Origin of the sequence: Allorhizobium paknamense (genome assembly GCF_030815125.1) — a bacterium.
GTDB classification, from domain to species: domain Bacteria; phylum Pseudomonadota; class Alphaproteobacteria; order Rhizobiales; family Rhizobiaceae; genus Allorhizobium; species Allorhizobium paknamense.
This window is the reverse complement of the sequence record NZ_JAUSWH010000002.1, coordinates 170,852-398,584: the sequence shown is the minus strand read 5'-3', so window position 1 is coordinate 398,584 and position 227,733 is coordinate 170,852. Positions and strand designations below refer to the sequence as shown.

General features: G+C 60.1%; 227 protein-coding genes and 1 tRNA gene (1 of these 228 running past the window's edge). 65 read left to right on the top strand and 163 right to left on the bottom strand.

Features of this window, described 5'->3' with window-relative positions:
- The 4 genes from QO005_RS05420 to QO005_RS05405 form a co-directional block, all read right to left on the bottom strand.
- Positions 1-1,820, bottom strand: the 5' portion of a protein-coding gene (locus QO005_RS05420; protein ID WP_307156964.1) for a methyl-accepting chemotaxis protein. Its footprint begins 529 nt before the window's first position; the window shows 1,820 of its 2,349 coding nt (coding positions 1-1,820); its start codon is at positions 1,818-1,820; its stop codon lies beyond the left edge, outside the window.
- A gap of 196 nt (positions 1,821-2,016) precedes the next feature.
- Positions 2,017-4,368, bottom strand: a complete 2,352-nt coding sequence (locus QO005_RS05415) for a methyl-accepting chemotaxis protein (RefSeq protein ID WP_307157079.1) — start codon at positions 4,366-4,368, stop codon at positions 2,017-2,019.
- A 319-nt stretch (positions 4,369-4,687) separates the two neighbouring features.
- A complete protein-coding gene (gene ettA / locus QO005_RS05410) occupies positions 4,688-6,337 on the bottom strand; it encodes an energy-dependent translational throttle protein EttA (RefSeq protein WP_307156963.1) in 1,650 nt (549 codons plus the stop codon).
- 153 nt (positions 6,338-6,490) lie between these two features.
- Positions 6,491-7,216, bottom strand: coding sequence for a ribonuclease T2 family protein (locus tag QO005_RS05405; protein ID WP_307156962.1), 726 nt, complete (start codon positions 7,214-7,216; stop codon positions 6,491-6,493).
- A gap of 229 nt (positions 7,217-7,445) precedes the next feature.
- On the opposite strand from QO005_RS05405, the gene QO005_RS05400 reads away from it, so the two are divergent.
- From QO005_RS05400 to QO005_RS05390, 3 genes are all read left to right on the top strand, one after another.
- A complete protein-coding gene (locus QO005_RS05400) occupies positions 7,446-8,393 on the top strand; it encodes an alpha/beta hydrolase (RefSeq protein WP_307156961.1) in 948 nt (315 codons plus the stop codon).
- Positions 8,394-8,575: 182 nt separating this feature from the next.
- The gene (locus tag QO005_RS05395) at positions 8,576-9,499 is read left to right on the top strand and encodes a DMT family transporter (protein WP_307156960.1); all 924 of its coding nucleotides are present in this window, start codon (positions 8,576-8,578) and stop codon (positions 9,497-9,499) included.
- Positions 9,500-9,743: 244 nt separating this feature from the next.
- A complete protein-coding gene (locus QO005_RS05390) occupies positions 9,744-11,396 on the top strand; it encodes a thiamine pyrophosphate-binding protein (RefSeq protein ID WP_307156959.1) in 1,653 nt (550 codons plus the stop codon).
- Between the two features lie 195 nt (positions 11,397-11,591).
- Here QO005_RS05390 and QO005_RS05385 read toward each other — a convergent pair whose 3' ends face one another.
- The 3 genes from QO005_RS05385 to QO005_RS05375 all read right to left on the bottom strand — a co-directional run bounded on the left by QO005_RS05385 (position 11,592) and on the right by QO005_RS05375 (position 13,349).
- Positions 11,592-11,933 carry a RidA family protein gene (locus QO005_RS05385; protein WP_307156958.1) on the bottom strand — a complete coding sequence of 114 codons (342 nt, stop codon included), beginning with the start codon at positions 11,931-11,933 and terminating at the stop codon, positions 11,592-11,594.
- Positions 11,934-12,000: 67 nt separating this feature from the next.
- Entirely contained in the window at positions 12,001-12,336 is a 336-nt protein-coding gene (locus QO005_RS05380; protein ID WP_307156957.1) for a protein tyrosine phosphatase family protein, read from the bottom strand.
- 179 nt (positions 12,337-12,515) lie between these two features.
- Positions 12,516-13,349, bottom strand: coding sequence for a DUF4432 family protein (locus tag QO005_RS05375; protein ID WP_307156956.1), 834 nt, complete (start codon positions 13,347-13,349; stop codon positions 12,516-12,518).
- Between the two features lie 185 nt (positions 13,350-13,534).
- On the opposite strand from QO005_RS05375, the gene QO005_RS05370 reads away from it, so the two are divergent.
- The gene (locus QO005_RS05370; RefSeq protein WP_370878002.1) at positions 13,535-14,905 is read left to right on the top strand and encodes a L,D-transpeptidase family protein; all 1,371 of its coding nucleotides are present in this window, start codon (positions 13,535-13,537) and stop codon (positions 14,903-14,905) included.
- Positions 14,906-14,912: 7 nt separating this feature from the next.
- Here QO005_RS05370 and QO005_RS05365 read toward each other — a convergent pair whose 3' ends face one another.
- From QO005_RS05365 to QO005_RS05345, 5 genes are all read right to left on the bottom strand, one after another.
- Positions 14,913-15,626: an AAA family ATPase gene (locus tag QO005_RS05365; protein WP_307156955.1), complete on the bottom strand. Its 714-nt coding sequence runs from the start codon at positions 15,624-15,626 to the stop codon at positions 14,913-14,915.
- 289 nt (positions 15,627-15,915) lie between these two features.
- Complete coding sequence (locus tag QO005_RS05360; protein ID WP_307156954.1) at positions 15,916-17,193, bottom strand: lanthionine synthetase LanC family protein; 1,278 nt, start codon at positions 17,191-17,193, stop codon at positions 15,916-15,918.
- 12 nt (positions 17,194-17,205) lie between these two features.
- On the bottom strand, positions 17,206-18,261 hold the full coding sequence (locus QO005_RS05355; protein ID WP_307156953.1) for a T3SS effector HopA1 family protein: 1,056 nt from the start codon (positions 18,259-18,261) through the stop codon (positions 17,206-17,208).
- 3 nt (positions 18,262-18,264) lie between these two features.
- The gene (locus tag QO005_RS05350) at positions 18,265-19,380 is read right to left on the bottom strand and encodes a phosphotransferase family protein (protein ID WP_307156952.1); all 1,116 of its coding nucleotides are present in this window, start codon (positions 19,378-19,380) and stop codon (positions 18,265-18,267) included.
- A 155-nt stretch (positions 19,381-19,535) separates the two neighbouring features.
- Complete coding sequence (locus QO005_RS05345; protein ID WP_307156951.1) at positions 19,536-20,849, bottom strand: hypothetical protein; 1,314 nt, start codon at positions 20,847-20,849, stop codon at positions 19,536-19,538.
- A 270-nt stretch (positions 20,850-21,119) separates the two neighbouring features.
- Between QO005_RS05345 and QO005_RS05340 the strand changes: the two genes are divergently transcribed.
- Together QO005_RS05340 and QO005_RS05335 are read left to right on the top strand one after the other, a co-directional pair.
- Positions 21,120-22,697 (top strand): S8 family serine peptidase, encoded by a 1,578-nt coding sequence (locus QO005_RS05340; RefSeq protein ID WP_307156950.1) that lies wholly within the window; start codon positions 21,120-21,122, stop codon positions 22,695-22,697.
- 82 nt (positions 22,698-22,779) lie between these two features.
- On the top strand, positions 22,780-22,998 hold the full coding sequence (locus QO005_RS05335) for a hypothetical protein (RefSeq protein WP_307157084.1): 219 nt from the start codon (positions 22,780-22,782) through the stop codon (positions 22,996-22,998).
- 112 nt (positions 22,999-23,110) lie between these two features.
- Here QO005_RS05335 and QO005_RS05330 read toward each other — a convergent pair whose 3' ends face one another.
- Together QO005_RS05330 and QO005_RS05325 are read right to left on the bottom strand one after the other, a co-directional pair.
- A complete protein-coding gene (locus QO005_RS05330; protein ID WP_307156949.1) occupies positions 23,111-24,256 on the bottom strand; it encodes an iron-containing alcohol dehydrogenase in 1,146 nt (381 codons plus the stop codon).
- A gap of 350 nt (positions 24,257-24,606) precedes the next feature.
- Positions 24,607-26,178, bottom strand: a complete 1,572-nt coding sequence (locus QO005_RS05325; RefSeq protein WP_307156948.1) for an amino acid permease — start codon at positions 26,176-26,178, stop codon at positions 24,607-24,609.
- 635 nt (positions 26,179-26,813) lie between these two features.
- On the opposite strand from QO005_RS05325, the gene QO005_RS05320 reads away from it, so the two are divergent.
- From QO005_RS05320 to QO005_RS05300, 5 genes are all read left to right on the top strand, one after another.
- Positions 26,814-27,875, top strand: coding sequence for an ABC transporter substrate-binding protein (locus QO005_RS05320; protein WP_370878009.1), 1,062 nt, complete (start codon positions 26,814-26,816; stop codon positions 27,873-27,875).
- Between the two features lie 58 nt (positions 27,876-27,933).
- On the top strand, positions 27,934-28,806 hold the full coding sequence (locus tag QO005_RS05315; protein ID WP_307156946.1) for an ABC transporter permease: 873 nt from the start codon (positions 27,934-27,936) through the stop codon (positions 28,804-28,806).
- On the top strand, positions 28,803-29,591 hold the full coding sequence (locus QO005_RS05310) for an ABC transporter permease (RefSeq protein WP_307156945.1): 789 nt from the start codon (positions 28,803-28,805) through the stop codon (positions 29,589-29,591). Before QO005_RS05315 ends, QO005_RS05310 begins: the two co-directional genes overlap by 4 nt.
- Positions 29,592-29,601: 10 nt before the next feature.
- On the top strand, positions 29,602-30,660 hold the full coding sequence (locus tag QO005_RS05305) for an ABC transporter ATP-binding protein (RefSeq protein ID WP_307156944.1): 1,059 nt from the start codon (positions 29,602-29,604) through the stop codon (positions 30,658-30,660).
- Positions 30,661-30,779: 119 nt separating this feature from the next.
- Entirely contained in the window at positions 30,780-32,507 is a 1,728-nt protein-coding gene (locus QO005_RS05300; RefSeq protein WP_307156943.1) for a methyl-accepting chemotaxis protein, read from the top strand.
- A 175-nt stretch (positions 32,508-32,682) separates the two neighbouring features.
- On the opposite strand, the gene QO005_RS05295 is transcribed toward QO005_RS05300, so the two are convergent.
- Both QO005_RS05295 and metH read right to left on the bottom strand, forming a co-directional pair.
- Positions 32,683-34,635, bottom strand: coding sequence for a methyl-accepting chemotaxis protein (locus tag QO005_RS05295; protein WP_307156942.1), 1,953 nt, complete (start codon positions 34,633-34,635; stop codon positions 32,683-32,685).
- A gap of 290 nt (positions 34,636-34,925) precedes the next feature.
- On the bottom strand, positions 34,926-38,693 hold the full coding sequence (metH, locus tag QO005_RS05290) for a methionine synthase (protein ID WP_307156941.1): 3,768 nt from the start codon (positions 38,691-38,693) through the stop codon (positions 34,926-34,928).
- Between the two features lie 151 nt (positions 38,694-38,844).
- Between metH and QO005_RS05285 the strand changes: the two genes are divergently transcribed.
- Entirely contained in the window at positions 38,845-40,101 is a 1,257-nt protein-coding gene (locus tag QO005_RS05285) for an AGE family epimerase/isomerase (protein WP_307156940.1), read from the top strand.
- A gap of 151 nt (positions 40,102-40,252) precedes the next feature.
- Here QO005_RS05285 and QO005_RS05280 read toward each other — a convergent pair whose 3' ends face one another.
- Positions 40,253-40,720: a hypothetical protein gene (locus tag QO005_RS05280; RefSeq protein WP_307156939.1), complete on the bottom strand. Its 468-nt coding sequence runs from the start codon at positions 40,718-40,720 to the stop codon at positions 40,253-40,255.
- A 311-nt stretch (positions 40,721-41,031) separates the two neighbouring features.
- A complete protein-coding gene (locus QO005_RS05275) occupies positions 41,032-41,247 on the bottom strand; it encodes a hypothetical protein (RefSeq protein WP_307156938.1) in 216 nt (71 codons plus the stop codon).
- Positions 41,248-41,785: 538 nt separating this feature from the next.
- On the opposite strand from QO005_RS05275, the gene QO005_RS05270 reads away from it, so the two are divergent.
- On the top strand, positions 41,786-43,615 hold the full coding sequence (locus tag QO005_RS05270; RefSeq protein ID WP_307156937.1) for a methyl-accepting chemotaxis protein: 1,830 nt from the start codon (positions 41,786-41,788) through the stop codon (positions 43,613-43,615).
- Positions 43,616-43,695: 80 nt separating this feature from the next.
- On the opposite strand, the gene QO005_RS05265 is transcribed toward QO005_RS05270, so the two are convergent.
- Both QO005_RS05265 and QO005_RS05260 read right to left on the bottom strand, forming a co-directional pair.
- Entirely contained in the window at positions 43,696-44,472 is a 777-nt protein-coding gene (locus tag QO005_RS05265) for a thermonuclease family protein (RefSeq protein ID WP_307156936.1), read from the bottom strand.
- Between the two features lies 1 nt (position 44,473).
- Positions 44,474-44,806: a hypothetical protein gene (locus QO005_RS05260; protein ID WP_307156935.1), complete on the bottom strand. Its 333-nt coding sequence runs from the start codon at positions 44,804-44,806 to the stop codon at positions 44,474-44,476.
- Between the two features lie 170 nt (positions 44,807-44,976).
- Between QO005_RS05260 and QO005_RS05255 the strand changes: the two genes are divergently transcribed.
- Both QO005_RS05255 and QO005_RS05250 read left to right on the top strand, forming a co-directional pair.
- Complete coding sequence (locus QO005_RS05255) at positions 44,977-45,615, top strand: outer membrane protein (RefSeq protein ID WP_307156934.1); 639 nt, start codon at positions 44,977-44,979, stop codon at positions 45,613-45,615.
- Positions 45,616-45,854: 239 nt separating this feature from the next.
- Entirely contained in the window at positions 45,855-46,484 is a 630-nt protein-coding gene (locus tag QO005_RS05250; RefSeq protein ID WP_307157077.1) for an outer membrane protein, read from the top strand.
- Positions 46,485-46,624: 140 nt separating this feature from the next.
- Here QO005_RS05250 and QO005_RS05245 read toward each other — a convergent pair whose 3' ends face one another.
- On the bottom strand, positions 46,625-47,356 hold the full coding sequence (locus QO005_RS05245) for an SIMPL domain-containing protein (protein ID WP_307156933.1): 732 nt from the start codon (positions 47,354-47,356) through the stop codon (positions 46,625-46,627).
- A 307-nt stretch (positions 47,357-47,663) separates the two neighbouring features.
- Here QO005_RS05245 and QO005_RS05240 point away from each other — a divergent pair.
- Positions 47,664-47,739: transfer RNA gene (locus tag QO005_RS05240), tRNA-Ile, on the top strand.
- A gap of 223 nt (positions 47,740-47,962) precedes the next feature.
- On the opposite strand, the gene QO005_RS05235 is transcribed toward QO005_RS05240, so the two are convergent.
- Positions 47,963-48,340 (bottom strand): hypothetical protein, encoded by a 378-nt coding sequence (locus tag QO005_RS05235; protein WP_307156932.1) that lies wholly within the window; start codon positions 48,338-48,340, stop codon positions 47,963-47,965.
- A gap of 140 nt (positions 48,341-48,480) precedes the next feature.
- Positions 48,481-48,912, bottom strand: coding sequence for a hypothetical protein (locus QO005_RS05230; RefSeq protein WP_307156931.1), 432 nt, complete (start codon positions 48,910-48,912; stop codon positions 48,481-48,483).
- Positions 48,913-49,152: 240 nt separating this feature from the next.
- On the opposite strand from QO005_RS05230, the gene QO005_RS05225 reads away from it, so the two are divergent.
- On the top strand, positions 49,153-49,506 hold the full coding sequence (locus tag QO005_RS05225; RefSeq protein ID WP_307156930.1) for a hypothetical protein: 354 nt from the start codon (positions 49,153-49,155) through the stop codon (positions 49,504-49,506).
- A gap of 93 nt (positions 49,507-49,599) precedes the next feature.
- Here the strand turns inward: QO005_RS05225 and QO005_RS05220 are convergent, their stop codons facing one another.
- From QO005_RS05220 to QO005_RS05055, 34 genes are all read right to left on the bottom strand, one after another.
- Entirely contained in the window at positions 49,600-49,917 is a 318-nt protein-coding gene (locus QO005_RS05220) for a hypothetical protein (RefSeq protein ID WP_307156929.1), read from the bottom strand.
- Between the two features lie 19 nt (positions 49,918-49,936).
- Positions 49,937-53,926 (bottom strand): hypothetical protein, encoded by a 3,990-nt coding sequence (locus QO005_RS05215; RefSeq protein WP_307156928.1) that lies wholly within the window; start codon positions 53,924-53,926, stop codon positions 49,937-49,939.
- An 8-nt stretch (positions 53,927-53,934) separates the two neighbouring features.
- Complete coding sequence (locus QO005_RS05210; RefSeq protein WP_307156927.1) at positions 53,935-57,270, bottom strand: TipJ family phage tail tip protein; 3,336 nt, start codon at positions 57,268-57,270, stop codon at positions 53,935-53,937.
- The gene (locus QO005_RS05205; protein ID WP_307156926.1) at positions 57,267-57,686 is read right to left on the bottom strand and encodes an NlpC/P60 family protein; all 420 of its coding nucleotides are present in this window, start codon (positions 57,684-57,686) and stop codon (positions 57,267-57,269) included. Before QO005_RS05205 ends, QO005_RS05210 begins: the two co-directional genes overlap by 4 nt.
- Positions 57,687-57,857: 171 nt before the next feature.
- Complete coding sequence (locus QO005_RS05200) at positions 57,858-58,382, bottom strand: hypothetical protein (RefSeq protein WP_307156925.1); 525 nt, start codon at positions 58,380-58,382, stop codon at positions 57,858-57,860.
- Positions 58,379-58,801 (bottom strand): hypothetical protein, encoded by a 423-nt coding sequence (locus QO005_RS05195; RefSeq protein ID WP_307156924.1) that lies wholly within the window; start codon positions 58,799-58,801, stop codon positions 58,379-58,381. The genes QO005_RS05200 and QO005_RS05195 overlap by 4 nt, the downstream gene beginning before the upstream one ends.
- Positions 58,798-62,643 carry a phage tail length tape measure family protein gene (locus QO005_RS05190; RefSeq protein ID WP_307156923.1) on the bottom strand — a complete coding sequence of 1,282 codons (3,846 nt, stop codon included), beginning with the start codon at positions 62,641-62,643 and terminating at the stop codon, positions 58,798-58,800. Before QO005_RS05190 ends, QO005_RS05195 begins: the two co-directional genes overlap by 4 nt.
- A complete protein-coding gene (locus tag QO005_RS05185; RefSeq protein ID WP_307156922.1) occupies positions 62,643-62,948 on the bottom strand; it encodes a DUF1799 domain-containing protein in 306 nt (101 codons plus the stop codon). The genes QO005_RS05190 and QO005_RS05185 overlap by 1 nt, the downstream gene beginning before the upstream one ends.
- 56 nt (positions 62,949-63,004) lie before the next feature.
- Complete coding sequence (locus QO005_RS05180) at positions 63,005-63,451, bottom strand: hypothetical protein (protein WP_307156921.1); 447 nt, start codon at positions 63,449-63,451, stop codon at positions 63,005-63,007.
- Positions 63,452-63,483: 32 nt separating this feature from the next.
- On the bottom strand, positions 63,484-64,410 hold the full coding sequence (locus tag QO005_RS05175) for a phage tail tube protein (RefSeq protein WP_307156920.1): 927 nt from the start codon (positions 64,408-64,410) through the stop codon (positions 63,484-63,486).
- 3 nt (positions 64,411-64,413) lie between these two features.
- Positions 64,414-64,581 (bottom strand): hypothetical protein, encoded by a 168-nt coding sequence (locus QO005_RS05170; RefSeq protein WP_307156919.1) that lies wholly within the window; start codon positions 64,579-64,581, stop codon positions 64,414-64,416.
- A complete protein-coding gene (locus QO005_RS05165) occupies positions 64,578-64,994 on the bottom strand; it encodes a phage tail terminator protein (protein ID WP_307156918.1) in 417 nt (138 codons plus the stop codon). Before QO005_RS05165 ends, QO005_RS05170 begins: the two co-directional genes overlap by 4 nt.
- The gene (locus QO005_RS05160; protein ID WP_307156917.1) at positions 64,991-65,566 is read right to left on the bottom strand and encodes a phage virion morphogenesis protein; all 576 of its coding nucleotides are present in this window, start codon (positions 65,564-65,566) and stop codon (positions 64,991-64,993) included. The genes QO005_RS05165 and QO005_RS05160 overlap by 4 nt, the downstream gene beginning before the upstream one ends.
- Before the next feature lies 1 nt (position 65,567).
- Positions 65,568-66,005, bottom strand: coding sequence for a gp436 family protein (locus QO005_RS05155; RefSeq protein WP_307156916.1), 438 nt, complete (start codon positions 66,003-66,005; stop codon positions 65,568-65,570).
- 9 nt (positions 66,006-66,014) lie between these two features.
- Complete coding sequence (locus tag QO005_RS05150) at positions 66,015-66,353, bottom strand: HI1506-related protein (protein ID WP_307156915.1); 339 nt, start codon at positions 66,351-66,353, stop codon at positions 66,015-66,017.
- Positions 66,354-66,476: 123 nt separating this feature from the next.
- A complete protein-coding gene (locus tag QO005_RS05145) occupies positions 66,477-67,373 on the bottom strand; it encodes a Mu-like prophage major head subunit gpT family protein (protein ID WP_307156914.1) in 897 nt (298 codons plus the stop codon).
- A gap of 12 nt (positions 67,374-67,385) precedes the next feature.
- Positions 67,386-67,793, bottom strand: coding sequence for a hypothetical protein (locus QO005_RS05140; RefSeq protein ID WP_307156913.1), 408 nt, complete (start codon positions 67,791-67,793; stop codon positions 67,386-67,388).
- A complete protein-coding gene (locus QO005_RS05135; protein WP_307156912.1) occupies positions 67,790-68,851 on the bottom strand; it encodes a phage protease in 1,062 nt (353 codons plus the stop codon). The genes QO005_RS05140 and QO005_RS05135 overlap by 4 nt, the downstream gene beginning before the upstream one ends.
- 364 nt (positions 68,852-69,215) lie before the next feature.
- Positions 69,216-70,511, bottom strand: coding sequence for a phage head morphogenesis protein (locus tag QO005_RS05130; RefSeq protein ID WP_307156911.1), 1,296 nt, complete (start codon positions 70,509-70,511; stop codon positions 69,216-69,218).
- Entirely contained in the window at positions 70,508-72,064 is a 1,557-nt protein-coding gene (locus tag QO005_RS05125) for a DUF935 domain-containing protein (protein ID WP_307156910.1), read from the bottom strand. The genes QO005_RS05130 and QO005_RS05125 overlap by 4 nt, the downstream gene beginning before the upstream one ends.
- The gene (locus QO005_RS05120) at positions 72,064-73,425 is read right to left on the bottom strand and encodes a terminase large subunit domain-containing protein (protein ID WP_307156909.1); all 1,362 of its coding nucleotides are present in this window, start codon (positions 73,423-73,425) and stop codon (positions 72,064-72,066) included. Before QO005_RS05120 ends, QO005_RS05125 begins: the two co-directional genes overlap by 1 nt.
- The gene (locus tag QO005_RS05115) at positions 73,422-73,991 is read right to left on the bottom strand and encodes a phage protein Gp27 family protein (protein WP_307156908.1); all 570 of its coding nucleotides are present in this window, start codon (positions 73,989-73,991) and stop codon (positions 73,422-73,424) included. Before QO005_RS05115 ends, QO005_RS05120 begins: the two co-directional genes overlap by 4 nt.
- Before the next feature lie 3 nt (positions 73,992-73,994).
- Positions 73,995-74,294 (bottom strand): VpaChn25_0724 family phage protein, encoded by a 300-nt coding sequence (locus QO005_RS05110; RefSeq protein ID WP_307156907.1) that lies wholly within the window; start codon positions 74,292-74,294, stop codon positions 73,995-73,997.
- The gene (locus QO005_RS05105; protein WP_307156906.1) at positions 74,294-74,629 is read right to left on the bottom strand and encodes a DUF2730 family protein; all 336 of its coding nucleotides are present in this window, start codon (positions 74,627-74,629) and stop codon (positions 74,294-74,296) included. Before QO005_RS05105 ends, QO005_RS05110 begins: the two co-directional genes overlap by 1 nt.
- Positions 74,626-74,844 (bottom strand): TraR/DksA C4-type zinc finger protein, encoded by a 219-nt coding sequence (locus QO005_RS05100; protein ID WP_307156905.1) that lies wholly within the window; start codon positions 74,842-74,844, stop codon positions 74,626-74,628. Before QO005_RS05100 ends, QO005_RS05105 begins: the two co-directional genes overlap by 4 nt.
- Entirely contained in the window at positions 74,834-74,980 is a 147-nt protein-coding gene (locus QO005_RS05095; protein WP_307156904.1) for a hypothetical protein, read from the bottom strand. The genes QO005_RS05100 and QO005_RS05095 overlap by 11 nt, the downstream gene beginning before the upstream one ends.
- Before the next feature lie 58 nt (positions 74,981-75,038).
- The gene (locus QO005_RS05090) at positions 75,039-75,392 is read right to left on the bottom strand and encodes a hypothetical protein (RefSeq protein WP_307156903.1); all 354 of its coding nucleotides are present in this window, start codon (positions 75,390-75,392) and stop codon (positions 75,039-75,041) included.
- Positions 75,389-75,661: an NAD(P)+ transhydrogenase beta chain gene (locus QO005_RS05085; RefSeq protein WP_307156902.1), complete on the bottom strand. Its 273-nt coding sequence runs from the start codon at positions 75,659-75,661 to the stop codon at positions 75,389-75,391. Before QO005_RS05085 ends, QO005_RS05090 begins: the two co-directional genes overlap by 4 nt.
- Positions 75,661-75,837, bottom strand: a complete 177-nt coding sequence (locus QO005_RS05080) for a hypothetical protein (RefSeq protein WP_307156901.1) — start codon at positions 75,835-75,837, stop codon at positions 75,661-75,663. The genes QO005_RS05085 and QO005_RS05080 overlap by 1 nt, the downstream gene beginning before the upstream one ends.
- Positions 75,834-76,340 carry a M15 family metallopeptidase gene (locus tag QO005_RS05075; RefSeq protein WP_307156900.1) on the bottom strand — a complete coding sequence of 169 codons (507 nt, stop codon included), beginning with the start codon at positions 76,338-76,340 and terminating at the stop codon, positions 75,834-75,836. Before QO005_RS05075 ends, QO005_RS05080 begins: the two co-directional genes overlap by 4 nt.
- Positions 76,341-76,440: 100 nt before the next feature.
- The gene (locus QO005_RS05070; RefSeq protein ID WP_307156899.1) at positions 76,441-76,800 is read right to left on the bottom strand and encodes a hypothetical protein; all 360 of its coding nucleotides are present in this window, start codon (positions 76,798-76,800) and stop codon (positions 76,441-76,443) included.
- The gene (locus QO005_RS05065) at positions 76,793-76,987 is read right to left on the bottom strand and encodes a hypothetical protein (protein ID WP_307156898.1); all 195 of its coding nucleotides are present in this window, start codon (positions 76,985-76,987) and stop codon (positions 76,793-76,795) included. Before QO005_RS05065 ends, QO005_RS05070 begins: the two co-directional genes overlap by 8 nt.
- On the bottom strand, positions 76,987-77,241 hold the full coding sequence (locus QO005_RS05060) for a hypothetical protein (protein ID WP_307156897.1): 255 nt from the start codon (positions 77,239-77,241) through the stop codon (positions 76,987-76,989). The genes QO005_RS05065 and QO005_RS05060 overlap by 1 nt, the downstream gene beginning before the upstream one ends.
- Positions 77,238-77,675 carry an ASCH domain-containing protein gene (locus tag QO005_RS05055; protein WP_307157076.1) on the bottom strand — a complete coding sequence of 146 codons (438 nt, stop codon included), beginning with the start codon at positions 77,673-77,675 and terminating at the stop codon, positions 77,238-77,240. The genes QO005_RS05060 and QO005_RS05055 overlap by 4 nt, the downstream gene beginning before the upstream one ends.
- A 161-nt stretch (positions 77,676-77,836) precedes the next feature.
- Between QO005_RS05055 and QO005_RS05050 the strand changes: the two genes are divergently transcribed.
- The gene (locus QO005_RS05050; protein WP_307156896.1) at positions 77,837-78,385 is read left to right on the top strand and encodes a hypothetical protein; all 549 of its coding nucleotides are present in this window, start codon (positions 77,837-77,839) and stop codon (positions 78,383-78,385) included.
- Positions 78,386-78,417: 32 nt separating this feature from the next.
- On the opposite strand, the gene QO005_RS05045 is transcribed toward QO005_RS05050, so the two are convergent.
- The 15 genes from QO005_RS05045 to QO005_RS04975 all read right to left on the bottom strand — a co-directional run bounded on the left by QO005_RS05045 (position 78,418) and on the right by QO005_RS04975 (position 86,912).
- Positions 78,418-79,065, bottom strand: coding sequence for a regulatory protein GemA (locus QO005_RS05045; protein WP_307156895.1), 648 nt, complete (start codon positions 79,063-79,065; stop codon positions 78,418-78,420).
- A gap of 11 nt (positions 79,066-79,076) precedes the next feature.
- Positions 79,077-79,274, bottom strand: coding sequence for a hypothetical protein (locus QO005_RS05040; protein ID WP_307156894.1), 198 nt, complete (start codon positions 79,272-79,274; stop codon positions 79,077-79,079).
- Complete coding sequence (locus QO005_RS05035) at positions 79,274-79,543, bottom strand: hypothetical protein (RefSeq protein ID WP_307156893.1); 270 nt, start codon at positions 79,541-79,543, stop codon at positions 79,274-79,276. The genes QO005_RS05040 and QO005_RS05035 overlap by 1 nt, the downstream gene beginning before the upstream one ends.
- Positions 79,540-79,827, bottom strand: coding sequence for a hypothetical protein (locus QO005_RS05030; RefSeq protein ID WP_307156892.1), 288 nt, complete (start codon positions 79,825-79,827; stop codon positions 79,540-79,542). Before QO005_RS05030 ends, QO005_RS05035 begins: the two co-directional genes overlap by 4 nt.
- A gap of 11 nt (positions 79,828-79,838) precedes the next feature.
- Positions 79,839-80,492, bottom strand: a complete 654-nt coding sequence (locus QO005_RS05025) for a DUF3164 family protein (protein ID WP_307156891.1) — start codon at positions 80,490-80,492, stop codon at positions 79,839-79,841.
- Between the two features lie 5 nt (positions 80,493-80,497).
- Positions 80,498-80,779, bottom strand: a complete 282-nt coding sequence (locus tag QO005_RS05020) for a hypothetical protein (RefSeq protein ID WP_307156890.1) — start codon at positions 80,777-80,779, stop codon at positions 80,498-80,500.
- The gene (locus tag QO005_RS05015) at positions 80,776-81,084 is read right to left on the bottom strand and encodes a hypothetical protein (RefSeq protein WP_307156889.1); all 309 of its coding nucleotides are present in this window, start codon (positions 81,082-81,084) and stop codon (positions 80,776-80,778) included. Before QO005_RS05015 ends, QO005_RS05020 begins: the two co-directional genes overlap by 4 nt.
- The gene (locus tag QO005_RS05010) at positions 81,081-81,386 is read right to left on the bottom strand and encodes a hypothetical protein (protein WP_307156888.1); all 306 of its coding nucleotides are present in this window, start codon (positions 81,384-81,386) and stop codon (positions 81,081-81,083) included. Before QO005_RS05010 ends, QO005_RS05015 begins: the two co-directional genes overlap by 4 nt.
- Positions 81,383-82,405 carry an AAA family ATPase gene (locus QO005_RS05005; protein ID WP_307156887.1) on the bottom strand — a complete coding sequence of 341 codons (1,023 nt, stop codon included), beginning with the start codon at positions 82,403-82,405 and terminating at the stop codon, positions 81,383-81,385. The genes QO005_RS05010 and QO005_RS05005 overlap by 4 nt, the downstream gene beginning before the upstream one ends.
- A 78-nt stretch (positions 82,406-82,483) precedes the next feature.
- Positions 82,484-84,484, bottom strand: a complete 2,001-nt coding sequence (locus tag QO005_RS05000; protein WP_307156886.1) for a transposase domain-containing protein — start codon at positions 84,482-84,484, stop codon at positions 82,484-82,486.
- On the bottom strand, positions 84,481-84,714 hold the full coding sequence (locus tag QO005_RS04995; RefSeq protein ID WP_307156885.1) for a hypothetical protein: 234 nt from the start codon (positions 84,712-84,714) through the stop codon (positions 84,481-84,483). Before QO005_RS04995 ends, QO005_RS05000 begins: the two co-directional genes overlap by 4 nt.
- A complete protein-coding gene (locus QO005_RS04990; RefSeq protein WP_370878008.1) occupies positions 84,711-85,112 on the bottom strand; it encodes a hypothetical protein in 402 nt (133 codons plus the stop codon). The genes QO005_RS04995 and QO005_RS04990 overlap by 4 nt, the downstream gene beginning before the upstream one ends.
- Positions 85,113-85,165: 53 nt before the next feature.
- Positions 85,166-86,011, bottom strand: a complete 846-nt coding sequence (locus QO005_RS04985; RefSeq protein WP_307156883.1) for a ParB N-terminal domain-containing protein — start codon at positions 86,009-86,011, stop codon at positions 85,166-85,168.
- A complete protein-coding gene (locus QO005_RS04980; RefSeq protein WP_307156882.1) occupies positions 86,011-86,556 on the bottom strand; it encodes a hypothetical protein in 546 nt (181 codons plus the stop codon). The genes QO005_RS04985 and QO005_RS04980 overlap by 1 nt, the downstream gene beginning before the upstream one ends.
- Before the next feature lie 14 nt (positions 86,557-86,570).
- Positions 86,571-86,912 carry a helix-turn-helix domain-containing protein gene (locus QO005_RS04975; RefSeq protein WP_307156881.1) on the bottom strand — a complete coding sequence of 114 codons (342 nt, stop codon included), beginning with the start codon at positions 86,910-86,912 and terminating at the stop codon, positions 86,571-86,573.
- Between the two features lie 130 nt (positions 86,913-87,042).
- On the opposite strand from QO005_RS04975, the gene QO005_RS04970 reads away from it, so the two are divergent.
- Positions 87,043-87,411, top strand: a complete 369-nt coding sequence (locus tag QO005_RS04970) for a helix-turn-helix domain-containing protein (RefSeq protein WP_307156880.1) — start codon at positions 87,043-87,045, stop codon at positions 87,409-87,411.
- Between the two features lie 526 nt (positions 87,412-87,937).
- Here QO005_RS04970 and QO005_RS24195 read toward each other — a convergent pair.
- From QO005_RS24195 to QO005_RS04760, 43 genes are all read right to left on the bottom strand, one after another.
- Positions 87,938-88,300 carry a helix-turn-helix domain-containing protein gene (locus QO005_RS24195; protein WP_370878001.1) on the bottom strand — a complete coding sequence of 121 codons (363 nt, stop codon included), beginning with the start codon at positions 88,298-88,300 and terminating at the stop codon, positions 87,938-87,940.
- Positions 88,301-88,309: 9 nt separating this feature from the next.
- A complete protein-coding gene (locus QO005_RS04965) occupies positions 88,310-88,633 on the bottom strand; it encodes a hypothetical protein (protein WP_307156879.1) in 324 nt (107 codons plus the stop codon).
- Positions 88,634-89,236: 603 nt separating this feature from the next.
- A complete protein-coding gene (locus QO005_RS04960; protein ID WP_307156878.1) occupies positions 89,237-89,458 on the bottom strand; it encodes a hypothetical protein in 222 nt (73 codons plus the stop codon).
- A 323-nt stretch (positions 89,459-89,781) separates the two neighbouring features.
- Positions 89,782-90,465 (bottom strand): YybH family protein, encoded by a 684-nt coding sequence (locus QO005_RS04955; protein WP_307156877.1) that lies wholly within the window; start codon positions 90,463-90,465, stop codon positions 89,782-89,784.
- The gene (locus QO005_RS04950; RefSeq protein ID WP_307156876.1) at positions 90,407-91,009 is read right to left on the bottom strand and encodes a class I SAM-dependent DNA methyltransferase; all 603 of its coding nucleotides are present in this window, start codon (positions 91,007-91,009) and stop codon (positions 90,407-90,409) included. The genes QO005_RS04955 and QO005_RS04950 overlap by 59 nt, the downstream gene beginning before the upstream one ends.
- 239 nt (positions 91,010-91,248) lie before the next feature.
- Positions 91,249-92,061 carry a DNA adenine methylase gene (locus QO005_RS04945; protein ID WP_307156875.1) on the bottom strand — a complete coding sequence of 271 codons (813 nt, stop codon included), beginning with the start codon at positions 92,059-92,061 and terminating at the stop codon, positions 91,249-91,251.
- Between the two features lie 173 nt (positions 92,062-92,234).
- The gene (locus tag QO005_RS04940; protein ID WP_307156874.1) at positions 92,235-92,444 is read right to left on the bottom strand and encodes a hypothetical protein; all 210 of its coding nucleotides are present in this window, start codon (positions 92,442-92,444) and stop codon (positions 92,235-92,237) included.
- Positions 92,445-92,447: 3 nt separating this feature from the next.
- Entirely contained in the window at positions 92,448-93,053 is a 606-nt protein-coding gene (locus QO005_RS04935) for a hypothetical protein (protein WP_307156873.1), read from the bottom strand.
- Positions 93,046-93,441 (bottom strand): hypothetical protein, encoded by a 396-nt coding sequence (locus tag QO005_RS04930; protein ID WP_307156872.1) that lies wholly within the window; start codon positions 93,439-93,441, stop codon positions 93,046-93,048. Before QO005_RS04930 ends, QO005_RS04935 begins: the two co-directional genes overlap by 8 nt.
- Positions 93,425-93,829: a peptidase associated/transthyretin-like domain-containing protein gene (locus QO005_RS04925; RefSeq protein WP_307156871.1), complete on the bottom strand. Its 405-nt coding sequence runs from the start codon at positions 93,827-93,829 to the stop codon at positions 93,425-93,427. Before QO005_RS04925 ends, QO005_RS04930 begins: the two co-directional genes overlap by 17 nt.
- Complete coding sequence (locus tag QO005_RS04920) at positions 93,826-94,269, bottom strand: hypothetical protein (RefSeq protein WP_307156870.1); 444 nt, start codon at positions 94,267-94,269, stop codon at positions 93,826-93,828. The genes QO005_RS04925 and QO005_RS04920 overlap by 4 nt, the downstream gene beginning before the upstream one ends.
- Entirely contained in the window at positions 94,269-94,664 is a 396-nt protein-coding gene (locus QO005_RS04915) for a hypothetical protein (RefSeq protein WP_307156869.1), read from the bottom strand. The genes QO005_RS04920 and QO005_RS04915 overlap by 1 nt, the downstream gene beginning before the upstream one ends.
- A complete protein-coding gene (locus QO005_RS04910) occupies positions 94,661-95,056 on the bottom strand; it encodes a hypothetical protein (RefSeq protein WP_307156868.1) in 396 nt (131 codons plus the stop codon). Before QO005_RS04910 ends, QO005_RS04915 begins: the two co-directional genes overlap by 4 nt.
- Entirely contained in the window at positions 95,053-99,618 is a 4,566-nt protein-coding gene (locus tag QO005_RS04905) for a phage tail protein (protein ID WP_307156867.1), read from the bottom strand. Before QO005_RS04905 ends, QO005_RS04910 begins: the two co-directional genes overlap by 4 nt.
- On the bottom strand, positions 99,619-100,047 hold the full coding sequence (locus QO005_RS04900) for a DUF6950 family protein (protein ID WP_307156866.1): 429 nt from the start codon (positions 100,045-100,047) through the stop codon (positions 99,619-99,621).
- A gap of 197 nt (positions 100,048-100,244) precedes the next feature.
- The gene (locus tag QO005_RS04895) at positions 100,245-100,874 is read right to left on the bottom strand and encodes a hypothetical protein (RefSeq protein WP_307156865.1); all 630 of its coding nucleotides are present in this window, start codon (positions 100,872-100,874) and stop codon (positions 100,245-100,247) included.
- The gene (locus tag QO005_RS04890; RefSeq protein WP_307156864.1) at positions 100,874-101,512 is read right to left on the bottom strand and encodes a hypothetical protein; all 639 of its coding nucleotides are present in this window, start codon (positions 101,510-101,512) and stop codon (positions 100,874-100,876) included. Before QO005_RS04890 ends, QO005_RS04895 begins: the two co-directional genes overlap by 1 nt.
- The gene (locus tag QO005_RS04885) at positions 101,512-105,051 is read right to left on the bottom strand and encodes a phage tail length tape measure family protein (RefSeq protein ID WP_307156863.1); all 3,540 of its coding nucleotides are present in this window, start codon (positions 105,049-105,051) and stop codon (positions 101,512-101,514) included. The genes QO005_RS04890 and QO005_RS04885 overlap by 1 nt, the downstream gene beginning before the upstream one ends.
- Positions 105,048-105,347 (bottom strand): DUF1799 domain-containing protein, encoded by a 300-nt coding sequence (locus tag QO005_RS04880; protein ID WP_307156862.1) that lies wholly within the window; start codon positions 105,345-105,347, stop codon positions 105,048-105,050. Before QO005_RS04880 ends, QO005_RS04885 begins: the two co-directional genes overlap by 4 nt.
- Before the next feature lie 56 nt (positions 105,348-105,403).
- Complete coding sequence (locus tag QO005_RS04875) at positions 105,404-105,850, bottom strand: hypothetical protein (RefSeq protein ID WP_307156861.1); 447 nt, start codon at positions 105,848-105,850, stop codon at positions 105,404-105,406.
- A gap of 32 nt (positions 105,851-105,882) precedes the next feature.
- Positions 105,883-106,809, bottom strand: coding sequence for a phage tail tube protein (locus QO005_RS04870; RefSeq protein WP_307156860.1), 927 nt, complete (start codon positions 106,807-106,809; stop codon positions 105,883-105,885).
- A 3-nt stretch (positions 106,810-106,812) separates the two neighbouring features.
- Positions 106,813-106,983: a hypothetical protein gene (locus tag QO005_RS04865; RefSeq protein WP_307156859.1), complete on the bottom strand. Its 171-nt coding sequence runs from the start codon at positions 106,981-106,983 to the stop codon at positions 106,813-106,815.
- Positions 106,980-107,396, bottom strand: coding sequence for a phage tail terminator protein (locus QO005_RS04860; protein WP_307156858.1), 417 nt, complete (start codon positions 107,394-107,396; stop codon positions 106,980-106,982). The genes QO005_RS04865 and QO005_RS04860 overlap by 4 nt, the downstream gene beginning before the upstream one ends.
- Positions 107,393-107,968 (bottom strand): phage virion morphogenesis protein, encoded by a 576-nt coding sequence (locus tag QO005_RS04855; protein ID WP_307156857.1) that lies wholly within the window; start codon positions 107,966-107,968, stop codon positions 107,393-107,395. Before QO005_RS04855 ends, QO005_RS04860 begins: the two co-directional genes overlap by 4 nt.
- Before the next feature lies 1 nt (position 107,969).
- Positions 107,970-108,407 carry a gp436 family protein gene (locus tag QO005_RS04850; protein ID WP_307156856.1) on the bottom strand — a complete coding sequence of 146 codons (438 nt, stop codon included), beginning with the start codon at positions 108,405-108,407 and terminating at the stop codon, positions 107,970-107,972.
- 9 nt (positions 108,408-108,416) lie between these two features.
- Positions 108,417-108,758 (bottom strand): HI1506-related protein, encoded by a 342-nt coding sequence (locus QO005_RS04845; RefSeq protein WP_307156855.1) that lies wholly within the window; start codon positions 108,756-108,758, stop codon positions 108,417-108,419.
- A gap of 114 nt (positions 108,759-108,872) precedes the next feature.
- Positions 108,873-109,769: a Mu-like prophage major head subunit gpT family protein gene (locus QO005_RS04840; protein ID WP_307156854.1), complete on the bottom strand. Its 897-nt coding sequence runs from the start codon at positions 109,767-109,769 to the stop codon at positions 108,873-108,875.
- 10 nt (positions 109,770-109,779) lie between these two features.
- Positions 109,780-110,187 (bottom strand): hypothetical protein, encoded by a 408-nt coding sequence (locus QO005_RS04835; protein WP_307156853.1) that lies wholly within the window; start codon positions 110,185-110,187, stop codon positions 109,780-109,782.
- Positions 110,184-111,266, bottom strand: coding sequence for a phage protease (locus tag QO005_RS04830; RefSeq protein ID WP_307156852.1), 1,083 nt, complete (start codon positions 111,264-111,266; stop codon positions 110,184-110,186). Before QO005_RS04830 ends, QO005_RS04835 begins: the two co-directional genes overlap by 4 nt.
- A gap of 361 nt (positions 111,267-111,627) precedes the next feature.
- The gene (locus QO005_RS04825) at positions 111,628-112,923 is read right to left on the bottom strand and encodes a phage head morphogenesis protein (RefSeq protein WP_307156851.1); all 1,296 of its coding nucleotides are present in this window, start codon (positions 112,921-112,923) and stop codon (positions 111,628-111,630) included.
- Positions 112,920-114,473: a DUF935 domain-containing protein gene (locus QO005_RS04820; protein ID WP_307156850.1), complete on the bottom strand. Its 1,554-nt coding sequence runs from the start codon at positions 114,471-114,473 to the stop codon at positions 112,920-112,922. The genes QO005_RS04825 and QO005_RS04820 overlap by 4 nt, the downstream gene beginning before the upstream one ends.
- Positions 114,473-115,837, bottom strand: a complete 1,365-nt coding sequence (locus tag QO005_RS04815; protein WP_307156849.1) for a terminase large subunit domain-containing protein — start codon at positions 115,835-115,837, stop codon at positions 114,473-114,475. The genes QO005_RS04820 and QO005_RS04815 overlap by 1 nt, the downstream gene beginning before the upstream one ends.
- On the bottom strand, positions 115,834-116,430 hold the full coding sequence (locus QO005_RS04810; RefSeq protein ID WP_307156848.1) for a DUF3486 family protein: 597 nt from the start codon (positions 116,428-116,430) through the stop codon (positions 115,834-115,836). Before QO005_RS04810 ends, QO005_RS04815 begins: the two co-directional genes overlap by 4 nt.
- 2 nt (positions 116,431-116,432) lie before the next feature.
- Positions 116,433-116,750 carry a hypothetical protein gene (locus tag QO005_RS04805; protein WP_307156847.1) on the bottom strand — a complete coding sequence of 106 codons (318 nt, stop codon included), beginning with the start codon at positions 116,748-116,750 and terminating at the stop codon, positions 116,433-116,435.
- On the bottom strand, positions 116,731-117,114 hold the full coding sequence (locus QO005_RS04800; RefSeq protein ID WP_307156846.1) for a DUF2730 family protein: 384 nt from the start codon (positions 117,112-117,114) through the stop codon (positions 116,731-116,733). Before QO005_RS04800 ends, QO005_RS04805 begins: the two co-directional genes overlap by 20 nt.
- On the bottom strand, positions 117,111-117,329 hold the full coding sequence (locus tag QO005_RS04795; RefSeq protein ID WP_307156845.1) for a TraR/DksA C4-type zinc finger protein: 219 nt from the start codon (positions 117,327-117,329) through the stop codon (positions 117,111-117,113). Before QO005_RS04795 ends, QO005_RS04800 begins: the two co-directional genes overlap by 4 nt.
- Complete coding sequence (locus QO005_RS04790; RefSeq protein WP_307156844.1) at positions 117,319-117,513, bottom strand: hypothetical protein; 195 nt, start codon at positions 117,511-117,513, stop codon at positions 117,319-117,321. The genes QO005_RS04795 and QO005_RS04790 overlap by 11 nt, the downstream gene beginning before the upstream one ends.
- Positions 117,514-117,520: 7 nt before the next feature.
- Positions 117,521-117,874, bottom strand: a complete 354-nt coding sequence (locus QO005_RS04785; RefSeq protein WP_307156843.1) for a hypothetical protein — start codon at positions 117,872-117,874, stop codon at positions 117,521-117,523.
- On the bottom strand, positions 117,871-118,143 hold the full coding sequence (locus tag QO005_RS04780; RefSeq protein WP_307156842.1) for an NAD(P)+ transhydrogenase beta chain: 273 nt from the start codon (positions 118,141-118,143) through the stop codon (positions 117,871-117,873). The genes QO005_RS04785 and QO005_RS04780 overlap by 4 nt, the downstream gene beginning before the upstream one ends.
- Positions 118,143-118,319 (bottom strand): hypothetical protein, encoded by a 177-nt coding sequence (locus QO005_RS04775; protein WP_307156841.1) that lies wholly within the window; start codon positions 118,317-118,319, stop codon positions 118,143-118,145. The genes QO005_RS04780 and QO005_RS04775 overlap by 1 nt, the downstream gene beginning before the upstream one ends.
- Positions 118,316-118,822 (bottom strand): M15 family metallopeptidase, encoded by a 507-nt coding sequence (locus QO005_RS04770; protein ID WP_307156840.1) that lies wholly within the window; start codon positions 118,820-118,822, stop codon positions 118,316-118,318. The genes QO005_RS04775 and QO005_RS04770 overlap by 4 nt, the downstream gene beginning before the upstream one ends.
- 99 nt (positions 118,823-118,921) lie before the next feature.
- Positions 118,922-119,281 (bottom strand): hypothetical protein, encoded by a 360-nt coding sequence (locus tag QO005_RS04765; RefSeq protein WP_307156839.1) that lies wholly within the window; start codon positions 119,279-119,281, stop codon positions 118,922-118,924.
- Positions 119,274-119,921: a regulatory protein GemA gene (locus QO005_RS04760; RefSeq protein ID WP_307156838.1), complete on the bottom strand. Its 648-nt coding sequence runs from the start codon at positions 119,919-119,921 to the stop codon at positions 119,274-119,276. The genes QO005_RS04765 and QO005_RS04760 overlap by 8 nt, the downstream gene beginning before the upstream one ends.
- 65 nt (positions 119,922-119,986) lie before the next feature.
- On the opposite strand from QO005_RS04760, the gene QO005_RS04755 reads away from it, so the two are divergent.
- On the top strand, positions 119,987-120,754 hold the full coding sequence (locus tag QO005_RS04755; RefSeq protein WP_307156837.1) for a hypothetical protein: 768 nt from the start codon (positions 119,987-119,989) through the stop codon (positions 120,752-120,754).
- 59 nt (positions 120,755-120,813) lie between these two features.
- Here the strand turns inward: QO005_RS04755 and QO005_RS04750 are convergent, their stop codons facing one another.
- The 12 genes from QO005_RS04750 to QO005_RS04695 form a co-directional block, all read right to left on the bottom strand.
- Positions 120,814-121,050, bottom strand: coding sequence for a hypothetical protein (locus QO005_RS04750; protein WP_307156836.1), 237 nt, complete (start codon positions 121,048-121,050; stop codon positions 120,814-120,816).
- A gap of 11 nt (positions 121,051-121,061) precedes the next feature.
- Positions 121,062-121,715, bottom strand: a complete 654-nt coding sequence (locus tag QO005_RS04745; protein ID WP_307156835.1) for a DUF3164 family protein — start codon at positions 121,713-121,715, stop codon at positions 121,062-121,064.
- Between the two features lie 4 nt (positions 121,716-121,719).
- Positions 121,720-122,001 (bottom strand): hypothetical protein, encoded by a 282-nt coding sequence (locus QO005_RS04740; protein WP_307156834.1) that lies wholly within the window; start codon positions 121,999-122,001, stop codon positions 121,720-121,722.
- Positions 121,998-122,327, bottom strand: coding sequence for a hypothetical protein (locus QO005_RS04735; RefSeq protein WP_307156833.1), 330 nt, complete (start codon positions 122,325-122,327; stop codon positions 121,998-122,000). The genes QO005_RS04740 and QO005_RS04735 overlap by 4 nt, the downstream gene beginning before the upstream one ends.
- Entirely contained in the window at positions 122,324-122,608 is a 285-nt protein-coding gene (locus QO005_RS04730; RefSeq protein WP_307156832.1) for a hypothetical protein, read from the bottom strand. The genes QO005_RS04735 and QO005_RS04730 overlap by 4 nt, the downstream gene beginning before the upstream one ends.
- A complete protein-coding gene (locus tag QO005_RS04725) occupies positions 122,605-123,648 on the bottom strand; it encodes an AAA family ATPase (protein ID WP_307156831.1) in 1,044 nt (347 codons plus the stop codon). Before QO005_RS04725 ends, QO005_RS04730 begins: the two co-directional genes overlap by 4 nt.
- Before the next feature lie 37 nt (positions 123,649-123,685).
- The gene (locus QO005_RS04720) at positions 123,686-125,752 is read right to left on the bottom strand and encodes a transposase domain-containing protein (protein ID WP_307156830.1); all 2,067 of its coding nucleotides are present in this window, start codon (positions 125,750-125,752) and stop codon (positions 123,686-123,688) included.
- Positions 125,749-126,213 (bottom strand): hypothetical protein, encoded by a 465-nt coding sequence (locus QO005_RS04715; protein WP_307156829.1) that lies wholly within the window; start codon positions 126,211-126,213, stop codon positions 125,749-125,751. The genes QO005_RS04720 and QO005_RS04715 overlap by 4 nt, the downstream gene beginning before the upstream one ends.
- Positions 126,210-127,064, bottom strand: a complete 855-nt coding sequence (locus QO005_RS04710; protein ID WP_307156828.1) for a ParB/RepB/Spo0J family partition protein — start codon at positions 127,062-127,064, stop codon at positions 126,210-126,212. Before QO005_RS04710 ends, QO005_RS04715 begins: the two co-directional genes overlap by 4 nt.
- Entirely contained in the window at positions 127,064-127,414 is a 351-nt protein-coding gene (locus tag QO005_RS04705) for a hypothetical protein (RefSeq protein WP_307156827.1), read from the bottom strand. The genes QO005_RS04710 and QO005_RS04705 overlap by 1 nt, the downstream gene beginning before the upstream one ends.
- A gap of 508 nt (positions 127,415-127,922) precedes the next feature.
- Positions 127,923-128,273, bottom strand: a complete 351-nt coding sequence (locus QO005_RS04700) for a hypothetical protein (protein WP_307156826.1) — start codon at positions 128,271-128,273, stop codon at positions 127,923-127,925.
- Entirely contained in the window at positions 128,273-128,617 is a 345-nt protein-coding gene (locus QO005_RS04695) for a helix-turn-helix domain-containing protein (protein ID WP_307156825.1), read from the bottom strand. The genes QO005_RS04700 and QO005_RS04695 overlap by 1 nt, the downstream gene beginning before the upstream one ends.
- Before the next feature lie 125 nt (positions 128,618-128,742).
- Between QO005_RS04695 and QO005_RS04690 the strand changes: the two genes are divergently transcribed.
- The 3 genes from QO005_RS04690 (at position 128,743) to QO005_RS04680 (ending at position 131,449) form a co-directional block, all read left to right on the top strand.
- Entirely contained in the window at positions 128,743-129,429 is a 687-nt protein-coding gene (locus tag QO005_RS04690) for an XRE family transcriptional regulator (protein ID WP_307156824.1), read from the top strand.
- 336 nt (positions 129,430-129,765) lie between these two features.
- Positions 129,766-130,803: a hypothetical protein gene (locus QO005_RS04685; protein ID WP_307156823.1), complete on the top strand. Its 1,038-nt coding sequence runs from the start codon at positions 129,766-129,768 to the stop codon at positions 130,801-130,803.
- A 73-nt stretch (positions 130,804-130,876) separates the two neighbouring features.
- Positions 130,877-131,449: a GNAT family protein gene (locus QO005_RS04680; protein ID WP_307156822.1), complete on the top strand. Its 573-nt coding sequence runs from the start codon at positions 130,877-130,879 to the stop codon at positions 131,447-131,449.
- Here the strand turns inward: QO005_RS04680 and QO005_RS04675 are convergent.
- The 5 genes from QO005_RS04675 to QO005_RS04655 form a co-directional block, all read right to left on the bottom strand.
- Entirely contained in the window at positions 131,407-131,940 is a 534-nt protein-coding gene (locus QO005_RS04675) for an ATP-binding protein (RefSeq protein ID WP_307156821.1), read from the bottom strand. The two genes, QO005_RS04680 and QO005_RS04675, sit on opposite strands and share 43 nt — an antisense overlap.
- A complete protein-coding gene (locus QO005_RS04670) occupies positions 131,940-132,359 on the bottom strand; it encodes an ASCH domain-containing protein (RefSeq protein ID WP_307156820.1) in 420 nt (139 codons plus the stop codon). The genes QO005_RS04675 and QO005_RS04670 overlap by 1 nt, the downstream gene beginning before the upstream one ends.
- Positions 132,337-133,389, bottom strand: a complete 1,053-nt coding sequence (locus QO005_RS04665; protein ID WP_307156819.1) for a GNAT family N-acetyltransferase — start codon at positions 133,387-133,389, stop codon at positions 132,337-132,339. The genes QO005_RS04670 and QO005_RS04665 overlap by 23 nt, the downstream gene beginning before the upstream one ends.
- Positions 133,390-133,856: 467 nt before the next feature.
- The gene (locus QO005_RS04660) at positions 133,857-135,011 is read right to left on the bottom strand and encodes a hypothetical protein (RefSeq protein WP_307156818.1); all 1,155 of its coding nucleotides are present in this window, start codon (positions 135,009-135,011) and stop codon (positions 133,857-133,859) included.
- 165 nt (positions 135,012-135,176) lie between these two features.
- Positions 135,177-135,620, bottom strand: a complete 444-nt coding sequence (locus QO005_RS04655) for an NUDIX domain-containing protein (RefSeq protein WP_307156817.1) — start codon at positions 135,618-135,620, stop codon at positions 135,177-135,179.
- 869 nt (positions 135,621-136,489) lie between these two features.
- Between QO005_RS04655 and QO005_RS04650 the strand changes: the two genes are divergently transcribed.
- Complete coding sequence (locus QO005_RS04650; RefSeq protein ID WP_307156816.1) at positions 136,490-138,124, top strand: AAA family ATPase; 1,635 nt, start codon at positions 136,490-136,492, stop codon at positions 138,122-138,124.
- A 225-nt stretch (positions 138,125-138,349) separates the two neighbouring features.
- On the opposite strand, the gene QO005_RS04645 is transcribed toward QO005_RS04650, so the two are convergent.
- Positions 138,350-138,973, bottom strand: coding sequence for a DNA adenine methylase (locus QO005_RS04645; RefSeq protein WP_307156815.1), 624 nt, complete (start codon positions 138,971-138,973; stop codon positions 138,350-138,352).
- Positions 138,974-139,189: 216 nt separating this feature from the next.
- Between QO005_RS04645 and QO005_RS04640 the strand changes: the two genes are divergently transcribed.
- The 9 genes from QO005_RS04640 (at position 139,190) to QO005_RS04600 (ending at position 147,650) form a co-directional block, all read left to right on the top strand.
- Positions 139,190-140,302, top strand: coding sequence for a hypothetical protein (locus tag QO005_RS04640; RefSeq protein ID WP_307156814.1), 1,113 nt, complete (start codon positions 139,190-139,192; stop codon positions 140,300-140,302).
- A 758-nt stretch (positions 140,303-141,060) separates the two neighbouring features.
- Positions 141,061-142,116: a phosphate ABC transporter substrate-binding protein PstS gene (gene pstS / locus QO005_RS04635; RefSeq protein WP_307156813.1), complete on the top strand. Its 1,056-nt coding sequence runs from the start codon at positions 141,061-141,063 to the stop codon at positions 142,114-142,116.
- 62 nt (positions 142,117-142,178) lie between these two features.
- Positions 142,179-143,156 carry a phosphate ABC transporter permease subunit PstC gene (gene pstC, locus QO005_RS04630; protein WP_307156812.1) on the top strand — a complete coding sequence of 326 codons (978 nt, stop codon included), beginning with the start codon at positions 142,179-142,181 and terminating at the stop codon, positions 143,154-143,156.
- Between the two features lie 4 nt (positions 143,157-143,160).
- A complete protein-coding gene (gene pstA / locus QO005_RS04625) occupies positions 143,161-144,003 on the top strand; it encodes a phosphate ABC transporter permease PstA (RefSeq protein WP_307156811.1) in 843 nt (280 codons plus the stop codon).
- 14 nt (positions 144,004-144,017) lie between these two features.
- Positions 144,018-144,806 carry a phosphate ABC transporter ATP-binding protein PstB gene (pstB, locus tag QO005_RS04620; RefSeq protein WP_307156810.1) on the top strand — a complete coding sequence of 263 codons (789 nt, stop codon included), beginning with the start codon at positions 144,018-144,020 and terminating at the stop codon, positions 144,804-144,806.
- 57 nt (positions 144,807-144,863) lie between these two features.
- Entirely contained in the window at positions 144,864-145,577 is a 714-nt protein-coding gene (gene phoU / locus QO005_RS04615) for a phosphate signaling complex protein PhoU (protein ID WP_307156809.1), read from the top strand.
- An 18-nt stretch (positions 145,578-145,595) separates the two neighbouring features.
- Positions 145,596-146,279 (top strand): phosphate regulon transcriptional regulator PhoB, encoded by a 684-nt coding sequence (gene phoB, locus QO005_RS04610; protein ID WP_307156808.1) that lies wholly within the window; start codon positions 145,596-145,598, stop codon positions 146,277-146,279.
- Between the two features lie 16 nt (positions 146,280-146,295).
- On the top strand, positions 146,296-146,982 hold the full coding sequence (locus QO005_RS04605) for a response regulator transcription factor (RefSeq protein ID WP_307156807.1): 687 nt from the start codon (positions 146,296-146,298) through the stop codon (positions 146,980-146,982).
- Positions 146,983-147,116: 134 nt separating this feature from the next.
- Positions 147,117-147,650, top strand: coding sequence for a DUF1003 domain-containing protein (locus QO005_RS04600; RefSeq protein ID WP_307156806.1), 534 nt, complete (start codon positions 147,117-147,119; stop codon positions 147,648-147,650).
- Between the two features lie 75 nt (positions 147,651-147,725).
- Here QO005_RS04600 and QO005_RS04595 read toward each other — a convergent pair whose 3' ends face one another.
- The 4 genes from QO005_RS04595 to tssH all read right to left on the bottom strand — a co-directional run bounded on the left by QO005_RS04595 (position 147,726) and on the right by tssH (position 153,328).
- On the bottom strand, positions 147,726-148,628 hold the full coding sequence (locus QO005_RS04595; RefSeq protein WP_307156805.1) for a hypothetical protein: 903 nt from the start codon (positions 148,626-148,628) through the stop codon (positions 147,726-147,728).
- 11 nt (positions 148,629-148,639) lie between these two features.
- On the bottom strand, positions 148,640-149,716 hold the full coding sequence (locus QO005_RS04590; protein WP_307156804.1) for a hypothetical protein: 1,077 nt from the start codon (positions 149,714-149,716) through the stop codon (positions 148,640-148,642).
- 288 nt (positions 149,717-150,004) lie between these two features.
- Positions 150,005-150,481, bottom strand: coding sequence for an Hcp family type VI secretion system effector (locus tag QO005_RS04585; protein WP_307156803.1), 477 nt, complete (start codon positions 150,479-150,481; stop codon positions 150,005-150,007).
- 204 nt (positions 150,482-150,685) lie between these two features.
- Entirely contained in the window at positions 150,686-153,328 is a 2,643-nt protein-coding gene (gene tssH, locus QO005_RS04580) for a type VI secretion system ATPase TssH (protein ID WP_307156802.1), read from the bottom strand.
- A 220-nt stretch (positions 153,329-153,548) separates the two neighbouring features.
- Between tssH and tssA the strand changes: the two genes are divergently transcribed.
- The 14 genes from tssA to QO005_RS04510 all read left to right on the top strand — a co-directional run bounded on the left by tssA (position 153,549) and on the right by QO005_RS04510 (position 172,319).
- Positions 153,549-154,598 carry a type VI secretion system protein TssA gene (gene tssA, locus QO005_RS04575; RefSeq protein WP_307156801.1) on the top strand — a complete coding sequence of 350 codons (1,050 nt, stop codon included), beginning with the start codon at positions 153,549-153,551 and terminating at the stop codon, positions 154,596-154,598.
- Positions 154,599-154,737: 139 nt separating this feature from the next.
- On the top strand, positions 154,738-155,247 hold the full coding sequence (gene tssB, locus QO005_RS04570; RefSeq protein WP_307156800.1) for a type VI secretion system contractile sheath small subunit: 510 nt from the start codon (positions 154,738-154,740) through the stop codon (positions 155,245-155,247).
- A gap of 69 nt (positions 155,248-155,316) precedes the next feature.
- On the top strand, positions 155,317-156,798 hold the full coding sequence (gene tssC, locus QO005_RS04565) for a type VI secretion system contractile sheath large subunit (RefSeq protein WP_307156799.1): 1,482 nt from the start codon (positions 155,317-155,319) through the stop codon (positions 156,796-156,798).
- A gap of 76 nt (positions 156,799-156,874) precedes the next feature.
- On the top strand, positions 156,875-158,254 hold the full coding sequence (tssC, locus tag QO005_RS04560) for a type VI secretion system contractile sheath large subunit (RefSeq protein WP_307156798.1): 1,380 nt from the start codon (positions 156,875-156,877) through the stop codon (positions 158,252-158,254).
- The gene (locus QO005_RS04555; RefSeq protein ID WP_307156797.1) at positions 158,251-159,081 is read left to right on the top strand and encodes a type VI secretion system accessory protein TagJ; all 831 of its coding nucleotides are present in this window, start codon (positions 158,251-158,253) and stop codon (positions 159,079-159,081) included. The genes tssC (QO005_RS04560) and QO005_RS04555 overlap by 4 nt, the downstream gene beginning before the upstream one ends.
- Entirely contained in the window at positions 159,074-159,583 is a 510-nt protein-coding gene (tssE, locus tag QO005_RS04550) for a type VI secretion system baseplate subunit TssE (RefSeq protein WP_307156796.1), read from the top strand. Before QO005_RS04555 ends, tssE begins: the two co-directional genes overlap by 8 nt.
- A complete protein-coding gene (tssF, locus tag QO005_RS04545) occupies positions 159,576-161,354 on the top strand; it encodes a type VI secretion system baseplate subunit TssF (protein WP_307156795.1) in 1,779 nt (592 codons plus the stop codon). The genes tssE and tssF overlap by 8 nt, the downstream gene beginning before the upstream one ends.
- A 10-nt stretch (positions 161,355-161,364) precedes the next feature.
- Entirely contained in the window at positions 161,365-162,381 is a 1,017-nt protein-coding gene (tssG, locus tag QO005_RS04540) for a type VI secretion system baseplate subunit TssG (RefSeq protein WP_307156794.1), read from the top strand.
- Positions 162,378-163,613 carry an FHA domain-containing protein gene (locus tag QO005_RS04535; protein WP_307156793.1) on the top strand — a complete coding sequence of 412 codons (1,236 nt, stop codon included), beginning with the start codon at positions 162,378-162,380 and terminating at the stop codon, positions 163,611-163,613. The genes tssG and QO005_RS04535 overlap by 4 nt, the downstream gene beginning before the upstream one ends.
- Complete coding sequence (gene tssK / locus QO005_RS04530; protein WP_307156792.1) at positions 163,603-164,967, top strand: type VI secretion system baseplate subunit TssK; 1,365 nt, start codon at positions 163,603-163,605, stop codon at positions 164,965-164,967. The genes QO005_RS04535 and tssK overlap by 11 nt, the downstream gene beginning before the upstream one ends.
- Positions 164,964-166,469 (top strand): type VI secretion system protein TssL, long form, encoded by a 1,506-nt coding sequence (gene tssL, locus QO005_RS04525; protein ID WP_307156791.1) that lies wholly within the window; start codon positions 164,964-164,966, stop codon positions 166,467-166,469. The genes tssK and tssL overlap by 4 nt, the downstream gene beginning before the upstream one ends.
- The gene (gene tssM / locus QO005_RS04520) at positions 166,469-169,951 is read left to right on the top strand and encodes a type VI secretion system membrane subunit TssM (protein WP_307157075.1); all 3,483 of its coding nucleotides are present in this window, start codon (positions 166,469-166,471) and stop codon (positions 169,949-169,951) included. Before tssL ends, tssM begins: the two co-directional genes overlap by 1 nt.
- A 9-nt stretch (positions 169,952-169,960) precedes the next feature.
- A complete protein-coding gene (tagF, locus tag QO005_RS04515; RefSeq protein ID WP_307156790.1) occupies positions 169,961-171,370 on the top strand; it encodes a type VI secretion system-associated protein TagF in 1,410 nt (469 codons plus the stop codon).
- Positions 171,351-172,319, top strand: a complete 969-nt coding sequence (locus tag QO005_RS04510) for a protein kinase domain-containing protein (protein WP_307156789.1) — start codon at positions 171,351-171,353, stop codon at positions 172,317-172,319. Before tagF ends, QO005_RS04510 begins: the two co-directional genes overlap by 20 nt.
- A 131-nt stretch (positions 172,320-172,450) precedes the next feature.
- Here QO005_RS04510 and QO005_RS04505 read toward each other — a convergent pair whose 3' ends face one another.
- On the bottom strand, positions 172,451-173,587 hold the full coding sequence (locus QO005_RS04505) for a polysaccharide biosynthesis/export family protein (RefSeq protein ID WP_307156788.1): 1,137 nt from the start codon (positions 173,585-173,587) through the stop codon (positions 172,451-172,453).
- A gap of 302 nt (positions 173,588-173,889) precedes the next feature.
- Between QO005_RS04505 and QO005_RS04500 the strand changes: the two genes are divergently transcribed.
- The 3 genes from QO005_RS04500 (at position 173,890) to glgB (ending at position 182,736) form a co-directional block, all read left to right on the top strand.
- Positions 173,890-177,126, top strand: a complete 3,237-nt coding sequence (locus QO005_RS04500) for an alpha-1,4-glucan--maltose-1-phosphate maltosyltransferase (protein WP_307156787.1) — start codon at positions 173,890-173,892, stop codon at positions 177,124-177,126.
- Between the two features lie 85 nt (positions 177,127-177,211).
- Positions 177,212-180,523, top strand: coding sequence for a maltose alpha-D-glucosyltransferase (gene treS, locus QO005_RS04495; RefSeq protein WP_307157074.1), 3,312 nt, complete (start codon positions 177,212-177,214; stop codon positions 180,521-180,523).
- Positions 180,520-182,736 (top strand): 1,4-alpha-glucan branching protein GlgB, encoded by a 2,217-nt coding sequence (gene glgB, locus QO005_RS04490; protein WP_307156786.1) that lies wholly within the window; start codon positions 180,520-180,522, stop codon positions 182,734-182,736. The genes treS and glgB overlap by 4 nt, the downstream gene beginning before the upstream one ends.
- A 633-nt stretch (positions 182,737-183,369) precedes the next feature.
- On the opposite strand, the gene QO005_RS04485 is transcribed toward glgB, so the two are convergent.
- The 6 genes from QO005_RS04485 to QO005_RS04460 all read right to left on the bottom strand — a co-directional run bounded on the left by QO005_RS04485 (position 183,370) and on the right by QO005_RS04460 (position 188,739).
- The gene (locus QO005_RS04485) at positions 183,370-183,504 is read right to left on the bottom strand and encodes a hypothetical protein (RefSeq protein WP_307156785.1); all 135 of its coding nucleotides are present in this window, start codon (positions 183,502-183,504) and stop codon (positions 183,370-183,372) included.
- Positions 183,505-183,611: 107 nt separating this feature from the next.
- Positions 183,612-184,394: a TIM barrel protein gene (locus QO005_RS04480; protein WP_307157073.1), complete on the bottom strand. Its 783-nt coding sequence runs from the start codon at positions 184,392-184,394 to the stop codon at positions 183,612-183,614.
- Between the two features lie 18 nt (positions 184,395-184,412).
- Positions 184,413-185,420 (bottom strand): bifunctional inositol 2-dehydrogenase/D-chiro-inositol 1-dehydrogenase, encoded by a 1,008-nt coding sequence (gene iolG, locus QO005_RS04475; protein ID WP_307156784.1) that lies wholly within the window; start codon positions 185,418-185,420, stop codon positions 184,413-184,415.
- Between the two features lie 8 nt (positions 185,421-185,428).
- Positions 185,429-186,328 (bottom strand): sugar phosphate isomerase/epimerase family protein, encoded by a 900-nt coding sequence (locus tag QO005_RS04470; RefSeq protein ID WP_307156783.1) that lies wholly within the window; start codon positions 186,326-186,328, stop codon positions 185,429-185,431.
- A gap of 229 nt (positions 186,329-186,557) precedes the next feature.
- The gene (locus tag QO005_RS04465; RefSeq protein WP_307156782.1) at positions 186,558-187,484 is read right to left on the bottom strand and encodes a sugar ABC transporter substrate-binding protein; all 927 of its coding nucleotides are present in this window, start codon (positions 187,482-187,484) and stop codon (positions 186,558-186,560) included.
- 226 nt (positions 187,485-187,710) lie between these two features.
- On the bottom strand, positions 187,711-188,739 hold the full coding sequence (locus QO005_RS04460) for a LacI family DNA-binding transcriptional regulator (RefSeq protein ID WP_307156781.1): 1,029 nt from the start codon (positions 188,737-188,739) through the stop codon (positions 187,711-187,713).
- Between the two features lie 661 nt (positions 188,740-189,400).
- Between QO005_RS04460 and QO005_RS04455 the strand changes: the two genes are divergently transcribed.
- Positions 189,401-191,239, top strand: a complete 1,839-nt coding sequence (locus QO005_RS04455; RefSeq protein WP_307156780.1) for an ABC transporter ATP-binding protein — start codon at positions 189,401-189,403, stop codon at positions 191,237-191,239.
- A gap of 102 nt (positions 191,240-191,341) precedes the next feature.
- Here QO005_RS04455 and QO005_RS04450 read toward each other — a convergent pair whose 3' ends face one another.
- The 5 genes from QO005_RS04450 to QO005_RS04430 all read right to left on the bottom strand — a co-directional run bounded on the left by QO005_RS04450 (position 191,342) and on the right by QO005_RS04430 (position 195,592).
- Positions 191,342-191,770: a hypothetical protein gene (locus tag QO005_RS04450; protein ID WP_307156779.1), complete on the bottom strand. Its 429-nt coding sequence runs from the start codon at positions 191,768-191,770 to the stop codon at positions 191,342-191,344.
- A gap of 246 nt (positions 191,771-192,016) precedes the next feature.
- Positions 192,017-192,436, bottom strand: coding sequence for a secondary thiamine-phosphate synthase enzyme YjbQ (locus QO005_RS04445; protein ID WP_307156778.1), 420 nt, complete (start codon positions 192,434-192,436; stop codon positions 192,017-192,019).
- Positions 192,437-192,496: 60 nt separating this feature from the next.
- Positions 192,497-194,014, bottom strand: coding sequence for a putative bifunctional diguanylate cyclase/phosphodiesterase (locus QO005_RS04440; protein WP_307156777.1), 1,518 nt, complete (start codon positions 194,012-194,014; stop codon positions 192,497-192,499).
- 7 nt (positions 194,015-194,021) lie between these two features.
- Positions 194,022-194,558, bottom strand: coding sequence for a heme NO-binding domain-containing protein (locus tag QO005_RS04435; RefSeq protein WP_307156776.1), 537 nt, complete (start codon positions 194,556-194,558; stop codon positions 194,022-194,024).
- A 149-nt stretch (positions 194,559-194,707) separates the two neighbouring features.
- Positions 194,708-195,592, bottom strand: coding sequence for a LysR family transcriptional regulator ArgP (locus tag QO005_RS04430; protein ID WP_307156775.1), 885 nt, complete (start codon positions 195,590-195,592; stop codon positions 194,708-194,710).
- 87 nt (positions 195,593-195,679) lie between these two features.
- Here QO005_RS04430 and QO005_RS04425 point away from each other — a divergent pair, with 87 nt between their 5' ends.
- Positions 195,680-196,282: a LysE/ArgO family amino acid transporter gene (locus tag QO005_RS04425; protein WP_307156774.1), complete on the top strand. Its 603-nt coding sequence runs from the start codon at positions 195,680-195,682 to the stop codon at positions 196,280-196,282.
- 132 nt (positions 196,283-196,414) lie between these two features.
- Here the strand turns inward: QO005_RS04425 and QO005_RS04420 are convergent, their stop codons facing one another.
- Positions 196,415-197,488: a DUF930 domain-containing protein gene (locus tag QO005_RS04420; RefSeq protein ID WP_307156773.1), complete on the bottom strand. Its 1,074-nt coding sequence runs from the start codon at positions 197,486-197,488 to the stop codon at positions 196,415-196,417.
- Positions 197,489-197,894: 406 nt separating this feature from the next.
- Between QO005_RS04420 and QO005_RS04415 the strand changes: the two genes are divergently transcribed.
- Positions 197,895-198,143 carry a hypothetical protein gene (locus tag QO005_RS04415; RefSeq protein WP_307156772.1) on the top strand — a complete coding sequence of 83 codons (249 nt, stop codon included), beginning with the start codon at positions 197,895-197,897 and terminating at the stop codon, positions 198,141-198,143.
- A gap of 65 nt (positions 198,144-198,208) precedes the next feature.
- Here QO005_RS04415 and rpoD read toward each other — a convergent pair whose 3' ends face one another.
- Positions 198,209-200,266, bottom strand: a complete 2,058-nt coding sequence (rpoD, locus tag QO005_RS04410) for an RNA polymerase sigma factor RpoD (protein ID WP_307156771.1) — start codon at positions 200,264-200,266, stop codon at positions 198,209-198,211.
- A 546-nt stretch (positions 200,267-200,812) separates the two neighbouring features.
- Positions 200,813-202,798, bottom strand: coding sequence for a DNA primase (dnaG, locus tag QO005_RS04405; RefSeq protein ID WP_307156770.1), 1,986 nt, complete (start codon positions 202,796-202,798; stop codon positions 200,813-200,815).
- A 222-nt stretch (positions 202,799-203,020) separates the two neighbouring features.
- On the opposite strand from dnaG, the gene QO005_RS04400 reads away from it, so the two are divergent.
- Together QO005_RS04400 and QO005_RS04395 are read left to right on the top strand one after the other, a co-directional pair.
- A complete protein-coding gene (locus QO005_RS04400; RefSeq protein ID WP_307156769.1) occupies positions 203,021-203,308 on the top strand; it encodes a BrnT family toxin in 288 nt (95 codons plus the stop codon).
- Positions 203,274-203,606 carry a BrnA antitoxin family protein gene (locus tag QO005_RS04395; RefSeq protein ID WP_307156768.1) on the top strand — a complete coding sequence of 111 codons (333 nt, stop codon included), beginning with the start codon at positions 203,274-203,276 and terminating at the stop codon, positions 203,604-203,606. Before QO005_RS04400 ends, QO005_RS04395 begins: the two co-directional genes overlap by 35 nt.
- 20 nt (positions 203,607-203,626) lie before the next feature.
- On the opposite strand, the gene QO005_RS04390 is transcribed toward QO005_RS04395, so the two are convergent.
- Entirely contained in the window at positions 203,627-204,082 is a 456-nt protein-coding gene (locus tag QO005_RS04390) for a GatB/YqeY domain-containing protein (protein ID WP_307156767.1), read from the bottom strand.
- 290 nt (positions 204,083-204,372) lie between these two features.
- Between QO005_RS04390 and carA the strand changes: the two genes are divergently transcribed.
- Positions 204,373-205,581 carry a glutamine-hydrolyzing carbamoyl-phosphate synthase small subunit gene (carA, locus tag QO005_RS04385; RefSeq protein WP_307156766.1) on the top strand — a complete coding sequence of 403 codons (1,209 nt, stop codon included), beginning with the start codon at positions 204,373-204,375 and terminating at the stop codon, positions 205,579-205,581.
- Positions 205,582-205,796: 215 nt separating this feature from the next.
- On the opposite strand, the gene QO005_RS04380 is transcribed toward carA, so the two are convergent.
- A complete protein-coding gene (locus tag QO005_RS04380) occupies positions 205,797-207,194 on the bottom strand; it encodes an MATE family efflux transporter (protein ID WP_307156765.1) in 1,398 nt (465 codons plus the stop codon).
- Between the two features lie 287 nt (positions 207,195-207,481).
- Here QO005_RS04380 and QO005_RS04375 point away from each other — a divergent pair, with 287 nt between their 5' ends.
- On the top strand, positions 207,482-208,219 hold the full coding sequence (locus QO005_RS04375; RefSeq protein WP_307156764.1) for a hypothetical protein: 738 nt from the start codon (positions 207,482-207,484) through the stop codon (positions 208,217-208,219).
- A gap of 208 nt (positions 208,220-208,427) precedes the next feature.
- Here the strand turns inward: QO005_RS04375 and QO005_RS04370 are convergent, their stop codons facing one another.
- The 5 genes from QO005_RS04370 to carB form a co-directional block, all read right to left on the bottom strand.
- A complete protein-coding gene (locus QO005_RS04370; RefSeq protein ID WP_307157072.1) occupies positions 208,428-209,213 on the bottom strand; it encodes a glycosyltransferase family 25 protein in 786 nt (261 codons plus the stop codon).
- Positions 209,213-210,313 carry a glycosyltransferase family 4 protein gene (locus QO005_RS04365; RefSeq protein ID WP_307156763.1) on the bottom strand — a complete coding sequence of 367 codons (1,101 nt, stop codon included), beginning with the start codon at positions 210,311-210,313 and terminating at the stop codon, positions 209,213-209,215. The genes QO005_RS04370 and QO005_RS04365 overlap by 1 nt, the downstream gene beginning before the upstream one ends.
- Positions 210,314-210,331: 18 nt before the next feature.
- Positions 210,332-210,808 (bottom strand): transcription elongation factor GreA, encoded by a 477-nt coding sequence (gene greA, locus QO005_RS04360; protein ID WP_307156762.1) that lies wholly within the window; start codon positions 210,806-210,808, stop codon positions 210,332-210,334.
- A 393-nt stretch (positions 210,809-211,201) separates the two neighbouring features.
- On the bottom strand, positions 211,202-212,488 hold the full coding sequence (locus QO005_RS04355) for a T6SS phospholipase effector Tle1-like catalytic domain-containing protein (RefSeq protein ID WP_307156761.1): 1,287 nt from the start codon (positions 212,486-212,488) through the stop codon (positions 211,202-211,204).
- A gap of 213 nt (positions 212,489-212,701) precedes the next feature.
- Entirely contained in the window at positions 212,702-216,184 is a 3,483-nt protein-coding gene (gene carB, locus QO005_RS04350; protein ID WP_307156760.1) for a carbamoyl-phosphate synthase large subunit, read from the bottom strand.
- A gap of 319 nt (positions 216,185-216,503) precedes the next feature.
- Here carB and QO005_RS04345 point away from each other — a divergent pair, with 319 nt between their 5' ends.
- Together QO005_RS04345 and QO005_RS04340 are read left to right on the top strand one after the other, a co-directional pair.
- Positions 216,504-217,220 carry a DUF1868 domain-containing protein gene (locus QO005_RS04345; RefSeq protein WP_307156759.1) on the top strand — a complete coding sequence of 239 codons (717 nt, stop codon included), beginning with the start codon at positions 216,504-216,506 and terminating at the stop codon, positions 217,218-217,220.
- Between the two features lie 72 nt (positions 217,221-217,292).
- A complete protein-coding gene (locus QO005_RS04340; RefSeq protein WP_307156758.1) occupies positions 217,293-217,958 on the top strand; it encodes a glutathione S-transferase family protein in 666 nt (221 codons plus the stop codon).
- Positions 217,959-218,002: 44 nt separating this feature from the next.
- Here QO005_RS04340 and QO005_RS04335 read toward each other — a convergent pair whose 3' ends face one another.
- The gene (locus tag QO005_RS04335; protein ID WP_307156757.1) at positions 218,003-218,887 is read right to left on the bottom strand and encodes a hypothetical protein; all 885 of its coding nucleotides are present in this window, start codon (positions 218,885-218,887) and stop codon (positions 218,003-218,005) included.
- A gap of 495 nt (positions 218,888-219,382) precedes the next feature.
- Here QO005_RS04335 and QO005_RS04330 point away from each other — a divergent pair, with 495 nt between their 5' ends.
- Complete coding sequence (locus QO005_RS04330) at positions 219,383-220,381, top strand: WaaS/CpsH family glycosyltransferase (protein WP_307156756.1); 999 nt, start codon at positions 219,383-219,385, stop codon at positions 220,379-220,381.
- A 42-nt stretch (positions 220,382-220,423) separates the two neighbouring features.
- Here QO005_RS04330 and QO005_RS04325 read toward each other — a convergent pair whose 3' ends face one another.
- Positions 220,424-220,891, bottom strand: a complete 468-nt coding sequence (locus QO005_RS04325; protein ID WP_307156755.1) for an Lrp/AsnC family transcriptional regulator — start codon at positions 220,889-220,891, stop codon at positions 220,424-220,426.
- Positions 220,892-221,247: 356 nt separating this feature from the next.
- On the opposite strand from QO005_RS04325, the gene trxB reads away from it, so the two are divergent.
- The 4 genes from trxB to QO005_RS04305 all read left to right on the top strand — a co-directional run bounded on the left by trxB (position 221,248) and on the right by QO005_RS04305 (position 225,203).
- The gene (gene trxB, locus QO005_RS04320) at positions 221,248-222,222 is read left to right on the top strand and encodes a thioredoxin-disulfide reductase (RefSeq protein WP_307156754.1); all 975 of its coding nucleotides are present in this window, start codon (positions 221,248-221,250) and stop codon (positions 222,220-222,222) included.
- A gap of 22 nt (positions 222,223-222,244) precedes the next feature.
- Complete coding sequence (locus tag QO005_RS04315; RefSeq protein ID WP_307157071.1) at positions 222,245-223,141, top strand: LysR family transcriptional regulator VtlR; 897 nt, start codon at positions 222,245-222,247, stop codon at positions 223,139-223,141.
- Positions 223,142-223,698: 557 nt separating this feature from the next.
- Positions 223,699-224,049, top strand: coding sequence for an ArsR/SmtB family transcription factor (locus tag QO005_RS04310; RefSeq protein WP_307156753.1), 351 nt, complete (start codon positions 223,699-223,701; stop codon positions 224,047-224,049).
- A 41-nt stretch (positions 224,050-224,090) separates the two neighbouring features.
- Positions 224,091-225,203: an alkene reductase gene (locus QO005_RS04305; RefSeq protein WP_307156752.1), complete on the top strand. Its 1,113-nt coding sequence runs from the start codon at positions 224,091-224,093 to the stop codon at positions 225,201-225,203.
- 64 nt (positions 225,204-225,267) lie between these two features.
- Here the strand turns inward: QO005_RS04305 and QO005_RS04300 are convergent, their stop codons facing one another.
- A complete protein-coding gene (locus QO005_RS04300; protein WP_307156751.1) occupies positions 225,268-226,242 on the bottom strand; it encodes an NAD-dependent epimerase/dehydratase family protein in 975 nt (324 codons plus the stop codon).
- Positions 226,243-226,445: 203 nt separating this feature from the next.
- On the opposite strand from QO005_RS04300, the gene QO005_RS04295 reads away from it, so the two are divergent.
- Positions 226,446-227,366: a LysR family transcriptional regulator gene (locus QO005_RS04295; protein ID WP_307156750.1), complete on the top strand. Its 921-nt coding sequence runs from the start codon at positions 226,446-226,448 to the stop codon at positions 227,364-227,366.
- Here QO005_RS04295 and QO005_RS04290 read toward each other — a convergent pair.
- Positions 227,321-227,605: a DUF2188 domain-containing protein gene (locus QO005_RS04290; protein ID WP_307156749.1), complete on the bottom strand. Its 285-nt coding sequence runs from the start codon at positions 227,603-227,605 to the stop codon at positions 227,321-227,323. The genes QO005_RS04295 and QO005_RS04290 overlap by 46 nt on opposite strands.
- Between the last annotated feature and the right edge of the window lie 128 nt (positions 227,606-227,733).

The window sequence follows — 227,733 nt, the reverse complement described above, 5'->3', positions numbered from 1 at the left end:
CCCTTGCCCGCCTCTCCGGCGCGGGCTGCCTCCACACCGGCATTCAGCGCCAGCAGGTTCGTCTGGAAGGCAATCTCGTCGATCACGCCAATGATGTTGGAAATCTGGCTGGAGGCCTGCTCGATCTTTTCCATCGCCGAGACGGCATTGTTCACCACCACGCCGGACTGCTCCGCCTTGGAGCGCGTTGTGCGCACGATGTCACGGGCTTCACCGGTACGCTGCGTTGTTGCCTTCACATTCGACGTGATTTGCTCCAGCGCCGCAGCCGTTTCTTCAAGGGAAGCTGCCTGCTGCTCCGTGCGTTTGGAAAGATTATCCGAAGCGCTGGAGATTTCGCCGCTGCCGCCGCGCACGGCGCTGGACGCATTGCCAACGGCGACCAGGGCATCGCGCAACTGCGCCACCGAGGTATTGAAGTCATGACGCAAGGCTTCGAACTGCGGGGCAAACTGCTCGCTGATCTCGCAGGCAAGATCGCCGGAGGCAAGCCGCTGCAGGCCGGAAGCCAGAGCGCCAGTGGCCTTGTTCAAACGGTCATTGGCTTCATCCTCGGCGCGGCGCTGCAACTCGGCGCGCTCGGCCTCGGATCGTTTGCGGTTTTCCTCGGCCTCGGCCTCAAGCTCGGCATTGCGGATGGCAGCCTCGCGAAACACCTCGACCGAGCGTGCCATCTCCCCAATCTCGTCCTTGCGGGCGATCATCGGGATTTGCGCCTGCGTATCGCCCTTGGCCAGATCCCCCATGGAGCGGGTCAGCGTTCCAATCGGGCCGACCACCCGGCGCACCACGATGATCATGCCCGCGCCAGCCGCCAAGGCTGCGCCGGCCAGCATCAGGCTGTAAAAGATCAACGCCGAAAGAGCGTCGTCGGCTAAGCTATTGGCCTTGTCGTTGACAACCTTCATGGCCGCAAGCGCAACATCCGCAATCGCACCCTGACCTTTCGAACTGGGCGCCAGCCAGTTTTCCAGCGGCACACCGACATCCTGGTTGGCCACCGCCTTCTTGTACATGCCATCACGCAGGTCCCAGAAAGGACCGCTGAAATAGATGTTCTCCGCCTGCGCCAGAGCCTGCTTCAACTCACCGGCAACACTTGGATGGTTACCAAGCGCACGCACCTGCGCCCAAGCGCTTGCAACGCGGGCATGCTGACTAGCAAGTTCTACGATATCGGCCAGGGGCAGCGGGCCGTTCAAGGTGGCGGCCTTGTTCAGGAGAATGGATTCGGCACCAGCCGCAGAGCGGGCGGCCCAGGCATTGGCGCGGATCTGCAACAGATCCATCAGGCTGTTATCGAGGGTCCGGATATTTGCTTCGGCAACGACGGAGGCTTTTTCAAGATCATCCAGCACCCCCTGCCCGAAACTCAATTGCTTGACGTTGACATCCTTGTTGCGGTTTTCTAGCGGCAGCGCAAGCTGCGCGTCGATCTGCTGCCGTGTTGCAACGATCGTATCATAGCTGGTTTTGATTTTGCCGACCATCGTCGCCAGTTCGGGCGTATCCGCCGCCTTCACGGCCTCGGCCAGATCCTTCATCGCGGCGTCAACCTTCTGCCGGTCAGCCGGAATGTCACGCAGCGAGCTCCCGGCTTTTTCCGGGGTGGTAATGAAGGCCGTATTCGTATGTCCCCGCTCAAGCCGGTAGTTCAGCAGAAAGTCAAACAGCGCCTTGTCGACAGCGGTAAGACCCGCCACATCGCGGAACACCTTGAAGTTGCTGTAGGAAACATAAAGCGCTCTGGAAACCATCGCCCCCAGGGCGAGACTGATAACAAGAAAGACGCAGACAAGGATATTGCGGATGGAAAACATGATCTGACGGGGCCCCCACGAATGTAAGGGTACCTTGCCACCTAGGCGCTAAAAACCTCTTAAGGCGCTGTTTTATAAGTAAAGCCTAATACAATTCGTACAAAGCAAGCCGATTCATGAGAAAAGCCGCACCTCGAAAAGAAAGGTGCGGCTTAACGATACTCATCAGTGGTTTGAAAAGCGCACAGAGGTTAGCTCAAAACTCCTCCCAGCTCTCCTGCCGGACGGCCACCGCAGCACCGCCACGGCTGACGGGTGCAGCCCGGCGTGCTGGTGCAGCAAGCGGGGCGGATGGACGCGCGGCTGCGGAAGATCGGGCGCTCGAGGCAATAGCAGCCTGTGCCGCCCGCTCCTGGCCTGTGCGGAACCGAGCCAGAAGCTCCGACAGCTTTTCAGCCTCCTGAGCGAGACCCGCGCTTGCCGCATTCATCTCCTCCACCATCGCCGCATTCTGCTGCGTCGCCTGGTCCATATGGTTTACAGCCGTGTTCACCTCGTTGAGGCCCGTCGATTGCTCCTGCGCCGCCGTCGCAATCGCATCCATATGGCTGTTGATCGCCTGCACCAGTTCGGCAATCTCGCGAAGGCCCTTGCCGGTGTCGTCCACCAGCTTCACGCCCTCATTCACCGCAACAGCCGAATTGCCGATCAGCGCCTTGATCTCCTTCGCCGCATTGGCAGAGCGCTGCGCAAGTTCACGCACTTCCTGCGCCACAACGGCAAAGCCCTTGCCCGCCTCGCCCGCACGGGCGGCTTCCACACCGGCATTCAGCGCCAGCAGATTCGTCTGGAAGGCAATCTCGTCGATCACGCCAATGATGTTGGAAATCTGGCTGGAGGCCTGCTCGATCTTCTCCATCGCCGAGACGGCATTGTTCACCACCACCCCGGACTGCTCCGCCTTGGAGCGGGCGTTGCGGACGATATCGCGGGCTTCACCGGTGCGCTGCGAGGTCGCCTTGACGTTGGAGGTGATTTCTTCCAGCGCCGCTGCCGTTTCCTCAAGAGAGGCCGCCTGCGTTTCCGTGCGCTTGGCGAGATCGTTGGAGGCATGCGAGATTTCACCGCTGCCGCTGCGCACGCCGCTGGCAGACACCCCAACAGACACCAGCACCGACCGCAATTGGCTGACCGAGGTGTTGAAGTCATGCCGCAGCGCTTCGAATTGCGGTGCGAACTGTTCTTCGATCTCGCACAGCATATCCCCGGAAGCGAGCTGACGCAGGCCGGAGGCCAGGGCGCCAGTGGCCCGTTCCAGCCGCTCGTTCGCCTCCGCCTCGGCGCGCGCCTGCATCTCGGCACGCTCAGCTTCCGAACGCTTGCGGTTTTCCTCCGCCTCCGTCTCAAGCTCGGCATTGCGGATCGCTGCCTGACGGAAGACCTCAACAGAGCGCGCCATGTCGCCGATTTCATCACGGCGACCTTCGCCCGGCACCGTCACGGATCTGTTGCCTTGCGCCAGGGCATCCATGCAGCGGGTCAACTCACCAATGGGCCGGATAACCCGCGAAACAATGACCACCATGCCAGCAATTGCCAGGGTCAGGACAATCCCGAACAGCAACAGATAGAAAATAGCTGCGTAAAGGGCATCAGCCTTGGCGTCGGCGGCCTTTTTGTCCAGTTCCGCCATGGAGAGCGAGGCCACGTCGGCAATCGTCTTCAAAGCAGCCGTTACGGGCACACGCCAATCGTCGATACCCAGAGGGGCCTTTTCACCGGCATACAGCTTGTCGAGAATACCTTTTCGCATGGCGGCAAAGTCGCCATCGAAGTAAGAAGCGTTTGCCTTTTTCACCGCCTCTTTCACGTCCTGTGGCGTGGCGGGATGCTCGACCAGTGTACGCACATTCTTCCACGCATAGGCCATGGTGACGTCAATACCCGACAGTTTTGACTGGTCGGCCGGGGAAAGCGTTTTACCACCAGCAATCACGGCATTGAGGATCAGTGCGCCGTTGCCGCCGATGGCACGCGTTGCCCATGCACCGGAGCGGATCTGGATCAGCGACACCAGGGAAGGATCGAGCGAACGAATTCGGCCCTCGGCTGCATCTGAGGCCTTTTCCAGCGCCGTCAGAAAGTCGCCACCGGCGGCCATCCAGCTCTCGCTCAAGCCGGCCTCACGCTGCGCAAGCGGCTTGCCCACCTCGCTGTCGATCTTGGAGCGCATGGCGACGACCTTGTCATAGGCCTGCATGAGTGTGGCCATCGGCGTTTCGATTTCTGCCGTAGAAAGGCCTGCCTTGACGGCCTTGGCGTCTTCCATGCCCTCGATCACCACCCGGCGTCCGCTTTGCACCACTTCCACGGTCTTGGCGTTATCCTTGATGTCGAGCGCCAGCGCGGTTGCGCTGTCACCGCGTTCGTTACGGAACGCCAGAAGGGCTTTGAAAAGGGCCTTGTCCAACTGGGTGAGTTGCGCCACCTCATCAAAAATCACGTAATTGCGGTAGGCGCTCCAGAGCGAGTTGGCCACAAGCACGCTGAGCGTCAAACTGAGAACAGAAAAGACGCCTATGAGAATGTTACGAATAGACAATGCAATCTCCCCCACTGCATCCCGAACATGACATATACTAAAACAGGAAACCCATAATTGATCGTTACCGCTTCAGCATGAAACAGGCACACGCCGCACGCGTGGAAAGATGGCCGCAGAAAGAAGCGAACCAATTGTTTTTACATGCTTTCCTGGAAAGCTGCATTCAAGTGCCAGGACAAGGGTCCCCGCTTGGATCCCGGCAACAGACAATAGCTCCTTATTAATCTCCAACGAAAACGGCGCCTTCGGTGAAGCAAATTTCACCGAAGGCGCCGCTTGAAATCAATCTGCAAACTGCGTTCCCGGACGCTCCGGGATAAAGTCAGCGCGTCAGACGCTTGTAGGTCACCCGCTTCGGGTTCACCGCGTCAGCACCCAGACGGCGGATCTTGTCCTGCTCGTAATCCTCGAAGTTGCCTTCGAACCATTCCACATGGCTATCGCCTTCGAAGGCGAGGATATGGGTTGCAAGACGGTCGAGGAACATGCGGTCGTGGCTGATGATAACGGCGCAACCGGCAAAGTTTTCCAGTGCGTCTTCCAGCGCGCCGAGCGTTTCGGTGTCGAGGTCGTTGGTCGGTTCGTCGAGCAGGATGACGTTGCCGCCGGACTTCAGCATCTTGGCCAGATGCACGCGGTTACGCTGACCGCCCGAGAGATTGCCCACCTTCTGCTGCTGGTCGCCACCCTTGAAGTTGAAGGCGCCGCAATAGGCGCGCGAGTTCATCTCGTGCTTGCCAAGCTTGATGATGTCATTGCCGCCGGAAATTTCTTCCCACACGGTCTTGGAGCCATCGAGATGGTCGCGGCTCTGGTCCACATAGCCGAGATCGACAGTGTCACCGATGCGGATTTCACCGGCATCCGGCTTTTCCTGCCCGGTGATGAGCTTGAACAGCGTCGACTTACCGGCACCGTTCGGACCGATCACGCCAACGATACCGCCCGGAGGCAGCTTGAAGGACAGGTTTTCGAACAGCACCCGGTCACCATAGGATTTGGTGATGTTTTCAGCCTCGATCACCACCTGACCGAGACGCTCACCCACCGGAATGATGATCTGCGCTTCGCCGGGGCGACGGTCGGCTGCCGCCTTGACCAGTTCGTCATAGGCCTTGATACGGGCCTTGGACTTGGCCTGACGCGCCTTGGGGCTGGAGGCAATCCACTCCTGTTCGCGGGCAAGCGCCTTCTGGCGGGCGCCCTCTTCACGTTCTTCCTGCGCCATGCGCTTGGCCTTGGCCTGCAGATAGGCGGAGTAATTGCCCTCGTAAGGAATGCCACGGCCACGGTCGAGTTCGAGAATCCAGCCGGTGACGTTATCCAGGAAGTAACGGTCGTGGGTGACCATCAGGATGGCGCCCGGATATTCGCGCAGATGCTTTTCCAGCCACGCAATGGTTTCGGCGTCGAGGTGGTTGGTCGGTTCGTCGAGCAGCAGCAGATCGGGCTGGCGCAGCAGAAGCTGGCAGAGCGCCACACGGCGCTTTTCACCGCCGGAGAGGTTGTCCACGGAGGCATCGCCGGGCGGGCAGCGCAGCGCGTCCATGGCCATTTCCACCTGGCTTTCCAGATCCCAGAGGTTCTGGCTGTCGATGATGTCCTGAAGCTTCGCGCCCTCATCCGCCGTTTCGTCGGAATAGTTCATCATCAACTCGTTGTAACGGTCGAGGATCGCCTTCTTGGCGGCAACGCCTTCCATGACGTTTTCCAGAACCGACTTGGACGCATCGAGCTGCGGCTCCTGCGGCAGATAGCCGAGCGTCGCGCCATCGGCCAGCCAGGCTTCACCGGTGAATTCCTTGTCGAGCCCGGCCATGATCTTCAGCACAGTGGACTTACCGGCGCCGTTCGGGCCGAGAATACCGATCTTCGCATCCGGATAGAAGGAAAGATGGATGTTTTCGAGGATCTTCTTGTTGCCATAAGCCTTATTGAGGCCGGCCATATGATAAATGAACTGACGTGCCATGGTGGTGGTACTCTCCGCGCGCCGATGGGAAAAGGTTGCCGCTATGTAGGCCAAAGCCCGCCCGGGGGCAATGCACCCCCTGGCCTAACCCCGGCATTTTTGGCTCTTCCATTCCTCAGAGGGGCAGCCCGAATGAAGCACAAGCTTGGCGAATTACTGCAACCCTACCGGATCGACCACGCCCTGATCGCAGCCGAAGCTCGTGCCGCCAGCGGCCTGGATCCGCTCCTTGAGGTCCGCCTTTTCATCCGTATCGCCGAGGCCGATCGTCAGTTCGGTGATGATCCGGCGCTCGCCATCGCGTTCGCAGCGCATCTTCACGCGGCGGCTGGCGTTTTTGCCGAAGCTCTCATCGAAGGCCTGCTGGACTTCCATGGCCGTAACATTCTGCCCAACCCTTGCGGCGAAGAGTTTTGCTACGGCGGAGCCGTTCAGATCGTCCATCAGCGCGATGGCGGTGGAGAAATAGGCCTCCTGTTCCAGCCCGGAGCAGGTGCCGTGCTTGATCCACTCATGCCGTTCCAGCGCCGATTGCGTGCCGGGCATGACCTTCTCCAGCGCCTTCTGCGTCTCGGCGGTCAGCGTCACCGGCGGCAGGCGCGTCCATTTGCTGCCCGCATCGGCATTCATGTCGGCCTGGCTCACGCCGCAATAGTTCTTCCGCATCGGCCACAGGCCGTGCAGGGTAAAGTGGCTGGCGTCATAGCGCTCTGCCGTCTGGCTCTTGCATTCGGGCTTGTCCGGCTTGGTTTCGCAAAAGGCGGGCTGCCAGCTGACCGCCAGAAGCGCCGTGGTCTTGCCGCCCTCCTGCGCCTGGGCGCCCGGCGGAACGAAAGTTGCAAGCAACAGAAGAGAAAAGACGGCGGAACCGAGACGCATGGAGGACCTTTCATCACCAGGATGCAGCGGTTGCCCGGGGCAGGCGCTGGTCGCCTCCGATCCGCTGCAGTGCACACAGTATGTAAGGCAGCTTACCGCAAAGCGGGAGTCGGATTTTCGTAACCAGCAGCGGAAAAAGAGAAGGCGTTAAAAGAGGATATTGAGACAAATCATTGTCTTTGCGCTCAAAATCGCGTTTTCTGCAGCGGGAGAACAAGTGGAGGGGGACATGTTCGACACCATAGCCTACCTCGCGGCCGGAGACGGCGCGCGAATCGCCTACCGTTTTTTGCCGTCCAGAGAACCGACTCAGGCCATCGCCATCATCAGCCACGGCCTGGCGGAGCATTCAGGCCGATACGCCCTCCTGGCGGAGGTGTTGAGTGCCAGCGGCTTTGCGGTCTACGCCCATGATCATCGCGGGCATGGCGCGACCAGGGCGCCGGGCGCACCGCTTGGCCGCTTTGCGGCAAAGGGCGGCGTGGACCGCGTGGTGGAAGATGTGCGCGCCATGCGCGATCTTGCCGTCAGCCTGCATCCGGGCCTGCCGGTGCTGCTGTTTGGCCACTCGATGGGCGGCTTGATCGCACTCAGCGCCGCCACCCGCTTTCCCACGCTGTTTCAGGCACTGGCAGTCTGGAATTCCAATTTCAGCCTCGGGCTTTCCGGAACGGCGGCGCGCCTGCTGCTGAAGGTCGAGCGCGCGCTGAAAGGGTCGGACGTTCCGAGCCAGATCATGCCACGCGCCACGTTCGAAGCCTGGGGCAAGTCCGTTTCCGGCCACCAGACGCTGTTCGACTGGCTCTCCCGCGACCGGCTGGAAGTGGAGGCCTATATTGCCGATCCGCTTTGCGGCTTTGCCGCCAGCGTTTCGCTGTGGCTGGACGTGGTTGCCATGGCAACGAGTGCCGCCACCCCACAGGCGCTTGCCCGGCTGCCGAAGGCGCTGCCCATTCATCTCACCGGCGGCGGAGAAGACCCGGCAACCGACAGGGCGCGGGCAACGCGAGATCTTGCCCGCCGCATGGGCAAGGCCGGGCTGACGAATGTGACGCTGAAAATCCACGAGACCATGCGGCATGAAACCCTGCATGAACTGGGCGCGCGCGAGGCCGCCGAGGATTTTGCCCGCTGGGCAGCCCAGGTCTTGAAAATCACCCGTTCCGGAACGGAATGATTCCATAAAGGAATTTCATGTGCGGGAAGCGCCGGAACGGTTTAAACCGGAGGACGAGCATAGATCTAGAGCGCTTTTCGATCTGATTGAATCAGATCGGCGCTCTAACATTTTATTTTTGAAGCGTAATTTTATCGATCCTGGTTTCACTCCGGTCGAATTATGCTCTTAACGGGAATGACATGACCGCAGCCTCAGAGACCAGAGAGTCAAAACCTGCAATCCCCGGCATCGCCTTCGGTCTGTCGATGATGGTGTTGTCGGTTTTGATCGCGCCGCTGATCGATCTGTTTTCAAAGCTGGCGACCGAGACCCTGCCGACGCTGGAAATCACGACGCTCCGGTTTCCGCTGCAAATCGCCTGCATGCTGCCGGTGCTTGCCATTCGCGGCACCTGGCCGCGCCCGACCTGGGCCAACACCAAGCTGCATATCCTGCGCGGCGGCATGCTGTTTCTGTCGATGATGAGCTTTGTCGCGGCGCTGCGCTATATGGCGCTGGCCGATGCCGTGGCGATCTTCTTCGTGGAGCCGATCATGCTGACCATTCTCAGCAGCATCTTCCTCAAGGAGAAAATCGGCTGGCGACGCTACAGCGCCTGCAGCGTGGGCTTTCTCGGCGCACTTCTCGTTATTCAGCCCAGTTTCCGGGATGTCGGGCTGGTGGCGCTGCTGCCGGTGGTCACGGCCTTTGCGCTGGCGGTGTTTTCCATCCTCACGCGTCTGCTCTCGCATCGGCAGGACGCTTTCGTCATGCAGGTGGAAACCTGTTTCTGGGGCCTTGTCTTCAGCAGTATCGCCCTTGCCGTTTCCGGCCTATCGGGTGAGACGGTGCTGGTCTGGCCCGATGCCCACGGCCTGCTTTGGCTGCTGGGCACCGGTCTTGCCTCAGCAGTGAGCGGCCTGCTCGGCGTCTATGCCTATCGCTCTGCCCCGGCCTCAACGCTGGCGCCGCTGCAATATCTGGAAATCGTCACAGCAACGCTGCTTGGCTGGCTGGTATTCGGGCAATTGCCGGATGCGGTGAAGTGGCTCGGCATTACCATCATCATCGGCTCCGGCCTGTACATCATCTGGCGTGAGCGTCGTAATACGAAGGGTCATTGAAAATGGCCCTTCGTATTCCCTTTTCGAATATCTCAAGCCCCTGATGCATTTGAGATATTCGAAATTCCTTCAAGGCGAGGATGCGTTACAGCGCCGTGCATTTGATCAAACGCACAAAGGACGCTGTAACACTTTAAATTTGCTGCATAATTCCTTAAATCGATTCCGATTTAAGGAATTATGCAGTAGCATCTTCGAGCCTTGGTATAAAGCGAGACGGCCCTGAAAGGGAAGGAACCAATCCATGCGGCGAACCGGTGGAAAACTGATTGTCGAAGCGCTGAAGGCCAATGGCGTGCGGCGCGTGGCCTGCGTGCCGGGCGAGAGCTATCTGGCGGTGCTGGATGCGCTTTATGACAGCGGCATCGAAACCGTGGTCTGCCGTCAGGAAGGTGGTGCGGCGATGATGGCCGATTGCTGGGGCCGGCTGACCGGCGAACCCGGCATCTGCATGGTGACGCGCGGCCCCGGTGCCACCAATGCGTCCGCCGGGCTTCACATCGCCCGGCAGGATTCGGTGCCGATGATCCTGTTCATCGGCCAGGTGCAGCGCGAGGCGCGCGAGCGGGAAGCCTTTCAGGAGGTGGAATATCGCCGCGCCTTCACCGAATTTGCCAAATGGGTCGGCGAGATCGATGATGTTTCCCGCATCCCGGAATTCATCACCCGCGCTTTCGCCGTTGCCACCTCCGGCCGTCCCGGCCCGGTGGTGCTGACCCTGCCGGAAGACGTGCTGGTGGAAGAGACCGAGGCGCCGGAGGCAAAGCCCTATATGCCGGTGGAGGCGCATCCCGGCCCGGCACAGATCGCCGCCCTTGGTGAGATGCTGAAAGAGGCAAAACGGCCCTTCGCCCTTCTCGGCGGCACACGCTGGGATGAGGCGGCAGTCGCTGCTTTCCAGCGCTTTGCGGAAAATTGGGAATTGCCCTCAGGCTGCTCTTTCCGCCGCCAGATGCTGTTCGACCATCTCCATCCCTGCTATGCGGGCGATGTGGGCATCGGCATCAATCCGGCGCTGGCCAAGGAAATCCGCGAGGCGGACCTGCTTCTTCTGATCGGCGGACGCTTTTCCGAAATGCCCTCCTCTTCCTACACGCTGATGGATATTCCCTATCCGAAGCAGAGGCTGGTGCATGTCTATCCGGACCCTTCGGAACTGGGCCGCGTCTACAGGCCGGATCTGGCGATTGCCGCAAGCCCGCGGGATTTCGTCAGCGCCCTCACCTCACTTGAGGCCCCCGCTTCGCCAGCCTGGGCCGGACGCACGCAGGCCATGCATCAGGCCTATCTCACCTGGTCCACACCGCCGAAGACGGGACCGGGCGCGGTGCAGATGGGGCCGATCATGGAGTGGATCGAAACCAATACCGCCAGCGATACGATCTTTACCAATGGCGCGGGCAATTACGCCACATGGCTGCACCGCTTCCATCGTTTCCGGGCCTATAACACGCAGGCCGCTCCCACCTCCGGCTCCATGGGCTATGGCCTGCCCGCCGCCGTGGCGGCCAAGGCGCTTTTCCCGGACCGCGAAGTGATCTGCTTTGCCGGTGACGGCTGCTTCATGATGCATGGACAGGAATTCATCACCGCCATTCGCTATGGCTGGCCGATCATCGTGTTGCTGGTCAATAACGGGACCTATGGCACGATCCGCATGCATCAGGAGCGCGAATATCCCGGCCGCGTCAGCGCCACCGATCTCGTCAATCCCGACTTCAAGGCCTTTGCCGAAGCCTATGGCGGCCATGGCGAACGGGTGGAAACCACGGCAGACTTCGCCGCCGCCTTCGAACACGCCCGCGCCAGCGGCAAACCGTCGATCATCGACATCAAGCTGGATGCCGAAGCCATCACACCAACCCGGACTCTGACCGAGATCCGGGAGAGGGCGTGAAACGAAGAAGGCCGGGAGCGATCCCGGCCTTTGATTTGCGCTTTTGGAACATTTTTCCAGAAGACTTAATCATACCAAGGCTCGAAGATGCGTCAGCCTCCTCGCCTTGAAAGAATTTCGAATATCTCAATTGCGTCAGTGGCTTGAGATATTCGAAAGAAGAATACCAAGAGTCATTTTCAATGACGCTTGGTATCAGATGGCAGCCGTGACGATGAATTCGACCTTGTAATCCGGCGTGGCGAGTGCTGCCTGGCTGGTGGCGCGGGCGGGCGGGTTGGCGGGGTCGATCCAGGCTTCCCAGACAGCGTTCATTTCGCCGAAGGTGGACATGTCGGAAAGGTAGATGATCGTCTGGAGGATCTTCGACTTGTCCGAGCCAGCCAGCGCCAGCAGGCGCTCCACTTCGGCCAGCGCCGACTTCGACTGCTCGGTCACGCTTGTGCCTTCACCCACCTGACCGGCGAGATAGACGGTGTTGCCGTGGATGACGGCGCCGCTCATACGCTTGCCGGGTTCGATACGCTTGATGGACATGAAACTCTCCTGATCATGGTCAAAAAAACAGGCCGGACGATCAGCGCCCGGCCATCGGTCAAAAAAATCAGCGCTGGCGCAGGCTGTGCTCATAGGTGGCCGTGGAACGGGCGCCCGAACGGCAATAGCCCAGCATGGGGCGCTCGAAATCATCCAGAGCATCCACCATGGCGGCCACGGCATCCGGCGTCACACCCATGGGGCCAACCGGAATGTGGCGGATGGTCAGGCCCAGTTCCTTCGCGCGGGCTTCGATCTCGGCAAAGGCAGGCTGGCCGGGCTCTTCACCGTCCGGACGATGGCAGACGATGGATTTGAAGCCGAGCGCCTTGATCTCATCCAGATCGGCGACCTGAATCTGTCCGCTAACGGAATATTCCTCGTTGATCGGCCTGATATTCATCGAAGCATCCTTTCTTCAAGACGGCGAAGACTGATACGGACGGTCCTTGAAAAGGATCGTCCGTATTCCGCTTTCGAATATCTCAAGCCTCTGATGCAATTGAGATATTCGAAATCCTTTCAAGGCGAGGATGCGTTCGCATCTTCGAGCCTTGGTATTACGACGCATGGTCCGGCGCGTCAATCAGCCGGCTCGAACCAGAAGCTCAACGCAAATTCGCGGGCCTCGCCCGGGTGAAGCGGCAGGAAATCGCCCCGGCGCTCCAACGCGTCGCGGTCCACCCAGGCATGTGACACCGGCTCAATGCCCAGCACATTGGCGGGGGCCTGCTGGTTCCGCCAGATTTGCAGGTAAGGCAGGGTGTTGGTTGCAAACTGCACCTTGAGCGCCAGCCCGCCCAGCGAGGCCAGGGGGCCAAGCGTCAGGCCAGCGTCGTCGCCGCCCTGTGCGGGCACGCAGAAAACACCGCCCGGCTCCTGGCCAAAGCGCCAGCCGAAACCGCCGCCTTCCAGCATCGGGCCTTCCAGCCGCACCCGATCGTCAAACAACCGCGCGCCGACATTCATGTGATACATGAGAAAGGCCGGAAAGGCCGCCGGGCCGGTATTCACCAGCCGGTCCAGCAAATGCACCTTGCCTGCGCTATCGATCCGCCAATGCCGCTCCAGCCGGGATTGTCCGCCATCGGCATGATGGACATCGATGCTTGCCTGGCAAAAATCCACACCCTGCCCGACAATCCGGGCCGCATGGGAGGAGAAGGAGCCATGCAACGGATAACGACCGCCACTGCCATCGCCCAGCGGAAAGGGGTGGCGGATATGGTCCGGGCCGCAGGTGAAGAGAAAGCCTTCCAGCGAATGATCGATACGCGGATCGCCATCATCGGGAATGGCGCGTCCCGGGGCAAGATCGACGCCGTTGATGACCAGGCTGCGGATATCAAGGACGGAGCCCGGATCAAGCTCTACTTCAGGCCCGAGAACCTTGGGGTCGGCGGCTTTCAGCTTCATGATTCGCTCCTCTTCCATGTGTGGAACAGGGGTAGACCATGGTGCATTATGGAAGCAAGAAGCGACAAGTGGTAACAGCGCGATCAAATGCTTAACCGATTATTTACATCGCCACCCGCTTCTCCATATTAGAGCCAAGATTCGCGTGTTTGAGCCATTATACGTTAACCGGGAAATCCACCGCCGTGCCGAGCCTTCGCCTTTCCGCTTTTCTTGCCGCAGCCCTTGCCTCTGCGCTTGCCGCGCCCGTGCTGGCGCGCGACCCCTATGGGTATGGCAATAATGGCAATACAGTGCTGATCACCCCCTCGGGCGAGGTGCTGGATTATGTGCCGGAGCGCGGTTCGGTGATCGTTGCCCGCGACCAGGCCGGGCGCAAGGTGCTGATCGATCATTTCGGCAATCTGGTGGCCACGGAAATGCCGGCGGACGTGGTCTATGGCCGGGGTCAGGCGAATAGTCGCTACAATCCCGACAATCGCTATGCGCCCGGAAATCGTTATTCCAACGATTATTACCCGCCCGCGCCCTCCGGCGGCGGCTATGACGATGATGACGTGGTCACGGCAGGCATTCCGGATGACACGTCAATCGACCGGCAGGATCTCGGCCAGCCCTATCCGCAGGCCACCAGCCGCGACCCCTATGCCAGCCAGCAGCCAAACGGCCTGCCGCGCCAGCCCGCGCAGACCTTCACGACCAGCGGCCCGGCAAAGCCGGAGATCACCGCGCTTCAGGTGTTTCTGGATCGGGAGGGTTTCTCGCCGGGGGCAATCGACGGCCATATGGGCCAGAATGTCCAGAAGGCCATCGAGGCCTGGCAGCAGAAGACCGGCGAGACGCTGGACACGAAGAACACCGATGCCATCATGGAACGGCTGCGGATGAATGGCGGCCTGCCCTTTACCAGCTATACCATCACCGCTGCCGATGCCGCGGGGCCTTATGTTGCGGAAATTCCGGAGGATTACAGCCAGAAGGCCATGATGCCGAGCATGGGCTACACGTCGACCACCGAAATGCTGGCGGAAAAATTCCATATGGATGAGGGCTATCTGAAAGCCATCAATCCGGGTGTGGATTTCACCGTACCGGGCACCACCATCAAGGTGGTCAATCTCGGCCAGCAGAATGCCGGTGGTAAGGTGGCGAAAATCCTGGCCGACAAGGGCCGCAAGCAGCTTTTTGCCTATGACGCGGACGGGCAGCTGATCGCAGCCTATCCGGCCAGTATCGGCTCCGCCGACACGCCTTCGCCCTCCGGCACGGTCACGGTGGAGCGCGTGGCCTTCAATCCCGGCTATACCTATAACCCGAAGCTGAACTTCAAGCAGGGCGCCAATGACAAGGTGCTGAACATTCCGCCCGGCCCCAACGGGCCGGTAGGTACGGTGTGGATTGCGCTTTCCAAGCCGACCTACGGCATTCATGGCACGCCGGAACCGTCGAAAATCGGAAAGACCCAGAGCCATGGCTGCATTCGCCTGACCAACTGGGATGCCACCGAGCTGGCCAAGATGGTTCAGCCCGGTGTGACGGTGGAATTCGTGGATTGAGCCTGTTTCAGGCTGCGCTGCCAAAGCGCAGGATGCGCGGACGGAAAGAGCGAACCACGCGCACCGGCAGAAGCCGCATGACTTCCGAGGCAAAGGCGCGGGAATTTTCCTGGGCGCGGTCGAGATTGCTGACCTTGGCAGGATCCATGCTGTAAAGCGTGCCGCCGGTCTCGAAAATGTCGCGAAATGCGTTGCGCTCGGCAATCGGCGTGTTGATGACATTGACGCCGCGGGCCGCCAACAGGCCCTTGATGGCGAGAAGCGCCCGTGTGGTGACCATGGAAGCAACCCGCGTCAGCACCACCGAATGCGGGATGACGAGATTGCCGGCCACCCGCATCTGCTCGATCAGGTCGAGAATCTGCGCGGCGCCCTTGGCGTCCATGGCACAGCCCTGCACCGGGATCATCACATGATCGGAAAGGCCGATGGCCATGGTGACAATGGCGTCACGCGCACCGGCCAGATCGATGATCACATAATCGGAATTGCCACGGCCCTCGCGGATATGCCCCTGCAGGGAGCCGATCGTGACGTGGGAAATCACCTCGATATTCTGGTGGGGCGATGACAGCGCAGCCCACTGGCTGATCCAGCCCTGCGGGTCGGCGTCGAGAATGGTGATGCGGTAGCCCTGGTGGGCAAGCTCCGTTGCCAGAAGCAGCGCCGCCGTTGTTTTCCCGGCTCCACCCTTGGCATTGGCAAATGAGATGACTGGCATGATATCCTCTGCTCTTCCTGAGCCACTCATCGCTCCGTTCGGCACCGGATCATTGTGCCGGTTAACAAAGATTTGCCCAAATTGGTTAACAAATCAATAAGAGCAGAATTCAGGATTAACTTTTATCAAAAGTTGAATTCAATTTCCCTAATAATTTCGGGTTTTCCGGGGCTTCCGAGCAAGACGGGCCGCCTTCACCGCCTGCTGCACCGATCATCCACGCCTCTTGCGTCTTTCATGATTCGCAGCGGGCACGGCCCGACCGCCCTGCCCGCCCCAGGCTATCTGCTCATGGCTTCAGCAACAAAACGGAAGGCAGCGCCCCCTTTTCGTAAAGACGCAGGAAGAAATAGCCTATGCCTGCAAGACCCAGCAGCAGGCCCGGCGCTTCTCCCCGGCCCTGCACGCCACAAGGAAGCGGCAGATCCTGGCTGATGAAGTGGGCGATCACATATTGACCCACCTGCTCGGCCAGCAGCGAGATATCGTCCCGCTTCAATTGCGTACCGACGGAGAGCAGGAAATCGGCAATCCCAGTAAGGCCATGGCAGAGGCAAAGATCTGTCTGCTGCGCGGGTGTGGTCGGCATGGTCAGCAGGCGCGAGGCATCCTGCACGGCGGCATTCAGTTCCACGGCCATGCCCGGCTCCTGCGGCAAAAGCTCCAGCATGCGAAGACGGCTGAGGCCGATGCCGGTGGAACCGCTGCACCAGGCGCAATTGCAATTGGGTGGTGCTGTAGCTGCACCGGGCGTGATGTAATCGATCCGGAAATCCGGCCAGGCCTGACGCTGGGGATCGAACCAGCTTCGCTCATAGCGCAGGCCTTGCAGCGCCCCTTGCAGAAGCGTTTCTGCTCCGCCTGCGGCATGGGCCTCCAGAAGCGCCAGCGCCATGCCCGCCACCCCATGCGCATAGCCCAGAAGGTTATGATGGCGCGGCATCTGGCAGGGCCAGGACAGGCCTCTTTCATCGAGAACGGCCTTTGCCAGCAGCCGCTCGGCATGGGCAAGCGCGGCCTGGGTGAGAGAGGGCCGCTGATATCGGCTGCCAAGGCCGATCAGCACCGGAATGGCGCTGGCGGCACCGCCGATCATGTCGATCATCTCCTCGCCGAACACCTCTTCGGCATGACGTTCGGCCAGCAGCAACCCTTCCTCGATCAGTTCCTTGCGTTGCAGACTTTCACCAATGCCGATCCAGGCCGAGGCGATGCCAAGCGTGCCGGTGTAATAGCCACGGGCAGCCGGTGTGTCGAAATCCGAAAGCCGCGCCCGCATCTGCCGCACGGCGCCCTCAATGGTCGCCAGCACGGGCGGCGACGGAGACTGGGCATGCAAGGCGGACAGAAACAGGGCAATTCCGGCCACGCCATCATAAATATTGGCGGAAACGGTCTTGTAAGCCGGGCCGAAGCCGGTGCCGTTGGCGGCCATGGCCCAGCCCATCCAGGTGCAGCGGTCCTCATGCCAGATGGCATCCCGGCAGAGCTGGCGTCCAATCCGGTTGGCGGCATCCAGAAAAGCCCGATCGCCAACGGCGGCGGTGGAAAATAGCATCGTATTCATTTGGAAACCCGCTCAGGCTGGAAAATGATAGATATCGATATTGCCAGCCGCCAGATGCGGCGCAGCAAGCGAAAGGCCCGCCTCCGCAAGCCGCTGGCCAAAGGCCGCCAAGCGCGCCTCCACAGTCTGTTGCCCGGAAAGCCAGGCGCGCACCAGCGCATCGGCCAGCATCATGCACCGCACCTGCCCGAAGCTGAGGCCCTGGCCGGGATCATCGGCCACGCCCACGCCATCGGCCAGCTTCTTGGAAAACAGCGGCACATCGGGCATGAGCCCGGGGTCATTCTCCCTGAGAAGCTGCTGCAAGAGCGACAGGATAAAGGGCATGTAGCGGCGTGGCGCGTAAAACACCGTGCTATCGGTACGGTCGTAACCGGCAGGGTCGGTCAGGGTCTTGGCGCGGAAGGGTACGCGATAGGAATCGAGACTCGCGGCCAGACGCTGCATGAAGGCCACCACCCGGTCCGGATGGGTGTTGAGATAGAGCCTGCCCAGCATGGCCATGTCATGATCGGAATCCGGCGTGCCGCCGTGAATATGGTAGAAACCCGGCTGGAGGACCGATGAGGCGGTGGGCAACAGGAGCGAAACGGAAGCCCCCACCCCGGGCGCAGCCCCGGGTGTCGCCGTCACATAGGCGCCGGGCGTCACATAGCGGCAGCAGTCGCCCTTGCGCACATGCACGCCGCCATTGGCATCCGCCTGATAGACCTGCCATTGCGGCGACCAGCGCGTGCCTTCCGGAAAGCCGCTGCGCAACGCCGTCATCAACTCGGCGGCGGAAAGGGACGCGGCAGGCGCGGCCACAGGCTGAAGATGAAACGGGCGCGAATAGGCGGCATTGTAAAGCTGCGGCCAGAGAGCTTCGCTCAGAAGTTCCGGCATGGTGCGCGGCACGCTGACACTGGTCAGCGGCACCTCGACAGGCTGTGAGGCGCCGATCTGGAACCGGCCGGGGCCGAGGATGTTGACGGCCTCCAGCACGGGGGTCAGCAGGGCGCTCAGGTCCGACGCCGGGGTCTGCGCGGCCTGCGGCACGGCATTATTGGGAAGTATGGCGAAAGACATGCGTCAGGCTCCGGTGTCGAGCGTAAACAATTGGCGTGCCGCCGCGCGCGGATCGGCAAAAATCGAAGCGGCGGCCTGAAGCGCGACAAGCGCGGCGGATGGCATTTCCGGCGATGCCTGCGACATTTCATAGGCGGTCAGCACCAGCCGCAGGGCGGCAAAGCGCACGCAGCGTTCGCCAGCCAGCGCCAGTTGCTGCGAAGTGGCGGCAAAGGGGGCGGCATAGGCCTTCCAGAAAGCCTGACAGCACCGTTGCGCCCGCAGAACATCCGTAGGACCTGCCGGGGATGGCGTGGTCTGCGCCGGATTGCTGTAGATCCCGATCACCAGCGGCTGTACGAAGCTTGCCAGCACGCAGCCTGCATCCCAGGCGGGGTCGCCCAGATCGGCCAGCTCCCAATCGATCAATTGTATGTTTGCAGCACCAGACGGCCCATCCGGCTGCGAGACCAGGAAATTTTCGGTCTTCAGATCGCCATGGATCAGGCAACTCGGCACCCATTCGGCCCGAAGCGCGGTGATACTGGCAGCCAGTCCCGGCATCTGACGCACAGCCGTCATCACACCCCGCGCGCCCTGGCTCATGCCGGGCATAATGGCATCGCCGCTGTCATGGAAGGACAGGATCCAGTGCGGCTTGCCGGGAAAGACACCAAGCTTGCCAAGTTCAGCCAAAGCCTCGGGCGATTGCCGATGGGCGACAGACAGCAGTGCCCCAAGTTCTGCGGCGAGCGCTTCCAGAGCCTCCGGTTTTTCGGTGAGCTGCATGGCGAAAAAGGTCAGGCTTTGCGAGGCAGGCACCAGATCCACCGCCAGCAGATGCCGTTCGCGATCGTAATGGCGAAGCCGCGGCAACAGCGCCGCAAGCCCTGCAAAACCGGGATTGCCCTCGACAACCGAATAGAGCGCCGCTTCCCGTTGCAGGGATTGCGTGGTTTCCGGCACCAGCATCGGCACCTGTTTGACGAACAGGCCGGTACCATCGCGGCGGGAAACCTTGAAATTGCGATTGCGCCGCCCGGCGTCGAAGACGCTGACCTCGTCATCCACGAGATCGGCGGCAGACAGCGCGCCGCGACTGACGAGATAAGGCACCAATGTGCCGCTGCTCAGATACATGAAGCACCCATTCCTTTTGACCGAAAGTTGCTCGTGATAAAAAAGAGAGTGAGAAGGCCGCGCCCTGCCCCGGTCGCGACAAAGCTCCGCCGGCCAGAAACCGGCCGACGGATCTCCGCATCATTTCAGGTCAGGGCCGAAGCCCTAAACATCCCTCATGCCCCGGTGCAATGGACGTGCGTGGGGTTGCATACCGTCGCGATGGTGCCGCAGCCGATGGAGGTGACCGGACGCGCAGCCTGACCCTCAACCGTCGTATTCACGGTGCAGCCCTGAATAGAGGTATGGCAACCGGGAATACCGCTGTTGCAATGCAGATAAGCCGTCGGACCAACGATGGTCGGCAAGGCTGCCGCCTGACCCTGAACCGTCGTGTTCACGGTGCAGCCCTGAATAGACGTATGGCAACCGGGAATGCCGCTATTGCAATGCAGATAAGCCGTCGGACCAACGATGGTCGGCAAGGCTGCCGCCTGACCCTGAACCGTGGTGTTCACCGTGCAGCCCTGAATGGAGGTATGGCAACCGGGGATGCCGCTGTTGCAATGCCAATAAGCGGTCGGACCAACGAAGGTTTGCGCGCCTGCCGCCTGACCCTGAACCGTGGTCTCGACGGTGGGAGCCTGGCAATTCACCAGGGTGTAAGGCAGGCAAGGACCGGAGGTGGTCGGCAGCGTCGTCACGTTTACCGCAGCCGCCTGCGTGTTCTGCCCGTTGGGCAGGGCGACCGTGGAGCAAATTTCAAGCGCGGTGTGGTGAACGGGGAAGTGCGTGGTGACCGGAGACGAAATCACCGCAGCGGCGACCGTGGTATTCTGCACGGGCAGCACGGAGCTGAGCGACGTACCCGTGTAATGGATGGAAGACAGAGTATGCGGCGGCAGGGCAGCAGCCTGCGCGGCAACCGGGCCGGTTCCACAAATCGGCGTCTGGCTCGTCGCGCAAAGGACGAACGTCGGCTGCACCGTGGAAGTCATCGTCGGCTGATAGGGCGAGGAAATGGTGTGCTGCGGAAGCGCAGCGGCCTGCGCGGCAACCGGACCGGTTCCGGTGAAGGGCGTCTGGCAATTGAAAATCGTCGGCTGCAGCCCTGAGGTCACCGCCGGCAGATAGGGCGAGGAAATGGTGTGCTGCGGAAGAGCAGCGGCCTGGGCGGCAGCACCCTGGCCCGGATTTACAACCGTCGTGGTGGGGTAAATCGTCGGAAGATGGGTGACGTAGCAAATCGGCGTCACGGTGACGGATTGCGTCTGAACAGTCGTGGTGGCCGTCGGATAGGGCGAGGATGCCTGCGGCTGCGCGGCAGCAACAGTCCCGCAATGCTGCACGGCAGTGTGGCAGCCCAGAAGATAGGTCGGCGGCGGCAAGGTCTGAACGGACTGGGCGGCAACAGGACCGGTTCCGCAATTCACAAGAGTGGGCGGATATATGCAACCGATAGTTGTAATCGGATAAGGCGTATAGGTCATCGACATGAATCCCGATGGAGTTGATGAAAAAGGTTCCGTCATGACTTGCTGCAGGCAAGATCATGTTAAAAATAGCCACTAATAATTGCTGCTAGCCCACAATCTCCTCCGTGGCGTGTATTTTGCTAGACAATATCCTGTGGTTGCGCAATCACAAAAATACATCTTTAAGATGACCATTTTTGGGAGATACAACTTTATGGGTTGAAGGTTCCAAAGAGGAACAGCAATCTGGATGAAATTTTCATCATATATTTCGGAGGCTTGATAATGACGACCGATGACGCGAACACTGGCGACCCCACAAACAATCCTACACGCCAGGGAGGTGGACGCTTCATCATCTCTCACCGGCTGGCGCCCTATGGCAGCGAAAGAGCGAGAAAATCGGCCAAGGCCCGCTTCGGGGAAAAATTCACCAAAACACTTCAGGACTCGGTGGATATTCTTGCCGATAGCGGCGATACGAGCGACGACAAACGTCGCGTTTTGGTTGTGTCCGGCGATGAGGCAGAGATGACCTTGAAAAGCCGTAGTCTTTCAGGTGACGTGCTGATCGAACCTGAAAGCCTGCGCTGGCCGGCAGCGCTGCGCTTGGCAGGCTGGGCAAATGCCGAGACCGGTGAAAATGCCGTGTCAACCGCCGGGGCACCCTCTATCTTCTATCTTCGGCTGACCTCCGGGAGCCAGCCGGTTGTGAATGCCAAGGTCGAACTTACGCTTTCCCCGCTTGTCCAGAGCAGCGCCTCCACCAGCATCAGCGCGGTGACAGACCCTCAGGGCTTTGCCGTCTTTTCCTTTGACCAGCGGATCTGGCAGGCCAGTGCGGCTCAGATCTCGCCCCATGGCGGCTATTGGTCGGCTGTGGCGATCAACCCGGCCAATGCCCGGACGCTGACCGTCGATCCGCTGCCGAAAAACGGCCCGGTCGGCTGGTGGCATCAGCTTGCCGGCCTTTCAGCCAATGATCCGCAAGCGGGCAGCGGCATCCGGATCGGCATTCTCGATACCGGGCTTGGGCCTCATCCCTACCTCAACCATATCACGCCCGCCGGGGCCTATGTGGACGGCGCCTATGTGGAGGGCGCAATCGCCACCATGGACGTGGAATGGCACGGCACCCACGTCTCCGGCATCATCGGCGCCCGCCCACCGGAAGGCTCCGGCGAATTTGCCGGTCTTGCGCCGGGCGCAGATATCTTCACGGCCCGGGTCTTCAGCAAGAACGGCGGCGCCAACCAGGGCGACATTGCCGCCGGTATCGATGCCATGGCTTTTGAAAACGAAGTCGATCTCATCAATCTGAGCCTTGGCGGTGGGCCTTCGGCTATTGAATATGACGCCGTGCTCTCGGCCTATTATCGCGGCACGCTTTGCATTTGCGCGGCGGGCAATCAATATGGCCAGGCGGTGATGTCTCCTGCCAATTATCCCATTGCCGTTGCGGTCACCGCGCTTGGCATGCCGGGCACCTATCCTGCCAATAATCTGGCCGCGCTGACGGCACCGCAGCAACCGGACCGGATCGGCTATGGCGGGCTTTATCTGCCAAGCTATTCGAATTTCGGCCCGCAGGTGGCGGTGACGGCTGCGGGTTCCGCCGTGATTTCCACCATTCCCGCCACAGAAGCCGAACCGGCCCCCTATGCGGATATGAGCGGCACCTCCATGGCAACGCCGGTCACCACGGCAGCGCTTGCCGTTCTTCTGTCGCAGGATCCGATTTTCCGCACGCTGGCGCGCTGCAAGGAAAGGGCGGACTATGCCCGATCACTGCTGGAAACCCATGCTTTCAACCTGGGCCTTGCGCCGCAATATCAGGGCAAGGGCTTGAGCCGGGCGATCTGAATAGAAAAGACCGGCAGCCCAACAGAGTCTCTCACGCGGCAATATCCATGGTAGGATGCTGCCGCGTGAGAAAGGGCCACCCATGACGAATCCATACAAAACCTACGTGATCGCGCTCCGCCACGGCTTCGATACGCCGGACGGGTGGCATGATATGCTTCGTCGGACCGAGGGTGTCGAGATTATCGGCATGATGGCGCGACGGGCGCAAATCCGCACCGCGCCATCGGTTGCCCTGGCGCTTTCGGAAAAACTCGGACCCGCTTTCATGATTGAGGAAGCCACATCCCGGTGGACTTAGAGCGCTTTTCGATCTGATTGAATCAGATCGGCGCTCTAACTTTTTCTTTTTGAAGCATAATCTTGATCGTCCTCGTTTCACTCCGGTCGGATTATGCTCTAAACAACACACCTCAGAAGCAGCTTCGCAGCAGGTCGCCGACATTTTCCTCCGTCAGACGCACGGGATTGGTGGCTGCCGCCGGATCGCTCAGCACTAACGGCACGAGGACATCGATCTGATCGGCAGGAACACCCAGTTCCGTCAGGTTTTGCGAAATACCCAGGGTTTCCCGAAAGCCGGTGATGAAATCGCAAAAACCATCAAACCCGCCCGAAAGCCCGAGATAACTCGCAAGACGATCGATCTTCTTATCGATTGCCTTTCGGTTAAAGGCCAGCACCATCGGCATCAGCACCGCATTGGTGGTGCCGTGATGGGTGTTGAACAAGGCGTTGATGGGATGCGACACGGCATGGATGGCGCCCAGGCCCTTTTCCCGCGCCACCGCGCCCATGATGGAGGCAGACATCATGTTGATACGAGCTTCGAGATCCACCGGATCGCGATAGGCGCGCGGCAGGAATTCCTTGATCAGCCGCATGCCCTCCAGCGCAATGCCTTTGGCCATCGGGTGATAAAGCGGCGAGCAATAGGCCTCCAGACAGTGAGAAAAGGCATCGAGTCCGGTTCCGGCCGTAATGGTTCGGGGCATGCCAACCGTCAATTCCGGATCGCAGATGACGACGGACGGCATCAGCCGGGGGTGAAAGATCGGTGTCTTCACCCTTGTTTCCAGATTGGTGATGACGCAGGCATAGCCCACCTCCGCCCCCGTGCCCGCCGTGGTGGGCAGCGCGACGATGGGGTGAATGCCTGACGGATCGGCGTCTTTCCAGCCGTCTCCACCGAGGGCAAAATGCCAGAGCGGCTGGCTTTGCCCGCCCATGAAGGCAAGGCATTTGCCAAGGTCCATGGCAGAGCCGCCGCCCAGTGCCACGACCCCGTCATGCCGCCCCTCGCGAAAAACCTTCAGCCCGGCCTCGACATTGCGTTCGGTGGGGTTGGGGTCGACTTCCGCGAAAATCTGGTGCTCCAGCCCGCCATCCCGAAGAATTTCACGGGCGGTGCGGGTGATCGCCAGGCTGACCAGCCCCCGGTCCGTCACCAGCAGCGGATTTGTCATAGTGAGTTCGCGGCAGATCTTCGCCAGTTCCTCGATCCGCCCCCGGCCCAGGCGAATATCCGTGGGGTAATTCCACTGCGCTGAAATCTTCATGTGCTGCCCTCCCAAGCTGGCACAAAGCAGCACTCGCACAGGTGAGCAGATTTTGACCCGGCGCGTTACGCCGGCTGCATCAGGCCTCTGGCGAGAAGCTGCGTTTCACAACCAGAATGACAAGACAAATATAAATATCTCCTAATCGAATAGCGGTAATCCGAGCGAAAACGGCTTTGCCGGATGCTGTAAAAGATAAAAGGCGGCAAGTCATAACTGCCGCCCCTCGTGTCTTAGAGCACGTCCGGTGAACACGGGTTCACCGGACGTGCTCTAAGCTTTTGTTTTTACGCATTTCCGGACGGAAAACCGTGACTACACTTTTCTCGGGACAATGCTCTAGAAAAAGCTCAAGCCTCTCCCACAGCCTTCTCGGCAGCGGCAATCTCGGCCTGGCGTTTTGCCACTTCGTCTCCGATCGGCGGCCCCTTGAAGCGGCGCTGTTCGAACAGCAGCCAGACGGCTGCCGTCAGAACCAGAAAGCCGACGGTGATGTAGAGCGCCCATTCATTCGGCGGCTGCACGCCGATGATGAAGATCACCGCCATGGCCAGGATCGCAAGGCAACCGACGATCTTGTAGGCGGTGATGCCCATGTTCCATGGCCCCATGACCGGCCATTTCGGCGTGCCGATGGCCTTGATGCCGAGCGCAATCGGAATGCAGAAGGAGAGGAACAGGAAGATCACCGTGCAGGAGACCACGATGGTATAGGCCGAAGCCCCGCCAATGGTGACCAGCGACGCCCCCCAGACAAAGAGCACCGAGGCGACGGACCCCGTCCAGATGGCGATGGAGGGCGTGCGAAAGCGCGGGCTGACGCTGGCCAGCGCGCGGGAGAAGGGCAGCCCGCCATCCCGCGAGAAGGCAAAGATCATCCGCGACACCGAGGTGACGGTGGCAAGCCCGCAGATGAACTGGGCAATGAAGATGGCAAGGTAGATGATGTTCGCGACGACGGGATGCGCAACGCTGTTCAGCGTCCAGAAGAAGACGTTCCAGCCCTGGGCCGCCGCCTCGTTCATGTCGGGAATAGCCAGAAGGAAGGCAATGAGCATGATATAGCCGAAGAAGGAGGCCCACCAGACGGACGACACCATGCCCTTCGGCACGGATTCAGACGCCTTGATGGTTTCCTCCGAGGTATGGGCGGAGGCGTCATAGCCGGTAATGGTGTAGATCGGCAAAAGCAGGCCAAGCGCGAAAATATACCATATATCGCCGGATTGCGGCCAGACCGGCGCATCGCCCGCAGGCGTGCCGGAATAGTTGGCGAAGGTCCAAAGACGGCTGACATCATAGCTCTTGGCGCCCGCCAGGCAGACGATGGTCAGGGCAATGGCCGTGGCGAAGATCAGATAGCCGGAGAGATCGGTGAGCTTTGCCGTGAGCTTGATGCCGAAATGGTTGATGAGGGCCTGGATGGCGGTGATGACCGCCACGAAAAGGATCTGGTTGGCAAAGCCGCCTGCCGTGGTGGTATCGACATTCATGCCGAACCAGCCCGCCAGCGAACCGGCGAAAAAGCCCCAGGTGCCGACATTGATGGCGCCGAGCACGGTGACGAGGCCGATGAGGTTGAACCAGGCCGTCAGCCAACCGGTGAAGCGGTTGCCGAGGATCGAGCCCCAGTGATAAAGCCCGCCCGCCGTGGGATAGGCCGAGGAAATCTGCGCCATGCCGAGCGCGAAGACGCCGGAAATGGCACAGCCCAGCGGCCAGCCGATGCCGATGGACGCCCCGCCCGCACCGGACGTGGCCTGGGCCAGAGAATTGATCCCCCCGGACAGAATGCAGATGATGGAAAAGGAAATGGCAAAATTGGAAAAGGAGCTCATGCGCCGCTCCAGCTCCTGCGCATAGCCCATGGAATGCAGGATGTGCAGATCCTGCGCCTTATCCACGTCGGAATAATCGCTCATGATGGTCCCCTGTTGCCGGAGCCTCAGCTCTCGGGCCGCTCACTGACAAACGCCGCCGGCTGTTGCCGTTACGTCGCCGCGCAGTCTCCGACACTCCCAGGGATCTTTTATCGAGAGCCGTTGAAGCCCCCTCTCCGGCCATGATCCTTGGCCGAAATTACACGCGAAGGTATCCACCCGCCTACCCGGCGCACTTGCCTGCAAACGTCATTTGCAAGCACAAAACCGGCATGCGCAACATGCGGCGAGAATTTCCCCATAAGACTTCTCCCGGTCCGATAAGATGTCAATCCACAACTTCCGAATATCTTATAAAAGCGCAGTTGACTCGCTCCCCTTCCAGAGGCTTATCTGTGCGGACAAACCGGCAAAGACCGGATAAGGGGAACAATAAGACGATGCATTGCAGGCTGTTCAGCACACATCATCAAAATCCGGAACTCTTCGACATCCGATCGAAGGTTATTGCTGAACGTTGCATGCGCAACGGTGGATAAGCCTTTCGGTTTTCCGTGTTGGCCAACCGTCACACAACTATCATCTACGCCTCATATTGCAGTCGCCGGCTCACGCAGTCCAGAAGGAGACATCCAGTGAAAAACCGTTTGCGCCGTATTCTTTCGCTTTCGACCGCCATGGTCATCACCTCGGCCAGCCTTGCCGCTGCCGAGCCGAGCGCGGAACTGATCGCCGCCGCCAAGAAGGAAGGTACGCTCACCACCATCGCCCTGCCGCATGACTGGTGCGGTTACGGAGATGTGATCGAGGGCTTCAAGAAGAAATATGGCCTGAAGGTCAACGAGCTGAACCCGGATGCAGGCTCCGGCGACGAGATTGAGGCGATCAAGGCCAACAAGGGCAATACCGGCGACCAGGCCCCTGACGTCATCGATGTTGGCCTCTCCTTCGGCCCCTCTGCCAAGGCCGACAAGCTGATCCAGCCTTACAAGGTTTCCACCTGGGATTCGATCCCCGCCGAAGCCAAGGATGCGGACGGCTACTGGTATGGCGATTATTACGGCGTCATGGCTTTCGAGGTGAACAAGGACCTCGTGAAGAACCCGCCGAAGGACTGGGCTGACCTGCTGAAGCCGGAATATGCCAATTCCGTTGCCCTGGGCGGTGATCCGCGCACGGCAAACCAGGCCATTTCCGCCGTCTTCGCCGCAGGTCTTTCCGCTGCCAAGGGCGATGTCTCCAAGGCTGGCGAAGAAGGCCTGAAGTTCTTCAAGGAGCTGAACGACAAGGGTAATTTCGTGCCGGTCGTCGGCAAGCCGGCAACGCTTGCCCAGGGCACCACGCCGATCACGCTGCGCTGGGACTATAACGCCCTGGCCGGCCGTGACTCGCTGAAGGGCAACCCGCCGGTCGACGTCATCATTCCGGCCTCCGGCGTTGTCGCCGGTGTCTACGTGCAGGCGATTTCGGCTTATGCCCCACATCCGAACGCCGCCAAGCTGTGGATGGAATATCTCTATTCCGACGAAGGCCAGATCGGCTGGCTGAAGGGCTATTGCCACCCGATCCGCTTCAACGATCTCGCCAAGAACGGCAAGATCCCGGCGGATGTCATGGCCAAGCTGCCCGATGCCAAGGCCTATGAAAAGGCGATCTTCCCGACGCTGGAACAGCAGGATGCCTACAAGAAGACGATCACCGAAGGCTGGGACAAGGTCGTCGGCGCGGCCGTCAAGTAAATGAACTCCGGCTCCCCTCACCGAGGGGAGCCTTTCTTCAGCGATCAGGGCAGGTTGCATGCAGTCCCGAACCAAAGCCGATACAAGCAAACGTTTTTTCGACTGGCTGGGCCTTGCGCCCTTCATGCTGTTTGCCCTGATGTTCCTGATCGTGCCGACGCTCTACCTCGTCGCGGGCGCCTTCCAGACCGCTGACGGCGCCTTCACGCTGGCCAATATTGCCGGGCTTTTTACCGACAAGATCATGGCCTCCTTCTCCATCAGCATCCGCATCAGCCTGGCCTCCGCCATCGGTGGCGTGCTCCTCGGCTTCTTCATCGGCTGGGCCATCGTGCTCGGCGGTCTGCCGCCCTTCATCCGCTCGGCGGTGCTGACCTTTTGCGGCGTGGCCTCGAATTTTGCCGGGGTGCCGCTCGCCTTTGCCTTTCTGGCGACGCTGGGGCGGCTCGGCCTGATCACCATGCTGCTCAGGGACTGGCTGGGCATCAACCTCTATGCAAGCGGCTTCAACCTGTTGAGCTTCAGCGGGTTGACGCTCACCTACATGTATTTCCAGATTCCGCTGATGGTGCTGATCATCGCGCCTGCTCTGGAAGGCATGAGACGGGAATGGCAGGAAGCAGCCTCCAGCCTGGGCGCCACCACCTTCCAGTACTGGACGCGGGTTGCGCTGCCCATTCTGTTTCCCTCGATTGCCGGGGCCTTCATGTTGCTGTTCGCCAATGCCTTCGGCGCCATCGCCACGGCCTATTCGCTGACGGGAAGCTCGCTGAACATCGTGCCCATCCAGCTCTACGCGCAAATTCGCGGTGACGTGCTGCACAATGCCAATCTCGGCTATGCGCTGGCGCTGGGCATGATCGTCGTTACCGGCATTTCCAACATTCTCTACATCGCGCTCAGGCTGCGCGCGGAACGGTGGCAGAAATGAAGACACAGAAGTTTCTGGCCTGGTTCGCCATCGCGCTCGGCTCGATCTATTTCATCGTGCCGCTGATCGCCACCTTCGAATTCTCTCTGCGCATGCGCCGTGGCGAATACTCCTTCGACGCCTACCGCACCGTCTTCGCAGATGGAAATTTCCAGTCTTCCTTCAGCTATTCGCTGGTCATGGCGCTCATCACCATCGCCGTGATCACGCTGCTGATCGTGCCCACAGCCTATTGGGTGCGGCTCAGATTGCCCTTCATGCGGCCCGTGGTGGAATTCATTACCATGATGCCGCTGGTGGTGCCGGCCATCGTCATCATCTTCGGCTATCTGCGGCTCTACAATTCCTCCTCCGTTCTGCCGCTGACGGCTACGACGACGGGAACGGACCTGCTGTTTCTCTGCGGGCTGATGACGCTCTCCCTGCCCTATACCTATCGCGCCGTCGATGCGGCGATGCGGGCCATCGACGTGGCAACGCTCACGGAAGCTGCGCAAAGCCTGGGGGCGGGCTGGATCACCATCATGTTCCGCTGCATCTTTCCCAATGTATTGTCGGGCGTGCTGTCGGGGGCGTTCATCACCTTCGCCATCGTGATCGGCGAATTCACCATTCCCTCGCTGCTGAACCGGCCTGCCTTCGGTCCCTATCTGCAATTGATCGGCGCCAACCGCGCTTATGAACCTCCGGCGCTGGCGATCATCGCCTTTGCCATGACCTGGGCCAGCATCGGCTTGCTGAATATCCTCGCCCTTTTCACCAAGCCCGTGCCCGCCAAAGCCTGAGATTTGCCCCATGTCCTTTCTGACCCTTTCGCATATTCAAAAGAGCTTCGGCACTGTTCAGGTCGTGCATGATTTCAACATGTCGATCGAGAAAGGGGAATTCATTTCCTTTCTCGGCCCCTCCGGCTGCGGCAAGACCACCATTCTGCGGATGATCGCCGGTTTCGAGACCCCCTCTTCCGGCACGATTACCATTGCCGGCAAGGACCAGACGTCGCTCAAGCCCAACCAGCGCAATATCGGCATGGTGTTTCAGGCCTATGCGCTGTTTCCCAACATGACCGTGTTCGACAATGTCGCCTTTGGCCTGAAGATCGCGAAAATGCCGAAGGCCGATATTGAAAAGCGTGTGACGGAAATGCTGAAGCTCATTCATCTGGAGCATCTGGCGACACGCTATCCCTATCAGCTTTCCGGCGGTCAGCAGCAGCGCGTGGCGCTGGCGCGGGCGCTGGCGCCAAAGCCGCAGGTGCTGTTGCTGGATGAACCGCTTTCAGCGCTGGATGCCAAGATCCGCGTTTCGCTGCGCGAAGAAATCCGCCAGATCCAGATGCAGCTCGGCATCACCACGGTTTTCGTCACCCATGACCAGGAAGAGGCGCTTTCGATCTCCGACCGCATCGTCGTCATGCATGCCGGCCGCGCCGACCAGATCGGCACGCCCTTCGACATCTACAACCATCCCGAAACCCGCTTCGTCGCCTCCTTTGTCGGCACCTTGAACCTCATCGACGCCAAGGTTGCCGATGCCTCCGCCGGCACCATTCTGCTCGGCGACCAGCAGGTGCGGCTTGCCAAGCCATTGCCCGCAGCAGCCGGTGAAACGGTCACCGTGGCGCTGCGGCCGGAAGCAGGCTCGATGGCGGAAGGCGCAAAGGGCGAGATCAACCTCTCCGGAACCGTCGCGTCGAGCCACTTCCTCGGCTCAGTGATCCGCACCCGCCTGGATATTGGCGGCCAGCTGATTTCCTTCGACATGTTCAACGATCCCGGCCAGGCACCGCCCGCCGTGGGAGAAAAGGTGACGCTGACATTCGCAGGCGACGACCTGATGGTTCTGCCGCATTGAACGACATGCGGGAGAACGTATACAAAAAGATATATTTATTTTTCTTTGTATATCAATAGATTAATCCTTTCACAAGAAGAAACGAATATTCTCCCCTAAAAATACAGGGAGAATATCGCATGGTCGTTTTATCCTTCGGGCGTGGCGGCGCGAAAGCCGTACTGGAAGCTTTTCATCGCTCCCAGGCCATCATTGAATTTGATCTTCAGGGCATCATCCTTGATGCCAATGAAAACTTCTGCAAGGCGCTGGGCTACCGGCGGGAAGAGATCATCGGCAAGCATCACAGCATTTTTGTCGATCCGGAAGAGGTCAAGAGCCCGGCCTATGCCCGGTTCTGGAAGAAACTCGCCGCTGGCGAATTCGATCAGGCGCAGTATAAGCGGGTCACCAAATCCGGTGAGCCGATCTGGATCGAGGCTTCCTACAATCCGGTCATGTCCGGCGGCAAACCGGTCAAGGTGGTGAAGATCGCCACCGACATCACCGCTTCAAAAAGCATTGCTCTCGACAGCAACGGCAAGATGGCCGCGCTTACCCGCTCTCAGGCCGTGATCGAATTTACGCCAACCGGCGAGATTCTATTTGCCAATGAAAACTTCTGCCAGGCGCTGGGATACGAACTTCAAGAGCTCGTCGGCAAACATCATTCCCTGTTCTGTACAGCGGAATACGTGCATTCCGAGGCCTATCGGGAATTCTGGCCGCAGTTGGCGCGGGGAGAATTTTACTCCGGGGAGTTCGAACGGGTGAAAAAAGATGGGGCTCCCATCCACATCCAGGGCACCTATAATCCCATCGTCGATGAAAACGGCAAAGTGATCAAGGTGGTGAAATTCGCGGTCGACATCAGCGGCCGTATCAGTGCCATCCAGCAATTGGCCGCAGCTTTGGGACGCCTTTCCCAATGCAATATCCGCATGACGCTGGACACGCCTTTCGTACCGGAATTCGAATCGCTGCGTCATGACTTCAACACGTCGATCGGCAAAATTCAGGAAACACTGTCAGAAGTCTCTCGCGAAACCTCGGAACTGAAGCAGAAAAGCGCCGAGATGCAGGAAAATTCCTCCAGCCTCGCCACCCGCTCCGAACAGCAGGCGGCTGCCCTGGAAGAAGCATCGGCAGCGCTGGAAGAAATCACCGCTACAGTCAAGGAATCCAGCACGCGCAGTCGCGATACCCGCAATCTGGTACGCGATGCCCGTCAGGCAGCGACCGAATCCGTTCAGGTCGTCAACACCACCGTATCCGCCATGAGCCGCATCGAAACAGCGTCCAAGGAAATCAGCAATATCATCAGCGTTATCGATGAAATTGCCTTCCAGACCAATCTGCTGGCGCTCAACGCCGGTGTCGAGGCCGCCCGCGCTGGTGAAAGCGGCAAAGGCTTTGCCGTGGTGGCGCAGGAAGTGCGAGAACTGGCGCAACGCTCTGCCAAGGCCGCGCGGGAAATTTCCGCCCTCATCGCCAACTCCACCAGTGAGGTGAAGGAAGGGGTGCGGCTGGTGGGCGAAACCGGCAGTGCCTTGAGCAAAATCGAAAGCTTCGTGTTGCAGATCGACAAGAATATCGAGGCGATCGCCACAGCTGCGGCGGAACAATCGACCAGCCTTGGTGAAATCAACGCTGCCGTCAATTCGCTCGATCAGGTGACACAGAAGAACACCAGCATGGTAACCACCATCGACGCCATCAGTCTGGCACTCGCTGCGGGATCGGACACTTTGGACGAACTGGTCAGTCGCTTCCAGCTCAACCGCCGCCAGACGATCCGGGAGCCGGGTTCCGACGCCGCCAGCCAGAGCTCAGGAGCAAGACGCAGCAGCTACAGCCGGGTTGCCTGATCTGCTCAAACGCAAAGCCCATAGAGCACCGATCTGATTCAATCAGATCGGCGCTCTCCTGCATAATCTTATTCGTCATCGTTTCACTCCGGTCGGATTATGCTCCGCAAAAACAAACGCCGGCCCGATTTTCATCGGGCCGGCGTTTTTTGTCTGATGATAAGCAAGGCCGAGATCAAAATTCTTCCCAGCTCTCCGCCTTGGTGGCCGTGCTCAGGCCAAGGGCCTTTGCCACCTGCCCGACCATGCGGCGGGCCGGAGATGGCGCGGGTCTGTCCGTGGCCTGGGCCGGTGCAGGCTTTGCGGCGACCATTCCGGCAGATGCAGAATAGGACCCGGCGGAACCGAGCTGGAAGCGGCCCACCAGTTGCCGCAGCTTTTCGGCTTCAGAGGCAAGCGAGGCGCTGGCCGCCGTTGCCTCTTCTACCATGGCGGCGTTCTGCTGGGTCACCTGATCCATCTGGTTGACGGCGGTATTGACCTCCGACAGGCCCACCGTCTGCTCTCTCGAGGAGGTGGCGATGGCATCGAGCTGCGCGTTGATCGTTACCACGTGACCTTCGATGACCTTCAGGGCATCGCCGGTGGCCGTGACCAGTTGCACGCCATTTTCCACCTCGTCGGCAGAGTTGCGGATGAGATCCTTGATCTCCTTCGCGGCCTGGGCCGAACGCTGGGCAAGTTCACGCACTTCCTGCGCCACGACTGCGAAGCCTTTACCGGCCTCCCCGGCGCGCGCTGCTTCGACACCGGCATTCAGCGCCAGCAGGTTGGTCTGGAAGGCGATCTCGTCGATCACACCGATGATGTTGGAGATCTGGTTAGAGGATTGCTCAATGCGCTGCATGGCATTGACGGCATTCGCCACCACCTCGCCCGACTGGCGGGCCGAGCGATTGGCCTCGATGGCCACCGACCGCGCTTCCTCGGTACGCTTGGAGGAGTTCGAGACATTGGTGGTGATCTGATCCAGCGCGGCTGCGGTTTCTTCCAGCGAGGCAGCCTGCTGTTCGGTGCGCTTGGAGAGATCATTGGCGCTGGCGCTGAGTTCGCGCGAGCCGCTATCGATGGACGAGGTGGCCTCCGCAACGGAGCCCATGGCCTGGCGAAGCTGTTCGACAGCCCGGTTGAAATCCTCCCGCAGACCCTCGAATTCCGAGGCGAAGGACTGGCGAAGCTGGAAGGTCAGATCGCCATCGGCCAGATGCTTCAGGCCCTTGGCAAGCCCTTCCGTGGCCTCGGCCATCTGCTCGGCGCGCACGCGCTCCAGTTCCGCCACACGCGCCCGCTCGGCCTCGCTCTGGCTGCGGGCGGCGGAGGCTTCCTGCTCCAGACGAATGCGCTCCAGCGCATTGTCGCGGAACACAGCAACGGCCCCAGCCATATCGCCCAATTCATCCTTCCGGCCCGCGCCCGGCACCGGCGCGGCAGTCTCGCCTCCTGCAAGCGCTGTCATCCGCTGACGCAGATGTTCGATCGGCCCGGTGATACCGCGCGTGACGATCAGCAGCGCGCCGATCAGGGCCAAGGTAAAGAGAACACCCAGGGTGGTGAGGGTGTAGAAGATGGTGTTGTCAGTTTGTGCGGACAGATCATCGCTCTGCTTGTTGACGTTCTGGATAGAGGTCTCCAGCCATTGCCGAATATCCGTCATGCCGGAAGCGATCATAACATCGGCCTGCTTCAACGACGCCAATGCCGCCTGATTATCATCCATGAGGCCAGCCTTTACAGCGGCATCTGTAAATCCGGTGATCGTCTGCGCCTTGCTGAGGATACTATCGGCTTCCGAAGCCTTGTCGGGCCGCAGGGCTTTCACCCTGTTCAGCCGCTCCAGAAGCGCCTTCTTGTTATCCTCATAGTTCTTGGCCAGTTGCGGCATTTCCGGAGCCTTTGAATCATAGGCAAGGATCTGATAGGCGGAATAGCTGAGCGCCATCAAGCGCTGGCTGGCGCGGGCAATTTCAATATTGGCCGCATCATTCTGGGAAATCAGAGTGGAATAGCTGTCATCGGCATTCTTGTAATTGCGCGCCATCAATAGCACGCCGGTAATTCCAACAAGGCAGATGGCGATGAGGACAGAGAGAATCTTCGTCCTTATTTTTGCGTCCTGAAGAAAAGACATGGCAAGGTCTCGTCAGTTGTCGCCGAGAGACGGTCATGGTCCCCTGAAGGCATTCGGTTCAAAAGGGCGGCGCGCTCGGCAAGCCGCGTGGCGAACAGCGCCACACAGATCCTTCAGCCTCATGCCTCCAAATCTCCAAGGGAAAATAGGAGGAAAAGATCGACAACATATTAATAAAACAATATTATAAAATAATATATATACTATAAACTTTATCGGAAACCGGTATCGGTTACGGATAAGACATGGCGCGAATTTGCCTGCCTGCTGAGATTAGAAAGCGAGGCGGCTCAAGCCGCCTCTTCATCCACCGCAGTCTTCGGCACATAATTCAGCACCGGCCCCAGCCAGCGCTCCACCTCGCGAATATCCATGCCCTTGCGGCGGGCATAGTCTTCCACCTGATCACGCTCTACCTTGGCCACGCCAAAATAATAGCTTTCCGGATGGCCGATATAGAGGCCGGAGACCGAAGAGCCGGGCCACATGGCATAGCTTTCCGTCAGCGTCACGCCAGTGGTTTCGGTGGCGTTCAGCAGGCTGAACAGCGTGGTCTTTTCCGTATGGTCGGGCTGGGCCGGATAGCCGGGCGCCGGGCGAATGCCTGCATAGCCCTCGCCGATCAGATCTTCATTGGAAAGCGTCTCGTCCTTGGCATAGCCCCAGAATTCCTTGCGCACCCGCTCATGCATGCGCTCGGCAAAGGCTTCGGCAAAACGGTCGGCCAAGGCCTTGACCATGATGGAAGAGTAGTCGTCATTGGCGCGCTCGAAGCGTTCGGCAATCGCCACTTCCTCAATGCCCGCCGTGACGACGAAACCACCGACATAGTCCTGCACGCCGCTCTCCTTCGGGGCAACGAAATCCGAAAGCGCCACATTCGGGCGGCCATCGCGCTTGGAAAGCTGCTGGCGCAGCGTGAAGAAGGTGGCAAGCTCTTCCGCGCGGCTGTCATCGGTGAACAGGCGAATATCATCCCCCACGGCATTGGCAGGCCAGAAGCCGATGACGGCGCGCGGGCGGAACCAGTTTTCCGCAATGATCTTTTCCAGCATGGCCTGCGCATCCGAATAAAGCTGCCGCGCCGCCTCGCCCTGCTTTTCGTCCTCCAGAATCGCCGGATAGCGGCCCTTCAGCTCCCAGGTATGGAAGAAGGGCGTCCAGTCGATGTAAGCGGCCAGTTCCTTGAGATCGTAATCTTCGAAGACCTTGATGCCGGTAAAGCCGGGCTTGACCGGCTTATAGCCGCTCCAGTCGATCTTCACGGCGTTCTCACGGGCACGCGCCAGCGGCAGGCGCTGCTTTTCGGCCTCGGCGCGGGCATGCGCTTCCGCCACCTTGGCATATTCGGCGCGAATGCCATCGACGTAGCCGTCCCTGCCCTCTTCGGAAAGCAGCGCGGAGACGACCCCCACCGCACGGCTGGCATCGGTGACATAGACCGCCTGCCCTGCCTGATATTGCGGATGGATCTTCACCGCCGTATGCACGCGGCTGGTGGTGGCCCCCCCGATCAACAGCGGCACATTGAAGCCCTGGCGCTGCATTTCGGCAGCGACATGCACCATTTCATCCAGCGAAGGCGTGATAAGGCCGGAAAGGCCAATGACATCGACCTTCTCTTCCTTCGCCACCTCGAGAATCTTCGTGGCTGGCACCATGACGCCGAGATCGATGATCTCGTAATTGTTGCAGGCCAGAACCACGCCGACAATGTTTTTGCCGATATCGTGCACATCGCCCTTGACGGTCGCCATCAGCACCTTTCCGGCGCTCTGGCGCTGGTCACCGCCGCTCAGGCGCTTCTCCTCTTCCATGTAAGGCAGCAGCACGGCCACGGCCTGTTTCATCACGCGGGCGGATTTCACCACCTGCGGCAGGAACATCTTGCCCGCGCCGAACAGGTCACCCACCACATTCATGCCGGCCATCAGCGGCCCTTCGATGACATGCAGCGGACGGTCGGCCTTTTGCCGCGCCTCTTCCGTATCGGCCTCGATAAATTCGGTGATGCCATTGACCAGCGCGTGTTCCAGCCGCTTTTCCACCGGCCATTCGCGCCAGGCGAGATCCTGCCCCTTGGCTTCCTTGGCCCCCGTGCCCCGGAAGCGTTCGGCAATTTCCAGCAACCGCTCGGTGGCGTCGGTACGGCGGTTCAGCACCACGTCTTCGCAAGCCTCGCGCAGCTCGGAATCGATGCTTTCATAGACCGCCAGCTGACCGGCATTGACAATGCCCATGTCCATGCCCGCCTGAATGGCGTGATAGAGGAACACGGCATGCATGGCTTCGCGCACCGGCTCATTGCCGCGGAAGGAGAAGGACAGGTTGGACACACCGCCGGAAATATGCACCAGCGGCATTTTCTGGCGGATGGTGCGGGTGGCCTCGATGAAATCCACGCCGTAGTTATTATGCTCCTCGATGCCCGTCGCCACCGCGAAGATGTTGGGGTCGAAGATGATGTCTTCCGGCGCAAAGCCCGCCTCTTCCGTCAGAAGCTTGTAGGCGCGGGAACAGATTTCCACCTTGCGCTCATAGGTATCGGCCTGTCCCGTTTCGTCAAAGGCCATGACGACGACGGCGGCGCCGTAATTGCGGATGAGCCGCGCTTGCGCAATGAAGTTTTCTTCGCCTTCCTTCAGCGAGATGGAGTTGACCACCGCTTTGCCCTGCACGCATTTCAGGCCAGCCTCGATGATCGGGAATTTTGAGGAGTCGATCATCACCGGCACGCGGGCAATATCCGGCTCGGCGGCGATGAGGTTCAGGAACTCGACCATGGCCTTTTCGCTGTCGATCAGGCCTTCATCCATGTTGATGTCGATGATCTGCGCACCGTTTTCCACCTGATCGCGGGCAACTGCCAGCGCCGAGGTATAATCACCCGCCGTGATCAGTTTGCGGAACTTGGCGGAACCGGTGACATTGGTGCGTTCGCCGACATTGACGAAGGGAATGTCCTTGGTCAGCACGAAGGGCTCAAGCCCCGACAGCGACATGAAGGGGCGATGCTCCTGCGGCTGGCGCGGCGTCTTGCCCTTCACGGCTTCGGCAATGGCCTGGATATGGGCGGGCGTCGAGCCGCAGCAGCCGCCCACCACATTGACCAGGCCTTCATCGGCAAAGCTCGACACCAGTTCCGCCATGATTTCCGGCGTCTGGTCATATCTGCCGAACTCGTTCGGCAGGCCGGCATTCGGGTAAGCGGAAATGAACGTATCAGCGACACCGGACAATTCCTGCAAATGCGGACGCATGGCATCCGCGCCCAATGCGCAGTTGAGGCCAATGGTAAAGGGCCGCGCATGGCGCACAGAATTCCAGAAGGCGGACGGCGTCTGGCCCGACAGCGTGCGTCCGGAAAGATCGGTGATCGTGCCGGAAATCATCAGCGGCAGATGGATGCCCTTGGCAGCAAAGCGCTCTTCACAGGCAAAGATCGCCGCCTTGGCGTTCAGCGTATCGAAGATGGTTTCGATCAGGATGATATCGGCGCCGCCATCGATCAAGCCGTCGATCTGCTCACCATAGGCAAGGCGCAGATCATCGAAGGAGACGGCGCGGAAACCGGGATTGTTGACATCCGGCGAAATCGAGGCGGTGCGGTTGGTCGGTCCGATGGCGCCCGCCACGAAGCGGCGCTTGCCATCTTCCCGCTCGGCGCGGAGAATGGCGCGGCGCACCACCTCTGCCCCCTGACGGTTCATGTCATAGACCGCGCCCTCCATCTCATAATCGGCCTGGGCGATGCGGGTGGAGGAGAAGGTGTTGGTTTCGATGATATCCGCCCCGGCCATGGCATAGCGGAAGTGAATATCCTCGATCGCATCCGGCTGGGTGAGGATCAGAAGGTCGTTATTGCCCTTCTGGTGGCAGGCGCAGCCAATAAAGCGTTCACCGCGAAAATCATCCTCTTCCAGTCCAAGCTGCTGGATCTCGGTCCCCATGGCGCCATCGAGAATGAGAATGCGCTCGCGCGCCGCCTTTTGCAGGGCTTTCAGGATTTCCGCGCCATCCCGCTTTGCACCCTCCCGGCCAAACAGTGAATCGAGCATGCGCGTACTCCTTCCAACAGACAATGAACCCAAATCACATAAAGATATCTTTATGTCAACATGTGGCTCTTTGGGTTCTTCGAAATCAAGACCATGACAGGCCATTATTTACTCACTATAGATTCCGCGACCGTAAAGACTGGAGGAAGACATGTCCAATACCCCCGAGGCCAGCCCCCTGCCGCAAAGCTGGGTGGAGCGCCCCTATCACCGCCGCTGGCTTCTCACACAGGCCGATGGCCTTTTCGATTTCTTCCAGACGGCGGCCATCAATCCCAAGGGCGGGTTTTACGATCTTTCCCGCGATGGCAAGCCGCTCGCCACCGACAATCCGGCACGCGGCATTCATGCCAGCGCCCGCATGGTGCATTGCTTTGCCATTGGCGATCTTCTGGGACGCCCCGGCAGCGCCGATGTGGTGGACCACGGCATGACCTATCTGTGGCGGCGCCATCGCGATGAAAAGCATGGCGGCTATTTCTGGCAGGCCAATGACGACGGCGCTGCGGACGGCTCCAAGCAGGGCTATGGCCACGCTTTCGTGCTGCTGGCTGCCTCCTCGGCCAAGACGGTCGGCCATCCGCTGGCGGATCGCATGCTGGGAGACATTACCGAGGTGCTGGAAACGCGTTTCTGGGAAGAGCGCCACGGCGCGATTGCCGAGGAATTTTCAGAGGACTGGCAGCCGGTGCCCGGCTATCGCGGCCAGAACTCCAACATGCACCTGACCGAAGCCCTGATGGCCGCCTTCGAAGCCACGGGAGAGCAGCATTATCTCGACAAGGCAACCCGCATTGCCGATCTCGTCATCAACCGTCGCGCCCGGGAGGAAGGTTTCCGCGTGGCCGAGCATTTCGACGAGGAATGGACGGTGGATCGCGGCTATTACCACCCCAACGAAATGTTCCGCCCTGCCGGCACCACGCCCGGCCACTGGCTGGAATGGGCGCGCCTCACCCTGCAACTGTGGATCCTGACCGGCAGGCAGCATGACTGGATGCCGGAGGCGGCGCGCGGGCTGTTCTTCCAGTCCATGTCGCTTGGTTGGGACAAGGACAAGGGCGGCTTCTACTACACGCTGGATTGGGCAAACCGCCCGGAAAAGACCTTCAAGCTCTGGTGGCCGCTGTGCGAGGGTGCCGCCGCTGCCCACTTCCTCAACCAGTTGAGCCCCAGCGATTTCCATGAGGAAAGCTATCGCAGGATCTGGAACTTCATTGGCAATCATAGCCTGGATAAACAGTTCGGCGGCTGGCACGAGGAACTGACCGAGGATCTCACCCCTGCCAACACGCTGTTCCCGGGCAAGGGCGATATCTATCACGCGCTACAGGCCTGCCTCATCCCGCTTTTCCCGGCAGAGGGCAGCCTGACCCGGGTCATCCAGACCACGCCGCTGGCAGTTTAGGGTGTGTAGACATTCGCCCTTGAGCAGAGAGGCGGTCTAGAGCACGTCCGGTGAACACGGGTTCACCGGACGTGCTCTAAGCTTTTGTTTTACGCATTTCCGGACGGAAAACCGTGACTACACTTTTCCTGGAAATGCTCTAGCTGCCGCCTTATTTACTCTTCTCGATCTGGAAGCTTGCGGCAAAGGCCGTGCCCTGCCGCAGGCTGCCGGAACAGGAGACAATGAAGGTGGTTTCCGTCTGCCGCGAGGTCGTGCAGCGGCCCTTGGCGGCCACACGCTGCGGATCCTTGCTGCGACCGTCGTTCAGCAACATCTCGTCCACCTTGATGGTGTCCACCTCCTGCGCGTCGCGCTTGCGATCGGTGCTCAGCGTGCCGCTGAAGGTGACGATGTGATTTTCGCCAAGGAAGAAATAGATGCCGGTGCGCCCGTCCGCATGCAGGCTTCTGCCAAGAATGCCGCTACAGGCCTTGGTCATGTCCTGCGTGCCGATGCTGACCTTCAGACAGGTGCCGTTCACCTGCGCAAATTGCGGCTGCGCTACGCCAGCGGCAAAAACCGGGGTGCTGGCGGAAACCAGACCCAAAACGGCAATCATTCTGCGATAGGCGCGCATGCGAATCTCTCCTGTGCTCGCAAAGCTTTACAACTTTGCTAGAGCATTTCCAGGAAAAGTGGAAACCGGTTTTCCGTCCGCAAATGCGTAAAAATAAGCGGCGATTTTTTCCCACATAATACAGATTGTCCCGGTGACACATCGTCACCGGGACCATTTCAAGCCCTGCCCATGCCGCAAACAACACGAGCCTTTACAGCGCCGTGCACCAAATATGACGCACAAAGGTCGCTGTAACACTTTTAATCTGCTGCATAATTTTCACCTTAAATCGATTCCGATTTAAGGAATTATGCAGTAGATGATGTCGATCAAAGGTTGACGGCTGCACATGCAGCCGTATTGATCATGTAAGGCTGCGGCATCTGCTGTTCCGCCATGGCGAGCACCGCGCGGCGCTGACGCGCAGCATCTTCCAAGAGATGCGCAAAGGCACTCAGAGATACACCATCCGCCCTCAACACCTGACGAATGATCGGGTCCCGCAGAACCTCGGAAATGGTCATGTCCTGTCTGGTTTCGGTCATGATACGCTTCTCCCTGTCTTGATCCGAAGCATAGGCGCATGGTGTTACCGGCAGATGTCGAGGAGAAGGCGGAAAAGTGGCAAAAGCCGCAAGCTTTTGCGACCTCGCAAAGAGGTGATCGGCGCGGCTTTCAAGGCTCAGGGCCGCGTCTCGTCAGACCCGGCCCACATCTTCAAAGGCGCGGGAATACCGCGCGCGAACGCGAGAAATCCCAAGAAGTTCCGTCGCAAAAAGAAAATAAAACTAGCTCAATTGCGACAGAAATTTGTCATCCGTTAAGATGTTTCATCCTACCAAATCTGTCATGCAGGATGCAGTTGCGGCTTCATCGCGGCCTGAATGCCTCAATCATACCAAGGCTCGAAGATGCTAACGCATCCTCGCCTTGAAGAGATTTCGAATATCTCAAATGCATCAAAGGCTTGAGATATTCGAAAAGAGAATACGAAGAGTCATCTTCAATGACCCTTCGTATCAACCCGTTCAATTGCGCCCAGGACCGCCCTCCCACGGTCGTGGCAACCGCCAGGACAGACCCATGACATTCGTTAACAACCAAAAAATCATTGTCAAAATCATGTTTGCCTTTGCCGTCCTGCTGATGCTTTCCATCAGCGTTGCGATCAGCAACCGGCAATCGCTCGAAAATCAGGATGATGCCAATCGCTTGATGGCACATACCTATCAGGTGACCGGCGCTCTGGATAAGCTGATGCTGGCCATGGTGGACCAGGAAACCGGCCTGCGCGGCTTCACGCTGGCAGCAGACGACATCTATCTGGAACCGCAAAAGGCAGGCGCCGCCAGCTTTTCCGCTCAGATGACCGCCTTACGCGCGCTGACGGCGGACAATCCTGCCCAGCAGGCCCGTCTGGACGTGGTCGAACGGAATGCCCGTGACTGGACCAGCAAGATCATGGAACCGCGCATCGCGCTGGTGCGCAATCCGGCCCGTCGGGCAGAATCGCTTGATCCGAGCAATGTCAATGCGGGCAAGGTGTTCATGGATGCCATCCGCTCCACCGTGGAAGACATGAAACAGGATGAACTGCAATTGCTACGGGCGCGCGATGCGGCAAGCGATCAGGCACTGGCCGATGCCCGCTTCATGAATGTCGCGGGTGGAGCGGTCAGCATTCTCATCGTTCTTGTCGCGCTTTTCGCCATCCACCGCACGGTCGTTCATCCGGTCAAGGCCATCAACGGGGCGATGCGCAAGCTCGCGGGCGGGGATACCCAATCGGCCATCCCCCATGCTGGCCGCAAGGATGAAGTCGGTGAAATGGCCAAGGCCGTGCAAGTCTTCCGCGAGGCGGCCATTGCCAACAAGCGCCTGGAAGCCGAGGCCGAGGAAACCCGCCAGCGGGCGGAAGCAGAGCGGGCGGAACTTGCGGCAAAGGCTGAAGCGGAAGCCCGGGCCCGCATGAACGAAGCCACCTCCGGCCTTGCCAACGGATTGAAGCGCCTTGCCTCTGGCGATCTTGCCTTCCGCCTGACAGATGCCTTCGCCCCGGATTTCGAGGGGCTGAGGCATGACCTGAATGCCGCCGTGGAACAGCTTGGCCAGACATTGAGCGCAGTGGCGCATGCCACCGGCGCCATTGATGGCGGCGCACGTGAGGTCAGCCTGGGCGCGGACGATCTTTCCAAACGCACCGAGCAGCAAGCGGCCTCGCTGGAAGAAACCGCAGCAGCGCTCGACCAGATCACCGCCAATGTCTCCAACTCCGCCAAGCGCGTGGAAGATGCCCGCCATGTGGCGGTGGAAGCCAATGCCAGTGCCAGCCATTCCGGCCAGGTGGTCTCACAGGCGGTTAGCGCCATGGAGCGCATCGAAGGGTCCGCCACGCAGATTTCCAACATCATCGGCGTCATCGACGAGATTGCCTTCCAGACCAATCTTCTCGCTTTGAATGCCGGTGTGGAGGCAGCCCGCGCCGGAGAGGCGGGCAAGGGTTTTGCCGTCGTTGCCCAGGAAGTGCGCGAGCTTGCCCAGCGCTCGGCAAACGCCGCCAAGGAAATCAAGGAACTCATCCGCAAATCCACCGAGGAAGTGGGCGGCGGCGTGACCCTGGTGCGCGAGACCGGCGCGGCGCTGAAAACCATCGAGCAGCACATCGTCACCATGAACCAGCATATGGAAGCCATTGCGCTTGCCTCCCGCGAGCAGGCAACCGCGCTGGCCGAGGTCAACAGCGCCGTCAACCAGATGGATCAGGTGACCCAGCAGAATGCCGCCATGGTCGAACAAACGAGCGCAGCAGGTTCGGCGCTTGCGGGCGAAGCCCATCGCCTGCGCGATCTCGTGGCCCAATTCCGCCTGGAGGCTGCCGCCAAGGCCGACCGATGGACATATAAAGCGGCCTGATCCTCCCAGGCCGAAGGCGTGGATCGTTTCCGTCCCCCCCCGGAAACGGTCCACGTCTCTTTTTCAGAAATTTGCGAAGATCAGCACCAGGGCTTGCGATGCCCGGTCCAGGGCCGGGCCAGCCCTTCATCCACCAGCATGGCGCCGAGTGAGCGGCCATTGCGGGTGACGACGCGCAGCTTGCGCCCGTAATCATCCTCGTCGCGGGTGCCGAAGGAGCCGAGTTCGAAACTGCCCTGGTTCAATAATTCCCGCAGCCGCATCTTGGCGGCAAAGCCCCGGTCGCGCTCGGACTTGCACTTGGCCTGCTCGGTTTCGGGCGTATCGATATCGGCGATGCGGATCTTCACCCTGTTTACCCAGAAGGTATCCCCATCCACCACGCAATTATCGAGACCGCTGGTGCCGCAATAATAGAATTTGCCGGTGAAGCGCTGCTTTTCTCCCATGCCGGCACGCAGCGAAGCCACCTGTTGATCCACATCCGATCCCGTAGCAGGCGGCAGCGGCGCGGCATCACGCTGGCGCGGCAGGGTGGCCACGACAGGCACCGGCGTTGCGGCGGGCGGCAAGGGTTCCGCTGTCAGACGCGGCGGGCGCGCCGGGATGGGCGCCGGTGGAACCGGACCATTGCTGCGGCTGTCGCTGCGTGTGCTTCCCTCTGCGTGACGCGCCTCGGACTTGTGCCCCGCATCCAGCCAGGTGCCAGCCAGCTCCGTCAATTGCTTGCGATGGTCGTAGGCAGAAATGCCGCCCACCACCACGGCCAGGACACCCAGAAGCGGCAGAAGACCGCCTCCGGATGCCTTGGATGATTTGCGCCGCTTGCCCCTGCCCCCGCGTGCCTTCGTCGCCATCTCATGCTCCTTGAGCATTTCCAGAAAAACTGCATCTCAGCTTTCCATCGGAAAATGCATAAAGACAAAAAGTGAGGAGAGGCCCGATGAACCCGCGCGTCACGCGAACCTGCTCCTGAAAGTCGAGGGCATTATCACGGTTAAGAGTTTCTAAAAGGTTGGCGTCATCGCGCTCCAAGAGGGGACAAGAACCTTTCCACAGGCTTTTTAGCCCGTAAATCGACCGGGCATGGAACTTCTTCCACTCCCCGCAGTTCACGAGATGTTTCACCGGTGGCACGAAGATATGAACGGATTTGCCTATTCTTTCCTCAAAAAGCAGCAATTCCTCCATTTTTTGGACACAAGCCTCCTGTGTCGTCACCTCCTGAAGCATTCCGGAAGACGTGGAAGCCCGGCTTCCTCCGGATATGCGGAAAACCAGAAAGCTAAAGCGTTTCGGATCTTCCCTTGAAACTCCGAAACACTTTCGACCCCGCCCCCAGTTGTAAGATGGAGTACAACATGACGACGAAACTGATCCTGGCTTCAGCCGCTGCTGCGGCAGCGCTCTGGTCTTCCACCGCCTTTGCGGCCGATGCCGTTTCCGAGCCGCCGGCACCGCCGCCGGTCGCTACCGACACTGCCCCGCCCGCTTTCAGCTGGGCCGGTGGCTATGCGGGTATCCATGGCGGCTATAGCTGGCTGAACGGCGACTTCTCCGGCGGCGGCTCTGAAACCTTTGATGGCGGCCGCTTCGGTGGCTTCGGCGGCTGGAACTTCGATGTCGGCAACAACGTGATTCTCGGCCTCGAAGGCGATGTGAACTACGATTGGAACAAGAAGAACTTCGTTTCCGGCGTTGATTTCGGCTCCGAATTCTCCGGTTCTGCCCGTGGCCGCGTCGGTTACGCGCTCGACCGCACCCTGATCTACGCCGCAGGCGGCTGGACGGCAACGCGCGCCGGCTTCAGCGGCGCAGTGGACGACAAGGCCACCCTGAATGGCTGGACCATCGGCGCCGGTGTGGACTACGCCGTGACCGACAAGATCTTCGTGCGCGGCGAATATCGCTACAACGATTTCGGCAGCAAGACCATTTCCGGCGTGAACACGGACCTCGACCAGCACGTGATCAATGTCGGCGTGGGCGTGAAGTTCTAATCGATAACCCCAAGGCTTTTTCAATATCTTTGAAACAAGCGCTTCAAAACGGGATAAACCCGTGATATTGCGCCCTCGGCAGCCCCCAGCCGAGGGCGTTTTTCATGCCGTTTTCCCTCCAGACCCCCACCATTTTCGATTTGCAAAAATCAATCGGGGATTGTTGCGAACAGATCACAGACAACCAGCTCAAAATAATTTAGTCAGATCTGGTCAAACACAGGGGTTTACCAATGCATATTAAAAGCCTGCTCGCTTCGGCTGCAGCCCTTTTCATTTCCACTCAGGTCATGGCTGCTGACGCCGTTTCCGAAACGCCCGCTCCGCCGGCTGCTGTTGAAGTCGCACCGGCATTCAGCTGGTCCGGCGGTTATGTGGGTATCCATGGCGGTTACGGCTGGCTTGACGGCAAGTTTTCCGCAGGCGGCCTGACGGCAAACGAAAAGTTCAACGGCGGCCGCGCTGGCGGTTTCGTTGGCTGGAACTTCGATGTCGGCCACAATGTCGTTCTCGGCCTGGAAGGCGACCTGAATTACGACTGGAACAAGAGAACCTTCAGCGGCATCGACATCGGCACCGATGTGTCCGGCTCTGCCCGCAGCCGCGTTGGCTACGCCTTCGACCGCGCGCTGATCTTCGCCGCAGGCGGCTGGACGGCAACCCGCGGCTACCTGGAAAACTCCGGCGCCGACGGCAAGAAGACCTTCAATGGCTGGACCATTGGTGCAGGCGTGGATTACGCTGTCACCAACAACATCTTCGTGCGCGGCGAATATCGTTACAACGATTTCGGCAGCAAGGACCTCAGCGGCATCGACACCAAGCTGAAGCAGAACGTCGTCAACCTCGGCGTCGGCGTCAAGTTCTGATCTTTCACGGTACAGGCTGAAAAGCCTGCCGGGATCGGGAAATCAGAAAGCCGGAATGCGACATGCATTCCGGCTTTTCTGTTTCAGAATACCCTTACTTCGCCTTATGCGTAGGGACTGCAACCCGGCAGCACTTCCCTTCACTGGCCCAAGGCAAAGGTCACATTGACGGTAACATGGTAATTGTTTTCGCCGGCTGCCATGGGCACGGCAGGTGCGGGCATGTCCCGGGCAGATGCCTTCAGCATCATCGCGCGCTCCATCGGGCGGACGCTGTTTTCGCTGATCGACAGTATAGGACCGAGCTTGACACCGGCAGCCTCCGTCAGCGTCTTCGCGCGAGCCATGGCATCCAGCATCGCGGCCTTACGCGCTTCGGTCAGCGCCTCTTCGGGCTTGTCATTGGTAAAGGTTACGGACCCGCCCTGATTGACTCCTAGCTTCACCGAATCGTCGATCACCGTGCCAAGCTTGCTCAAATCCCGCACCCGCACGGTTAGACCATTGGAAACCGTATAGCCATCGATCAACGGCGCCTGCGGCTTTACCTTCCCTTCTTCCGGCTGACGGTATCGCGGCGAAATATCAAACCCCACCGTCTGCACATCCCGCTCCGCCAGCCCCCCAGCCTTGAGCGCCTGCAATACCTTGGCCATGGCTTGATTATTGGCCGCCAGCGCATCCGCCGCCGTCTTGCCTTCGCTCACGACACCGAGCTGCAAAACAGCCATATCCGGCGCAATGCTGGCCTCCCCCTCGCCTGTTACCATAATGACCGGCTGCTGCCGCCCGGCCTCCTGAGCAAGCGCCGGAAGCGCTCCCCAACACGCCAGAAGAATGGCGCCAAATGCGATTTTACCGGATCGAACCATGAATTGCCCCTTGTGCTAAAACACCGATCCGGCCGCCGCCTCACCCAAAAGCGCCCAGCCAGACCGTCACTACCTGTGATCGAATAAAGCCCCAGAGCATTTCCGGTGAAAAAGGGATCACCTGAAATGCTCTATCTATTTGTTTTTACGCAGTCCGGACGCAAAACCGCTAACGCACTTTTGCTGGACATGCTCTAAATCAGTTTACGGCCCAATGCGGCAAAGACTTGTTCCGGCGCCGATTTTCCGCTAGACGAACCTCGCCGGCCCGCCACCATTGACGCAGCCGGCCTGGCATGACCCAGAAGGGCCTGTAGCTCAATGGTTAGAGCCGGCGGCTCATAACCGCTTGGTTGGGGGTTCGAGTCCCTCCGGGCCCACCATTTTGCCAAAATACGGTTGTAGCTCGCCGCGAACTTCCGGAATTTTGACACCAATGTAGCTCGCCGCGAACTTTTGGAATTTTGACACGAGTGTAGCTTGTCGCGCGTTTTTGGAAATTTGACACGAGAAATTGGAAATTCGATTTTTCCAAGCGTGACAAAAAGGCTTCGAAATCTCCCCTTTGAAATATCTTCAAAGTGTACGTGAAGGCCGTTTGAGGCGCTATTTGAAGCCCAGATATCGCGGCACAAAATATTCAGCCCGCCACCTCACTTTTAGTACCGCGCCAATATCTGCCGCAATTTGAAGGAGCCCGGGTTCAGCCAGAGGCGGCAGCTTGTTTGCGAAAGTCTTGGCAATGTCATCAGGAGCAGCAAGGAACACCTCTAAGATCGCGGCGCTGACTTCGGTTTTCGTAACTTCGCCCTCTGGCGAGTGAAAACGCCAATTAATCATCAGATGCTCGGCGACGCGATCGGCCAGCATCCTTGCGGCGCTCGTCTCTCTACGCCTGGACACGCCCTTTCCCGCATATTGGTTCTTCATCGGCTTAGGCAGCAGAGCCAACGAAAGCCGCAGCGATGCATCTAGATCTTCCATTTGCCCTCCAACAAAAACGCCCCGGATGAAACCGAGGCATAATGCAAAAACCTTTTAATTGTCCCCGAGAATGCTCGCCGATGAAGCGGAGTAACACACAACGAAATTTCGTCCACAGCACCACAGCCCGGCTCATTCCCTCAAGAGAGCGGGAGAACAATCCGATGCAGACAATACGCAGCGCAAAACAAAGGGAATGTGTAGACGAGAACCTTCTGAAGCGATCCTAGTCCAGCCTGCCTTACCTGCCTTTTTTGCACCTGCTGGGTTTCCCAACCCTGCACTCCAGATGCCCGATATCGTTGCTCAATTGCCGCAATTTGGCAGGCTATATCATGAATGGAAGCTTCCATAATATGGGCTAGACAGCAGATCACAATTATCAAAAACGCGAGCGCAAGCCAGACGACAGATGAAACCTCCTCCTCTTTCATCAGAAAAAAAATACCTACTGCTGGCGTCGTAAACCCGAATTGCACACAGGTACACCAAGATTGGAACCGCAGTAGAATTTCAGATCTGAGTGTATTGTATTCGGCAATAACAAGCTGATCAGACAGAGTTTCAGACATTACGTTTCATCCAGATCACTTTTGGGGAAGACCGCCAGCCCCATTCCAATTGAGGCATTTCCTACACCTTTGTTCCCACATGTTGAGCTCGGTCGTTTTGCAGCAGATGGCATTTCCACCCACTCAAAGTGAACTCAGTGGCCACAACTCAATTTATCTATTAAGCGGCAGGCTGCAACCAGACTCGACTCATTCTTAAAAACTTTGGATAGTGATGGCCGCACAATCTGAGAGGGAATCATGTCGAAGATAACTGGAGTTTCTCTAAACAACGGGAATATCGTGTTCGTAGGTGCGGTGCCAGCCGTGCCCCCAAGCTCTAAAACAACTGGTAACTTGACTATCAACAACCCTGGAAGTTCGGGAGTAGATGCTCATTTTAAGGCGACGTTCATGGTAACTGTCGACATGGAGGCCGATGGAATTCCATTCACGAACATCTTCCATTGGGAAGACGTTGTTCTTTCAGAAACAGACGCCGTTCCATATCGAGAAATCGAATCAATAGCCGCTCGAAATCTCGCTCCAGCACTTCGAGCCGCTGCCGATCAGATAGAGGCTGCTGTGCAAGAGTACGAATCTCGCAACGGATAGAAGCACGGTTGATACGGTCCATCATAATTTTTTCCTTGTAAAAATTAACTTTTAACCTGCCTCTGGGTGCTCTGCAGCACCCAGGCTACCAAGCTACGCTTGGAGCGCTGCCGCAGCCGCCTCAAGTTCTTGGATAGTCGCATTGGCCGTCGCCAGTTGCTCGGTCAACGCCGCAATCTGTGCCTCCTGGCTACTCACCTTCGCCAAAGCATCACGCGTCGCGTCCGTCATGATCGCGCTGGTTGGAAACCCTTCCAGGTCGAGCGGCTGGGCCGCCAGGATTTCGTCCTTGAGGACCTCGTCATCGAGCGTGACGACGCGGCGATACAATACATGCGCACCCTTCGGCTGCCCATCGTCACCAAACCGCACAAGGATCTCGTAGGGAGTTTTCTCGTCTTTCAAAGCCATTTTGAAGCCCTTTCAAAGGTTAAGAAATGACCGCACCGTCCGGGAAGCGCCAGTTGCTACCATCGGAAATCGCCAGCCGCTTGCTGGAGGCTCCGTCAGAGACATAGATCATGCAGCGCGGATAAGAGGATGCTGTCGGGACGGTGGCCACCGTGTAGCTCGGGATCTGCAGAGGCTGCAGCATGCTGTTTATGGAACCGGATATCTGGACTTTACTGGTGCCCTGAATAGTCAGCAGTGCTGCGGTGTTGTCGTGATACAGTGCCAGATATTCGCTGCCATCTATAAGCTGGCGGAAGCCTCTGGCAGACGCCACCTCGCCTCCAGAATTTGACTGCTTGACCGGAAATCCAGCCATCAACTGTTGGCCGGTCCATGTATTGGTTCCGTTCAACAGGGGCACGTTTGCCCCGCTGGTGCCCGTGCTTTGCGTAGCTGCCGTGCCGAGTCCCAATGCGGCTCTTTGTGCCGCCTGCGTTGCCGCAGAAAGCAAAGTCCGCGCGACGGACGTAAAGTCAGTCGTCGAGAAAGCATCCGCGCCGGTCGCGTAGATGAGCTTGTCGGCCGCCACAGTCAAAGCCGCCAGCGCGGTCAGCGTTGGATCGAGCGGCTGCTTGTTTGCCAGTGCGTTGGTGACGGTTGTCGCGAAATTCGCGTCATTGCCAAGTGCTGCCGCCAGCTCGTTGATGGTGTCGAGCTGCGCCGGCGCACTGTTGACCAGGGCGGCCACGACCGCCTGAACAAAGGCCGTCGTTGCAATCTGCGTCGTGCTGGTGGCGGTTGCCGGCGTCGGTGCGGTCGGCGTGCCCGTGAAGGCCGGGCTGGCAACCGGCGCAGCCCCAATGTCCGACAGAGCCTCTGCCGGTGAGCGCCAGACAGCCTGGCCGCCGGAATAGCCTAGCAGATCACCGTTATCACCGCCGCTCGATGGGATACCCGCGCCGGCTGGCCCCTGAAGGACACTGCCGCCGAGCGCCACCATGGTCTCAGCTGTCACCACGCGCACCGCATCCGATCGTATCGCTGTCAGCACCGTAGTTGCTCCGCCCGCCTTGAAGTAACCAGGCGCCGCCGAATCAATCGACAATGCGGTTCCAAGCTGCAGGGCGACGGCATCGGTGCGCAGGATATCGCCGATCGGCAGAAAGCCTGCCGTTTTCACGCGGCCGTAAGAGCCGGGATAGATGTCCTCCCAGGCGACGCCAGCAAACAGGCTAACGGGATCGTCTGAGGTCATCGCCCGGATCGAGCGAGAGCCATCTGAGGTATAGGCGCAGGCCATACCCATCAGGATTCCATAGGCGGAAACATTCTGAAGAGACTGCTCCTCGTCGGCAATCATCGGACGATAGCGCTCGCCGATCGCGTATTCGGAGGCCGTCGCAGCTGATCCGAGAGCACTGTTGATCATGCCGAGGATCGTCGCGTTTGTGGCATTGGTGTAGTCGGCGTTGAAGACGACATTGATGCCGACGCCGCCATTGACGCTGATCGTCAGGATCTTGTTCGTGACGGCGCAATTGCCCAGGCGCTTGCCAAGGGACGTGATCAGTTGATCCGAGTTGACGCCGACGACATGGCCAGAGATGTCGAAGTCACCGTAGACATACCCTTTAATGCCGCCGGAGCCAGGCTTGCTGTTGACAGTCCCAAAGAGGACGGCCACCGCAGAGCCGGACACGGCAATCGTCGAGGCCCCGGCCGTCGCTGCACTCTCGATCTTCAGTGCGCGGCCAAAATCGCTAACCTTGAAGACTGCCGGACTGTTGCCATGGCCGGTGACCATGATTTCGGTATGGTCTGCCGGCTGGTAATCGAGCGTGTCCTGGAACCATTGGGTGGTTTCCATAAGGATGTCGCCAGAGAAGCTATTCCCCTCCAGCAGGACACTGCACTTGATTTTCGAACCGAAGTTGCCAATCCGCAGCGCGTATGTGCCTGTCTCGGCGACAAGCTTGGAATTCTTGAACGCCCAGCGGGCCGGGCGGGTGAAATCGCGATTGTTGTGCAAACCTGCTGCAGCGAACTTGCCGGCTAATTCACTGTCCTCGACCAGGATATCCCAACCGGACCATGCACCAATTCCGAATGCCATGGTCGATGCCCAGACGTCGGTGGGCGCTCCACCAATAGAGTTCTGATAGTCAATGGCTTCCTGGTTCCCGAGATGGACCAGACGAACGCCTTTGATGCGCTGCCGGACATCCTCGACCTTATCGCTATAGGCAAGATCGCTGTGCATCGCGTAGCGGCAGTTTTTGGCGATGACGGTGAAACCGTAATAATCGCAATCGTAGTAGCTCTCGAAGGCGGACTGGTTGGAAATAGTCGCCAGTGCTGTATTCGCGGCAAGGCTTCCATCAATGATAGTGCGGTTGGCACCATGACCGACAAAGCTGTCATACATGACGGGGAAGAGGCCACCGCCGGCATAGGTGCCGGAGGAAAGGTTGAACCGGCGTCTCCGATACTTGGTCGGAGAGCGGTTCGCAGTGATCGCTGTACTGATCGATGCACCTGAAGCCAGATCGACAGTAATGCTCGCCGGTCTGATAGCCTCAGGAATTGCGCCTGTTTCCAAGGCTGTTTCCGCACGTTCCCGATTGCGCAGCGAGGACCAGTAGGCCGTCAATCGCGCCGGCGGCCGTGATTTGTCCAGGCTCCCGGTCAGCTTGACGCTCATATCGGCGATCTCGATCCACTGAGCAGTCGCAAGTGCTGCCGACCCTGTCGACTGGATGTAAGGCTGAATGACCTTGGCATCAGCAGGGATGGCGCCCTCGACCGAAATCACACGCTGCGATGGCGCAACGCGCTGGTTACGGGTGACCTGACTGGGATAGGATACACCATCAACCTGCAAGACGATCGTCATCGGAACGTCGTAGGCCACGCTCGTTGAGAGCAAGTAGACGACCTCAATCGTCTGATACGCCAACAAGCTCGTCTCATCGTCCGACAGCGGCAGCTTGGTGGTCAGTGTCGTATACTGACCCGTCGATCCGGCGGGAATCGTCCAACCGATGACCTTGCCCGACGCATCCTCCCGAAACTGTCCGCCGTTGTTGACAAACATGACGGTCTGACAATCGTTGAACACCGAACCTATATCCGGCATACCTGCCATAAGACCGAGTTTGTATCCGCTTTGGGCATTATCCGACGCAAGCGTCGCAACATCCGATGTCGTCGTGACAATGGCGAGGTAAAGCCCCGACAGCACCGCATACTCTTCGGTCGCAGCCGCCGAACCGCCTAGCAATACATAGGGCTCAATCGTCGTGGTATCGGCCGGGATGGACGTTTCCATGACCACGATCCGTCGATAAGTCGACGGCGATGTGTTCGAGATCAAAGTGAAGGCGTTCGCCTCGACGTTCCCGGCCTGGTCGGCAATGTTCAGACCCGGTGTGAATGTCCTCGTAAACGGACCTGAAACATCAAACGCCATGGTAATTCGCAGAGTGCGATTGGCAAGCTGGGCCGCCAGAGGCCTGTCGATCGCATAATCATAGACGAGAGCAGCACCAGCCGCCGTTTGGCCGACCGGAATGACCACACCGAGTTCCCGGTTGCGGTCGCCGCGATACAGCGTTACCCCGCCAGCCAGGATCAACTGGCCTTGCACATTCTCAAAGACGCCCGGCACAATCGGCCCGAGTTCGGTGGTATCCGCTTCAGGGAGTGGCCCTACATAAGACCAGGAACCGCTGCCCGAATCGCCCACCTTCTTGTAGATGCCTGCACCGGTCCCGTAGACGCGCGCCTCTGTGTCCGCGGCGTAGGCCAGATTGGCGTCCATGGTCGCCTGGGTGTCAAAGGATATCCACTTGCCTGCCGCCTTCGCCGCGATCGAGGCGAGCGATGCAGCGATCGCGCCGCTGCCGGCCATCTGGTTGTTCAGATCATCGACAGATATCTGGCGCGATGATCCACCACGGTTGCCGAGCACTGTGTCGAGCACGCTGGCAGATGTGATGTTCGGGGTTCTGACGCCGAGGTCCGTCATAGTCGCTCCTATTTCACCGAAATCGCAATCGGGCCGGTCACCGGTCCGCTCACGCCGTTGGCGTTCTGCGGCTGAAGCCACAGGTAGTTGGTGCCTTGCGGCAGACAGGTGGATGTTTCGAGGTAGAGAACCGCGTTATCGATCTGGCCCGCGAAGGTGTCTGTGGCGACGAATGCAAGCGCGGTATTGCCGGTCGCAGCGACCACCTTTTCCAGCACCGAAGCGCTGGCCGATCTTGAGACGCCGGAAACCGTCGTGCCGCCCGTCAAGGTCGGCTGGATCGATCCGGCTGAGCGAGTGAGATCATAGCTCAAGCGATAGGTGCTCCCGGCCGTGAGGCCCACGGCCTGGCTGAGATTACCGGCAGATCCCGAGGCATGGACGGCGGCACCCGAAGAGACAGACCAACCGGAGCCGAGCGTCCAACTGCCGGCGCTATCGAAACTGCCGCTGGACAGCAGGTTGGTGCGTGTCGCATCGCCAACGGCAAATGTGTAGGAACGCGAGGGATCGACGGCGATCGGCGATCCGACCGCATCGGTTTCGGTATTGAGTGTGCTGCTGGTCGAGCAGTAGATCTGGACGGCAGTCGTCGCCGCGTCATCCGATGTCTGAAGCGCGATCGTTGCACCGCCAAGGAGAGAAGTGACCGTGATATTGGCGACTGGCAGGGACGCAGGGGTCGCTCCATCGTCCTCACCGATCGTGACGGTGACGATCGATGTATAGGTGCTGATCAGGCCGGCCGCCGACAGGGCCGCGACGCGGACCTCGACAACATCTCCGTTGACATAACCCGTCACCAGGACAGCACCGTCGCCGACGCCAAAGTCGACGGGTGTCCAGGCGCTCGCTCCGGACTTGCGATGCTGCAATCGATAGGCCGCCGTCACGACGGTACCGCTGCCCGGAGTGACGGACACGCTCAAACCACCCGAGACTTCGGTTCCGACAAGACCCGTGTCGATCGATGTGATTGTCGGGACGGGAGGTGCGCCGACCTGAGTGTCGACATCGGCGCCGGCGCGACCAGACCATGCCGGTGGCGTCTCCGCATCGGTCAGCTCGTCGATGATGGTGGCAGCGTTCACCAGGCGCAGATGCGACGACATATCCTCGCCGGCCTCGACTCGGGTGACGATCATCGGAATGCTTTCCGATGAGAGCAACCCGACATGGACGAGGTCACCGACAACAGGCACGGCTGAAGGGGAAAAATCGGCCATGACGACGGTTTTCGACGTGCCGGCAACGGTTAGCAGCGTCGCCAGGACACTGTTGCCGATCGTGTCGTCGGCGTCCGCGAATTGGCGAAACCGCAGGCCATAAGTTAGGCCGGCCGTCATCTCGATCTCGCTGTCCAGCTCGATCGTGCGGCCGATGACATCGAGGACGCGGGCGGCAACCTGCGTGCGCTCCAGGACGTCGTAGGATGTCATCACCAGATCGCCGCGCGTTGCGACGCTGATCGGGCCATCCTGGACAAGCTCATAGGTGTCGATCCGGTAGAGCGCCTCGTACATGCGCCGGCGCGCTTCGATCCAGATCTCGTCTGGATTGGTCTTGCCCGGAAGCTCCAGCTGTTCAGTGAGCGTGATCGCACCCGAATGACCGGGCCAAGGCACTAGCCGCTCGTTCTGCTTATAGTCATAGGTTTCGTCAAAGAACTTGATCCGGAACCCGTGCGGCGGTTCGAAATAGGTACGGCTGGCTTTGAAATTCGACGAATTGCGCGGGTTGATATGGTCGACAACCAGATCCTGCGGCCGATCAATAATCACACTCCATTTGACGCCATCATATCTGGCTCGCGCCCGGCCTGCCCCGGCAATATCATCCAGACGCTCCCGCAGCGTGCGATCGTCGTCATGGACGGCATTGTATTCGAGCCCCTTGGATGTGCAGAACTCATGCCAGTCGGCCAGGGCATCCAGATCGATCTCGCTGTCAGAAACCGGCTTCGGATTGGACTTCGATTGCAGGCAATGGCGATAGAGCGATGCCGGATTGCGGGTTTCCCGACCGATCCAGGTGCCTGTGTCCGCGTCCCAATCCAGGCAGCGGCGGGAGGCGATGACGTTGAAATTGTCGAGCTGGCCGTTCAACTGATAGGTGGCTTTGACGCGCATGGCGATCATCGCCAAGGGATACGGGAAATCGATCGGGTATTCCGGCCGGATCGTTTGTAGCGCCACCCATGTCGTGCGGCTCTGATAGCTGGTCTTGGTGTGCTCGTCGGTCATCCGGGTGACCTCGATGTCGTAGCGACCGCGCGTGGCGAATGCCCAGGTGTACTGCCGATAGAACGCCTCCAGCTTCTGACTGGTGATCTTCATCGTGGTCACTGTGACGTATTCGTCGTCGGACGCGTTCGCAGGCTTCTGGCGAATGCGGATCTGCACCGACAGATTTTTCTTCTCACCCTCGTCGTCGACGCGACCGAGGCCAGCCGGAAAGCCGATGATGACAGATGCCGAGGATGCATCGGCACCCGTGGTGCGCACGATCGGGTCTTCCTTGGCTGGACCGCTGATGACCTTGCCCTGGTCGTTGCGTGGCTTGTTGCGGGTGAGCTCAACGCCAAGCGACAGCTCAAAGACCTGCTGATAATAGAGGCTGAAGGTCTCGTCGCTCGCAAGGCCTTCGCGGGTCTCAATGGTCAGCTCGTCATATTCGCTGATGTTGGTGTCGCCGATCCAGAAGTCCGACAGAGCCAAGCCGTAGTCGCCGCCATAGCCGACCAGGAAGATCGAGCGCAGATACTGGATGTCGCCGACGATCTCGGTGTAGCTGGTCGCGGCAAAGGGCGGAGCAAACCGGATCTTGCCATAGACCTCAGGGATGACACCATCAGGATCGAGATTATTGCGCCAGCCGTTGATGAAATAAGTCGGCTTGTCCTTCTTGTTGCTGGCGGGCGGGATCAGCGCATTGATCAGCAGGTTGCCGAGTACGGTCAGACCGAGCGTGATGCCGGCCGCAACAACCGTGGTCGCCGTCGTACTGCCAAGCGCCATGGCGGTCGCCCAATATTGGCCAAGGGCAGCCGAGGCAATCGCAACGACAACCGTCAGAACCGAGCGAAGCGCGCTCTTGCCCGGCACAAGGCGGATGACGACCCGCACGCTGGCATAGGGCCGGACGCGATGCCAGAACTGGCGATCGATGACGGCAGAGCCGCGATCACTGACCAAAACCACGCGCAAGAGCGCCAAGTCTTCATCGGGCAGTCCCGGCATGACGGTATCGAGGATCTCGGCAATCGTCAGGCCTTCCGGCAGTTCTTTGGTAATGCGGCCGACAGAGGGATCGAGGAATGGGACCGCGAGGACAGGGACAGTCATGCCGTCACCTGGAGCCGTTCGAAATGCCTTAAAAACCGGGTCAAACGCGGTTTCCAGACACCGGTGTCAACGCGCTCGATCTTGGCCTGGTCCTCGCCGACCACATGCAACATCACGCCCGGCCGCAGCACGATGCCGACATGGGTCTCGAACCGGCCGCGCCGGAAGATGGCGAGGTCGTACTCGGCCGGCGCATCGACTTCGCTCCAACGGATTGCCGCTTCATCGGCAAACAGCGTCTCGATCTCGACGGCCTCGTCGATCGAGACGAAGTCACCCGTGTAGGTGGGAAGGTTGATGCCGAGCTGTTCGCGATAGATCAGGCAGACCAGCGTCCAGCAATTGACGCCGCTCTCGCGATCATCGCCATGCGGGGCGTGCGGAATGCCGATATAATTTTGGGACCAGTGCGCCATTGCCAACCATGAAAAAGGCCGGGAAATGCCCGGCTTGAACTGGTCGCATCATCGCGCGAGAGGGACATCGCAAAACAGCCGGTAGGGTGACCGGGTGCCATCAGGACGGTTTTGGGGGAATGGAAAACCCCTACACGAATTCGACGGGCCTCGCCAGTGGTATGGCCAGGATCACGAAAACAGGCCTGGGAATTGACTGCGGGTCATTCGGCCACCAGGAGACCGTTCCTCCTCGATGTCCTCGCGGGAAAAGTTGAGGGTGATGTCGCCGGCCGTCAGATCAGCGCTGACGATCTGCATGTTGCGAAACTCGATTTCAATCAAGCTCGGCGAGGATGCCAGAACGACAGCCATATGGACGGTAGCCAGCGTCGTAAAGGATCGCAGTTCCTTGGCGATGTCGTTGTCGACGTTTTCGAGGACGAGATTGCCCGAGGTCGGCGCGTCATCGAGGTCAGACGGCAGGATCGTCGAGGCCAGCACGAAATAGAACGGCTCGGTGGTCGTGTCGCTGTCCATCCAGGACGAGCGCGTGCCATACATCAACGGCTCATCGGACAACCGTTCAGTGGCATCGGTCGACAGCCTGACGGGCTCGTCGAGATCCGGATGGGTGATGTAGAACAGCGCGACATAGATTTCGTCGGTCATACCGGCATCTTTGGCCAGCCGGGCATTGAGAGAAACGCGTCTCATGGCATCACCGTCACGCTGAAGGAAATCCGAAACTCGACGCCGACGATTGCTTCGGTGGGCACCTGATCTCCGAACACCACGAGCCATTGCTCGCCAAGCAAGATCGGCTGCCCAGTATCGGTCAGGATCGGATTGCCACTGTCATCCAGCAGCGGCCAACTGTCCGTTGTCGGATCGGGCATATAAAAAGGTGTGGTGCCATATCCGGTCTTCTCCTCGTAAAATTGGTCGAACACGGCCTTGTTGGCGCGACTGACCAGGATGGACAGCGAGACAGGTCGCGCGACAGCCGAGAACCGGCGGCGATAGCTCGGCACGGCGCTGTCGGACGGTCGCTTGATACGGGGATCGGTGGATGTGCGCTGCCAGGTGTTGCGTTCCGGACGCGGCAAACTCTCCGGCCAGATGGGGATCGTCATCGGGAAATCCCCTTCTTTTTGATGCCGTATTGCCGTTCGATTGTCTTAGAGGCAGTACCACCCTTGGTCCCAATAGCTGTCCCGACGGTATCGGAGATGACGAATTGCGTCTGGCGCCGGCCCCGTTCATCCGTGGTCTGTTCCGTCTGGACGTTGGCGCTGGAATAGTTGTTGACGATGATGTTGCCGCTTCCATTGTCATTGGACGCCGCGCTGCTCGCCGCCGATCCACCGACGACCCCGCCCTTGTCATAGCCGCGATATCCAAGCCGCATGGCATCGACGACATGGGCACCACCAGCGCGGGCGACATCGTCCTGGCTCCAGACGACTTCGCCCTTGTGCACGACGCCGGCAGGTTCCAACCGCCCGCCAGCACCCGTATAACCACCGCCGTCAAAGCCGTTCGTCAAGAATGAGCCGAGTGTCGTATTCGCTGTGAAACTGCTCGACGTCAGGCTGGACAGGATCGAGGACGACAGGCCGGAAGCGTTGCCGGACAGCAGGCTGGCCAGCCCATTACCCAACTGGCTCAGACCATTGCCAAAGACACCCAGGTTCTGAGTTGCGCCGGCGCTGCCCGTTGCCAGTTGATTCAACGCCGTAACGGCCTTCGATCCAGATGACTCGATACCCGGCCACAGTGATGCCTGCGCCGAGGTCAGGCCCTTGTCCCAAGAGCCGCCACCCATCCCGACCTTGTTTCCGCCGAGGTCAAAATGCATGGTGTCCAAAGCACCATAGGTACCCTTCCCTCCACCAAAATAGCCGCCCCAGCGGAACTGGTTGGCCAGCTCCGGGTATTTTTCCATCTGAACGGCGCGCGCCGTCTGGGCGAACTTTTCATAGGCAGAGAAGCTGGTGGCGTCCTGGTAATTGCCGAGCTGCTTGCCGGTCGCAAGATCCGTCAATTGGATGTCTGTCGCGAGGCCCTGACCGTGGAAGCGCGGATCTCCGGCGCGAACGCCCGAAATCGCATCGACCTTGAACCCAGGCGTGCGCTGGGCCGCCGTGTTGAGAATGTCGGTCAAACGAGGATCGACGCCGGCACCCTTATAATTGCCCCCAAAAGACATCGACTGGCCAAGACCGGCCAAGGTGCTCGACTGCGCTGTAGCTGTACCATTGCTGTTGGCCGCCTGCAGCCCGGCAGATGCAATGCCGGTACCAGACACTCCGCCATTGATCATCACCGTGCCGGCCGTGACCGCCATCTGGCCGACTGACTGGCCTCCACCGAACAACTTGCCGAAAATGCCTTTCACGCCACCCACGTCAGACAGAGTACCGTAATTGGATCCAGTCAACGCATTCTTCAGCGGATTGGAGACGGCCAGCGACAGAAACGTCTTTTGGATATCGGCCGAGATAGACTTCAGCGCATCGCCCGGCTTTCCAGATGCCAGACCGTCGACGATGCCATCGATCGCGCCTTCAGCGCTGGAGCGCACCTTTGACCAGGCTTCAGATGTCCGCGAAAGCTGGGCGTTATAGGCGATCTGTGCTGCGGTCGCCCGGCGCAGAGCCTCGGCCTTGTCACCCGACGCGCCGATCTCGCGGATCTTCTTTTCCAGATCATATTGCGCGAGCAGCGCTTCCTGGTCGGCCTTGCTATTGCCTGCAATCCCGACCTGAAACTGCAAACGGGCATTCGTCGTCGTCAAATCTTTGACGGCATTTGCCGCCTCGATCTGACCTTTCAGCCTCCCATATTCGGCAGCCTTCTGCCGGATGAGGTTTATTTCCTGCTGATCGACTGCCGTGCCGGTTCGTGCGGCCTCCTGCTTGATCGCCATGATCTGCTGCTCGGCAAACAGCTGCTCTTCCCGCGCCGCCGTCGTCTGGCCCACCAAGGAAAGTTCAAGCCGCTGTTGGGCTATGGTCTGGTCGAGGCTTTGGGCGCGCGCGGTCGCTGCATTGCGCGCCTCGACGGCCTGTCTGTTGCGCTCGGCCGTCAGTTCCCGGTCGATCCGCGCTTGTAGTCCGCCGCCGCTATCGCCATCCTGGCGGGCCGAGGCGCGCACCCGGGCCTCGATCGCTGCCAACTTCTCCGCATTGGTCCGCGCCAGAGCCATCTGCTGCTCGGCCGCAAATTTGGTGTCGGCCTCCCTGGCCGACGCGTCCCGAAGGTTCACATAGCGCGCCGTCTCGCGCTGGGCTGACAGTCCGGAGCGGGTGTCTTCCCGGTCCATCTGCTGGATAATTGCCCGGACCTCGCGCAAGGTCTCGGCCAGCTCTACGGCCCCCTTCGAAGCCAGGATCACCTCGTCGGCCACCTTCTGAAGGCCATTCAGCTGGCCGATCCGGCTGACATTGGTCGCGAAATCAGAGAGGTCGGCATTGCCGTTTTTAAGGCCGAGGGTCAGCTTGGCGATTTCGGCCTGGAACGGCTCGAACTTCGGCGAAACGGAAAAGGCATCCTGCGCGGCGGCCGTCAGCCGCTCCATCTCCGCGTTCAACTTGGCCGGCGCATCACTGGACTTGCGCAGTTCGTTAAAGGCGGCTTCTGTCTGAGCCTCAAAGGCACCCAAATCGCCTTTTCCCGACCGAACTGAAGCAAGCAGATCATTGATCTGCTTCTGGAAAGGAGAGTTGGTGGTTGCCAGCAGTTTATCCAGTCCGGCTGTTGACGAGCCGAAGAAGCCTCCCTTCAGTGAACCGCCGAAGCTTGTAGCCAGGCTCTCGGACTGCTTCTTGATCGCCGTTTCCAGCGTGGCAATCTCGTTTCGGGCGGAGGCATCGGTAAAGCCCGCGCCGCCGATCGGCATGGCGGATTTGATCGCGGAACCGAGATCGCCATACTGTTTTCGCAACCGCTCAACCGTCGCCGCATGGCTCCCCAGCACGTCCTCAAGTTTTTTGGCATCCTTGCTGGATTGCGAAAGGCTCATGCCGAACTGGATCGCGGCAGCAGCCCCGGCGGTGAGCGCGATCGCCGCCATCGATGTCGGGCTGAGGAGAGAGGTGAGCGCCGCACCGGTGGTCTTGGCCGCCTCCTTCATCGACATGCCGGCATAGCTTCCGGCTATCTGGCTGCCCTGCTGCAAGCCGATCATAGCAGGGCTCATGCCCATGGCAGCGGTCGTAGCGATGTCCTGGAACTGGTACATCGTGCTTGTGGCAGCAAACGAGGTATTTGCACCGCCCTGTCCGGCCTTGATCGCCGTATTACGCCCCTTGATCGCATCGATCGAGGCAAGGGTCGCCTGCCGCTGCCGGCTGATTGCTGTCGTCATTTCATCGGCGGAAATCGCACCTGCCGCATGGGCTTGGCGAATCTCAGCCACCGCCGACTTGTAATTGATTGTCACTGCATAAAGCGGATTGTACTTCGCTCGCAACCGATCGAGTTCCTGCCCATAAGCAGCGATATCCGCACCGCGATCCGGCGTAATCGTGGCTTTGGCAACCACCGCCTCCGCATAGCGTTTGTTGGCGGCCGCAGCATTGCCGGCAGCCGATGCCAGCGCGTTATAGGCATTTGTCTCCTTCAGCTTCAGGTCAATCGCCTGGGACGCGGAAATCACGCCCATCCGTTGCGCCTGGTCGATCTGCTGCAGAGCGTTCTGATACTTCTGCTGGGCAGCAAACATCGGATCGAACTTCGCCTGCAACCGATCCAGTTCGGCGCCATAGGCAGCGATTTCAGCGGCGCGCGAATTGGTGTTGGCGGCCGGACGAGACAGGCCGGCTTGCTGCTCGATCAGCGCCTGCACCTTGGTCGCGCTGGCCGCCGCCTCAGTCCCGATGCCGGCCAGCGCCTGCTTTGTAGCCTGCGCGCCGGCTGGCACCTGGCTGGCATCGAGCGTGACGGTGGCAGCAAGTTTCAAAGGGGCGACCATCAATCATCTCCGCTGTTGAGGATCGGCAGCGCCGCTTCCTCCATCACCCGCAAATCATCCCAGACCCGATCGGCATATTTGCCCCTGCGGAACACGACGTCGCAGGCGGTATAATCGAGGCCGATCCAGACCATGCCGCCAAGCCCGACACCGACGACGCGCCATTGCGTGTCGCACGCCAGGAACGCCATCAGGCTGTCCCAATTGCAGGCGGCGACCGGATCGCAATCCTCGTCGCCGCCGGTGTCATCCGATGCCACCTGGAGACCGAAGGCCGCGAACTCGTCCCGCACGCTCTCGGTCATGGCTTGTGGCTTCGTCCGGTCGATCTTGCCGGTCCGATGCCGCGCCCAGCTCTGGGCTAGTTCTTCAAGTTTCCCAATCGGGCCTTGTCGTTGGAAACGGCTTCCTGGTAGGCGCGATTAAGAGCCACGCGAATGCGATCGAAGCCAAGCGCCAGATCCAGATTTTCGGAACTGAACGGCAGCGCCTGGTCGTTGGCATCGATAATGCCGCGCCAGTTGGTGACCATCAGGTGGAACATGTCCCGGTCATGCTCCTCGATCTGTTTGCCGATGGCGTCGGCCTTGTCCTGGGCAGCCATGTAGTCTGCTGCAAATTCATCAGCTGTCGGGAGCTGCCTGACGAGGGCGGCCCGCTTGTCGTCATATGCCTTCAGTTCGTCCTTGCCGCGAATTGCCAGCTCGACCTCGAACGTCTCCTCCTTCAGCGTACCGGGATTGTCATTATCCGGTTCCAACACGGAAACAGGCCACCAGGCGGTGAGAACGGGTACCAGTTTGAACATGCTTCAAAGCCTTTTTGAGAGCCCTTCAGGGCCTACTTGACGGTGATGGTGAATTCGTCGTTACCGGCAGTCGGCAGCAACATTAGCGGCATCTTGTTGTTGAGGATCTTCTGGGTCTCCCCATAAGTCGTGCGGCCGATCTGCACGCGCGGCGCATCGAACTGGACGATATTCCCCGCAGTCTTGCCATGCTGGGCAGCCATCACGCCGGTCTCGTGCGCCTGGGCCGCGGCAAACCAGTCCACCGTTTCCAGAGACGTCGTTGCCATCGTCGCCTCGCCGGTCATCTGCCGGTCGGTATATTCGATACTTTCCTCATTGATCAGCAGGCGCGGCTGGATATCGCCCGCCAGATCGAAGGAAAACGCCTCGCAGGCCCCGGCATAGCCCAGCAGCGAGAACGTGGTGTTTGCCTTGGAGACCGGAACCGGCTTGATGAACTTGGTGACGTCGATCGCCGGGTTGGCATCATCGGTGATCGTGCCGAGAAGGCCGGTCAGCGTGTAGCTGTAGCGGGCAATCTGGCTCGGCTGCATCGAGAGCTTCCAGGTGCCGCGTGCGCCGAGCAGCACATGCTTGATGCCGTCATTGACAAAATAGATCGAGGCAGCTTCGAACCCGCCAGAGATTGGTGTGTATTTGACGTCGGTGGCGGCCGTGATCACCTCGGCCATGCCGCAGGCGCGCATCAGAACGCCCCAGGCCGGAGCGGTTCCGGCCGTACCCGAGCCTGCCACTTCGACATCGAAGGCGACGCGGGCATAGTTGCCGGTCAGGATCACACCCTGATGGCCCATGTAAGGAAGGATCAGGTCGCGGCTGACATCGGTACCGAGCAGCGGCTCGAAATTGAAATTCCCCGCCTGCATGGCATTGGCCGCGCCGGTCGGGGCGGCATCCTCGCCATAGGTCGCCTCAAGCTTCACCAGCAGGGCCTTGTTGCGTGCGTATTTCGTCATGGCTCAGGCCTTTCCCTTCTTGGCGCTGGTTTCGTCTTCTGCCGGCGCTTCGTCCGACTGTTCGGCTGTAGCAAGATCGTGCTCGCCCCCTGTGACCTCCTCGGTGGAGACCCGGGTCAGGCTGCCGTCCGGATTGCGCAGATAGCTGCCGCCGGTCTGCGGGTTCGTCATGGCTGTTCCTCCTGGTAAAACGCAGTCCCGAACACGTCCTCGAACCAGACCATCCCGTCCTTGGCCTGCTGCAGCCGCCCGGTGATATGCTCCAGCGGCTCGGCATCGGCAGGCGTGAAGCCCAGGAGCCGGTTGCGGGCGAACGCCTTCAAGGTCTCGATGTCGCGGGCGGCATCTTCCGCGCCGCCGGCATTTTCGGTGATGATCACCACGGAGATGTCGACGGCGGTGCGTTGCAGGATCGGGCCGGTTGCCCGCTGATTGTCTTCGGAAGCCTCGCCGCTGACGAAGACATAGGCGGCAGGGGCGTTCCCCGGTCGGTCCTTGACCTGCGCCAGTTCGTTTGCGCCCTCAACGATGACGAAGGGCGTACCTGCCTGCTTCAGCCGGTCGATGATTTCAAAGACGATCATTCCACAGCCTTTCCGAAGTCGGTCATGATGATAGTGGCGATCTCGGCCCGGTCGGCATCGTTGATACCGAGATAGGGCCTGGCCGGAATGGTGATCTCACGCGCGCCGATGATCGCCTCAAGCTCGGTCGCCCCCTTGGTTCCGGCTTTAACGAAGCGAACCTTCTTCGAGCCGCGAATGCGCTTCAGGCTGAGCTTCTGGGACCGGGCTGTCTGCCGGATCACGCCCCCGAACTGGTGGATCGCGGCATATTCGACATTGGTGCCAATGGTGGCGCTGCTGGCATCGGAACTCGTCGACAGCGAGCTATAAAGCCGTACCGTGTCTCGCAAGATATGGTCCGTTCCGCGCATCTTGCGTCCACGCCCGGCGCGGACACTGGCGGTTCTCGCCTTCAGCGGCTTCCACTTCTGCCCGTCCGGCCCAATCTCCTGTTCGAAGCGCTGCTGGGTCGAGGTGAGCAGATAGGCCGCGACATCGCCCATGATTGCAGCCGGATTGTCCGCCACGGTGACGAGGCGCTCCAGCGTGGGCGTCAGTCCGTCGCGGATCTCGATGGAGGCGCCGGCCATTTCAATATCCTCTCAGCGACTGGCGGGAAAAGACTTTGGTGGCCGCAACGACTTTAACCTGTCCACCGCCAGATGCGGGCGGCACACCGCCGGTTTCGGTCTCAACCAGTTGCACGAGGCCCTTGGCAACGTCCTTGAAGAAAGAAACCGCCTGATCGTAAGCCCGCTGGACGGGGCTGTCCTTTTCGACGCCCTTGAAGTGCAGATAGTAGCGAGCGACGTCGCAGGTCAGCTTCGTCAGCACCTCGGGCACGGTTACAAGCGGCAGGCTGTAAGCCTTGCCGATGTAGCCATCGGCAAGCGCGGTTGCGTCCGCAATCGCGCGCTCGACCACGGTATCGTCGATTGCCGAAGCAGGCGAATTGACACGATCGGTCAGTTGGATCAGTTCCTTTTCGCCAAATCGGTCAATCAGATCCTGCTTCGTGCAATAGGTCATTGCGGCCCCTTAGGCTTCCGTCTTGGTATCGGCAGCGTCAGACACGACTGGCTTCTCGACCAACTCGGCGGTCAAAGCCGGCTCGGCGAGGATCTGCTCGATATTTTCCGGATGTAGATCCGTCAGGTCGTGGAGGGCAGGTTCGGCGGTATGGACAATGCCGCCGCGCCGGAAGCCCGGGACAGACGAAATCACCCGCAGCACAGGCTCGACCGTCTTATCCCAGGCAAGCATCAACGCATGGGTCAACGGATAGAGCTTTTTGAACTCGCTTTCGGTCAGGTTCCCGACCTTCTCCAGCCAACTCTCCTGGGCACTGACGGCACTGTCGTCTTTCTTCACAGCCATGGATTTTTCCTTTTCGGTTCCTGGTGGAAAAGCCGTCGAAGCCGGCTCTTGCATCAGGAACCGCCAGCCAAAGCTGACGGCTCCTTGCCTTGGGAGGCGATGGTTGAGATCAAACGAGCCTGATCACGCCAACCAAGGGCAGACCAGCACCTCGGCCGTGCCGTACCACTGGTTGGTGCCGCCATTGTCGGTCAGCTGGTTGCCGACGATCTTGCGGGCCGCGCCTTCCAGTGACGGCGGCACTATCAGCAGGCGCGGATTGATGGCGAGCGGATTGCCGTAATCGGCCTTCAGGCTGCCGAGGCCGACGCGGGCCGCCTCGTAGCTGGTGGCATCCAGCGTCTGCTTCGAGCCCCAGGCCTGTTGCCAAAAGCCGAAGCCGACCTGGCAGCGGCCATCGAGACCGTAGACATATTCCTTCTTGAAGAAGACGTTGTCGTCGCTCTCCTGGTCTTTACGGATCAGGTTCGTGAAGGGCTTGCGGCTCTGGTAGATCAGCGGCTTCAAGGCGCGGGTATCGTCGATCAGGAACCAGGCCGTGCCATTGCCGCCATCGGTATTGGCCACCGAATTGACGTTGCCCTTGGCATCGAGCACCGGATGATCGGTGTCGAAGAAATACTGGCCGTCATAGCACTTCGTGGCAAAGCCGTTCTTCAGGAGCCCCCAGACAAGCTGGTCGGGAAAGAGCGCTGCGTTCTGGCCAAGCTGCTGGAACATCGGCCCATAAATGCCGAGATTGTCGTCTTCGAAATCGTCGCGGTCGACGCCGATCGTCGTCTCATAGGACTTGTTGGTCAGCGTATAACCGTGGCTGGCAAGACCGTTGACCACGCGGTCGCCGATCCATTCGCGCATGCCGGGGAACTGGCCGAGCCAGCCATATTCCTGCGTCTTGGTGGTCGAGGTAATCAGGGTCGCGATCCGCGCCCATTGCGGAGTAGCCATTCCAAGACCAGCCTGGAAAGCTGCATTGAAGCCGACAAAAGCCGACTGGAGAGATTGACGCGTGATCAGCATGGACGGCCTCGTTTAGGAGAATTTGACCCACACGCCGTCATCGTCGACATCGAAGATCGTGCCGGCCACGGGACGCGCGGAAGAATTGGAGGTTTTGGCGACCGTCTGATCGTCGACCGCATAGCAGCTCGATCCGACATCGGCCAAGGTGATGGCGTCGGTCGATGCCGAATTGCCAAAACGGAAGACCCCGGTTTTGACGTCAGCACGAACACTGCCGTCTGCACCGGCGTTGACGACCCGGCGCTCGTTGCGACCGACAATCTTCAAGGTGGCGGTGGCGCCGGCCGGCACCAGCATGCCAGTCGTATCGATCGCCGCCATAGATCCGGCAAAGAGCGTCGTTGCCCCCTTGACCGGAAAGTTGCGGTTATCGCCAGAACGCTGGGGCGTGTTGCGATCTTCGGTCAGCGCCGTCATGCATCACCACCTTTCTTGGCCTTGAGGAAGGCTTCCTTGCTGAGACCCATTTGGCTCATCACCGCCAGATCCTCGCTCGTCAGCTCCGTTTCCGAGCCCGCGACAGGTGGCGTGACGCCGGCACGCTGCGTGGCAGTCAGAACCGGAGAGGCATCGGCGAAAGCCTTGAAGGCCGCCGGGTCCTTCTTGTGGAGGTCCAGGCCCCAGTTTTTGAGCGCCGGCGCAAGTCTGCCTTCGGTGATCGCCCGGTTGACTGCGGTCTCGGCTTCTTCCCCTTCAATCTTGGCTTGAAGGGTCTTCAAACCAGTTTGCAGAGCCGTGACCTGCTCAATCGGCACGAAGCGCGTCGGGTCGACCTCGCCGCGGGCCGACTGGATCGCCGTGACAATTTCGGTCGGCTTGGCGGAGGCGGGAAGGCCGGCGGCAGCGGCAATGGCCGCATTGCCGGTCAGCACACTGTTGATCGCGGTGAGAATAGCGTTCTCATCCGCGTCCTCGGAAAGCCCCAAGGCGGCAGCAATCGCTTTCATATCGTGTTCCTGGTTGGGTTGAGCACTGGCGGCCACGGCCGCAAGATCGAGATTGGGCACGTTGGTAAGGCCGGCGGAAATCAGCCGCAGCACCCGACCGCTCTTATCGTGCTGATAGACCGGAGAGATGTAGCGATATTCCTCGGCGCGAATGGACTGCGCAGCCTTTGCCGTCCATTCGACGAGGCCGTAGAGACCGTCGGCACGGGCTTGGAGTTGCTTGATCCAGCCTGCTGCCGGCGCTTGCCCGCCGACACCCGGAACGGCCGCAAACTGCGTCTGATGATCGTAATCGACCACGAGGTCGGCGCTGCCAGCGCGCTGCGCGGTCGCGGCGATCACCGCCTGCATGCCGTCCATGCCGTCGACCGAATAAGGACCGCGACCATCCCGGCCGGAAAACGATCCGATCGGCAACAACATGATCCAGCGACCCGACGCGCCATCAGCCGGCAACGCTGTGTCGGACAGCATCATGGAGTGAGCGGCGACAAGGCCGGGAAAGAGTGTTTGGGTGCGTTTCGTCATGGGGCGAGATTGCCCCGGCGCTCAATTTGAAAACAGCCGGTAGGGTGACCGGATGAGCGCGACCTGATCCGAAGCGGACAGGAAACTCATATCATGATCGAGGGATGAGGCAAGGCTTCGATTTTGAAGCCGGTTTGAAGCCCGTGGAGCGCTCTTTCGGGTTCGGCGCGCGCCACCGCCCGAAAGAGCGCTCCACGCGCGTCTGTGGCGCTTAAATCGGGCCTCCTTGAATTCCATGCCCGTGACGCGTATTTTGACTTTGTGGCCATCATGACAACCGGGAAATCGCACGTCCGGTTTGGTGCCCTGCAACGCAGGCTACTGTTACGGGGAGAGTGGCGTACCCCCTTGATGGCCACATCTCCTAAATCGTTCCGCTCATCAGGTCGTAGGTGTTTTTGTCGGTCAGGACGCGCGTCTCGACCAGACCAGCCGTCCGGATTGAATTGGTGACGATCGTTTGCGCCTTTCCCCCAGGTGGCCGGCCCTTGTCAGCAAAATCGATTTTCACCACGACCTTCGCCAGGCGCGGATCTTGGCCGCTATCGAAGACATAAAGAAGCGCACCATCGCGCCTGTCGCGCAGCACCGCCCGAGGCCGGTTGAGATTGAAGGGCAACTGCCGCAGAGCGGCCATATCAACCGCCTTGCCAGCGCCCGCTTTTGCGTCACGCACCATGTGCAGCGCTACCTGCTGCGTCAGGGTGATCGCACCGGACTGCGGCGTGATCCCGCCTTTGGCAAGCGACGACAGGACATCGTCCGACAAAGCACCGACGACGACGATCGAGCGATCGACGCGCCCGCCGGCCGTCGCCGCATCGAACCAACGGGCAAAGTCGTCGCCCAGTGGCTTGATCAGCCAGTCCGGATCTTTGTTGACCTGGGCGGCCATGACAGGCGGCGCGGCGATCAGCTTCTCGGCCGCGTCGAAGGCACGGTATCCCGCCTTGCCGGGATTATGATCCCAGCCTGGATCGATGCCGCGCGGGATCATCCGGATCTCACCTGTGCGCTTGTTGGTGAAGGCGACGAAGTCATCATCGGGCGGCGTAAACTTCAGCTCGCCCCGCATGCGTTCGACGTCCCGATCCGACAGGCTCTGCAAGGTGCAGCGGCAATTCCACCCGCAAGGCGGTGCCCAGGTGTCCCAATAGGGATGATCGACCGGAAGGCAGAGATTGTGCCGCTTGCGATGCTCCGGTCGGGTCCGGTCATCAAGAATGCACACATAACGCAGCCAGGGCCGGCGGGCCTTATTACGCTCAAAGGCTGCCCAATGCCCTGCCGCATAGGACACACGCATATTGGCGTTGAAGATCAGTTGCAGGCGACTGGTCGAGCCGAGCTGCGCTTTACGGCGCTCGCCGGTCAGCGGATCAGTGACCTGCTGTACACCCCACCAGCCCTTGGCCTGCAGGATCGGCGTGATCTGGCTGGCAAAGTCCCGGAATGTCTTTCCCTCTGCAAGGCTGGTTTGAAGGCCGTCGAACAGATCCGTGAGGATGTCGAAGCCAGCAGATTTTGCGACCGTGAGCTGCTGGGCATGTTCCTCTGCGTAGACATCTTGCCATGAGAAGGATGGAGCCAGCGTTTCACCGCGTGCTTTCAGCGCCTTGATCGCGTCTTCAGGTTTGAGTGCCGCGATCGTCGCGGTCATGAAAGGGCCTCGTCAGCTTCTCCGGAGATCCTCGCCGCAAACGCCGCGCGGGCGAGCTGCTGCACGAAGGCATTGACGCCCATGGCGCTGACGTGGCGCGCCATGATGGCCTGCGCTTCCTCGACCGAGGCTGCCCCACTCAACGCTTCGGCCAGGCCATCGACTACGGGCGGGGTCATTTCCTGCCAGTTGTCGTCCGTGATCCTGGCAGATGCAAGATCAATCGCATCATGATTGGCCGCAGCAGCTTGGCTTTGCGCGGCTATGGCTGTCGGTAATGGCTGGTCTTGCTGGTCAGATGGCTGCGCGCGCGCTGCGGCGCGGGGCATGAGTAATTCCTCATCCTTGTCGGGATCGGGTAGACCGAGCTTGTCGCGCATGGTCGACATGCCCACCTTCAGGCCCAGCGGCACCAACTTGACGACGTTCGAAACCAGATTGTTGATATCGGTCTCGTCCGGACGGCCGATACGGATCTTCGGATATTTCTTGCGCGGCCCGAGGTTGAGCGAGACCAGCGGAATAATGAGATCGCGGTTCAGCGTGGCGGCAAGCTGACGGGCATCGGCGCGCTCGATATCTTCGCGCACACCGTCATGCACCTTGCCGACCGCATAGCCGCCCGCCTGCGCGTCCGTCGTCCCGGTCTGGCCCAAGACAAGCTTGGAGATCTGGCGATCAAGCCAGTCGGCGCGCCGCTCATAAAGGTCGATGCTGCCAGTGATTGACGCCTGGACGAACTCGATCAGCATGCCCTCAGGGATCGTGGCGGCAAAGTCTGAGGCCACCGAAGAGACGGCGCGAAGCAGGATAGCTTTGTCCTCTTCAGACGCGTTCTCGCCGTATTTCCCGATCCGAAGCGGCTGACCGTAGGCCTCGCAAAAGATCGCCCAGTCAGACGCAGTGAACGTCTTGAACAAATAGGCCCAGGCGGCAGAGCGCGCCAGCCCGCCCCGGATCGTCAGGCCGGACTTGATCTTGGAGCGATGGACGATCCATTTGGCCGGCCATAGATCCTCGTCACCCGCTGGACCGCGAAGGCGCAGTGTCTCGCCATCATTGCGGTCGAACACGAACCAGCGCGGATCACGCCATTTCAGCGCGTCGACCGTCCACTGGCCCTCCGACGTGTCCCAAATGATCTCAGTTGCTGAAAACCCTTTGCCGACAGCATCGAGAATATCGAACAGCTCATCCTCAAGGTCGTCGCGGTCAATCACATCGCGCACGAGATCAGCAGCAGCGACATCGTCGGCGGCATCGCTTGCCGCCTCCACCGTGATCTCCAGCCCCGAGACCTGCCGTTTGCGGACACCGAGAACACCGGCATAATGTTCGTTGCGCTCCTCCATATCCTCGGCCAGTTCCAGATAGCGCTCTGGATCGCCGTCGAGCGATTCGCGCAGGATGCGGGCAAGCTTGGGCGGCGTGAGACCCGGAGCCTGATGATTGCCGACCGGGCGGCGCACGCCGATCACGGTCGGTGCGGCCTGCTCCTGCTTCATCTGGGTCGGGCGGATCGGGTTGCCGTACTGGTCGAGAACCTGGGCCATCAATAGCCTCCGCGTTTGTTGCGCATCGACGCCATCCGGTAGGGCTGTTCATCCTCGGTCTGGCTTTCGGAAAATCGGGGTTTCGGCGCTGGGGCCGGCTGATAGGCATATTCGCCAACCAGCCCATCGGCGGCGTGGATGCCGAGGAAGGCCGCCCAGGTGCGGTCGGCATGGTCGTCATCGCGCTCGGCGACAAAGCGCGGCGCACCTGTGGCAGACGCCACCTTGCGCAGCTTGTGCAGATCGGCCCGAAGCTTCTGGTCGCCCTGGCGGATACGCACGGTACGATCCTCGAACCGCTCCTTGCCGCGTGTCGCCATGACGAGCTTGTTGGGCGCGGTAAACAGCACGCCTTCGATGCGGCTGCCATAGCGGCGCTGCGCGTCTTCGGTCACCTTCTCGCCCATGCCGGTCTGGTCGATACAGGCCCGGCCGACCCGGTAGCGCCGCATCACATCGTCGAAGGCCTCGTCCATCTCGGCAAAGGTGGCGCGCTTCTGCTCGATGCGCTCCCGCTCCCAAAGGACGTCACCGATCTGCTCCCAAACCCAGATGACATGCAGGTCTTCGCGCCGGCCGATATCGCGCCCGACAAAGCAGACATTGCCCTGATAGCCCTCCGGATCACCGGCCTTCTCGTCCTCGCAGGAGGAAATCAGCTCATAGGAGAGCCAGGCACTTGCCTCATCGAGCCATTTCAGTTCGAATTCCTGCGCCCAGCTATCCTCGTCCGCCAGACCCGCGCGCAATTCTTCGATGTCACGCGGCAGCCCGTCGCGGACGGCCTGATAGATATCGACAATATGACGGCTCCAGGGATCGCTCTCCGGTCCGGTCGCAAGCTCGTAGAACTTGTTGCTCTTGCCGTTCGGGGTCGAGGTAACGCGAATGCTCCAGCCCTTGGAGATGACGGGAAAGAGCGCCCGCCAGATCTGCTGGCTGTCCTTATGAAAGGCGAACTCGTCCAGAAACACATTGGCGGAAAAGCCGCGCGCCGTATCGGGATTGGCCGGCAGCGCAGTGATCTTCGAGCCATGCGGCAGCGTCACTTCCAGCGCCTTGTGGGTGCCGCTCTCGCCTTCCCAATCGAACTCCGCCTCCTGAAAAGCGAGATCATAGGCCTTGCAATGGACCTTGATCCCCTCGTTCATCGCTTCGCGCGCCTGACGCTCCCCGCGCGACAGGATCACCCAACGCTCACGCTTTCCGGACACGGCGGCTTCAAAGCAGGTGTCAACCGTCTCCAGCGTGGTCGTAAAGGTCTTACCGGTCTGGCGGGCGAACATGCCGAGCTTGAAGCGTGAGCGATCGAGCAGCCAGCGCTGCTGGTAGCCATAAAGAGGAACGGCTGGGGACTTCATTTTTCAAAGATCCCGTAGATGTCTTCGCGGATCTTGCGCAAGACTTCCTGGCCGTCCGGCTTTTCACCAGATTGGACAGCCCCAGCGACCTGATCGACGGCCTTGATAAGCTTGGCTTTCGCCTGCTCTTCGGCCTTCCGGCGCAACTCAATTGAATGGCGTTGCGCGACCAGCGTCTCCTTATAGGCCTTCGCCAGTTCCATGGCGTTCTTGGTCCCCATCTCTTCTTTGTCCAGGAGATCGTCGATCAGGGTTTTCAGGAACTCACCAAGCACGAGATCGGTCTTGCCGACTTCGTCGGGGGTCAGACGCTCGGCAACCCCGGCATAGATAAACCGGCGCTCTTCCAGTTGCATGGTTCGCCTTGCCAGACGCGTAGCGCGGCGATTGAACGCCGACCTGGAAACAGGCTCGATGCCTTTGGCTTCAAGCCGATCGTTGAACTCGAACAGGATATCAGCCTGGGAGCGCCGGCGCTGGTTTAGCTCACTGATCGCCCAGATCAGATCGTCCTGCGCCTCCTCGGGCAACTGGTCGAGATTGGAAAGACGTCCTCGGCCGGCCATACGTCAGCCCCCCAGCGACGGCTTGGCGATGCCAGAGATGAACGACCGGCGCTCCACGTGATCGAGACCAGCCTGGGTTAGCGATGCGATGACCACGCTCCCGGCCTGCGTCGTGCGCACGGCCCCAAGCTCTGACAACTTTGAAAGCTGGGTCCGCACCCACTCACGCGACCGATTATGCCCGAACATCTCCAGTATGCGGGTCAAGATCGTTTCATTCAGGGTCGCGTTGCTCTCCTGCGCCAAGGCCTTGAGAACGACCAGGCGCGCATCCTCCGTCAAAAACTCGTTGAAATCACTCATTAGTCAGCCCCACGCTTCAGCAAAAAATCCTCGACCCGGCGCGTCGCCCGTTCCGTCGCTTCCGTCGCCTTCACCATGGCAGTCAGTTGAGCCTTCATCTCTGCCATATCCAGCTGGAGTTTCTGGACTGTCTCCTTGTCGGGCATGTGCTTCAGCTCCCCCTCAACAGCCTGAACACGGCGGTCATGTTCAATCAGGGTGCCCTCAACCTTGGTGATCCTCTCATCCAGTTTTCGCTCGCCGGACGACAACATGTTGCGGATCAAGGCCAGCAGATTGAGACCGGAAAGTGCAACGGCAATAAAGCTCGCAATAGCTGTCAAATCGAGGATCATCGGCAATACACCTCCCGCTCGATCTCGGTCTGACAGTTGATGCAGCGCGAAGCAGCCGGATAGGCGCGCCTGCGCGCCAGCGGGATCTGCTGCCCGCAATCGACGCACTCGTCTGCGCCATCCCTCCGGAGATCCGCCCGGGCTGCCGCGACCTGCGCCTCTCGCTCTTGCTCCACCCGTTCCTCGGCCAATTCAAAATGGGCATTACTGAACATTGGCGCCCCCCGAGACGGCAGCGGCGCGACGGGCCTCGCAGGTGCGCAGCGCCGTCCGATCTTGCCCCCAATAGGTCGCGCTTTCCGGCTCACTCAGCCGCCGATCCGGCAGCGAAACAGGGGCGGCGCAGGGCACCTTGGATGCCTCCGGGACCTCGCGCTCGACATAGACTGTCTTGACGACGGGCGGGGTGTCAGCGCTGATTGAGCAGCCGGACGCGAGCGCGGCTAATGCCACCAGTGCCATCATCCGGCAAAGACACATTCTGTTTCTCCAATGCATCGGCACGCTGGTTGGCGGCCTCGATCTGATCGCGGGCCGCATCCTGTGCGGCCATGGTTTGCTTGAGGGTTTCGGCAATCTTTGCCTGGGCAGCCGCGTTCGATTTCTCGATCTCGGCGCGCCAGTAATTGTCGCGCTCGCTGCGAGCCGAGGCTGCGGCTTTATCTACCAGGCTCTCGACCTTGCTGACCGCAGCAACCCCGCCCCAGACGATAGCGGCGGTAATCGCAAGAGCGCCGAGGCCGATCACGAGATAACGGTTCATGACTGACCTCCGGCGGGAGGATCAAAACAAGGCGGATCGGGCTTCGGGCCGCGCGTCATCGCCCGCATGTCCAGAGAACCGAAGGCGCGGTGGACGCCGAGCAGCGCCACGATCAGGCCAACCATGCTCGGCACGGCGATGGTGCCGAAGGCGACCGCCTGATCCGAGCCGAGGCAGGCCGACAGCGTCAGCGCCAGGATCACCGCCCAGGCGAGAGCGCCGGAGCACCAGAGCCATTGTTTCGAGGTGGTGTAGGACGGCCGCTCCATCAGTCGTCGCTCCAAGTCTCACGGATCAGCCACGCAAAGGGAACGGCCAGGAGAGCGGCGACAACGGCATTCAGCAGGGCGTGACCGGCAATCCACGATGCGCCGGTGCAGACGGCCAGATAGATACTGGCCAGCACCGCCGTCATAGCCACCTTCCGTCTGATGCTGATCTTCATACGATTGCCGCCTGGAAATGCATGCCGTCGCGGCGCTGCGGCGACCAGCGGCCGCCCCAGATCCAGCCTTCGTCTTCAAACGCATCCACGACACGCTCATCCATGTCGGGCGTCGGATCGCCGAGACCGTTGTTGGCCGGATCGAGATCCACGGCGCAGCCATAGGCGTGCATGGAAAGGGCAGCCTTGCCGCGCATCTGCCGCCAGTTATAGCCGCCGCCGATCAGATGGATGCCAGCGCCCTCGATGTTCTTCTGGTTCCGCCAAAACGCGTCCCAGATATTGCCGAGGACGCGGCCGAGGCTATCGGCGCACTTGGCATGAACGCGGAAGGATTTGATGGGCAGAGAGGCGTCCCAAGCGGCAACAGCCTTCCACGGGATCGGCACCAGCACGAGGTTTGCCTTCTCCCAGGCCGGATCAGGCCCGGCGACACCCTTGGTGATTTTGAGATTGCTGCCGTAGAAATCGGCGACGGCGGACTGTTTCGGCCAGTTGTTCATGATCGTTCCCAGCGAAAGAAAAAAGCCGGGCAAGACCGGCTTTGCTGAGATCGAATTTGCTCGTTATGGGCGTGTCAAAACAGCCGGTAGGGTGACCGGGTCAATAATCGAAGAGATCGAGTTGATTGGCTTCACCGGAACGTAGCCACTTGCTAACTGTCTTGTGGGTCGTGTGCAGCTTGCGGGCAATATCGTTCGTGTTCAGGCCCTTATTATACTTTAAATGGCTGGCGATAAAGGGCTTTGCTGTCGGCACGTATAAAGCACCAGAGCCGACCTTTGCTGCCAACCGCATAGCTGCGTCCATCCCCATTTCTGCGGCGACTGACGAACCCTTCTGAGGGTTCTCCGAAAGATAGACATAGGAGCCGCCGAAGGCGAGCAGGAATTCGATAGCCTGCTCGATGCCGATCGCCGTCACATACGGCTGGATATGGGCGGGCACGCGGATCTCAGCCACGGCGCACCTCCAACTGCTGCTCGATGATCAGGATTTCCTTCGTCACGGCTTTCAATTCTCCGAGTTTTTCATATCTGCCACGCTCGTGCGGGCGCATGGTTTGAAGGCGCTTCAAAAGCGCTTCACGCCGGTCTCGCAGCCTCTTCAAATCGTCCGTGAGAAAAAGAGGCAGCGCGGGCGTCATCATCAGATCCTCTTGCCCTGCTGAACACGGAAGCAGGTCACGACATCTTGGTCCTGGATGACAAACTTCATCCCATCCGCGATCACCTTGGCAGCGCCAAAGCGGACGCCGGTGGTGCACAAGTCGCGGATCTCTGCGCGGATCGCCTCGACATCAATGCCGTGCCTGCGCTCCAGGAAGCGAAGAACAGCATGGTCGGTGACGACGGCAATGGTGAAGCCGGTTTCCGGCATTGGGTTGGCGGGAGGCTTCCTCATGGGCGCGGCTCCCACTTTATAAGAACGCCTTGGAAGACACTTTGGCCATAGCTCTGCCGCCAGAAACGCCCCATGGTTTCGCGTGCCGTCGCGCCTATCAGCTTGGCCGGCGCATGGCCAGCCAGGCGCAACGGATCAAACCCGTCTGAGGCGGCGAAAGGCTCGATCTCGTCCCGATGCAGCGGCTGCCCATCGATGGCAATGTAGGCAATGCCGGCATCTATCAGATCTGTCGACATGATCACGATCGGCAACACCGCAATGCAGACGGGGTCCTCTATGATCGCCCGGCAGTAGCGTGTCCGCATCCCCTGATACAGTTGGATAGGCTCGCCGACATGGGCATGGCGGCGGCGATAGCCCCTGATCGTGTGGGTCTTGGTACCGTCCTCGATCTGTGGGGCGAAAAATGATTTAAAGCCATAGGCGACCATCACGAATCCACCTTTCCGCTTGTTGCTGAAAAAATAGAAGGATTAGAGTCTGTGGGAGATCTGTACCTATCCACAGCCTTGGCTTTGGGTTGAGCGAGGTTATGCTTAAGCTGTGCGCCTGGATCATAGGCAACAGCTTTAGATGTTTGGAAACCAGGGAAATGATTGAACTTAAACCCGATCTGCTGATTTCCGCAGCATCTGCATTGTTCGCATTGCTTTCTGCAGCTTTTGCACTTCACTCTGCCCGTCAAGCAAAGCGCCAAGCAGACGCGGTCCTCGGCGATATCCCTCCGTCCTTCTCTGTTTATCAACGGGATTTCGAAGAATTTACTTCTCACGCCACCATTGTAATTGAGATCGTGAATCATAATCGTCGGCCGATGTTGATCCATGAACTGGCGCTTGATTATCGTGAGGGCATCATCGTGTTTGAGGATGGAAAGGATACTGCTAGCGCAATAATTTCCCTGCTTAGAGCTTCCAGAAACCGCGCCCATAGATTTGACATACCGTTGCGCCTCGCCGGCTGTGGCCCGAACATGCAGCCAGAGAAAGTTGGTTTGACCTTCTGCTGCAGCTGGCAAAGTGAAGTTCCGAGACGTCCGGTCGAATTCGGTGTGCGCGGAGAGTTTCTGCTGGATGGAGACCGCACCGTTTACCTTGGTTACGGGTCCACGATTATAGAACCTCCTAAGCACGGATGGTGACGCAAACTGCGCGAGCATGGGGTCTCCAAGCATCAAGCACCGCCCTTCCTCGCTCGAACCCGTTCACCGAATGCGTTCATTACCAACTGCCAGTGTCTGGCTGTTAGATCCCCGATCCACCGAACGTCATCACCGGCAAGCGCCATCACCTCCTGGTCAAAACCCTGACGGACGATCAGGCTGCAGCCGGGATAGAGGATCCTCCACTGCGCCCAGGCGATCTTCGCCCCGTCGCTCGACAGCCAGTCATAGCCGTTGTTATTCCCGAAGCTAACGCCCGCCTCGCGCGCCAGCCACCGCTTCAGGCCTTCGATGGCCGAGCGGGCATCGTCGGCATGGTGGAGAAAGCGGACATGGTCCAGCCCGGTCTGCCGGGTGACGAAGGCGAGCAGCGCGGCATCGTCACGGTTCTCGACAACACCGAGGTTCCAGCCCGCAATCCAGAGCGCCTGGAGCTTCTTGGCGAATTTTCCGGTCAGCGACTTGCGTTTGCCTGCGCCGGCCGGAGCCGGCGCGAAGCCTTCGTTGCGAAACACCGTCAGCACCGTCTGGCGCTCGGCCTCGGTCATCAGCTTGACCGAGGCCTTGCCGGTGATCTTTTCGAGCTTGGCGCGATAAGTGTCGTCGTCCAGGCCGAGCTGCTTCTTGGCGACGTGGATAGCTGCGATGGAGGATGTCATAGGGGATCCTTTCACGGCTTCGTCGGCTTAGGCGGCGTCAGGCCGCATGCCTTCTGTGCTTTTTCAATTTTGGAAAGTTCTTCCAGGAGGAACCCAAGGGAGCCGTGGTCGGAAACCGAGATTTCGATTGTGACGACAGCCTGGGAGCCCTTCACAGCGGCGGAATACTTCTTCAGGCGAGATGCCTCGCAGAGATAGATCGTACTCATCAAAGAACGACCTCCTGACGAGACTGCTCATGCTGATTTTCAGCTGCCAATTCGGCCTCAGTCATCAGATGGCTGGCAGCCACCTGGGAAGGCGTTGGGCACGGATCGTAGATGTTGACGACCTGCAGGATGTCGCTCACCCCGAAAACAGCGCTGCACTGGTAGCGAACGATGTGCAGCTGTTCCTGCTGTTGGGTGATGGGCATAACGGGCGAGCCGCAAACGGGGCAAGTCGTCTCCGCTTTCAGTCGAGCGTAAAGGTGGTTCATGCTGCACCTCCTAAACGCTCGCAGATGACGTCGTTCGTGACAATGACATCAATCCCTGCGTCCTTCACGATGCCATATCCTTCAACGAAATCATTGGGATTGAAGTCGCACACGCCGTGAGCCGCCAACTGTGCAATGTGTTCTGCATGACGCTCCAAGGCATCTTCGCCATCGCCAAAATCGGAGATCGAGGCGTTAAATTCAGGCATGAGGGGAGCAAGCTTCTCAGGCTCGATGTAAACGGCCACCCGCGTCGTCACGTTAAAGACAAATCTTTTCGTCATCGCCATTCTCCTCATGCCTTGGCCAGATCGATGGTCACGGCCTGCCAGGCATCGGCAGCGCTCTGGCGGGTGTAGAACCGGACATACTCCTTGGAGCCCGTGACGGTGATCGAGTTGCGGATCGCCTCCATCGCGCGGTTCCAGCGCTCGTCTTCGATGTCGAGGCGCAGCAGCATGAACAGTTCAGACTTGTTGATCTGGCCTTCCTTGTCGGTGTTGAAGGCGCGGGTGACGATGGCCTGGATCTCCGGGCGGCTCTCGGCCGACCACTCCACCAGGCACTCGTCGATCAGCCCCTTGGCGATCTGCAACTGCGGACCGAAGCTGATCTGATCAGCCACCTGCACCACCACCTTCATCTTGCCGTCGATGGTCTGATAGGTGCGGTTGCCCTTCTGGCCCCCGATCTTTGCGCCGTATTCCTGGGCGAGCAGCGCATCGAATGCGCCGAGATCGGCAACGGTATGACCGCGAAACCGGGCGACCTGCGCCGAAAGCTCCATGGCGTATTTCATGATCTTGCGGACGGTTTCGTCCTGCAGCTTGTCTTCCGGCTTGATATTGCCGACCGGTAGAAGATTGCCCTTGGCATCTTCCATGAACGGACGGCCGCTGATGATGGTGATCCCGTCGCTACGGGTCTCTTCGAGAATGACAGCTTCCATTTTTTCTATTCCTTGATGGTTTTGATGGCGTTTCGAACGCCCTTTGAGGCAGCCAGGAGAGCGTTCAGCGCACGCTTTTCATCGCGTGTCCCCTGGCTGGTTTCGTAGCGGTTCAGCGCGTGCCAAAGGGCACGGGCTGCGTGCGTCAGTGCCTGCATGGGAGGGCGGTGCAGAGCCGCCGCCTCTTCTTCACGCTCAGCCGCCCGCAGAGCCTTGATGACAGGGGGGCCGATAGCCTCGACCAACTGATCCACCGGGATCTCGACGGGTACGACGAGCTTTTTCATGCCGCATCACCTCCATCCGACGGAGGCACGACCGCGAACCGGCGACGGCGCGGCAGTGGCACGACATTGCTGGTCAGCGGGTCCTGGGCGGCAGGGGCTGCCGTGCGCGTCTGTATGACGCGCACCTGCTCTTCGAGAATTTCCACCTCTTCTTCCAACTGCAGCACCAATTCGTGCACTGTCCGCAGGTTGGTGGCGAACGCCACTGTCGCTCCGGGTGTCAGGGAGAGGCCCGTCTGCCGTTGCTCAATGATCCGGTCACAGACCAGTCGGAGCAGGTCAGATGCTTTCGGGATATTCGTCATGTCCGCCCCCGAAAATCGGGGCGCAAGATCTTGCCACCAGCCTCGACCAGCAGATCACCCAGCGCCTTGGTGGCTTCGGCATCAGCGGCTTCGCGGCGATCCCGGCTTGCCTCGATGTCACGATGGCAATCCAGTTCGATCTCCATGTTGAGCGCCATGGCTCGCATGCTGCGCAACACGGCATAAAATTGGCGAGCATCGTCTCCGTCGATGGTGGCGATCGCGCCACCCGGCAAATCCGCAAAGCACTGGAAATTATCCATGAGCTGGCCGAGCGCGTCGGATAGTTTCAGAGACCTCATGCGAGATCTCCGATATTGCGGTTGCGCCATGCTGCCGTCAGATGCGTCAGCGCCAGATCCGCATCGTCGCCAAGGGCCAACATCTGCGCCGCCTTGATCGTGCGGTCGATGTTGCGCAAAGATCCGGGCTTGGTCGCCACGTTTTGCAGGAACCGCACGCAATCGGGGTCGGTAATGCTCCAGGCAGCAATCAGTGCCGTTGCGTCCTGCGGATTGTGCGTGCCGCCCGTCAGTCGACGGTCGATACGGGTGGCGACCTGTGCCCTGCTGCTGACGGTGCCCTTATCCTTTACGAAGGCGACAGCGGTCTCCTCGTTACCCATCAGGCAAACACCGCATTTGTAGACATCTACGAAATGTCGAAGCTGGTTTACCGCCTCAGGCAACAGGTTTTGCGCCTCGTCGATGATGAGGAGCGAACCCTCTCCCACCCGGTTCAACTTACGTCCAATTGCCCGGACCAATCGCGCCGGATTGTGTTCCAGTACCTCCAGTTCAGAGGCCAGTTCGATCAGCATCCCATGCACGGTCTTGGTATGCGGCGATATCGTAGCCATCCATGCGTGCGGCCTGGTCCGGCAAAACTGCCGCGCTGCCGTGGTTTTGCCGAAACCGCTGGGCAGCGTGATGATGGTAAAGCCGCCAGTCACCTGCGCGTAGAGCAGCACATTGTAGACATCCACGCCGGTGCTGGTTTTCACGAAATCCGGTGACGTCGGCATGGCAGCAGACAGACTGGCGCTTTGCTCCAGAGCATCCAGCCACTTGCTGACCTGCGCATTCACATTGGCGAGGACACCGGGATATTTTCCCGAAGCCCACTGGCTGAACGTTCCCTCTGCGACACCAGCGCGGCGCGCAACGTCCGCCTTGGTAAAGCCGCCTGCATTGGCTGCCTCAATCACCTGCGCCACTAAACTGCGCCAGGTCTCAACGTCATCCCCCGAATGTTTGGCCAAAAACTCGGCGGACGGATTTGGAAAGTCCCAGCCGCCGTTTGTGCTCATTGGTTTTTTCATGTACTTTGCCCCTGTTTGGCTTGGGCGTGCATTTGCACGCTCTTTTTTTTGATTTGCCGACCACATTGCGGGTCAGTGTCATTTCCGGCGTGCGCGACGGCCCGCCGTCGTTTTATCCCCCTGCGGGAATTCGATAATCGCCCCCTCTCCGCCCGCGATGCGGGCGAGACCTCGTGCGAAATTCTCTTCAAACTGCCTGTCGTCGATGATCTCCGGCTCTGGTTGAGCAACCGCCACAGGCGTGCGCGTGATCAGTCGGGTGACGACGGGGCGGCTGGGCTTTGCCGGTGCAGGCTTGTCGCGGGTCCGTCCCATCAGTTCCTTCAGCTGCAGGTCAGACAGACGCCGTGCGCTATCGAGAGCCGCTTTGTCGGCGTTCTGCTTGGTCTTGCGGGCGCGTGCGATGTCGCGGGCAGCGTTCTGGCAATCGAATCCGGTGTCCTCAACGCAGGCCGCATCACAGATCAACCGCCCTTGGGGATCGTAGACCTTGACGGCGCCATGCAGGTTGGACGGATCGAAGCGCACGGTGAGCTTCTTGCCGATCCAGTTGTTGAGTGCCAGATGCCAGTAACGGTTTCCGTAAAGGTGGATCGAGCCGTCGGGTTTGCGGGCCGAAATCGTCTCGGCGGTCAGCATCCAGAGCGACCGTTGCGCCTCGGACGCGAACCGAACGAGGTTCGCCGGATCTGCCATGCTTTCGGCAAAGACCTCGTCGAAGCTCCGCCCCTTCGCGGTCTCCGTGCGGCGGCCGACGCGGGCGTTGTGCTCGTCGATACACATCGCGACGTGTGCTTCCAGCTCGTCGAACGGGACGGCCCGCTGACCGTAGTTGTGCGGCTTGTGCTGTGTGCTGCGGCCGGTATAGCAGCCGGCCATGGCAGGGTGTTTGCAGATCTCTTCGGCCAAATCGCCCCAGCCGCGCTCGATCGGTTTGGACTGGCCGCTGTAGGGTGTCACGAAATGCGGCTCGATGCCGAGCGTCGTCAGCAGACCGGCAACCTCGTCTTCCGTGATCTTGAAACGATGGCGGCTCTTGGCTCCGCCGGAGATCTTCTTCGACGCAAAAGCCCGGCCGTTGTCCATGTAGAGATGCTCCGGGATGCCGTGCTGCTCGATCATGTTGCCGATGATCGTCCGCACCGCCTCCCAGGTCTCAGCTTCGGTTAGAACCCAGGACAGGATCTTGCGGCTGTAGACGTCCTGCATGGCCATCAGGAAAATGCGGGTTACTTCCGTCCGGTTTGGCATCTGCACCCGAAGGTCCAGCTTGTGGCCGTCGGTATTGACGATCTGCATCGCCATCAGGTGCGAAACGGATCGACGCTGAGCCGGGAATAGCTTCTTGGCGGCGTCCTTGCCCTTGCGGGCGAGGGTCTGCACGGCCTCCGGCACTTCCTGGTCGAGCCGGCGGCGCAGGGTCCGCTCGGAAGGGATTGGAGCCCAGCCCTTTTTCTTTGCCGTCGACATCATGCGCCGGTAGCAGGCTGAGAACTTCGGCTCCTCCGCCCGGAGATAGTCGGAGCAGAGTACCGCCCACGCCTCCGGATGGCATTCAGCAACCCTGCTGACCACGCCATCTGCCGCAGCCGAAAAACTCGGCGCCAGAGCGGCCAGCCAGTCCTGGCGCGCGTGACCGGCGAGCATCTTGCGCCACCCGTAAAAGGTGGCTTTGCTGATCCCGGCCTTCCTGCAGGCATGCGTCAGCGCATCCATGGCGCTGATACCGGAGGCCTGCAGCTGCTCGACTTCGAGAATGATGTTCAGCCGGCTGCGGCAGATGGCCTTATGTTCGTTCGTCAGCGCTTCAAACTTCGCCCAAATCGCCTTTGAAGCCGAATTGCGCTGCGGTTCGATCTCCGTGTGCAGGAACGCCAGTTTCTGACGGGCGGCGTTCGGCAGAAGCGAATAATGGTATTCATAGCCACCACCGCCCTTGGCACCGCTGGCCTTGCGATACTTCATCGGTGATGCGCGCCAGCCCTGGCGGGAGACAAGCCGATCATAGCCGTCAATGCTGGCCGGCATGTCAGGCAGCCGGGCGGCAACCAATTCGGAAAGGGTGAACCATTCCTTCATGCCGACACCCCGGCCTTCTTGGCGGCGATGAACGCCCGGATATCGGCTTCATGCGCACGGCAGAACATCAGCGTGGCCCGAACCGCAAGGATGCGGTCCATCAGCATGACGCGCTCTTCCTCACGCATCTTCCCCTCACGGACGAGACGGGGATACTGCTGCTGCCGCTGGGCAATCTCGCGTTCGATCTCGGCAATCTGTCCGATGATGGAAATTTTCTTGAGCGTCATTTGCGCCCCCGCTTGATCGTCACCGGGGTCGCCAGCAATGCCTTCAGCTGGGCCTGCTCTTCGCGGATCTTCTGCTGCCGATAGGCAATCTCCGCGAGGCGCGCTTCGTCACCCTGCAGGAGCAGCAATCCGTCGTCGGACACGACCACATCCCAAAGCCAAACCGCGCCGGTGGCACGGACGAACGCCTTGAAGCGAACCAAGCTAATGTCGTGGCTGGTCTTGCTCTCTGCCGTATAGGCATCGAGCGCCGACTTCGAAACGTTCGGCAGTCCCAGATAATGCGCCATACGAGCGGCAATGGTCGGACGATCGTAGGGGCACTCGCGGATGGCGCGGGTCATCGCCCGCTTCAAACGAGCGCGGAACCGATCAATGTCGATCCGTTCCGCAGCCATGCGAACCGGAAACGCCTGTTCAATGAACAGATCGAGTTGTGAGGAAGACGGCTTCATGCTGCCTCCTCGCGGATCTGCTGCATCAAGGCGTCAGAGCCAGCCATTCCGATCTGTTGCAGGAAATCGTCGCGGGTTTCAGGCGAGGCATCATCCCAGGCAGCCAACAGCTTCTTCAAAATGCCAGCCTGGACGCTCTCTGCAGGCGGTGTGGCCTTCGGCCCCTTCAGCCATTCGAAGACAACATCGACGTTCTTGTCTTCACGCAGGGCAGCCGCAACCTTGACCTGCTCGTCACGGGAGAGCTTGGCGAGCTTTAGGAGCTTTTTCTGGTCGTACTCGGCTGCCGTGCCGCGCACCGCCTGACGCAAGGCGGGGTCCAGTTTTTGACCGATCAGGGTCAGGTTGAAATATGTGCTCCGGCCAATCCCGAGGCGCTCTTGAACGCGCTCGGATAGTTCCTTGCCGGGGGCGAAAATCAAAGTCCAATCGTTGGACTTTGATTTTCTGTCGCCTCCGCGCTCCACTTTCCCGTGTTTTTCCTCATAAATTTCGCGATATTTCGTGACGAAGAGGCCGCGATCAAGAGCGGACAGCTCATTGCGATAGAGGTTTTCGGAAATCTCTATCAACTGCGCCTCGGCGCTGTCAGCCGTCAGCACAATGGCGTCGATTTCTTCCCACCCGTTCATCCGGGCGGCTTCCAGGCGGTGGCCGCCTGCGATCAGCGTGTAAGGCGTCTTGCCGCCGTTGGCAGCCGGGGTGTTGCGAACCGTGATTGGGTTGATCAGTCCTCGATCCACCATGCTGCCAGCAATCGCGGCTGCATGCTCCAGGTCAACCGGCCGGGCGCGTTCGCCTATGGCGATCGACGATAAAGGTAGGCTCTTGAGCGTAGCCATCAGGCAACCTCGTCCATGTCAAATTCGGGGAAATCGTTGCCGGTGAGGCTGAGCGAGAACAGGTCGCGCGCCCGATCGGCAATGGATTGATAGTGGGTGGCGAAGCGATCCAGGATCAACCGATCCTCTATTGTCCGCAGCGCTCTATTGATGGCCTCGCGCGACCGCCCCTCCACCTCGACGACACGGCGCTTGGGCCAGTGGAACTCGCGAACCATCAAATGCATCACGATCTGTCGCGCCAAGGCAGCGTCAAACATTTCGTGGGGCGGATCGATGATGTCGCGCAGAGCTAGATGGGGAAAGCCTTCATATACGGCGCGAATGCAGGCCCTGAGGTTCACGTTATAGACCTCAGACTGGTCATACAGGTTGATCATGGCCGCCCTGCCCGCCGCCATGCAGTCATGCCAAATTGGGTGAGTGTTTTCGTCATTGGCGAACGCTCGAAAATGCGAGATCGTCGTGATGTGGAGCGGGGCTGATGTCTGACAGCCGGGGGCAACGGCCCCTTTGATCCTAGAATGGCAGGCTAGAGCAGCCACGCTTCCGCTCCACATCATGCGGCGACCTGGGATTGGTGCTGCGCATCGGTCGTCTGTCGGCGACCGTTTCGATAGTTTTCGGCAGGTTGGGGATTCTTGCGCGATCCATCAGGGTAATAGCGGGACCGCCACAGGAGATGAGGACGAGTTTTCAGAGCCGCAGCGATCGCGCGCTCGCCCGCCAAATGCGGTTCATGAACAGTGTTGCCAGCGGTGCCTGACGGCAAATCATACTGCTGATCGATCTGGGTCAGCGTCAGTTTGTTGCGGATAAGCAGCGATTTAACACGGGCAACCTCTTCTAACCGGAGGCGCTCCGCGCGGCTGGTCTTGCCGGTTTGGGCGGTATTATGCATAAGTGATCCTTCCTGAAGGGAGGCCCTGCAACGGCCTCCTTTTTCGGGGTGGTTAATTCTGCGAACACAGAAAGGGTTAAACCAATATCTCGGTTTTGTAAACTGAGTTTAGGGTTTAATTTGAGATAATTTGGCAAGACCAGAGGCAGCGCCGAAAACGCCGCTCGGGGCGCGTTTGCGAGAAATCCGGCGACATTTTGGGGATCCAGAACGAGATCAATGGGCTGCCCGATTGGGGGTCGCCAAAAACACGATGGCATCGTATGAACGTGGCGATACGGAGCCAACGGCCAGCGTTCTCGCGGCCTATCGTGAGATGCTCAACATCAATCTAAATTGGCTGGCTACTGGACAGGGAGAGATGCTCTCGTCCGAAGGTGTTGCCGAGGCTGGCCTTGTGGCTGAGCTGGCAGTTGAAATAAGAAAGCTGCCGCCTGCGAGGCAGCAGCTTGTGCTTGGAATGATGCGGTCGATCGTCAATCACGAACTGCATAAATAACCAGCGGTACAGGCTCGTCCCTACAGTGGACGATGTTTAGCGACAGCGGCCCGTAAACCGCCCTCGCCGTCCGCTCCAGGTCGCCCAGCGTCGTTGAAAATTGCGAATGTACCCGACGGCTGATTGGCCCCATGGCCAATAGCCGCATAAACTCACGTCTATGCATGTTACCCCTTACTTTTACCCAATACTTTCAAAGGGGCGCGCGCCTTACGTGTCTTAAATCGCGCAATTGCTACCGAGTCAAAAGCTTTTAGAAGACAACTATTTATGAGCGATTCGGCACTTAAAATTTCTCAGTCGAAATCCCGTGAAAAGTGAGGGCAATTCATGAAAATCGCCCTAAAATGTTTTAAGTTTTTTTTCCAACATAAGTTACAGCTAATCAATTAGTGATGTTTAATATACCCCATATATAAAGGGGTATTTATGGAACTGCACAACAGCATCATCGAGTTTGCCGGCACCCTATCCAGCGACGAGCTGCGATATGCTGAGGTGATTGCTGGTTGCCACCGGTGCAGGCTTATCGGCGTATGCGAGACTGCTCACGCATTCTCTGCAGATCCCGCATCACTAATGGAATTCGCCGATAGTCATTGGCCGCGATCTCAGCCAAAGCGCCGATAACCCGGCTCGCTCGCGCAAGATCCTCACTGAGCGTGTCGCTCACTGGCGCCGAGCGCGGCGGCTCCTGCCGGAGCGCTGCAGGATCGTCCAGACCAAATACACGGGCGATGGCCTGCAGCGTGGATGGATGCGGCTCACGCCTAGCCCGCTCTGCAGCCGAGATCGTGGGGACGGACAACCCAGCTCGACGAGCCAGGTCCTCCTGCTTCATGCCATATGCCCGTCTCCAGGCCTTGATCTGATATTTCTGCTGGCCCATTCATCACATTTATCTACACCGGATATAGACAATATATGTCTTGGCAGCACGGCCCGTTAAGTAGCGTCCAGTTGTAATTTCATCGCTGGAGACAACCGTGCCTGCTGGGCACTGGGCTTTCATATAGTCCGTCGCAATCTTGAACCGTGTTTCCCGATCGTCAGGGTTCAGACCGAAATCGACGACATTCTTGATATAAACGGCATAGTCGCTTCCCTGCAGCGTTGACTTTTCAACCCTCAGGTTTCCATGCGCTTCAAGGACATTCAGTTGCGCCTGGCAGCCCGCCAGCAGTGCCGCGCCCAAGATTGCTATTCCGCTGCTCGCTTTCACAATTCCCTCCATCTGAAAACTTTGGCGGCTCATCCTAAAAGCGGATGGTTAAGAGCTCTTGCGGCTTAACCGGCCGGGATAAAAATTGTGCGGAACCCTCTTTTCACTCTCAAACCTTCTATCCATCTGATAAAATTGCATTTTTCGCAAAAAAATTGAGGTTCCGCGCAAGTGCGGAACCTCAAATTGACGTTCAGGCAAAAAATCGCCCTGCAAAAATCCAACGCCGATGTCCTCGCCAAAAAGCACTGTTGTTGATTTTCAACGGTTTGAAGCCGTCTAAAAGCCGTTCTAAGGGTTTTTGAAGGTGTCTTTGAAGATCGGCCCGATTTCGCCGCTCGCTTAGGGAGCGGTCGGTTTTTCTCCAGTTCGGCCTGTCAAAACCGCGATGTCAGGATTTCACCTGCTTCCGCACAACGTCTTGTATTTTCGGCCTTTTCCAGTTGATCCCGGTTATTCCCGGATAATCCCGCCTTTTCCAATTCTATTTGTCAGACAACAACCAAGAACCGGAAAAATGAAATTTGTAAAAAGGCTATCAAAGTAGCCCGATCCAAAAAAAGAGCCCCGGTCTTGGCCTTTTCGTTCTACGATTCGGTCGTTTCAGAATGGCGTCATGCGGTGAATGGCCCTGACACCGGAAAGCAGGGCGGCAATGCGCTCAAGGCTTTCATCCACCGTGCATAAAGCCCCAACAGCGCTGTTGCAGCGCTTTTCCTCCATATCGACGGCTGCAATGTCGATCCGGTTTATCAAGTCCATCGCTTCATGTTGCATGGCCTTGATCATCGAAGTGAAGGCTATTTTCTTGTTTTCGTCGGTCATTGTCATCTCCTGTGTTGATGACAGCACCATCGCTCCACAATCGCTCGAAGCCCAGCAATCGGCTTTCTTTGAATGGCCCCTCCAGAACTGCTTTGGCTGCACGCCGACGATATCGAATCACCGGAGCAAAATCCTTGCTGGCTTCAAATCCGACGATTTTTGAAAGAGTTTCGGTTCTTTTGAAGAATGTTTGAAGGGTATTTGAAGCCCATATAAAGACCGTTTAGGGCCGATAGAAGTGGACTGTCCGATATTGGGGAGTTGCAAGCCGTAAACCGACACTCAGGCATCAGAGGCAGTTGTCCGGGTTCGGCCCAAAGCGGTCATTCTTTAGGGAACTGGCTCAGGTGTTCGTGAACGATCTTCCAAATATCCTTTTCTCTCCGAAGAATAGTGGTGCCTCGGCCGCCGCCTTCAATCGGTCTATTTTCAATCACTGCTCTCCAGCGGAAATGATAAGTGCAGGCGGCAGCATCGTCAGAGTAGGTTGCCCATTTGAGGTTCTCCAACCAATATTTTTCAAGAGGAAAATTTTGCCAAGTCGCCTCAAAAGCTTGGCGTATCTGTTGCAGTCCACAAAATGATCCGTCATTGAACCAGAATATCGCATCGGAAGAGATTATCGGTACCAACTTCTCAAAATCATGCAAATTGATATTGGCTTGATACTGCTTGAGTGTTTCCTCAGGATGCATTTTTCCCTCGCTAAAAATACCAAGATTGCCAGTTTTCTCTATAGCAGAGATAGCGACATCTAGGACCAGGGCAACGTCCGCTGATGGCGCGAAGCGGAAGACGCTTGTCAAGCCAAATCGGTCATTGGCCATCGCACAAGTCGGTCGCGAAACGCTGATGTTTGCACCCGAGTTGCGCGACAGAAATTCCCTCTTCATATTTAGGCGCGGTAGATCTGTCGCGATTGTCAGGAATTGCGTGACAATCCTACGGCTACCGCTGACGCGCAAGCCAGACTGTGCGCCCGCCGCAGTCAGCGTCTTGCACAACATGGGCCACAACTTCAAAGCCGTTCCGGTCGAGCAGCAGGCGGTATTCTTCAGGGTCGAGGCTGGCATGATAGAGGGGTTCCCCTCCCAGCGTGCCGATGGCCTCGCCGAAGACGGGGCCACTTGTGAATAGCAATGGAGCCTTCGGTTCGGCATGGTCCCGGAAGATGGGGAACATCATGCGCTGATCGTGAGGCGCAAGGTGGAAGAAGCTATCCCAAGTGATCAGCCCGCCATATCTCCGATCTAGTTTCAGCGAGCGCATATCGGCCACTTCCACCGTTTCGCCTGGTAGATTTGCTCGAAATAGGTCGATCATCTCGGGCGAGCTGTCCACGCCAGTAATCGGATGACCTCTGGTGGCAAGGTAACGGGCGATCGGCTCGCCCGATCCGCATCCAATGTCAAGCACCGCCGCCCCTCGCCGCAGCATATCGGCAAATCGCTCGATCCATGCGCGCTCCAACAACACCGTGCCGCGCGCGGTTGCCCATGCACCAGCATGGCGACGATAAAGGTCTATGATGCAGGCGGCTGCGTCGATCATGGTCTTACGGGCGATTCCCTGTTTTCGGTGTCGCAAAAATCCTGATTAAAGCGACACTTGTTTTCCTGACTTTTGTGCCGACGCAGAATAGGGAGTTTTGCGGCAGGCACAATGTCCGGTGTTGGCGCACAGCCGACATGATACCGCATAGAGGCACGTCCGTTTTCTGGCTCCTTAGAGGATGCCCGTTATGTCCGATATGAAAAGGCAAAGCTGTTCTCAAGCATGCGCTTCCAATTTCACCCCTCCTCACTCCAATAAATCAACTCCCGCGCCTCCGTCCCCTTCCCGCCAGACACCGAATACGACAACTCCGCCACCGCCACCGGAAACCCCGCAAAGATCTCCCGAACCTCCGGACGATCATTTATCGACAGGATAAACCGTCCTTGAAGCGTCTTTAAACGCGCTGCAAGAACCTCGAACTGATCCCGAGCGAACAGCGCTTTGCCGTAATCATCCTCACAACCGAAATAAGGCGGATCGAGATAGAACAGCACGCCGGGCCGGTCGTAGCAGTTGATGAAGGCCAGCCAGTCGAGGTTCTCAATGATGACACCGGCCAGACGCTCGTGGACGTCTTCGAGCAGCGGTGCGAGGCGCGTCAGGTTGAACCGGGCGCTGCCATTGTGCTGCACGCCAAAATTCTGGCCTGCGACCTTGCCGCCGAAAGCGAGCTTTTGCAGATAGATGAAGCGCGCTGCTCGTTCCAGATCGGTGAGCGTTGACGGATCGCAGGCCTTCAGCCGGTCGAACTCGCGGCGGCTGGTGATCTGGAATTTGAGCGTATCCATGAACTGCGGATAGTGCCGCTGCAGGATGCGGAAGAGGTTCACGACCTCGCCGTTGCGGTCGTTGATCACCTCGGTCTTCGGTGCAGATCGCCTGCGGAAAAACACACCGCCCATGCCGATGAAGGGTTCGGCATAGGTCTGATGCGGTATGGCCTCGATCATCTTGACCAGGCGCGGGGCAAGGCTGCGCTTGCCGCCGATCCATGCGGCCGGCGGCTGGGTGTTCGGAACGGGCCGGAAGGCCTCACGATTCGCCATTTCCAAGTTCTCACGACTCAGTCACACAGGTCCGGCCCTGCAGGGTACGGGTGCGACGGTTATCGTTTGACGCTGTCGGACGGGTTAGGTCGCCAAACTTTGGCCCGTCGTTGGGGTGTTTCAGCACCCCACCACCCGGCTGCTTCCTATGGAGGCATCAGCCGGATGCACGTTCATGGTGCCTGTGTGTCTTCCGGCGGGTCGCTCGCGACCGGCACCAGGTCCGGCGCTTCAGCACGCACATAGTCCGGATCATGCGGAGCCAGCCGCCGCAGCGCCTCGGCCAGCCGGTTCGACAGGCTGTCGACTGCCCCAGCATAGTGATCGGCCTGCTGTTCCAGCAGCCGGTTGCGTTCTCGCAGTGCCGTTTCCAGAATGCCCATGGCTCAGCCCTCGCCGCTTTGCGTGGTCGGCCAGGAGAAGGCCGGAAGCTCGGTGAGGAAATCGGCGATGGTCGGGATCGGCCGCTGCTTGGCGATCACCTTCTCAAGCTCGGCCAGCGAATAGACCCAGACATCGGAGCGCCAGTCTTTGAGCGCCGCAGCCTCGGCCGCGAAGGTGGCATTCTTGTCGCCAGAATAGGTGACGGCGGTGGTCATGCTGTCATAGCCGCGTTCGCGCGCCTTGGCGTTCATCATCTCCTGGATCGCCAGCTGGTAGCGACGCTTCAGCACCTCATCCGACACCGGCACGTTGACCCAGCCGTCGATCGTGCTGGTGACGAAGGCCGGAATGGCCGGCAGTTCGGTGACGGTGGACAGATAGGCCTTCTCGTCGCTCAACAACTGATCCTGGATCGACTGCTGTTCTTCCGCCGAAAGCCCATTGGTCATGTGGGCGGCGACGCCGTACCAGAAGTCGCGGGCGCTCAGGATCTGCTGGCGGCCGAGCCACCAGGCCGCCATCGCAGCCCAGCGACTGGAGCGTCCAGCCGTGACCTCGACGATCACGCCATCGACCATGGCTTCATACATGCTGTTCACACTATACATTCTCGCCTCGCTGTTGCTGGATGAAGGAATGGGCGGCCTCGATAAGCCGGGTGATGGCAGGGGCAGATGTCGCCGCCTCGATCTCGCGCTTGGTGCTCAGCCGCGCCGCCTCGATGCGGGCGATCCTTGCCGCCGTTTCGGCATGGCGCTCCAGGATCAGTGCGGCTGCTGCGGCCTCGCTTAAGCCCGTGCGCTGCGCTTCCGATTGCGTGAGAACAGAGGAGGTCCCGAACCGGACAAGATCGGTCGCTGCCCGCTCCTTCAGCGCGTAGATCTTCGACTTGGCTGACGGATAGACCTCTTCGAGCAGAGCGGCGAAGGCCTCTTCAATGCCTTCGATGGCCAAGGCCCTCACCTGCGCCAGGTCCTTCTTAAGCAGCAGCTTCATCGACCGTCACCTCCACCGTTCTGGGCCGGTAGCCGGAAGCCGTGAACACCAGCAGATAAGTCCCGGCATCGGCGGCCTCGAATTCGAGATGGCCGCCGCTCACCGTCTGCGCCTCGTCATCGATCGCCACCGTGCACGGATCAGGCAGGCCGTCGAACACCGTGGTGCCGCCCGGCTGCAGTGTGATTGCGGCGGGCAAGTCCATCTCTTGAAGCGGGTTCAAACACCCTTCAAAGACGTGGTAATGGGCGCAGACATGCTGGGCGCTTTCGGTGCTCTCCACCTCAATGAAGCTGATGCCCTGCTGGCTCAGATGCTCGGCCATGCCCTCCGGAATGGGATCGGACAGGACGTTGAAGATGGTTCCGTTCGTGTGACAGACGATCATGCCAGCGTGTTCTCCAGGACGACGTAAGAGAGGCTTTCCATGTTGGTGACGCCGGTCCAGAACTCGAAGGCACTGGTCCCGACATTCACGAAGTTCGGCAGATAGGAAAAGTAGGTGGAGCCGCTGACCACGCCGCTGAAGATGATCGCGTAGGTCGGCAGCATCAGTTGCGGGTAATTCGGCATCTTGAAGCCGAAGAGCACGATGGGCGGAGCGGAGAAGGTCTTGCCGAAGCTGATCGTCAGGCGTCGGCAGTTGAAGGCGCTGTTGCCGCTGCCGATCTTCACGGTCTCCGCGCCGCTCATCGCCGCCACGCCGCGCATATAGATTGCAAGACAGGCCGCGCCGCTGGAAAAGGCCAGATACTGGTCGCCGTCATCGACGCTGTGGCCTGCAACGGCAATCCTGATCCCGGAGGCATCGATCCGAACCCGCGCCATCAGAGCGACCTCCGGAAGATCATGTAATAGGCCCCGGTGATCGCGGCATCGGAAACGAAGTTGAAGGTAATGGCAGACGCCGTGACCGTGTAGTTGATGACGGGCACGACAAAGGTGGACCCGCCATTCTGGGTCTTGTAGCCGGTGGGATAGGTAATCCGGCCATCGGAAAACACGTTGTTGACCACCACCACCGGCACATAGCCGAGCGAGGGAAAGGTGATGGTCAGGGCGGTCTGGGAATTGCGCGCCACATAGCCGGAGAGATAAAGCTGACCGGAAAACACCCGCTCATCGAGCAGCAGCTGGCTTTGGCTGGCGCTGTCGACATCGACACCGGGAGCCGAAACGCGGAAAACCGGAATGGACGGATTGAAGACGGCCCGCTTGGTCATAGCGCCTGGCTCCTCCAGACGACATAATCGAGATAGACCGGATAATTGAGGCTGCGGGTCTCGACCGTCAGCCCATCCGCCTCCACCAGCACCTCGCCAATATTGTAATCGGTGCGGTTCGTGGTGATCGGCGCGATATAGGCCCCGTCCTTCTTGTGCGCTGCCCAGGCTATGGGAATGAAGCCGAGCGACGGCCAGGTCACCAGCTTGGCCGCTCCTTGAGCGCTGGAGATCAAAAGCGAGCCGCTCAGAAAAACCTGAAGATAGCTCAAGGCGTCGCTGTCAAAGACCACGGCATTCTGCGGAATGGAGAAGTTGTTGGCGTCATAGCCCGCCTTCACGATCCGCATCCGGAAAGAGCCGTTGACCGGTTTGATGAAGCCCCGGCTCATTCGTACCACTCCATGGACCCTGCCCCGAGATTGATCACCATCTTGCCGTTCGACGCCTGAATGACCCCGGCGGTGACGGTTCCCAGATTGGCGGTAATGGCGGAGAGCGAATTGACGGAAAGCTGGTTGGCGGTGATCGCGCCATCGACGATCAGGTCGGCGGCGTTGCGTTTGTTGACGACGAAGCCGCCGACATAGACATCGCTGTTGGTGTTCGGCAGGTAGACATAAGCCGCTACGCGGGCTTGCGTGGCACCGGCTGGAGCGGTCACGTTCATCGTCGCTGTCACGATGCCCGAGCCGGTGCCTCCGACCCAGTTTCCGAAGTCGATATAGCTCAGCTGAGCACCAGCGGAATTATACCAGATGATCCGAAGCAACGGGGCCTGAGTGCCGTTGGAATAGGCCGAGCCGGTGACGCGGTACTGCGCATTGGCCGTGACCGGGAATAACCGGCTGATCAGCCCATCGGTGTAACCACTGCCTGCCGCGTAGATGAACCGCATCTGCGATTTCGAGGCCATGCCGCCCAGATAGGCGTCGGTCCACGAACTCCAGCCCGAACCGGACCACGAATTGCCCGGGTCCTGCATCTGGTTGTCCGGCACCAGATTGGTGAAATCCGTCAGCACCAGCTGCTTGGCGGTGACCGCGTTCGCTGCAATGTTGTTCGCGCCGATGGTATTGGCGGCGATCTTGTCGCCCGTGATCGAGGATGCCGCAATCTTGTCTGCAGTAACAGACCCCGCCACGATCTTGTCCGCTGTCACCGACCCCGCAGCCAGCTTTGCCGCCGTGACGGCATTGGCTGCAAGCAGATCGGTGGTGATAGCCGAGGCGACGATGCTGCCGCCATTGATCAGCGTTGCCCCTGCAGGTTGCCAGGCAGACGGCTGCGACTGGTTGGCCGTCGCCTCCCCGAAATACATCCGGGTCAGCCAAAGGAAGGAGTTGATGACCCCAGCCGTGGCCGAGCCCTGCGCCCGGAAGATGACATAGGCCTTGACGGCCCCGGCTGGAGCCTGCGCCTTCGCCCAGGGCCGCAGATAGCTGGCAAGGCTGTTTTGCGGATCGCCATTCTGCGCTGCGCCGACGCCCCACAACTGCCCGGCGCTTACCCATGTCCCATCCGCCTTGGTGAAGACGAGATAGGCGGAGAAGCCGCTGCCCCTATGGCCGTAGCTGTAGCAGGAAACCTCATACCAGTTCCCGGCCACCACATCCCAATATTTGGTCGCGCCATTGGCATCGCATTGCACCAGATCGGCATAATAGCTTGCCGTGGATGCATCCGTCTGGACGATCTGGAAGGCTCCGCCCGGTGGAGCCCAATTGTCGGTGGTCCGAACCGAAAACTCCCAGGTGCCGCCGCTGGTCCCGGCCAGCAGCCAATAGGTCTTTCCCGCCTGACAATCGGAGTTGACGAACCAGTTTGCCCCCGTGCCGACCGCCAGCTTCCCGGTGGTCACGGCCCCAGCGCCGATCTTGTCGGTGGTGATCGCTCCCGCCGCAATCTGATCGGCCGAAACCGCGCCTGCTGCAATTGCCGCCGTCGTCACGGCATTCGCCGCGATCTTGTCGGAGGTCACCGCCCCGGCCGTCAAGGCATTGGCGGTGATCGAGCCATCGACGATCAGTTCGGCGGCATTGCGCCGGTTGACGACAAAGCCGCCGACATAGACGTGGTTGTTGATGTTCGAGCGCTGCACATAGGCCTGGATACGGCCATAGACTGCGCCGGCTGGAGCCGTGACATTGACCGTCGCCGTCAGATAGCTGGAGGTGGAACCGCCACTGACATCGAGAATGGCCGAGAACGAGATTTCCGCGCCCGTCACTGTGAACCAGTGAATGCGCAGCAGCGGGGCCTGCTTGCCATTGGAATAGCTGGAGCCGGTGACGCGATACTGCGCCCCGGCCACCACCGGAAACATCCGGCTGATCAGCGCGGCGCTATAGCCGGTCTGGCCCGCCACATAGGTGTAGACCATCTGGGATTTGGAGGCCATGCCGCCGAGATAGGCATCGCTCCACGAACTCCAGCCCGCGCCGGACCAGGAATTGCCGGGGTCCTGCATCTGGTTGTCCGGCACCAGGTTCGTGAAATCCGTCAGCACCAGGTGCTTGGCGGTGATCGCGCCTGCCGCTACCTGATCCGCCGTCACGGCATTGGCCGCGATCTTTACCGTGGTCACCGCACTGTCGGCCAGCTTTGCCGCCTGGATGGCCGCATCCGCCACCTGCGAACTGATGATCTGTCCGGTCAGTTCGGAGGTCGCCACCGAATTGACATAGGCCGAACCGTTCCAGCGATAGCTCACGCCGTTATAGGTCACATAGGCCGCGACCCGGCTGGTTGGCAGCGCCGTGACCACCTTGACCGCTTCGATGCTCGCGGCAAGCTTGGTGGCATCGACCACACCCGCCGCCAGGGCAGTGGCCGTTACGGCCGCATCAGCGAGCTTCGCCGCCGTCACCGCACCGGCGGCCAGGATCTCGGAGGTCACCGCTGCGACCGCAAGCTTGGCGGTGGTCACGGCATCGTCGGCGAGCTTCAGGCTGGTGATCGCCTCGTCCATGATCTTGGCGGCCGTCACCGCCGCATCGGCGAGCTTTGACGTGACGATAGAGCCGTCGAGCACATCGGAGGATTCCGACAGATTGAGCGTCGTCACGTCGATCCAGGCAGACCAGTCGGTTTCCCGCGCCGTCACCGGCACCAGCTTGCCCTGCACCTCGTATTCGGTTAGCGCCAGGCACCAGGTGCCGGAGAGCGTCCATCGGGCCGGCGCGCCGTAGGGCAGCGCATCGGTGTCGAGCACGACGATGCCGGTCGCCTTGACGCGGATCTTGATCCAGACGCGGGCCACATCATCGAGATCGCTGGCGCAGGACACGACGATGGCCGGGCGGCGCTGCTGGCTGTCGGCATCGGTCACCGATCCCGCCTCGACCTGAAACCCTGTCATCGCCTGGACGGGAGCGGTCACCGGCCCTGTCCAGCCGATCACCGGCGCGACAATCGTTTCCGGCGGATCGTAATCGGAAGGGTCGATCTCCGTCAGCGACACCTGCCGCAGCATGCCGGACTGGCCGTTATTGGCCGTGACCAGAAACTTCTTGTTGGCATAGGCATTGCGCTCCGACGTCCAGGCGACGACGTCGTTCGGCTCCAGCGCGGCAGCCAGCGGCGGCAGGGTCACAACATGGGTGCGGAAGCGGCGCTGCTCCTTCACCATAGTCTCGATCAGCGACTGCACCTGCGCCGAATAGGGCACGGCGGCAAAGGAGACCGAGACCGGCAGCGAGCGATTGCCGTCTTCTGCTTCGAGCGTCAGGTTGCGGCTTTCCGGCGCGTCCTTGGTCGCCCATTTCTCCTCCGGCTCCGGATAGGTGCCGGCCACCCGGTTATGGGTGGATTTGAGCGACGGGAACGGCTCGAAATCCTGATCCTTGCTGACGACGATGCCATCGTCGTCGAAGGAATAGACGGCGGAGCCCGGCGCACCGACCAGCGGCTTGATGAAGCCGCCGACCTCGGCAAAGCGGCCGGCGCAGGCAATGCGCAGATCCTCCAGCACGTCGAGCGGCTCGGTATCGAGCGTCACTTCCAGTCCGCAGCGAAACTGCGCGGCATCGTTGACGGTGCGGTCGCATTCATTGGCGGCGGCAAACCAGGAGGCATTCGGCAGGCGGTGCGCCGAGACATTCTGGCCGCCATAAAACCAGTCGCCGTCATAATAGATGCCGCGTGCGATGTTGTAGGCGGCGGTGATCGGATTGAGCGTCGGCTCGTAGGTGGAGGGATCGTTCCAGCGATGCGTGCCGCTGCCGCCATTGGTGCTGTCCCTGCGCGGATCGTAAAACGGCGTCGGCTTCGGTTCATAAATGCCGGTCGGCATGCCGGAAAACAGGTCGGTGTTATAGCGGGCCGTCAGGATGATGTATTGCACGCCGCGCCCGATCCGGTCGGAGGCATAGGGCCGGTCGGCATTGCCGCCGAATTTTGCGACCAGAAAGCTGTCGGCTGCCGTCTGGGTGCCGTCATAATATTTGAGCCAGAGATAATCCTTGCCGTTCTTGCGAAACTCGGTGATCGGATAGCCGCGCCCGTCGGCATGCGGCCGCGACCAGTCGACGGTGCATTTCTTGTCGTCGATCCAGACACTGTTGAGGCCCTGCGGCCCAGCATAGGACGGCAGGTTGGAAAGCTCGATGACGTCGGTGAGAAACGCATTCGGCGTGCTGCCGTCGCTGCCCCAGGTGCCGATATATTTCCGCCGCCCGCCCACGGCACGCGAGCCGATGATGAAGCTCATCGGCTGGTCTTCGCCCATCTTGATTTCCAGCACCTGGCCGGCGGCAGCGGTCTTGTTCTTGCCCGTCAACGCCTTCTGCAAGAGCGACAGGCCAAGCCCGATCACCACCCGGCCGACCATGCTGCCGATGCCGGTGGCAAAGAACGAGCCGACTGCGGCCACCGCCGCACCCACCGGCCCGGCATAAGCGGCGTCGGCCGAGATCAGCAGGAAGAGCAGAATGGAAACGGTTTTGAAGACCATTCAGCCCACCCTGAAGGCCATCGTCGCCTGAAGCAGGCTGACGGTTCCGAGCCCCTGCGGACGCAGCACGAAGATCCGCTCGCCGTTCACCACGCCCAGCGCATGGCCGATCGGCCCGTCATAGGCAATGGCCGCAATGTCGCCGATCTGCGCCTGGCTCGGATGGATCTCCGGCAGCAGCGAGGCGACCAGCGCGCCGAGCGTCTCGAAGCCCGCCGCCCGGATGACGGCGGCGGCACTCGCCTCGTCATGATAGGGCATGGGGGAAAAGGAGGCTGTCAGATCGACACCGGTCACCGCCTCGACCAGACGGCCGGCAAGGCCCGGTCCGCAATCATGGACGGACCATTCGAAAGGCCGCGCCTTGATCTCGTCGATTGCCGCCTCGAACCGTGACCGCCAGTCCTTCACCCGCACAAGCGTCTGCATCAGCGCGCCCCCGAAGGAGCGTGATCAGGCAAGGCAGAGTGGATTTTGCGGATCTGGTGCATGCCGAGCAAACTGGCTCAAGGCATGGCGGCAAAACAGCCACAAGCGTTTGTGGGGGCGGTTTGAAGGGGCTTCAAACACCCTTCAAGAACCTTTCAAATACATAGCAAATCGGGCTCACATCGCAAGCGGCATGCTCAGGTGGACTTCTGGCCCCAGGCGATCTTCCAGGTGGCGATCACGGCGGTGTCCTTTCCCCACTGGTCGTCCTGGCGCACCTTCTGGCCCTCATAGGAGCTTTTGACCGGATTGGAGCGGGTCAGCATCGACATGACATCCGAAACGGCCTTGATCGAGGCCGATCCCGTTCCGCCGGCACGTGGCGTCTTGATCGGTGCGCCGTCGATCTCGCCCATGAAGATGATCATGCCCGGCGCGATCTGTTCGCCGGTCTTCGGATCGATCAGCAATTCGTGGATCTCGATCTTGCCGAGCCTCAAATCGTATTCGCGCACCAGCTGGCGGGCGGCGGTAGCGATCTGGGAAATGTCGATGGTGATCGTCTGGACGGTAAAATCCGAGGTCTGCGGAATATCACTGATCTTCAAGAGATTGCCCGCCGCAAGATAGGGACGGCTGACCAGCGACCCGTCAATGCCGCCGAACACCGTCAGGTTCAGATCCTCATCCCCGGACCAGAAGCCGCGCCCGACAGAATTGCCGGTCGTGCGTTCCTTTGCGGTGAACCAGGCGAGCGTTCTCGGGGCAAAGCCGTCAATCGGCGCGCGCTCCAGCGCGGTCAAGGTGGCGCTATCGATATCCCGCATCAGGTCCTCCGCTTCTGCATGGTTTTGAAACCTGCCCCGGATGTCGTCGTCCGGCGGGCCTCGCCCGGATTATGGCTTTCGGGAACGATGATCATCGGACAGGCCGGCCGGGCGAGCGTCACTGCCATGCCGGCAGCAATCGCCAGCGGCAGGCGCGGGAAGATCGGCGCATCGAGATGACCCTCGGCATCGGCAGCCATCGTCCGGCTTACCTCGACAAAGGCGATCTGGCCGCCATAGGTGATCTGCAGCTTGTCGCCTCTGGAAAGGGTATAGCCGGGTGGAAAGCCGGTCATACGCGCCGTCACCCGATCCGCGCCGATCTCGCGGATGGTGATGGCGTGACCGGCAATGCTCACCCCTTGCGGATCGAGCAGCGGATAGGACCGGATCGGATCGCAAACCAGAAAAGCCGTGCGCACCCCGTCCAGGCTGCGGATCAGCGCCGCGACCTCTGTCGCCTCGTCGTTCCTGGAGGTCCCAAGCGAGATCTCCGCCGTCCACAGCGGCACAGCAAGCTCGGCCTGCCAGACATCGCCGGAGCCCAGCATGTCAAACTCGTCATTGCGCTGGATCGACCAGGTCACCGAGGCAATCGGCAGAAGATCGAACAATTCGGAAAGGGCAAGGGCCGCCATTATCGCCACCTCGGATGCGCGCTGATCTCCTGCATGCGGTCCGGCATCGCCCGGTCATATTCATCGAGCGCCGCCTGCATGCCGGCATAGGCTTCGGCGCGCATCTCGTCCTTGCCATAGGCTCCCGCCATGTTGAGGGTGATGGTGGCGCTGCGCGGCATCGAGAGGCTCTTGCCGGAACCGTCATTGCCGTTGGCGGGCGACCAGAGGCGCTTCGGCGTCGGATAGCTGTCGACGACACCGCCATCGGCATAGCCGCGCTTGCCAAGCCGCATGGCCTCGACCGTATGCATGCCGCCTGCACGGGCAATGTCGGCCTGGCTCCAGACGATTTCGCCCTTGTGGACAACACCGGCCGGTTCATAGAGGCCACCGTCGCCGGTATAGCCGCCGCTGGAATAAAGCCCGATACCGCCATTCAAGATCGCCGACTGGAACTGGCTCGACGAATTGAAGACCGACTGACCGTAGGAGGTGAGGCTGCCGAGGAGCGATACGAGCCCGCCATTGCCGGAGGCCTGTGCCTGCGCCAGGATCTGGCCGAACTTGCCGAGGCCGGAGCCCAGACCGTCCAGCCCCTTGGCGGCAACGCCGGTGGCGCTGTTCAGACCGCTCAGCCCGGAAGCGGCGCTGTTGGTCGATCCGGTGACATTGCCGAGCGCTGAATTGAACTTGTCGACATAGGCGGTGCTGGTCGTGCCGAGAGCGTCCGAGGCATTGGCGGCACTCGACAGCGGACGGCCGGAAAACCACACCGAGGCGGCATCCTGGGCATTGCCGTATTTGGCAACCGAGGCCCCGAAATACTTATTGAACACCGCATCCTGCGCTTCTGAACTCGCCAGGAATTCGTTCGGCGTCATCGACGTGCCGAGCGTTGCCTTCGTCCAGGAGGGAATGTTCGCGCCCATGACCTGATAGGCCCCGTAAGCGCGGTCGCCGGAGGCGGTGAGCGGCCCGAGCGCGGAATAGTTGCCGCCGCTTTCGATCGAGGAGATGGCCTTGCGATAGGAGGAAAGATCGAGAAGGCTGGAATTGCTGTTGGCAGCAGTCTGAGTGCCACCAAGCAAAGTGGTCAGGCCGCCGGTCACCCCGCCATTCAGCATCACGGTTCCGGCCGCCACCTGCATGGTGCCCACCGACTGGCCGAGCGCCTTGCTGGCAAGCGACGTGGCACTGGACGAGCCGCCGCCGAACAGCCGGGAGAAGATGCCGCCGATGCCGCCGACATCGCTCAAGGTGCCGGAGCTCGTGCCGAGCAAGGCGTTCTTGATCGGGTTCTTGATCGCCAGTTCCAGAAAGGTCTTGTTGATGTCGCTGACGATGGTCTTCAGGGCATCCTTGATATTGCCGGAGGAAAGACCGTCGACAATGCTGTCGATGGTGTTGCCGGCCGATTGCTGGACGGCGTTCCAGGCCTCGGTGGTTCTGGCAAGCTGAGTGTTCCAGGCGGCTGTCTCACGCGCCACCCGCCGGATCGCTTCGGCCCGGTCCGATGTCGGATCGGCTCCAAGCTCGCGGATTTTGACCTCGGCATCATATTGCGCCAGAAGCGCCGACTGCTGCGATACCGGCTGCGTGGCGATCGCCGTCTGATAGCGCAGCCGGTCGAGATTTGCGGTCTGGCTCTGCAGATAATTGGCCGCCTCGATCTCGGCCTTCAGCCGCCCGTATTCGGCAGCCTTCTGGCGGATACGGCTGATTTCCTGCTCGTCGATTGCCGCACCCGTCCGGGCCGCCTCCTGCCGGATGGTCGAAATCTGCTGTTCGGCAAAAAGCTGCTCTTCCCGCGCCGCCGTCGTCTGACCGATCAGAGAAAGCTCAAGCCGCTGCTGGGCGATGGTCTGCTGGATGCTTTCGGTCCGCGCGAGCGTGGCATTGCGCGCCTCCACCGCCTGCCTGTTGCGCTCGGCGGTCAGTTCCCGGTCGATCCGCGCCTGCAAGCCGCCATCCTTGTCGCCGTCCTCTCTGGCCGAGGCACGCACCCGCGCCTCGATCGCTGCAAGCTTCTCGGCATTGGTCTGAGCCAGGATCAACTGCTGATCGGCGGCAAACTTTGCATTGGCGTCCTGCAGAGCCGCCGCCCGAAGGTTCACATAGCGTGCCGTCTCGCGCTGGGCGGACAGGCCGGAGCGCGTGTCCTCCCGATCCATCTGCTGGATGATCGCCCGGACCTCGCGCAAGGTCTCGGCCAGCTCTACGGCCCCCTTCGAGGCGAGGATCACCTCGTCGGCCACCTTCTGAAGGCCGTTCAACTGCCCGATCCGGCTGACATTAGTCGCGAAGTCAGAGAGGTCGGCATTGCCGTTTTTAAGGCCGAGGGTCAGCTTGGCGATTTCGGCCTGGAACGGCTCGAACTTCGGCGAAACGGAAAAGGCATCCTGCGCGGCGGCCGTCAGCCGCTCCATCTCCGCGTTCAGTTTGGCCGGTGCATCGCTGGACTGGCGAAGCGCATCGAAGGCGCTCTCGATCTCGGTCTGGAAGGTGCTGAGATCGCCCTTGCCCGCCCGCACCGAGGTCAAAAGATCGTTGACCTGTTTCTGGAACGGCGAGGCATCGGTGGAAAGGAGCGCGTCGAGCCCGGCGGTGGAAGAGCCGAGCAGGCCGCCCTTCAAGAAACCGCCGAAGCTCGTGGCAAGGTCTTCCGACTGTTTCTTGATCGCCGTTTCCAGCGTGGCGATCTCGTTTCGGGCGGAGGCGTCGGTAAAGCCCGCGCCGCCGATCGGCATGGCGGATTTGATCGCCGAGCCCAGATCGCCATATTGCTTCTTCAGCCGCTCGACCGTCTCCGCATGGCTGCCCAGCACCTCTTCAAGCTTCTTGGCGTCACTGCTCGACTGCGACAGCCCCATGCCGAACTGGATCGCGGCAGCCGCACCGGCGGTAAGCGCGATTGCTGCGATTGAGGTTGGGCTGAGAAGAGAGGTCAGCGCCGAGGCTGTGGTCTTGGCGGCATCCTTCAGGGACAATCCGGCATAGGCACCGGCAATCTGGCTGCCCTGCTGCAGGCCGATCATCGCCGGGCTCATCCCCATGGCGGCGGTCGTGGCGATATCCTGAAACTGATACATCGTATTGGTGGCGGCAAAGGACGTGTTTGCCCCACCACCACCCTGCCCCGCCCTGATCGCGGCATTGCGTCCCTTGATCGCATCGATCGAGGCAAGGGTCGCCTGCCGCTGCCGGCTGATCGCCGCCGTCATCTCATCGGCGGAAATCGCACCCAGCCGATGCGCCTGGCGGATCTCGGCCACCGCCGTCTTGTAGGTGGCGGTGACGGCATAGAGCGGGTTGAATTTGGCGCGCAGCCGGTCGAGCTCGGCACCATAGGCGGCAATGTCTGCGGCGCGCGAATTGGAATTGGCCGCCGGGCGGGCAAGACCGAGCTCGGCATCGACCAGCTTCTGCAGCTTCGTGGCGCTGGTGACAGCTTCCGTGCCGATGCCTGCAATCGCCTGCCGGGTGGCCTGCGCACCGGCCGTAACACCGCTTGCATCCATGGCGACGGTGATGCCAAGTTTCAAAGGGGCGGCCATCATTCCTCTCCGCTGTTGAGGATCGGCAGCGCCGCTTCCTCCATCACCCGCACATCGTCCCAGGCCTGATCGGCAAAGTGCCCGCGCCGGAAGACGACATCGCAGGCGGTGTAATCGAGGCCGATCCAGATCATGCCGCCGAGCCCGACACCGACGACCCGCCATTGCGTGTCACAGGCGAGAAAGGCCGTGAGGCTTTGCCAATTGCAGGCGGCGACCGGATGGATCACCTCGCCCGCCTCTTCCACCTCGACCACCAGACCGAAAGCCGCGAATTCGTCGCGCACGCTCTCGGTCACGATCTGCGGCTTCGTCCGGTCGATCTTGCCGGTCCGATGCCGCGCCCAGCTTTGGGCTAGTTCTTCAAGTTTCCCAATCGGGCCTTGTCGTTCGAGACGGCTTCTTCATAGGCGCGGTTCAGCGCCACGCGGATACGGTCAAAGCCGAGCGCCATGTCGAGAGTATCAGGGCTGAACGGCAGTGGCTGGTCATCGGCATCGACCACGCCCCGCCAGTTGCTGACCATCAGGTGAAACATGCGCCGGTCATGATCCTCGATCTCTGCCCTCACCCGGGTCGCCGCGTCGGAGGCAGCCCTCAGATCGGTGGCATAATCCTCGGCTGACGGCAGCCGGTTGATCAGGTCGGCGCGCTGATCGTCATAGGGCTTCAGTTCGTCCTTGCCCCGGATCACCAGTTCGACCTCGAACGTCGCCTCCTTCAGCGTGCCGGGATTGTCATTATCCGGTTCCAGCACGGAAACGGGCCACCAGGCAGTCAGGGTGGGTACGAGTTTGAACATGCTTCAAAGCCTCTTTGAACGCCCTTCAGGGCCTACTTGACGGTGATGGTGAATTCGTCGTTGCCGGCGCTCGGCAGCAACATCATCGGCATCTTGTTGTTGAGGATCTTCTGGTTCTCCTCATAGGTCGTGCGGCCGATCTGCACGCGCGGTGCATCGAACTGGACGATATTGCCCGCCGCCTTGCCATGCTGGGCAGCCAATACGCCGGTCTCGTGGGAAAGCGCCTTGCCGAACCAGTCGACGGTGGCAAGCGAGGTCGCGGCCATCGTCGCCTCGCCGGTCATCTGCCGGTCGGTATATTCGATGCTCTCTTCATTGATCAGCAGGCGCGGCTGGATATCGCCCGCCAGATCGAAGGAAAACGCCTCGCAGGCCCCGGCATAGCCGAGCAGCGAAAACGTGGTGTTTGCCTTGGAAACCGGAACCGGCTTGATGAATTTGGTGAGGTCGATTACCGGGTTGGCGTCATCGGTGATCGTGCCGAGAAGACCGGTCAGCGTATAGCTGAAACGGGCAATCTGGCTCGGCTGCATCGAAAGCTTCCAGGTGCCGCGTGCGCCGAGCAGCACATGCTTGATGCCGTCATTGACGAAATAGATCGAGGCGGCCTCGAAATCGCGGGAAACCGGCGTGTATTTGACATCCGTTGCCGCCGTGATCACCTCGGCCATGCCGCAGGCCCGCATCAGAACGCCCCAGGCCGGTACGGTTCCGGCCGCACCCGATCCCGCCACCTCGACATCGAAGGCGAGGCGGGCATAGTTGCCGGTCAGGATCACGCCCTGATGGCCCATGTAAGGAAGGATCAGGTCGCGGCTGACATCAGTGCCCAGCAGCGGCTCGAAGTTGAAATTCCCCGCCTGCATGGCATTGGCCGCCCCGGTCGGGGCGGCATCCTCGCCATAGGTCGCCTCAAGCTTCACCAGCAGGGCCTTGTTGCGTGCGTATTTCGTCATGGCTCAGGCCTTTCCCTTCTTGGCGCTGGTCTCGTCTTGCGCCTCCGGCGTTTCGCTCGAAGGCTGGGCGGCGGGCTGTTCCGGCTCGGCTGGTTTGAAGGCGGCAATCTCGATTCGGGTCAGGCTGCCGTCCGGATTGCGCAGATAGCTGCCGCCCGTCTGCGGGTTCGTCATGGCTGTTCCTCCTGATAAAAGGCCGTGCCGAAAACATCCTCGAACCAGACCATGCCGTCTCTCGCCTGCTGCAGCCGCCCGGTAATGTGTTCCAGCGGCTCGGCATCGGCGGGCGTGAAGCCGAGGAGCAAGCCACGGGTGAACGCCTTCAGGGTCTCGATGTCGCGGGCCGCATCTTCCGCGCCGCCGGCATTCTCGGTGATGATCACCACGGAGAGGTCGACGGCGGTGCGCTGCAGGATCGGCCCGGTCAGCCGCTGATTGTCTTCCGAGGCCTCGCCGCTGACGAAGACATAGGCCGCAGGCGTATTCCCCGGCCGGTCCTTGACCTCCGCCAGTTCGTTCGCCCCTTCGACGATGACGAAGGGCGTGCCTGCCTGCTTCAGCCGGTCGATGATTTCGAAGACGATCATTCCACAGCCTTTCCGAAGTCGGTCATGATGATGGTGGCGATCTCGGCCCGGTCGGCATCGTTGATGCCGAGATAGGGACGGGCTGGCATGACGATCTGCCGCGCGCCGATCGTCACCTCGCGCTCGACCGCGCCCTTGGCTCCGGCCCTGACGAAACGGACCTGTTTTGAGCCGCGAATGCGCTTCAGGCTGAGCGTCTGGGATCGGGCCGTCTGACGGATCACGCCCCCGAACTGGTGGATCGCGGCATATTCAACATTGGTGCCGACGGTCGCGCTGACGGCATCGGAGGCAGCGGTGAGACTGTTCTTCAGCCGCCCGGTGCGAACGAGAATATGCTCGCTGCCACGCTTCACGCGGCCCTTGCCGATCCTCTGGGCCGCCGTGCGGGGTTTCAGCGGCTTCCACTTCTGCCCGTCCGGCCCAATCTCCTGCTCGAAGCGCTGCTGGGTCGAGGTGAGCAGATAGGCCGCGACATCGCTCATGATCGCAGCCGGATTATCTGACACGCTGACGAGACGCTCCAGCGTCGGCGTCAATCCGTCCCGGATCTCGATGGAAGTCCCGGCCATCTCAATAGCCCTTCAGCGTCTTGCGGGAGAAGGTCCGGTCCGGAGCCACGACCTTGACCTGACCGCCACCGGAGACCGGCGGCGTCTCGCCGGTTTCGGTCTCGATCAATTGCACGATGCCTCTGGCGACATCCCGGAAATAGGAAAGCGCCTGGTCATGGCTGCGCTGGATCGGGCTGTCTCTTTCGACGCCCTTGAAATGCAGATAGTAGCGGGCGACGTCTGCGGTGAGCTTCACCAGCACCTCCGGCACGGTCACCAGCGGCAGGCTGTAGGCCTTACCGATATAGCCGTCCGCAAGCGCGGTGGCATCCGCAATGGCGCGGGCAATGATCGTGTCGTCCATCGCCCCGGCGGGCGGCGTGGCGCGATCGGTCAACTGGATCAGTTCCCGCTCCCCGAACCGCTCGATCAGATCCTGCTTGGTGCAATAGGCCATGGACCCGCCTCAGCCTTGCGCCGACTTGGCATCGTCAGCCGGGACCGGCTCATCCGGCTTTTCCACCAGTTCGGTAATCAGGGCGGGCTCAGCCAGGATCTGCTCTATTTTGGCCGGATGCAGGGTCTTGAGATCATGCAGCACCGGCGTCGCCGGATGCGCGAGATCGCCGCGCCGCAAACCGGCATCCGTGGAGACCACCCGCAAGACCGGCTCCACCGCCCTATCCCAGGCGCGCATCAGCGCATGGGTCAACGGATAGAGCTTTTTGAATTCGTCCTCGGTGACGGTCCGGAATTCGTCCAGCCAGCTTTTTTCCGTGCCGGCGGTCTCGTCTTTCTTCGAAGCCATGATGGGGTCCTTTTCGGTTCCTGATGGAAAAGCCGTCGAAGCCGGCGCTTGCATCAGGAACCGCCAGCCGAAGCTGACGGCCCTTGCCCTGGGAGGCATTGCGGGGATGACGGATCAGGAAAGCCAGGGCGAAACCAGCACCTCGGCCGTGCCGTACCACTGGTTGGTGCCGCCATTGTCGGTCAGCTGGTTACCGACGATCTTGCGGGCCGCCCCTTCCAGCGACGGCGGCACGATCAAAAGGCGCGGATTGATAGCAAGCGGATTGCCGTAATCGGCCTTCAGGCTGCCGAGACCGACGCGGGCCGCCTCGTAGCTGGTGACATCGAGCGTCTGCTTCGAGCCCCAGGCCTGTTGCCAGAAGCCGAAACCGACCTGGCAGCGACCGTCGAGACCGTAGACATATTCCTTCTTGAAGAAGACGTTGTCGTCGCTCTCCTGGTCCTTGCGGATCAGGTTGGTGAAGGGCTTGCGGCTCTGGTAGATCAGCGGTTTCAAGGCGCGTGTATCGTCGATCAGGAACCAGGCCGTGCCATTGCCGCCATCGGTATTGGCCACGGAATTGACGTTGCCCTTGGCATCGAGCACCGGATGATCGGTGTCGAAGAAATACTGGCCGTCATAGCACTTCGTGCCGAAACCGTTCTTCAGGAGCCCCCAGACCAGCTGGTCGGGAAAGAGCGCTGCGTTCTGGCCAAGCTGCTGGAACATCGGCCCATAGATGCCGAGATTGTCGTCTTCGAAATCGTCACGGTCGACGCCGATCGTCGTTTCATAGGACTTGTTGGTCAGCGTATAGCCGTGGCTGGCAAGACCGTTGACCACGCGGTCGCCGATCCATTCGCGCATGCCCGGAAACTGGCCGAGCCAGCCATATTCCTGCGTCTTGGTGGTCGAGGTAATCAGGGTCGCGATCCGCGACCACTGCGAGGTGGCCATTCCAAGGCCAGCCTGGAAGGCCGCGTTGAAGCCGACATAGGCCGACTGGAGCGATTGGCGGGTAATCAGCATGGACGTCCTCTCAGGAGAATTTGACCCACACGCCGTCATCGTCGACATCGAAGATCGTGCCGGCCACGGGACGCGCGGAGGAATTGGAGGTTCTGGCGACCGTCTGATCGTCGACGGCAAAGCAGTCCGATCCGATATCGACCAGGGTGATGGCGTCACCGCCGGTGGAGTTTTCAAAGCGGAAGATGCCAGCCTTGACATCGGCGCGCTGGTCGCCGTCCGCGCCCTGATTGACGATCCGCCGCTCGTTGCGGCCGACGACCTTCAGATTGGCAAGGGTACTGGCCGGCACCAGAAAGCCGTTTTCGCTGAGCGCCACCATTGATCCGGCGAAGAGCGTCGTTGCCCCCTTGACCGGAAAGTTGCGGTTATCGCCCGAGCGCTGGGGCGTGTTGCGGTCGATGGTCAACGCCGTCATGCGTCACCGCCTTTCTTGGCCTTGAGGAAGGTTTCCTTGCTGAGACCCATCTGGCTCATCACCGCCAGATCTTCGCTCGTCAGATCGGTGTCCGCGCCCGTGCCGGGCGGGGCAACGCCCGCGCGCTGCGTGGCGGTCAGAACCGGAGAAGCGTCGGCAAAGGCCTTGAAGGCGGCCGGGTCCTTCTTGTGAAGGTCGAGGCCCCAGTTTTTGAGCGCTGGTGCCAGACGGCCTTCGGTGATGGCGCGGTGGACGGCGATTTCGGCCTCCTCGCCTTCAATCTTGGTTTGAAGGGCCTTCAAACCGTTCTGGAGGGCCGTGACCTGCTCGATCGGCACGAAGCGCGTCGGGTCAACCTCGCTGCGGGCCGACTGGATCGCCGTGACGATCTCGGTCGGCTTGGCGGAGGCGGAAAGCCCGGCGGCAGCGGCAATGGCCGCATTGCCGGTCAGGACACTGTTGATCGCGGTGAGAATGGCGCTCTCATCCGCGTCCTCGGAAAGCCCCAAGGCGGCGGCAATCGTCTTCATATCGTTTTCCTGGTTCTGTTGAGCACGGGTTTGCTGGGCGCTGGCGGCAACCGCCGCGAGGTCGAGATTGGGCACGTTGGTGAGCCCCGCCGAAATCAGCCGCAGCACGCGGCCGCTCGGATCGTGGTGATAGGCGGGCGAGATGTAGCGATATTCCCCGGCGCGGATGCTCTGGACGGCCTTTTCCGTCCACTCGATCCGGCCGTAGAGACCGTCGGGCCGCGCTTCGAGTTGCTTGATCCAGCCGGCGGCCGGTGCCTGGCCGCCGACACCCGGCACGGCGGAAAACTGCGTCTGGTGATCGTAATCGACCACGAGATCGGTGGTGCCGGCGCGCTGGGCGGTCGCGGCGATCACCGCCTGCATGCCGTCCATGCCGTTGACCGAATAGGGACCGCGACCGTCACGGCCGGAAAATGAGCCGAGCGGCATCAGCAGGGTCCAGTGGCCGGTGCTGCCCTCTTCCGGCGAAACGGCATCGGCACCGCCCAGCATGACGGCATGGGTGGCGATAAGGCTCGAAGGGTGGGTTTGGGTGTTTTTCGTCATGGGGCAAGAGTGCCCCGGCGCTTTAAGCAAAAACAGCCACAAGGGTTTGCGGATAAGGCCCGGTGGCAATGAGACGGTCCTTCAAGACATAACACGACGCGGGAGAGAGACAAGGCTTCGAATTCAAACCGTCTTCAAACTCCGTGGGCGCGTTTCTGGGGGCTTGCCGGTGTCGTCGCCCATCCGAACGCTTGCTGCGCGTCTGTGGCCTTCTGTGCGCCCCGTTGAAATCCCGCCTCATCGGCGTATGATGGAGGAGATGGCCGCCGCGACAACCGGGAAATCGCCGGTCCGGTTCAGTGATCCCGTCCTGGCAACGGCGACACTGTTACGGGGAAGGTGGCGTACCCCCCGGTGGCCATCAAATCTTCCCCGACAACACCTCATAGGCAGACGGATCGGCAAGCGTCACCGCATCGACGAGACCCGCCGTGCGGATCGAATTGGTTTTGATCGACTGCGGCTTTCCGCCAGGCGGGCGGGCCTTGGTCTCAAAATCGACCTTCACGACGATCTTGGCCAGGCGCGGATCGTGTCCGCTGTCGAAGACATAAAGAAGCGCACCGTCGCGTCTGTCGCGCAGCACCGCCCTCGGACGGCTGAGATTGGCCGGTAGCTGTCGCAGCACGGCGGCGTCGACGCCCCTGCCCGCGCTCGCCTTGCTATCGCGCAGCATATGCAGCGCCGTCTGCTGGGTGAGCGTGATCGCCCCGCTCCCGGGCGCGATGCCCGTCCTTGCGAGCGCGGCCAGAACCTCCTCGGACAAGGCCCCGACGACGACGATGGAGCGGTCGACCCGGCCGCCGGCCATTGCCGCATCGAACCAGCGGGCGAAATCATCGCCGAGTGGCTTTACCAGCCAGTCCGGGTCCTTGTTTACTTGCGCGGCCAGGATCGGCGGTGCATCGATCAGCTTCTCGGCCGCATCGAAAGCGCGGTATCCGGCGTTGCCGGGATTATGGTCCCAGCCCGGATCGATGCCGCGCGGGATCATCCGGACCTCACCGGTGCGCTTGTTGGTGAAAGTCACCAGATCGTCGTCCGGCGGCGTGAAGGTCAACTGCCCGCGCATGCGATCGACATCGCGGTCCGACAAGCTCTGCAAGGTGCAGCGGCAATTCCAGCCGCAAGGCGGTGCCCAGGTGTCCCAATAGGGATGATCGACCGGAAGGCAGAGATTGTGCCGCTTGCGATGCTCCGGCCGGGTGCGTCCGTCGAGAACGCAGACATAGCGCAGCCAGGGACGGCGCGCCTTGTTGCGCTCGAAGGCGGCCCAATGACCGGCAGCATAAGACACCCGGAGGTTCGCATCGAAGATCAGTTGCAGGCGGCGGGGCGAACCAAGCTGCGCCGGACCGGTTTTGCCGGTCAGCGGATCGGTGACCTGCTGCACGCCCCACCAGCCCTTGGCCTGCAGGATCGGCGTAATCGTCCTGATCGCCTTTTCGACCGCAATCCCTTCATCCAGAACCGTTTGAACGCCGTCAAACAGATCGGTCAGAATGTCGAAACCGGCAGACTTGGCGACCGTGAACTGCCGGGCGTGTTCCTCGGCATAGACGTCCTGCCAGGAAAAGGACGGGGCCAGCGTTTGACCGCGCGCCTTCAGCGCCTTGATGGCGTCTTCAGGCTTTATCGCCTGAATGGTCGCCGTCACGACAAGGCCTCATCGGCTTCACCTGCGATCCGCGCCGAAAAAGCCGCACGCGCCAGAAGCTCGACAAAGGCATTGACGCCCATGGTACTGACCTGCCGCGCCAGGATGGCCTGCACGTCTTCGATGGACGTCGCCTGGCTCAAGGCCTCGCTCAGCCCGTCGACCACCGGCGGCGTCATCTCCTGCCAGTTCTCGGCAGTGATGCTAGCGGCGGCCAGGTCGATGGCGTCATGAGCGGCAAAGCCCATCTGGCTCTGGGTGGCGATGGCGGGCGGCTTTGCCTTTGCCTGATCGGCGGGCGGCGGTTCCGGGGCTGCGGCAGGCGCCAGCAGTTCCTCATCCTTGCCGGGGTCCGGCAGGCCGATCCGGTCGCGCATGGTGGACATGCCGACCTTAAGCCCGAGCGGCACCAGCTTGACGACATTGCCGACCAGGCTGTCGATGTCGATATCGTCAGGTCGGCCGATGCGGATCTTCGGATATTTCTTGCGCCGGCCGCGATTGAGCGAGACCAGCGGAATGACGAGATCGCGGTTCAGCGTGGCGGCCAGCTGGCGGGCATCGGCGCGCTCGATATCTTCGCGCACGCCGTCATGCACCTTGCCGACCGCATAGCCGCCGGCCTGCGCATCGGTGGTCGCCGTCTGGCCCAGCACCAGCTTGGAGATCTGCCGGTCCAGCCAGTCGGAGCGGCGTTCATAAAGATCGATGCTGCCGGTGATGGTCGCCTGGACGAACTCGATCACCATGCTTTCGGGAATGGTGGCGGCAAAGTCCGAGGCAATATTGCTGACGGCGCGCAGCAGCACCTCCTTGTCAACCTCGGAGGCATTTTCTCCATATTTGCCGAGCCGCAAGGGCTGACCGTAGGCCTCGCAGAAAATCCCCCAATCGGACGCGGTGAAGGCCTTGAAGAGATAGGCCCAGGCGGCAGAGCGCGCCAGCCCGCCCCGGATCGTCAGGCCGGACTTGATCTTGGCGCGGTGTACGATCCACTTGCCGGGCCAGAGATCCTCCTCGCCTGCCGGGCTGCGCAACCGGATGGTTTCCTTGTCGGCCTGATCGAAGACGAACCAGCGCGGGTCGCGCCATTTGAGAGTATCGACCGTCCACTGGCTTTCCGATGTGTCCCAGAGGATTTCCGTGGCGGAAAAGCCCTTGCCGATCGCATCCAGAATGTCGAAAAGCTCGTCTTCGAGATCGTCACGCTCGACAACCTCGCGGACGAGATCGGCGTCAGCGACATCGTCGGCGGCATCGCTTGCCGCCTCCACCGTAATCTCCAGCCCCGAGACCTGGCGTTTGCGGACACCGAGAACACCGGCATAGTGTTCGTTGCGCTCCTCCATATCCTCGGCCAGTTCCAGATAGCGCTCCGGATCGCCGTCGAGCGATTCGCGCAGGATGCGGGCAAGCTTGGGCGGGGTAAGACCCGGAGCCTGATGATTGCCGACCGGGCGGCGCACGCCGATCACGGTCGGCGCAGCCTGCTCCTGCTTCATCTGGGTTGGGCGGATCGGGTTGCCATACTGGTCGAGAAGCTGGGCCATCAATAGCCTCCGCGTTTGTTACGCATCGACGCCATCCGGTAGGGCTGCTCATCCGCGGTCTGGCTTTCGGAAAATCGGGATTTCGGCGCAGGGGCCGGCTGATAGGCATATTCGCCGACCAGCCCATCGGCGGCGTGGATGCCGAGAAAGGCCGCCCAGGTGCGGTCGGCATGGTCGTCATCGCGCTCGGCGACAAAGCGCGGCGCGCCGGTGGCAGACGCCACCTTGCGCAGCTTGTGCAGATCGGCCCGAAGCTTCTGGTCGCCCTGGCGGATACGCACGGTGCGATCCTCGAACCGCTCCTTGCCGCGTGTCGCCATGACGAGCTTGTTGGGCGCGGTGAACAGCACGCCTTCGACGCGGCTGCCATAGCGGCGCTGCGCGTCTTCGGTCACCTTCTCGCCCATGCCGGTCTGGTCGATACAGGCCCGGCCGACCCGGTAGCGCCGCATTACATCGTCAAAGGCCTCGTCCATCTCGGCAAAGGTGGCGCGCTTCTGCTCGATGCGCTCGCGCTCCCAAAGGACGTCACCGATCTGCTCCCAGACCCAGATCACATGCAGGTCTTCACGCCGGCCGATATCGCGTCCGACAAAGCAGACATTGCCTTGATAGCCTTCCGGGTCACCGGCCTTCTCGTCCTCGCAGGAGGAAATCAGATCGTAGGAGAGCCAGGCGCTCGCCTCATCGAGCCATTTCAGTTCGAATTCCTGCGCCCAGCTATCCTCATCCGCCAGACCTGCCCGCAATTCTTCGATGTCGCGCGGCAGCCCGTCGCGGACGGCCTGATAGATATCGACGATATGACGGCTCCAGGGATCGCTCTCCGGTCCGGTCGCAAGCTCGTAGAACTTGTTGCTCTTACCGTTCGGGGTCGAGGTGACGCGAATGCTCCAGCCCTTGGAGATGACGGGAAAGAGCGCCCGCCAGATCTGCTGGCTGTCCTTATGAAAGGCGAACTCGTCCAGAAACACATTGGCGGAAAAGCCGCGCGCCGTATCGGGATTGGCCGGCAGCGCCGTGATCTTCGAGCCATGCGGCAGCGTCACTTCCAGCGCCTTGTGGGTGCCGCTCTCGCCTTCCCAATCGAACTCGGCCTCCTGAAAGGCGAGATCATAGGCCTTGCAATGGACCTTGATCCCCTCGTTCATCGCTTCGCGCGCCTGACGCTCCCCGCGCGACAGCACCACCCAGCGCTCGCGCTTGCCGGAGACGGCCGCCTCAAAGCAGGTATCGACGGTTTCCAGCGTGGTGGTGAAGGTCTTGCCGGTCTGGCGGGCGAACATGCCAAGCTTGAAGCGGGAGCGGTCGCGCAGCCAGCGCTGCTGATAGCCATAAAGGGGAACGGCGGGCGACGGCCTCATTCGAAGATCCCGTAAATATCTTCGCGGATCTTGCGCAGCACCTCCTGCCCGTCGGGCTTGCCTTGGGCGTCCATCTGGGTGGACACCGTGGCAAACACCTTTTCCGCCTTCTGCTTGAAATCGGCCTCGACCTTGCGGCGGCGCTCGGAGGAAACCGATTGCGCCTGGGCGGAGGCGCGCAGCGCATTGGCAAGCGCCATGGCACCTTTCGGATCGATCCCGGCTTCACCCTTGCCGGTCAGAAGTTCGAAGATCAGTGTCTTGATCGCTTCCGCCGCGATCAGGGTCAGGTCGTCGCTTGCCTGCGCATCGAACTTTCCGGCAATGGCAGTGGCGATATCGCGGGTCTCGTTCAGCCGCCGTGTCATCTCCGCCAGCCGTACGGAATAGCGGTTGAAGGCGCTGAAGGAAGGAATACGGATTTCCAGCTCGCCGCGATATTCCTGTTCGAGCGCCTGAAGCCTGGAGACGAATTCCTGATAGATATCGGTCTGGGTCCGGTCGCGGTCCTGCAAGGCCTCGGCCGCCCAGGCGACGATCGGTCCGCATTCCTCCGGCAACAGTTCAATGCCGCTCAGCCGCCCGCGTCCCATGGTCAGATCCCCGGACGGCGCGGGCGGGCAACGCCCTCAATGGTGATTTCCCGGTCGAGATGCCGCTTGCCGTAATCGGAGAGCGTGGCAAGTTTGATCTCGTCATCGATGTCGATCACGGTGAGCGCACCGAGATTGCGCAGATATTCGATCTGCTGGTTGAGCCAGGGCCGATCCTGATAGATCGCGTTGAGGCGCAGCGCCGGTGACAGCAAGGCAGACGACAGGCTTTCGCTCGGCTGCTTGGCCAGTTCCTGAAGGATGACGAGGCGCGCCTTCTCCCTGGTCAGTTTCTCGTAATCAACTGCGATGCTGTTCATTTTTCGCTTGCTCCAAAAGGACTTCGTTCAGCCGCTCACCCATGGCCTGGATGGGGGCGAGCTTCTGCTCCATGGCGGAAAATCGCCCTGCCTGGGCGACTTCGATGGTGTTGAGACGCCCGGCGATTTCCGCCATGGACAGTTCCAGACGGTGGGTGGTGCCGCGATCGGGCAGATGCTTGAGCTCGCTTTCGAGCGACTGGATGCGCCGGTCGTATTCGACGAGCTTCGCTTCCACTTTCACCATCCGCTCTTCGAGCTTCTTCTCGCCGGTCGACAGCATGGTGCGAAACTGCGTGAGCAGGTTGATGCTGTTGAGAGCCAGCGAGATCAGGACGCCGATGGCGGTCATATCGAGGATCATCGGCCTATCGCCTCCCGCTCGACATGGATCTGGCAATCAAGGCAACGGCTGGCCGCCGGATAGGCAAGCCGCCGCTCCGGGGCGATGGCCAGTCCGCAATCGAGACATTGCATCTCCCCGAGCTTTTTCAGCGCGGCACGGGCAGCGGCGACCTTGGCGTCGCGCTCCCGCTCCACCCGCTCCTCGGCCAGTTCGAAATGGACGTTACTGAACATGCGCCATCCCCGAAACGGCAGCGGCCCGGCGGGCCTCGCAGGTGCGAAGCGCCGTGCGGTCCGATCCCCAGAAGCGGGTGGCCTCGGCCTCGGAAAGCGTCCGGTCCGGCAGGGGCACGGGGTCGGCACATCTGATCTTCGCTAAGGCGGGAACCTCGCGCTCGATAAAGGCGGTCCTGATCACCGGCCCCTCACCGCGCGTTGAGCAGCCGGACGCGAGCGCGGCCAATGCCACCAGTGCCATCATCCGGCAGAGACGCATTCTTCTTCTCCAGGGCATCGGCGCGCTGATTGGCGGCCTCGATCTGATCGCGGGCCGCGTCCTCGGCGGCCATGGTTTGCTTGAGGGTTTCGGCAATCTGCTTTTGCGTGGCGGCGTTCGATGCCTCGATCTCCGCCCGCCAATGGGCGTCGCGCTCGCTGCGGGCCAGGGCGGCGGCCTGATCCACCAGATGCTCGACCTTGCCGATCGCAGCCACCGCGCCCCAGACGATAGCGGCGGTAATCGCAAGAATGCCGAGGCCGATGACGAGATAACGGCTCATGACTGACCTCCGGCGGGAGGATCAATGCAAGGCGGATCGGGCTTCGGGCCGCGTGTCATCGCCCGCATGTCCAGAGAACCGAAAGCGCGGTGCACGCCGAGCAGCGCCACGATCAGCCCGACCATGCTCGGCACGGCAATGGTGCCGAAGGCAACCGCCTGGGTCGAGCCAAGGCAGGCAGACAGCGTCAGCGCCAGGATCACCGCCCAGGCGAGAGCGCCGGAGCACCAGAGCCATTGTTTCGAGGTGGTGTAGGACGGCTTTTGCATCAGTCGTCGCTCCAGGTCTCGCGGATCAGCCAGCCGAAGGGGATGGCCAGAAGCGCCCCCGCCACGACATGCAGCAGGCCGTTACCGACGATGAAGCCCGAGACGATAGAGACACCGAGATAGATCCCGGCCAGCACCGCCGTCATAGCGATCTTCCGTTTGAGGCTGATCTTCATACGATTGCCGCCTGGAAATGCATGCCGTCGCGGCGCTGCGGCGACCAGCGGCCGCCCCAGATCCAGCCTTCGGCCTCGAAAGCGGCGACGACGCAGCTGTCCATGTCGGGTGTGGGATCGCCGAGACCGTTATGGGCCGGGTCGATATCGACGGCGCAGCCATAGGCATGCATGGAAAGGGCGGGCTTGCCGCGCATCTGCCGCCAGTTATAGCCGCCGCCGATCAGCTGCAGGTTCTTTGCCTCGGCGGCCTTTTGCGAGCGTCCGAGACCCTCCCAGACAGTGCCGAGAACCCGACCGAGGCTCTCGGCCACCTTGGCATGAACGCGGAAGGATTTGATGGTAAGCGAGGCATCCCAGGCGGCAACCGCCTTCCACGGGATCGGCACCAGCACGAGGTTTGCCTTTTCCCAGGCCGGATCAGGTCCGGCGACACCCTTGGTGATTTTGAGATTTGCGCCGTAGAAATCGGCAGCGGCAGACTGTTGCGGCCAGTTGGTCATGATCGGTCCCAGCTTGAGAAAACGCCGGGCAAAACCGGCTTTGCTGGGAGCGACTGTGCGCGTTATGGGCGCACCAAAACAGCCACAAGGGTTTGCGGGTCAGGTGCCGAAAAGGTCGAGCTGGGTGCTTTCGCCGGCTTTCAGCCAGGCGCGGACCGTGACATCGGTCGTATGAAGCTGGCGCGCAATGGCGTTGATGGTGAAGCCCTTATTATACTTTAAATGTGCGGCGATAAAGGGCTTGCCGGTCGGGCAGCGAAACCCGCCTGCTCCGATCTGCTGGGCCAGTTTTCTGGCGGCAGCCGCACCGATGGCAAGCGCGACGGGCGAGCGATCCTGCGGATTTTCCGAGAGGTAGACATAGGAGCCACCAAAGGCCAGCAGGAACTGCACGGTCTTCTCGATGCCGATGGCCGTGACATAGGTCTGGATATGGGCAGGCACGCGGATTTCAGCCATGTCCCGCCCCTCCCCGGTCCCGGATGCGCTGGCCGAGCGCGTTCATCACCGTCTGCCAGTGCCCGGCCTTCAGATCGCCGATCCACCGGACCTCGCCACCAGCAAGCGCCAACACCTCCTGGTCAAAACCCTGACGGACGATCAGGCTGCAGCCGGGATAAAGGAGCTTCCACTGCGCCCAGGCAATCTTCGCCCCGTCGCTCGACAGCCACTCATAGCCATTGGTGTTGCCGAAGCCGACGCCAGCCTCGCGCGCCAGCCAGCGCTTCAGGCCTTCGATGGCCGAGCGGGCATCGTCGGCATGGTGCAGAAAGCGGACGTGGTCGAGGCCAGTCTGGCGGGTGACGAAGGTAATCAGCGCTTGATCGTCCCGGTTCGCGACAACGCCGAGGTTCCATCCCGCAATCCACAAGGCCTGAAGCTTTTTCGCATACCGGCCCGCAAGCGGCTTGCGCCTGGACGTCCCGGCCGGGCCAAAGCCCTCCTTGCGAAACACCGTTAGCACTGCCTGGCGCTCGGCCTCGGTCATCAGCTTGACCGAAGCCTTGCCGGTAATCTTTTCGAGCTTGGCGCGGTAGGTGTCCTCGTCCAGGCCGAGTTGCTTCTTGGCGACATGAATGGCGGCAATGGAGGAGGTCATATGTTAACCTCCACACTTCTAAAAGTTGCAAGTGGTGACTCGTTAGAACGCTGGCCGGGGGACGCATGAGGAAGAATGATCCAGAACAGCAGTTTCCGTGGACTGCAATCGCGGGCGCAATTTTCACAGCGATAATCGCAACTGTGCTTCTGAACTACCACGAAACTCATGAATTAGTTTGTGGGAGATGGACATCGAAACCAGAAACAGCAGATCAGAGCTGCATAAGAAATTATATTTATGACTTTCAAACACTGATTACCGGCGTATTGGCCGTTGCTGCAGCCTATTTCACTGTAAGGCAAATGCAGGAAACGGATCGCCTGGCTGAGCAACGCCATCGCGATCAAATTCAGCTCCAAATGAGACCTGACAAGCTGAAACTCGAACGTCGACTTATACCTGCGTTGAGATTGTATCGTGGGAGTAGTGAGCAATTGAAGGACATATATGAGCGCCTTATCAAGAAAAATTCTTCCCTTGCCGCGAAGTTGAACGATTATCGAAGGGAAGTACACATATGCTTTGAAACAGCAAATATGGTTTTGCATGACGCCACAGAATGGGAAAATGTAATAGATCTTTTTGATGCAAATGTAGCGACAAAAATGACCGCAGTTCAAGATCAAGTGGGAACGTTGTATAATTCCGCAAAGGCAATACGAGATTGTAATCCCAGCGAAATAATTCGACGGGGAAATGCAATGGCCGACAAAGAATTTGAGATTACAGTTTATCCAGCCACAATATGCGCATCTTATCAAGCGCTGGACGAACTGATTGATGGACTGAAAAAGTTGGGTGAAACCTACTCGATCGAGATCGGTTCTTGAGCATCGTATCGGATATCTGAGAACAAGGATCCCAAACGAGGACGGGTTCAAAACCAAGCTCATACCAACCCCACCAGATCCGCTTCGACCATCATCTGCCCGGCTGCCGCCTGCGACGGCATCGGGCAAGGCTGATTGGCGTCGATCACATTGAGAATGCTGCTCACCCCGAAGGCCGCGCCGCATTCGTAGCGTACCAACTTCATCTGCTCCTGCCGGGCGTTGACCGGCATGGCGGCCTGCCCGCAGACGGGGCAGGCCTTCCTTGTTTTCAGCATGGCGTAAAGATCGGTCATCGCGCTTCTCCTCACGCCTTTGCCATATCGATGGTCACGGCCTGCCAGGCATCGGCAGCGCTCTGGCGGGTGTAGAAGCGCACATATTCCTTGGAGCCCGTGACGGTGATCGAATTGCGGATCGCCTCCATCGCCCGCTTCCAGCGCTCGTCCGCAATGTCGAGGCGCAGCAGCATGAACAGTTCGGACTTGTTGATCTGGCCTTCCTTGTCGGTGTTGAAGGCGCGGGTGACGATGGCCTGGATCTCCGGGCGGCTTTCCGCCGACCATTCCGTCAGGCATTCGTCGATCAGCCCCTTGGCGATCTGCAATTGCGGCCCGAAGCTGATCTGGTCTGAGACCTGCACCACCACCTTCATCTTGCCGTCGACGGTCTGATAGGTACGGTTGCCCTTCTGGCCGCCGATCTTTGCCCCGTATTCCTGGGCGAGCAGCGCATCGAATGCGCCGAGATCGGCAACGGTATGACCGCGAAACCGAGCGACCTGCGCCGAAAGCTCCATGGCGTATTTCATGATCTTGCGGACGGTTTCATCCTGCAATTTGTCTTCCGGCTTGATATTGGCGGTCGGCAGAAGATTGCCCTTCGCATCCTCCATAAAGGGACGGCCGTTGATGAAGGTGATCCCGTCGCTGCGGGGCTCTTCGAGAATGATGGCTTCCATGTCGCTAATCCTTGATGGTTCTGATGGCGTTTCGAACGCCTTTCGAGGCGGCCAGGAGCGCGTTCAGCGCACGCTTTTCATCCCGCGTTCCCTGGCTGGTTTCGTACCTGTTCAGCGCGTGCCAAAGCGCGCGGGCTGCTTGCGTCAAAGCCTGCATGGGAGGGCGGTGCAGAGCGGCCGCCTCTTCCTCGCGTTCCGCCGCCCGCAGAGCCCTGATCACCAGCGGACCGACGGCATCGGCCAGTTGATCGACCGGGATCTCCACGGGAACGACGAGCTTTTTCATGCCGCGTCTCCACCGTCATAAGGTCCGCTGTCATGGGGCGTGACGGCGCGCATGCGGGTCGGAAAGCGGACCACATTTCCAGCAGAGATATCGATGACCGGCCCCGGCTTGCGCCCGCCCGTGCCCTGCGCACCGGCCTCCTGAAGGCGACGCTCCAGGATGCGGATATCGTCTTCCATCTCCCGCGACAGTTCGCGAACGGTCCGGAGATTGGTCAAAAGCCGGGAGACATGGGCGGGAGCCAGTTGCAGGCCGGTCTGCTCGAACTCACGCAGCCGCTGGCAAATGGCGTTGATCAGATCGGAAGGAAGAGGAGCGCAGTTCATGAGCGGCCTCCAAAATCCGGGCGGATGATCTTGGCATCGGCATCCTTGGCGAGATCCGCAAACTGCTCGCTGGCAAGGGCATCGACAATCTGCCGCCCGGCCTTGCCGGCTTCTGTCAGCCGATGCACCGCCAGTTCCTGCTCCATATTCCGGGCAAGCCTGGCGAGCCCGTCGAGCAGATCGGCCTCGCGATCGAGCACGTTTTCCTCGATTACCGGCTGCTCGCCCATCTGGCGGATGCGTCTGGCGGCGGCGTGAAGTTCCCTCTGGAGGCTGATCATGCCATGTCCTCCACATCGCGGTTTTTCCAGGCGGCCTGAAGGTATTTGAGGCTGACCTCGGCCCCCTCGCCCGTTGCCACCATCCGCGCCATGCGAACGGTTTTCTCGATCTGGCGAAAGGCCCCGCCCTTCATGCCGATGCCCATCAGAAACTTGACGCAGGAAGGCTCGCTCACCTCCCAGGCGGCGATATAGGTCTCCAGATCCTCCGGATAGGGCTGAACCCGCTGGAGACGCTTGCCGATCCGGCTCTTCAGCTGGGCATAGGAAGGCCCCTGCCTGCCTCGGGTAAAACGGCTGTAAACCTCGGAGTTGCCGACCACCGCCACCCCGCATTTGTAAACATCGACGAAATGGCGAAGCTGGTTGAGCGCCTCGTCGTTCAAATGCTGGCCCTCATCGACAATCAGCAGCGTCCCTTCGCCGGTACGCTTCACCTTGCCGCCGATGGCGCGTGCCAGCCTGGCGGGATTGTTCTCCTGCACCCCCAATTGTTCGGCGAGCTCGGTGAGCATGCCGTGCACGGTCTTGGTGCTTTCCGAAACGGTGGCGTGATAGACATGCGGGCGGGTGTTGGCGAAATATTCGCAGGCCGCCGTCTTGCCCATGCCCGCGCCCAGCGTGATCATAACCAGATCGGGGCAGATCTGCGCCCAGGCCAGCGTTTCCACCACCTCGGTCGAGGCGCGCAGCGGCATGAAGGCAGGCGATTGCGGGATGATCGCGGCCACGCTTGCCGCAGCCTCCAAAGCATCCAGCCATTGCTCGATGATGGCGTTGTGGTTATCGAGACGCCCCTCGTAGCGCCCCGAAAACCATTGATGGAAGGTCGCGTCCTTCATCCCGGCCCGGCGGGTCACCTCCGCCTTCGACCAGCGATACTGGCGGGCAACGGCAATCACCCGGTCGACCAGTTCCCCCCATTTGGCGATATCGGCCTCGCTCTTGTTTGCCGAGACCTCCGGGGCCTGCAGGGGCCGCTCCCACGATGAGGCCTGATAATGGCCGGGCGATGGGCTTGTGAAAACATGTTTGTTCATCTAACTATAGCTCCGTCAAAGTGCCCATTCGGGCCTGTTATCGGGCAGTCTTCGGACTGCCCTTCTTTTTTCCGGAACCGTACGCTTTACTTTTCGGCTCGTTGTTTCCGGCGTCTGCAACACGCGACGCCAGGCTATTCCCTCGCGGGAATTCAATGATCCCGCCGCCCTGGATCAGGCCCAGCGCGCGGGAAAAACTGTCTTCGAAATGCTGATCGGAAATTGCCTCGACAGGCGCTTCCACCTGCTGGGTGCGGGTAATCAACCGCGTCACCGCAGGCCGGATGATCTCCGGCGCGTCCACCGGCTTCGGCTTCAATCCCTTGTAATAGATCTCGCCAAGCTGCTGGGCCGTGAGTGCCGCTTCCGCCTCGGCCTTGGCGGCCACCGCCTTCTGGTGCGCCTTGGCAAGCCGCGCATGCGAACGGGCATCGTCCCTGTTGCTGAAGCCTGCATCGTCCAGGCAGCCTGCTTCGCAGATCAGCCGGTTCTTCAGGTCATAGACCTTGATCGGCTTGTGCAGCGCATCGGGATCGAAGCGGATGATCACCTGCTTTCCGGCCCATTCGTTCAGCGCCGGATGCCAGTATCGATTGCCCTGGAAATGCACCCCGCCATTCGATTTCTGGGTCTTGATCGCCTCGGAGGCGAGAAGCCAAAGCGAGGCCTGCGCCCTGGACGGCACCCGGACGATGGTGGTCGGCGCGGCCATGGAGGCGGCAAAGGTCTCGTCGAAGCTGCGGCCCTTGCAGTTTTCGGCCCGCCGCCCCTCCTGCGCATTGTGTTCGACGATCTGCGCGGCGACATGCGCCCGGAAATCTTCGAGCGGAATGGCCCGCTCCATATAGTTTTCCGGCTTGGCATCCGGCTTGTTGCCGGTATAGGCCCCGGCGCAGAAGGGATGCTTGGAGATGTTTTCCGCCAGATCCCGCCAGGCGCGCTCAATGGGTTTGGACTGGCCGGAATAAGGCCGGGTCCAGTGCACCTCGATCCCGAGCGTCGTCAGCAGACCGCGCGGATCTTCCGGCTTCACCTTGAAGCGAAACCGGTTGACCGTACCGCCGGTGATCCACTTGCTGGCAAAGGCCTTGCCGTTGTCGATATAGATGTCTTCGGGAATGCCGAAGGTCTCGACCATATCGCCGATCACCAGCCGCACCGCTTCCCAGGTTTCGGATTCGGAAAGCCGCCAGGCGACAATCTTGCCGGAATAGAGATCCTGAATACCGATCAGGAAAAACCGCACCGGCTTCTTCGCCCAGGGCACCGAAACGAACACATCGATCTTGTGGCCGTCCATGTTGACCATCTGCATGGCATGCAGATCCGCACGGCTGCGGCGCTGGGCAGGATAGAGCGCCTTTGCCTTGTCCCTGCCCTCGCGCTTCAAAAGCGTGACCGCCTTGCCGACTTCGCGGTCGAAACGGCGGCGCAGCGACCGTTCGGAGGGGATCGGCGACCAGTTTTCCCGCTTGGCAACCTTCATCATCCGCCGATAGCAGGCGGCAAAGGCGGGCCTTTCCGGCCGCAGGTAATCGGATTTCAGGAAAATCCAGGCCTCGGGATGGATATCGGCCATCTCCGGCATGATCGTAAAGCTGGGCGACAGCGATGGCGCAAGCGCGGCCAGCCAGTCCTCCCGGCTGAGATCCTTCGTCAGCGCCTTCCAGGCATAATAGGCAGACTTCTGAACACCGGCATCGGCCGTTGCAATGGCAATGGCAGCCGCGCGGCTGACACCCGGCTGGGCCGCCAGCGCTTCCACCCGGCAAAGCACCTCGAAACGGGTTTTACAGATCGCTCGATGCTCGTTTGAAAGCCTTTCAAACCGTGCCCAAATGCGGTTTTTGCGCGCCATCATCGCCTGCCACTGCTCGGGCGTTTGCGATCCGGAGGCAATGGTCAGCCGTGTCCGCGCCGAATGCGGCAGCAGCGAAACATGATATTCCCAGATCTTCTTGGTCGTGCCTTTCACCTGCCGCGCCAGACCGGGATGGTGGCGCCAATTCTGGTTGACGGCGAGACGATGCAGGCTTGCAGCATTGCCCGGCAACCCCGGCAGGTTCAGTTCCGCAAGCTCGGCCAGCGAAAACCACTCCTTCATGACCGCCCCCTCGGAACCAGCGTCACCGGGCGGGCGCTCTGGCGGCGGATTTCCGCCTCGATCCGTTTGCGCTCCTGCCGCAGCCGGGAAATCTCGGCCAGCCGCGCCTCGTCACCGATCAACACGGTCACGCCCTGCACGGAGGCCACCTCATCCCAAAGCCAGAGCGCCCCGGTGGCATGCACGAAAGCGGTGAAACGGATCAGCGTCACATCGTGGCCATTGCGGCTTTCGGCGGTGTAGGCGTCCAGCGTGGCCTTGCTGATATTCGGCAGGCCGAGATATTGCGCCATGCGGGCGGCGATGGTCGGCCGGTCATGGTCGCATTCGCGGATGGCGCGCGCCATCGCCCGTTTGATCTTGGCGCGGTAGCGGTCGATATCGACCTGCTTTGCGCCGTCGCGCACCGGAAAGACCGGCTGGGCGAAAAAGTCGAGTTGGGAAGGATCGGGCTTGCTCATTGGGCAGCCTCTTGCACATCGTCTGCCAGCCCGATGGACTGCAGGAACCGCTGGCGCGTCGCCTCATCGGCCCCTTTCCAGGCCGTCTTCAACTGGTGAAGGAAGATCGCCTGCTTGTCGGCATCCGAGATCGGCGGCGCAGGGTCTTTCGCCCAGGCCAGAACCTTCTTGATATCCGGCTCCTTCTCCAGCCCGGCCAGAATACCCGCCTGCTTGCTGGGGCCAGCCTTGGCGAGCTTGAGCAGCAAGGACTGGTTATCGGCGGCAGGCGTGCCGCGAAGCGCCTTGCGGAGACCGGGAGATAAGCTCTGCGCAATCCGGTTAAGACGCTCTACGGACCGCTTTGAAAAGCCAAGGCGTTCGGCAACATGTTCAGAGAAGCCTTGCCCAGCCTCCTCTTGAAACAAAAGCGCCAGATTTGCTCTGTTGCCGACCAAAGCGACAACTTGTCGCTTTGATTTTTGGTCACCGCCGGGAGTGATTTTCCCATACTTCTGCTCCCACACATCGCGGTAGCTCTGCACGAAAATCGCCCGGTCGATCACCGAAAGCTCGTTGCGAAACAGGTTCTCGGTGATCTCCAGCAATTGCGCCTCGGCCTTGTCGGCCTCCACCACCATGGCCTCAATCGTGCTCTCGTCATTCAGCACCATGGCCCGGAGACGATGCGCTCCGGCCACAAGCGTATAATTGCCGCCCTTGGCCGCAGGCGTGCTGCGAACGGTGATCGGGTTGAGCAGACCGTGTTCGACAATGCTCTGGGCAATGGCCAGCGCGTGATCTTCCTCCACCGCCCGCAGGCGCTCCGGAACCACGATCTGATCGATAGGAATGGTTTTGAACTCGGCCATCAGGCGGCGTCCTCCATGCGGGCAGTCAGCGAGGCGCGGGCCGCAGCCGCAATCCTGCAGTAATGGGTTTCAAATCTGGGGGTGTTCAGGCGCTGATCTATGGTTCGAAGCGCCCGGTTGACGGCCTCGCGGGAACGCTCCTGCTGCTCCACCACGCGGCGCTTGGGGATCAGAAACACCCGAACCATCAGGTGAATGACCACCTGCCGCGCCAGCGCCGCATCGAACCATTCATGCGGCGGATCGATGATCGCCTGGGCCGTCAGATGCGGAAAACCGTCCCGCACCGCCATCACGCAGGCATGAAAGACACCGTCATGCAGGGACGCCTGGGAGTACAGGTTCAGCATGGCTTCATCCTCTTCAGTACCGTCAGAAGCCGGATTTGGATGACAATTCTGGATTGTTGATTTGTCATTGCGGGACTCGGATGTTTCGAGAATTCTTGGTGTGCGGCGCGGACAGCAGGACTGGACAGCCGGAACGGGGGCTTTCTTTGCGGGAAAACTGGCTCCAGCTTTAAATGACGGAGTGCGACGATGATCAGACGAGGGTGCAGGAAGGCGAGCCGCCTAAATGAGCTGAGACTGAACGAACTTGAGCGCCAGATGCACCACATGGAGGACTGGACCGGCTGCCACACTGACGAGGAACTGCCGGACGTGGAGGACCCGACGATCAAGGAAATGCTGGCAGCACAGGAGAGGATCATCAGGCATCTGCTGATAACGCTCGACGTTCTTCTTCCCGGGTTCTCAATCGAGGGCTTTCGCAAGGCGCTGCCGCGCATTGACGACGCGTTGATAGAGAGAAACGAAACCGGTGACCGGCAAAGGATGTTGCGGATCATGGCGGGGCTCATTCCTGCCCCTCTTCCTCGGCACGAGCCTGCGCAGACCGAAAGATTTCGGCCAACTCTTGTGCCGAAAGCGCCAGACGGCGGCGATAAAGCTTGAGACGAGTGATCCGGCGCTCTGCCCGCTCAATCGCAGCATCTGCCTGCTCGACGGAAAGCCGGCGGCGGGCGACACTATAGGCATCGATCAGAGAGCGTTCCGCATGCTCCTCCAGAAGGTCCTTGCTCAAGCGGGATTTAAGCGCGGAAACCAACCGCTTGCCTTTTTCCGCCGACAGTTCACTACGGTGCATGTTGATCGCATCGATCAACGTGTCGAGAAAATCGGGGTCGAATTTGAATGGCGGGGCCATCACGCAGCCTCCATAGAGCCATCGGTTTCATGCTTCTGACGCCGATCAAGCATACTGGGAGGCCGGCGATAATTCTCCGCCGGTTGCGGTGCGCGCCGCTCGCCACTCGGATGGTAACGGCTGCGCCACAAAAGATGCGGACGGGTTTTCAAAGCGGCTGCAATGGCGCGTTCACCGGCGAGGTTCGCCTGCTGCAACGTGTTTCCAGCCGTGCCGCGCGGCAGCCCATATTCCCGGTCGATCGCCAGTAAGGTGAGACCGGCCAGATTAAGTTTGGCCTTTATGCGATTTATCTCATCAAGGCGCAGTTTCGCTGCCTTGTCCGCAATACGGGCACGGTGCATAGTAGGTCCTCGTTGTGAACGGGGAGGCCCTGACCGGCCTCCTTTTTCATGGGTGATTTGGTCTGTATTTATAGAGGAGAATATCATCGTTTGGGATTTAGTAAACCCCATTCGATGGTTTATTGATGGGAAGACCTGCAAAAATAGCTAATGGCGTCGGAGCGCGGCTGGCGCAGATCCGGAAGGGTATGGATCGCCGTGAATTCGCCGAAAGCATTGGCGTGAATGATGGTACGCTGGGGAATTACGAACGTGGGGACAGGTCGCCCGACTGGTCGTTTCTCGCCACCTTACAACGCGAAAAGAACGTAAATCTCAATTGGTTATTTACCGGCCAGGGTGAGATGTTCATAAGCCCCCCCAGCGCTGAGCAGTTGAGGGAATCGAAGCACGATCTGGTGCTGATGCCGGAATACGATGTCCGCGCCTCGGCCGGAAACGGGCTGATCGCAATCCACCAGATGCCCACCAGCGAAACCGCATTTGAACGCAAGTTCCTGAGAGATCTCGGAGGCTCCCCCGACCACTGCTTCCTCATGTGGTCCACGGGCGACAGCATGCTGCCCTCGATCCCGGACAACTCCCTGCTCATCGTCGACGCCAGCCAGACCACCGTCGACCACGGCCGCATCTACGTCTTCAACGTCGGCAACACCGTCCTGGTCAAACGCGCCAACTGGCGCATGGACGGCAGGCTGGAGCTGATCTCAGACAACACCGCAGGAAAATACCCGGTCGAGACATTTGACGCGAACCGGGTGGAGGATCTGGCCGTGGTGGGCCGGGTTATTTTTGTGGGGCATCCGCCTTAATAAAATGCTCAACGGGAGGAAAAAATCGGTTCGCGATATTTTTTAAATTCAGAAAGCAAAATTAAAAGTGAGAGTTTTTACAAAAATACGCCATTAACAAACAAAGTCTATCAAACCCCGGCATGAATTTTCTTTTTTAAATATGGGACGTTTTCCAGTCTGATTAATATTTATTCAAGGATCGCATTCGAACCTTCATAACAGCGAAGAAATGAATATTTTTCTCGAAATCTCCCAATCCTATTCCCCAAAATTGAAAAGTCATTATTGTATGCATTTGGTTGAAATTTATCTATAATTGCACCTTAAGATTCGGATAGGACGGGGAAGACAGGAGTGGGTAAACGCAATAACAAGCTGCAAAAAAAAGCAGGCAGCATGGCAGTTTGGTGCATCTCGGATGGCGATGTAACCAAAACGTCTATGGAAACTCATTTTAATTTTTGGCGTATAGCTGGAGACAGGGATTTCAAAGGTCGTGACAACCATCCACCTAGAGATTTTTTGGAGATTGGCCTTTTAGTAACAAACCCAAAGCCTTTACGACAAATATGCGTATATTTACCTGTAAAGGTGGAGATAGATTCAATTCAGGATGCGGGCGCGCAATTAGACCAGACATCGGTCGCACAGGGCATATTTAACGAAAAACTTCAGTGCGCAACGACACCACCACCAGCACGCATTGAACTTAAAAATAGCGAAAACCTATTTTGTCGCGTGCACAAGTTCATCAAGCAGGATGACCGCCTGGACCCCTCTCATTTGTTTTTGGAAAAACTCCCAGAAGGAACGCTTCTATCAATCAAAAAGGCAGCTATTGAGTCCGTTAGCCATGAGATTAAAGCAAATGAACGTATCTATTTTAGGCTAAGAATTTATCTGCCGACCGGAGAGGCTAACTCGTTCATTCAGGTACTTAGGCCGATCGACCGTAACTTCCAAAGCGGATTCGAAGAAATAGAATACATAGACTTTCGCTTTAATGAGATCCGCACACTCCCACCGCAAATTGAAAACAGGATTCGATCGGATGAGAAAGACAATAAAGTAAAAATTAGCCTTTTAGCGTTTCTTACTGCATTGCCAGTACATTCCGAACTCGCCGCCAGCAGTATACAATGGCACAAGAACAGACTTCTCGAACATGATCCTTGGGATAATTACGTACCCAGCGGCATTCCAGGGGGGATGGTAGTTTACCACTGGAAGAAAGAAGGGGGAAATGGACATGGAGTAACCGACTTTTCATCATTCGTTAAGCTTCACACTCGTAGAAGCGGCAGGAAAATATTGGTGACTTACTTGGCTATCGCATTTTTTTTCGGATTGCTCGGCAATTTAGCAGCGGCAGCCGTTCAGGAATGGCTTTGAAATGCGTTTAGGGCTAATATAGACCAAAACGCAACATCACCCGTTTACTCGAAACATTAGGAATATCCCGCGAATGGTTTTGATAAAAGATACGACATCAATGGTGCCGTTGAAGGTGAGCACTCAGACCGTGTGGAGCCTGTCGTTGACGAGCCTCGAGCAGGAAGCCTTATCTTTTATCAGCATTTTATCGGAGGATTATCCCGATATAGAAAATTGGTACATTAATAAAGTAGTACCGGGCCTTCGAGAGGGAACGCGATTTTTACTTCCCATACACCGTGAAGGCAGTTTGGTAGCGGTCGGCATAGCAAAAAACGATGGCATTGAGCGAAAGATTTGTACGGTTCGCGTAGCGCCCCACCACGCGGGGAGAGGGCTGGGCCTGAGAGTTTTTGACGGCCTTCTAAAGTGGCTAGATGATGACCAACCCGGACTTACCGTCAGCGCTAGCAAGCTTTCCGCGTTTGAAAAAATATTTAACTGGTACGGATTCAAGCTCACCGGGGTGGAAAATGGCCTCTACGTGCCCGGAAAGCAGGAGATAGGTTATAATAATGCAGTTTTTTCAAAAGGTAAGCGGAGTAAGATTCTACAGCCGGTTCATAATAACTCCTTTATAGCTTCACCCAAATCAATACCTTGAGCTCCATCAACGATCAGAAGCGGGCAAGAGAGCTGATCCGCATAATTTTTTGCCGCCTTTAATGCCTTATCCTGTGAGATCTCAATTTCCAATGGAAGATCAGTTTTTGCATCTCCTCTAGCAACGCGCCGTTGAAAAATTAACTCTCCTTCAGCTTTGACAAAAATAAGGCCATCTGGCTTCATATCCCTTATGATATCGGCCGGAATGATAAATTCTATTCCCGCGACGACGATCAGGCTGTGCGCATCCAGAAGCATGAGTGATGCAGAAGCGCCTGATCTAGCAGCATGCACCAGCTCAACAAGAAGATGCTGATCTTGCATCACCTCATTGATGGAACGCGCTCCTGCAGTTTTACGATGCCGCTTCATAAGCGCACTAGCAGAAAAGTGGACGACGCCCCTGCTGCAACTTACATATTCTGCACATGCGGTAGTTTTACCTGCTCCAGATACTCCAAAAACGATTACAAGTCGCGTTTTGGACATCACCAAAACTCCAGTTGATCACTACAATCCAGTTTTCGTCTCTCCTCCTTCATATACATGTACGACTGAGGTGGACTAAAATTGTCGAGAACTTCTTTCGGATCTATGTATTCCTTGTATTCCCTAACCTCACCAATTTTTAATGCATAGGCCACCTTCCGCTCGGAAAAGTATTGATCAAAAAAATCTTTTGTAATTCCGGAACCAAACTGCGTCTTTTCCCAAATTTCATCAGGAGCATCCTCCAGTATAGTATCAATGTCAAATTCACCAACAATCCTGCCCACAGGCATTGTACAATAAACGACAACAGTACGGACATCCTTCCGAGCAAAAACTTTTCGCCGGAATTCGAATGTTTTAACACCCCTGAATATGTTTTCCACGTGCTCAGGATTAATCGACAATAATACCTTCATGAACCTTCCCCATTTCGATGATTTTTTGGAACTGAACCTTACTCAAGGGTTTTAAATCCCAACGCGGATGTTCCGGTACATCGGCCAAGTCCATCAGGTTCCCACGGGTAATCCTTTTGTTAAATGCAATGTTGTAAGTCATTTTAACCGTGTAGAGCCTGGTCCAAGAGGCATACATGTCTTTGAGCTCATCCTCGGTAAAGACGCTGTGCGGCTTGGTGTACTCAAGGAAATCCTCAAGGGAAGCAAAATCTTCGCGTCGATGAGTTTCCTCCACAACGCATATCGAAGTTGCAACGGAGCGATAAAACGCGGGCCCTCTACCGTCGGTGGTTCTGTACATCACGACCGCATCACCCTTTTTCATACGGGTAAGCGGCAATTTTGCGACATAGATCTTATGTATGGTATTCGTATAGGATACGTCTTGGACGATCTCCTTGGGCTCGTTGTTCAGGATTGAATCTGGAAGGAATCGGGAATGAAACTCTGGATAGACCGCCAGAAGCCAAAGGTTAGCGTTCGCTGTTCTAATAAAAGGGTAAGATTTCAGCATATCCGTTGAATGCGTTGTCAACGAACGAGCCAAAACCAGCTCGACACCGTTTTTTGTCGTTTTAGTTCCTGTCTGCTGGAAGCCATATCGGGAAAACAGGTTTATTAAGCTTTCGTGGACTTCGAAGACCGTCACGTAAATTCCCGTCGCGCCCACATCTAAAGCTGTGTCAAATATCTTTTTAATAACACGTTCACCGAGCTTAGTACCCTTACCCTCAATTTTAAGCGTACCAACCTTTAGCCAGTGTCCATCGGAAAGATGGGGAACCACATCGGTAACCGGACCATCTTCCGATTTTAGATAAATCATACCGCTTAAGCGGCTATGGTCATCTACTACGACATAAACATTTTCCTGAGCCTTTCCGTTAAACCAGACGGGAAATTCGTCATAGCCGGCCTTCAGGCTATCAAAAAACGGATCATCAATTGATAGCTCTTTGAATTTCGTAAGAAGTAACCTTCGGCCCATCAATCTCCCCATACCTCATTATCTAGAATTACCAATAGTTGTGATTCGATAGTTTCATGCTACAGGTTTTGAGCTTGAGCGAAGGTTGTCCACGGCATACTGCCTGCAGAAATCACAACTTTAGCGCCAGGCTACTTCGAACAGGCGGCCTATTAGCCGTCCCCCCTCCAAAAGCGGTGTTGACAAGCGCATCCAACTTTATTGATGGACTGCACCTTCTGTCATCGGCACCGCCTTTCTTAATGCTCCATCGTTGATCCGCAACACCATCTACTGGCCAATTCCCACTAGTTGAGGCCACACGGGACGTGCCCTGAAATCAGATAAGGGGCAAATATGGAACTGCATCAGAGCACGTCCATTGAGATGATGAGCGGCGGCTATATCAATTGCGGTTTCGAATACCGTCCGCTTTTGGCCCGAAGCGGTCATCGTACGCCACGCATAGGGCTTAGGCGCTGAGCCGATCAAAGCAGAAATTGTTGGTAGCCTTCAAAGCGGTGGACACGCGAACTTTCATCGAAAACTCCAAAGTACGATCCATCGGGAAAGACGCTTCCGTACTCAACGCCGCCGGCGCTTGTCGCAAGGCCATCAGAAGCATCTCGGCCATATGCCAGCAGCGGGCCATCGTCACCGTCGATTGCTGCTCCTATTGTTGCGAGGGCCTCGACGTCCAATCCAGCACATACCCATTGATGCATTTTTTGCGAAATGGATTGGAATGAGACTGCGAACTTTCGCGTGCCGATACGAATGACCGGGACGTCAATCGCTCTCGTGTCACGCCTGCCGGGTCCCATGAGGGTACGCGCAGATTCTTGCAAGCCCATCAGCGTCAGCCACGCTGCGTAGTTGCGTCGGCGGACTAGGCTTTCGGGAAAATCGATTGGGTCACGAACCAACTGTCTTGGTGGGTCCACGAATATCAGCGCTGACGGGACAAGGCTCCCGGACTCACGTAAACACGAATAGACCGCGAAACCCTTCTGAGCCGCAGGCGAAATTCGAGCCATCCAATAGTCGACTTGCCCGGTCAGGGCGTCCCTTAGCTTAGATTTAATGGGGCTCGGCTCGTTTTCCGGCTGAGTGAATGAAGCTTTGGATTCCAAGATCATGCGGTTCATATCCTGACTTTCGAACAGAAAGTCTGCTGCCCTTTTCCTGGCTGTCTTTGGAAGTGCCGCGATATGAGCGATGACCTCAGGATCGGATGCTAGGTGACAGACAAAGCTATATCCCTTGCTATGTGCGAAGAGTAGAGACAGACCTTGACCAATTCGTCCCGCGAGACTCGTTCGCGTGAAGTCGTTGAGGGTCGCTGGACTGCCCGTCACAAGTCTAAGGTTGGGTCTCGCCCCAAGATCGACAATTCGGTCGATCTGCAGGATAAATCCAAGACTTGGAAGCAACCAGTCCCGTTCGATCAGGTAATCTGCCTTGATGACGGCATGGGCGAGTTGCCAGCCCGTGAACTGTATAGCGGGGTGCGGAGTAGCCAATTCGCTCCAGAGTGGCTTATTAGGGAGGCGACCCTTCCGGACGTCTGCCTCGGCCCATTCATATACATCGACACTGCTTGTGCCGAAGGCTCTTAACACATGCGCCAATCCGCCGAACATCTTCGAATTTCTCCCACTCAAACGACGTGTACGAGGGAAACTCGGTATACGCAAATGGTCAGGCAGAACGCATGCAATGGACCTTCACTGTCACTCCGGCGAATGACCGCAACTGGCGCTTCTAAGCCACTACGATTGCATCGCCTCACATCACAGGCAGAGCAGTCATCTTCCATCGGGAAACAGAAGTTCCATCGGATAAGGAACGGCAAGTCTCGGCATCTCGTTGAAGGGGGTGTATTTGAGTCTGACCGTTTCCGGATCAGTGAAACCTCCCGGCTCGCCCATAGTTAAACATCTGAACAGCACGACAAAATACTCGACCTGATCCCCGTTTGGATACACGTACCGGAAATCCTTGCCACCAAATACCCCCAAGATTTCCGCTTCGATGACCGTCAGCCCCGTCTCTTCCAGGACTTCGCGAGCCACTGCCTGTTGTGGCGTCTCACCTAACTCGACCGCACCCGCAGGGAGGCTCCACCCTTCGCCTTGCCCCTTGCGCTGGAGAAGCAACCGCCCTTCGGCGTCGGAAATGACCGCTGCGACACTTGGCAGCATAATGAGATCGCGACCTATCTTTGCGCGGAGGGACTGAATATATTTCAAAGCGCAGATCATCCGACAAAGGAGTTGCTGCAGCTACGCGTAACCTAAGCTGCTGCTAGTTGCAATGACCGCAATGTGGCGCAAAGCTGACGACTTTTTACCAAATGATGTCGTTGACCGAGCGACCGGCTAAGAACGATCCGGAGCGAAAATCAGATAATATCCAGATATGGGACTTCGCAAAAGGCGTAGGCGACCGATGTCAGGGGCACGGCGGGTGAAATTTGCTGACGGCTCTCTGGGCGAAATAAGATTTTGATAAAAAATAGATATTCAGCCGGAGCCAATAATCGTGGTGTGAAAGTTTTGCTTTTGGCCTTCGAGAATGTCCGGAGTGCAAAAGCACTCACCCGACTTTCCTGCTGAACGCGCGCTACCAGGCATTTGAAGGGGAACTTCTGATCGTTTGAAGCCTGTTTGAAAGCGATGGACAGATATGAGACCACCCTGGTCTGAAGCATTTCAAAAGGTCACTGCACAGCCGTATGACACGCATAAGCCTTCGTAAAGAACGGCAGAATATCTTTTCAAAACAACTGCATCCAGCTGCTCCCGGTCAATTGCAGATATTCCCGCGAATTCCGGGTGCATATGTCATCCAACACCGGAATTTTGACACCAAGAACCGGAAAAATGAAATCTGCTATGTCAATGCAAATCGTTCGATTGAATCCGACATTCAATAGCAGGATGAAACAGTCTGCCCGTGTTTAAAATGTCGGCGAGCGAAAGCGGGGGCGGCGCCCGGGCTCATTGCGCTTCAAGGCTGACCCGGCAGCGCAAATCCGCAGTTTGGAAAGCCTATTCCAAGGTCAAACAGATTTGCTAGAGTTGCGCACAACAGTTCGGTTTCTACTCGAGATAAAGACGTGACAAACACTTCCCAGACTGCACTGCCCACCTTTGACACGACGTTACCCCTGATTGATGGGTCAACATTGACACTTCCCGTATCTTCGTCGACTCCGCTGTTTGTGGTCGGTCCAAACGGCGCTGGCAAATCCGGCCTGATATCTACACTATTCCGCCGCAATCACGCCCATGCAGTTCGTATTTCAGCTCACCGTCAAACATGGATGGAAAGTAATACGGTTCCATTCTCACCCCAAGATAGGATCAACTACGAGCTGAGCGTGAGAGGACAAGACCGTCAGCCCGACGCACGTTGGAAGGAGTGGAATGCCGCCATTAGATCAGGATTTGTAATTGCTGACCTTATCGATGAGGACAATAAGCTCGCGCGCCGACTGGCAGACGCATATCGATCAGGCAACGAGGAGGAGGCTGTCAAGCTCGCAGCAGAACCCCAGCCACTTGCCCAGATCACAGAATTATTTGCCGGGTCGGGCATTTTGATCAGACTGGCAATTGGAGAGAACAGCACTATTACTGCTAGCAAAAATGGAGGACCGCCTTACAGTATAGCGCTGCTCTCGGACGGCGAGCGAGCCGCATTGCTAATTGCGGGTACGGTCCTGACCGCAAAAAAAGGCGCTTTGATACTCGTGGATGAGCCAGAGCGCCACCTCCACGCTTCGATCGTGACCCCACTGCTTTTGCAACTTTTTGGCAAGCGTCCAGACTGTAATTTTGTTGTTTCTACACATGAACTCAGTCTGCCAGTTGGCATACCGACCGCCAAAACCGTTTTGGTTCGCGATTCCAAGGCTACAGGCGATGATGTCACGGCATGGGACCTAGACGTGCTTGAACCGGACGTTAAGGTTGATGATGCCACCAAGAAGGCTATCATTGGTTCGCGCCGGAAGATGCTGTTTATTGAAGGCACTTCTACCAGCCTTGACAAACCGCTTTATGAATTGCTCTTCCCCGGCGTATCTATCTTCCCGCGTCGGAGCTGCCGAGAGGTTGAGCATGCTGTTGTCAGTATCCGCGATGCTGAGACCGTCAGTTGGGTGCAAGCATTCGGCATAGTCGATCAAGATCAGATTTCTCCTGATCAACATTCTTCTTTTAATGCGAAAGGGATTTATCCACTCTCCGTATATTCAGTTGAGTCCCTCTACTACAGCCCTGTGATCATTGCAGCCATCGCTGAGCGGCAATGTGCCGTTATCGGAGGTGACCCCGCCGACGTAATACAAACAGCTAGCATGAAACTGCTTGCAGCGGTTGCGTCCGAGGTTGACCGGCTAGCCGCGCGGATGACGGAACAGGCTGTCAAAGATAGGATTGGCATGCAAATGCCTGACTGGAAGGCAATCCAGCACGGCGATAACGTCAATATCATCGTTGATGCACAGGCGATGTACCAAGACGAGAAAGCACGATTGCAGTCCTGGATTGCCGCTAAGGATGTTGAGAAGATCGTGGGACGCTATCCAATTCGCGAGACGATGGCGAGAGCCGCCGTCGTGGCCGCTCTTCAGTTCAAGAGCCTGGATCAGTACGAAGCCGCAGTTCGTAAGTTGGTTAGCGAGAACGAGTCAATCAGAACAATCCTACTCGGGTATTTTGGCGGGCTTGTAGCTGCGCTAGCCTAGAACCTTGCGTCTCACAGATATCCAGTTAATTTTCACGGTTGACAGTCTGCAATAAGCATAAAAAACTGTCAGTGGGCTAGGTGTGATGAACCATCATTAATGAAGGACAGGAGCTGGGAGTACGCTAGAAAGTCAGGAACGGCCGATATGTGGGCGCGAAGCAGCCATCAGAGCCCGATTCTGACAAAATGTCATTCCAAGTTTTCTTGCCGCATCGCTCGCCCCTCACCCACAGTAAATCGCTTCCCTTGCCTCTGTCCCTTTCCCGCCAGAGACCGAATAGCTCAACTCCGCCCCCTCAACCGGAAACCCTGCGAAGATCTTACGGACCTCCGGCCGGTCATTTATGGACAGAATAAACCGCCCTTGAAGGCTCTTTAAACGCCCTGCAAGAACCTCGAACTGATCCCGGCCGAACAGCGTTTTTCCGTAGTCGTCTTCGCATCCGAAGTACGGTGGATCGAGATAGAACAGCACGCCGGGCCGGTCATAGCGGTTGATGAAGGCCAGCCAGTCCAGGTTTTCGATGATGACACCGGCCAGGCGCTCGTGGACGTCTTCGAGCAGCGGTGCGAGGCGCGTCAGGTTGAACCGGGCGCTGCCGTTGTGCTGCACGCCAAAATTCTGACCTGCGACCTTGCCGCCGAAGGCGAGCTTTTGCAGGTATATGAAGCGGGCGGCGCGTTCGAGATCGGTGAGCGTTGACGGGTTGCAGGCCTTCAGCCGTTCGAACTCGCGGCGGCTGGTGATCTGGAATTTGAGCCTATCTATGAACTGCGGGTATTCCGCAGAGTTGACATTTGGCCGCCCGGCACCAGGTTTCGTAAGCGGTGTTTTACGGGGCTTCATCCGGCCTTTGTGGACGCTCGCAACATGCCTGTCTATGATTTTATCCCGAAAGAACTGGCCTCACTCACGGAAAGAGCGAACGATCTGCAACATCTTGTGGATATTTGCACCAGCAGGCGTGCGCGGTGGAAAACAAGAAATTCGGGAGCAAAGGGTTGATGGTACGAGCCCTTCCAGGATTTAAACCGTTACCAATTTGAATTTATTGAAGAAAACATGGAAGGTTCCGCCTTGATCCCAGCGCTTCGTCTTCCTCAGCGTCCGCTTTCCCTGGTGCCCAGCGCCTATTCCAGCTCGAAGGCAAGACTTTGGGTGCTGCCCGTTTTTCCGCTGCTCGGCGCATTCTTCCTTTATATGCAGTTGCCGGGCATCCTGCATGATTGGCAGATCAGCCAGCATCCGCTGGTGCCGGAGAGCAGCGAGGTGCAGAATGGCCGATGCCAGACGCGCAAAGGCTTTTTGACAGATTGCGAGGCCGATCTGGTCTATGAGGTTGACGGTCATCGCTACAGCTCAAAGGTGGAGATCATGTTCGCCAGCCTGCATTTTGGCGATTATGAAACCGGCGTGGTGATTTCCGCAGATCATCCAGAGATGGCAACGCTCAGCCTGGGGCTGGATGAACTGTGGAACAGGATCATAACGCTCACGGTTTTCGTGCTTCTGTTCTTCGGCGGTGGAATTGCCGCTGGGTTTGGGGCGTTGCGCACACGCCGGGAACAGGTGGTTTTGGGCCGCGCTGCGATCCTGACGCCGGTGCCTGTCAAGATTACCAATATCAGGCGCAGGCGAAACAGTCTTACCGTCAGCTACAGCGACAAGATCGCGAAGGATGCGAGCAAACGGCATGGTCTCACGACCCTGCGCGACGGGCAGCAACCGCTGATGATCGGCGGGGGCAAAGGCAAGTCCGTTGCGCTGGCAGTCCGGCATGAAGGGGTGAGCCTTCCGGTGCTTCTCGATGCGAAGCTTGAGCGAATTTCCATGACAGACGAAGAACGGGCCGCAGCTCTGGCATCTCTTGCGCCTGCAACAGAGGCGGGCATAACGCCGGTTTCGGGGCAAACGGCTCAGCGAAAAGCCTCGCCCCTGTTGCGGGGGCTGCAGGTCTTTTCCGGGGGTCTGCTGATGATTGCCGTGGCCGTGATCGGTTTCTGGCTCTGGTATGTGACCGCCTCCAAGACGCCCTTTCAATCTCCGGGCATGGATATCAACAATGCCATGCCCGCCCCTCTAAATGCCTGGGGCTGTGCGCAGTTGCAAAAACGGTTCGGTCAGGGCAACGCCCCCTTCGGCTGCGTGGCGTCCGATTTCCAAAGCTGGAAATAGGCGGAAGATGGCAACTTTGCCTGTCTGAAGAGGGTCTTGCGGTCAGCCGGTACGGCCGTGAAACCCTCGGGGCTTGCTAGAGTGTGTGGGTATTCAGCTTTGGGCGGGCTGCAAACGGCAATTTCCTGCGCTTACCTAGGCTCATGTACCGTAAGTACTACTTAAGCTCCGGTTCTCGAAAATCACCGTTTTCGCCTCACCCAAAACTGAATCCCCACACATCCTAGAGCATATCGCGCAAAAGTGGGCAGCGGTTTTGCAAGACGCTGTGGGGCGGATGCCCCGTCCTCGCCCATATCATGGCGATGATCCGCGCCTGCATCGATATTTCTCGGAAGCATAAAGACGGCTCAAATTGACCTTCTGCGGCACAGTCCTGGCCTTGGGAAGGACAATCTTCCAGATGAGGGACAGGCCGGTACCGCTCTCTCATGCACATTTTACAGTCCGCCCTTCGCACACGGGCTGACCGCTCTGACCCTCAACCAGCACATGAATTTTCCGAAATGCACGAATGGAGAGCGTTTTCTGCCTGCGGCAAGAAATGCAATCAACGCTTGCCAAGCATAAAGATCCAAATCCTCTGCGGTATTCGGCGGCTCCCTGCTTCGCCAACACACACGCTCAAGAGTATCTAAACCCCCATACTATCACAGATCTTACTCAAACCTGTCATCCAGCTGTCATCTGGCTGCAATAATCGTCCCTTTGGCGCAGAAAGCGTCGTCTTATGCACTCTGAGGAAGAGGGACCCCCCAATGAACAGTTTGTTTCGCACCCTGGCGCTGTCTGCCGCGATGATGACGGCTGCTCCGCTGATGAGCGTTGTCCAGGCCGCCGACATTTCCGGCGCCGGTGCCACCTTTCCCTATCCGATTTACGCCAAGTGGGCCGATGCTTATAAGAAGGAAACCGGCATTGGCCTGAACTATCAGTCCATCGGCTCTGGCGGCGGCATCAAGCAGATCAAGGCCAAGACCGTCACCTTCGGTGCCTCCGATGCGCCGCTGAAGGGTGACGAGCTGAACGAAGCCGGTCTTGCCCAGTTCCCGATGGTCATGGGCGGCATCGTGCCGGTCGTGAAGCTGGAAGGCGTGAAGCCGGGCGAACTCGTTCTCGATGGCGCCACCCTTGCCGATATCTTCATGGGCAAGATCACCAAGTGGGACGATGCCGCCATCAAGAAGCTGAACCCCTCGCTCACGCTTCCCTCCAAGGCGATTGCCGTCGTTCACCGCTCGGACGGCTCGGGCACCACCTACAACTTCAGCTATTATCTCGGCGATGTTAGCGCTGACTGGAAGTCGAAGGTCGGCGTGAACACCGCCCTGGAATGGCCGGTCGGCATCGGCGCCAAGGGCAATGAAGGCGTTGCCAACAATGTCGGCCAGACGGACGGCTCCATCGGCTATGTCGAATATGCCTATGCCAAGCAGAACAAGCTGACCTACACCGACATGGTCAACAAGGATGGCAAGAAGGTCGCTCCGACGGCGGAAGCCTTCTCCGCGGCTGCCGCCAATGCCGACTGGAATTCGCAGCCGGGCTATGGCGTCATCCTCGCCAACCAGCCGGGCGCCAGCTCCTGGCCGATGACCGCTGCAACCTGGATCCTCGTTTACAAGAAGCCCGAGGACACCGCCGCCACCGCCGACGCGCTGAAGTTCTTCGCCTGGTCCTACGCCAAGGGCGGCAAGATGGCAGCCGAACTCGACTACGTTCCGATGCCGGAAAAGGTCGTCAAGAGCGTTGAAGCCATGTGGGAAAAGGACGTCGTCGGCAAGGACGGCAAGCCGCTCTTCTCCGCCAAGTGACTGCAAGGCAGGGGGCACGCCCCCTGCCACCCCCTTGCCCATAGCCCGGTGGAGAACCGATCATGACGTCAACCACGATGCCAAGTCAGGATTTGCAGCGTGAAAGGGTGGTGCGCCGTTTTGCCCTGACGGATGCGATCTTCCATGCGCTGTCGCGCGCCGCCGCCATTCTCGTTCTCATTCTCCTGAGCGGTGTGGCGCTCTCTCTCGTCATCGGCGCCTGGCCGGCGCTCTCGGCCTTCGGCCTGTCCTTCTTCGTGACGGAGAGCTGGAACCCGGTCACGGAAAAATTCGGCGCGCTCGCTCCGATCTACGGCACGCTCGTCACCTCGGCCATCGCCATTGTTCTTGCCGTTCCGATCGGCATCGGCATTGCCGTCTTCCTGACCGAGCTTTGCCCGCGCCCGCTGCGCCGCCCGATTGCCATCGCCATCGAATTGCTGGCGGGCATTCCCAGCATCATCTATGGCATCTGGGGCCTCTTCGTCTTCGCGCCCTTCGTGCAGACGGTGGTCCAGCCGGCGGTGATCGATGCCTTCGCCAATATTCCGGTTCTCTCCGATCTTTTTGCCGGTCCGCCCTACGGGATCGGCGTGCTTACCTCCTCGCTCATTCTCACCATCATGGTGCTGCCCTTCATCACCTCGATCACCAAGGACGTGTTCGATACCGTGCCGTCGGTGCTGAAGGAATCGGCCTATGGCATTGGCTGCACCACCTGGGAAGTCATTCGCCGCATCGTCATTCCCTACACGCGGGTCGGCATCATGGGCGGGGTCATGCTGGGCCTTGGCCGGGCGCTCGGCGAAACCATGGCCGTCACCTTCGTCATCGGCAATGCCCACCGCATCAGCAGTTCGCTGTTTGCGCCGGGCACCACCATCTCGGCCACCATCGCCAATGAATTCACCGAGGCGGACGGCGCGCTCTATACCTCGTCGCTGATCGCGCTTGGCCTCATCCTCTTCATCATCACCTTCATCATCCTCGCAGCCGCCCGCATCATGCTGATGCGGATCGAAAGCAAGGCGGGAGCCTGATCCCATGACCTCGATCTACCAAAGGCGCAAGACCAGGAATACCGTGATGATGGCGCTCTGCGTGGTTGCCGCCGCCATCGGTCTTCTCTGGCTGGCGCTCATTCTCGGCGCACTGATCTACAAGGGGCTTGCAGGCGTCTCGCTGCAGGTCTTCACGGAAATGACCCCGCCGCCCGGCGATGCCGGCGGCCTGCTGAACGCGATTGCCGGCAGCTTCCTCATCACCATCATCGCCATCGTCATCGGCACGCCGATCGGCATCATGGCCGGCACCTACATGGCCGAATATGGCCGTTTTTCCAGATTGACCGTGGTAGTGCGCTTCATCAACGACATCCTGCTATCGGCGCCTTCCATCGTCGTCGGCCTGTTTGTCTATGAACTGGTCGTGCGGCCCATGGGGCATTTCTCCGGCATTGCCGGGGCCTTTGCGCTGGCCGTGCTGGTCATTCCGGTGGTGGTGCGCACCACGGAGGACATGCTGAACCTGGTACCCAATGCGCTGCGCGAAGCCGGAACCGCCATCGGCGCACCGCGCTGGATCGTCATCCGCTCGGTGGCGTATCGCGCCGCCCTGTCCGGCATCGTCACCGGCGTGCTGCTGGCCATTGCGCGCATCTCCGGCGAAACGGCGCCGCTCCTCTTCACCGCGCTCAACAACCAGTTCTGGAGCAGCAATCTCAACGCGCCGATGGCCAGCCTGCCGGTCACCATCTTCCAGTTCGCTCTCAGCCCCTATGAGGAATGGCAGCAACTGGCCTGGACCGGGGCATTGATCATCACCTTCACGGTTCTGGGCCTCAGCATCGTCGCCCGCAGCCTCACCGGACGCAAAGAGGATAGATAAGGCACATGATTCCCATGGACAGAGTAGAACAGGCCCCCAAGACCGAAACCCGTGCCAAGATCGAAATCAAGAACCTCAACTTCTACTATGGTTCGACCAAGGCGCTGAAAGACATCTCCATGACCCTGCCCGAGCGCAGCGTCACCGCCTTCATCGGCCCGTCCGGCTGCGGCAAGTCCACGCTGCTGCGCGTGCTGAACCGCATCTACGAGCTTTACCCGCGCCAGCACGCCGAGGGTGAAGTGGTGGTGGACGGCAGGAACATCCTCGACCGCACGCAGGACCTGAACCTGCTGCGCACCAAGGTGGGCATGGTGTTCCAGAAGCCCACCCCCTTCCCGATGTCGATCTATGAAAACATCGCCTTCGGCATTCGCCTCTATGAAAAACTCGGCAAGGCGGACATAGACGAGCGGGTGGAAGCCGCCCTTCGCCGCGCCGCACTGTGGAACGAGGTGAAGGATAAGCTGCATGCCAGCGGCCTCAGCCTGTCCGGCGGCCAGCAGCAGCGCCTGTGCATTGCCCGCACAGTGGCGGTGAAGCCGGAAATCATCCTGCTCGATGAACCGGCCTCGGCGCTCGATCCGCTGTCGACGGCCAAGATCGAAGAACTGATCGACGAATTGCGCGCCGATTACACCATCGTCATCGTCACCCACAACATGCAGCAGGCGGCCCGCGTCTCCAAGCAGACCGCCTTCATGTATCTGGGTGAACTGGTGGAATTCGACGACACCTCGAAGATCTTCACCTCGCCGCAGCAGAAGCGCACCCAGGACTATGTGACGGGCCGGTTCGGCTGATCATCGGCCAGCCATGCGCTGAGCTTTTGTTTTTACGTATTTCCGGAAGGAAAACCCATGTCCCCCTCGCATATTCTTTCGGCCTATGACGAAGACCTGAAATATCTGAACCGCCGCATCTCCGAGATGGGCGGGCTGGCGGAGCAGATGTGCGCCGATGCCGTGCGGGCACTGGTCACATCCGATGGCGGACTGGCGCAGCGGGTCATTTCCGATGACGTGATCCTGGACAGCGCCGAGCGTGAGGTTCAGGAAAAGGCCATCGTCACCATTGCCCGCCGCCAGCCAGTGGCCGCCGATCTGCGCGAGATCATCGGTACGTTGCGCATCGCCGCCGATCTGGAGCGCGTCGGCGATCTCGGCAAGAACACCGCCAAACGGGTGATTGCCGTACAGGGCACCGGTGTGCCGCGCAAGCTGGCGCGCGGCCTGGAGCATCTCTCCGAACTGGCGCTGGTGCAGTTGAAGGAAGTGCTGGATGTCTTCGCCAACCCCTCGGCCCAGAAGGCGGAAGCCATCCGCCTGCGCGACGAGGAGATCGATGCGATCTACACCTCGCTCTTTCGCGAACTTCTGACTTACATGATGGAAGATCCGCGCAATATCACCACCTGCACGCATCTTTTGTTCTGCGCCAAGAACATCGAGCGCATCGGCGATCACGCCACCAACATCGCCGAAACCATCTACTATATCGCGACTGGTTCGCAGCCGGAGGGCGAGCGCCCGAAGGACGATACTTCCAATACGCTGGGTTCCATCAGCGAATAAACAGGGGAGTGGAATCCGATGCTACCAAGAATTGCCGTGGTGGAAGATGAAGAAGCGCTGAGCGTGCTTCTTCGCTACAATCTGGAAACGGAAGGCTATGAGGTGGAAACCATCCTGCGCGGCGACGAAGCCGAGATCCGCCTGCAGGAGCGCGTACCCGATCTCCTCATCCTCGACTGGATGCTGCCCGGCGTCTCCGGCATCGAACTGTGCCGCCGCCTGCGCATGCGGCCAGACACCGAACGCCTGCCGATCATCATGCTGACGGCGCGCGGCGAGGAAAGCGAGCGGGTGCGCGGCCTTTCCACCGGCGCCGACGATTACGTGGTCAAGCCTTTTTCGACACCGGAACTGATGGCGCGGGTGAAGGCCATGCTGCGCCGGGCCAAGCCCGAGGTTCTCTCCAGCGTTCTGCGCTGCGGCGATATCGAGCTGGACCGCGAGACCCATCGCGTGCACCGCAAGACCCGTGAAGTGCGGCTGGGGCCGACGGAATTCCGGCTGCTGGAATTCCTGATGTCGTCCCCCGGCCGGGTGTTTTCCCGCTCACAGCTTCTCGATGGTGTCTGGGGCCATGACATCTATGTGGATGAGCGCACCGTGGATGTGCATGTGGGCCGCCTGCGCAAGGCGCTGAACGGCAGCAACCAGCAGGATGTGATCCGCACCGTGCGCGGCGCGGGCTATTCCATGGAGACGTGACCGGAGCCTCGAAGCCATGCCAGGACGCATCCTTGTCGCGGAAAGCGATGCCATTCTCGGTCAGACCCTGGCGCTCAGGCTGGCCAATGAGGGTTTTGCAGTATCCCTACTGACACAAGCCGCTGGCATGGATGATTTCTTCAGCCCGGCCCTGCCCGATCTGATCATTCTGGGAGCCTGGATCGCCGGATTGTCGGCCATCGAAATCTGTCGCCGCCTGCGCGCCCGCCCCTCCACCGAAAGCGTGCCGGTGGTGATGCTGGTGCCGGAGGGCGATGAGGCCGAGAAACTGGCGGCACTATCCGCCGGTGTCGATGATTGCCTGGTCAAGCCCGTCTCCACGGTGGAAATCGTCATGCGGGTCAAGAACCTCTTCCAGCGCCTCAATCCTTCCCTGCTGGCCGAACGGCTGGTGGTAGGCGATCTGTCGCTGGACCTCAGGACCTATCGCATCTACCGGCAGAAACGGGAGATCAGGATGGGTATGATGGAATTCAGGCTGCTGGAACTGATGATGCGCGCGCCCCGCCACGTCCATTCGCGCAGCGAAATCAAGACTGCACTCTGGGGCGAGGACACCACCGTAGACGAACGCACGGTGGATGTGCATGTCGGCCGCCTGCGCAAGGCCATCCGCCTTGGTAAATCCGACCGGATCATCCAGACCATCCGCGGCGAAGGCTACGTGCTGGGGGTATTGTAGCAAAACATCACAAAAGGCAGTTTTCCGCGCTTGCGGCGATGACGCGCCGGAAATCGCACCTCCATCCTCACGACTTTTGGAACTTCCCTATCGGGCCGAGGTTCGACGGGCGACCCCGCGCAGGATGAGAACCCATGCCAGATCCCTCCACCCCCGTTGCAAGCCATCTTGACCGAAATATCGAAGCGCTGATTGCCCGGCGGCGGGAGGAAGAAAGACGGGCCTCGCTTGAAGACAGGATCGCCGCACGCATCACCAGCTTTGCCGGCTCCATGACCTTCGTCTATCTGCACGCGATCATTTTCGGCCTGTGGATCCTGATCAATCTCGGCCTCGTGCCGCTCCTGCCCGCCTTTGACCCTTCCCTTGTCATCCTGGCCATGGTGGCCTCGGTCGAAGCCATCTTCATCTCTACCTTCGTGCTGATCAGCCAGAACCGCATGACCAAATCCGCCGACAAGCGCGCCGATCTCAACCTGCAGATCTCACTTCTGGCCGAACACGAGGCCACCCGCATGCTGACCCTGCTGGTGACCATCGCCGGAAAACTCGACATCGACCTCAGCCACGACACCGAAATCCACGAACTCACCGAGGACGTCGTCCCGGAACAGGTTCTCGACACGATCGAAAGAAAGAGAGACACGGAGGAGAAAGACGCGACGTGATGCGCACTCTCAAGTCTTTCTACTTTGCGCTGGAACAGAAATGCCGTGCAACAGCAGACCGTCCAACATCAACGTCTATTGCTGCGCCTTGGAACGAAAATAGGCGGATACTTCAACGAAATAAGACTTCAGCATGATCTTATTCGATTGAAGCAATTGTTCGTTAAACGCCTTTATCAACGCCTCACGTTTCGCCTGACCGGAATCACTTTTATAGAAATCAAGCAAAATCTTGATATCCTCCTGTGAAAGCTCGGAAAGGGCATATTCCACCGCAATTTTCTTGGACTGTCTAACGAGATCAGCCTGGGGCTTGATGTCCTCATTATCGACATTGAATTTTTGGAAATAGGTTGCCACCAACCCATCAATATCCGCAGTTGTAAGCTTCGCGAATTGTGCCGGATCTTCATTGAAAAAGATCTCGATAGCCTTCGTCATGGCCATTGTGGTCGTCGTTGTTTCAGCCGCCATATCCGGCAGCGCCATTGAAGAGACAAGCGCCTCTAAATCGGCATTGTCCGGTCTACTCTTCAAGCGATCAGCGATGCTATCCGTGCTGGCCTTATTGTCCTTCTGAAAAAGTTCAGCAGCTTTGCCGTAGCTTTCTACGAGATTTTGACTAGCCTTGATGAAAGCGTCAGCATCCACAGACGAACCCGTCGACGGGGAAGCAATTTTCGCCAGAATATTGTCACGCCACGTTGCCGGATCGAAAGCCGGTTTTGCTGCCTCCCCTAGTAAAGCAGCCGGTTTTGATGCATCCACATTCTCAACAACAGCAACATGCTGTTTGGCGGCATCGATCATTGGTCCGATAGCCTGGGGGAAACCATCCACGGACTCAATGGCCATCAATGCCTCATCCACCGTCTGAGGCTTATCTCTAGCATAGGCCGTATTCGCCAAAAGTCCGCTGATAATCAGTGTGATACCGAGCCAGCGGAACGATCGCGACAATTTCCCTCTGAACATCATCCAAGCCATTCTCACAACATAACCACATCGGTGAACTGCTTGGGCCGTGTTTGCAAAGCAAGACGCGTGATAATCTGCTCCGCTTTCAGCAACTGATCACGACGGTCCGAGTTCTTTTCAAACATACTGGCCATCATACCGTTTTCTGCATAAAACGGCGCTCCAACTGCCATCTGGCTAACGACATTGATCCTGTTTCGGATAGCAGAACCGAGACTATTGTATTCAACGGAACGCGTGCGATCCATTCCTCTTGAACCGCCAATTTTTTGCGCACCCAGCTTGGGATAGTTCGGTGACGACGGCATGATCTCGATTGGTTTACGACCGACTTCGACAATCTGGGATTGTGTCATATAAGGCGTTGTGACAGGAACACTGATCGTATCCACCAAAAAGTCCGAATCCAGCACCGCCTGCATGTAAAACAGCAGTTCCATTTTCTGGGACAGGCTGGTCTCGTCCACCCTGCGGTTTTCCGGCGCGTTCCAATAGGGGGTCCGGGTGACCAGATCGGCGATCTTCTGCTTGTTGTCGTCAGTGATTGAAGCATCGTCCAGCACACCGCGAACGAGCTTATGCAGGGTGATGTGATTGGTGTAGACGAAATCCGACATATAGGTGAGGAAAGTCAGAGCGCTGGGAGATGCGGCCATGGGCGGAGACTTGGTGAGATCTTCCACCGCCGCCTGAACCTGCTTGCCCGCCAGGCTTTTGGCGGCATCCAGCACACCGCCCAGCGCAAACATTGCCGTCTGGCTGTTGCTGACAGCATGAACTGCGTTGAAGGTGCGATTGAGATTGTTGTTGCAGATGGTTTGCAGCATCGCCCTGCCCGCCAGCACCCGCAGCGAGGAACTGGCAAAAGCTGCCATCATCACGCTGCCGGTCAGCACGGAGGCAGCAAGCACGAAGAGTTCGGCCACCATACGGTCATGCGCGGCCTGCGCGGCAAGCGTTTTCTGGTAATTGCCATAGGCCATGTCATAAGCCCGGACATAAGGATTGACGACGTTCTTTTCCCACTGCGAATTCTTGGCGGGAAGATCGATGAGAATGGCGTTGAGACGGTCCTTGGCAGCAGACATGGCGGCTTCCTGTTTGAAAGGGGCGAACATGGAAACGGCTTCAAGCCGAAATGAGAGCGCTTTCGATCGGATTTAGAGTGCTTTTCGATCTGAAACTTTATCTTTGCGCATTTCCGGACGGAAAATCGGTTCCCACTTTTCCTGGAAATGCTCTGAACTGTCCCGCCGGACATGATCTGGCAGGTGTGACAAAAGTGGGAAATTTCAAAACCAATCAATCATTCACAACACTGCACGATCACTCCCCCAGGGCGGCGAAGATACTGCCCTGGGGGTGTGGAAGCCGCCTTAGGCAGCCTTGGTCGTGGAGAGGTCGTAGGACGCGATCATCGGCGACTTTGCCGTGTTGTTCTCGTCATACGGCGTGTACTTCACTTCGATCTTGGTGAAGTTCAGCTTGATGGTTTCAACCGGACGGTCACCGCTGGAATCCACCGAATAGTTGGCGATCAGCGTGTTGGTCAGGTTGTATTCGATATAGGTATTGCCCGGGTTGCCCGTGGTGACGAGATGGATCACCGCCGTCTTGCCGGTACGGCCGGCGCAGGCTTCCTGGAAAAGCTTGGTGGAGGAGGAATCGCTGACCTTGGTCAGAATGACTTCCGACACCATCGGCTCGGAGGCTTCGCGGTTGGCGGTAGAGCCAGCCGTGGTATTCATGTTGCGGCTGACATTCCAATGAATAGCTTCGATATCCATCCAGTTCTTGTGCTCTTCATGGGTGGCATCGCCCTGAATACCGTCGATCTTCAGATAAATCGGCATAGTCGCTTCTCCTGCAATGTTTAAAATACCTCGTTGGCTGCGAGGCGGTTTACCTTTCATAAAAGCCCTGGCCACACCGGCCACGGCCTCCCTGCTTACGTCGCAGGCATGAGCGGTTTGTCCAACCTGATTGGTCTTTCACCCCCATCCCCTGCCTTCGCTACCGCAGCCGCAGGGATTGCTCCCGGGCTGCGATATCCGCATTCACCGAAGCCTGACCGGCTCCGGGGAATCTTCTTGATGTCCGGCGGCGGCCTCGCGCACGCCAAACCGACCATCGTCAAACGTCACCTCCACCCCGTCCAGCCGTTCTTCCGATCCAATCCGATCGAGGAAGAAGGAAGAGAGCGGCGGCAGAAGGTCACGTCCGATCATGATTTCAATGGCGCGCGCGCCAATCTCACTGGCGCCCGCGCGCCCCACCAGCGCGGCGCGCGCCTCTTCCGTCAGCGTCAGATCGACGCCATAGGCGGCGATCACCCGCTCGCGGATGCGCTCGATCTGGATATCGACGATGCGCGAGAGCGCTTCCGTGCCAAGCGGCATGAAGGGGAGGATGATGGTCCGCCCCAGGAAGGCCGGCTTGAACTGCTTTTGCAGTTCGGGCATCAGCAACACTTCCAGCGCCTCGCCTTCCGGCATGGTGTCGGGATCGGCAGCCAGCGCTGTCAGCAATTCCGAGCCGGTATTGGCGGTCATGACGATTGTGGTGTTCTTGAAGTCAACGTCCCGGCCTTCGCCATCGCGCAGCGTGCCTTTGTCGAAGACCTGGTAGAAAATGTCCTGCACACCGGGATGCGCCTTGTCGATCTCGTCCAGCAGCAGCACGCCATAGGGCCTGCGGCGCACCGCTTCCGTCAGGACACCACCTTCGCCATAGCCGACATAGCCGGGCGGCGAACCGAGAAGCAGCGATACCTTGTGCTCCTCCTTGAACTCCGAAAGATTGATCGTCGTCAGATGCTGGCTGCCACCATAAAGAAGGTCCGCCAGCGACAGCGCCGTTTCCGTCTTGCCGGTGCCCGACATGCCGACCAGCAGGAAGACCGCCGGTGGACGGCGCGGATCGGAGAGACCGGCGCGCGCGGCACGCATGGCATCGGCAATGCGGGTTAGCGCCGCATCCTGGCCAATCACCCGCTCCTTCAGCCGCTGATCGAGACTTTTGGCGCTTTCGATCTGGTCGGCCATCAGCTTGCCGAGCGGAATTCCGGTCCAGCGCGAGACGACCGAGGCAATCACATGCCGGTCCACCTCACGCGGGATGAGCTTTTCACCCTCGCCCTTCACCGGCACGAAGGAGGCCGCCCTGCGCCCGAGGCCCGGGCGCCGCAACGGGGCGACATTCGAGGCGGGCTTTTCCTGCGGCTCAGAGGGCTCCGTTCCGGCATCCTCCGCCAGGGCTTCCACTTCGGCATCGTACCGCGCCTGCAGCGCCTCGATTTCGCCGTTAAGCCGCTCGATCTCCTCGGAAATCGCTGCCCTCCGGTCGTCAATCTCGTCACTTGCCGGTTCGCGGGAAAGCCAATCGGCCTCCACGTCGAGATGGCCGCGCTCGCTAGTCAGGCGCTGCAACTGTTCCGGCAGGGTCTGCCGCGCCAGTGAAACGGCAGCGGCGGCGGTATCGATCAGGCTCACCGCCTTGTCGGGCAATTGCCGCGCAGGCAGAAAGCGGGCGGAAAGCTGCACGGCGGCCACGATGGCCTCATCGCGAATGCGCACGCCGTGATGCTGCATGAAGGTCTCGGCCACGCCGCGAAGCATACGGATTGCCGTTTCCTCATCGGGCTCACGCACCAGCACCGGCTGAAAGCGGCGGGTCAGCGCGGCATCTTTTTCGAAATATTTCTTGTATTCGCTCCAGGTGGTGGCGGCGATGGTGCGCACCTCGCCACGCGCCAGCGCAGGCTTCAAAATGTTGGCGGCATCGCCCTGCCCGCTTGCGCCACCGGCACCAATCAGGCCGTGCGCCTCATCGATGAACAGGATGATCGGCTCGGGCGACCGTTTCACCGCCTCGATCACGCCATGCAGGCGGCGTTCGAACTCGCCTTTGACCCCTGCCCCGGCCTGCAACAGCGTCAGGTCCAGCATCAACAGCCGCACGGGTTTCAGCTTGTCTGGCACCCGGCCCTCGGCGATTTCCAACGCAAGCGCTTCCGCCACGGCGGTCTTGCCGACGCCTGCCTCGCCCACGAGAATGGGATTGTTCTGGCGGCGGCGCAGCAGAATATCGATCATCTGCCGCAATTCCATGTCGCGACCGATCACCGGATCGATGCGGCCCGCGCGCGCATCGGCGGTCAGGTCATGGGTATAGGCTCGCAAGGCGTCGTCACCCGAAGCGGAGCCCGGCTGGGCGGCGGTTGCGGACATGTCCGGCGATGCGTCACCGCCCTTTTCCGCAAGGGCATTGAGTGCCGCACGGTCAATCTGCTTCAGTGAGGGAAACAGACCGCGCGTGGTGGCGCGCAGGCCCGGCTCCTCATTCATGGCGTTCAGCAGATCGGCAAGGCCGATGCTGCGGCGTCCGGCCTGCAAGGAGGCCAGCACCCAGGCTTCCTGCCCCAGAGTCAGAATGTTCTGCGAAAGCGACAAACCTTCCGCACCGGTCACAGCCACATCCTCCAGCGCGCGCTCCACCTCCCGCTGCAAAGCGGCAACCGGCAAGCCAATCTCGGCAAAAATGTTCTGGAATGACGCGGCTGCGAGGATTGCGCTTAAGAAATGAGAAAGATCCACCTGCCCGTGACCCCGCCTTGCAGCCAGCTGGGCGGCTTGCTCAAGCGCGACACGTAAATCAGGCTCAAACGCTGCGACCAAGCGATTGAGGTCAATCTGCGACATGCAGGGGGCCTCCCACAACGAGCTCCAAGTTCAGTCACGAGGAACAACTAAGGCGATCAGGATGAAGTGTCCAGATGTCTGTTAAATTTTTTTAAGATACACGAAGATGACAGACCATCACAATTGTGGCGGAGTTGACCACCGGTTGACAAAGCTATCAGCAAGTTTCACAATTGATAACTAGCGTATATTAGCGTTTCATAGAGCTTCAGGACTTATCGTGGGCATAGTCGAGCTAACCAATCCGATAGAAAAAGCCGGTCCATGCGGCAACAATATTCGCGTGGATGCAGATTATCGCGAGCTATACTACCGCATTAAAGACGCAAGAAACCAAGCAAGAGCGGAAGAAAGAAATGTAACGCCGGACGAAACTGCTAAAGCTTCCCAAGAGTGGAATCTTGTTAGCAATCTAGGGTTGCAGATTGTTTCTTCTGTCAGCAAGGACATCGAAGTATTGGCCTGGCTGGCGGAAGCTCATTTGCGACTTCGCGGCTTTGAGGGTCTTGCAGAGATCTATGGCGCAACCACGTCGCTTTTAAGCAGCTATTGGGATGAAATTCACTCGATAGATGATGACGATATTGAGGAGAAGTTAGCGCCCTTCGCCGGATTGAACGGTTTTGGAACAGAAGGCACGCTGATCCAGCCGCTGAGGCTCGTCTCGTTGATTCCGCAATCAAAATTTGGTGAACACAGCCTCTGGGACTTTCAGCTCGGCCTGCGCACCCAGGAGGCGGACCGGCGCGAGGCGATCCACAAGGCGGCGACGGAAGCCGGTGTGGCCGCCATGACCGCAAGACTCTCGGAGGTCAACCGCTGCCTGGAGGCGTTCAACGCGTTCAACGCGCTTTTGACGGAAAAGCTGGGGCAAAACGCGCCGCCAAGCTCCAATATCCGCAATGTGCTCATGGAAATTGCCGCCGCAATGCGCAGCCTCGGCGGCCGTGACGAGGCGGAAATCGCAGCGCAGCCGGTCGCTGAACCGGGAGAGGCAGCGCCCGCTCCCGTAGCGCCGGCGGCCGTGGCGCCGGTCTCTCCGGAGGGAATCGCATCGCGTGAAGATGCGTTTGAAACTCTTCTCAATGTCGCGCGTTACTTCCGGCGAACGGAGCCGCATTCACCGATTTCTCTGGCCATCGAGACGTTGGTGCGGCGCGGGCGCATGGATTTTTCAGAACTGCTGGCGGAACTCCTGCCGGAACCGCAGGCAAGACAGGCCGTTCTTATTGCAGCGGGCATCAAGCCCGCGCGGGAAAACGGAAATTAAAAACGCCCGGCGGCTTCGGCCACCGGGCTTTCGCGCATGTCCGGGGCAAGAGGATCTTGCAACCGGACGGGCGACTTCAAAGGGTTTTACGCATTTCCCGAGGCGGAAATGCTGAAGGGGCTATAAGGAGGTTTTTGATATGCCAAGCGTTCATGAAAAGCTGGAGCGGGTGCGCAAGCCCCGGGTTCATATCAAGTACGAGGTGGAAACCGAAGGCGCGATGGTGGTGAAGGAACTGCCCTTCGTCGTCGGTGTGCTGGGGGATTTTTCCGGCGATCCCACCCAGCCGCTGAAACCGTTCGGCGAGCGGAAATTCGTACAGATCGACCGTGACAATTTCGATGACGTCATGCGCCGCATGGCGCCCGGCCTGCGGTTCGCCGTGCCGAACACGCTGCAGAATGACGGCACCGATCTCGCCGTCGAACTGAAGTTCGAAAGCATGCAGGATTTCGAGCCTGGGGCGATCGTTGAGCAGGTACCGGCGCTGAAGGCGCTTCTGGATGCGCGCAACGAGCTGCGCGACCTGTTGAGCAAGGCCGACCGCTCGGAAGACCTGGAGCGCATGCTGGAAGACATCCTGCAAAACAAGGGCGATCTTTCCAAGCTCGTCGGCGAATTGCAGGCGAAGAAAGCGCCTGAGGCCTGAACTTAACCCTTTTCCATTTTCGACGGCAGCGACCCAAGAGCCGGTCGCGCCTCCTGAAGGATCAAGATCATGACCGCAGAAAGTCTGCTGAAAACCGATCAGGCGACAGAAACCCAGGAGGCGGCAAGCCTTCTGGACAAGGTCGTCGCCGCCACCCGCCAGACCGAGCCGGACCGGGCACAAAACCTCATCCGCACGCTGACGGATCAGGCGCTGAAGGGCACGGTGAAATACGACCGTAACCTGACGGTGACATTGAACAACGCCATCGCCGAACTGGACAAGGCCATTTCCACCCAGCTTTCCGCCATCATGCAGGCGGAAAAATTCACCAAGCTGGAAGGCAGCTGGCGTGGCCTGCATTACCTGGCCAAGAATTCCGAAACCAGCGTCAACCTGAAGATCCGGGTGCTGAACGCTTCGAAGCGCGAACTGTCCAAGGATCTCGCCAAGGCGGTGGAATTCGACCAGTCGCGCCTGTTCAAGTCGATCTATGAAGACGAATTCGGCACCCCGGGCGGCGAGCCCATGGGCGCGATCATCGGCGATTTCGAATTCGACAACAGTTTCGAGGATGTGCAGCTGCTGCAAGGCATTTCCTCGATTGCGGCGGCCTCCTTCGCACCCTTCATCTCGGCAGCCAGCCCCCGCATGTTCGGCTTCGAGGACTTCCGCGAACTGTCGCGCCCCCGCGATCTCGAGAAGATTTTCGAAACGGTGGAATATGCCAAGTGGCGCAGCTTCCGCGAAAGCGATGATTCGCGCTTCGTGACGCTGGCCCTGCCGCGCGTGCTGGCCCGCATGCCCTATGGGCCGAAGACCAATCCCATCGACGAATTCGCCTTCGATGAGACCAGCGGGTCGATGACAGGCGAACTGCCGCACGACAACTACTGCTGGATGAACGCCGCCTATGTCATGGGCACGCGGCTCACCGACGCCTTTGCCCGCTCCGGCTGGTGCACGGCCATTCGCGGCGCGGAAAATGGCGGCAAGGTGGAAAACCTGCCGATGCATGTGTTTGCCAGCGATGATGGCGATCTCGATCTGAAATGCCCCACGGAAGTCGGCATCACCGACCGTCGCGATGCCGAACTCGGCAAGCTCGGCTTCCTGCCGCTCTGCCATTACAAGAACACCGATTACGCCGTGTTCTTCGGGGCGCAGACCACGCACAAGCCGAAGATCTATGACAAGCCGGAAGCGACCGCCAATGCCGCCGTCTCCGCCCGCCTGCCTTACATGATGGCGACCTCGCGTTTTGCCCATTATCTCAAGGTCATGGGCCGCGACAAGATCGGCTCCTTCATGGAAGCAAGCGATTGCGAAGTCTGGCTGAACCGCTGGATCTCCGGCTATGTCAACGCCAATGACGACGCAGGCGAGGAATCGCGCGCCAAATATCCGCTGCGCGACGCCAAGGTGACCGTGCAGGAAATCCCCGGCAAGCCGGGTTCCTACAATGCAGTGGCCTGGATGCGCCCCTGGCTGCAGATGGAAGAACTCACCACCTCGCTGCGCATGGTCGCCCGCATTCCCTCCAAAAACTGAAGCTTGAATTCCGGCGGCGGCCCATAACCGCCGCCGGGCCTGTTCGTTCCGTTGCTGCAATCCATTGGGGGGTATTGTGAGCTTATCGCCAAGGGCCTTGGCGGATCAGGTGATCAGCCTGATCGACGAGGCCTTGAATCGTCAGGTCAATGCCATTCTGCACCACCCGGAATTCCAGGCCATGGAATCCCGATGGCTGGGGCTTGCCATGCTGGTGCGGGAAGCGGCCCGCAGCAGCGAGGTGAAGATCAAGCTCCTGCCTGTCAGTTGGAAAGAGCTTGGCCGCAGCATGGAGCGCGCCACCGATTTCGATCAGAGCCACCTGTTCGAACTGGTCTATAACCGCGAATTCGGCATGCCGGGCGGTGAACCCTTCGGCCTGCTGGTGGGCGATTACGAGATTTCCCCGACACCGAAGGACCAGACCGATTCCATCGGCGCGCTCACCCATGTCGCCATGGTGGCCGCCGCCGCCTTCTGCCCCTTCGTTGCCGGGGCCGCCGCCGAAACGGTTGGGCTTGAAAGCTTTCAGGAGCTTGCCCGCGTCCATGATTTTTCCTGGCTGCAGCAGGACAAGAACCGGCTGCGCTGGAACAGCCTGCGCGGGCGGGAAGATACCCGCTTTCTCGGCCTTGTGGCGCCGCGCATTCTCATGCGCCCGCCCTACCGGCCTTTCAGCCGCCGCAGGCAGGATGGCTTTCCCTTCCGCGAGACCGTGGCCGAAACGGGTGACAGCCTGCTCTGGGGCAATGGCGCCTTTGCCTTTGCGGCCATCACCATCCGCACCTTCATCGAATCCGGCTGGTTTGCCGATATGCGCGGCGTAACCCAGAACGAGGTGGATGGCGGGCTGGTGGCCCCCTGGCAATTGCCGGGGCTGGATCTTGGCGTGGAAAGCGAAGGCCTGTCGGCCCAGCCGCCGGTGGAGGTGCGCCTGACGCGCGGACAGGAATTGCAGTTTTCCGATCTCGGCATCGTGCCGATCGCCACCACCTATCTGTCATCCTCGGCGATTTTCAATGCCAACCAGTCGCTGCATGCGCCGCCGCATTATCCGACGGAAACGGCAAGGCAGAATGCGCGGCTGGCCGCCATGCTGCAATATGTGCTCTGCGCCTCGCGCTTTTCGCATTATCTCAAGGTCATCATGCGCGATCACATCGGGCAATTGTCCACCGCCTCGGCCATCCAGCGCAAGCTGGAAGACTGGCTCTCCGGCTACACGCTCGGCAATGACGATGCGGAGGTTTCTCTCAGAACCCGCTATCCGCTGCGCTCCGCGGGCATCACCGTTTTCGAAATTCCCGGCAAGCCCGGTTCCTTTTCCTGCACCGTGCGGCTTCAGCCGCATTTCCAGCTGGATGACGTTTCCACCAGCTTCCACCTCATCGCCGAGACCTCGCCTGCTGCCATCGGCATGACCACCCCCGCCGAACAGAGAAGGATTTCCGCATGAGCCTCGATAACCGCATGATCATGGACCTCCTTGCTGAAGACGCGCTTGCCCCGGCTCTGGACGAGGCCCGCGCTGCCGTGAAGACAAAGCCCGCCGACAAGGCGCTGCGCCATCTCTATATCGACCTGCTGGTGCTCTCCGGCGATTATGAGCGCGCCGATGCCCAATGCGATGTGGCGGCCCGCTTCGAGGCGACCGACGGTCTCGGCTACGCGCTGCTGCGCCGGGAAATCCGCGCCATGGCCGCCCGCGCCGACTGGTACGACAAGGGCGCCATGCCAAGCTTTCCCGGCGGCCCCGGCCCGCTGGATGAAATAGCGCTGAAGCTTGGGCTTGCCGTCCGCGAACAGTCCCATGGCGAAGCCGCCAGCCTGGTGCGGCAGTTGGACGAGGCGCGCGGCGAGCGGCCCATGAACTGGAATGGCGCTGCCATTTCCGATCTTCGCGATCTCGATGACCGCCTGCCGCATGCGCTGGAAGTGCTGACCAATGGCGGCGCCTATCTCTGGGTGGATATCGCCCGCATCGAAAGCCTGGTGCTGCAGCCCATCGCCCGCGCTCGCGATCTCGCCTTCCGCCGGGCGGAACTGACGCTTGCCGGCGGAGCCAGCGCCTCCGTGCTGCTGCCGGCCATTTATCCCGGCATTTACGAGGATTCAGCCCTGGCATTGGGGCGGCAGACCGAATGGGTGGAGCTGGCGGAGGGGCTTACCATCGGGCGCGGCCAGCGGTCGCTGTTCAACGGCGATGACATGGTCAGCCTGCACGAACTGGAAAGTCTGGAAGCCGTTCAGGACAAGGCGGAAAGGCAGGCTGCCCGTGGCTGATCCGCTGGACCGCTACCGCCCGAGCGAGCGCCTGCTCAACCGCTCGATCCTAGACCGGCTGCTGGATGACATGCCGGATATGGAGACCGATCCGCTGCTGTCGCTGACCGAACAGGTGCGCGAGATGCGGGAGGTGATCCGCCGCGATCTCGAAGCGCTGCTGAATACGCGCCGCCCGACGCAGGCGCCGCCGGACGGGCTTGCCGAATTGAAGGATGCGCTGGTCTCCTACGGGGTCGATGGCATGCTGTCTGCAAGTCTTGTTACCGACCAGTCGAAAATCCGCCTGGCGCGGCTGATGGAGCGGCGTATCGCGCTGTTTGAAAGCAGGCTGAGCGATGTGCGGGTGACGATTCTGAAGCCGCGCATGGAGGGTGACCGGGCGCTGCGCATGCGCATCGAGGGCATGTTCCGCCTGCAGGAAGGCATGCCACCGATCAGCTTCGAATCCCGCATCGATCCGGCCACCCAATCCTTCGTACTGGAGGGCGCCAATGGCTGACAGCTTTCTGGACCGCTATAATGACGAGCTTTTCGCGCTGCGCCGCCGCGCCGAAAAATTCGCCAGCGCCTTTCCCAAGATTGCCGGGCGCCTGCGCCTGACCGGCGATGTGGCGGACGATCCGCATGTGGAACGGCTGATCCAGAGCTTTGCCTATTCTGCCGCCCGCATCCGCCAGAAGCTGGATGACGAGTTTCCCGAGCTGACCGACAGCCTTCTGGAAACGCTCTATCCGCATTATCTCGCCCCTGTACCCTCGATGAGCATCGTGCGCTTCGAGCCGAGCCCGATGCTGACCAATGTACAGCGCCTGCCGCGCCTCAGCGACATCACCAGCGAGGCGGTGGGCGGCGAGGAATGCCATTTCCGCACCACACAGGATGTGGATGTCGCGCCGCTGAAGATTGCCGCCGCCACGTTGTCCGGCCTGCCGATCGAAGCCCCGCCCGCGCCTTTCCAGGGGGCAGCGGGCTGCCTGAAACTCTCGCTCAGAACCACCGCGCCGAGGGGGCTCAGCTTTCCGGAAATCGGGCTTGGCAAGCTGTCGCTGTTCATTGCGTCCCCCTGGCAGCAGGCAACGGCGCTGTTCGAGCTTCTGGCCAATCACTGCCTCGGCATGGCGCTTGCCCGCCATGCGGAAGACCGGGAGGCGGTATTCCTGCCCGCCAGTCATCTCAGCCCCACCGGCTTTTCGGCGGATGAAGCCATGCTGCCCACGCCCGTCAGCAGCTTTACCGGCTATCGGCTGCTCACCGAATTTTTCGCCCTGCCGCAGAAATTCCTGTTTCTGACCATTGACGGCCTCAACCGCTGGCAGGGCGGCGATTGCGAGCTTTACATCTATCTCGACAGCAGCGACGCGCGGCTGGAACGGCTGATCTCGGCGCAGGATTTCGCGCTCAACGCCACGCCCATCGTCAATCTCTTCCTTCAATCCTCCGAGCCGCTGAAGCTCGATGGCAGCCGCACGGAATATCGCCTGCTGCCCGATAGCCGCCGCCAGCGGGCGCGCGAGGTCTATTGCGTCGAGGAAGTACGGCTTGCCAATCGCCAGGGCGAGGAATGGCGCGCCGAGCCGTTTTTCGGCCGCACCCAGCGTGGCGGCAACCAGGAAATCTACTGGCAGATCAACCGCCGCTTCGATGAGGACGAGACCTCCGATACCGATATCGCCTTTATCGACCGCAAGCGCGGACCGCTGGGACCGACCGACATCACCGCCAGCGTCGATACGCTCTGCCTCAACCGCGATCTCGCCGAGCAATTGCCCTTCGGCGGCGGCCATCCGCATCTCGATCTCGTCAAAAGCAGCGATGGCATTGCCACGGTACAGGCGCTGATCCCGCCCACACCAACGCTGCGCATGAACGAGAAGGATGCAAGGCAATGGCGCCTGGTCTCGCATCTGATCTTCAACCACCTGTCGCTCTTCGACAATGGCGGGGCGGCGCTCAAGGATATTCTCACCCTTTACGCCTTCCGCGATGCCCCGGAAACGCGGCAATTGATCGACGCGATCAGCCGGGTGGAGGCGAAGAACACGTTGGCGCGGCTGGGGCCTGCCATGGTGCCGGGCACGGATGTGACCATCGAATTCGACCCCGCGCTGATCGACCGGGCCGCGGCCTTCGTCTTTGGCGCGGTGCTCAACCACTTCTTCGGGCTTTATACCTCGGTCAACAGCTTTACCCGGCTGACGATCGCGCTGCGCGGCCAGTCGCAACCCATTATCCGCTGGCCCGCCCGCGCCGCAGACCGGCCCCTGGTGTGAGGCCCCTTCCATGAACATGCAGATGAAAACAGACCAGGACCCGATTTCAGCCCTTCTGGAGCGCGACCCCGGCGCCTTCGAACCCACGACCGCCTTTCGCGTCGCCCAGCATCTGTCCGGCGGACGCGAGCTGGAGATTGCCCCGCATCTCGGCATTGCCCCGACGCCACTTGCCGTCAGCGGTTTTCGCCGCAAACTGCAAAGCAACCGGCTAAAGACGGTGTTTGCCGCCCTTGTCGGCCCGCTCGGCGCGCTGCCGCCGCAGTATAACGACCTGCTGCTGAAGCAGGAGCGCAGCCGGGCGCGGGCTTTTTCCAGCTTTCTGGCGCTGTTTTCCGCCCGCTTTGCCGAACTCTTCGTCGCGGCAAACGAGAAATACCGGCTGGCGCGCCGCCTGCGCTGGTCGCCGCGCGAGGCAACGGGCTTTCGCACCGCGATTTTGTCGCTGGCCGGTTTCGGCACCGCCCAACTCGTGGAAAAGGCAGGCGTGCCGGAAGACGTGCTGCTGCGCTTTGCCGGTTTCTTTGCCGACCGCACCCGCAATGGCGCAAACCTTGCCGCCATGCTGCAAAGCTTTACCGGGCTTGCGGTCCAGATCGAGCAGTTCCGCCCGCGCTGGGTGAGTATTCCGCCGGAAGAACTGAGCCAGTTGGGCGCCCGCAACGCCCCGCGCCTCGGCGTCAGCGCCATGGCGGGCAGCGCCGTGCAGGATCTGGCGGGGGGCCTGCGCATCGTGCTCGGCCCGGTCACCTATCAGGACTATCTGAGCCTTTCGCCCGGAAGCCGCAGATTGCGGGAAATCTTTGCTCTCAGCCGCGCCTTTCTCGGCAATGGCTATGACATCGACGTGCAGGTGGTGCTGGCGCGCGATCATATCCCGTTCTGCCAGCTTGGCGCGCCGGACATGCCCGCCCGTCTCGGCTGGAACAGCTGGGCGCGCAGCGCGCCTGCACAGGAAGACAGCCGCGACGCCATCGTGACGGAAGCGCAAGGCCTTCGCGCCTCGCCGCTGGAGGTGACGGCATGAGGCTGGAACTGAAAGCGGAAGGCAATAGCCGGCAGATCTGGGTGCTGGAACATGGCAAGCGCAGCATTGGCCGCTCGCGCGAGTGCGACTGGCAGATCGAGGATGCCGAGCGCCGCGTTTCCAAGCTGCATTGCACCATCAGCCGCGATGCCAAAGGCTTCATACTCACCGACCAGAGCGCCAATGGCACGCTGGTCAATGGCAAGCTTTTGCTGGAGGGCGACAGCCTTCGCCTTGACGATGGCGCCACCATCGATATTCGCGGCCACCGTTTCCGGGTGCGCGTGAGTGGCGAGGCCGACCGCCCCGCCGCCGATCCCGATCCGGGACTGGCGCTGAGCGACGAAAACCTGACGATCTCCGCCATTCTCTCCGACATCGCCCCCGGCGGGCGGGTGGCCAAGGGCATTCTGGGCGAGCGCGGCGGCGATGAGCCCTGGCTGGCGGACGAGACGAAGCCCAAGGGCAAGAGCCTGTCGCGCCACGTCGATATCGGCTGGTCCGGCCCGCCGGAGATTAAGGGCGGCTCGGTGGTCCTGCCGGAAGACTGGTTCAAGGAAGACCTTGCCCCGACCAAGGGAGATGACGAGACCGAGGCGCGGGAAGAGCCGCGTCTCAGCTTTCAGGAGGTGGTCAGCGAAGCCCATGTCTTCGAGCATCGCGATGCCCGCCGTACCGCCGTGACCGTGCAGCCTCTGCGCCGTCGCGACGGGGCCGACGAGCATGATTTCGACGCCGTCTTTGCCGATGGACCGCGGGAAGAGCCCCCGGAGCCGCCGCCTGCAGCCACCAGCCGTTTTCCCGAGCGGCTGGCCGAGCAGGTGAGCGAAATGGAAGAGCTGCTGGCCGATTGTTTCGGCCTGCTCGACCTGCCATCCCCTGCCAATGCAGGTGTTCGCGGTCATGGCGAGGCCGCCCTGCTTTCCCGCCTTGCTTCGCTGACGGAGGCCCAGCGCAGCTTCAATGCCATGCTGGAGCAGGCGCTGCGCGAAGCCACGCAAAGGCTCGATCCGCGCCTTCTCGAAGCCCGTGTCGATGCGGCGGAAAACCGCCTCAGCCTCATCGGCAGACGCAATTACTGGACTGCATACAAAAAGGAATTTGAAGCGGAAGAGAGACTTCTCTCCTTCCGGGATTTTCTGCGCCGGGCCGCGACGGGTGAGGAACCCTCCCCCGCACCGGTTGACGGCGCAACGCCATCCATAGGGGGTATCCACTCGCATGAGACATGAAAATCGCGTTGCCTGGAGTGAAGGCATGTTCCTTCGCGTGCAACATTTTCAGCAATCGGATCGCTGGACGGAAAGGCTGGTGCGCTCCATCGCCCGTGGCATCGCCGCCTATCCCTGGGGTCTGGCGGAAATCGGCATCGACCGCTCGGCGCTCGCCATCGGTCAGTTCGCGCTGTCCAATCTGCGCGGTATCCTGCCGGATGGTACGCCCTTCGACGCCCCGGAAGACACCGACCTGCCGCCGCCGCTGGATCTGGATGAAAGCGTCAAGAACGCCACCATCTATCTGGCGCTGCCCGCCCGCCAGCCGGGGCGCGCGGACATGGCTTTCAATGGGGCTTTCAATGGGAGCGCCAACGGGGCCGCAGGCCTGAACGGCGTGCGCATCATCGCCTCGCCCTACGAGGCCCCCGACGCCAATGTCGAAACCGATTTCATGGCCCCCATCGATGTCGGGCGGCTCAACATGAAGTTTCTGAAGACGGGCGACGATCTTGCCGGGTACGAGCTTCTTGGCCTTGCCCGCGTCATCGAGGTGCGCTCCGACCGTGCCGTCGTTCTCGACCCGGATTTCATTCCGCCAAGCCTCAACTGCACCGCCTCCTCCCGCCTCAATGAGCTCTTGACGGAACTGCTCGGCATCGTTCGTCACCGGGCGGAAGCCATTGCCGAGCGCATTGGCGACCCCACCGTGCGCGGCACGGCGGAAGTGGGCGATTATTTTCTGCTGCAAATTCTCAACCGCGCCGATCCGCTGCTGAAACACGTTCTGTCCAACGCCACGCGGCTGCACCCCATGGTGTTTTACGAGCACTGCATCCAACTTGCGGGAGAGCTTGCCACCTTCACCATGGACAGGAAAAGGGCCAGCGATTTTCCCGCCTACCGCCATGACGATCTGAAGGCCACCTTTTCCGCCGTCTTCGACGATCTGCGCACCTCGCTCTCCGCCGTGCTGGAACAGGCAGCCATCGCCATCGAGCTTGTGGAGCGCCGCCACGGCGTGCGCGTCGGCACCATCAACGACCGCAGCCTGTTCCGCGAGGCGGGCTTCGTGCTGGCGGTCAGGGCGGAGCTTCCCGCCGAGGATATTCGCCGCAAATTGCCGGCGCAGATCAAGGTCGGACCGGTGGAGCGCATCGCCGAACTGGTCAATGTGGCGCTGCCCGGCATTCCGGTGCGGCCGCTGCCGGTGCTGCCGCGCCAGCTGCCCTACCGGGCAGGCACGCTCTATTTCGAGCTGGATACGAAATCGCCGCTGTGGAAGCAGCTCGAAAGCTCCGGCGCCATTGCCATTCACCTCGCCGGGGAGTTCCCCGGTCTTGAAATGGAGCTCTGGGGGCTTCGCGAATGAACAAGGATATTCCATCCTCTCCCTCGGCCTGGCAGGATCTTCCCACCATCGTCGAGGTTACCGAGGAAAAGCGGGTTCAGGACGAGAAATCCCGCAATATCTCGGAGCTGCTCGATACCGCAGCCGAGGCGCCCGTCGCCACGGAAGGGGGTGCTGCCCTGCCGGTGGCGCGGCTGCTGGAAACCTTCCGGTTCGGCGGGGCCGACGTGCCCGTCATCGTGCGCTCCGCAGCGCCGCTGCTCAATCTTGCGCATGCGCTGCGCTACAACGCCGGCCAGCCGGATATTGCCGAGCTGCGCCGCGCCGCCATCGAGGCGGTGAACGCCTATGAGCGTGATCTCGCCGCCGCTCGCATCAGCCCGGAACGGGCGCGGGCCGCCCATTATGTCATCTGCGCCACCGTGGATGACGTGGTGCTGTCAAAGCCCTGGGGCGTGCGCGCCGGATGGGCGCGCTCCGGCCTGGTCTCCACCTTCCATAATGACGTGACAGGCGGCGACCGGGTTTTCGACATTCTCGACCATTTCCACCAGTCGCCGGGCGCCAACAAGGATCTGCTGCTGCTGATCTATCTCTGCCTGTCGCTGGCCTTCGAGGGCCGCACGCGCGTGTCCTCGCGCGGGGCTCTGGAATTGTCGCGCATCCGCGACAGCCTCTACAAGACGCTGCTTGGCCAATACGGCGTGTTCGAGCGCGAGCTTTCGCCGCACTGGCAGGGGGTCAATGCCCGCCACAAGCCGTTGCGCACCATGGCCGCGCTGTGGACGCTGCTGTCGCTGGTGGCGCTGGCCTTCGCGCTCGGCTACCTCTTTTTCACGCTGACACTGAACGACAGTTCCGACCGCACCTTCCAGAGGCTGGCCGCGCTTGAGCCGCGTCAGACGCCGAGCGTGCTGATTGCAGCACCGCCTGCCCCGCCGCCGGAAGAACCAAAGCCGCCGGTGAAGGCAGAGGAGCCGCCGCCCCCGCCGCCACCGGCCACGCCGCCACCGCCCAGCCGCCTGCAGAACCTTCTGACCTTCCTCCAGCCGGAGGTGGAAAAGAAACTGGTGACGCTTTCCGACGCCAATGGGCGGCTGCGCGTGCGCATCAACAATTCCGGCCTGTTCGATGTCGGCAGTGCCGATGTGAAGGAACAGTTCCGCGATCTGCTGCAACGGATCGGCGGGGCGCTTGCGGCGGATAATTTCCGCGCCGTGGTCATCGGCTATACCGACAACGTGCCGATCAAGACCGTACAGTTTCCCTCCAACTGGCACCTGTCGGAGGCCCGCGCCAAGGCGGTGGGCGATCTTCTTGCCGCCTATACCGGACCGGAGGCCATTTTGACTGAAGGCCGCGCCGACAGCGACCCCATTGCCGACAATTCGACCCCAGAAGGCCGCGAAAAGAACCGACGGACGGAAATTCTCGTGCTGACCAATCCCGATGAAAAACTGAATGACGCGGGCATTCTCGCCCCGCCGGTTCAGGCCACCCCGCAGGCCGGAGGCGGCCAATGATCAATCCGCTCAGCTGGTTCTACTCCATCCGCTCCTATGTCGATTCCTATGCGGGGATCGTCGGGCGGCGCTTCATTTCACTGATCTGGGTGATCGCACTCGCCGTCGTCATCTGGTTCTACGGCTATCTGCTGGCCTTCGGCACCTTCAAGCCCTTTGCCAGCGTCCCGGCCCGCATCTGGGCCATCATCGCCCTCTTCGCCGTCTGGGCCATCTATATGGCCGTCACCCTGATCCGCGCCCGCAAGCAGGATCAGGAACTGGTCGACAGCATCGAGCAGCAGGCGCTGGCCACCCGTCAGGCGGAAGTCGGCGAAATCGAAAATCGCCTCAAGGAAGCGCTGGCGCTTTTGAAGCGCATCACCCGAAAGCGGTTCGGCTATATCTACGACCTGCCCTGGTATGTGATCTTCGGCGCGCCGGGTTCGGGCAAGACCACGGCGCTCACCAATTCCGGCCTGCAATTTCCGCTGGGCGATGCGCTGGGCACCGAGGCGGTCAAGGGCATTGGCGGCACGCGCAACTGCAATTGGTGGTTCGCCGACGAGGCGATCCTGATCGATACCGCCGGCCGCTACACCACGCAGGACGATCTGGACGGCTCCTCCAAGGCGGGCTGGGACGGTTTTCTCAACCTCATCCGCCGCTATCGCCGCGCTCAGCCGGTGAATGGCGCACTGGTGACGCTGTCCATCGGCGATCTGATGACACGCGACCCGGAAGCCCAGCGCGAGGAATTGCGTGCCATCCGCAAGCGGCTTGCCGAGCTGGACGAGCAGCTCGGCGCGCGCGTACCGGTCTATCTTTTGTTGACCAAGGCCGACCTGCTCACCGGCTTCGTTGAGTTTTTCGAAGGCTTCAACAAGAGCGATCGCGAGCAGGTCTGGGGCATGACCTTTTCGCTGGAAGACAGCGACAAGGCCGCCGATCTGCCGCAGCGTTTCGCGGAAGAATTCGCGCTTCTGCAACAGCGCGTCGATGCCATGCTGATCGAGCGGCTGCAACAGGAGCAGAATGCCGAAATCCGGGGGCGCATCTTCCGCTTTCCGGCAGAGCTTGCAGCCCTTCAGGAAAGGCTGAACGAGGCGGTGACGGAGCTTGCCTCCGGCTCGGCGCTGATCGAAGCGCCCTTCATTCGCGGCTTCTATTTCGTCTCCGCCACCCAGCCGGACGAGGCGCTTTCGGCAAGCCCCGCCAAGCGCAGCCGCCGCAGCTACTTCCTGCCGCGGCTGTTCAAGCAGGTGATCTTCAACGAGGCCGCCCTGGTGGCCCGCGACAAGCGCCTGTCACGCCGCCAGCTCATTCTGCGCCGGGTCTCCTATGGTGTGGCGGTGGCGGTGCTGGCGCTGGTGTTTTCCGGCTGGACGCTGACCTTCATCCAGAACCGGCAGGCGCTGGCCGAGGCCGATGAGCGGCTGAACGCCTATGACAAGCTCATCCAGGGCGTCGGCGTGCGCGATGTCAACGATGCCGATTTCCTGCGCATCCTTCCTGCCCTCGATAATCTGCGCGCCGTGCCGCAAGGATTTGGCGAGGGGCGTCTGTGGATCGCAAGCTTCGGCCTCAACCAGTCCAGCAAGATCGAAAGCCGCCAGCGCGATGCCTATCAGCGGGCGCTGAACGGGCTGCTTTTGCCGCGCATGCTGGTGCAGTTGCAAAAGGACCTGACGGACGAGAAGGACGTGACCCGCGCCTTCAACGGCCTGAAGCTCTATGCCATGCTGGGCGGGCTTGGCCGTCTCGATCCGGATTTCGTCTCCTATCAGGCCGAGCAGATGTTCAACCGGCTCTATCCCGGCGAAGGCCGGGCCGTGGCCCGGCGGGCGCTGATTGCCCATGCCCGCGCCATGGCGGGCGGCGCCCTGCCGCCGATTGAAATCGACCGCAGCCTGATGGCCAAGGCCCGCGACATCATTCGCGACCAGACGGTGGCCGAACGTGCCTATGACATTCTGGCCGGGTCCCGCGCTGCCCGCAGTGCTGCCCCCTGGACACCCTCTGCCGCCTTCGGTCCGCTGGCCGACAAGGCGTTCGAGCGCAAATCCGGCGCGCCGCTCACGGAAGGCGTGGAAGGTCTCTTCACCGCTACCGGCTACCGGCAGGTGGTGCTGCCGAAAATCGCCGATGCGGCCCGCGAGGCCCTTCAGGAAGAATGGGTGCGCGGCTCTCCGGCAGCGCTGCGCGGCCAGACCCTGGAAAGCGTTTCGCAGGCAGCGCTCCAGATCTATTTCGACCGCTTCGAACAGCGCTGGGCCAGCGTGCTCAGCGACATCACCGTGAAGCCCTCGCAAAGCCTCGGCGATGCGGCGGAAACCTCGCGTATCCTCGCCAATGAGCGCAACATCATCGGCCAGGCGGCCCGCTCCATCGCCGAGGCCACCGATCTGAGGCCGAAGGGCGATGTCAGCGGCGTCGCCACCCTCGTCTCCTCGGCCAGCGGCGACACGGTGGCCGCCATGCTCGCCACCTCCATGGAAGCGCCGGACCCCTATGGCAAGCTCAGGGATGCGCTTCAGCCCCCGGCGGAGAGCGAGAAATCGGCCACCGACGGCAAGAAGCCGGTCTCGCAGGTGGATGCCATTCTGCCACGCATCGACACGCTGCATGACCAGCTGGCGCGCTCGGCCACGTCCTCGGCGGAGGTCGCCAAGGTGTTCGATGTCGACGGGCAATTGACCAAGGCCAATCAGGACCTGTTGCAGGATGCCCGCCGCCTGCCCGCACCGCTGGACACATGGGTGGCGGGGCTTGCCGCCGATATCGGCTCGCTGGCGGTCAAATCCGCCCGCAGCCGCATAGCCGATCTCTGGTCGGCGGAAGGGGCAAGCCTGTGCAGCTCCATCGTCACCGGCCGCTATCCTTTCGACCGCAGTTCGAACCGCGACGTGGCGATGAATGATTTCATCCGCCTCTTCGGTCCGAAGGGCCTGTTCCGCAGCTTCTTCGACCAGCGGCTTGCGCCCTTTGTCGATCAGGCCGCCTCGCCCTGGGGCTGGAAGGGAACATTCGGCGCCGCGGGCATTCCCAGCGACGCCATCGCCTCTTTCGAAAAGGCCGACCAGATCACCCGGGCCTTCTTCCCCAATGGCAGCGAAACCCCGGCCATTACCCTGAACGTCAAGCCGGTCTCGCTATCGGACCAGGCCAATGCGGTCATGCTGGAAATCGAGGGCGAGCGCGTCGTCTATTTCCACGGGCCGATCCAGGCGAAATCCATCACCTGGCCGTCACGGCAGGCGGCCAATATGTCGCGCATTGCCTTCCAGCCGGGCGGCTGGCAGCAGGCCAAGACGGAAAATGGCGACTGGTCGCCCTTCCGCCTCTTTGATGACGCAGAGATCAGCAATGAGGCCAGCGACACATTCCGCCTGCGTTTTGCCACCGGTGGCCAGACGGCGGAATTCGAGGTGCAGTTCGGCTCGGTGCTCAATCCCTTCCGCCTGAAGGCGCTGGCGGATTTCAGCTGCCCGGCGCAGTTTTGAGGAGACGCCATGGCCCCCCGTCCCCAGCCCAGCGTGAAGATGACCCCCATAGACCGGATCGGCTTTTTCGGGAAATTGCCGAGCCATGGCGATTTCATCTCCGACGGGCTGGAACGGGAGACGATCGAAGCGCTGGACCGCTGGTGCCGCGAGGGTCTGCATGCATGCGAAATGGCTTTCGGGGCGGGCTGGGAAAAGCTGTTCGCAGCCTCCCCGCCCTGGCGCTTCATCGTGGAAAAGGGCATCTGGGGACGGGCCGCCTTTGCCGGCGTGCTGCTGCCCAGCCATGACCGGGTGGGGCGAAGCTTTCCGCTGATCATCGCCGCCCAGCTCAACCAGTTCGATTACCATCCCCGCACGCTTTATCTCGACCGCAACTGGTTCATTGCCGCCGAAGGGCTGGCGGAAAGCTCGATCACCCGCGATTTCGATCTCGGACGCTTCATCGACAGCCTGAAACGGATGCGCCTGCCCCGCCCGCAGGAGGACGAGGGCCTGACGCCCGCCACCCCCGACCGCTCGGGCCTGTGGTGGTATATCGATCAGGAAACCATGAAGCCGCGGGGCTTGCGGCTTTCCGCGCCGCTGAAGGCGGAGCATTTCCTGAAGCTCTTCCGGGAAGTCTCGCAATCGGCGGAAAAACCGGTGCCGCCGCAACCGGAGCCGACCGTTCAGCCCGCTGAGACCCCGCAACCCAAAGCACCGCTTGCGGTTCAGCCCGCACCGCTTAAAGCACCCGCGCTCGGCTATTCCTATGCCACCCATGCCGGGACACGCTTTTCCATCAATGCCGACGGGCTGTTTCTCTCCGCCGCACCGCCGCTCTTTGCCGTCGCCGATGGCGTTGGCGATCATGGCAGCGCCGAGGCTGCCGCCAAGCTTGCCGCCAACAGCCTAGCCACCATCGGCCCGGTGGAGACGGCAGAAGACATGCTGCATGAAATCAAGGGCAAGCTTGGCAAGGCCAACAGCCTGTTGCTGGCCCGTCCGCCGGGCAACGGCCTGCCACCGCCCGCCGCCAGCATCGTCACCGCCTCGGTGGTGGCGGGACAGATCCTCATCGTCTGGGCCGGCGATGCCCGCGCCTACCTGCTGCGCGATGGCACCATGCGTCCGCTGACCCGCGACCATGTCAGCCTGGGCTTGCAGAAACGTCTTCGGCGCGGGCTGGGGCTTGAGCCGCAATTCCTGCCGGAAAGCCTTATGGAAGCCGCAAAGCCGGGCGATCAACTCTTCCTGTGCAGCTATCCGCTGATCCATCTGCTCGGCGAACGGGCGGTTGCGGAACTGCTGCTGGACCATGCCGGAGACGATCCGGCAGAAGCGCTGATACAGGAAGGATTGATTGCCAATGCCCGTGAAAACATCAGCGCCATCGTCATCCGCCTGAGCGATAGCCATGTCGGTGGATCCCCATAAGCTGATTGCCGAGCGGTTCGCCGCGCTGATGGCTGCGGTGCGCGATCAGGATGGCCATGCCCGCAGCGCCGAGGACCAGCAATTCCTGCTGGACCAGTTGCGCGGGGCGATGGACCGGGCCTCCGACAGGCTCAATCCGGGTCAGTCCGGCCAGATTGCCGGAACCTTCCTTGTCGAGGACACCATCCATACTGGCGCCTGGCACGAGGTGCTGAAACTGCGCCACCGTGATCTCGGCACACTGCACGCGCTGAAAACCCTCAAGCCCGAAGAGGCCCATGCCGTCAGCCGGGCCGAGCTTCTGCGCCGTGAGGCCGAAATCGGCCTCACCCTATCGCATCCCCGGATCGTAACCACCCGCATGCTGTTGCGGCTGAGTGACGGGCGGCCCGCCATTCTTCAGGACTGGGCAGGAGAGCCGCTCACCGCCCTGCCGCGCCCCGATGCCGGGCAATGCCGGGACATCATGACCGCCCTTCTTTCGGCGCTCGCCTATCTACACGGCCTGGGGCTGGTGCATGGCGACATCGCACCCGGCAACCTGCTGCTGGATGAAAAAGGCAATATCCGCCTTGGAGATTTCGGCATTGCGCTCCGGCAAGGGGAAACCCATGCGGTTCTGGGCCTTGCGCAGGCGCGCCCGGCGCTGGTGGCGGCAGACCGGCAGGATGCCGCCCGTCCCGCCCGCGCTGTTCAGGACCTGCACGCTTCAGGCCTGTTGCTTCAGGGGATGCTGGACGGGCTGGAGGATGTGCCGGAAAAGCTAGAGCATTTCCAGGAAAAGTGGGAACCAGTTTTCCGTCCGGAAATGTGTCAATACAAAAAGTTAGAGCGCCGATCTGATTCAATCACATCGAAAAGCGCTCTAACAGCGCTTGCCGAGTGGCTGATTGAGGCACCCGACAGCGCGGAAGACCGCAGCGCGGTGCAGGCGCTGCTGTTGTTATGAGCGATTTATACCAAGGCTCGAAGATGCTTACGCATCCTCGCCTTGAAGTGATTTCGAATATCTCAATCGCGTCAAATGCTTGAGATATTCGAAAGTGGAATCCAAAGAGTCATTTTCAATGACTCTTTGTATCACTGCGCCGAACCGGCCCCCGGCAGCGGAGCGGCTGCGGTATTGGGCACTTTCTGATAGACCGTCAGCAGCTTGGCGGAATCCACCAGACCGGCATTGCTGGCATAGATCACGTCGCCCTTCTGCATCTGGAAGAGCTGCATGAGCATGATGCTGGAAGCATCCTTCATGTTGACGTGGTAGATCACCGGCTTGGCAGTGGTGACCATGGTCACCGGACCCTTGCCGCCGCTGGCGGCCTGCGGCACCTGGATGAGCTGGTTGCGGAAGATGTAGACATTGCGGGCATCGGCGCGGTCGTCCAGCAGTCCGCCTGCACGGCCAACGGCCTGGGCGAGCGTCAGCTTGCCGGGCTCGAACTGGAATTCGCCAGCGCTCTTGAAGGCGCCAAGCGCGGTAAAGCTTGCGGCATCGCCATCCACCATCACCTGATCGCCCGGCAGCAGCACGATATTCTGCTTTTCGTCGTTCATGATACGGTCGAGCGCGGCGCTGGCGCGTTCCTTGCCGCGCACCACCGTCACCATGGCCGCAGGCGGGGCCACGGAGGCGCCGCCGGATTGCGAGATGATGTCGAGAACCTTTTCCTTGCGCGCCGTGAGCGCCACCTTGCCCGGGCTTTTCACCGCACCGCTGACGATGACGGCGCTGGACGGCTTGTCCACCACGGTCACCACCGCCTGCGGATTGACCGAGGACCCCTTGAGACCGGCGACGATGCGGCTTTGCAGGCCTTCCGGCGTGGAATCCGTCACGCGCTGGCGGCCCACGAAAGGCATGGAGACATAGCCGGACTGATCCACCGTGAAGCGGCCGAGATTGAGCGTCTTGCTGTTGGTGGAGGAAAACAGCCCCTCCTCGCCTGTGTCCAGCACGGTGACGTCGATCACGTCGCCGGGGCGCAGGCGCTGCTGGTTATAGGCGCCGCGCAAGGCCGTCAGCCCGGCGTCGTTGGCATGCGGATTGACCGGCTGCGCGGCCGTTACGGCGGGCGCATTGGCCAGTTCGATCACCGGCACGCGCTCATTGCTGTGGGGGAACTTCGCATCGCGGATGCTGCCGGCGCTTGGCCCGTCCGATGGTTTTGCGCAACTGCTCAACAGCGCCACCAGAAGGACCGAAAGAACCTTGCGCATGCCCCAATCTCCGCTCACGAAATGGATCCCACAACCGCCGAAACACATCCCGCGCGGATGCCTGAAATATGGAAAAAGCTCCGACCCTGCCCAAAAGCCAGAAGCACCGAGAATCATTTGAGAAAAATCAATAGCAGGCGCGCCGTGAAGCGCAATGCAAAAGCGACAGCTTGCCGCAAAAACGACATGACAGTTGCCCTTGCGCCACGTTTATGACGCGTTTCGGCCATGCGCCGCGCGGCTCGACGAAGGAACAAGCCCTGCCTCCAAGGGTTAACAGCAAAACCTTGGGAGGATGATCCATGGATGCTCATGCACGCGGCGGTGTTAAGGCCGGTGCCGGGGAAGCCCCGCGCCTCTATTATGTGCACCCGCTGATGCTGGGAGGAATTGCGGATTGGCGGGAGCTTTTCCACCATGCCCGCAGCCTTGGTTTTGACAGCGTGCTGACCGCCCCCCTGTTTCAACGGCGCGAAGGAACCAGCCTGTTCATCAGCGAGGATTTCGAGCGGCTCGACCCGGCGCTCGGGCTGGGCGAGGATGTTCGCACAGGGCTTCAGCAATTGCGCGCCCTTCAGCAGGAAACCGGCATCGATCTTTTCATGGACGTCGCTCCCGGCCGTCTGCCCGATCCCTCCCCCGCCATTGCCGCAGACCCGCGCCCGGCCCCGCAGATGGCCGGAAGCCATGGGCTTGAGGGGCTGGACGAAACAGCCCGGGAAAATCATCTCACCGCCTGGCGCATCCGCCTTGCTGCTTTGGCGGAGAGCGGCATTGCCGGCTTTCGCTGTCTCGACCTTTTGGCGCTGGCGCCGCAGGAATGGCGCACCCTGATTGCCGGGGTTACCGCCAGCCATCCGCGATGCCGTTTCTATGCCTGGACACCGGGAACGCCCTTCGAGTTGAGGCGGAGCCTGGCGCATGCCGGTTTTGCGGGTGCCTTTTCATCGCTGGCCTGGTGGGATGGAGAAGAGCGGTGGCTTCTCGACGAAACCGAAGTGCAGCGGGATTTCCCCTTGCAGATCGCCATGCCGGAAGCGCCCTTTGGCCCACGCGTCGCCCATGGCGCCGAGGGAACGGAGGTGCTGGAGCGGCGCGCGCGTCAGGCGCTCACACTGGCGGCCGCCCATGGTGGCGGGCTGATGGTGCCCATGGGTTTCGAATTTGGCGTTGCCACCCCGCTCGATCCGCTGCATGGCGAGGGACTGGGGCTGAAAGCACTGCGCGACCGGCAGGCGTTCGACCTCTCCGGCAGCATCCGCCGCACCAATGAAAGCCTGGCACGCTCGGCCTTGACGCCCCCGCCTTCCCGTCTGATCAGCGCCAGCGGCACCTCCACAGCCGCGCTGATTACCGGCGATCATCCGGATCTGCGTCACAGCGAGCGGCTCAGGGTCATTCTCTTCAATCGCGACCTGCGCCGCAGCAGCGCCGTTCCTTTTCAGGCGCTGAGCGAGACCTGTTTCCGCTTCCTGCCGCTGACCGAAAGCGGCAGACCGGAGCAGAAGCTCACCGCCGATCTGCGCCTTGCGCCGGGAGATGTCCGCATTTTTGAAGGCACGCCCGCCAGTGCCGTGCGGATGGCGGCGGGTACCCCGGCGCTAGAAGCGGCAAGAACATCGAGATTGGTGATCGAAAACATCACGCCGAGCGTCGATGGCGGGCGCTTTCCGGTCAAGCGTGTGGTCGGCCAGATGCTGACGGTGGAAGCCGATCTCTTCGGCGAAGGTCATGATCCGATCAGCGCTGCCCTTTTGTGGCGCGCCGCCGATCAGCCGGACTGGACGGAGGTGCCGATGCAGCTGCTGGTCAATGATCGGTGGCGCGGGGAATTCCCGCTGGAGCGGCTGGGGCGGCACGAATTCGCGGTGGAATGCTGGCGCAACCCCTTTGCGATTTTCCGCTCCGAATTGCAGAAAAAGCATGAGGCGCGCCTCGATCTGACGCTGGAACAGCAGGAAGGCCTGATCCTGATCCGCGAGGCGATGGAGGCCGCCACCGATCCGGTGAAGACCGCTCTGCAACGGCTGATCGATGAGTTTGAACAGGCCGATGCTGCGGCTAAAACCAGCCTGCTCCTGCATGCCGGGACGTTTGCCCTGATGCAGCAGGCTGACCGCCGCCCTTTCCGGCTGCGCTCAGCCGCCGTCCCGGTGGATGCCGAGCGGCGCGAAGCCTCCTTTTCCAGCTGGTACCAGATCTTTCCCCGTTCCCAGAGCGGCGATCCGCACCGGCACGGCACCTTTGACGACGTGATCGCCCGCCTGCCCGCCATTCGTGCCATGGGCTTCGACACGCTCTATTTTCCGCCCATCCACCCCATTGGCACCACCAACCGCAAGGGGCGCAACAACAGCCTGAAAGCGGGGCCGGAAGATCCCGGCAGCCCCTATGCCATCGGCTCGGAGGCGGGCGGCCATGACGCCATTCATCCTCAGCTCGGCACGTTCGAGGATTTCCGCAGGCTGATTACTGCCGCCAGCGAGCACGGGCTGGAAATCGCGCTCGACCTGGCCATCCAGGCCTCGCCTGACCATCCCTGGCTGACGCAACATCCCGGCTGGTTCGACTGGCGGCCCGACGGCAGTATTCGCTACGCGGAAAATCCGCCGAAAAAATACGAGGACATCGTCAATGTCGATTTCTACGCCCGCGATGCGGTACCGGGGCTCTGGCAGAGCCTGAAGGAGATCGTCGAGCTTTGGGTGGATCAGGGCGTCAAGGTCTTCCGGGTGGATAATCCCCACACCAAGCCCTTTCCGTTCTGGGAGTGGCTGATTGCGGAAATCCGCGCCCGCAATCCGGAGGTCATCTTTCTCTCGGAGGCCTTTACCCGGCCCAAGGTCATGTATCGTCTGGCCAAGATCGGCTTTTCGCAATCCTACACCTATTTCACCTGGCGCAATGCCAAGTGGGAGCTTGAGCAGTATATGCGCGAGATCACCGAGGAAGCGCCGAAGGAGTTTTTCCGCCCGCATTTCTTCGTCAACACCCACGATATCAACCCGGATTTCCTGCAAAATGCCCCGCGCCCGGCCTTTGTCATCCGCGCGGCGCTGGCGGCCACGCTTTCGGGATTGTGGGGCGTCTATAACGGCTTCGAACTCTGCGAAGGCCGCCCCGACGCCAAGCGCAAGGAATATGCCGACAGCGAGAAATACGAAATCCGCGCCTGGGACTGGGACCGGCCCGGCAACATCAAGGGTGAAATCACCCAGCTCAACCGTATTCGCCGCGACAATCCGGCATTGCACAGCCATCTCGGACTGACGCTGCTCAACGCCTGGAACGATCAGGTGATGTTCTTCGAAAAGGCCAGCGCCGGGCGCGAAAACGTGCTGCTGATCGCCATCAGTCTCGATCCGCACCATGCACAGGAGGCGGATGTGGAAATACCGCTCTGGTCCTGGAACCTGCCGGACCACGCCTCGTTGCCCATGGAAGACCTTCTGACAGGCCGCCACTTCACCTGGACCGGCAAGCGGCAACACCTGCGACTGACCCCCGAGCAGCCCTTCGCAATCTGGCGCGTACGCTAAGCTTTTGTTTTTCCGTGTTTCCAGACGGAATGCCGGTTCCCGCTTTTCCTGGAAACACTCAAAAAGGATCAATATCATGGACATGATGACGGATCGCGATCAGGCGGACAACGGCGTTCAAGGCAAGGGTTCGGCGGGCGCGGGCGATGCGCTGTGGTACAAGGACGCCATCATCTATCAGTTGCATGTGAAATCCTTCCATGACGGCAATGGCGATGGCATCGGCGATTTTTCCGGCCTGCATGCCAAGCTGGACCATATCGCTTCGCTGGGCGTCACGGCCATCTGGCTTTTGCCCTTCTTTCCCTCGCCACGCCGGGACGATGGCTATGACATTGCCGATTACGGCAATGTCAGCCCCGATTACGGAACGATGGAGGATTTTCGCGCCTTCGTGGCCGCCGCCCATGAGCGCGGCATCCGGGTGATCATCGAACTCGTCATCAACCACACCTCCGATCAGCACCCCTGGTTCCAGCGGGCGCGCCATGCGCCCCCCGGCTCGCCGGAACGGGATTTCTACGTCTGGTCCGATACCGACCAGACCTTTCCGGAAACGCGGATCATCTTCATCGACACGGAAAAATCCAACTGGACCTGGGATCCGGTGGCGGGCGCCTATTACTGGCACCGCTTCTATTCCCACCAGCCGGACCTGAATTTCGACAATCCGCTGGTCATGCAGGAATTGCTGGAGGTCATGCGCTTCTGGCTGGAAACCGGCATTGACGGCTTCCGGCTGGATGCCATTCCCTATCTGGTGGAGCGGGAAGGCACCAACAACGAGAACCTGCCGGAAACCCATGCGATCCTGAAGCGCATCCGCGCCGCCCTCGATTCCACCCATCCCGGAAAAATGCTGCTGGCCGAGGCCAATCAGTGGCCGGAGGACACGCGCGACTATTTCGGCGACGGCGACGAGTGCCACATGGCGTTCCATTTCCCGCTGATGCCGCGCATGTACATGGCGATCGCCAAGGAAGACCGGTTTCCCATCACCGATATCATGCGCCAGACACCGGATATCCCGGACACCTGCCAGTGGGCGATCTTCCTGCGCAATCACGATGAACTGACGCTGGAAATGGTGACGGATGCGGAGCGTGATTATCTGTGGACCACCTATGCCGCCGATCGTCGCGCCCGCATCAATCTCGGCATTCGCCGCCGTCTCGCACCCTTGATGGAGCGTGACCGGCGGCGGATCGAACTGATGAACGCATTGCTGCTCTCCATGCCTGGCACGCCGGTGCTCTATTACGGCGACGAGATCGGCATGGGCGACAATATCTATCTGGGCGACCGCGACGGCGTGCGCACGCCCATGCAATGGTCGCCGGATCGCAATGGCGGCTTTTCCCGCGCCGATCCTGCCCGGCTGGTGCTGCCGCCGATCATGGATCCGCTCTATGGCTATGAGGCGGTCAATGTCGAGGCGCAGAGTGCGGATGCCCACTCGCTTCTCAACTGGACCCGGCACATGCTGGCGCTGCGCACCCGGTTCAACGCTTTCGGACGCGGCAGCCAGACCTTTCTTGCCCCCTCCAATCGCCGCGTCCTCGCTTATCTTCGGGAATATCAGGAGGAGACGCTGCTCTGCGTCTTCAATCTCTCCCGGCTGCCGCAGGCGGTGGAGCTCGATCTTTCCGCCTTTGCTGGCCGGGTGCCGATCGAGCTTACCGGCATGTCGGCCTTTCCGCCGATCGGCCAGCTTACCTATCTCCTTACCCTGCCGCCCTATGGCTTTTACTGGTTCCGCCTTGCCCCGGAAGCCGATGGCCCGGTCTGGCGTACCGAACCGCCGGAGCAATTGCCGGATTTCGTCACCATGGTGCTGCGGCGCGACCTGACGGAACTGGTGGACGAGCCGCGGCTGGCCGGGACGCTCTCCCGCGAGATCCTGCCCAACTATCTCGCCAAGCGGCGCTGGTTCGGCTCCAAGGGCGAAGCCTTGAAGCGGGCAACGCTGGTCTCGGCCACGCCGCTCGGCTATCCGCACAATATTCTGCTGGGCGAGCTTGAAGCGGAACTGGAAGGACATACGGAAACCTATCTCCTGCCGCTTTCGCCCGCCTGGGATGATGCCCAGCCAACAGTGCTGGCGCAGCAACTGGCCATGGCCCGCATCCGGCAGGGGCGACGGGTGGGCTTTCTCACCGATGGCTTTGCCATGGAAGGTCTGGCGCGCGGCGTGCTGCGCGGGCTTTGCGAACGGGCGCGCCTGTCCAGCCGCAGCGGCACGCTGGAGTTCCTCGGCACCGACGCGCTGGATTGTCTGGCCGTCAGCGACGACATGGCCGTGACCTGGCTTTCCGCCGAACAATCGAACAGTTCGCTGATTGTCGGCGATATGGCCATGGTCAAGCTCATTCGCCACATCTTTCCCGGCATTCATCCGGAAGTGGAGATGACGCGCCACCTCACCGCCCTTGGCTATGCCAATACCGCGCCGCTTCTGGGCGAAGTGCGCCGTATCGCTCCGGACGGGACGCCCTCGACGCTGATCATCGTGCAAGGTGCCATCCGCAATCAGGGCGATGCCTGGAACTGGCTGCTTGCCAATCTGCGCCGCAGCCTGGATGACCTGCTGCTCTCCCCCGGCGAGCCGGAGGAGGTGGACGATATGATGCGCCCGCTCACGGAATTCATCGCCACCGTCGGCACCCGTCTGGGCGAGCTGCATGTGGCGCTGGCAACGCCGGTGGACGATCCCGCCTTCTCGCCACAAGAGGCCGGGGAAGACTATGTTTCCAGCCTGCGCGCGCGCATCGAGCAGGAGCTGGAGGCCAGTCTCGCCGTGCTTTCCGAAAAGGATCTGGACCTTGGCGATGGGCTCTCCGGGCAGGTCGCGCGGCTTCTTTCCCGGCATGAGCCGCTGCTCGAAGCCGCCAGGGGGGAGGCCGAGGCCGCGCGCCATACGCTGATGATCCGCCATCACGGCGATTTCCACTTCGGCCAGGTTCTGGTGGCGGAAGCGGACGCCTATATCATTGACTTCGAGGGAGAACCCGCCCGCCCGCTTGCCGAAAGGCGGGCCAAGGCCCATCCCATGCGCGACGTGGCAGGCCTGTTGCGCTCGCTAAGCTATCTGGCCGCCACGGCGGAGCTGGAAAACGAGGCGGTGACGGACCCGGACAGCGACCGGCGCATACGCCTCATCCGCCGCTTTGCCGAACGCGCCGAACAGCGCTTTCTCGAGAACTATTTCGCCGCCACCGAAAGCTGCCCGGCGCTCGACATGCCGGAGCGGCGGCGCAATCGCATCCTCGATCTCTTCCTTCTGGAAAAGGCAGCCTACGAGATCGTCTACGAAGCCCGAAACCGGCCGAAATGGCTGCCCATTCCCCTCGGTGGCTTCCTGGCCATCGCCAACAGACTTCTGGAGAAAAGCACTTGATGCTGGAACGACTGGACCCCATGACCGGCATCGACCGGTCTGCCGCCGATGCCCTGGTGGAAGGCCGCCATGGCGATCCCTTCGCTGTCCTCGGCCGCCATCATCTCGGCGACCTGACCGTCATCCGCGCGCTTTATCCCGGCGCGGTTTCGGTGGAGGTCGTGGACACCGAAAGCGGCGCTGCCGTCAAACGGCTTGACCCGGCCCATCCGGGCGGCTTGTTCGCGGGCACTTTGCCCGGCCTGTCGCGCTACCGGCTGCGCATCCAGTGGCCGGATGCCGTTCAGGAAACCGAAGACCCCTACGCGTTCGGCCTGCTGCTCGGCGAGCTCGACCTGCACCTTTTTTCCCAGGGCACGCATTATGAAATGGGCCGGGTGTTCGGTGCCCGGCCCATGCGGGTCGATGGCATCAGCGGTGTCCGATTTTCCGTCTGGGCTCCGAATGCACGCCGGGTTTCCGTGGTGGGCGATTTCAATTCCTGGGATGGACGGCGTCACCCCATGCGGCTGCGAGCCTCGGCAGGGGTGTGGGAACTCTTCATTCCCCGCCTCGGCAAGGGCGAGCGCTACAAGTTCGAAATCCTCGATGCCAACGGTACGCCACTGCCGCAAAAGGCCGATCCTCTGGCGCGCGCCGCCGAAGCGGCCCCCGGCACCGCCTCGGTCGTGGCCTCTGCCGACCCTTTCCCCTGGACGGACGGGGACTGGCTAAGCCGCCATCATGGGGAAGACCGGCTCACCCAGCCGATTTCGATTTACGAGCTTCATGCCGGCTCCTGGCTCAGGATCAGCGAAGACGGCAACCGCATGCTGGACTGGGTGGAACTCAGCCAGCGGCTCATTCCCTATGTGGTGAAGATGGGCTTTACCCATATCGAACTGTTGCCTATCATGGAGCACCCCTTTGGCGGCTCCTGGGGCTATCAGCCGCTCGGCCTGTTCGCGCCCACAGGCCGCCACGGCACGCCGGAGGATTTCGCCTATTTCATCGACCGCTGCCATGCTTCCGGCATCGGCGTCATTCTCGACTGGGTGCCTGCGCATTTCCCAACCGATGTCTGGGGGCTTGCCCGCTTCGACGGCACCGCGCTTTACGAGCATGAGGACCCGCGCGAGGGCTTTCACCGCGACTGGAACACGCTGATCTACAATCTCGGACGCAATGAGGTGAAGGGGTTCCTGATTGCCAGCGCCCTGCACTGGCTGGAGGAGTTTCACGTCGATGCGTTGCGCGTCGATGCTGTCGCCTCCATGCTATACCGCGATTACAGCCGCAATGACGGCGAATGGATTCCCAATCGCTACGGCGGGCGGGAAAACCTGGAATCGGTGGAGTTCTTCAAGCATCTGAACAGCATCATCCGCACCCGCTGCCCGGCGGCGCTGACCATGGCGGAGGAATCCACCGCCTGGCCCGGCGTCACCCGCCCGACCGAGGAAGGCGGCCTTGGCTTCGACTTCAAATGGAACATGGGCTGGATGCATGACAGCCTGCATTACATGCAGGAAGACCCGGTCTATCGCCGATACCATCACGGCTCGATGACCTTCGGCATGGTCTATGCCTATTCGGAGCGCTTCATCCTGCCGATCTCCCACGACGAAGTGGTGCATGGCAAAGGCTCGCTCCTTGGCAAGATGCCCGGCGATGACTGGCAGAAGCGCGCCAATCTGCGCGCCTATTTCGGCTTCATGTGGGCGCATCCCGGCAAGAAACTGCTGTTCATGGGCAGCGAACTTGGCCAGCATGCCGAGTGGAACCACGATGCCTCGGTGCATTGGGATCTGCTGGACGATCCCGCCCATGCCGGTCTGCAAAGACTGCTTGCAGACCTCAACCGGCTTTATACCAGCGAAAACGCCCTGCACTTCGGCGATCTCGATCCGCAAGGCTTTGAATGGGCGAGCGCCGACGACGCCGAAAACTCGATCTTCGCCATGCTGCGCTACAGCGCCGACCGCACCAGCATCGTGCTTGCTGTCTCCAACATGACACCGGTGCCCCGCCAGAATTATCGTCTTGGCGTGCCGGAAGCCGGATGCTGGCGGGAAGTGTTCAACAGTGACGCCGCCATTTATGGCGGCGGCAATCTCGGCAATGTGGAAGCCTGGACAGAAGATCACCCCGCCCATGGCCGCCCGCAATCGCTGTCGCTGACCCTGCCGCCGCTTTCAACACTTTACCTGATCTGGCGGCGGGAGGGGTCATGAAGCCGAGAGGATTATCTTGAGAAAAGTGGAGGCCGGTTTTCCGTCCGGAAATGTGTAAATACAAAAAGTTAGAGCGCCGATCTGATTCACTCACACAGTACACGACGCTCAGGTATGTCGTGCGGGCTACCCCCTCTGCCTTGCCAGGCATCTCCCCCTCAAGGGGGGAGATTACAATGCGGAAAAAGCGTCATCCTTCCATAAATATCTGCGATTGCAGCGTTTTCCAGAATTTAAACAGGGCCTTCATTTTGCCGATCTCCCCCCTTGAGGGGGAGATGTCCGGCAGGACAGAGGGGGGTAAACCACACGTAGAACCGTAGCGTCGTGTACTGTGATTCACTCAGATCGGCGCTCTAGGGTCAAAACTCAATCAGGATGGGTGTTCTGTTGAACGGGATGGGATTGAATGGCAGCGAACAAGCACAAGGCAAGGCCTTGAGGCCTTGTCGAGCATTGTTCGCAATCAGTCGGCCCATCCCGTTCAACCCTTCGGGCAAGGCGTATTTTGCGTCTGCGGGCGTCGGAAAGGTTTGAAAATGATCGGCATTTCCTTCACCTTTCCTCCTACTCAGACACAAAATGCGCCTTGCAGAACACCCATCCTGATTGAGTTTTGACCCTAAACGGCATCTACATGGGCCGGGGCTTTCCCGGCTCATGGTTTGATCCGGCCTCGTCCTTCTTCTTGTCGTCCTGCCGCTTCAGCTCCTTGTCCACGGTTTCGCGGGAGCCTTCCGCCGGGTCCTTGTCGCTGGGATTGGCCATGTCGATCCTCCTGAAAGGCACCGGCCGGTTGACCGGTGCCTTTCTCCAACCTGTGGATCAGCGGGAAGTTCCCGGATCACCGTCCCTGTCCGGTGAAACGGTCACCCTCATGCGCTGCGGATATAGGCCATGCTCTCGCCGACTGCCGTCAGCGGATCGGCCAGCGCATGCACCTCCTCGGCAAAGGGTTCGAAGGAATAAGGGCCTTCGAACCCTGCCGCCAGCAGAGCCTTGATCTGGGCGATGTTTTCCAGCCGGTCCGCCTTGTCCACCAGCACGCGGTGGGAATCGAGCATGGCATCGACACGGACCGCCGGATCGACGACCCCGGAAATATGCACGAGCCCCGTCTTCTCAGGGAAGAATTCGGTTTCGCCGGCAAGATGGTGATGGAAGGTATCGTGAACCAGCTTGTAAACGGACTGGCCGCCCGCTTCATCGATGGCCTTCACCGCCTCACCCTTCGTTCGCAGCGAAGAGACGGGAAAACCGAGCGGCTCGACAAGACCCGTCAGGCCACGATCTTCGAGAATGGGTTTCATTGCCGAAAGCGCCTGGACGAGATCCTTGAACGCCACTGGCCGGCCCTCGTTCAGCGGGCACATGACCAGCGCCTTCGCGCCGCTTTTTTCCGCGTAATCCGCCATGGCCAGCGCCCGTTCCGGCAGGTCGCCGGACCAGACGTTGAAGGGATAAAGCGCATTGATGGAGATGATGGTGACGCCATGCGCCGCGGCAATCGCCTTCACCTCCTGCGGTTTCAACTGGCTCAGCTCATTGGGAAGATCGTTGCGGATCTCGATGTCGCGAATGCCGAGCCTGGCGGCAAGCGCAATAAACTCCTCAAGTGAAAGCTTCGGTGCAGTGATATGATTGAGAGCGAATTTCAATTTCATAGGAGAACCTGATCAGTTGTAGAGCGCCGGGCGCTCGGGCAGCGAAATCGGCACGATTTCACCGGTTTCCTGCGCCTTGACGCAGGCGTCGGAAGAGATGGCGGCGACATAGCCATCCCAGGAGGACGGGCCGCTCGCCGTGCCATTGGCGGCAGCCTTGAGAAAATCCTGCAATTCCACGTCATAGGAGGCGATGAAGCGGTCTTTCCAGTCTGTCAGAATGGCGTTCTGCTGCCGGGCATCCTTGCGCATGACGATGCTCATCGGTTCCGGCAGGTTGGCGAGCCCCTCCTCGCCCACCACCTGGCACTGAATGTCGTAGCCGTAGCGGCAATTGACGAAGACCTCGACATCGATGCGCACGCCCTTCTTCGTTTCCAGAAGAATGATCTGCGGATCGCGCAATTGGGAGTGACTATGGCTGGAGACGCGCGGGAACACCACCTGCGCCGACACATACTCGTCGTTCAGCAGCCAGCGCAGCACGTCGATCTCGTGGATCAGCGTATCGTGGATGGCCATCGGCGTGACGTATTGTTCCGGCACGGTAGGGTTACGATGGGCCGCATGCACCATGAGAGGCGCGCCGATCTCACTGTCCACCACCTTCTTCAGCGCCACGTAACCGGCATCGTAGCGACGCATGAAGCCGACTTGCACCAGACGGCTGCCAAGCGCCACCTCGGCATCGACAATGCGCTTTGCGCCTTCGGCGGTGGTGGCCAGCGGCTTTTCGCAGAAGCAGGGCTTGCCTGCCTTCAGCGCCGCCAGCACATATTGCTCATGGGTTGCGCCCCAGGAGGTGACCAGAACGGCATCCACCTCCGGCGCGGCAATCAACTCCTCGCCACTGGCGAAAACCCTGGCATCGGGGGCGATATCGGCGCGCACCGCCTCGGCGGAAGCCGCATTCACATCCGACAACGCCACGATACGGCCGCCCTGCAGCACTTTTTCAATGCGGCGCGCATGGTCGCGGCCAATGGCACCGGTGCCAATCACACCAATTCTCACAGTCATGTCAAACCTCACTTCCAGTATGTATCGATGTAGCGCTGCATCTCGGCGCGCATGAAACGACCGCTTTCATCGGCCTTGTCTTCCCAGGCGAAAACGCAGGCCGTCATGATGCCGTCGAAGCCGATCTCGGCCAGCGTGCCGAAGAAATCGTCCCACGGCACCTCGCCCTGGCCGATATTGAGATGCTGGTGCACGCGCGCCTGCGTGCCAGGCGGGTTCAGGATATAGCGAAGGCCGGAAGACGCCTTGTGATTGAAGGTATCCCCCACATGCACATGCGCCAGCACATCCTTCGCCTCCCGCAGCATGGCCTTGGTGTCATCGCCGAAATAAAAGGTATGCGGCGCGCAATAGAGGAATTTCACATTCTTCGAATTCACCGTGCGGATAATGTCCAGCGCCGGTTGCAGCGTCTCGCACCAGTCCTCCGGATGCGGCTCGACATTGAGCTGGATACCCTCGCGCTCGAAGACCGGCACCAGTTCCTCCATGGAGCGCCACCAGGCATCCTCGCAGGCCTCGATCATCGAGCCGGTATGGCAGCAATAGCAGGACCCCTTGTCAGGATGCGGACCCCGGCCAAATTCGGAATTCATCGTATCGACTTCGAGTTCGACGCAGATTTCAATGGCCCGCTTCCAATGCTTGACCGCGGCCTTGCGCTCAGTCTCGTCATTGGAGGCCCAGCGATACATGGGCAACAAGGAAGCGATCTTCACATTCTCCGCCGCCAAAGCCTGCTTGAAGGCCTTGATGCGGGCCGGAAAGACACGCGGCGCCTTGAACCACTCCAGAAAATCGCCGCGCGGGCTGAGTTCGATCCAGTCGTAGCCCAGTTCCCGCACCTTGCGAGGCAGGTCCTCAAGGCTCAGAAAGCGATGCATGAAAGGGTCGATAGCTATTCTCATCGGTTTGCTCCTGTGCCGGTGCATCCGGCCTAAGCGTTTGTCAGGGAAAAGTGGAAGCCGGTCTTCCCGAAGAGACAAACACCTGAAAAACAATGGGATAATAGGGAAAAGAGGCAGCCAGGCCCCTGGGGCGGGGAGCGCCACAAGAGCATGAACTGCCAGCCAGGGATGCCGGGGCGTTCGCCATCCCTGTTGTTGCGTTGGTGAAAAAAGAGAAAGCCGAGCGGGTTTACTTGCTCTTGTACTTGGCCAGATTGTCCGGTGTGACCAGCTCGAAGGGAATATAGACCTTCTTGTCCACGGTCTCGCCCTTGGCGAGCTTCAAGGCTGCATCCACCGAGCCTCGGCCCTGACCGGCAGCATTCTGGAAGACCGTGACATCGAGATCACCTGCGGCCATCGACGCCTGGGCATCGGCCGTCGCGTCAATCCCTGCAACGACCACCTTCTTCAGATCCTTGCCAGCCGCCTTCAGCGACTGAATGGCGCCAATGGCCATTTCGTCGTTATTGGCAATGACGGCGTCGAATTCCACCCCGGCGGACAGCCAGTTGGTCATCAGGTCCGCCCCTTGCGTGCGCGACCAGTTGGCGGTCTGCTCCTCGACGATGGAAATGCCCTTGCAGGCATCGGTCGACAGCACGTCGTGAATATCCTTGGTGCGCATGCGGGCGGCCTGGTTGGACAATTCGCCCATCATCACCACGGCCTTGCCCTTGCCGCCCAGCAAGCGGCAAACTTCCTTGGTCTGCAAGGTGCCGGATTCCACTTCGTTGGAGGCCACGAAGGCCTGCTTGGCCGGCAGCGCATCGACGTTGACCGGCTGACGGTTGACATAGACCAGCGGCACACCGGCATCGGCGGCGATTTTCGACATGGCGGCGGTGGCGTCGGTATCCACCGGATTGACGATGATGGCATCCACGCCTGCGGCGATGAAATTCTGGATCTGGCTCTGCTGGCGCGAAACGTCGTTCTGCGCGTCCTCGATCTGCAGCGTCACACCCTTCAGCGTCTTGGCATAATCCTGCATGCCGCCGCGCAGAACGGTCAGGAAGTTGTCATCGAACAGCGCCATCGACACGCCAATGGTTTCGGCATGGGCAGCCGTGGTCATCAGCACGGCCACGGCCGCACCGAGAAGTGTTTTCCGCATGGTGTTCTCCTCCGTTGCAATCAGGCGCGCCCCCGCGCCGAACAATCCCGGCCTCTTGTTTTTTCGGGATAAGCCAGGGCCAGATCGAAGGCGCGGCCCTCCTTGCAAACCGCGCTTTCGAGCCCTGATTTTCCCCGAATGGTGCCGGGGGTCAATCGTGTATTTCAGCGCAAACAAATCAAACGTGATAGAAAATCATCAGAGCGATGATAGAAAAACATCATGCTTATATGCTTTCCGGTGTCAGCAGCTGGATGGGCAGAAAACGCTGCCCCGGCGTCTCCGCCATGCCCTGCTCGGCGCTGTGGATCATCATGGCCAATAACTCGTCGCAGAGCTCGGAAAGCGGGGTGGCCATGACGATGCTGACCAGGCGGTCCAGCAGCGCCTGGCGTGATTCCGGCGTCAGTTCATTGACCAGAAGCACCACCTCGCCGGGCTTGCGCATCTCACGCATGGCGGCAATCGCGCCTTCCATGCCGCCGCCCGCCACGTAAAGCGCCACGAGATCCTGATGCTTTTCCAGAAGATCGCAGGTGGCCTCATAGGTCAGTTGCCGCGTCTCCAGATTGGCCTGCGGGTTCAAAAGCTCGAATTCCGGCGCATATTCGCGCAGATAGCTGCGAAAGCCGGTTTCGCGCAGTTCGTGGCCGTGAAACCGATGCCCGCCGATGAAAACGCCGATCTTGCCGGGGGTGCGGGCAATGCTGGCGGTCAGCCAGCCGGCGGTACGGCCGACCTTGAGATTATTGGCGCCGATATAGCTTTCCCGGACCCCTTGAGCAAAATCCGACAGCAGCGAGAAGGTGGGAATGCCCCGCTCCTTGAGATCGGCGACGGCGGCGGTTACATGCGGGTGATCGAGACCGGTTGCCGCCACCGCATGCACATGCCCTGCCATGGAGGCGAGCAGATCGGCCAGATCCCGCGGCACCGTGCTCTGGGCAAAGCGCAAGGTCAGGCGCACCCGCCGGTTCGTCAGGGCTTTCGCCTTTTCCTGAAGCAGGCTGGCAAAGCTTTGATAGAAGTGGTGACGTTCCTTTTGCAGGACAATGCCGAAATGCAATTCGGGCCGGTCCGACAGCGCCCGCTGCCGGATGGCGTTGGCGCCGTAAAAGCCGAGGCGATGGGCCGCCTCCTGCACCTTGCGAACGGTTTCCTCGCGAACCCTGGCCCGGCCATTGAGGATGCGATCCACCGTCGCGACACTGACATTGGCCGCTTTCGCCAGATCCTGAATGGTGGGTCCGCGCATGATTGAGCCTGCTCCATGATAGAAAAACTCTCAAGGAGCCATCATGCGCAATGCGCCAAAGGATGGAAAGCGGGAAGAGGCGGAAAAAATCAGACCGAAGACAGCAGCAGAACGGTGGCGGCGCTGAAGGCGATGGCAAGAATGCCGATGAGCATGTAATTCGGAGTTGTAGACATTCCTGAGTCTCTAAATGATTCGTAACGTTTCCTATTAAAATCCCATATATTTTGAGGGGTCCAGAGCCTGGAATCCATCATTTCTGGGTGTTGGGAACATTTCCCGTTCGATTTTTAGCGTGTACGAATCTTTAATTTCAACCTGAAATTTTGAAGCACCCGGAAATGGCTGTGGCAAGATCGCCGCAGTCCGGCGGTGAAATGTCGCTTTGGAGGCAAAGCAGCCCTTTTCCATCTTGCGCGGACCATATCGGCGGCTATGGTTCGAGCATCATCAACGCGCACAAGGGAGGTCATGAATGTCATATTTTTCTGTCTCCCCGGTTCCAGCCGCACCCCGAGGCTGAAAGCCACTAGGCTTTCGTTTTTCGTGTTGATGGGCGTTTACGCCGTTTTCAGTCAACCTTTCTGACCACCCCTTTCGCGCCGTGACGCGCGGATCCTGTTTTTCCTGATCGACGGAGCCGGCTTGGCCGGAATGATCCATGGCTTTCGGGATAAAACGCCGCCGCAGCGCGGCCTTTCGCAGTGTTTTCCGCTTCTGTTGGCTGCATTGGCAGCGCCAGCCGGGGCGGATGTCTGTCATTCTCTTCAATATTCTCCTGTCGACGCTGGCCGATGTGCTGACGCCGCTTTATTCCGGGCGGCTGGTCAATGCGCTGGTGGAAGGACGCGCGGAGGACGCCACTGTCTGGAATGGCGCGATCGTCGCTTTCCTCTGGCTGATCAGCCTTTCGGCCACGTCCGTGGTCATGCGCTATTTCAGCTTCAACACCATTATCGGCTTCACGCTGCAATCGATGTCGGACATTGCAAGCGACGCCTTTTACCGGGTCCAGCGTTTTTCCAGCGAGTGGCATGCCAACAGCTTCGCAGGCTCCACCGTGCGCAAGATCACGCGCGGCATGTGGGCGCTGGACCTGTTGAACGATACGGTGTTCATCGCGCTGTTTCCGGCCCTGATCATGCTGATCGGCTCCACCGCGCTTCTGGCCTGGCACTGGCCGCTGATGGGCCTGCTGATCGGGCTGGGCTCCGTGCTGTTCATCGCCTTTACCGCCGCCATGGCGCTCGGTTTCGTCGCGCCCATGGCAAGCCTTGCCAATGGCTGGGATACGAGGCTCGGCGGCGCGCTGGCCGATGCCGTGACCTGCAATGCCGTGGTCAAGGCTTTTGGCGCAGAAGCGCGGGAAGACCTGCGGCTGACCTTCTTCCTGCGCAAGTGGCGGGACCGGACAGACCGCACCTGGACGCGCGGCACACTGAATGGCACGCTGCAAATGGCGCTGCTCAGCCTTTTGCGTGCGGCGGTGCTGGGTCTTGCGCTCTGGCTCTGGGCCAAGGGGCTGGCCAATGCCGGAGACATGACGCTGGTGCTGACGTCCTTTTTCATTCTCCAGGGTTATCTGAGGGAAATCGGCCAGCATATCCGCAACATCCAGCGTTCGGTGAACGACATGGAAGAGCTTGTCTCCTTCCATGACGAGGCGCTGGGCGTCGATGATGTTCCCGGCGCCAGACCGCTCACGGTGAGCGACGGCAAGATCGCCTTCGAGAAGGTGACCTTCCATTATGGAAACCACCTGAAGCCGCTCTATAAGGATTTTTCCGTCACCATCGCACCGGGCGAGCGGGTGGGTCTCGTCGGCCATTCCGGCTCCGGCAAGACCACCTTCATCAAGCTGATCCAGCGGCTGCATGATATCAAGGGTGGGCAGATCACCATTGACGGGCAAAATGTGGCTGAGGTGCAGCAGGCCTCCCTGCGGCGGCAGATCGCCATCGTGCAGCAGGAGCCCATCCTGTTTCACCGGTCGCTGGCCGAAAACATCGCCTATGCGCGGCCCAGCGCCTCGCAGAAGGAGATCGAAACCGCAGCCCGGTTGGCCAATGCGCATGAGTTCATCGAGGCCTTGCCGAAGGGCTATCAGACACTGGTGGGCGAGCGCGGCATCAAGCTTTCCGGCGGTGAGCGCCAGCGCATCGCCATTGCCCGTGCCTTCCTCGCGGATGCGCCGATCCTCATTCTGGACGAGGCAACGTCAAGCCTCGATTCGGAATCGGAAATGCTCATCCAGCAGGCGATGGAACGGCTGATGCAGGGCCGCACCACGCTGGTGGTGGCGCATCGGCTTTCCACCGTGCGCGCCCTCGACCGGCTGCTGGTTTTCGATCATGGCAAGGTGGTGGAAGAAGGCACCCATGCCAGCCTGATCCGGCTGAAGGGCGGCATTTATCGCAACCTGTTCGAACGGCAGGCGCTGGAGCTGACCAAGGGCATGGCGCTGGAGGATGACGAAATTGCGCACGCCCATAACGCATAAAAAACTGGCCCGGAAACGCTGCGGGCCAGTTTTTTTATGACGATTTTGTTTCTACGCATTTCCGGACGGCAAACCGGTTCCCACTTTTCTCAGGACAATGCTCTAGCGGGCAAACGGGCAGCCCGGGCGATTGGCAAAGGCAATCCGGTCATATTCACCGTAGCGCCAGCCACCGACGATCACCCGGCGCGGGGTAACACGCTCGATATTCGGGCGGCGCAATCCCTGCCAGCGGGCTTTTTCCATGGCCTGGCCGGGGTTGCAGAAGCCTTCGATGACCATGCCGCGATCCCGGCGCGGCGGCCCATCCCAACGGGGCGGCGGCGGATCGTAACGCTGCCAGCGCGGCGGGGGCGGCGGCGGGTCGTAACGATCGTAATCATCGCCCCAGACCTGAGCCAGGGCAGGTTCATCGGACCCGACGGAAAAGCCGATGCTCACATCGCCAGCCCTTGCAGGGGCAAGGCCCGCACCGGTCAGCGTCAGGCCCGCAAGACCGACCAGAACCGCTTTTGCCAACATGCTCTTCATTGCATTCCTCCTTGGAGTGCAGCCCTCACGCTCGTTGCGCGCGGGAGATTGTCTGTCACCTCGGGCAGGAGGAAAACCGGATGCATTTCATCGTTTCCAGCGCCGCCCTTGTGGCGATGGAGGGCAATGTAAGAGAGTTGGTGTGAACGCAAACGGAACCGCGCATTCAGCGGGGATTCAGTATTTTCAACCCAGAGAAGGCATGATTTACGCGGATTTTCATCTCAGCGGTGAAATATTCGCGCTTTAGGAAAGATGCATGACCACCTGCCGCCTATGCGGGCTGTCGCGATGTTCAAAAAGATAAATTCCCTGCCAGGTGCCCAGCATGGGCCTGCCATCGGCCACGGGGACAGACAGGGAAACCTGCGTCAGCGCCGATTTGATATGCGCCGGCATGTCATCCGGCCCCTCCTGACGGTGCACCACCCAATCCATGGAGGGCGCGGTGGTGGGCGGCACGAGACGGCGGAAAAACTCCATGAGATCGCGCTTCACATCCGGATCGGCATTTTCCTGAATGACCAGAGAGGCGGAGGTATGCCGCACGAAGAGCGTCAGCAGCCCCTCTTCCTGCCCGGCCTCCGCAACAAAAGCCTCCACTTCGCGCGTGAATTCATAGAGGCCCTGCCCCCGCGTCGTCAGCGTGATGATTTTCTGTGGCATGAAGAGTGCCTCCTGTCTGTGATGAGCGCATCAGAGACATGGGCGGAAAGCGGAAAAACATCAAGCTTTGCCGGTTCTTGCCGGTGGCTCATCCGCAAGGCTGGACTGCAACACCGCAAGCGGCGCAGGACGGCCATAATAAAAGCCCTGATGCCGCATGCAGCCAGCCTTTGTCAGCCAGGCCGCCTGGGCAGCCGTTTCAATGCCTTCCGCCACCACGTCGATCTTGAGCGCCCTGGCCATATCCAGCACCGCCCGGACAATGGCCTGTTCCACATGGCCGTTGCTGATCGAGGCGATCAGGCTGCGGTCCAGTTTCAGCCAGTTGATCGGCAGGCGGCTGAGGGAGGCGATATTCGAATAGCCGGTGCCGAAATCATCCAGCGCCACGCGCACGCCAAGCCGCGCCAGTTCATCGAGTTCGCGGGCGGCACGGCTCATATCGGCCATGATCATGTCCTCGGTGATTTCCACCACCAGCGCATGCGGCGGAAAGCCTGTCTGCTCCAGCACCACCTGAATGAGCGCAGACAATCCGCCGGAGCGGAACTGGCTGGGCGAGACATTGACCGACACATAGGAAAGGCGGCCGGCCTTGATCAGCGGTCCGAGTTCCGTGCAGGCGCGCTGCAGGATCTGGGTGAACAGCGGCCCCAGCAAACGCCGGTCTTCCGCCAGCGGCAGGAACAGCGAAGGCAGCACCACGCCGCGCAGCGGATGGTGCCAGCGGGCCAGCACTTCCACGCCCTTGGCCTGACCGCTGATGCTTTCAACGATCGGCTGATACCAGGGCAGGATTTCGCCCCTGTCCAGCGCCAGCACCAGTTCCAGCTCCAGAATGCGGCGTTCCTCGGCCTCATCGCGCAACTCGTCGCTGAAGGCGGTGGCAGCCCCCCGGCCAAGTTTCTTCGAGGCAAACAGCGCCATATCGGCGTGACGCAACAGTTCGGCGGAGGAGTTGGCCTGATCCGGCAGGCAGGCATGGCCGAGCGAAGCGGAAATATCCAGCGTGCGGCTACCAAAGACGAAGGGGACTTTCAGGCACTCGACCAGTTGCGCGGCGAGTTTTGCATCCGCGGCATCATCCTTGAGATCGTGGCGCAGCAGCGCGAATTCATCGCCGCCCAGCCGCGCCACCTGGCCGGTGCCGCTGAAAGGCGTAAGCCGGCGCGCCACCTCGGTGAGCGCCGCATCCCCCGCCTCATGGCCGCTGACATCGTTGATGCGCTTGAAGTCATCGACATCCAGCAGAAAGACGGAGACACGGCCATTATGCGCCCAGGCCTTGCGGCAGGCAGCGGAGAGAAAGGAGGTGAAACTGCGGCGGTTGGCAATGCCGGTCAGCTGATCCTGCTGCGCCAGCGCCATGGCGCGCTCCCGCTCCATCACCAGTTCCTGGGTGCGTTCCTCCACGCGTTTTTCCAGCGCGCTGGCCAGATGTGCAAGCTCGGTATTGGCCAGATAGAGTTCGCGGGCACGCTCCTCCAGCAGGGCCTCGGCTTCCTGCCGCGCCCGGCGCTCCCGCTCCAGCCGCCGCGTCAATCTTTCGATGCGGGCCTGCTTGTCGTCGTCGGTCATTTCGCCATCACCTCGACAATCCGATATCGAGCACAGTCGATTGCGGCCCCTCGGCCCGCGCCGCCACCGCCACCTCCACCCCGAAATGCCGGGCGGCACCATGGATGAGGCCGACGGCCAGCGCCTCCATGTGGCGGGTTGAGGTGTAAAGCATGCTCATCCGGTCACGATGTCGCTCAAGGGTTTCGAAACGCGGCAGTTCGGCATCGGGGTAAAGCTTCAGCACTTCCACATGGATATGCGCGTCAATACTGTCCAGGAAGTCGAAAAGGCTCGGCACGCGCTCGAAGAACACCGGAAAAAGGGCGGCAAAACGCCCGGCCAGATGCTCGCCGAAGCGAAACAGCAGATCCTCCAGCGACATGTCGGTGCGGGCGGAAAGCGCGGAGATCAGGCTGACCATCTCCCGATGATCATAAGTGCCCACGGAGGTATAGGCGCCGCCGCTCGGCAGGTTTGACGCCTCGATAAGATCGTCGGCCATGTCCTCGTCCCAGACGTCGCCGACGAATTGCAGAAATTCCGTAAAGACAATACCCTTCATCCGTCCCCCCAATGTGCATGGCCGACCGTCATGCCAATGCTGAACCTCAGCGGCTCCGGTCTTTGCTTCTCCCAACACAGGGCTGAGGGACAGATTACCCCTCAAATATTAGCGCATTCTTCTTCTCTCATAACTTTTTCGTGCCATGTTTAAACAAAACTTAAAGTCGCACGCGCCGCTTTGAGAACGGCCCCGGTCACCGGCGCCAGCGTCTTCGACATCGACCGGCTCCAATGCCAGTAAAGCGGAACGGCCAGCGGTGCCTCGGGGCGCAGATCGATGAGAGCGCCGGAAGCAATCAGCGGTGCGGCCAGTTTTTCAGGGTTCATGCCCCAACCGAGGCCGAGGCGCGCACCATCCAGAAAGGCCTGCGAGGCAGGCAGCCAGTGAGTGGGCGGCTGCAAGGCGCGGCCCGTCACCTGGCGAAGCCAACTCGCCTGCAAACCATCCTTGGCATTGAAGGTCAGGCAGGGGGCGCGGCTCAGGCTTTCGGCAGTCACGCCATCGGCAAACCAGCGCCGCGCAAAGGCGGGGCTTGCCGTGGCGCGATAAACCAGTGCGCCGAGCGGCAGGCAATCGCAGCCATGCACGGGCTCGGCCAGCGCGCTGACCGCCGCCCGCACCTCGCCGCGCCGCAGCCATTCGGCGCTATGGTCCTGATCATCGAGAATGACATCGAACAGCAGGCCATCCACAGCCGCCATCGCCTCGGCAAACCATGTGGCGAGACTGTCGGCAGTGATCGCCAGCCGAAGCGTCGGCCAGGCAGAGAGCGGAGCCCGGCCAAGATCGACCAGGAGATCCCGCTCCATCAGCGCCACTTCCTCGGCATGGCGAAACAGCCGTTCCCCGGCTTCTGTCGCCCGGCAGGGCTGGCCGCGCACCACCAGCACCAGCCCGGTACGCTGCTCAAGCTGGCGAATGCGCTGCGAGACCGCCGATTGCGTGATCCCCAGCTGCTCACCAGCCTTTTCAAAACTGCCGCAGCGGATCACTGACGCCAGTGTCTGCAACTGTTCGCCATCCAGCGCCATTCGAATCTCTTATACAAGATAAAATTTATTCATTTTTCTAATCCGAATGCGTTTGCTAGTCAAAGCCCCACACGGTGGAGCCTTTTCATGCAAACAGCCTTCCTCAGCGGATTTTCCCTAAGCCTCAGCCTGATCCTGGCCATCGGCGCTCAAAATGCCTTCGTGCTGCGGCAAGGCCTGCAGCGGCAGCATGTGTTTGCGGTCGCAGTTTTCTGCGGGCTTTCCGATGCGCTCTTGATCAGCCTCGGCGTGGGCATGCTGGACACGTTGACCAGGGCGCTGCCGCTTCTGGAGCCTCTCTTGCGCTATGGCGGCGCCGTGTTTCTCGTCTATTACGGGTTGAAGCATGCTCTCGCCGCCTTCGGAAAGGCCGAGGCGCTGACCGTGACCGATGGCGAGGCGCAAAGCCTGAAGGCGGTGCTCATCACCTGTCTGGCGCTCACCTTTCTCAACCCGCATGTCTATCTGGATACGGTGTTGCTGATCGGCTCTATCGCATCGCAGTTCGAAGGCCGCAAGCCTGCCTTTGCCGCTGGCGCGATGACCGCTTCCTTTCTGTTCTTCTTCACGCTCGCCTATGGCGCAAGGCTGCTGACACCGCTCTTTGCCCGGCCCATCTCCTGGCGCATTCTGGACGCCGCGATTGCCCTGCTGATGGTCTTTATTGCGGCATCGCTGATCATCGAGTGATACGAAGGGTCATTGAAGATGACTCACCGTATTCCCTTTTCGAATATCTCAAGCCCCTTATGCATTTGAGATATTCGAAATCTCTTCAAGGCGAGGATGTGTAAGCATCTTCGAGCCTTGGTATGAAAAGCGTCAATGCGTCGGCAGGCGGCGGGCTTGCCAGGCGGATCGCGGAATTTCCGCACCGATCTGGAAGCTGAAAGCGGTAATCGTGCTGGTCTTTTCATCCGTCTCGCAGCGATAGCTGATATCGAACCAGCGGCCCTGGCTGCGATAGGCAGCACCTTGAACATCCATCAGCCGGGCGCTGATCTTTTCCTGCGTGCCGGGCGATCCGGTAATCACATCCGGAAAGGAGCCCGGCACCGAGCGGCGGATCTGCTCCAGCATCTCGATGCTGCAAATCTGCACGATGCGGCGCTGCGGCGGCAGCTTGCCGAGGGCTTCGCGCACATGCGGGTCCGACAGCATATCCTTGGAATAGACGCGCTTTGCCGGTTTCAGGGCCGGGGCTTTCTGTCCACCTGCCTGTGGCGCCGGTTTGGCCTGCGGTACGGGCGGAACATCGCTGCCCTCTTCGGACACGGAAAACCGCTGCTCGGTAACAATGCCGCCGCCGGTTTGCGCCGTATTCGGCGAAGCCGTCGCCTGCGGCGGCAGCGAGGCTTCGGGGGGCTTCACATCCTGCGGCAAGGCAGGCGGCTGCGGCGGGGTCTGCCGGTCCGGCAGCCCGGCGGCGGCCTGACCCTTTGTTGCCTCGCTCGCCATCCCCTCACCCGGTTTTTCGGTGTCGCTCTGGGACTGGCTTGGCGTCTCCTCGCTCTTTTCCGCCTGTTCATCGCGGGCAGCGGATTCGAAGGCTTGCGGCGCGGCTGCGGCTTGCGGCTTTGCGGCTGCGGGCTTTGGCGCTGGCGGCTTTGGTTCAGCGGGTTTTGCCGCCTCAGGCTTTGCAGGGGCGGGTTTCGGCTTTTCCGGTTTTTCACTGACCTTGAAATCGAAATCTACCGGCTTTTCCGGCTCTTTCTTCTTCTCCTCAGGCGGCACAAGCGAAACGGAAATACTCTCCTCCTTCGAAGGATCCTGGGCAGGCTTGGGAGGATGGATCAACAGCGGCAGAACGAAAAGCGCATGCAGCAGGAGCGAAGCGCCAAGCCCCCAGAAGAACCATGCCCGCCGCCGCGGCGGCAATTGTGCCAGATCTGCCATGGTCCGATCCATACACGCCGGGGGACGCCGTGCCAAAGCAAAATGCAGATATCACACCATGATACGACCGGCGTGAATCGAGAGTAGACAAAATTATGCTTCAAAAAGAGAAGTTTAGCGCTCCGGCCTGTATCATTCAGATCGAAAAGCGCTCTCACTGAGCCGATTTGGATCGATGGTACCAATAATTTTTCCACATAACTAAAATCAGAAATATTTCTCTCAGGCTTTTCTTAAATTTACCCGTCAAAGTGGAGCACAGAGAGACGAAACCCTCTCCCACCCGGCAGAGCCATGAGGGCGCTCTGCCTGCGGCCAGCACCGACGCATGACGCCGAGGCCATGGCTTAAAGCATTTCAAAAGGGATGAGCGAGAACCGCCCTTGAAATGCACCAGGAGATCGTGATGACCAGTGTCAGCGCCACCAGCGCCTCTTCCGCTTCCACGGTAGACCGCACGCCACCCCCGCCGCCGCCGAAGGAACCGCCACCGCCGCCACCGCCGCCGCCCTCGGTGGAAACCAGTTCCGCCGCCGATGTGCCATCCTCCATCGCCGAGCTTTCGCTCTACTCCGCCTCCAGCGACAGTGCGAGCAGCAGCACGACCGATAGCAGCACGGCGCTGAAGGCCTATACGGATACGGTTCAGGTTTAAAAATAACTGTTCCTTCCAACAAAAAACCCGGCGTCACCGCCGGGTTTTTTGTTGAGCTTGAAAGATCAGCTATCCAGGAAGCTGCGCAGCTTGCGCGAGCGGCTGGGATGCTTGAGCTTGCGCAGGGCCTTGGCCTCGATCTGGCGGATACGTTCGCGCGTCACCGAGAACTGCTGGCCTACTTCTTCCAGGGTGTGGTCGGTGTTCATGCCGATGCCGAAGCGCATGCGCAGCACGCGCTCTTCACGCGGCGTGAGCGAGGCGAGAACGCGGGTCGTGGTCTCGCGCAGGTTGGCCTGAATGGCGGCATCGATGGGCAGAAGCGCGTTCTTGTCCTCGATGAAATCGCCGAGATGCGAATCTTCCTCGTCGCCCACAGGGGTTTCGAGCGAGATCGGCTCCTTGGCGATCTTCAGAACCTTGCGTACCTTTTCCAGCGGCATGGCCAGCTTTTCAGCCAGTTCTTCCGGCGTCGGTTCGCGACCGATTTCATGCAGCATCTGGCGCGATGTGCGAACGATCTTGTTGATCGTTTCGATCATATGCACCGGAATACGGATCGTGCGCGCCTGGTCGGCGATGGATCGGGTAATCGCCTGCCGGATCCACCATGTCGCATAGGTGGAGAACTTGTAGCCACGGCGATATTCGAACTTATCGACCGCCTTCATCAGGCCGATATTGCCTTCCTGGATAAGATCGAGGAACTGAAGGCCACGATTGGTGTACTTCTTGGCAATGGAGATGACGAGACGCAGATTGGCCTCGACCATTTCCTTCTTGGCGATGCGGGCTTCGCGCTCACCCTTCTGCACCATGGAAACGATTCGGCGGAATTCCGTGATGGAAATGCCGGTTTCCGTGGCGAGATTCTGGATTTCCTGCCGGATTTCGCGAATGCGGCTGTTTTCCTCGCGGGCGAAATCCTTCCAGCCGCGACCGGCCAGATTGGCAATGGACTTCATCCAGTTCGGATCAAGCTCGGCCCCCTGATATTGCGTCAGGAAGTCGTCGCGCTTCACGCCATAGCTTTCGGCCAGACGCAGCAGGCGGCCCTCATTCTGCATGAGGCGCTTGGAAATGTCGTAGAGCTGCTCGACAAGGGCGTCGATACGGTTCTGGTTGAGCGACAGCGACTTTACCGCCGTGATCAACTGATCCTTCAGCTCCTTGTAGCGGCGCTCCTGACCGGAAGACAGCGTACCGGCGCAGGCAAGGCGGGCTTCCACCTGCTGGTCCTGCAGCTTGCGCAGCTTCTTGTAGGTGTCGGCAATGAGGTCCAGCGTTTCCATGACCTGCGGGCGCAGTTCCGCTTCCATGGCGGCCAGCGACAGGTTGGATTCGTCCTCGTCCTCTTCCTCTTCTTCCGGCATGGGCATGTCGCCGACATCGGTGATGTCGTCCTCGCCCATCGGGGCGCGGCCACGGCGGCTTGCCTTTTCCTTTTCCTTTTCCTCGGCGGCCTTGCGGTCGGCCTCGATCTTTTCCGGGCTCTGGAACTGCGGGGCAGCCTTGGCCTCGGGGCCGGAATAGGTGGTTTCGAGATCGATGATCTCGCGCAGCAGCGTCGTGCCTTCGTTCAGTTCGTCACGCCAGATGATCAGCGCCTGGAAGGTCAGCGGGCTTTCGCAGAGCCCGGCGATCATGGTTTCGCGGCCGGCCTCGATGCGCTTGGCGATGGCGATTTCGCCCTCGCGGGACAGAAGCTCCACCGAACCCATTTCGCGCAGATACATGCGCACCGGATCATCGGTCCGGTCGGTCGGCTCCTTGCGCTTGGTGGCGGCCAGCGCCGTGCCGCTGGTGGTCGCCAGTTCGCCGCCTTCGGATTCGCCCTCCTCCTCGGCCTCGCCTTCCTCGGCGTTGGCGTCCTCGGCTTCCTCATCCTCGATGACGTTGATGCCCATGTCCGAGAGCATGGCCATGGTATCCTCGATCTGCTCGGAGGTGACTTCCTCCGAGGGCAGAACCGAGTTCAGCTCGTCCATCGTGACATAGCCGCGCTTCTTGGCGGCCTTGATCATTTTTTTGACGGCGTCATCCGAAAGATCGAGAAGCGGGCCGTCCGGAGCGCCATCGCGTTCGTTCTCAGCTTCGTCGTTCTCTTTGACCTTGGTTGCCATGTATCTCGTCGCTTTCTCTGGCGCTTCCATTTTCCGCTGCATGTCAGACCGAGGGCAGGCCCGCCCCGATCCGCCCGCTGCGAATCACTGCTGATGAGCTTGATCGCTTTTACCCGCCTTGGCGGCAAAAAACGTAAAATCGATGCTGCCTTGACAATCCGCTGGGAAAACCGCGGCGCACCTCATCTCGAATTGCTGTAACGGAGTGATGTTTAATTCCCGATTAACCACGATGGCTCCCGCCGAGTGCGGCGCTTTCACACAAATAGGCAACGGGATCGCACAGGCGAGACCTGGCCACCTTCGTCACCCATTTCTGCTTGAAATCGTGATTCCCACAATTTCGGCCCACGTCAAGCGTTAATAGCTCTGGAGCCTGTTGAAATCGCGGAAAAACGATTTCCGGTCCTCAATACACTGCCGATTGTCCAACTTTGACGACTGCCGTTTCAATCGCCCTTCCCTCGGCTTTCCGTCAAGATGTAGGAGCAATCCGGCGTCAAACAAGGGGCAAGCCAAAAAGGTCCACCCCAACAAACACACGCTTCAGTTGCCATGACCATAGGCAGGCCCCTTCACCCGGCCCGACATGACGCCGAAACCATCGATGATCGCTTCCTGATTTTCCATGCGCACGATTTCGGTCTGCACCTCACGCAGCACCGCCATGGCGCTGTCATGACGCTCGGCGTCACCAGCCTCCACCGCCTCGGCCATGTCGCGCTCCAGCTCCGCCTTCTGCCGCCTCAGCGCCTTGGCGCGCTTGTGCAGCGACAGCGCCTGTCGATAGCCTTCGCGGGCATCCTCGAAGGCGGCCACGGTGGTGGCGGTCCAAAGCCGCGCATTGCGGATCTGCTGGTCCAGCGCCTTGACGAGATCGGCAAAGCCTGCCGCCTGCAGCCGTTCGGACAGTTCCTCCCGGTTCAACTGGGAGCCCGCCTCCGCCACCGCCGTCAATAGCGCCGGCCAGAGCCGCTGAAGCTCGCGATTGTCGAAATCGATGACGGAGATTTCGTCATAATCTTCCTGCAGCAATTCCGGATGGTTGACGATGGTGAGCGCCAGCACGCTTTCCCGCAGCGTCGGCTGCGACGCCTGCCGGTTAACGAGGCCGGAACGCGCCAGCCGGTCGGACACCGCAGCCCCCGCCCGCGACGCCGCCTGCGGGCCGCCGCCCCGCCCACCGCTTCTTGCCCCGCCACGTTCGAAATTTCCCCGCCCCGCGCGCTGGCCGCCCTGCGTCTGGAAAAAGGCATAGAGCCGGTCACGAACATTCTGCTGGTAGTGGCGGCGGACATTTTCGTCGGCAATCACCGTCACCACCTGCTTCAGCCGCGCCTCAAGCTCGGCCCGTTGCTCCGGTGTGGCGAAACTGCCCTGCCCCACTTCCTTGGCCCAGACCATGTCATCCAGCGAACGCGCCTCGGCCATCACCCTGTCGAAGGGCGCGCGCCCGTCCTGTTTGACGAGATCGTCCGGGTCCTTGCCATCCGGCAGCATGGCAAAACGCACGCTCTTGCCAGGTTTCAGATGCGGCAGCGCCAGATCCACAGCCCGGAAAGCCGCGCGCTGGCCAGCGCCATCGCCATCGAAGCACAACACCGGCTGCGCGGTTACCTTCCACATCAGGTCCAGCTGGTTTTCCGTCAGCGCCGTGCCGAGCGGGGCCACGGCATTTTCAATGCCCGCCTGATAAAGGGCAATCACATCCATATAGCCTTCCACGGCAATCAGCGTGGCCACGCCATCCGCTCCCTGCAGGGCGCGCCGGGCGCGGGAGAAGTTGTAGAGCACCTGCCCCTTGTGGAAAAGTTCGGTTTCGTTGGAGTTCAAATATTTCGCCGGCGCATCCGGCGACATGGCGCGCCCGCCAAAGGCAATCACCTTGTCGCGGCTGCTGAGAATGGGAAACATGATCCGGTCGCGAAACCGGTCATAGGAGACCGGAATATCCGGCCCGTGCACCACAAGGCCACAGGCCTCGATCTGGTCCTTCGGCACGCCCTTGCCCGCCAGATATTCCTTGAGAATATTGCGGCCCTCCGGTGCATAGCCCAGCCGGAAGGTCTCTATGGTGCGGCCGGAAAGCCCGCGCTCCCTCAGATAAGCCCGCGCCTTGGCGCCATTGGCCGATTGCAACTGGTCCTGAAAGAACTGCGTGGCCATTTCCATGACGTCCAGCAGGCCGGTGCGCTCCTCGGCGCGGGCGGCGGCGCGCGGGTCCACCTTGGGCATGGGCACGCCCGCCATGTCGGCCACACGCTCCACCGCCTCGGGAAAGCTCAGGCCCTCGAGATCGGTCAGAAAGCGAAAGTGATCGCCCGACACCCCGCAGCCGAAGCAATGATAGCGGCCCTTGCGGTCCTCGCAGTGAAAGGACGGGCTCTTTTCCCCATGAAAGGGGCAGCAGGCCCAGTAATCGCCGCGCGAGACATTGGTTTTCTTCCGATCCCACGCGACGCGCGAACCGATCAGCGCCGAAATCGGCACCCGGTCACGGATCTCGTCGAGAAAGTCGTTGGAAAAGCGCATGAGCGTACCTTGAGGGTGATCTGTTTATATAGTGCGGCCAGAGGCTGGACGCCATGGGCTTGAAAGGTCAGCCCCGTTATTCACAGCTTGACATGAAATACAAGTGTATATACAAGAAAGCATTGGTTCCCTTATGGAAGGCAATGCAACCAGGCCAATCACGGCCAATCAAGGAGCGACAGACGATGATTTCGTACCTTAGAAACGCTGTGAGGACTGGAAATGAAAACAGAGTTAGAACTCAAGGAGTTCAAGTGGGATGAAAAAAAACGTGTCATAAATTTGCACAAACATGGCATCGACTTTGAGGATGCAGCCATTGCGTTGAACCAGCCAAGATACGAATACGTTTCCATCCGAGGCGATGAATACCGTACCGTCGCTATATGCCCTTTTACAGGCAAGCTGATCGCGGTCATTTATACAATGAGAGGACACGAGTGCCGGATCATTTCCGCACGTGCAGCAAGAGCCAATGAGCGAAGAGAATATTACGCACGTTACTCTTGAAGAGCTTCTTGAGAAACGCAAGCAAGGCCAAAAAAGCCTGACGGACTGGCAGCGTGTCGATGCGCTCACTGATGAGGATATCGAACGCGCCATGCGCGACGATGCTGATTGGCAAGACCATATCGACATCGACTGGTCACAGGCTAAAATGGTTTACCCGCAGAAGAAAAAAGCCATTTCCATCCGCCTTGACGAAGATATCGTCGATTATTTTCAATCTTCCGGCAAGGGCTATCAGACGCGCATCAATGCGGTCTTGCGTCATTTCCTGAACGAGCAGAAGCGGCTCACGAAGTAGCCGCCTCTCGCCCGGAGATATCACTTGCTCAACAATTCCTTGACCGTGCCGGAGGCCTTGGCGAAATCCATCTGGCCGGCATAGCGCTCTTTCAGCGCCGCCATCACCTTGCCCATGTCCCGCACACCCTCGGCATTGATGTCGGCGATGATGGCGGCAATGGCTTCGCGCACCTTTTCATCGCTCATCTGCTCCGGCATGAAGCCCTTGATGATAGCGGCTTCCTCGCGCTCCTGGGCGGCGAGTTCGGGGCGGGCGTTTTCCTCGTAAATCTTCGCCGATTCGTCGCGCTGCTTCACCAGCTTGGCGAAGAGTTGCAGGATATCGTCATCGCTGGCTTCCGCCTTGCCCTCGCCGCGATTGGCGATGTCGCGGTCCTTGATAGCGGACTGCATCAGGCGAATGGTGGACAGACGGCGGCTATCCTTGGCCTTCATGGCCTCTTTCAGGGCGGCGGTCAGGGTTTCGCGTAGCATGGTGTTCTCCTTCCCGGAGCAAGCCGGGCGACGTGTTTTGATAAGCCGCTAAATAGCCACGGGGCCGATGGCTTGCAATGGTGCACCGCTGTTCACGCAGGGCAGAAATGCGGGAAAAGCCTGCCGGAACAATTGACCGCCCCCCGGCTTCTCGTCTATGTACCATCGCCTGCACACACATCGACATCAGGGCAAAACGCGCGGTGACCATCCGCGCGGCGACACTTGCCACATCTAGAGCCTCGCGGCTGCGGTGAAAACCGGCGCGCCCGGCTGGAAAAGGAATGGATATGACCGCGACATCCCCATGGACGACTGCCAAGCCCACCGCCATCCTCGTTCTGGCTGACGGCACGGTGATCGAAGGCCGCGGCATCGGCGCGACCGGCGCCGTGGAAGCCGAAGTCTGCTTCAACACGGCACTGACCGGCTATGAGGAAATCCTCACCGATCCTTCCTATCTCGGCCAGATCGTTACCTTCACCTTCCCGCATATCGGCAATGTCGGCACCAATGAGGAAGACATTGAAGACCTGACGCCTGCCGCCCGCCACGGCGCTGTCGGCGTGATCTTCAAAGCCGACATCACCGAGCCGTCCAACTACCGCGCCTCCCGGCATCTGGATGCCTGGTTGAAGGCTCGCGGCATCATCGGCCTCTCCGGTATCGACACCCGCGCGCTGACCGCCTGGATCCGCGAGCATGGCGCCCCGAATGCCGTCATCGCCCATGACCCGAACGGCAATTTCGATATCGAGGCGCTGAAGGCGAAGGCCCGGGCTTGGAGCGGGCTCGTCGGTCTCGATCTTGCCAAGGTTGCTTCCTCCGGCCAATCCTCCACCTGGAGCGAAAAGCCCTGGGTCTGGAATGAAAGCTTCAGCGAACTGGCCGACAAGGACGAAGACTATCACGTGGTCTGCGTGGATTTCGGCGTGAAGCGGAACATCCTGCGCCTGTTCAGCGGCTTGAAATGCAAGGTGACCGTGGTGCCCGCCACCACCAGCGCCGAGGAAATCCTGGCACTCAACCCGGATGGCATCTTCCTCTCCAACGGCCCCGGCGACCCGGCGGCCACGGGTGAATATGCCGTGCCGGTGATCAAGACGCTGATCAAGACCGATATCCCGATGTTCGGCATCTGCCTCGGTCACCAGATGCTGGGTCTGGCGCTCGGCGCCAAGACGGAAAAGATGCATCAGGGCCATCACGGCGCGAACCATCCGGTCAAGGACTTCACCACCGGCAAGGTGGAGATCGTCTCCATGAACCACGGCTTCGCGGTGGATTCGAAGTCGCTGCCGGAAGGCGTTGAAGAGACTCACATTTCGCTTTTCGACAATACCAATTGCGGCCTGCGCGTGACCGGCAAGCCGGTGTTTTCCGTGCAGCACCACCCGGAAGCCTCGCCCGGCCCGCAGGACAGCCACTACCTCTTCCGCCGCTTCATCAATCTGGTGCGTGAAAAGAAGGGCGAACCGGCCCTGGCCGAGCGCGCCTGAAAACGAGGTCGATAACACAAAAAATGAAGGCCAGCCAATCTCTTGGCTGGCCTTTTCGATTCAGCTTATGAAAGACTTGACTCTCTTTGTCATACCAAGGCTCGAAGATGCATACGCATCCTCGCCTTGAAGGAATTTCGAATATCTCAAATGCATCAGGGGCTTGAGATATTCGAAAAGGGAATACGAACTGCCATCTTCAATGGCCCTTCGTATCAGGCCGCGCTGCCCCGCATTTCCTTTTTGAGGAGAAGATGGAAGCGGCCCAGCAGCAGCGCCGCCGCACTGGTCAGGCCGATGAGGAAACCGTACCAGACGCCCACGCCGCCCAGACCCAGCGGGAAGCCCATGACCCAGGCAAGCAGGAAGCCGATGGGCCAGTAGGAAATCAGCGCCAGGATCATCGGCACCCGGGCATCTTTGAGCCCGCGCAGCAGACCGGCGCCGATGGCCTGCAAGCCATCGACAAGCTGGAAGATACCGGCGATGACCACCAACGGACCGGCATAATCGAGCACGGCGGCGGCATCGGCGCGGCTGCGGTCGAGAAAAAGCCCGCTCAGTTCATCCGAGGCCACAATGAACAGCGTTGCCCCTGCCAGCGCAATCAGCACCGCCAGCGCCGTCACCGAGACGGCGGCACGCACGAGATCGCCGTAGTCACCGCGCCCATGGGCAACGCCGACACGCACCGTGGCCGCCTGGGAAAGACCCAGCGGGATCATGAAAGCGATGGAAGCCAGTTGCAGCGCAATGCCATGGGCGGCGAGCTCCACCGTACCGATGCTGCCCATCAGCAGCGAGGCCGCCGTAAACAGCCCGGCTTCGGCCAGCACCGTGACGCTGATCGGCAGGCCAAGCCGCATCACATCCCAGAGCGCATGCCAGTCCGGCCGCCAGAAGCGGACAAAGAGTTCGTATTTGCGCGTATCCGGCCGCCATTGCAGATAGGCCACCATGGCCAGAAAGCCCGCCCATTGCACGCTGGCCGCCACGATGGCCGCCCCTGTCATGCCAAGCGGCGGCAGACCAAAATGGCCGAGCACGAGGATATAGGCCAGCAGGGCATTCATCAGCAGCATGCCGATGGTGATCCACAGCACCACCCCGGCTCGGCCAGAGGCGCTGACCACGCCGCGCAGCACGGCAAACAGCAGGGCCGGGAACATGCCGAACTGGGCGATGTGCAGATAATGCGCCGCGACCGCCGCCACGGCAGGCACCTGACCGAGCGAAAGCAGAATCGGCTCGGCATAGAAAAACAGCGGCATGACCAGCAGGCCGTAAGCGATGGACACCCACATGCCCATGCGGATGGCGCGGCGCACCGAACGCACGTCATCCTGCCCATAGGCATTGGCAACCATCGGCATGACGGCCATGGCAAAACCCGAGCCGAAAATGAAGACCACGAAGAAGAACTGCGCCGCCAGCACCATGGAGGCCAGAAGCTCCGCACCCAACTGACCGATGATCACGACATCGGTGGTATGGATGCCAAGCTGGGCAAGCTGCGCCCCGATCAACGGCACACCGAGCGACAGCGTCGCCTTGAAATGCGAGGACCAACTGGAGACGGCCTGAGAGCCTTGCTGAAACGATATGGCGGACATGACGAACTTCCAAAACAAAAAGCCGCTTCCAGGGGCTGGTGAGCGGCGATGATGGTGGTTACGTCAAACCGATGTCGTTTTCAAGACGATTAGCTTTTGTTCAAAAAAACGCGTGGATGCATCAATTGCGGTGATCGGTTGCGCCTTTATGGCTGTTCCCAAGACGCGTCTCGGAGCGAAATGTAACCGCAGCAAAAGACGGGAATGAAGCGCCCCCACGGTGACCTTTTGACAGGCGCGGGGCCAAGCGGATAAGACGGAGACGAACAAAGCCGTCAGGATCTGCCATGCCCCGCAAGAAGTCTCGTCTGGAACGCTTGCTGTCCTTCAACCAGCATCGCAAACGCTGGGGTGCAGGACGACATGCGCAACCGGTGACGGATACCGAGATCCTGAAAACCAAAATCATCGATGGCGATCAGCCGGTGCAGACCCGGGGCTCTGAAAAATCCCTGGATCTGCATCTGGTCAATCTCAGGCGGGAATTTTCCGGGCAGCCGGAACTGGTCTTTCACCACGCCCGGCTGATCGTGCTGATCCGGCGGGAGTTTCAACTGCCGGACACCTTCCTGCAATTCAGAACCTTGTGGGAGGCGGAGGGAGAATTTCTCTGTGAGCATCTCAATCTGCGCTGGTTGATTTCCGCCGCCGATACCTTTGCCGATCACGACCCCGATCCCGCCAACCGGGCGATTGCCATACTGATCTCGACGCTGGTCAACACGGTGAAGATTTATGAAACCGAGCGCGTGCTGGCCGATCCGGCCCCTGCACCGCTTTCTTCCGACAAGGTGGCGCTGGTGCAGCGGGAACTGGTGCCGCTGTTTTCCGGCCTCTCCTGCTTTACCATCGGCACGGACGATACCTGGCGCAATACCCGCTGGCGGCTCGATCCGCTGATGGCGCGCGGACCGGTGGGCATGATCCTGAAAACCGTGTTTGACCGGCTGCAGGACGAAGACACCGCCTTTCACCGGCTGAAGGAATTACACCAGCGCGAACGCACCGGCTGGTGGTCTCAATAGCTACTGCATAATTCCTTAAATCGGAACCGATTTAAGGATAAAATTATGCAGCAGATTTAAAGCGCTACAGCGAACCTTAGTGCGCCATATATGGCGCACGGCGCTGTAGAGCGTTTCATTGTTTCACGGAAACATTGAAACGCTCTAACTCTTTGTTTCTGCGCATTTCCGGACGGAAAACCGCAACTACACTTTTCCTGGAAATGCTTTATATCGCATTCAGATAGGCAAAATCCGCCGGATCAGGCCGAAGGTCGCGCCGCTCCCCATCCTGGCTGTGCGCAAGCTGCCGGAGCCCCATGCGCAATTGCGCCTTGATGCGGCGCAGGCGATAAGGCAGAGGGAGCTTCACCTTCGGGCGGCTGTCGAGGATTGAAGACTGCGTTTGCAGCGGCTGCGGCAGGCCGTAATGGGCAGCGCGATCCAGTTGCAGCGCAAGCGGCGGGTCCGCCTGCCAGGAGGAAAGCTCGTAAGCCGCGCACAGCACCGCATCGGCAATGGCGGCATGGCGGGCGGTGCGGGCCAGAAGCTTGCGCGCCCCTTCCGGCCACAGCACATAGGCCGCAGCACCCGAGCGATCCTGATAAAGACGTTTCAACGGCCATTGCGGATGCGGTTTGCGCGCCAGAAGCTTGCGCCGGGCGCGGGTTTCCAGCGTGACATGCTCAAGGCCAGAGGCCGCCTGCAACTGGGCAAGAAGGTTCGGCAGGCGGGAGGAGAGCATGGCATCATCCTCCAGAATGAGTGCCGGGCCGCTGCCTTCGGCAATCCGCTGCCAGAGACGGTGATGGCTAAGGAAACAGGCCTTTTCCACATCGCTCATCGGCCGTTCCCAGCCGGTCCAGAAGCCTTGCGGCCACTCCCCGTCCAACATGCCCGCATCCACCGCCTCGACACGCTCGAAGGCAAGGCCGAGGGCCGTTAGTTGCCGGGTCTGGAAGGAAAACCGGTCGGTGGCGCGGGCAAGATTGATGACGAAGACCTGCATGGCCATCACGCCCGGCTCTTACCGATAACAGGTTGGCCGATAACAGTTTGGCCGATAACAGGTTGGCCGAGCAGGCTGGAATAGACCTCTTCCAGCGCCTCGGCCTCGCGGGCAAGGGCAAAATGCTGGCGCACATGATCGAGACCCCGGCGGCCATGCTGCTCGGCCAAGGCCGGGTCGGCCAGATAAGGTTCCAGCGCCTGCCGCAACGCCCCGCCATCGCCAGCCGGCACCACGGCGCCGGTTTCGCCGGGGGCGATCTGTTCGGCATAGGCCCCCGCATCGGAGGCGACCACTGCGGTTTGCGAGGCCATGGCCTCCAGAGGCGTAAGACCAAACCCCTCGTTGCGCGAGGGCGCGACATAGAGCGTCAGCCGCCTGTACCAGGGCTTGATGTCATCCACCTCGCCCAGAAAGACAATCCGGCTGTCCAGCCCCGCCGCCTTGATCCGTCGCTTCAGGTCGTCGGCAAAGCCGGTATGTTCCGCCGTCACGCGCCCTGAAATCACCGCTGTCCACTCCGGATAGCGCGGCAGAAGCGCGATCATCGCCTGAACGAAGAGATCGGTGCCCTTCTGGTGCCGCACGCGCCCGAAACAGCCGATGAGATAGCGTCCCGGCAGGCCGGTGCCTTCGAGCGCGTCCTGCGGGCCGGGCGGATGAAAGAGCGCGGTATCCACGCCATGGCGGATGACCCGGTGCGGCACCTTGAGGAAGGAGCCGGATCTGGCGCTGGTCGCGACCACGCCATCCATTCTGGCAATCAGCCAGCGGGTATAGCCGGTATGGTGGCGCTGGGCGGCGGAGGTGAAAAGCAGTTTCAGCGGCATGCGCAGGACATGCTTGAGCACGATGCCCGCCAGCATTTCATTGTTGCGGCGGGCATGCCAGATGCGGTGCGATGCGCCTTGCGGCCTCTTCCACAGCCGTGGAAGCGCTGCCCAGGACAGGGCCGGCATGCCGGGCGGCAGGCCGGGGCCGAGCGTGACGATGCCCAGCCCCCGGCGGCGCTGCTCCGGAATGAGTTGAACCAGGGTGGAGGTCACACCGGACAGGCGCCGCTTAAAATGCGGCGCAATCACCCGGATGTCGGAAAGGCTCTGCACGGGCGGGATCGGCTGCAATCAACCCCAGCTGACGTTGAGGATTTCGTAGGCCTTGGAGCCACCGGGCGCCACGACCTCGATGCTGTCACCAGCCTCCTTGCCGATCATCGCACGCGCAATCGGCGAGGAAATGGAAATGCGGCCAGCCTTCACGTCGGCTTCCTGATCGCCAACGATCTGGTAGATCTTTTCCTCCTCGGTATCCTCATCGACCAGCTTGACGGTGGCGCCGAACTTGATCTTGGAACCGGACATTTTCGACAGATCGATGACTTCGGCGCGCGCGATCAGGTCTTCCAGCTCGGTGATGCGGCCTTCATTATGGCTCTGCGCTTCCTTGGCGGCGTGATACTCGGCATTTTCCGAGAGGTCGCCATGGGCGCGCGCTTCCGAAATTGCCTCGATGATGCGCGGACGCTCTTCCTGCTGACGCCAGCGCAGTTCTTCCTGAAGCTTGGCGAAGCCGTTCTGCGTCATCGGTACCTTATCAACCATTTCCTCTTCCTTCACACTCACGGCCACAAGGGCGGCCATGAAAAGAAAACAGGTTCCGGAGCAAAGCCACGGAACCAGTTGCAAATCATCCTGCGCAAACTATAGCAGAACGCGGCTGCGAATTTCCAGAGAATTCGAAAATCCGCCCGGACCCGCCATAAAGTCGCAGTTCATGGCGATATAAGGCGCCAAATCTGCAGAACAACCCCCAGCAGCGCCACCCAGATGAACAGGGACAAGGCGAAGGCCAGCAGCAGATATTTCATGCGTCGCGTCATCGGGATCACGGATAATAGCGTACCACCGCGTCTGCGGGGCCATCGACGCCATTTAACCGCTCATTTTGCTCCTGTGTGCTTAACCTTTGGTAAAGGTAATCAAAAACTGAACATTTCAGGCAGTTTCTGCCTCATTTTGAAGCATTTCAGCCACCACAGGCCCCGTCCATGGCTCAATCTGGTACGACTCCGGCATATTGATTGGATGATAGGGCGCAGCGGCGGGAGAAAGCTTCATCCGATCCAGAACAGATTGGTGAATCCGTGCAGGATCGCGCACCAGCCGCGGGTCGCACAGCGGAATATACCAGCCATGGGGATCCTTGCGCCGCCGCCAGGACGACCAGGGAATGCGGCGCGGAAGGATTTCCAGCACCTTCCAGGCGAGCGTCATGGAATTATGCAGGCGCCCCAGCGGACTGGGCTTGACGCGGCCATGGGCGGGATTGCAGGCATAGACCAGATCCTGCACGCTTTTTTCATGAAACAGCAGGCCGAACTGGCGGCTTTCCTCGATCATCCAGGACAGCGGAATTTTTGCCGCCGCACTTTCAGCCTCCGGATAACCGCCGCCGACATCGCAGTGATCGCCCGCGAACCAGACCTCCTTGAAATCCTGCTTTCTGATCTTGTCCGGGTCCTTCGGCCGGAATGGGCCGCCCCAGAAGTCCTGATCCGGCTTCCAGTAGACCGGGCGGAACATGGTGCGCCGCTCATCCAGCGCGCAGGCATGGCGCACGGCGGCAATGCTAGGGTTGGTGGTGGTGAAGGGAAAGGTCTGGAAGGTCAGCCCACGGCTTGTCTGGTTGATGACGGTGGAAACCGTATCGAAAACGCCGAGAAAGGTAATGGCCGGACGCACGCCCCGCAGGGTGCGCTCGTAAAGGCGCATGGCAGCGAAGGCCGAAGGGGCGCGCCCTTCCGTCTCGGCAGTGCGGCCATCCCGCTGTTCGGGGGGAATCGTCTTGTAAGTCCGGTAGGCAAATTCGACGAGATTGATGAAATTCGGCGCGATGATACCGAGGCTGTGGATGAAACCGGCCAGCACCCGCGCCGTATAGGCGCCGCGGCTGAAGCCGAGAATGTAAATCCGGTCGTCCTCGCCCATCTTCTCTCCCTTGTCGTTGCGGGGAGCCGCACGGTAATTCTCCACCAGAAAGCGATAGGCCTGCTTGACATTGTGATCCAGCCCCCAGCCGGTGGCGAGGCCCCAGGTTTCCGTCAGCTTGCGGATGCCGCGAAACCAGTTGTCGTCGGCGCCGAAAGTGCCGACACCCGGTTCGTAATAGACCAGTTGTTGCTCTCCGCGCTTCAGGCAGCCGAGCAGGCGGACGATATTGGTCCGGTCCGCCGAGATTTCATTGGATGTTCCATCAAACAGGATAACAATATTTCTGCCCATAAGCCGCCCCCTTGACCATGGCCAGCATCATGGTTGCAAATTATAAAAATACAATCTTGATTTTACAAAATGGACGAGCTGAGAGCATTTCCAGGAAAAGGGGAACCCGGCGTTCCGCCCGGAAATAGGTAAAAACACTCGATGGGCTGAATTGACATAAAAAAACCCTCCGGCGGTCAGGCCGGAGGGTTTTCTGTCAGGCAATTCTCGATCTCAGAAGTAGCTTTGCAGCGGCTGAACTTCCAACTGGCCCTTCTTCAGCGCCTCGATGGCTTCCGCCGCGGCCAGCGCACCAGCCATGGTGGTGTAGTACGGCACCTTCTGCATCAGCGCCGCACGGCGCAGCGATTTCGAATCGGAAATCGCCTTGTTGCTGTCCGTGGTGTTGATCACCAGCTGGACCTGACGATTGCGGATGGCATCCTCGATATGCGGGCGGCCTTCCAGAACCTTGTTGATCTTCACCGCCTCGATGCCCTGTTCGGCCAGATAGCGCTGCGTGCCGCCGGTGGCGAGCACCCTGAAACCAATGGCGACCAGGAGCTTGATGGCGGGCAGGACGCGGCTCTTGTCCTCGTCGCGCACCGACACGAAGACCGTGCCTTCGCGCGGCAGTTCCACGCCTGCACCCAACTGGCTCTTGGCGAAGGCGAGCGCGAAATTGCGGTCGAGACCGATCACCTCGCCGGTGGAGCGCATTTCCGGGCCGAGCAGCGTATCGACACCGGGGAAGCGCGCGAAGGGGAAGACGGCTTCCTTGACGGCGATATGCTTGAGATTGCGCGGATCGGGCTTTTCGCCATAGGCATGGATCGCCGCATCCAGCTTTTCGCCAGCCATGATGCGGGCGGCGATCTTGGCAATCGGCGCGCCGATGGTCTTGGCGACGAAGGGCACGGTGCGCGAGGCACGCGGATTGACTTCCAGAACGTAGATCGTGCCGTCCTTGATGGCATATTGCACGTTCATCAGACCACCGACATTCAGCGCCTTGGCCAGCGCCGTGGTCTGGCGCTCCAACTCGTCCACCAGATCCTTCGGCAGCGAGCGCACCGGCAGCGAGCAGGCACTATCGCCGGAGTGGATACCGGCTTCCTCGATATGCTCCATGATGCCCGAGACGAAGACGCTTTCGCCGTCGCAGAGCGCATCGACATCCACCTCAATGGCATTGGTGAGGTAGCTGTCGAACAGCAGAGGGTTCTTGCCGAGCAGCGTGTTGATCTGGCCGGTCTTGTCGTTCGGATAGCGCTGCTTGATGTCTTCCGGCACCAGTTCCGGCACGGTGTCGAGCAGATAGCTCTGCAGCATGCTCTCATTGTGGATGATCTGCATGGCGCGGCCGCCCAGAACGTAGGAGGGGCGCACCACCAGCGGGAAGCCGATTTCCGACGCAACGAGGCGGGCCTGCTCGACCGAATAGGCGATGCCGTTGTTCGGCTGCGTCAGGTCCAGCTTCATCAGCAGCTTCTGGAAGCGGTCGCGGTCTTCCGCCAGATCGATCATGTCAGGCGCGGTGCCGAGGATCGGAATGCCGTTCTTTTCCAGTGCTTCGGCCAGTTTCAGCGGCGTCTGGCCGCCGAACTGCACGATCACGCCGACAACTTCACCCTTTTCCTGCTCGGCGCGCAGGATTTCAATCACGTCTTCCGCCGTCAGCGGCTCGAAATAGAGCCGGTCGGACGTGTCGTAATCGGTGGAAACCGTTTCCGGGTTACAGTTGATCATGATGGCTTCGAAGCCGGCATCCTTCAGCGCGAAGGCGGCATGGCAGCAGCAATAGTCGAATTCAATGCCCTGGCCGATGCGGTTCGGACCGCCGCCGAGAATAACCACCTTCTTTCGGTCCGAAACCTGGGCTTCGGAACGGGCTGCCCCGACGAACGGCGTTTCATAGGTGGAATACATATAGGCCGTCGGCGAGGCGAATTCGGCCGCACAGGTATCGATGCGCTTGAAGACCGGCCGCACGCCAAGCCCGTTGCGCAGCATGGCGACATCCTTGGGCTTGCCGCCGGTCAGCGAGGCCAGGCGCGCGTCGGAAAAGCCCATGGCCTTCAGCATGCGCAGGTTTTCCGCATCCTGCGGCAGGCCGTGCTCACGAATGCGGGCTTCCATGTCGACGATCGCCTTGAACTGGGCGATGAACCATGGATCGATCTTGCAGCCTTCGTGCACTTCCGCTTCCGACATGCCAAGGCGCAGCGCCTGCGCCACCATGCGCAGGCGGTCCGGCGTCGGCGTGCCGATGGCGGCGCGGATGGCGTTCTTGTCGTCACCCTGGCCGATGCCGGGAATTTCGATCTCGTCGAGACCGGTCAGGCCGGTTTCGAGGCCGCGGAGCGCCTTCTGCAGCGATTCGGCGAAGGTGCGGCCAATGGCCATGACTTCACCGACCGACTTCATCGCCGTGGTGAGAACCGGGCTTGCGCCGGGGAATTTCTCGAAGGCAAAGCGCGGGATCTTGGTGACGACGTAATCGATGGACGGCTCGAAGGAGGCGGGCGTCGCGCCGCCGGTGATGTCGTTTTCCAGCTCATCCAGCGTGTAACCGATGGCAAGCTTGGCCGCGACCTTGGCAATCGGGAAGCCGGTGGCCTTGGAAGCGAGCGCCGAGGAGCGCGAGACGCGCGGGTTCATTTCGATGACGACCAGACGGCCATCCTTCGGATTGACCGCAAACTGCACGTTGGAGCCGCCGGTTTCGACGCCGATCTCGCGCAGCACCGCAAGCGAGGCGTTGCGCATGATCTGGTATTCCTTGTCCGTCAGCGTCAGCGCCGGGGCAACGGTGATGGAATCGCCGGTATGCACGCCCATCGGATCGATGTTTTCGATGGAGCAGACGATGATGCAATTGTCCGCCTTGTCGCGGACCACTTCCATCTCATACTCCTTCCAGCCCAGCACCGATTCCTCCACCAGCACTTCGGTGGTAGGAGAGGCATCGAGACCGCCGGAAACGATGTCGAAGAATTCCGAGCGGTTATAGGCAATGCCGCCACCGGTGCCGCCGAGCGTGAAGGACGGGCGGATGATGGCGGGCAGGCCGACATGGTCCAGCGCCTGGGCGGCGATGGCCATGGCATGGCTCATATAGCGCTGCTTGCGGTCGGTTTCGCCGAGGTTCCACTGGTTTTCCAGCTCATCCAGGGCCTTGTCCAGCGCATCGCCGGTGAGCGTCTCGCGCAGCTTGGCACGCTCAGCCTCATGCTTCTTGCGGTCCGCGTCCTTGATCTCGGTGGCGTTGGCCAGCATGGAGCGCGGCGTCTCGAGGCCGATCTTCGCCATGGCTTCGCGAAACAGGGCGCGGTCCTCGGCCTTGTCGATGGCTTCCGGCTTGGCGCCGATCATCTCGACATTATAGCGGTCGAGCACACCCATGCGCTTCAGCGACAGCGCCGTGTTCAGGGCCGTCTGACCGCCCATGGTGGGCAGCAGCGCATCGGGACGCTCCTTGGCGATGATCTTGGCCACCACTTCCGGCGTGATCGGCTCCACGTAAGTGGCGTCGGCCAGACCCGGATCGGTCATGATGGTGGCCGGGTTGGAGTTGACGAGAATGACGCGGTAGCCCTCCTCCTTCAACGCCTTGCAAGCCTGGGTGCCGGAATAGTCGAATTCGCAAGCCTGGCCGATGACGATCGGCCCCGCGCCGATGATGAGGATGGATTTCAAATCTTGGCGCTTTGGCATGGCTCTATCCGTTCTCTTTACCTGCGCGAAAAGCCAGCCAGGGCAAGAGATTGCCGGCCGGGCGCAGATATTTGGTCTTTTCAGGCTAGACGCGGCTTATAGGCAATAGTTCTGCCGAGCGGAACCCCGAATCTTCACCTTTACCAACAATTTGGAAAGCGCCCGCCTTTCGCCGTCCCTGTCACACGCGCGTCGCGCATCACCTTTAGAAAACCGCGCGACAAAAACCCACCGCATTCACAAGGATCACGGCTGCTCCGCGGGGCTTGCCCACACTGGCGCAGCGCCATGAATACCAATCCTTTTGCCGGAGTTCCAGATGACATTCCCCGTCAATCCGCCCGCACGCCTTGCCGGTTTTTCCGCAAGCTGCAATCCGGAGCCACTTGCCCATATGGGCATCCGCTTCGATGCACAGGGCCGCTTCCTCAAGGAACCTGGCAACAGCGTGGTCTGCCATCTCACCGAAGGCTCGGCCAGCCAGGGCGCCATCATCGCCTTGCGGGCGCTCTATCAGGAATTGCCGGAGGCTGATAAGCTCGCCTTCACGCCCGTCTCCAGCCTGCACATGACGCTGTTTCAGGGCGTGATCGACACGCGCCGCGCCCTGCCCTACTGGCCGCAGGATCTGCCGCTGGATACGCCCATCGAGGACGTGACGGAGATCTTTTGCCAAAGACTGAAGCATTTCCGGGCGGGCCCGGGGTTTCGCCTGGGGCTGACGGCGCTCACACCCACCGCCATGATCCTCGAACCCGTGGATGAAGAAGACAAAGCCGCCCTCGCCGACTGGCGCGACCGGCTGGCGAGGCTGTTCGGCTATCGCCATCCCGATCACGAGACCTATGAATTCCACGTAGGTTTCGCTTACGTCCTCAGCCGTTTTTCTGACACAGCCCTCTGTCACTGGGAGGAGGTGCTGCAGCGCGAAACCCGGCATTTTCAGGCTAAGTTCGCATGTCTGGAGCTTGATCCGCCCGCTTTTTCCACCTTCGAAGACATGACGCGCTTTGAGGAGGTCGTAATTCTGGATTGAATATCATTCTTGATTTACATCAAGGGTTGATGAACCATCCTGATGTGGGGCGCAGACAGAAGGATGGATATCATGATCACAGTCCATTATCTCCAGCATTCCCGGGCCCATCGCATCCTGTGGCTTCTGGAGGAGCTGGGGATCGATTACCAGATCAGGACCTATCGCCGTGGCGCCGATTTCAGGGGGCCTTCCGAGCTGAAGGCCGTGCACCCGCTGGGCAAATCGCCGGTGATCGAGGATGACGGGCGCATTTACGCCGAGAGCGGCGCCATCATCGACTATCTGATCGATACCTATGGCGGTGCCGGGCTGAAACCGGAAGCCGGAAGCGAGGCCTATACGCGCTATCGCTACTGGCTGCATTATGCGGAAGGCTCCGCCATGCCGGTTCTCTTTCTGAAAATCGTCATTGCCCGTATGCCGCGCCAGGTGCCATGGCTGCTGAGGCCGCTGGCGCGAATGATCTCAAAGGCGATGGTCAACGGCTTCATCGATCCGCAGGTCGTTGATCATCTCACCTTCTGGGAATCGGAACTGTCGAAGGACGGCTTCTTCACCGGCAGCACATTGACCGGGGCCGATATTGCCATGAGCTTTCCCGTGGAAGCGGCCATGACCGAACTGCCGAAATCATTCGCCATCCCCGCCATTCGCCGCTATCTGGACGCCATCCGCGCGCGCCCTGCCTATAAGCGCGCCCTGGAGCGGGGGGCCTATATCTTCGCTAGCTCCTAAAGTATTGTCCTGAGAAAAGTGGCAACACCCTGAACCGTCCACAATCAGGCGAAGATCTGCTCGACGGGATAGACGCGGCGGAAATCATGCCGCGTCAACGCCTCACGGAAATGCGGCGAGACATCATCGCTGCCAAGTTCATTTTCCCGCTTCTTCGAGCCGTCGACAAAGGACTTGAGGCTGCGCGATGCCTGTTTCTGATCGATGAAGGGGCGCATCTTGCGCTTCAACGGGTGGTAGATCAGCTTGTCCCGCAAATCCCGCAGCCAGGGCCGGGGAAAACGGAACACACCATCCGGCAGGAAAAGTGAGGACACAGGCTCGCCCCGCGCCACCTCATACCAGGCGAGCGTCAGCAGGACCTGATCCCAGACATGGGGATTTTCCCGCGCCAGTTCCGCCCAGCGCTTGACGATCAGCCCTGCCGCCGGGGTCTTGTTCAGATAGACGAAGCTGGAAATGAAATACCAGCCGTGGCGGCAGACGAGGCTGATATCGAAGGGATTGTCGTTCAGGAAATCCGGGCGTCGCAGCACGTCCGCATCCGCATCCACCCAGCAGATGGGCCTGTCACTTTCCTGCCAGACCCGTTCGATGAAGGCCGATTTCAGCCCGGTATTCGCCACCCAGGAGCCGAGGGAGGGAATGGCCTCGATGCGGTGTTCAAGGCCGAGCCTGTCCAGCGAGCGGCGCAGGCTGTCCGCCAGCGCCTCGTAAGGCGTATTGGCCGTATAATAAGAGATATAGAGAGGCGCGTTGCGGGAAAATTCGCCAGCATCCAGCCGGTCGATCATCTGGGGCAAATCGGCCCAGGCAACGCTATCGCCCGCGTGCGGATGGCGAATATGCGCCAATCGATGCAAGGCATCGGGAAATGGTCCCTCCGCTTTCTTGAGCGGAATGCCTCCCAAAAACCTCTCGATCTGCATGTTTCAATCCCTCATCATCTTTCGCTTGCACCTCTTTTAGCAAGATGTATCGGGCGGCGAAATCCATAAACGGCTTTATCCAATAAACGAGGAGCTGCGGACATTTGCCTTGAGCGACCGGCCACACATATCAAAATCAGACCACTCAAGCACGTTGCGGCTTATCAGCCTCATGCAACGTGCTTTACATTCTTGTTTTAATACCAAGGCTCGAAGATGCTAACGCATCCTCGCCTTGAAGAGATTTCGAATATCTCAAATGCATCAGGGGCTTGAGATATTCGAAAAGTGAATACGAACAGTCATCTTCAATGACTCTTCGTATAACGCATGTCGTTCTCGCAAAACCGCTGCACACTTTTGCGCGACATGCTGTCGCTTGCCATAAATCAGCCTCAGGCCTGGACCATATCGAGGGACCTCGTTGGAAAAGATGCCGAATGTGGGACCGGCTTCATCTCGCGGTCCTATAAACATTGGCATTCGGGGAATGATGTGAAGGTCGACAACAGCAACCGTCAGCGCACGCAAATCGTCTGCCTCGGCATGTGGGCAGATTACGAGGACTTCTTCTGGCAGCAGGCAGACCAGACGCGGTTCGACGTGACGGTTTTGCATATCAAGAAGCTGGCCCAGAAGAATCCGTTTTACAAAATAACGCCCGCCTTTCAGCGCCACAGGCTTTATTATCAGGTCATGGCGCAGGTGTTTGCGCGCTTTCCGAATGCGCATTTCATCGTCAACGAACGTGAGGAAGTGCTGCGCTATATCGTTGCGCATAAGCCGGCGGTACCGATTTCGATCATCATCCGCAATCCGGTGGCGGCCAAGGGAGTGATCATCCCCTTTCTCAAGGAAATCATCGCGGCGGGGCACAAGGTCATCTCTTTCGACCCGCAGGATTGCCGCGCCTATGGTTTCGAACCCTACCGGCAATATATCGCCCCGGTCGCCGCCATTCCGCATCGGGAGCAGATGACGGACTTTTCCTTTCTCGGACGGGAAAAGGGCCGCAGCCGGCTGATCGAGGGATTGGGACGGCGGCTCGGCGAAAAGGGGTTCAGCGTCTCCCTGAAATTCACCGATCGCAAGATCGAGAAAAAGCACTGGTGGAGCAAGACCCGACGTGACAAGCGCTCCGTGCCCTATCCCGACTATCTGGCGGAAAACCTTTCGGCACGCTGCATCATCGATATTCTCCAGAGCGGACAGGAAGGGCTGACACTGCGCCCTCTGGAAGCGATGATCTACGGGCGCAAGCTGTTGACCAACAATCGCCACATCGTCAGCGAAGCCTTCTATCACCCCAACAATATCTTCGTGCTGGACACGTTCAACTCGCTCGAGGGCATCGAAGCCTTCATGGCAAAGCCTTTCGTGGAGATCGATCCCGCCATCAAGGCGCTCTATTCCGTGGATGCCGTGATCAGCCAGTGCCTGACCAAAGGCGCTCCGGCCTTCGTCCAGCGGCAACGGCTCTCGCTGGCGGGCTGAGTCGTTTCAGCAACAAAGTGCGTCACGGGTCCCTGACAAACGTCAGATTTCAACCAGTCCCAGGCGCTTGACCTGGCGGATGGTCAGCATGGTGCGAACCGTGTCGACATGTTCGTTGGCTGTCAGCGTTTCGATGACGAAATCCTGAAAGCGGGTGAGATTTTCCGCCACGCAATGCAGCAGAAAATCGCTTTCACCGTTCACCATCCAGGCCTGGCGCACCAGCGGCCAGTTTTCCGTGGCGGCGGCGAAGGATTTGAGATTGGCTTCCGACTGGTGCTTCAGCCCGACCATGCAGAAGGCGACGAGATCGAAGCCGAGCTTCGGGCCGTTCAGAAGCGCATGATAGCCCTGGATGATACCGGTTTCTTCCAGCTTGCGCACCCGCCGCAGGCAGGGCGGCGCTGAAATGCCCACCCGCTCGGAAAGCTCCACATTGGTCATGCGGCCATCCCGCTGCAATTCCCGCAGGATCCTCAGATCGATGGCATCGAGTTCGGCGCGAAACACCAGGGGCCCTTTCCATATAGAGCATTTCCAGGAAAAGTGGAAACCGGTTTTCCGTCCGGAAATGCGTAGAAACAAAGAGTTAGAGCGTTTCAATGTTTCCGTGAAACAATGAAACGCTCTAGACTGTCAGCGGTTATGACCTGCACCGGCCTGTGGCGCAAGATTATGTCGAAACCGCGCACAAAAATGTTAATCACGGCTCCCGCGAATGATAGCTCTTCCCAATGCCCTGTTATTAACGCAAGGCAGCCCTTGAACTAATGCATGGATCATTCATAAATGGGGGATGAGCCGGCGCGGTTCATCGCCTATATCAGGCCTCCCACGAGATCCCGTGCCGACTGAAAGGATTTGTCATGTCTGCCCGTCACACCAAGGTGCTGATCATCGGTTCCGGCCCCGCCGGTTACACCGCCGCCATCTATGCCGCCCGCGCCATGCTGAAGCCGGTTCTCATCGCCGGCATGGAACAGGGCGGACAATTGATGATCACTACGGATGTCGAAAACTATCCGGGCTTTGCCGATCCCATCCAGGGCCCGTGGCTGATGGAGCAGATGCTCAAGCAGGCCACCCATGTCGGCGCCGAGATCGTCAACGATCTGGTGACCGAGGTGGAGATGTCGCGTCGTCCCTTCACGGTCAAAACCGATTCCGGCCATGTCTGGACCGCCGATACGCTGATCATTGCCACCGGCGCCAAGGCCAAGTGGCTCGGCATCGAGAGCGAGCAGCATTTCCAGGGCTTCGGCGTGTCCGCCTGCGCCACCTGCGACGGCTTTTTCTACCGCAACAAGGATGTGATCGTGGTTGGCGGCGGCAATTCCGCCGTGGAAGAAGCGCTCTATCTCTCGCATATCGCCAAAAGCGTCACCGTCGTGCATCGGCGTGACAGTTTCCGTTCGGAAAAGATCCTGCAGGAGCGGCTCTTCGCCAAGGAAAACGTCAAGGTGCTGTGGAACACGGTGGTGGATGAAATCACCGGCACACCCGCCAAGCCGCCCATGCCGCCCTCCGTCACCGGGGTGAAACTCAAGGATATGGTCAGCGGCAGCGTGACCGACATGGCTATTGACGGCGTGTTCGTGGCAATCGGCCATGCGCCCGCCACCGAGCTTTTCAAGGGCAAGCTGAAGCTGAAGTCCAACGGCTATCTGTGGACCGCCCCCGATTCCACCGCCACCGATGTGCCCGGCGTCTTTGCCGCGGGCGATGTGACCGACGATGTCTATCGCCAGGCCATCACCGCTGCCGGCATGGGCTGCATGGCGGCGCTGGAAGCAGAACGTTATCTGGCGGCTGTCACGGCGCCCGCCCAAGCCGCGGAGTAAGCGAATGATGCGAGGTGGAGGAATGCCGCTGGACTGGGACAAGCTGCGCATTTTTCACGCAGCCGCCGAAGCCGGTTCCTTCACCCACGCCGCCGACAAGCTGCATCTGTCGCAATCGGCGATCAGCCGGCAGGTGAGCGCGCTGGAGCAGGATGTCGGCGTCAAGCTTTTCCACCGCCATGCGCGCGGGCTGATCCTGACCGAACAGGGCGAATTGCTCTATCGCACCGCCCATGACGTGCTGCTGAAGCTCGAAACGGTAAAGATGCAGCTGACGGAGGCGACCGAAAAGCCGAGCGGCAAGCTGCGCGTCACCACCACTGTCGGTCTCGGCCAGGGCTGGCTGACCGACAAGGTCCAGGAATTCCTGCAGCTTTACCCGGACATGTCCATCCAGCTCATCCTCGACAACGAGGAACTGGATGTGAACATGCGCCATGCCGACTGCGCCATTCGCCTGCGCCAGCCACAGCAATCGGACCTGATCCAGCGCAAGCTCTTCACCGTGCACATGCATGTCTATGCCGCGCCCTCTTATATCAACCGGCATGGCGAACCGCAGACGCTGGAAGATCTGGACAATCACCGCATCATCACCTTCGGCGAACCGGCACCGAACTATCTGCTCGATGTGAACTGGCTGGAAGTGGCGGGCCGCTCTTCCGACAACCGCCGCATTCCGCATCTGCAGATCAACAGCCAGACCTCGATCAAGCGGGCCTGCCTGCTGGGAATCGGCATCGCCTGCATGCCGGACTATATCGTCGGGCGCGACCCGGGCCTGATTCAGTTGCCGATCAATGCAGACGTGCCATCCTTCGACACCTATTTCTGCTATCCCGATGAAATGAAGAATGCCGCCAAGCTGAAAGTTTTCCGCGATTTCATCGTCTCCAAGGCGCGCAATTGGAGTTTCTGACCGGAAGAAATCTGCAAAACCCCTGAATTGGAAGGGGTTTTCAGCTTCAGTTCGGCACGTTATAGTATTCTAATTACGACAGGAACGGCAGACATGCGGCATCCGCATGCCTCCCATGCACAAAAAAGCATTGTTCGCTGCACAAAAAACCACCATATCGCTCACAGCTGATGCACACGGTGGCTTTCCTCCCAGTTCCACCGCACCAGCTGTTCCCCTCTGGAGGTTTATAACCTTCAAACTTTATGGGCCCTGGAGCAATCCGGTGGCCCTTTTTTTTCGCCTTGTGCTTTTTTCAGACAGATCCTGCCCTTGTTGCAGGCGGTGAATGTGCGCAGATGCAACAAAGTTTTGCACCGCCTCTTGAAATCGGCGGGGATTGAACTATCTTCAAGTGTAGCTGAACGCGAGTGCCCCTCTCGGTAGCATTTCTTCAGCTGTTCCCCTCTGGAGGTCTAGAGACCTTCTCAACTCAAGGCGCCTCGTGGCGCCTTTTTTTTGCCTGCTCCTTCCCTTGCCGCCCTTGATATCGAAAATTCCCGATATACATATCGGTCATGAACGATATACAGCTTAACCAAGCCCTGCCCGATCAGGCGCCGACCAACCAAGCCCCCGATGTCGATGAGGTCCTGAAAGCGATCTCCCATCCCGTGCGCCGCGACATGCTGCAATGGCTGAAGGAGCCGCAGCTCCATTTCAGCCCGCAGCACTGCTCGCCGGAACTTGGGGTCTGCGCCGGGCAGTTCGAGCGTTGCGGGCTCTCGCAATCCACCGTTTCCGCCCATCTTGCTACCTTGCAGCGCGCCGGGCTGATCACCTCCTCCAAGCTGGGCCAGTGGAATTATTACAAGCGCAATGAAGAGGCCATTGCCGCCTTCGTCTCGCGCCTGTCCACGGCCCTCTGACACCCCCCTCCAGAGACTCCTCCTATTTGAAAGGACATTCCATGGCTACGCTGTTCGATCCCCTCAAGGTCGGCGATATCGAGGTTGCAAACCGCATTGCGATGGCGCCCTTGACGCGCAACCGCTCGCCCCAGGCCGTGCCGAAGCCGATGACCGCCACCTATTACGCCCAGCGCGCCACCGCAGGCCTGCTGGTGACGGAAGGCACCGCCATTTCGCATCAGGCGCAGGGCTATGCCGATGTGCCCGGCCTCTACAAGCCGGAAGCCATCGAAGGCTGGAAGGCCGTGACCAAGGCCGTGCATGAGGCAGGCGGCAAGATCGTCACGCAGCTCTGGCACGTGGGCGCCATTTCCCATAGCTCACTGCAGCCGAATGGCGGTCAGCCGGTCTCGCCTTCCGGCGTGCCTGCCAAATCCAAGACCTATATCATCAATCCCGATGGCACCGGCGCCTTCGTAGAAACCTCCGAGCCCCGCGCGCTGGAGCTTTCGGAAATCCCCGGCCTGATCGAGGACTACCGCAAGGCCGCCCGCGCCGCCATCGAAGCCGGTTTCGACGGCGTGGAGATCCATGCCGCCAACGGCTATCTTCTCCAGCAGTTCATGAGCTCCGAGAGCAATAGGCGCACCGATGCCTATGGTGGATCTGTTGAAAATCGCCTGCGGCTGACGCTGGAAGTGGTGGAGGCCATCGTCAAGGAAATCGGCGGTGGCCGCACCGGCATTCGCCTCTCGCCCGTCACGCCTGCCAACAACAATGCCGATGCCGATCCGCAGGCAAGCTATAACCTGCTGGCGGAAAAGCTGGCGGCCCATAACCTTGCCTTCATCCATGTCATCGAGGGCGCCACCGGCGGCCCGCGCGATCAGCAGATGGGCGGCAAGCCCTTCGATTGGGCAGGTTTCAAAGCCGCCTATCGCAATGCTGGCGGCAAGGGCGCCTGGATCGCCAATAACGGCTATAGCCGCGATCTGGCCATTGAGGCGGTGGAAAGCGGCAAGGCCGACATGGTGGCCTTCGGCAAGGCCTTCATCGCCAATCCCGATCTGGTGCGCCGCCTGAAGGAAAATGCACCGCTCAACCAGGGTGACCAGTCCACCTTCTACGGCGGCGGCGAAAAGGGTTATACCGACTATCCGACGCTGGATTGATCACATATCCTAGAAATATCCCGGCCCTTCCCCGAAGGGCTGGGGTCGAGCCCCTGTCCGTAAATCACGGCAAGCATTTCAAACTGACGAGCGTCGTGCGCACTGCCTCGGCCAAGGGCGTTTCCGGCTCTTCTCCGAGCGTTTCGACCAGCAGGCGATTGTCGAGGCGAAGGTCCTCGCGCCAGAGATAGCGCATTTCGGCAAGCTCGCGAAACAGCGGCAGGAAGGGCGCCATCAGCGGCACGAGCGGCCAGGGAAAGCGCCGTGTCTTCAGCCTCGGCATGTTGACCGCTTCGGCAATGGCGCGCGCCATCACCAGCCCATCCGCATCATAAACCCCGCGCATATGAAACCGGGCAAAGCCGGGCAGGCTTTCACGCAGGGCCAAAAGACGGGCAAAACTTTCCGCCACATCCGGTAGATAGGCCCAGCTGTGGCCCGTACCGCGACGGCCCGGCAGCGTGATGGCGCTGACCGGCTTGCCGGGTTTGACCAACGCCTGCGCGAACCAGTTATTGCCCGCCCCCGGCCCGAAGAAATCGCCTGCCCTGACCAGAATGGTCTGCACGCCCTGCCCTGCCGCCTGCTCCAGACGCTGTTCCAGGGCCACGCGGATCTTGCCCTTGCGGGTTGTCGGATGCTGCGGGCTGGCTTCGGAAAGAAGCGGAAAGGCATCCGGCCCGTAATTGTAAATGGTTCCCGGCATCAGGATGGTGGCCCCCACGGCCTTGGCGGCGGCGATGGTGTTGTCGATCATCGGCACCACGAGTTCGGCCCAGCGCTGATAGCCGGGCGGGTTGACGCCGTGGACAATGGCCGTCACGCCCTGCGCCGCCGCCAGCACATCGCTGGCCTTCATCGCATCGCCAGCCAGCCAGCGATAATCGGGATGATGGATTGCCATCTCCGCCGCCCGCCGATGCAGCGCCGCGATCTCATAGCCGCGCGCTTGCAGAGTGCGCGCCAGCGCCCCGCCAATGCCGCCGGTGGCGCCCAGCACCAGCACCGTCTTTCCCACGCCTTCGCTTCGCATGTTCATCTCACCGTCCTAGAGCGTTTCATTGTTTCACGGAAACTTTGAAACGCTCTAAACCTTTGTTTTTACGCATTTCCGGACGGAAAACCGCTGCGCACTTTTCCTGGAAATGCTCTATTGTCTCGATCCTGTCGATGCCGGGATCATGCCGGGTGAGACCGCTTTTAAAAATTGTATATTTATCTATCACTGCTATACATTTTTGCATGAGAAACGATGTGAGTTGGGATCATTACCGCAGCTTTCTGGCCGTGCTGCAAAGCGGTTCGCTGTCTGCGGCAGCACGGGCGCTGGGGCTGACGCAGCCGACGCTCGGGCGGCATATCGAGGCGCTGGAGGCCAATATTGGCGCGCCGTTATTTCTGCGCAGCGTCCAAGGCCTGCTGCCCACCGCAACCGCCCTTGCCATGCGGCCCCTTGCCGAAAGCATGGAAACAAGCAGTCGCTCGCTCTCGCGCCTGGCGACGGCCTCGCAGACGAATGTGGAGGGCGTGGTGCGCATCAGCGCCAGCGATGTGATGGCCGTGGAAGTCTTGCCGCCCATACTCAGCCGCCTGCAGACGGCGCATCCGGGGCTGCATGTGGAGCTTTCCGTCTCGGACCGGGTGGAGGATCTGTTGCAGCAGGAGGCCGATATTGCCGTGCGGATGGTCGCGCCCCGGCAAAAGGCGCTGGTGAGCCGGGCGATCGGCGCGCTCGACATCGGCTTTTACGCCCATCGCCGCTATCTCGATCAAAACGGCAGGCCAGAAAATCTGGAGGATCTGCGTCAGCACAGGTTGATCGGCTATGATCGTCCGCTTCCCTATATCCGCGCCATTCTGGAAGCGAGGCCCGATCTTGCCGCCTTGACGTTCGCCTTTCGCGCCGACAGCAATCTGGCGCAACTGGCCGCCATTCGCTCAGGGCTCGGCATCGGCATGTGCCAAGCCGGGATAGCCCGGCGGGATGACACGCTGGAGGAAGTCCTGAGCGGACAATTGCACCTCACCCTGCCCACCTATGTGGTGATGCATGAAAACCTGAAAACCCATCCGCCCTGCCGCGCCACCTTCGACGCGCTGGTCGCAGGGCTTTTGCGTTATCGTGCGGGCGGGGCATCGGTCGCGGAGAGCGCACCGGAATAGCTGTCGAGAATCTCAACCTCCGGGCGGTCGCGGCCATCGCTCATTTCCGCATGCCAGCGGCCCTTTTCATCCTGATAGACAATGCGGACCGGCTCGTCGGAAATCTGCAATTCGCGCATCACGATCCGCGCGGCTTCCAGTGCCTCGTCATGGCTGGCAAAGGTTTCGGAATAGGCGCCGTCCAGCCGGTAGGCCCAGCCTTCGTCATGCGGTACGATCTCATAGGTCACTTTCACCATGATATCCTCCTTGTTTAGAGCGGCTTTCGATCTGATTGAAACAGATCGCCGCTCCAACTCTTTGTTTCTAGGCATTTCCCGACGGAAAACCGGTTTCCACTGTTCCTGGAAATGCTCTAATATTGACC

Bases quoted from the DNA above. Each gene is read 5' to 3' on its own strand.
- QO005_RS05265 (WP_307156936.1), bottom strand. From the start codon at position 44,472: ATGGCGACGAAGGCACGCGGGGGCAGGGGCAAGCGGCGCAAATCATCC.
- QO005_RS05230 (WP_307156931.1), bottom strand. From the start codon at position 48,912: ATGTCTGAAACTCTGTCTGATCAGCTTGTTATTGCCGAATACAATACA.
- QO005_RS04455 (WP_307156780.1), top strand. From the start codon at position 189,401: ATGGCTTTCGGGATAAAACGCCGCCGCAGCGCGGCCTTTCGCAGTGTT.
- QO005_RS04605 (WP_307156807.1), top strand. From the start codon at position 146,296: ATGCCAGGACGCATCCTTGTCGCGGAAAGCGATGCCATTCTCGGTCAG.
- QO005_RS04680 (WP_307156822.1), top strand. From the start codon at position 130,877: ATGGTTTTGATAAAAGATACGACATCAATGGTGCCGTTGAAGGTGAGC.
- QO005_RS05005 (WP_307156887.1), bottom strand. From the start codon at position 82,405: ATGAAAAAACCAATGAGCACAAACGGCGGCTGGGACTTTCCAAATCCG.
- QO005_RS04440 (WP_307156777.1), bottom strand. From the start codon at position 194,014: ATGACCGACGACGACAAGCAGGCCCGCATCGAAAGATTGACGCGGCGG.
- QO005_RS05040 (WP_307156894.1), bottom strand. From the start codon at position 79,274: ATGAGTACGATCTATCTCTGCGAGGCATCTCGCCTGAAGAAGTATTCC.
- QO005_RS05090 (WP_307156903.1), bottom strand. From the start codon at position 75,392: ATGAACCGTTATCTCGTGATCGGCCTCGGCGCTCTTGCGATTACCGCC.
- QO005_RS04800 (WP_307156846.1), bottom strand. From the start codon at position 117,114: ATGATCCTCGATATGACCGCCATCGGCGTCCTGATCTCGCTGGCTCTC.
- QO005_RS05380 (WP_307156957.1), bottom strand. From the start codon at position 12,336: ATGAATATCAGGCCGATCAACGAGGAATATTCCGTTAGCGGACAGATT.
- QO005_RS04925 (WP_307156871.1), bottom strand. From the start codon at position 93,829: ATGATCGTCTGTCACACGAACGGAACCATCTTCAACGTCCTGTCCGAT.
- tssK (WP_307156792.1), top strand. From the start codon at position 163,603: ATGAGACATGAAAATCGCGTTGCCTGGAGTGAAGGCATGTTCCTTCGC.
- QO005_RS04955 (WP_307156877.1), bottom strand. From the start codon at position 90,465: ATGTTGTGCAAGACGCTGACTGCGGCGGGCGCACAGTCTGGCTTGCGC.
- QO005_RS05115 (WP_307156908.1), bottom strand. From the start codon at position 73,991: ATGGCCGGCCGAGGACGTCTTTCCAATCTCGACCAGTTGCCCGAGGAG.
- QO005_RS05105 (WP_307156906.1), bottom strand. From the start codon at position 74,629: ATGATCCTCGATTTGACAGCTATTGCGAGCTTTATTGCCGTTGCACTT.
- QO005_RS05170 (WP_307156919.1), bottom strand. From the start codon at position 64,581: ATGACGAACCCGCAGACCGGCGGCAGCTATCTGCGCAATCCGGACGGC.
- QO005_RS04795 (WP_307156845.1), bottom strand. From the start codon at position 117,329: ATGTTCAGTAACGTCCATTTCGAACTGGCCGAGGAGCGGGTGGAGCGG.
- QO005_RS04340 (WP_307156758.1), top strand. From the start codon at position 217,293: ATGATCACAGTCCATTATCTCCAGCATTCCCGGGCCCATCGCATCCTG.
- QO005_RS04715 (WP_307156829.1), bottom strand. From the start codon at position 126,213: ATGAGCAAGCCCGATCCTTCCCAACTCGACTTTTTCGCCCAGCCGGTC.
- QO005_RS04845 (WP_307156855.1), bottom strand. From the start codon at position 108,758: ATGGCTTCGAAGAAAGACGAGACCGCCGGCACGGAAAAAAGCTGGCTG.
- QO005_RS04850 (WP_307156856.1), bottom strand. From the start codon at position 108,407: ATGGCCTATTGCACCAAGCAGGATCTGATCGAGCGGTTCGGGGAGCGG.
- QO005_RS05125 (WP_307156910.1), bottom strand. From the start codon at position 72,064: ATGGCCCAGGTTCTCGACCAGTACGGCAACCCGATCCGCCCGACCCAG.
- QO005_RS04510 (WP_307156789.1), top strand. From the start codon at position 171,351: ATGTCGGTGGATCCCCATAAGCTGATTGCCGAGCGGTTCGCCGCGCTG.
- QO005_RS04705 (WP_307156827.1), bottom strand. From the start codon at position 127,414: ATGCTGAACCTGTACTCCCAGGCGTCCCTGCATGACGGTGTCTTTCAT.
- QO005_RS04470 (WP_307156783.1), bottom strand. From the start codon at position 186,328: ATGAGAATAGCTATCGACCCTTTCATGCATCGCTTTCTGAGCCTTGAG.
- QO005_RS05285 (WP_307156940.1), top strand. From the start codon at position 38,845: ATGTCCAATACCCCCGAGGCCAGCCCCCTGCCGCAAAGCTGGGTGGAG.
- dnaG (WP_307156770.1), bottom strand. From the start codon at position 202,798: ATGCGCTTTTCCAACGACTTTCTCGACGAGATCCGTGACCGGGTGCCG.
- QO005_RS04595 (WP_307156805.1), bottom strand. From the start codon at position 148,628: ATGATGTTCAGAGGGAAATTGTCGCGATCGTTCCGCTGGCTCGGTATC.
- QO005_RS04745 (WP_307156835.1), bottom strand. From the start codon at position 121,715: ATGGAAGCCATCATTCTCGAAGAGCCCCGCAGCGACGGGATCACCTTC.
- QO005_RS04665 (WP_307156819.1), bottom strand. From the start codon at position 133,389: ATGGGCCGAAGGTTACTTCTTACGAAATTCAAAGAGCTATCAATTGAT.
- pstB (WP_307156810.1), top strand. From the start codon at position 144,018: ATGGACAGAGTAGAACAGGCCCCCAAGACCGAAACCCGTGCCAAGATC.
- QO005_RS05405 (WP_307156962.1), bottom strand. From the start codon at position 7,216: ATGCGTCTCGGTTCCGCCGTCTTTTCTCTTCTGTTGCTTGCAACTTTC.
- QO005_RS04945 (WP_307156875.1), bottom strand. From the start codon at position 92,061: ATGGCGAATCGTGAGGCCTTCCGGCCCGTTCCGAACACCCAGCCGCCG.
- QO005_RS04485 (WP_307156785.1), bottom strand. From the start codon at position 183,504: ATGGCCAATCCCAGCGACAAGGACCCGGCGGAAGGCTCCCGCGAAACC.
- QO005_RS04460 (WP_307156781.1), bottom strand. From the start codon at position 188,739: ATGCGCGGACCCACCATTCAGGATCTGGCGAAAGCGGCCAATGTCAGT.
- QO005_RS05280 (WP_307156939.1), bottom strand. From the start codon at position 40,720: ATGCGCGCCTATCGCAGAATGATTGCCGTTTTGGGTCTGGTTTCCGCC.
- QO005_RS05315 (WP_307156946.1), top strand. From the start codon at position 27,934: ATGCAGTCCCGAACCAAAGCCGATACAAGCAAACGTTTTTTCGACTGG.
- QO005_RS05320 (WP_370878009.1), top strand. From the start codon at position 26,814: ATGGTCATCACCTCGGCCAGCCTTGCCGCTGCCGAGCCGAGCGCGGAA.
- QO005_RS04300 (WP_307156751.1), bottom strand. From the start codon at position 226,242: ATGAACATGCGAAGCGAAGGCGTGGGAAAGACGGTGCTGGTGCTGGGC.
- QO005_RS05135 (WP_307156912.1), bottom strand. From the start codon at position 68,851: ATGACGAAACGCACCCAAACACTCTTTCCCGGCCTTGTCGCCGCTCAC.
- QO005_RS04775 (WP_307156841.1), bottom strand. From the start codon at position 118,319: ATGAAGATCAGCCTCAAACGGAAGATCGCTATGACGGCGGTGCTGGCC.
- QO005_RS04820 (WP_307156850.1), bottom strand. From the start codon at position 114,473: ATGGCCCAGCTTCTCGACCAGTATGGCAACCCGATCCGCCCAACCCAG.
- QO005_RS04730 (WP_307156832.1), bottom strand. From the start codon at position 122,608: ATGATCAGCCTCCAGAGGGAACTTCACGCCGCCGCCAGACGCATCCGC.
- QO005_RS04690 (WP_307156824.1), top strand. From the start codon at position 128,743: ATGGGAAGACCTGCAAAAATAGCTAATGGCGTCGGAGCGCGGCTGGCG.
- QO005_RS04735 (WP_307156833.1), bottom strand. From the start codon at position 122,327: ATGAACTGCGCTCCTCTTCCTTCCGATCTGATCAACGCCATTTGCCAG.
- QO005_RS04870 (WP_307156860.1), bottom strand. From the start codon at position 106,809: ATGACGAAATACGCACGCAACAAGGCCCTGCTGGTGAAGCTTGAGGCG.
- QO005_RS05350 (WP_307156952.1), bottom strand. From the start codon at position 19,380: ATGTATCTGAGCAGCGGCACATTGGTGCCTTATCTCGTCAGTCGCGGC.
- QO005_RS05345 (WP_307156951.1), bottom strand. From the start codon at position 20,849: ATGACCTATACGCCTTATCCGATTACAACTATCGGTTGCATATATCCG.
- QO005_RS04960 (WP_307156878.1), bottom strand. From the start codon at position 89,458: ATGACCGACGAAAACAAGAAAATAGCCTTCACTTCGATGATCAAGGCC.
- QO005_RS04900 (WP_307156866.1), bottom strand. From the start codon at position 100,047: ATGCAGACGCTTGTGCGGGTGAAGGACTGGCGGTCACGGTTCGAGGCG.
- QO005_RS04830 (WP_307156852.1), bottom strand. From the start codon at position 111,266: ATGACGAAAAACACCCAAACCCACCCTTCGAGCCTTATCGCCACCCAT.
- QO005_RS04435 (WP_307156776.1), bottom strand. From the start codon at position 194,558: ATGAAGGGTATTGTCTTTACGGAATTTCTGCAATTCGTCGGCGACGTC.
- treS (WP_307157074.1), top strand. From the start codon at position 177,212: ATGACGGATCGCGATCAGGCGGACAACGGCGTTCAAGGCAAGGGTTCG.
- QO005_RS05295 (WP_307156942.1), bottom strand. From the start codon at position 34,635: ATGTCTTTTCTTCAGGACGCAAAAATAAGGACGAAGATTCTCTCTGTC.
- greA (WP_307156762.1), bottom strand. From the start codon at position 210,808: ATGGTTGATAAGGTACCGATGACGCAGAACGGCTTCGCCAAGCTTCAG.
- iolG (WP_307156784.1), bottom strand. From the start codon at position 185,420: ATGACTGTGAGAATTGGTGTGATTGGCACCGGTGCCATTGGCCGCGAC.
- QO005_RS04555 (WP_307156797.1), top strand. From the start codon at position 158,251: ATGAGCCTCGATAACCGCATGATCATGGACCTCCTTGCTGAAGACGCG.
- QO005_RS04865 (WP_307156859.1), bottom strand. From the start codon at position 106,983: ATGACGAACCCGCAGACGGGCGGCAGCTATCTGCGCAATCCGGACGGC.
- QO005_RS05080 (WP_307156901.1), bottom strand. From the start codon at position 75,837: ATGAAGATCAGCATCAGACGGAAGGTGGCTATGACGGCGGTGCTGGCC.
- QO005_RS04940 (WP_307156874.1), bottom strand. From the start codon at position 92,444: ATGGGCATTCTGGAAACGGCACTGCGAGAACGCAACCGGCTGCTGGAA.
- QO005_RS04875 (WP_307156861.1), bottom strand. From the start codon at position 105,850: ATGTTCAAACTCGTACCCACCCTGACTGCCTGGTGGCCCGTTTCCGTG.
- QO005_RS04810 (WP_307156848.1), bottom strand. From the start codon at position 116,430: ATGGGACGCGGGCGGCTGAGCGGCATTGAACTGTTGCCGGAGGAATGC.
- QO005_RS05325 (WP_307156948.1), bottom strand. From the start codon at position 26,178: ATGAGCGATTATTCCGACGTGGATAAGGCGCAGGATCTGCACATCCTG.
- QO005_RS05015 (WP_307156889.1), bottom strand. From the start codon at position 81,084: ATGACGAATATCCCGAAAGCATCTGACCTGCTCCGACTGGTCTGTGAC.
- QO005_RS04395 (WP_307156768.1), top strand. From the start codon at position 203,274: ATGAGCGAAGAGAATATTACGCACGTTACTCTTGAAGAGCTTCTTGAG.
- QO005_RS04895 (WP_307156865.1), bottom strand. From the start codon at position 100,874: ATGCGGGATATCGATAGCGCCACCTTGACCGCGCTGGAGCGCGCGCCG.
- QO005_RS04890 (WP_307156864.1), bottom strand. From the start codon at position 101,512: ATGGCGGCCCTTGCCCTTTCCGAATTGTTCGATCTTCTGCCGATTGCC.
- QO005_RS04855 (WP_307156857.1), bottom strand. From the start codon at position 107,968: ATGGCCGGGACTTCCATCGAGATCCGGGACGGATTGACGCCGACGCTG.
- QO005_RS04840 (WP_307156854.1), bottom strand. From the start codon at position 109,769: ATGCTGATTACCCGCCAATCGCTCCAGTCGGCCTATGTCGGCTTCAAC.
- QO005_RS05385 (WP_307156958.1), bottom strand. From the start codon at position 11,933: ATGTCCATCAAGCGTATCGAACCCGGCAAGCGTATGAGCGGCGCCGTC.
- QO005_RS04425 (WP_307156774.1), top strand. From the start codon at position 195,680: ATGCAAACAGCCTTCCTCAGCGGATTTTCCCTAAGCCTCAGCCTGATC.
- QO005_RS04675 (WP_307156821.1), bottom strand. From the start codon at position 131,940: ATGTCCAAAACGCGACTTGTAATCGTTTTTGGAGTATCTGGAGCAGGT.
- carB (WP_307156760.1), bottom strand. From the start codon at position 216,184: ATGCCAAAGCGCCAAGATTTGAAATCCATCCTCATCATCGGCGCGGGG.
- QO005_RS05180 (WP_307156921.1), bottom strand. From the start codon at position 63,451: ATGTTCAAACTGGTACCCGTTCTCACCGCCTGGTGGCCTGTTTCCGTG.
- QO005_RS04505 (WP_307156788.1), bottom strand. From the start codon at position 173,587: ATGCGCAAGGTTCTTTCGGTCCTTCTGGTGGCGCTGTTGAGCAGTTGC.
- QO005_RS05360 (WP_307156954.1), bottom strand. From the start codon at position 17,193: ATGAATACGATGCTATTTTCCACCGCCGCCGTTGGCGATCGGGCTTTT.
- QO005_RS05205 (WP_307156926.1), bottom strand. From the start codon at position 57,686: ATGGCGCACTGGTCCCAAAATTATATCGGCATTCCGCACGCCCCGCAT.
- QO005_RS05065 (WP_307156898.1), bottom strand. From the start codon at position 76,987: ATGATGACGCCCGCGCTGCCTCTTTTTCTCACGGACGATTTGAAGAGG.
- QO005_RS04770 (WP_307156840.1), bottom strand. From the start codon at position 118,822: ATGACCAACTGGCCGCAACAGTCTGCCGCTGCCGATTTCTACGGCGCA.
- QO005_RS05195 (WP_307156924.1), bottom strand. From the start codon at position 58,801: ATGACGATCCCCATCTGGCCGGAGAGTTTGCCGCGTCCGGAACGCAAC.
- QO005_RS04785 (WP_307156843.1), bottom strand. From the start codon at position 117,874: ATGAGCCGTTATCTCGTCATCGGCCTCGGCATTCTTGCGATTACCGCC.
- QO005_RS04695 (WP_307156825.1), bottom strand. From the start codon at position 128,617: ATGCACCGTGCCCGTATTGCGGACAAGGCAGCGAAACTGCGCCTTGAT.
- QO005_RS04950 (WP_307156876.1), bottom strand. From the start codon at position 91,009: ATGATCGACGCAGCCGCCTGCATCATAGACCTTTATCGTCGCCATGCT.
- QO005_RS05120 (WP_307156909.1), bottom strand. From the start codon at position 73,425: ATGAAGTCCCCAGCCGTTCCTCTTTATGGCTACCAGCAGCGCTGGCTG.
- QO005_RS05175 (WP_307156920.1), bottom strand. From the start codon at position 64,410: ATGACGAAATACGCACGCAACAAGGCCCTGCTGGTGAAGCTTGAGGCG.
- QO005_RS05335 (WP_307157084.1), top strand. From the start codon at position 22,780: ATGACGAATCCATACAAAACCTACGTGATCGCGCTCCGCCACGGCTTC.
- QO005_RS04645 (WP_307156815.1), bottom strand. From the start codon at position 138,973: ATGAAGCCCCGTAAAACACCGCTTACGAAACCTGGTGCCGGGCGGCCA.
- QO005_RS05400 (WP_307156961.1), top strand. From the start codon at position 7,446: ATGTTCGACACCATAGCCTACCTCGCGGCCGGAGACGGCGCGCGAATC.
- QO005_RS04720 (WP_307156830.1), bottom strand. From the start codon at position 125,752: ATGAAGGAGTGGTTTTCGCTGGCCGAGCTTGCGGAACTGAACCTGCCG.
- QO005_RS04445 (WP_307156778.1), bottom strand. From the start codon at position 192,436: ATGCCACAGAAAATCATCACGCTGACGACGCGGGGGCAGGGCCTCTAT.
- QO005_RS04700 (WP_307156826.1), bottom strand. From the start codon at position 128,273: ATGGCCCCGCCATTCAAATTCGACCCCGATTTTCTCGACACGTTGATC.
- QO005_RS05215 (WP_307156928.1), bottom strand. From the start codon at position 53,926: ATGACGGACCTCGGCGTCAGAACCCCGAACATCACATCTGCCAGCGTG.
- QO005_RS05035 (WP_307156893.1), bottom strand. From the start codon at position 79,543: ATGAACCACCTTTACGCTCGACTGAAAGCGGAGACGACTTGCCCCGTT.
- QO005_RS24195 (WP_370878001.1), bottom strand. From the start codon at position 88,300: ATGGGCCAGCAGAAATATCAGATCAAGGCCTGGAGACGGGCATATGGC.
- QO005_RS05025 (WP_307156891.1), bottom strand. From the start codon at position 80,492: ATGGAAGCTGTCATTCTCGAAGAGACCCGTAGCGACGGGATCACCATC.
- QO005_RS04660 (WP_307156818.1), bottom strand. From the start codon at position 135,011: ATGTTCGGCGGATTGGCGCATGTGTTAAGAGCCTTCGGCACAAGCAGT.
- QO005_RS05000 (WP_307156886.1), bottom strand. From the start codon at position 84,484: ATGAAGGAATGGTTCACCCTTTCCGAATTGGTTGCCGCCCGGCTGCCT.
- QO005_RS04760 (WP_307156838.1), bottom strand. From the start codon at position 119,921: ATGACCTCCTCCATTGCCGCCATTCATGTCGCCAAGAAGCAACTCGGC.
- QO005_RS04315 (WP_307157071.1), top strand. From the start codon at position 222,245: ATGCCGCTGGACTGGGACAAGCTGCGCATTTTTCACGCAGCCGCCGAA.
- QO005_RS04295 (WP_307156750.1), top strand. From the start codon at position 226,446: ATGAGAAACGATGTGAGTTGGGATCATTACCGCAGCTTTCTGGCCGTG.
- QO005_RS05330 (WP_307156949.1), bottom strand. From the start codon at position 24,256: ATGAAGATTTCAGCGCAGTGGAATTACCCCACGGATATTCGCCTGGGC.
- QO005_RS05260 (WP_307156935.1), bottom strand. From the start codon at position 44,806: ATGGAGGAATTGCTGCTTTTTGAGGAAAGAATAGGCAAATCCGTTCAT.
- QO005_RS05375 (WP_307156956.1), bottom strand. From the start codon at position 13,349: ATGAAGCTGAAAGCCGCCGACCCCAAGGTTCTCGGGCCTGAAGTAGAG.
- QO005_RS04920 (WP_307156870.1), bottom strand. From the start codon at position 94,269: ATGGCGCGGGTTCGGATCGATGCCTCCGGGATCAGGATTGCCGTTGCA.
- QO005_RS05390 (WP_307156959.1), top strand. From the start codon at position 9,744: ATGCGGCGAACCGGTGGAAAACTGATTGTCGAAGCGCTGAAGGCCAAT.
- QO005_RS05365 (WP_307156955.1), bottom strand. From the start codon at position 15,626: ATGCCAGTCATCTCATTTGCCAATGCCAAGGGTGGAGCCGGGAAAACA.
- QO005_RS04740 (WP_307156834.1), bottom strand. From the start codon at position 122,001: ATGAAAAAGCTCGTCGTTCCCGTGGAGATCCCGGTCGATCAACTGGCC.
- QO005_RS05060 (WP_307156897.1), bottom strand. From the start codon at position 77,241: ATGAGGAAGCCTCCCGCCAACCCAATGCCGGAAACCGGCTTCACCATT.
- QO005_RS04420 (WP_307156773.1), bottom strand. From the start codon at position 197,488: ATGGCAGATCTGGCACAATTGCCGCCGCGGCGGCGGGCATGGTTCTTC.
- QO005_RS05130 (WP_307156911.1), bottom strand. From the start codon at position 70,511: ATGACCGCGACGATCGCGGCACTCAAACCTGAAGACGCGATCAAGGCG.
- QO005_RS04465 (WP_307156782.1), bottom strand. From the start codon at position 187,484: ATGCGGAAAACACTTCTCGGTGCGGCCGTGGCCGTGCTGATGACCACG.
- pstC (WP_307156812.1), top strand. From the start codon at position 142,179: ATGACGTCAACCACGATGCCAAGTCAGGATTTGCAGCGTGAAAGGGTG.
- QO005_RS05150 (WP_307156915.1), bottom strand. From the start codon at position 66,353: ATGGCTGTGAAGAAAGACGACAGTGCCGTCAGTGCCCAGGAGAGTTGG.
- QO005_RS04355 (WP_307156761.1), bottom strand. From the start codon at position 212,488: ATGGGCAGAAATATTGTTATCCTGTTTGATGGAACATCCAATGAAATC.
- tagF (WP_307156790.1), top strand. From the start codon at position 169,961: ATGGCCCCCCGTCCCCAGCCCAGCGTGAAGATGACCCCCATAGACCGG.
- QO005_RS04710 (WP_307156828.1), bottom strand. From the start codon at position 127,064: ATGGCCGAGTTCAAAACCATTCCTATCGATCAGATCGTGGTTCCGGAG.
- QO005_RS04600 (WP_307156806.1), top strand. From the start codon at position 147,117: ATGCCAGATCCCTCCACCCCCGTTGCAAGCCATCTTGACCGAAATATC.
- QO005_RS05310 (WP_307156945.1), top strand. From the start codon at position 28,803: ATGAAGACACAGAAGTTTCTGGCCTGGTTCGCCATCGCGCTCGGCTCG.
- QO005_RS05100 (WP_307156905.1), bottom strand. From the start codon at position 74,844: ATGTTCAGTAATGCCCATTTTGAATTGGCCGAGGAACGGGTGGAGCAA.
- QO005_RS04990 (WP_370878008.1), bottom strand. From the start codon at position 85,112: ATGGCTGCGGAACGGATCGACATTGATCGGTTCCGCGCTCGTTTGAAG.
- QO005_RS04835 (WP_307156853.1), bottom strand. From the start codon at position 110,187: ATGACGGCGTTGACCATCGACCGCAACACGCCCCAGCGCTCGGGCGAT.
- QO005_RS04450 (WP_307156779.1), bottom strand. From the start codon at position 191,770: ATGAAGAGCATGTTGGCAAAAGCGGTTCTGGTCGGTCTTGCGGGCCTG.
- tssB (WP_307156800.1), top strand. From the start codon at position 154,738: ATGCCAAGCGTTCATGAAAAGCTGGAGCGGGTGCGCAAGCCCCGGGTT.
- QO005_RS04805 (WP_307156847.1), bottom strand. From the start codon at position 116,750: ATGAACAGCATCGCAGTTGATTACGAGAAACTGACCAGGGAGAAGGCG.
- QO005_RS05045 (WP_307156895.1), bottom strand. From the start codon at position 79,065: ATGACATCCTCCATCGCAGCTATCCACGTCGCCAAGAAGCAGCTCGGC.
- QO005_RS05225 (WP_307156930.1), top strand. From the start codon at position 49,153: ATGTCGAAGATAACTGGAGTTTCTCTAAACAACGGGAATATCGTGTTC.
- QO005_RS04430 (WP_307156775.1), bottom strand. From the start codon at position 195,592: ATGGCGCTGGATGGCGAACAGTTGCAGACACTGGCGTCAGTGATCCGC.
- QO005_RS04375 (WP_307156764.1), top strand. From the start codon at position 207,482: ATGCCCCGCAAGAAGTCTCGTCTGGAACGCTTGCTGTCCTTCAACCAG.
- pstS (WP_307156813.1), top strand. From the start codon at position 141,061: ATGAACAGTTTGTTTCGCACCCTGGCGCTGTCTGCCGCGATGATGACG.
- QO005_RS04780 (WP_307156842.1), bottom strand. From the start codon at position 118,143: ATGCAAAAGCCGTCCTACACCACCTCGAAACAATGGCTCTGGTGCTCC.
- QO005_RS05275 (WP_307156938.1), bottom strand. From the start codon at position 41,247: ATGACCGAAACCAGACAGGACATGACCATTTCCGAGGTTCTGCGGGAC.
- QO005_RS05395 (WP_307156960.1), top strand. From the start codon at position 8,576: ATGACCGCAGCCTCAGAGACCAGAGAGTCAAAACCTGCAATCCCCGGC.
- QO005_RS04415 (WP_307156772.1), top strand. From the start codon at position 197,895: ATGACCAGTGTCAGCGCCACCAGCGCCTCTTCCGCTTCCACGGTAGAC.
- QO005_RS05300 (WP_307156943.1), top strand. From the start codon at position 30,780: ATGGTCGTTTTATCCTTCGGGCGTGGCGGCGCGAAAGCCGTACTGGAA.
- QO005_RS04345 (WP_307156759.1), top strand. From the start codon at position 216,504: ATGACATTCCCCGTCAATCCGCCCGCACGCCTTGCCGGTTTTTCCGCA.
- metH (WP_307156941.1), bottom strand. From the start codon at position 38,693: ATGCTCGATTCACTGTTTGGCCGGGAGGGTGCAAAGCGGGATGGCGCG.
- QO005_RS05140 (WP_307156913.1), bottom strand. From the start codon at position 67,793: ATGACGGCGCTGACCGAAGATCGCAACACGCCCCAGCGTTCTGGCGAT.
- carA (WP_307156766.1), top strand. From the start codon at position 204,373: ATGACCGCGACATCCCCATGGACGACTGCCAAGCCCACCGCCATCCTC.
- tssH (WP_307156802.1), bottom strand. From the start codon at position 153,328: ATGTCGCAGATTGACCTCAATCGCTTGGTCGCAGCGTTTGAGCCTGAT.
- QO005_RS04930 (WP_307156872.1), bottom strand. From the start codon at position 93,441: ATGAAGCTGCTGCTTAAGAAGGACCTGGCGCAGGTGAGGGCCTTGGCC.
- rpoD (WP_307156771.1), bottom strand. From the start codon at position 200,266: ATGGCAACCAAGGTCAAAGAGAACGACGAAGCTGAGAACGAACGCGAT.
- QO005_RS05305 (WP_307156944.1), top strand. From the start codon at position 29,602: ATGTCCTTTCTGACCCTTTCGCATATTCAAAAGAGCTTCGGCACTGTT.
- QO005_RS05020 (WP_307156890.1), bottom strand. From the start codon at position 80,779: ATGAAAAAGCTCGTCGTACCCGTCGAGATCCCGGTGGATCAGTTGGTC.
- QO005_RS05190 (WP_307156923.1), bottom strand. From the start codon at position 62,643: ATGGTCGCCCCTTTGAAACTTGCTGCCACCGTCACGCTCGATGCCAGC.
- QO005_RS05075 (WP_307156900.1), bottom strand. From the start codon at position 76,340: ATGAACAACTGGCCGAAACAGTCCGCCGTCGCCGATTTCTACGGCAGC.
- QO005_RS05155 (WP_307156916.1), bottom strand. From the start codon at position 66,005: ATGACCTATTGCACGAAGCAGGATCTGATTGACCGATTTGGCGAAAAG.
- QO005_RS04370 (WP_307157072.1), bottom strand. From the start codon at position 209,213: ATGGCCATGCAGGTCTTCGTCATCAATCTTGCCCGCGCCACCGACCGG.
- QO005_RS04380 (WP_307156765.1), bottom strand. From the start codon at position 207,194: ATGTCCGCCATATCGTTTCAGCAAGGCTCTCAGGCCGTCTCCAGTTGG.
- QO005_RS05200 (WP_307156925.1), bottom strand. From the start codon at position 58,382: ATGAGACGCGTTTCTCTCAATGCCCGGCTGGCCAAAGATGCCGGTATG.
- QO005_RS04670 (WP_307156820.1), bottom strand. From the start codon at position 132,359: ATGAAGGTATTATTGTCGATTAATCCTGAGCACGTGGAAAACATATTC.
- QO005_RS05255 (WP_307156934.1), top strand. From the start codon at position 44,977: ATGACGACGAAACTGATCCTGGCTTCAGCCGCTGCTGCGGCAGCGCTC.
- QO005_RS04860 (WP_307156858.1), bottom strand. From the start codon at position 107,396: ATGATCGTCTTCGAAATCATCGACCGGCTGAAGCAGGCAGGCACGCCC.
- ettA (WP_307156963.1), bottom strand. From the start codon at position 6,337: ATGGCACGTCAGTTCATTTATCATATGGCCGGCCTCAATAAGGCTTAT.
- pstA (WP_307156811.1), top strand. From the start codon at position 143,161: ATGACCTCGATCTACCAAAGGCGCAAGACCAGGAATACCGTGATGATG.
- QO005_RS05055 (WP_307157076.1), bottom strand. From the start codon at position 77,675: ATGGTCGCCTATGGCTTTAAATCATTTTTCGCCCCACAGATCGAGGAC.
- QO005_RS05185 (WP_307156922.1), bottom strand. From the start codon at position 62,948: ATGACCGAGAGCGTGCGGGACGAGTTCGCGGCCTTCGGTCTCCAGGTG.
- tssC (WP_307156799.1), top strand. From the start codon at position 155,317: ATGACCGCAGAAAGTCTGCTGAAAACCGATCAGGCGACAGAAACCCAG.
- QO005_RS05085 (WP_307156902.1), bottom strand. From the start codon at position 75,661: ATGGAGCGGCCGTCCTACACCACCTCGAAACAATGGCTCTGGTGCTCC.
- QO005_RS05145 (WP_307156914.1), bottom strand. From the start codon at position 67,373: ATGCTGATCACGCGTCAATCTCTCCAGTCGGCTTTTGTCGGCTTCAAT.
- QO005_RS04750 (WP_307156836.1), bottom strand. From the start codon at position 121,050: ATGACCGATCTTTACGCCATGCTGAAAACAAGGAAGGCCTGCCCCGTC.
- QO005_RS05210 (WP_307156927.1), bottom strand. From the start codon at position 57,270: ATGACTGTCCCTGTCCTCGCGGTCCCATTCCTCGATCCCTCTGTCGGC.
- QO005_RS04935 (WP_307156873.1), bottom strand. From the start codon at position 93,053: ATGTATAGTGTGAACAGCATGTATGAAGCCATGGTCGATGGCGTGATC.
- QO005_RS05355 (WP_307156953.1), bottom strand. From the start codon at position 18,261: ATGTCTTTCGCCATACTTCCCAATAATGCCGTGCCGCAGGCCGCGCAG.
- QO005_RS05165 (WP_307156918.1), bottom strand. From the start codon at position 64,994: ATGATCGTCTTTGAAATCATCGACCGGCTGAAGCAGGCAGGTACGCCC.
- QO005_RS05030 (WP_307156892.1), bottom strand. From the start codon at position 79,827: ATGACGAAAAGATTTGTCTTTAACGTGACGACGCGGGTGGCCGTTTAC.
- QO005_RS04305 (WP_307156752.1), top strand. From the start codon at position 224,091: ATGGCTACGCTGTTCGATCCCCTCAAGGTCGGCGATATCGAGGTTGCA.
- QO005_RS05160 (WP_307156917.1), bottom strand. From the start codon at position 65,566: ATGGCCGGCGCCTCCATCGAGATCCGCGACGGACTGACGCCCACGCTG.
- QO005_RS04755 (WP_307156837.1), top strand. From the start codon at position 119,987: ATGAGGAAGAATGATCCAGAACAGCAGTTTCCGTGGACTGCAATCGCG.
- QO005_RS04905 (WP_307156867.1), bottom strand. From the start codon at position 99,618: ATGGTCTTCAAAACCGTTTCCATTCTGCTCTTCCTGCTGATCTCGGCC.
- tssL (WP_307156791.1), top strand. From the start codon at position 164,964: ATGAACAAGGATATTCCATCCTCTCCCTCGGCCTGGCAGGATCTTCCC.
- QO005_RS04590 (WP_307156804.1), bottom strand. From the start codon at position 149,716: ATGTCTGCTGCCAAGGACCGTCTCAACGCCATTCTCATCGATCTTCCC.
- QO005_RS04985 (WP_307156883.1), bottom strand. From the start codon at position 86,011: ATGGCTACGCTCAAGAGCCTACCTTTATCGTCGATCGCCATAGGCGAA.
- QO005_RS05220 (WP_307156929.1), bottom strand. From the start codon at position 49,917: ATGGCTTTGAAAGACGAGAAAACTCCCTACGAGATCCTTGTGCGGTTT.
- trxB (WP_307156754.1), top strand. From the start codon at position 221,248: ATGTCTGCCCGTCACACCAAGGTGCTGATCATCGGTTCCGGCCCCGCC.
- QO005_RS05270 (WP_307156937.1), top strand. From the start codon at position 41,786: ATGACATTCGTTAACAACCAAAAAATCATTGTCAAAATCATGTTTGCC.
- QO005_RS04885 (WP_307156863.1), bottom strand. From the start codon at position 105,051: ATGATGGCCGCCCCTTTGAAACTTGGCATCACCGTCGCCATGGATGCA.
- QO005_RS04310 (WP_307156753.1), top strand. From the start codon at position 223,699: ATGAACGATATACAGCTTAACCAAGCCCTGCCCGATCAGGCGCCGACC.
- QO005_RS04535 (WP_307156793.1), top strand. From the start codon at position 162,378: ATGAGGCTGGAACTGAAAGCGGAAGGCAATAGCCGGCAGATCTGGGTG.
- QO005_RS04290 (WP_307156749.1), bottom strand. From the start codon at position 227,605: ATGGTGAAAGTGACCTATGAGATCGTACCGCATGACGAAGGCTGGGCC.
- QO005_RS04995 (WP_307156885.1), bottom strand. From the start codon at position 84,714: ATGACGCTCAAGAAAATTTCCATCATCGGACAGATTGCCGAGATCGAA.
- QO005_RS04390 (WP_307156767.1), bottom strand. From the start codon at position 204,082: ATGCTACGCGAAACCCTGACCGCCGCCCTGAAAGAGGCCATGAAGGCC.
- tssF (WP_307156795.1), top strand. From the start codon at position 159,576: ATGGCTGACAGCTTTCTGGACCGCTATAATGACGAGCTTTTCGCGCTG.
- QO005_RS05110 (WP_307156907.1), bottom strand. From the start codon at position 74,294: ATGAGTGATTTCAACGAGTTTTTGACGGAGGATGCGCGCCTGGTCGTT.
- QO005_RS04765 (WP_307156839.1), bottom strand. From the start codon at position 119,281: ATGGCTGAAATCCGCGTGCCTGCCCATATCCAGACCTATGTCACGGCC.
- QO005_RS04915 (WP_307156869.1), bottom strand. From the start codon at position 94,664: ATGACCAAGCGGGCCGTCTTCAATCCGTCCATTCCGGTTTTCCGCGTT.
- QO005_RS04335 (WP_307156757.1), bottom strand. From the start codon at position 218,887: ATGCAGATCGAGAGGTTTTTGGGAGGCATTCCGCTCAAGAAAGCGGAG.
- QO005_RS04975 (WP_307156881.1), bottom strand. From the start codon at position 86,912: ATGCATAATACCGCCCAAACCGGCAAGACCAGCCGCGCGGAGCGCCTC.
- QO005_RS04815 (WP_307156849.1), bottom strand. From the start codon at position 115,837: ATGAGGCCGTCGCCCGCCGTTCCCCTTTATGGCTATCAGCAGCGCTGG.
- tssG (WP_307156794.1), top strand. From the start codon at position 161,365: ATGAACATGCAGATGAAAACAGACCAGGACCCGATTTCAGCCCTTCTG.
- phoU (WP_307156809.1), top strand. From the start codon at position 144,864: ATGTCCCCCTCGCATATTCTTTCGGCCTATGACGAAGACCTGAAATAT.
- QO005_RS05235 (WP_307156932.1), bottom strand. From the start codon at position 48,340: ATGGAAGATCTAGATGCATCGCTGCGGCTTTCGTTGGCTCTGCTGCCT.
- QO005_RS04640 (WP_307156814.1), top strand. From the start codon at position 139,190: ATGGAAGGTTCCGCCTTGATCCCAGCGCTTCGTCTTCCTCAGCGTCCG.
- phoB (WP_307156808.1), top strand. From the start codon at position 145,596: ATGCTACCAAGAATTGCCGTGGTGGAAGATGAAGAAGCGCTGAGCGTG.
- QO005_RS04400 (WP_307156769.1), top strand. From the start codon at position 203,021: ATGAAAACAGAGTTAGAACTCAAGGAGTTCAAGTGGGATGAAAAAAAA.
- QO005_RS04585 (WP_307156803.1), bottom strand. From the start codon at position 150,481: ATGCCGATTTATCTGAAGATCGACGGTATTCAGGGCGATGCCACCCAT.
- QO005_RS05340 (WP_307156950.1), top strand. From the start codon at position 21,120: ATGACGACCGATGACGCGAACACTGGCGACCCCACAAACAATCCTACA.
- QO005_RS04725 (WP_307156831.1), bottom strand. From the start codon at position 123,648: ATGAACAAACATGTTTTCACAAGCCCATCGCCCGGCCATTATCAGGCC.
- QO005_RS05010 (WP_307156888.1), bottom strand. From the start codon at position 81,386: ATGAGGTCTCTGAAACTATCCGACGCGCTCGGCCAGCTCATGGATAAT.
- QO005_RS04910 (WP_307156868.1), bottom strand. From the start codon at position 95,056: ATGAGCCGGGGCTTCATCAAACCGGTCAACGGCTCTTTCCGGATGCGG.
- QO005_RS05050 (WP_307156896.1), top strand. From the start codon at position 77,837: ATGATTGAACTTAAACCCGATCTGCTGATTTCCGCAGCATCTGCATTG.
- QO005_RS05245 (WP_307156933.1), bottom strand. From the start codon at position 47,356: ATGGTTCGATCCGGTAAAATCGCATTTGGCGCCATTCTTCTGGCGTGT.
- QO005_RS04500 (WP_307156787.1), top strand. From the start codon at position 173,890: ATGGATGCTCATGCACGCGGCGGTGTTAAGGCCGGTGCCGGGGAAGCC.